Raw genomic sequence first — 230,686 nt, 5'->3', positions numbered from 1 at the left:
GTCGGTACACGGAATGCCACATGGTGGACACTTCCACGACCAGGACGCTCAATAGGTAAATCTGTACGCGTTTCGATATGCACTTCTCCTGCCGGTCCTCCTTCTCCTGTAGTGTACACAAGAATATCTGGCATACTTTCTATTTTGGATGGATATGATCCTGCTAGTGTAAATCCGAGTATACTTTGGAGTACTTTTTCAGTTGCAGCCGATTTTCTTACTGTTAATGTAACTGGACCTAAACCTACTATGGCGTTTTTAGCAGAGATTTCATCTTTTACCCATGGTTTTCCATAAGGAATCCCTTGACCATTATCTACTACAAGCATCATTCTGGAGCCTTCAAAATCCTCAAAATAAAGCGTGTTTCTACCATATCTTTCTACTATCTGATCGTGGTGAACCCCATATTTCTCAAATCTTGTTTTCCAAAACTTTAATGCATCATCGCTTTGCACACGAAATCCAGTATTACTAATACTTGATACTCCAGGATATGTTCTGCCTGCCATCGGAATATCAAAGTACGTCATATCCGTACCAGGTGTCCCTACTGCATCTGCGTAAAACAAATGATACGAAGAGGTACTATCCTGATTAACACTCTTTTTCACCAAACGCATCCCTAATATTCTAGTGAAAAAATCATGATTTTTATCTGCATCTCCAGTAATGGCTGATACATGGTGTATACCCGCTAATTTCATATTTATGCCCTCCTTTTTTATCTTGAATTCGAGATATATTAGTTATATATTATCAAAGATTTATTATCCATGCAAATAATATAGCGGAAAGGCATTTAATTGTATCCTTTTCCATGAATTTAATATTCGCAGCATAGGGAAACTGCGTCGTAAAAAATGTCCGTTAAAGTTTCCCCTGAGTGAGCAATCATCCTAACAGATGCTTTTACTGAGCATATGCTTCCGAGTATATAAAAGGATGCTCTTTCTACAAAAAACGATCAACTTTAATAGATTGGATACTATTTTCGACGGGTTAGCATCTATGCATGTAGAAATGGTCTAAAATAGTCTTGATTTTAATTGTTTTTTATATATTTTTCTTGGAAGATGTGTTTAGTTGGAATTTTGAAGCGGTTAGTTGGAATTTTGGTGCATTTAGTTGGAATAATCGTAGGGTTAGTTGGAAAAGGGTAACTTTTCCACAAAAAAAATTAGTTTCAATAGGTTGGTCGCCACTTGTAATGAAAGAACACTTCATTTTTCTTAGTTTCATCAAGTTGGTCCCTATTGGCCGAAGACTGCAAATTTGGTTTCGTTCTTTTCGCTTTATTCATCGATCCTCCCATTTTAAGTGAAAGCCCTGTTGCGACATTGACGGTATATCACCTCACAACGCATTATCCCTAAACAGAGATGTACTTTATATATTGGGAGAAGACTATACAAATATGTATATTTTATAATTTCCACAAATATAAAACATCCTAATCATCAATTATGGACAATTAGGATGTGCTTTTTAGTTAAATAAAGAACGAATAGAATCGATCAAATTATTAAAGAAGTTTTTAACGCTTTGCCAAAAGCCTTCATTATCAACAAGATTACCGACTTTTTCTTCAATTGTTTTACTTAAATCATTTAACTGATCGGACCATTTACTAAAATCGATATCTAGTTGACGAATACGATCCATAATATCGATTAATAACTGACGATCTTTTTCAGAAAGCTCGATTTGTAAATTAGAGAGCTGTTCGGATACGATTTTTTCTACTTCTTCACGCGACACAGGGTTTTGCTCGGCAATTTGTTTTTTAATTTCTGTCAGTAGCTCACTTACTTTTGCTTCATCAATACCTGCTTCTTCTGAAAGTATTGTTGCAACAGACAACTCGTCATTTGCTACATCTGTACGCTCGGTATCTAGCTTTCCACCTGTTACTTCATACGCTTTATAAATACCTACTAATGCCGAATGACCAGTAACTGGTTTAGGAGCTGCAATTTCAACAACTGCATCTTGAATACCCGCAGTTAGCATGGCATTGGCATACATTTCAGATGTTACTTCTGTAATATTATCTGGTGTTACAATATTAATGACTAGCCCTTTTCCCGCATCTTTTCTAGTAATCTTAGCAGAAGAAAACATTCGAGCAGATGCATCTCCATCTTTTAAATAGGTTACTAGATCTTGTCCGGTTACTTCAATTTCTTGAATATCAGAGCTATCTGTTATTTTTAAGCTTTCTTTTACACTATTCTTTTGTTCTTCCGTTAGATTTCCACCGTATACAACAATCGGCGCACCAAATTTCTCATTTACCACTTCTTCTGTTGTTGATCCATCTGAGTCTGCTAGTGCAATGGACGGGGCAATAAATGCTCCTATTACTAATATAATAGCCATTATTGTTTGCAAAAACTTTTTCATTTTATCAAACTCCTTTCCAGTTGGCTCTCCCATTAGTACGTAAAAAGGAGTAAAAAGTTCCGAATGAATCGATTCTTTTTACCCCTTTCTCCTTATAGCTTCAATTGTGTCCAACCATCGGCTTGAACAATTTTTCCTTCTTTCATTAACTTACCTAGCGCCCGTTTAAATGCCGCCTTACTCATAGAGAACATTTCTTGTATTTCCTCGGGTGTAGACTTATCTGTAAACGGCATTTTGCCACCTACATCATTTAAGTAGCGGAAGATAGATTCCGCATCGTCTCCTAAACGTTCGTGATTACGAGGAAGAAGTGATCCGTTCAAAGAGCCATCTTCTTTCGTATCGATAATACGAACTGTTAAATCTTGTCCAAGTCTTGGTTCTTCTGCACGTTCTGATTGATGCACGAAAATTCGATAGTTCTCTGTTACACTTAGTAAAAAAGTTCCGATTGGAAGTAATCTATACGGTCTTGCCTGAATATTCTGGTTGAATAATGTAGTAGGAGCATCTATATAGAGTTCTTCTACTCGATCCTCTGTTGCCAAACGACCAAATAATTCCCCGTCTTTGTCTGTACGAAGCGTCATATATAAATGATCGCCATTTACCGGCCAAAGTTCTTTAATCTTCGGTAAGTCTTCTGCTTTTACTTGCACTTCTTTGGAAGTACCGATATCCACAAAAGCCCCTTCTTTTTCAGAAACTTTGATCACTTTTGCCCATCCATACGTTCCTTTTTGTATAGTAGGTAATGCAGTTGTAGCAGATAAATTACCTCTTCGATCTACGAATAAAAATACCTCAATCGTATCATCCACTTGTAAATTTTCTGGTGCCTCTGATGCGTTTAGTGGAATTTCCATCGTATTATGCTGAAGAATCCATTTTGATTCCTCTTGTGACTTCACTTGTAATTTCACAATTTCTCCTGATGCTAGTTCTGCCAAATGTATCGCTCTCCTTATATCCATGTAAATAGTTTTTTTCTCAGTCTTTTGTTTCTTCTTTTAGTGCAACAAGTCTCGATTGCAACTCTGGGTTTTCTTCCAAAAATAAAACCAAATCAGCAATTCGATCGATTGAATTCCAGCTCAAATGATGTTCAATACCCTCAACATCCGCATAAATATTTTCTTCTTCTACTCCAATTAATCGCAAAAAGTCTTCCAGTAAATCATGTCGTTTCACTAGTTTTTTACCAAGTTTCATACCTTTTGTTGTAAGGGTTAGACCACGATATTTTTCGTATATTAAGAAACCATCTTTATCTAGTTTTTGTACCATTTTTGTAACGGAAGACGGTAATACCGATAATGCTTCTGCTATGTCAGACACACGAGCATATCCTTTCTGCTCGATTAATATATATATTTGTTCAATATGGTCTTCCATGCTTGGTGTTGGCATTTACATCTTCCTTTCATCACTTCTTTGTTCATTTTACTACATACTGTTACCTATCACAATTCAAGACCTATTTTCCTACAGTAGTTTCAAGAGCTTACTGCTCGTTTTTGTGGATTCATGAATACATTTTTTGTTATTGGAGCTATTTGCCAGTACGATAAAATGTTTAATACACCATCTTAAAGGGTAACTTTTTAATAACAACATATAACAACACATATTGATGGAAAGGATGTTCCATATGGGCAAAATTTTATGGACGATTATCGTCATATTAATCGTACTATGGGTATTAGGTTTAGTATTAAAAATAGGTGGTGGACTTATCCACACACTATTAATCATTGCAGGTATTATTTTCGTCATTCAACTTGTAACAGGAAGACGATCGCTCTAGAAAAAAGGTGTTGCCAATTGGCAGCACCTTTTTTTATGTTTTATTCTTTTATTTTAGCGTAAATGCAAGTATCTCTTAACTTTTTGTTATCAGCAGAGAGTGAATCATGGCGAAGTGTTCCTTCTAATGTGTAGGCCAACCTTGCTGCAACAGAGCGGCTTCGTACATTTTCGCTATCACAACGAATTTCTACTCGATTTGCATGTAACTCTTCAAATGCAAACTCGGTAATACGTTCAACCGCTTCTGTCATTAGTCCTTTCCCTTCAAATTTGCTATCAATCCAATAGCCAATTTCAAATTTTCGTACATTCCAATCGATTCGGTGTAAGCCCGAGGAACCTACAAACTCTCCCGTCTCTTTTAAGAACAAATGTAGCCTTAAATCTTTTCTTGTAATAAAATCCGCAACCGCTTGTCGCAAATTAGTTGTAGTCTGTTCAAGCGTTTGCTTCGTTTGCGCCCACGGCATCCATTCTTTCAATGCATCATGGGAGCTTACAATCGCTTTCCATACTACTTCGGCATCCTCTACTTTAGGTGCTCGAATGATTAACCGTTCCGTATGAAGTTCTTCCGAAAAAGAATAGTCTTTCTTTTTACTCACTTCAGGATGAGAATCATCATCCCATTTTACAGGAGTTGATGTACCTTTTAAGAAGTCCTCTCTTGTCATGCCATACGTGACTGCATCATAATAAGACTCCTCTTTCGGAGAAAACCATGCTTGACGAAGCTGGGCTTCTTTTACAAAGCCAGCACGTTCAAACGTTTTACGCATTGCAAAATTATCTTGTCTTGTATGTCCTTCTAAACGAATTTTTGCCTGTGGTAATTGGAAAACATATTCAGCTACCATTTTTAATGCACGTGGACCATAGCCTCTCCCTCGTGCTTCATCTGCAATTCGCAAATCGAATAAAGGAATCTCATCACGTAAGTCGTAAATTTTAACGATTCCGACCTGTTTACCGTCTTCGTTTTCCACCCAAAACGTTTTAACTTCGTCGGATTGATATCCGCCTTCTTCAATTGTTTTTTCGATCAATTCTCTAGCCGGATGTGCATTACCATGATATGGCCAAGTATTAGTAGTCATGAAATGGATCAGCTGTTCCTGCTCTTCCATTGTCCATTCTGTAAGCTTCATTTTATTCCCTCCGAACGTACTATTTATGCACTTTTAATAGTCGCAATGAATTTAGCACTACGAGTAAGGTTGCCCCCATGTCTGCAAAAATGGCAATCCATAAAGTTAACCATCCTGGAATGATGAGCAATAGTGCAATTATCTTTAGTCCTAAAGCAAACATAATATTTTCTTTAATAATATGCAATGCTTTTCGACTTAATCGAATCGTATATGGAAGTTTTTCTAAGTCATCCGCCATCAGTGCAACGTCTGCCGTTTCGAGTGCGGCATCTGTTCCCGTTCCACCCATTGCGATCCCAACGGATGCCGCTGCAAGCGCAGGTGCATCATTTACTCCGTCCCCGACCATGGCAACTGCTCCATATTTTTCTTGTAACGCTTTAATAGCCGTTAGTTTTTGTTCTGGCATCAGGCCTGCCTCAACATCTGTCATTCCAAGTTTAGCTGCGATAGCATTTGCAGTTCTTGTGTCATCTCCAGTAAGCATAACGGTGTGTTTGATACCAACACTCTTAAGATTTTGGAGAACCTGCTTGCTAGTTGTACGAACCGGGTCGGCAACTGCGATAAATCCTTTGTATACTCCATCCTCTGCTACAAGCATTACCGTGTTTCCTTCTGATTGCAATTGTTTGACACGTTCAATTACTTCTGCTGAAACGGCACTGATCGAAAGAATCCAAGACACACTACCTACTGACCACTTGTTCCCATCGATAATTCCTTCTGCACCACTGCCTGTAATGGACTTAAAGTTTTCAATAGTCAAAGCATGTATATGCTCCCCTTTACCGTATTTCACAATTGCTTGTGCAAGTGGGTGCTGGGAATACGTCTCAATCGACATCACTTTTTGTATGAAATCATGAGGATTTTCAGACTCTACAACTGTTACTTCAGGATATCCTCTCGTTAATGTACCCGTCTTATCAAAAGCAATCGCTCGTATACGTCCAATTTCTTCTAAGTGTATTCCGCCTTTTATAAGCACACCTTGCTTGGCAGCATTTCCAATGGCCGTTACGATGGCTACTGGTGTGGATACCACTAAAGCACATGGACACCCTACTACTAATACAGCAAGACCTTGGTAAATCCAAGTTTGCCAGTCTCCACTAAATAACGGTGGTACGATAGCTACTAAAAAAGCGATGGCGATAATGATAGGTGTATAATATTTTGCAAATTGGTCTACAAATTTTTGGGAAGGTGCTTTTTCCGCTTGCGCTTCCTCTACTAAATGAATAATTTTCGCGATCGTTGTATCTTCTACTCTTTTTGTTACCTTTACTTCCAATGAGCCTTCTTCATTTAGCGTACCAGCAAACACTTCATCACCATTCGCTTTATAAACAGGTACAGCCTCTCCTGTAATAGAAGCTTGATTGACCGATGAAGCTCCTTTCACCACAATTCCATCCATTGCAATTTTTTGTCCTGGTTTTACGATTAACACATCATTTATTTCAATAAACTCTGTATCGACCTCGACCAACTGATCACCACGTCGAACAGTCGCAGACGGAGGTGCTATATCCATTAACTGGCTAATCGATTGACGTGCCTTATTCATTGAGTATGCTTCTAATGCTTCACTAACTGCGAATAAAAAGACAACAACAGCTCCTTCTCGCCACTCTCCAATTATCGCTGCCCCAATAATCGCAATTGTCATAAGTGTTTTCATATCAAAATAAAAACGAGACAAATTAAACAACCCACTTTTGAACATATCGTAGCCGCCAACTACAATTGCGACGACAAATAAACTAATTGCAAAAGGATGAGTTTCTTCATACATAAAAGAGGCGATAATCCCAATTACTAAAAAAACGAAAGAGACAGCTGTTACGATATTTTCCTTTCGTTTAAAAAATGGCGTTGTTTCTTGTTTCTGCTGTTTCAGCGGTGCCACTCTAATACCATCAAAAGCACCAGCCTTTTCAATATCTTCTACAGTAACATTACCAACAACAGCAACTTTAGATGCTCCGAAATTCACCAATGCTTCCTCCACATTGGGCAGGCTTTTTATATTATTTTCAAACTTCATCGCACAGTTGGCGCATGATAGATTTTCTAAGCGATACTCTTTTTTAATTGCTTTCTCCAATCTTCTCACTCTCTTCTATGGCGTGTTCATACGCAATTTTAACTAACTGGTTCACATGATGATCCGCTAATGCATAATAAACTAACTTCCCTTTGCGTTCGGATTTGGCCAATGACAAATCTCGTAAATATCGTAAATGATGTGATGCCGTAGCTGTAGAGGATCCAATTATTTCGCTCACATCACACACACAAAGCTCTTCTTCTATTGTGAGTGCATATGCAATTTTCAAACGCGTTTCATCTGCTAATGCTTTAAAAATCTTCGCGACGTTCGTCATATCAGGAAGTTGCTGTTTAACAGAATTCACTGCACTTTCATTTACTTTCGTTACCTCACACATATCGTTCGTTTGCATTTTCCCACCTCATTCAAATGTCTGTTTGATTGTTACCATCATTATATGTTCAAACTATTCGAATAGCAAGGTTATTCAAACAGATATTTGAATGTTATTTTTCTTTTTAATAGCGTTCTGGTTTTGATAAGGGATGGCTTACTCAATATGGGAATAGTATGTCTTAAAGAAGCTCAATTAGTTTAGAGCTTATATGCATAATTGCATTATTTGCAATGGGTGGAGGAGAGATTGTCCATGTTTCGAGGGTGATTGTCCAACTATTGGGAGAGATCGTCCAACTTCGGGGAGGGATTGTCCAACGTCGCAAGGATTGTCCAGGTTCCGCAGAAGATTGTCCAACTATTGGGAGGGTTCGTCCAACTTTGGGGAGAGATTGTCCAAACTTGCAGTTATTGTCCAGGTTCCGGGGATGATTGTCCAACTATTTGGAGAGATCGTCCAACTTCGGGGAGAGATTGTCCAGCTATTTGAAAGGATTGTCCAACTTTGGGGAGAGATTGTCCAAACTTGCAGTTATTGTCCAGGTTCCGGGGATGATTGTCCAAACTTGCAGTTATTGTCCAGGTTCCGGGGATGATTGTCCAACTATTTGGAGAGATCGTCCAACTTCGGGGAGGGATTGTCCAACTTCAGGGGGTGATTGTCCAACTTCGTGGAGAGATTGTCCAAACTTGCAGTTATTGTCCAGTTTCCAGGGATCATTGTCCAACTATTTGGAGAGATCGTCCAACTTCGGGAAGGGATTGTCCAACGTCGCAAGGATTGTCCAGGTTCCGGGGATGATTGTCCAACTATTTAGATAGATTGTCCAACTTCGGAGAGTGATTGTCCACATTACAATTAAACAGTGGTGAAGGCTCCTTGCTTACTCCATTGAATGCGTCTAGCCTACAGCGGCAAGTCACTGAGATGCACTTTCTCCATAATTGTACTTTTATAAAATAGCCAGCTTATATAATTCCTTAAGACATAAAAAAAGAACCTGTGAATATATATTCACAAGTCCACGTTTTCTCCGACGATTTTCACTTCGAGTTCAAGCTCTACGTCAAAGTTTTTCTTTACTGCTGATTTTACCATTTCAATCGTGCTAATATAGTCGGTTGCAGTTGCATTGTTTTTATTAACAATAAAACCTGCGTGCTTTGTGGAAACTTCTGCTCCACCAAATCCTTTTCCTTGTAATCCACTATCTTGAATAAGCTTACCGGCAAAATAACCAGGTGGACGCTTGAACACGCTACCTGCTGAAGGATACTCGAGCGGTTGTTTAGATTCTCTTTGGAACGTCAAATCTGCAATTTTTGCATCGATTTCTTCCTGGATACCTGGTGCCAATTCAAACTCAGCGGATAATACATAATATCCTTTTTTCGTAATGATACTTTTACGATAGCCTAGTTCGAGCTCTTCTTTTGAAAGAACAAGCTTTTCACCACTTGGTGTTAAAACTGTCGTTTGCACAATTACATCTTGAATCTCTCCACCATACGCACCGGCATTCATCGCCATTGCTCCGCCAATTGAACCGGGAATCCCACAAGCGAATTCTAAGCCTGTGAGTGTTTCACTTGCAGCCGCTCTTGAAACATCGATAATATCGGCTCCACTTTCAGCGATCACTCTGTTGCCGTTTATCGTAATCTTGTTCAACTTTTCCAAACGAAGTACAATCCCACGAACCCCACCATCTCGTACGACCATATTAGAACCATTTCCTAGTAGTAATAAGGGAATATTGTTTTTATATGCATATTGAACTGTAAACGCAGCTTGGTCTTCCGTGTCAGGTGTCACAAATATGTCTGCGGCACCACCCATTCGTGTCATTGTATGCAAATTCAATGCTTCATCTATTTTTATGTTCTTCGCATCTATTCGTGCGCTTAAATCATGATACCATTGCTGTTTAGCCAAAAATAGCCAATCCTTTCTTCATTAACCTTTATCCTTTCATAGTATGCGTTCTCGCCCATAATTTTTCAAGCGAAATTGTTAGAACCATTCTTTAGACCAAGATTCAATTCCATCAATCACATCTTTTAGGGCATAACCTTTGTCCGTTAAATTATATTCTACCCGTACAGGAACCTCCGAAAAGACAGTTCTTTCTACTAGCCCCTCTTTTTCGAGTTCTTTTAGACGCTCTGAAAGCAATCGACCACTTATAGGAAGGGACGACTCGATTTCATTAAATCGTTTCGCTCCATCAATTAATTGAAAAATAATTAACGCAGTCCATCTTTTTCCGAGCAATTCCATTGCCTTCGCTAAACGTGGACATAATAATGTTTCTTTCATTTCATTCACCTCTATTACTACCTATTATACGCCTATATAATTTCTTTGTAAAATAACAGTAATTTAATTACTTGACGTAAGTTCGGCATTAATTTAAAGTTAGTTACATAAAGTAACTTGAGTTTGATTCATACATGAATTGGGTAAAGAAAATTGTTTAGATAATCAATTTGTTTTGAAATAAAACATCTTGATTTCGAGGTTAATGTATTATATACTAAAAAAAAAGAAATCCTAAGGAGGAAATTAAAATGGCAAAATTTAATCTTGACGCAGCGCACTCTAGTATCGACTTTTCGGTAAAACACATGATGGTTTCAAAAGTAAAAGGTTCTTTCACTAACTTTACTGCTGACTTAGAAGGAAATGCAGAGGATTTAACGGGTGCAACAATCAGCTTCGACATCGATGTAAAATCTATTACAACAAACAACGAAGATCGTGACAATCACTTACGTGGTGCTGATTTCTTTGACACAGAATCATTCCCAAATATCAAATTCGTAGCTACAGACATCAAAAAAGCAGATGATGGCGAATATGATGTAACTGGTGATATGACGATTAAAGGTGTTACAAAACCAGTCACTTTTGAAGTGGAATATGGCGGTAAAGGAACAAACCCATGGGGTCAAGAAGTTGTAGCATTCTCTGCTGAAACTAAAATTAATCGTAAAGACTTTGACTTAGTGTGGAACCAAGCGCTTGAAACTGGTGGCGTTCTTGTTGGAGAAGATATTAAAATCTCTGTAGAACTTGAGTTAAACCCAGCTCAATAATTTAAAACAATTCTTAAGCAACTCTGGACTTTCAGAGTTGCTTTTTTATTTGGAAATGAGCATTTTATCTAAAGAAAACACTTACATTACCAATCTAAAAATCTAACTTTTCTGAAATATATTATATACTAACCATTCGTGTTATTATGTTGAGAATTCTATATTGTCAGAAAGGAATAATTATTATGTCACAAATGCTTGCACTAGTAATCGTTATCGCGATTTTATTCATAGGAGATTTAGTTTCAACCCGTACGAAGGCTTGGATTCCTTCTGTTTTTATATCCGCCGTGCTTTTCCTTATCGGATACTGGACATTCTTCCCACAAGATATAGTTCCTATTGCTGGGGTACCGCCAGTTGTAGCAACTATGATGATTTACCTGCTCATCACCAATATGGGTACTTTACTTTCTATTCAACAATTGAAGGAGCAATGGAAGACGATTCTCATTTCCCTTGCTGGGATTGTAGGGATTATTGCCGCTCTATTTGGAATAGGAACGTTTTTATTTGGTATTGAAACAATCATTGTTGCTATACCACCTTTAGTTGGCGGTATTGTATCTGCCCTAATCATGTCAGAAGGTGCTGCAAATGCAGGGCTTACTACTTTATCTGTTTTCGCCATTGTTATATACGTTATGCAAGGCTTTGCTGGTTATCCTTTAACCTCTATTGCGCTGAAAAAAGAAGGGAAAGTACTTCTTGAAAAGTTTCGCAAAGGAGAATTAGCTACAACAGGACAAGCTTCTACTGCTTCTGAAGAAGTGGAAGAAGAGCTAAAAATGTTCCGCAAAATGCCTAAACAATATAATACCGATTATTTTAAATTTTTCCGTCTTGCTTTCGTCGGTTTCCTGGCTTATCTTGTTTCTACATTGTTAGCACCAATCGTAACAGTTAGCCCGTATGTTCTTTGTTTATTATTTGGTATTATCGCGAAAAGCATCGGCTTTTTGGAGCGTCATGTATTACAAAAAGCAAATGGATTTGGATTATGTGTAATGGTTTTAATGCTATTCGTATTTGACGGACTAAAAGCTGCTACACCATCTATGATTGTCGATATTCTTTATCCGCTAATTGGAACAATCGTATTAGGGGTTATCGGAATGTACATCTTCTCCTTCATCATAGGAAAAGTGTTAAAAGTAAGTAAAAACATGGCTTTTGCAATCTCGTTAACCGCATTATATGGCTTCCCGGCAGATTATATTATTACGAATGAGGTAATTAACTCGTTAACACAAGATGAAAAAGAGCGAAAAGCACTGACCGATCATATGCTTGCGCCAATGCTTGTAGGCGGATTTATAAGCGTAACCATTGTTTCTGTTATACTCGCAGGTATTTTCGTAGGATTCTTATAAGAATAGGAGTGATAGTATGTTAGCCAATCAGCAAAGAATCGAACAGCATATTGAACTATTAAGTCAATTTACCGCTACTCCTGGAGCTGGCGTAACAAGGCTTACTTATTCGAAAGAAGATTTGAATGCTCGAAATTATATTAAAGAGCAGATGCTCAAATACGGACTTACTGTTTCTGAGGATGGGTTCGGAAATATTTTTGGAAAGCTAGATGGAACGATTCCAAACGCCCCTTCTGTTATTGTTGGCTCTCATTTTGACTCCGTTCCGAACGGAGGAGCTTTCGATGGGACTGCAGGAGTCGTAATTGGGCTAGAAGTAGCTGCTTTATTCCAGGAAAATAATAGGAAGCCTGCTTATCCTCTCGAGATCATTGCGCTTGTGGAAGAAGAAGGGTCCCGCTGGGGCGGTGGGTTAATGGGCTCAAGAGGCATGATGGGTTTATTGACCAATGAAGACTTTAAAGTACTTGCAGATAAAGACGGACTATTAGCCGAAGATGCAATGATTAGCATTAGCTTGGATCCTTCAAACGAAAAATGGCGTGATCCTAAAACGATCAAAGCATTTCTCGAGCTCCATATCGAACAAGGACCTATATTAGAGGAAAAAGATATTCCAATCGGCATTGTGGAAGCAATTGTTGGATTAACGCAATTAGAAGTAACAATTCAAGGGAAAGCAGGACATGCTGGTACCACACCGATGAATCGACGCTCTGATGCTTTGGTTGCAGCCGCTGAGGTAATTGCCACTTTTCCGAAGCTAGCCATAGAGGAAGGAAATGGGACAGTAATCACTACTGGACAGCTCCAGGTATTCCCAAATGGTTCCAATGTTATCCCAGATAAAGTGGTATTCTCAGTAGATATACGTTCTGGTAAAGAGCAGCACGTTCAAAATACGGTGCGAAAAGTGGAAGAATTGATTGCCTCTAAACAGACTACCGGCATTCTTACTTCAACGGAACAATTATTATATATTTCACCGAAAGAGATGGATGAACATATTCAATCTATCTTCCAGGAAGCAAGTGAAAAGTTAGACATTCCTTATTGCTCGATCAACAGTGGAGCTGGACATGATGCAATGGTATTTTCCGATTTTACTGCTTGTGGGATGATTTTCATACCAAGTAAAGATGGGCTTAGTCATTGTCCTGAAGAATGGTCAGATGGAAGTCATCTGGCGAGCGGTGCAAATATTGTATTTCAGACAGCCTTAAAGTTAACGGAGGGAAATGAATGATGATTAACCCAAAAATAAAAGAATCCATTACAAATAATAGTGAAGAATTGACCGCGCTACGTCGTAAACTGCATAGTGAGCCTGAGTTATCATTTGAAGAATTCAAAACGACTGCGTTCGTTTGCGAGTATTTAGACGAGCTTGGCATTCCCTACCGAAAAACCGAGCCTACGGGAGTAATCGCTGAAATTCAAGCAGTTCCAGGCGGTAAAACAGTTGCGCTTAGAGCGGATATGGATGCTCTTCCAGTTCAACAACTGAACACGCATGTAACCTATGCTTCTAAAGTGGAAGGAAAAATGCACGCGTGTGGACATGACGCACATACTTCGATGTTATTAATAGCAGCAAAGGCTTTGAATGATGTAAAAGACCAACTTCCAGGTAATGTTCGTTTCTTATTCCAACCGGCAGAAGAAGCAGCGGCTGGAGCAAAAGCAATCGTTGCTCAAGGCGCAATGGACGGAGTAGACAATGTGTTTGGTATTCACATTTGGTCTCAAATGCCAACAAATAAAGTAGCCTGCTCACCAGGTCCTTCATTTGCCGCAGCGGATATTATCAAAGTAAAATTTCAAGGACGCGGAGGACATGCAGCGATGCCTGAAGCTTGTGTTGATGCAGCAATTGTCGCTTCTTCCTTTGTCATGAATGTTCAAACGGTTGTTTCCAGAACGATTGACCCTCAAAGTCCTGCTGTTCTTACTATCGGGAAAATGGTAGTCGGAACAAGATTTAACGTAATCGCTGAAAATGCGGAAATCGAAGGAACTGTTCGCACATTCCATCCGGAAACCCGCGATCATATCGAAAAAAGTATTACACAATATGCGGAAAGTATTGCTGCTCTTTACGGTGCTACTGCGGAAGTGGAGTACATTCGCGGTACGGATACAGTAGTGAATGAGGAAGAAAGTGCACAACTCGTGCAACAAATTACTGCAGAAGCATTTGGATCTGATGCAGTGTACAATGAAAAACCAACAATGGGTGCGGAAGATTTCTCCGCTTACTTAACAAAAGCTCCTGGAAGCTTTGCACTTGTAGGTAGTGGAAATCCTGAAAAAGATACAGAGTGGGCCCATCACCACGGAAACTTTGATATCGACGAAGATGCACTTGTAACTGGTGCGGAACTGTATGCTCAGTATGCTTGGGCTTATTTGAATAAATGATTTATGGACTCCCCCGAAGTTGTTCGGGGGAGCTTTTTTCGTTTTCGGATGGTTTTCCAACTAAAGAGACGATTTTTCCAACTAAACTCAGATTTTTTCCAACTAAAACTTCATTTTTTCCAACTAAATGAGCTAAAATTCCAACTAAATTCATTAATGCTCAGAATAATCCATATTTACGAAACTATTTCTTTCTTTTTTCGTATATACTTAAGAAAATGGCTACGGAGGGATACAAATGGAGGATTTGTTCGCACTAGGGATTGGCTTAGTGGCTATAGTAATGATTTTTTCTATTCCACTTACTGCAATTTGGACAACTCATTTACGAAAAACACAAAAGTATAAGGCACAAATTGTTAAAGATGAAATTGAACTTGAAAAACTGAAATATAATAACTTTTTAATCGAAACTGAAAAAATGCGATTAGATCTTCAACAAAAACAAGCAGACTTATTAGAGTCATCTGCTGATCCAATTATTTTAGATTTACAAAAACGTGTACCAGCAGAGGCTAAAACTTCTTCTTTCTAAAACAATCGTGCAGAGATTACTCCGCACGATTGTTTTTTATTGCCTATTTCACTATCTAATCTTATTCATTTCATAGTGGTAATTATAATTTCCCTTCTTTTATCCATCCACAAATTCGATAAGTACCAAACATAGAGAGCATTAAAAGGAGAAGCATTGCTATTACCCATATTGACAATCTATTTATTAATTGCAAATCCTCTTTATTTATAACCACAAAAATTGAAAAAACGATAAACATTAAGTAACAAAAAATATTGTTAAATATCCATACCATTCTTAATTTTGTATTTTTCAATAGGAACACTCTCCTTTATTTCAAATAGATATACGTATCAAAAAGAAAATAGGTTACGTAAAATGAAATATTTCTTCAATCGGTTACATCTATTACGGAGCTTGCTTAATATATAGTCCTTACATAATACAAGCAGGCAGCACCTTTCCTTGAGTACCGCCTGCTTTTTCATTCAAATATTAAACTGGCTCTCATACAATTCAGCGTAAAAACCTTTTTGCTTCAATAGTTCTTCATGTGTCCCAGACTCGATTAGTTCTCCTTGGTTAATAACTAATATCCGGTCCGCATTTTCGATTGTTTTTAATCGGTGTGCAATGACAAAGCTTGTTCTACCTTCCGATAATCGATTCAGTCCTTGTTGGATTTCAATTTCGGTTCTTGTATCGATGCTTGAGGTTGCTTCGTCCAGAATCAGTATATCGGAATCGGCTAAAATCGCTCGAGCAATCGCTAGAAGTTGGCGCTGCCCTTGGCTTAAGCTTGATCCGCCTGAGGTAATAAGTGTTTCATAGCGATCTGGCAAGTGTTTGATGAAACGGTGTGCGGAAGCCATTTTGGCAGCGGCAATGACTTCTTCGTCTGTTGCTTCTAGGCGACCGTAGCGGATATTTTCCATGATCGTTCCGGAAAATAAGAATGTGTCTTGAAGTACGATTCCAATTTTTTCACGGAGTTTACTGATCTGGTAGTCTTTAATCGGTCGTCCATCGATTTCAATCTCACCTGAATCGATGTCATAAAAACGCATTAATAAATTAATAATGGTTGTTTTTCCAGAACCAGTCGGACCTACTAATGCAATTTTCTCCCCTGCTTTTGCCTCAAAGCTAATGTCTTTTAAGATTGGTTTACCCTTTTCATATGCAAAATTTACATTGGTGAACGTGACATCTCCTCTGAAAGAGTCGACTTCAATGGCATTTTCTTTATCCGTTAAATCCGGCGTTTCGTCCATAATCTCAAATACTCGTTCTGCACCAGCTATAGCCGACTGGAATGTGTTTAATAGACTGGATAGTTGGTTAATCGGTCGGAAAAATTGGCGGGAATACGTAACGAATGCGGCAATAATACCGACTGTTGCCATATCTTGCACCGTCATAACAGCACCAACCGCTATGATTAGCACAAGCCCTAAGTTATTGATGAAGTTATTAATCGGTCCTAAAAAGCCAGATACCGTATCAGCTGCCATGGCAGAATGTCTTAGTCTTTCATTCACTATAGAAAACTTTGTGAACGTTTTTTCTTCCTGTCCGAAAATCGTAATGACTTCATTTCCGGAAATAGCTTCCTCTATAAAGCCGTTCAGTTCCCCTAAATCACGCTGTCTTTTGATAAAATTACTACTGCTATATTTAATCACTTTTTTCGTTGTAAACATAATTAATGGAATGACCAATAAAGATACAATAGCAAGCATCCAATTCAGTAAGAACATTGCGATCGTCACACCTGATACCATTAAAATAGAGGAAATAATTTGAATCACACTTTGACTAAGTGCATTATTCAAGCTCTCAATATCATTGGTCACACGACTCATTAAATCGCCATGTGTTCGTTTATCAAAAAAGCGTAAAGACAATGTCTGAAACTTATTAAATAGATCCTGGCGTAAAATCCGAATGGTTTTCAATGACACTCGCACCATTAAAAATGTTTGGAGCCAAGTGAAAATGGAGGCAGCTACATAGACAATGGCTAGGATCAGTAGAAATCGAAGTGTACCATTCATATCTTTTGGAATGATATACTGATCGATAATGACACCAATCATATAAGGTACGAGTAAGTTCAAAAGCGTAGAAATGATGACAAAAATAACCGATGCAACCATTGCTACTTTTTGCTTCTCCATGTACTGCCATATTCGTTTGAGCGTACCTTTTCTATCCTTTGCCTTTTCTACTGGTCCGCTGAATCCTCGTGGTCCACGTGCTCGGCCAATCGCGCTAGATGTGGAAGATTTATTCATATGAATAGACCTCCTTCCCTGTTTGCGTTTCGTAAATACCACGATAAATACTGCTGTTTTCTAGCAGCTCAGTATGTGTACCACTCGCTTCCAGCATGCCATCTTCAATCACGAGAATCTGATCTGCGTTAATGATGGAAGATATCTTGGCTGAAATGATGAACACGGTTGTATCCGCATGGTTTTGTTGTAGGGCTTGTTGTACGGAAGCTTCCGACAAAGCATCGATCGCGGATGTGGAATCATCCAATATTAAAACTTTCGGCTGACGGATAAAGGCACGCGCCATTGATAGACGTTGTTTTTGACCACCAGAAAGATTCGTTGCCCCTTGCATAAGCTCATGGGCATACTTATCTTCCAACCTATCGATAAACTCTATTGCAGCCGCAGATCTAGCTGCTCCCTCCATTTCCAAAATACTTGCTTCCTCTTTTCCGTAGCGCAAATTCTCTTCAATTGCTCCAGAGAATAAGGTCGCTTTTTGTGGAACAAAACCAATCATTCCCCTTAGACGCTCCAGTGGATATTCCTTTACATTAACACCATCGATTAAAATAGTTCCCGAATCTGGATCATATAGCCTTGGAATGAGTTTAATGAGCGTTGATTTTCCACTACCAGTAGAACCAATAATTCCAATCGTCTCACCCGCTTTCGCTCGGAATGAGATGTTTTTCAGGACATATTCCCCGTTCTTACTATAGCTAAAATAAACCTCTTTAAACTCCACTTCCCCTTTTGCTTGTGGAAGCAAAGCAGGAATTTCAGGTTCCTGTATATCGATTTCCGTATCAAGCACTTGCCCGATTCTATTAGCAGAAGTAAAGGAACGAGCAATTTGCATTAATACATGACTACTCGTCATCAGTCCGTTCATAATAATGTTCAAATAGTTAATAAAAGCTAAAATCACACCGACTTGGAGCGGCCCTTCATTTACTTTAATGGCACCCATCCACATACCTGCAACCACACCTAAATTCACTACAAATAGCATGATTGGCATTAGTGTTAAAATGACTTGTTCGGCAGACATATTACGTTTCGTTAATAGATCATTTACCTTTCGGAAAGTTTTAATCTCATAATCTTGACGATCGAATGCTTTAATAACCCGTATTCCTGCGAACGTCTCTTGTAGTTTTGTATTCACCTGGTCCATCGCTTTTTGGACTTTTGCAAATAACTGTCCCGATTTAGCCGAAAAATAATAAATACAAACCATTAAAATCGGGATCGCTACTAATAATACTGGAAACAACTCACGTGCAGTAAACCAAACAATTGCTACTGATCCGATAAACAGTAATGGGCCGCGTACAAAAATCCTCAACGTCATCATTAAAGCTTGTTGAACTGCTGTTACATCATTTGTTACTATCGTAATTAGTTTTCCCGCTCCAAATGTATCCGTGTTTTTACTGGAAAACTGCTCCGTCTTTTTGAAAATATCACGACGTATATCTGCTGCAAAATTAACTGCAGTCTTCGTACTATAAATTGTACAACCAGCCCCACCGATCAAGCCAATAACAGCAGTTAAGAGCATTAATAATCCAAGCTTGATTACATAAGCATTATCATTATCGGCAATTCCTACATCGATAATATGTTGCATAATGGTCGGCTGTAGTAAATCCATCGCCACCTCCACACACATTAACAGCGGAGCTAAAATGGCAAATAGTGTATATGGCTTAATATACGGAAATAATTTTCCTAGGGATTTCATAGCATTTCCCCTCTCTATCTATTTTCTTTTTGTAAACGCTCTGTTATTTCTTTCACAAATTCTATTAACTTAGTTGTTTTTTCAGGATTTTTACGTGACTGTTTAACCGCTTTATGGATTTCCACTTCCCATAAATCGAGTGCAGATTTTAGCTCTGTTGCTTCATTTGAATTTTGCCAAACCCAGCGTGCTTTCCACTCTTCCCAAAACTCTCCTTCTCTACGAGTGGCAAATTCCTCTAATTTTTCATTTCCTTTTTCTTTTATCTCATATGTCTTTTTGTCCGACTCAGGATCTAAACCGATCATTTCTTTCTCCGTCAATTCCTGGAGCGCCGGGTATACTGTCCCTGCACTTGCTGAATAAAGTCCACCGGAGCGACTTTCTAATTCTTTCATTATTTGATAGCCATGCATCGAGCCTTCCTTTAGCAAATGCAAAATGGCTATTTGTATAAACCCTCTTCGCTTTTTCAAGTAGATCCTCTCCTTTAAACTATATCGATAATTTTAATCGATATATCGAATAAAAACAATAGTAAAGGAGTTACCCAATAAATGATTTGGGTAACTCCTTAGTGATGCAACTATTTTACAAGGAGCTGTATTACAACTCCTATCAATCCGTATACTCAACCTTTTCTAATGGTTCAAATGCTGGTCCCTCTATAACATCTCCATTATAACTAAAACGTGAACCATGACATGGGCAATCCCATGAGCTTTCCGCACTATTAAAGGAGACATTACAGCCCATATGAGTACAAGCGGGTTTTACTAGATAGACTTTTCCTTGATCATCCTTATAAGCCCCTACCTTTTTGCCATCCATCATGATTATGTCTCCACTACCAGTTTGAATATCCTCAAGTTTCAAATCAGGTATCTCTGTCTTTCCTTTAACAAGCTCCTTTGCAACACCTGCATTATTTTTTGCAAAGCTTTTTATATCTTCTTTTTTCATTTTAGATCTCGCTGGATTATAGAGATCTATATAGCGGTTCTCTTTTTCCAATACAAGATCAGCCATAATCTTTGCGGCGACTGTACTGTTAGTCATTCCCCATTTTGCATATCCTGTCGCCACCAATACATCTGTCTTTCCTGCTGTCATTGGTCCGACATATGGTAGTTGATCTAAAGTGACTAGATCCTGAGCAGACCAGCGATAATCGTAGTGACTTATCTTAAACTGTTCTCGTCCAAAAGCTGCAAGGGTTTCGTAATTGGCATTCGTATCTCCTTCAAAGCGGCCAGTTACATGTCCTTCTCCCCCAATAAGTAAATACCTTTTCCCATCATTTCCCATTGCGGTTCGTACAGAGCGTGTCGGCTTCTCTACATTTATATACATACCTTTTGGATAGTTAGTCGGTGCAATAGAAGCCAGGGCATAGGAACGTTCTGAATGCATCCGTGCAAAATATAAGCCATCTCCGTCATTAAACGGAAAATGACTACATACTAGTATTTTGTTTGCCCGGATTTTCTGGCCTTCCATCAGTTCAACTGTGTTCGACTTAACTGTTTTTGCACGAGACTCTTCATAAAACTGAACGCCATTTTCTATTGCTTTTTCCAATAACGCTTTTGCATATTTTACCGGATGGAACTGGCCTTGATTTTCTAACCTAAGGGCTTGCTTCACTGTATAAGGAAGTCCTGTGTCCTTGGTCAATGTTGCTCCCTGTATGCCTAAAGTGTTATATGCATCCATCTCTTTTTCTACTTCTTCAATTCCTTCTTCAGTATCCGCATATATATAAGCAGGTAATGTTTCGAAATCGCAATGGATATCCAATTGTTCGATCGTTTGTTTTATAAAATCTTTCGCTTCTGTATTTGCATCATAATATAAGCGAGCTTTTTGCTCATCGAAGGTATTGATTAACTGTTGGTAAATCGGTCCATGCTGGACAGTTACTTTGGCTGTTGTGAAGCCCGTAGTCCCTTTTAAAATATTGCTTCCTTCTATAACGACTACTTTTCGACCGCTTTGACTAAGCAAATAGGCTGCCGTAATTCCAGTTAGTCCTGCCCCAACAATGGCTACATCTACTTCTATGTCTTCACTTAGTTTAGGGAAAAGCGGAAGTTCCTTATTTGCAAGCCAGTATGATTCCGATTCACTAGGTAAAATTTTCTGCGTCATGTTTAGTTCCCTCCTGTTTCTCTTATTCTCTATCCATTCGTGAAACTTTATTCAATCTGAAGCGTATAAAAGAAAACTGTTTTTTTGAGGAGTGTTTTTAGATGGATACTTTCGGCTTCTTTGGTGGTATGCCGCCATTTTTTGCTTTATTTTTTCTTGTAGTAGCTGGTTTTATCGTTTTTTCCATTATTAAAAACGGTGCCCAGTGGAATAAAAATAATAATTCTCCTAAGCTTTCAGTACCCGCTCAAGTAGTAACGAAACGTTCCCATACACGGGGTGGGTCTGGTGATAGTTCCACCTTTACTTCCTATTACGCAACGTTTCAAGTAGAAAGTGGAGATCGAATGGAGCTACAACTGAGTGGACAGGAATACGGTATGTTAGCAGAAGATGATCTTGGAGTGCTGACTTTCCAGGGAACTAGATTTCTAAGTTTTGAAAGAAAATATTAAAAAAGTTCTCTTCCCAATTGGATAGGAAGAGAACTTTTATATTATTGTGCAGGAGAAATACCCTCTTCTTCCGCTACTTTGTTCAGTGCACCTATGAACGATTCTAGTGGCTGTGCCCCAGAAATTGCATACTTATCATTTAATACAAAAAATGGTACGCCGCGAACACCAATTTGACCAGCACGAGCGATATCTAATCGAACCTCTGTCAAATAAGCATCCGAGCTCAATATTTTCTCCGCTTCTTCTCTAGATAGCCCTAGTGACTCGATTAAGTCTAGCAGCACTTCATGCTTGCCAATTTCTTTTGCTTCGATGAAATAAGCATGTAACAATAGTTCATTTGCTTCTTTCGCTTTGCCTTGCTCAGACGCCCATTTTACTAAGCGGTGTGCATCTAGCGTATTCGCTGGTTTCATATCGTCGAAATTATAATTCAATCCAACTGTTTTTGCTTGCTCGGCAACGCCCGCTGTCATTTGTTTTGCGGCTTCTACGCTTTGTCCGTATTTTTCCGCAAGTACTTCTACCATCGATTTATCAGATGTTTTTGGCGAAGTAGGATCTAATTCAAAACTTTTGAATTCTACTTCTGCTTGGCTTTCAAAACCTGCTTTTTGTAATGCTTCTTCTAATCTTCTTTTTCCTATATAACAAAACGGACATACGAAATCGGACCATACTTCAATTTTCATCTCCATCACCTCTCGTTCATTGTAATGTGTGTTTGCTTTGATTTCAAAATAATTGCCTGCAAGCATAAAGCGCTTTGCTTGTAATCCGGATTTGGCACAATATAGGGAAACTGCGACGTAGTCAGTGGAAGAAAGTGACCACTTGGATTTAGCACGGCGGCGCTTCGCTTTCCGCGGGCGAGCGCCGAGTCGCTTCGTCGCAAGCGACTGCAGGGTCTCGTCTGCCTCGCTTTCCCGCAGGAGTCTCGCGCGGCCGCACTAAATCCCTTCAATTATGTAGTGACAGAATACTTTTATCCAAAAAATGGCTAAGGGCAATCAAAAACTGGCGAAAGCAACCAGTTCTATTCTGAGAGCAACCAAACGTCTGTTGAGAGCAACTAGAGGCAGTCTGAGAGCAACCAATTATTCATAAACCAAGTTTACTTGGAGTGAGACGCAGAGAATAATGGCGCATTATTAGGGATGGCTTTACAAAAAGCATCGACTTTGTCGTGTTCAGGGGCTAGTTTATCGCAGTCACAGTGGATATTCTCGCACTCCACCATTTATTGGATTTACCCAGTTTAGAAACTGATAGTTGGTTTTAGCAAACCGATAATGAATAAACAGCAGTTATTATAGATTTTCGCTGCTGGCGTCGACTCCTGCCGAGGCCAACAGGATGTTGGTTTCTAAGGCGTTGCCACACGATGTGGCGTTCTTAGCCTTTGTTCCTCCGCCTGAGCAAAATGAGACATTCCAACGACGCCCTAAGCGGAGGGAATGGCTCATCGCTCACCCGGCGGAAAGCGTACGACTGCAGTGAAAATCTAGCGGACAACTTCATCAACTAACTACGTCGCAGTTTCCCTAAACAGTAACATATCCTCAATATTATAGTTTCCTAAAAAAAAGACTTCCGACTAGAAAAAGTCAGGAAGTCTATTTATTAGTCAGCTAATGCTTCAGTTAATACCGGTACTACTTGTTTTTTACGAGAAACGACGCCTTTAAGTAAAGCTGTATTGTTGTCGAATTTCACTCCGAAAGCCGCTTCTGCTTTTAACGCTAATTTCCCAAGTGCTAAAACTACTGAGTCATTGTTTAAGATATCAGTTACGACGAAGAAGAATAGATCTAATTCTTGTTCTTCGATCTCACGATGGATTAGTTCCTCTAGTTGCTCTTGACGACCCATTACGTCATTTACATCTACTGCATTCACTTGAGCGATGACTACTTTGTTATCACCCATGCTGAATTCTTTAGCATCTATTGAAAGTAGGTCTTCTAAGCTCTTATCGCTTAAATCTGCTCCAGCTTTTAGCATAGCCAGTCCATACTCTTCCGCGTTTACGCCAGCAATTTTTTCTAGTTCACGTGCTGCCATGATGTCTTCCTCTGTGCATGTTGGTGATTTAAATAATAATGAATCGGAAACGATCGCTGAAAGCATAAGTCCTGCAATACTTGCTGGTATTTCGACGCCTTTTTCTTTATAAATTTTATTTAAAATTGTTGCTGTACATCCTACTGGCTCGGCACGATAGTATAAAGGCTCCGCCGTTTCGAAGTTCGCAATACGATGATGGTCGATTACTTCTGTTACTTGTACTTCCTCAATTCCATCTGCACTTTGTTGTTTTTCATTGTGGTCTACTAAAATTACTTTTTTCGCTTCTGTTGCAACGTTCTCGATCAATCTTGGCGCTTCATATCCGAACTTTTCTAAAGCAAATTTTGTTTCATTGTTCACTTCGCCTAAACGAACTGCCTCAGCTTCTACTCCTATTGCATTCTTTAAATGTGCGTAAACAATTGCTGAAGTAATTGTGTCTGTATCTGGGTTTTTATGTCCAAAAACTAATACTTTTTCCATTATAAAATCCTCCTAATCAAGTTAAACAATATCCGAACTTATTTTATCATATATCCATTTGTTCATTGAAAAGTAAATTCGCTATTTTATGCTTTTGGTGTAAAAAGTCTGCGAGTGTGTATCCATCTAATACTTTTAAATACGCAAATAATGCACGATTCAAAGCACCTTTTAATCCACAAACAGGCGAAATAACGCATGTATTTGTTTTACAGTCAAAGCATTCTACTATGTGGAAGTCGTCTTCCGTATGTCGAACTACTTGACCTATATTAATGTCTTTTGGATCCATTGCCAAACGAATGCCACCGCCTCGTCCACGGATTGTTTCAATATAGCCCAGTTTTCCTAATTCATGTGTCACTTTCATCAAATGGTTTTTAGAAATACCATATGCATCTGAAATAGCTTGAATTGTGGATAGTTCGTTCTTTTCTTTTGCTCCCAAGTATATTAACACCCGAAGTGAGAAATCTGTATACATAGTCAATCTCATATTGCCACCGCCATTCTACCTTCTTATTATAACGATATTGACAAACTCGTGAAAGAAATGTGTCCGATTTATTAAAGCTATCTTAAAGATGTATTTTAAATATTGCTTTAAGGAAAAGACAGGAGTATCGTAATAAGTGTAAATAACAAAACAAAAAAAAGGACGTGTCATGATATGTTATCTCAACAAACAATCGATATCGTTAAATCTACAGCTCCAGTTTTAGAAGTACATGGAGTAGCCATTACTACAGCTTTTTATAAAAATATGTTCGAAGCACATCCAGAACTATTAAATATATTTAACCATGCAAACCAAGCAAAAGGTCGTCAGCAAACGGCTCTAGCAAATACTGTTTATGCAGCAGCTGTACACATCGACAATCTAGCTGCAATTATCCCTGCTGTAAAACAAATCGGACAAAAACACGTAAGCCTTGGCATTAAACCAGAACACTACCCAATCGTTGGTGAACATTTACTTGGGGCTATTAAAGAAGTACTTGGAGACGCTGCAACTGACGATATTATCAATGCGTGGGGTGAAGCATATGGCGTAATCGCGGATGCATTCATAGGCATTGAAGAAGAAATGTATGTGGCGGCCGAGTCAAAACAAGGTGGATGGAGATTCTTTAAAGACTTCACAGTAGTTCATAAAGAAAAAGAAAGTGAAAATATTACTTCATTCTACTTAAAACCAGCTGATGGAAAAGAAGTACCAGCTTATACACCAGGCCAATTTATTACTATTCGAGTAAGTATTCCAGGTGAGAAGTACTTATTAAACAGACAATATAGTCTATCAAAAGCTTCTGATCCAGAAACATTCCGTATTTCGGTGAAAAAAGAAGATGAGCATGATCCTGAAGGTAAAGTTTCCGTTCACCTACACAATAATGTGAACGTCGGAGATATAGTAGAGCTTACTGCACCAGCTGGGGAATTCATTTTAGATCCAGAGAAGTCAACACCTGTTACATTCATAAGTGGCGGAGTTGGAATCACTCCTATGATGAGTATGTTCGAAACAATTGCGAAAAACCAACCTTCTCGAAAAGTTTCTTTCATCTACAGCGCTCGCAATGAAAGTTTACATCCTTTTGATAAAGACATTAAGTTTTTATTGGAATCAATGGAAGATGCAAAATACGTTACACTTTACTCTGATACAGAAGATGGATTTATCACAAAAGATGTCCTTGCAGCGAATGCAATCCAAAATGGAGATGTCTATGTTTGTGGACCTGTTGGATTTATGGAAGCCATGATTAATTACTTACTGGAACTAGGATATTCAAATGAACAAATTCACTATGAATTCTTCGGGCCAGCTATGCAGCTTGAGCTAGCAAATGCATAATTGATAATATTCAAAAGTGGTACTTCTAGCTGAAGTATCACTTTTTTGGCGTTCTCTATCCACAGGTATTTTTTGACGTTTGAATATGCTTTAAGTAGTGTGCATAATTGGAGGGTAGTGCTATAATTAGCCTATAATTCTTTATCAAAGTAGAAATGAGTGAAGTTGTTACTATGACCAAACACTTTGAAAATAAATATATTCCGCTTGCCACCTTTTTCAAACAATCGACAAGTAAAGAAATTACTTTGACATTTGGCGAAATAGAAGCGATTATCGGACAAGCTTTACCCAATGCTGCTTATTTAAGTAGTAGCTGGTGGAAAAAAACGAAGCCACCTGCTTTACATTATTTTGCATGGATGGATTATGGTTACTCCATCCGAGATGTTGAGTTAGGAAAGTCCGTTCATTTCCATAGTGTTGTGCATGAAACAGATGAACGTATTGCCGATGAAAACAAACAAAAAGATATACTGATTATTCGAGAGGCGGAGCTAGAAGACGCTCGTCCTTTTATCAAATTACAAGAAACCATTTTTTCAGAGACTGACTTTATGTTGTATGGGAAATCGGATATTCAAATGACCGTACAACGTATTCGAAAAAATTTCACTTCTTGGAAAAACGAATCCAATTCTATTCTTTTACTAGCTATTATGAATGGGCAATATGCAGGTTATGTTCAATTCACGGGAGGCCCCGCTCCACGTGCCCTACATAGAGCATCTGTTGTAATTGGTGTAACCCAAGAGTTCTCTAAAAAAGGGATTGCCTCTTCCCTCATGCTTCACGGTGAAAAATGGGCAAAAGAAGCTGGTATTTCTAAGCTTGAACTTAGCGTTATAAAGGAAAACTTGAATGCTCAAAAGCTATATAGAAAGCTCGGCTTTGAAAATGAAGGCGACCGAAAAAATGCCCTTATTATTAATGGCCATTATGTTGATGAATACTATATGGGTAAACTCATTTAAGAAGATCGACCCAGAGATTAATGGGTCGATCTTTTGTTATGCAGCATTCTTTATCTTATCTTGTTTTTGATACAAATGGATTGCCAGTTTCCCAAAATCTATAAGGATAATGCACCGCTTCCCCGCTATTTTCAATGCCTATTCTCGGGCCTATAGAAATGGCCGTTACTTTTTCCCCTTCTGCCATGTACAGTGGTTTTTCTGTCCAATGCTTGCCATAGGATTCCATTGTAATTCCTAAGGCTTTCGTCAATTTGCCCGGTCCATTCGTCCATTGTTTCATTGGTTGGTTTTTACGAAATTCCTTCATTTGTTCCAATCCTTCGATTGGTTCTACCGCACGTATTAATATGGCATTAGGGGTATCAACAGGTGCTGCAACAACATTGATCAGCGTATGTGTGTGCATTTGATACGTATAGATCAGCCCTGGCTCTCCGAACATCACTTCTGTTCGTTTTGTTCTTCTATTACCGAAACTATGGGCAGCTCTATCTTCTGGTCCCATATACGCTTCTGTTTCTACAATTTTGCCGATGAGAAGTCCACTACTATGTTCGTGTACAATGTATTTACCTAATAAGTCTTTTGCTAAGTCTAAAGTCGGCTGATAAAAGAATTCTTTTTCAACTATGTTCAATTTAGATAAACCCCATTTTCTTCGCTTCAAAAGTTAATTCTTCTCTAAATTTCGGATGTGCAATCGAAATAAGCTGCTTTGCACGCTCTGAAATAGGCTTACCGTACATTTTAGCTATCCCATACTCCGTTACGATTGCATCCACATCATTTTTAGAAGTTGTTACAACAGAACCCGGTGCCAAGCTCAGCTTGATACGTGAAATTTCATCATTTTTAGCAGTAGATGTCATACATACAAATCCTTTTCCTTCTTTAGCGAATCGAACTCCACGTGCAAAATCAGCTTGCCCTCCAGTAGAAGAGTAATATTTACCCGCAACCGTTTCAGATGCACATTGGCCAAATAGATCGACCTCTGTTGTCGCATTAATAGATACGATGCGCTCTTCTTTGGCAATTTCACGCGGATCATTGACAATACTTACTGGTAAAAACTGTACAGAAGGATTATTGTGCAAAAAGTTATAAATTTTATTGGAACCATACGCAAATGTTGCAATGATTTTCCCTTTATTCGTAAACTTATGCGTACCGTCCACCGCACCTGCTTCTACTAAATCAACAATTCCATCCACGAACATTTCTGTATGGATACCTAAATGTCGATGGTCTTTTAATAAACTTACTACAGCATTTGGAATCGACCCTATCCCAATTTGCAATGTGTCCCCATTTTGAATGTTTTCTGCTACATAAGAGGCTATTTGCAGATCCTGTTGTCCGATAGGTGGTGCAGTAACTTCAAATAAAGGACGATCATTTTCTACAAAACCAGCAATTTGACTAATGTGAATTTGGTTTTCACCAAATGTACGAGGCATATGCTTATTCACCTCTAGTATAAACGGAACAGTTCCTATAAATTCACTTACAATGTCTGCCTGTGTACCTAAAGAAAAATAGCCGAACTCATCCATTGGGGAGGCAACTGCCATAATCATTGACAGATTTGTTGACTGTCTTAATATTCTTGGCATCTCATGGAAATGATTCGGAACAAGATCCACCAGCCCTTGGTAGAACATTTTTCGTGTAGCACCACTCAAAAAATAAGATACATGCTTAAGTTTCCCTGGATATGCCCCTTCCATATATGCTCTTTGTTGCAGGGCTAGTAGCTGATGTATTTTCACATTCGTTAAGCTATTCGCATTTTCTTCTAGTATGTCGAGTAATTTATATGGTTCTCCATTTGTTAATGGGAGTATAATATCCGCATCTTGTTCTATTAAATCGATTACTTGGCTATCTGATAGTTGTTTATATTTCATGTAAATTAGCACCTACAGCTTTCCATTTTTACTTCTATCTTTCATTTTACTATGTTTTATAACGTAAACAAAATAAAACCCGTTCCCTAGTTGTGGAAACAGGTTTTACCGCTATTCAAGTTCTGTTTGTTTCGTCTCTGTACCAAGAAATAAAACCGATAATACACCGATCACGATGGCACCACAGAAAATACCGAAAATATAGCCTATCTCATATCCAGCTGCTACAAGAGAGCCAACCAATAATGGTCCAAGAATACCTCCAATGCGTCCTACAGAAGCTGCCATACCTGATCCAGTGGCCCGAATAACAGTTGGGTATTGCTCTGGAGAATAGGCATATAAAGCTCCCCATGCACCTAGGTTAAAGAAAGAAAGGAACATACCAGAAACGATTAATAGCGCAGTTGTTTCTGCAGCCCCAAAAACAAAGGCACTAGCAGCTGTCCCAAGCAAGTAGGTAACTAATACAAACTTACGTCCAGCTTTTTCAATTAACCATGCCGCTGAGAAGTATCCCGGCAATTGTGCTAAAGTCATGATTAACACATATTCAAAGCTTTTAATAAGTGTAAATCCTTTCATCACCATTACACTTGGAAGCCATAAGAACATCCCGTAGTATGAAAATACAACCATAAACCAAACAATCCAAAGCATAAGCGTTCGCTTTGCATACTTCTTCGACCAAACTTCTTGCATATTTTGCATGATGGATCTGGATGCTGTTTTCTTCGCTGTATATTGAGGAGAATCTGGTAATTTGATACGCAAATAAATAGCATAAAATGCAGGTAAGGCTGTTATTAATAAAGCAATTCTCCAACCGTAATCAGGAATGATAAAGTAAGCAATGAGTGCAGACACAATCCAACCAGCAGCCCAGAAGCTTTCCAATAGTACAACCACGCGTCCTCTTTCTTTTGCTTCCACACTTTCAGATACGAGTGTAGAGGCAACTGGTAGCTCACCACCAAGTCCCATGCCAACAAAGAAACGAAAGATTAAAAATACAACTAGACCAGTAGCTAGCGCTGATAACCCACTTGCAATTGAAAACATTAATAGCGTTAGCATAAATATCTTTTTCCGTCCTACTTTATCTGCAAAAACTCCAAATACGAGAGCTCCTACTGCCATTCCAATTGAGTTAATACTTCCTATCCAACCCATTTCCCCTGGCGTCAGATTCCATTCAACCGCGAGTGCAGCTATAACGAAGGATAGTATACCTACATCCATGGCGTCGAACATCCAAGCAAGTCCTGCAATGCCTAGTAATTTATTTTTAGATATTGGTTTTTGAACATTTTTAGTTGTCATAGTTTACCCCTGTCTTTACACCTGTAATGTTTAATGTTTACATGATTAGTATACCCATAGAATAAGGAACTTACAATAGTAAAATTAATTACGCATGGAGCGCAATTACATCCAAACTTTGAATGGAACTCGTGGCCTACAGAACGTTGCTAACATAGACTGCCTCCCCCGTCTCCTTACAAAATTTGTGACATCCGGCAGAGGCTTTTTCCGCAGAGTTATTAACCCTGCAGAAAAAAATCTACTTGTTTTTTTCGCTTTATTACGGTAAAATGTCCATTATAGAAATACATATGTTTATTCAAGAAGAACAGAGAGGCGGATTACATCATGGCATGGCAAGGACTAATCGAACAATATAAAGAATTTTTACCTGTAACAGATAAAACACCTAAACTATCATTACACGAGGGAAATACGCCTCTTATTAAATTAGAAAACTTATCGAAAGAACTAGGAATCGAGCTTTATGGAAAAGTAGAAGGTGCAAATCCTACCGGTTCATTTAAGGATAGAGGGATGGTATTTGCTGTAGCAAAAGCTATAGAAGAAGGAAGCGAATGTGTTATTTGTGCATCTACTGGAAACACTTCTGCTGCCGCTGCTGCATACGCTGCTCGGGCAGGTATAAAATCGATTGTTGTCATTCCAAAAGGAAAAGTAGCACTTGGAAAGCTGGCACAAGCATGTATGTACGGTTCCAAGATTATTGAGATCGATGGCAACTTCGACGACGCGTTACAAATCGTTCGTAAAGTTAGTGAAACATCAGCTGTTGCGCTTGTTAACTCTGTAAATCCATATCGTTTGGAAGGACAAAAAACAGCTGCTTTTGAAATTGTAGATGCTCTCGGTTCTTCTCCTGATTATTTATGTATCCCAGTCGGAAACGCAGGAAACATCAGTGCCTATTGGAAAGGTTTCAAAGAGTATGACGAAGTAAAACAGTCTGGCTTACCAAAAATGTTTGGTTTTGAAGCAGAGGGCTCTGCTGCAATCGTACAAGGTACACCAATCGCCAATCCGGAAACAGTTGCTACTGCCATTCGTATTGGAAATCCAGCAAGCTGGACACTAGCTGAAGCTGCTCGTGATGAGTCTGGTGGGTTAATCGATGCTGTTACGGATGATGAAATTCTACAAGCTTATCAACTGATTGCTAGTCGCGAAGGTATATTTGTTGAGCCAGGTTCCGCCGCTTCCTTAGCAGGAGTTATTAAATCAGTGAAAAGCGGTAAAATCTCTGCAGGAAGCAAAGTTGTAACTGTTTTTACAGGAAACGGTTTGAAGGATCCAGATACTGCGATGGAAGTTTCGACAGTTGACTTAGTATCATTAAAAAATGACGAAGATGAAATTCGTGCGTATATTGAGGGTGTACTATGAGTAAAAGATGGTCGATTTCCATTCCTGCAAGTACAGCGAATTTAGGACCTGGTTTTGATTCGATTGGGATTGCGTTAGATAAATACTTGGAGTTAGAGGTTGAACTAGCTTCTGCGTGGAAGATTGATAACTTATCCGATAACTTACCGGACGTTCCCAACCCAAAAGATCATCTAATAATTCAAGCTGCTGAGAAAACAGCGGAATTATATGGTCAAAGCCTCCCCCCTTGCCATCTATCCGTGAGAAGTGAAATCCCTCTTGCTCGTGGGATGGGAAGCAGTGCATCTGCTATCGTTGCGGGGGTTGAACTTGCCAATCAAGTACTTGAACTTGAGCTAACTGCACAAGATAAGTTAAAAGTGGCAACCTTGATGGAAGGTCATCCGGATAACGCAGCCGCTTCTATATTTGGTGGCTTTACAATTTCATCGAGTGCAGATAATGGAGAAATCCATGTGTTTCATGCGTATCATATTGATGCTTCTTTTGTTTTATTTATTCCTAACTTTGAGCTAAAAACAGAAGCGGCTAGAAATGTCTTACCAGATAGTTACACACGTCAGGTTTCTGCACAAGCCAGTGCAACCGCTAGTTTACTTACTGCCGCTTTTCTCTCTCAATCATTTGAACAGGCTGGCGTATACATGGAGCAAGATTTGTTTCACGAACCGTATCGTCTTGATCTGATCCCCGAGAGTAGAGAGATTAAGGTAGCAGCCAAAAATGCAGGTGCATTTGGTACTTGTATTAGCGGCGCAGGTCCTACCCTTCTCTCACTTGTACAAAAAGGGTCGGAGCAGGAGTTCATTTCTAAGCTTGATGGGATTTTCCCTAACTTTCAGCTTGTACCAGTGGAGATGAACCGAAGCGGTATTGTTGTAAAAAATAAAAATGGCAGTGCAGTCTTCTCTAATTGAGAACTGCACTGCTTTTTTATACTTTTGCCTTTATGCCATTAATACTAAACTTAGTGCCATTACAAGCATTCCAGCTACTACGCCGTAAATAGAAGAATGTGTCTCATCGTACTTTTTAGCTGCCGGTAATAATTCATCTAAAGAAATGAACACCATAATACCTGCTACTGCGGCAAACACTACTCCAAAAACAACCCCGTTTAAAAATGGCATTAATACTAAATACGCAACAAATGCTCCAACCGGTTCAGCAAGTCCTGAAAGAAAAGATAATTTAAATGCTTTTTTTCTATTACCAGTTGCATAGTAAATAGGTACAGCTACTGCGATACCCTCCGGAATATTATGAATGGCAACTGCAATCGCGATTGCAATTCCTAAATTAGGATCTTGTAAAGCCGATGCAAATGTAGCAATACCTTCCGGGAAATTATGAATGCCTATTGCTAGTGCCGTAAAGACTCCCATTTTCATGAGCTTCGTATACTCTGCATTAGTAGGTCCATTGTCCATGTCCTCTACACTTTTTACTTCATGTGGATTCCCTATTTTCGGCAGTAAACGATCTACTATTGCAATAAAAATCATCCCTGCAAAAAAACCAAAAATTGTCATCCAATATCCGTTTGTTGTACCGAGTTCCGCTGTTAACGAATCCTTAGCTTTCACAAATATCTCCACTAATGAGACATAAATCATTACCCCTGCTGAAAAACCTAATGCCATAGATAAAAACTTCGTATTTGTACGTTTCGTTAACAATGATAGTAAACTACCTATCCCTGTTGCTAGACCTGCAAATAACGTAAGTAATAATGCAAAGACAACATTCCCGTCCACCTGTATCCACTTCTTTCTAAATATCGATTTTCATTTATTATACGCATTAAGTTTCCCTCACGCAATTCTTTTAGACTCATGAAAATTTTAATTTTGCTGAAGCAATATATTGCCCTATTTTCGCCCAATCCTCTTCTAAAATATCCCGATTGGAAGGACGATAAAATACAGCTGCGGGATGGTATGTTGGAATGATTAAATACTTTTCCTCTGACCATTTGAATTTATTTTCTTCTAGCGATGCTAAATGCTGTACCTCATGTTCGATCAACTGCCCATGTAGAGCAGATACCTTTGCATCTTTGCCAAGTAACCGTTGCAGTCCTACATTTCCTAACGTAACTATGACGACTGGCGCTATATGGGTTAGTTCATAATCGAGGACAGGTGCATGGGCAATTATTTCTTGTTGAGTAGGTGGACGATTGTATTTCCTCTTCGTTATTTCACCATTTCTTGCTTTCTTATCTTTCCAAATATATGGACGACTTCTCACCGCACTTGTCATATAGACGTTATCTCTTGTTAAACCGATACTTGTAAGAGATTTCACTAATTCATCTCCTGCTCTACCTACGAATGGCATCCCTTGGACCGCTTCATTCTCTCCTGGTGCTTCTCCTATTAGCAGGATAGTAGGATTTTTAGGTCCTTTCCCTCTGACAAAGCCTTCTACTGGGAATCCTTCTATTCTTTCCTTGCCAAGTGTGACTAGTTCATCCGGTAGTTCAAACATACTTCTTACACTCCTTTTGAAAAAATCCTTTCCAAGAGGAGGAAAGGATTCTAGGGTCTATTCTTTTTAAAAATGTTACTTCGAAATTCGTACCATAATACAACGAGGATAAACCATGTATACCCTGCCATCCATCCTGCAAACACATCGGTAGCATAATGGCGACTTTCTGCAACCCTCGATAATCCAATTAGAACGGTAAGTATAAGTGCACCAATCCATATTGACACGCGAACTTTTTTATTCGTTTGATGTTCGGCTAAGAAATAGGCAATCGTAAATATATACAATAATCCAACCATCGCATGCCCAGACGGAAAACTAAAGCTTTCTAGCTGATTCGGAATATCTGGTCGCTCTCTTTCCACCCACTTTTTCATAAGCTGGTTGAGCACGTTCCCTACACCTACAGAAAACAATCCAAATAACATACCACGATAATTTTTCGAGCGTATCCATAAGTAGGCGAATAAGATCAACATCATGATAACAATAAATTTCTGTTCTCCTATATAATGAAATAACGTGATGAATTGATTGCCATAAATAAGTTCGCTCATTTTACGATCCAGTTGCACCATTTCTTCTGATGTAAAAGTTATATATAATGCGGCAAATCCAAGTAGTGTTACAAGTCCAAGTGGATAAAACCATTTTTTCATTGTATCCCACTCCTCTCAAAATTATTCATGATAAAAGTATAGACTACATAATTACAATACACAATTGCATGGATATTATTCGGCATGGGTTCGCTATATAGGAAACTGCGTGGTGGTGAGTGGAAGAAAGTGACCACTTGGATTCAGTACGACGGCGCTTCGCTTTCCACGGGCGAGCGCCGAGTCACTTCGTCGCGAGTGACTACAGGAGTCTCGCGCCGACGTAGTATATCCCTTCAATTAAGTTGTTACAGAATAAGTATCTCCAGAAAATGGATAAGGGCAACCAAAAAGCAGTGAAAGCAACCAGTCCTAGCCTGAGAGTAACCAAATGACTGTTGAGAGCAACTAGAGACAGTCTGAAAGCAACCAAATTTCCCCTGAGAGCAACCAATTATTCATAAAACAAGTTTACTTGGAGTGAGACGCCGATAATAATGGCGCATTATTGGGGATTGCTTTACAAAAAGCATCGACTTTGTCGCGTTCAGCCGGTATTTTATCGTGTTCAAGGGCTAGTTTATCGCAGACAAAGTGGATATTGTCGCACTTCACCATTTATTAGATTTAACCAGTTGAGAAACTGTTTAATAGTTGGTTTTAGCAAGCCGATAATGAATAAACAAGTAGTTATTATTGATTTTCACTTCAGGCGTCGACTCCTGTGGAGGCCAACAGGATGTTGGTTTCGAAGGCATTGCCACACGAGGTGGCGACCTTAGCCTTCGTTCCTCTGGTGGGCTAATGAGACATCCCAACGACGCCCAAAGCGGAGGGGATGGCTCATCGCTCACCCCACGGAAAGCGCCCGACTGGAGTGAAAATCACGGCGGACACCTAATAAAGCTTTACCGCGCAGTTTCCCTAGCAAACGATATTGTATTAGTCTTATAATATGAGAAGCCACAAAAAAATCCACGAGGTTTAATTCCTCATGGATTATTATAATCACAGTATTATTTAATTAATTATTCTACAATGGTATAGTTTCCCGGGTCCATGAAAATAACGTATTCTGGTTTAGGTGATTTACCGTCATGCTCTTTAATTTTCCGCTTTATGACCGGCTTATATGTTCCCAATTCTTTTCATATAAAGAATTAAGAGCTACCCTATTAGCAAACGCTTAGGGTAGCTCCACTGACTTTATAGGATGAATTATTTTAATTCATCTAAGATTTCTTGTAATTTATCTGCTTCAGTTGTGATACCGTTGCTTGAGAAGTACCAGTTCGTACCATCTAAGTATACGATTTTACCTTCTTTGTAAGCACGAGTTTGTTTAATAATATCATTTTCGATATCAGCTTTAATTGTTTCTACGTCTGAAACAGTACGGTCAACGATTAATAGTACTTCTGGATCTACAGCAAGTATTGACTCATAAGAGAAATCGGAACCATGTGAAGAAGCTTTAATATCAGTAGTTGCTGGTACAAATCCGAAGTCATTGTATACATATGCGAAACGAGAATCTTCACCATTATCGAAACCAGATACTTTTTTGTCATTATACATAGCTACTAATGCATTTTCATAGCCAGCTGCTTTTTCTTTTACAGCATCTACTTTTTCTTGTAATCCAGCTTTTAACTCTTCTGCTTTGTCAGCTTTATCAAAGATTTCAGCTGCTAGGTCAACTGTTTCATAAACTGCATCAATATAGTTCGAGTTATCCGAACCAATAAATACTACGTTTGGTGTAATTTCTTTTAATTCTTCATAGAATGGAGCTTGACGACCTGAGATGAAAATAATGTCAGGGTTAGCAGCTGCTACTGCTTCAAAGTTAATGTCTTTTAATGTACCAACGTCAGCTATCTCATCGCTTGGTGCATATTTTTCTTTTAAGTGTGCTGGAATGTTCCCTTTACCACCACCAGCTGCTACACCAACGATACCTTCAACTCCTAATGCATCAAGTGTATCTAAGAAACCATAGTCTAAACTAATGATGCGCTCTGGCTCTTCCTCTAAAGTAATATCTTCAAATGTAATGGAAGCTCCCTCTTCAGTTTCACGATTAGCACTTAACGAAGATACTGTCATAGGGAATGCTGACTCTTCCGCTACCTCTTCTTTTTCTGTTTCAGTTGCTTGGTTTGTATCATCTGTTTTTGGTGTTTCTGCTTCCTCTGATCCACATGCAGCTAACATTAATACTAACGCTGATGCAGCGGTTAAAAACTTCCAATTCTTCATTCTAAATTTCTCCTCCTAGTATCTCTTCTTCAATTGATAGTGATAATCATTATCATTTAACTAGATTTCATTCTAAATTAGTCTATTACAATTGTCAATCACTTTTAAGATTAAAAAAATTAAAATCAATTATGTGAATTAAAATATACACAAATTCGACAACCATCCTGTACTTGAACAGGAATGTCCATATCATACACTTCACGTAAAGCCTTCGAATTAATAATCTCATGTGTTGGCCCATCTTTTACTAGACGTCCATCCTTCAACGCAACGATACGATCTGAATAAACAGAGGCAAAGTTAATATCATGCAATACGATAACAACCGTTTTACCTAACTCATCTACTAATTTACGCAAGATTTTCATGATCTGTACAGAATGCTTCATATCTAGATTATTTAAAGGTTCATCTAGTAAAATATATTCTGTATCCTGTGCAATAACCATAGAAATAAAGGCACGCTGCTTTTGACCACCAGAAAGCTCATCTAAAAACTTATCTTGCATTTCAGTTAAGTTCATATACTCTAATGCCTGGTCCACAAATTTTTGATCTTCTTCGTTTAAACGACCTTTTGAATACGGATAACGTCCAAAAGATACAAGCTCTCTAACTGTTAAACGAATATTTAAATGATTTGTTTGCTTTAAAATTGCAACGCGTTTAGCAAATGAATCTGATTTCATTTTTTTCACGTCGGATTGATCTAACAATACCTCACCAGTATCTGCATCTAACAAACGACTTACCATAGATAATAGCGTTGATTTTCCCGCTCCATTCGGTCCAATAAAGGACGTAATGGCTTTTGCTTGAATTTTCAATGTAACATCTTCGACAACCGTTTTTTTCCCAAAGCTTTTAGAAAGCCCTTTTATCTCAATCATCCTGCTTTCCTACTTTCCTTTAGTAATAAGTAAATAAAGTAAAGACCACCGATAAAGTTGATAATTACACTAATTGTTGTAGTTAAATGAAATACATGAAGCACTAAAAATTGTCCGCCGACTAATGCAATAATACTTATTAAACTTGCACCTACTATTAAAACCCAATGTTTATATGTAGCAAAATACTGATACGCTAAGTTAGAAACAATTAATCCTAAAAACGTAATGGGTCCTACTAATGCTGTAGATACTGCAATTAAAATGGAAGACAAAATTAATATACGTAAAACCATTTTGTCATAGTTAATACCTAAGTTAATGGCATTATCACGCCCTAAAGACATAACATCTAACTTATGTAATATCCGTGTACCATAAACAAACGCTAAGATTACAATACCTGCTGATATAAATAGCAACTCTGTTTTTACGTTCATAAAGCTAGCAAACAAACGAGCTTGTAAGCTTTCATACTCTACTGGATCAATAATTACTTGCATAAAGGTAACCAAGCTTCCAAGTAGTGTACCGATAATCATACCTGCTAATAAAAGCAAGAAGATAGGATACTTATCAGCACGGAATAAGAAGCGATATAAGATTAAAGCAAACAGAACCATTGCAATAATAGATACACTAAAATTTAAATAACGACTTACAACAAAGATGGACGATGATCCAAGTGCAAAGTAAATAATCGTTTGAACAATCTCATACATGGAGTCAATCCCCATAACCGATGGCGTTAACAATCGATTGTGGGTTACGGTTTGGAATGCTACTGTTGCATAGGCGATTGCAGTACCTGTAATGACCATTGCAAATAATCGTTCTAAACGTTTCGGGAACGCATAACTAAAACCACCTTGTATATTGTAAAAAGCAAATAACAACATACATATGATAGCAATAACTGCTAGTATTATTAGCTTCGTACTATTTTTTCGCATATGCTTTCCCCCTAAATAACATAATTAAGAAGATCGCACTACCGATTACTGCTACAGTTGTATTTACTGGAATTTCAAATGGATGTACGATTAATCGGCTAATAATATCGCAGATTAATAAGAAAGCTGCGCCAAGAAAGATGGTATGTGGAATTGTTTTACGTAAATTATCCCCTAAATAAAGGGAAACAAGGTTAGGTACTATTAACCCTAAGAACGGAATAATACCAACAGTTAAAATCACAGTAGTGGAAATAACTGCAACAATAATTAATCCAATATTCATTACCGCTCGATAGCTTAAACCGACATTTTTAGCAAAATCCTCACCCATACCTGCCACGGTAAATTTATTGGCATAAATATAAGCAAGAATAATCGCCGGTACAGCTACATAAAGAAGTTCATAACGCCCAGATACAACTAACGTGAAACTCCCTTGGAAAAATGTATCCACGTTTTGTAGAATATTACCTTCATACGCTAAGAAAGTAGATATTGCTCCAATAATATTTCCGTACATAATCCCGATAAGTGGAACAAACACTGCATCTTTAAACTTAATTCGTTCAAGCAATTGCATAAAAATGAATGTACCAATTAAAGCAAAAGCAAAACTGAAAAGAATCTGTCCAATATAGGACATACTTGTAAAGAACATCATTGATATGATAATTCCTAATTTTGCTGCATCTAATGTACCAGCCGTTGTTGGCGATACAAATTTGTTTCTACTTAAACTTTGCATAATTAAACCTGCAATACCCATCCCTGCGCCAGCTAATATAATAGCTAATAATCTTGGTAAACGACTAATTAAGAAAATTTGTGTTTCTAACGATTCCCAATTAAGCAAATCACTTGGCTTTATATTAATCGCACCAATAAATAGCGAAATAAACGATAGGATGATTACTGCAATAATCAACATCCACAGTCTCATTTTTAACCCCATATTTCTTTGATTCTCAGTGAAAATTATGGCCAACACTGAGTATTCAATTTATTTTACATAGAAGAACGGCAATTGCTTCTTCCAACAAAGAGAGATAAGAAGAAAGTTCTACTAATTAGTTTTATTTATGTCTCTCTACTACGTACTATTTAGGAGTTTACGATAGTGAAAATCATTATCATTTACTCACCAACTTCATTATAGCAGTTTGCTAATACAAGTCAACCTATAAATGACAATGATTTTCATTTAAGGATATATTATATATAATGTTTATTCTTCTATTACAATTTTACTATAACTATAGGTAAGAGAGTAAATAAAAAGACTGCTCCCGATTGTCGTTTAATTACAACAACCAGAGCAGTCTCTTAACCTATTTCTATTTATAGTTCTACAGCTTGATCGATTACTTCTTGTGGAATAACGATTTCTTCTACTTCATTGAAACCAGAGAAAGTAGATTTTACATCTTGTACAATGTTCATTTTTTCACCGTCTATATCCATATCCATATCAAACACAACATCTAATTTATTCGTTTGGAACGTTTCTTTATCAATGTGAATCAAATAGTTTACTGAGTGAATATCGAAATCCATTTGAATCTCTTCTCCCATACCCATTGATTGCATTACTTCATCAACTTGCGTTTTTACTAATTCTGTGAATTTCTCCCCTGAAGCTTCAAGCGTTAATATATAGTTATCATTATCTTGTTCGAACGTAAAGTCATCTAAATATCCTTCAATCTGCTTCAACTGGTCAGACGCATTCGCTTGTTCTGAAGCATTCATAATTCCCACCATCATTTCTTGTGGGAGCTTCATCCATTGTCCGGCACCGGTAGACTCATCGTATACATAGAACTCATCCGCAGTCATGTAACTTTCGGATTTAGATGTTTGATCAGTCATGCCTTCCACTAGCCCACTTACAGTAGAAGTCCCTTTTTGATGCATCTGCATTGGTTCGACTATATATTCCATATCCATTTTCGAACTAATTTCCAATTCATTTTCTTCATTCGGTATATTCATTTTTTGATTTAGATCCATAACTGCTCGTACACTCTTCAGTTCTTCTGATGCAGCAATAGATTTATCATATACTTCTTGAAGTGTTAACTCACTCTTTTTTGTTACCTCTGTCTTTTCTGCTGGTTTAGCAGTCTCGTTACATGCAGCTAAACCTAATGATAATGTGGCTACCGCTATTAGCGTTGTCCATTTCTTCATATTAGTTATCATCCCTTCATGCTTTGATAATTATTATACGAGTAAAGTTTCGGAAAGGTTTCATTTATTTTCATGATTATTCATTTACCAATACTCTCATTAAACCCGACTAGATAAAAAAATGCGAAAGAGATGCAATCTGCCGCATCCCTTTCGCATTTATAATTTATTTTACTCCACGCATGTACTTTTGGATTAAAGGTGTCATTAAATACAATAACAATCCAATGACAAGTGCAATGACACCAATTACACCGAAGTATAATACTTCATTTTCTGGTGAATATAGTTTAACCACTTGTGCGTTGATCGCTTGTGCGGATGCGTTCGTCATAAACCATAAACTCATTGTTTGAGCCGCAAACGCTCCTGGTGCAAGCTTCGTTGTTGCAGATAAACCAACTGGAGATAGAAGTAGCTCACCAAGTACAACTAAGAAGAAGCTAAGTACAAGCCAAAATGGATTAACAAGTGTCTCTGTTCCATTCATATACGCTGGAATGATCATCACAATGAAAGACATCCCTGCAAAGAATAATCCGAATGCAAACTTTTTAGGTGTAGATGGTTGTCTATCACCAAGTTTTAGCCACATCCAAGCAAAAACAGGTGCAAGCACAATGATAAATAACGGATTTAACGATTGGAACCATGCAGGTGAAATCTCAAAAGATCCTATCATCAGATTAACACGCTCATCTGCATACTGCGCCAATATATTCGATCCTTGTTCTTGTATTGCCCAAAACATCATTGCCGCTAAAAACAACGGGATATAAGCAAGCAATCTTGACTTCTCATCATCCGTTGTTCGATCACTTCTATACATAACGATGAAATACAAAGTAGGAATAACAATACCTAAAATAGATACCGTCATTGTAAATACATCGATTGTCATAATCCCTTGTTGCACTAAGATATATCCAAGAACTAATACGATTACAATGACAATACCAATTCTACTAAATACCTTTTTGCGTTCTTCCTTAGACATTGGATTTGGCACATACGAACCAGCTAATCCAAGATTATTTTTCTTCGTTAGTAAGAAGACGATTAATCCCAATGCCATTCCAACAGCTGCTAGTCCAAAACCTAAATGGAAATTATACTCAAGACCAATAGTACCAACGATTAAAGGTGCAAGGAATCCACCCATGTTAATACCCATATAGAAAATACTGAACCCAGAGTCACGACGAGCGTCTTTCTCTGAATATAAATCACCAACAATTGTGGAGATATTAGACTTCAATAGCCCTGTTCCTATGATAATCAGTGCCATCGAAATAAATAGTGGCGTAATTCCACCTGGAAACGACAATACGATGTGCCCGAGCATTATTAAAACTCCACCATAGAATACAGTTCTTGTCGTACCAAATAGGCGGTCGGCTATCCAACCTCCAATAATTCCTGACATATAAACAAGAGAACCATATACTGCCATTATAGAGTTAGCAGTGGTTCGGTCTAGTCCCAATCCTCCCTGTGTTACTTCGTAGTACATATAATAGATTAGAATTGCGCGCATACCGTAGTATGAAAAACGCTCCCAAAACTCTGTGAAAAATAAGGACAATAACCCTTTCGGATGTCCAAAGAAGCCTTTTTGTGGGACTGACTTAACTATTTCTTCTTTTGAAAACATACTTTACCCTCTTTTCTAAACTGAGACATCCATTATACCGCCCTCCCTTTTCTCTGTCAAAAATTATCCAATTATTTCGTTTTATGAAATTGTTCGCTATAATAGTCTTTATGTATAGAAGGAAGAGGGAGATTTGGTGCTAAAGAAATTTTTTTCATTTTATAAACCACATAAACGGTTATTCGTCATTGATTTTAGTAGTGCAGTATTTGTAGCCATCTTAGAACTAGTATTTCCTATGGCTGTGTCATGGTTTATTGATGTATTATTACCAACTGGCGATTGGAATATGATTGTAAAAGTTAGTATTTTACTGTTGCTCGTTTATATATTGAGCACTTTCCTAAACTATGTTGTGAGTTATTTAGGACATAAGCTCGGTATTAATATCGAAACTGATATGCGCCAGCAATTGTTCAATCATGTGCAACGGCAGTCCTTCCGTTTTTTTGATAATACTAAAACGGGACATGTTATGAGCCGTATTACCAATGACTTATTTGATATCGGTGAACTGGCCCATCACGGACCTGAGGATTTATTCATTGCTATTATGACCCTTATCGGTGCTTTTATAATCATGTTCAATCTCAATCCAGAGCTTGCCGTTATAGCAATTGTAATGGTTCCTTTCTTAGCTATTGTCGCAACTTACGGAAATATTATGATGAACAAGGCTTGGAAAAACATGTACGGTAAAATCGCTGATGTAAATGCACGTGTTGAAGATAGTGTATCCGGTGTACGAGTGGTCCAATCATTTACGAATGAAAATTTTGAAATAGCTCGTTTTAAACAAGACAATGGACAATTCCGTCTAGCAAAACTCAAAGCCTATAAAGTAATGGCAGGCACACATTCGAGTATTTATATGATGACTCGCCTTGTAACGTTAGTAGTACTTGTGGTGGGAGCTTGGTTTACTTATAAAGAATTACTTAAACCAGGAGAACTTGTTGGTTTTATCCTTTATGTCAATGTGTTGATCAAACCCGTTGATAAAATCACTGCCCTGCTTGAGCTATATCCAAAAGGGATGGCTGGATTTAAACGCTTTTTAGATCTTATGGAACAAGAACCGGAGATTAAAGATCGACCAAATGCTCTAAGTGTCTCTCATTTAAATGGAGATATTGAATTTGAGAATGTTAGCTTCCGATACGATGAGCATAAATCTGTATTAGAGGATATCAATTTATCGATCAAATCAGGGGAAACGGTGGCATTTGTTGGTCCGTCTGGAGCCGGAAAAACAACTATATGTTCACTTATTCCACGTTTTTATGAGGTGAATGAAGGGACCATTTCAATTGATGGACTAAATATTCAAGACGTCACAATGAAATCATTACGTTCTCAAATCGGAATTGTACAACAAGATGTCTTCTTATTTACCGGCACACTTGAAGAAAATATTGCGTACGGAAAAAAAGATGCTACTACCGAAGAAATTCGAGAGGCAGCAAAAAAAGCCCATTTAGAAGATTTTATCGCCGGTCTTCCACATGGGTATGACACGCAAATTGGAGAAAGAGGACTTAAATTATCAGGCGGTCAAAAACAACGTCTTGCCATTGCTCGTATGTTTTTAAAGAATCCTCCAATTTTAATATTGGACGAGGCCACCTCTGCCCTTGATACGGAAACAGAGAAAATAATTCAAAAATCATTAATGGAGCTTGCAGAAAATCGCACTACACTTATTATTGCGCATCGACTTGCGACTATTCGGGATGCTGACCGCGTATTAGTTGTAACCGAAGATGGTATCGCAGAAGATGGATCGTATAATGAATTAGTTGCGCAAGATGGTATTTTTGCTAGGTTGCATAATATCCAGTTCCAAGAAGTATAAAAAGAAGCTTATCGCACAGGCGATAAGCTTCTTTTGTTATTCTTGTACGAAGACAAATTGTTGTAAACGATCATAGTCTGATTTCTTTAATTCAACTTTCACTAGTGTACCTTCTTCTTCGTAAGTAGTTGACTCTACAGAAGCATGTTCATTTAAATACGAGACAAGGTCACCTCTGTCAAAAGGGATTAACATGTTGCACACAATATAGTCAGAAAAAATATGCTTCTTAATCATTCCTAGCAGTTCGTCTAGACCTGCTCCTTCTTTAGCAGAAATCCAAATATTCTCTCCAGATACATACGGGTATTTCATATCCGCTAAATCCGATTTATTGTATACATAAATGGTTGGAACATCCTCTACGCCAACAGCGAGTAATGTTTCGTTAGTAACATCCATCATATAACGATGCTCAGCATTCGAAACGTCAACTACATGTAGTAATAAGCTTGCATCTCTTGCCTCTTCTAAAGTAGAACGGAATGCTTTGACTAAATGGTGAGGTAGTTTGCTAACAAATCCAACCGTGTCGGTTAATAAAAACTCTTTTTGGTCTGGTAACTTAATCTGACGAACAGAAGTTTCAAGTGTAGCAAATAGCATGTCCTTTTCAAATACCTGCTTGGAATCTGTCTGCCCAACTTTATGAAGTAATTGATTCATAATAGTGGACTTACCTGCATTTGTGTATCCTACTAATGATACGACTGGAATTGCATTTTTCTTACGCTGTTTTCTTTGCGTCTCTCGCTGGTATTTAACTTGCTCTAGCTCGCGTTTTAGTTTGGCAATTTGGTCTTCAATCTTACGTCTATCTAGCTCTAGCTTTGTTTCCCCTGCACCACGGTTTTTAAAACCACCACCAGTACCTCCACCTTGTCTGCTTAGAGATGCGCGGAGTCCAACTAGTCGTGGAAGCATATACTGAAGCTGCGCTAATTCTACTTGCATTTGTGCTTCATTCGATTTTGCTCGTCTGGCAAAAATGTCTAAAATAAGCATCGTTCGATCGATTACTTTACATTCTAAGTCACTCTCTAGATTTCGAATTTGTGAAGGGCTTAGTTCATCATTAAAAATAACAAGATTGGCACCGGCTTCTTCATAAAAGTTTTTAATCTCTTCCACTTTACCAGTTCCAACATAATGCGAATTCGTCACACGCTCTAGATTTTGCGTAACCTCTCCCACTACTTCAACATTTAGCGCTTCTGCTAAATTGTGCAATTCTTCTAATCCATATTCAAAATGCTCATCATGCTGCAAATTAACCGCAACAATGATCGCCTTTTCTAAAAAATCCTCCAAAAATAATTCCTCCTCCTAATGGAAGTGATACGTTGCCTGTTCATACAGTATTGTTTCTTTATCTTTTAATCCTTCTATATGAACCACTTTTAGTCTTTCTTTCTTTCCGTTTTCTAACTTTTTGAAGACTAGCTTTGTATTGTTTAGTAAAAGTATATGTTCATCTTCTTCTACTAAATCGAAATATCTTTTCCATTTATTCATTATTTCCCTCGGTTCACATACATGAAACTCACATGCTGAGATCCTTAATTGTAAATTACTTTCGTTAATTGTGCCATCTTCTCGAAGTGATTGATAGCGCTCCTCATCACTTTCCTCCCATTCGATGAAAAATGGTGTAGGAAGGGCATCACTTATTTCTTCTTTAACAAACAGCATCTTCCACCTACGTATTAGACCGCTGGTTGTTTTTCTTTCAGCATGTAATACTCCTGAGGTTTCTATACCTTTCGCTTCCAGTTGCTTATGTAATTCGTCAATGGATGTCGTACGAATACAAATCGTTCCAAACCCAGGGGCTGATTTCAAATCATGTAACAATAGATTGATTAATGGATGATTGGCATTTTCAGCAACTTCTTTATGTTCAATTGCTAACCACTCTATATAGCTCGTTTTGGTATATAAGAGTGCATTATATGTCCCCCAATATGTATGCTGTCCTCCAATAACTGCATGAGCTCCCGTCTCACTCCAATCTATGGTCACCTGATTTGGCGTCTTTGTTACGTGATGAACGATATGGTCTAAATACATTTTACCAGCCCTTCCCTCTATCTATTATAAAAGAACAAAAGAGATGACTAAGAAATATGTCATCTCTTTTTGTCGATTTCCCGGGAAATATCTTATACGAAGGCTTTTTCTTTCGACATTTCCCGAAGGAGAAACTTTTGAATTTTACCGGATGCTGTCATTGGATATGCATCGATAAATTCAATATATTTCGGAATTTTATGATGTGATATTTTCCCTTTGCAAAAATCCTTTAGTTGCTCAGCATCTAAGTTTTCCCCTGCTTTTAATATAATCCATGCCATAAGCTCCTCTCCGTATTTCGGGTCAGGAACTCCTACTACTTGGACATCTTGAATGGATGGGTGCTGATACAAAAATTCCTCTACTTCTTTTGGATATATATTTTCCCCGCCACGGATGACCATGTCTTTAATACGACCAGTTATATCGATATACCCTTCCTCATCCATAACCGCGATATCCCCGGTATGAAGCCACCCTTCTGCATCAATCGCAGATTTTGTCGCTTCTTCATTTTTATAATAGCCTTTCATCACTAAGTAACCTCTCGTACATAACTCACCTGGAACTCCTGCAGGTGTATCTTCTCCTGTTACCGGATCGATAATTTTCACTTCTACTCCAGGATGTGCTTTTCCAACAGTGGAAACTCGCTTTTCAATCGCATCATCTGTTTTTGTTTGTGTAATGACAGGAGAAGATTCTGTTTGTCCGTATGCAATAGTAATTTCCGACAATCCCATATCTTCTATTACTTTTTTCATCACTTCGATTGGACAAATGGATCCCGCCATAATTCCAGTACGCAATGATTTCAGATTGAACTGAGCAAAATCTGGGTGATTTAGCTCCGCTATAAACATAGTAGGTACACCATGTAAGGCAGTGCATTTTTCGTCCTGCACCATTTGCAATACTTTTTCTGGGTTAAACTGTTCAATAATAACCATTGTCGTTCCATGAGTTACAGATGCAATGGTTCCCATGACACATCCGAAGCAATGAAAAAACGGAACGGGGATGCATAGTCGGTCATTTTCTGTAAGATGAATATAATCACCAACAAGCTGTCCGTTATTCACCACATTCTTATGCGTTAGCATAACTCCTTTTGGAAACCCGGTTGTACCAGATGTGTATTGCATATTAATAACATCCTCATTATGAAGGGAATTCGATAGTTGCTCAAGTGTTTCATCAGAGACCTTTTCTGCGTGAGCCAGCAACTCAGTCCATGTATAAATGCCTGGATAGTCATTTTCACTCATTACAATGACACGTTTCAAATGTGGTAATTTCTCAGATTGTATCTTACCCTTTTCTGAGTTCTCGATGTCTGGGCAAACAGCTCGAATAATGTCTAGATAAGACGTTCCTTTATAAGATTCACATAAAATAAGTGTCGTTGCATCGGACTGCTGCAGTAAATACTCCAACTCACTTTCCTGATAATTCGTATTTACTGTTACAAGAACAGCACCCATTTTTCCTGTTGCAAACTGACTTAGTAACCATTCTCTTTTGTTGTCAGACCAAATCGCAACATGTTCCCCTTTTTGAATACCCGTACCAATGAACGCTTTTGCAAGCTCGTCCGTTTCTTCGTCAAATTCTTTATATGTTTTTCGAATCCCGTGCTCGGGATATACGTATGCTTCTGTTTCTGGAAACTTTCTAGCTGCTTCTTTTACAATCTGCCCTATTGTTTTTTCGTTTAACAAACAAATCTCCCCTTTTTGAATGTTATTTCTATTCCTATCATTCTATCACAAAATTCTGACGAAATAGACTATTTATTAACTAATTGACTTAATAATAAAACGTGATAAAATCCTAATTACTTCGCCACTTCAAAGCGTTGAAGTGCGAAAGTGTTTGAATCGATTTTCATGGAGGAGGATTTACAATGTTTCGAATTCGTTCGACAATTACGCCTTCTTTTATAGAGGCTGTTCTCATTACGTTTATGATTATTGCATTAATGGCAGTTTGTATTGTTCAATTTGATGCAGTTCCACATATGCCTATTTTGTTGGCTATTTTACTACTGATCACATATGGGCTATTTAAAAGAGTGCCTTATAAAAAGCTAGAAGAAGGACTTGTAGAAGGCTCAAAAGCAGGGCTCGGTGCAATTTTCATCTTTTTCTTTATAGGTATATTAATAAGTAGCTGGATGATGGGTGGGACTATCCCCACACTTATCTATTTAGGCTTTCAATTTATCACCCCACATTTCTTCTTTTCGATTGTATTTTTAATTACTTGTATTGTTGGGTTATCTATTGGGAGTTCCTTAACTACAGTTGCAACAGTGGGAGTTGCATTTATCGGAATGGCGAGCGCAATGGATATTTCATTAGCCATTACTGCGGGTGCGATTGTGTCAGGTGCTTTTTTTGGAGATAAAATGTCTCCATTGTCTGATACGACGAATCTTGCGTCTGCCATTGTTCAAGTCGATTTGTTTGAACATATTCGCAATATGGGATGGACGACCATTCCAGCATTTTTCATTTCACTCATTGGATACGGTATTTTATCACCCAATAAAGAATTCCGAGACCTAGATCAGATTAATGTTTTTCAGGAAGGTCTCCTTCAAACAGGCATGATTCACTGGTATACGCTACTTCCGATTGTTTTACTCTTTATACTTTCTATTAAAAAAGTACCTGCAATCATCGCCTTAGCATTAACTTCTATTGCAGCTATTTGTATTTCCTACTTCTTTCAATATACGCCTTTCGAGGAAGTACTGAATATATTATTTAATGGCTATACATCTAGTATAGGAATCGAAGCAGTCGACTCGTTGCTTACTCGCGGGGGTATAAATAGCATGATGTTCACGATAGGACTTGTCATACTTGCCCTAAGTATGGGGGGACTATTATTTACACTAGGTATTGTGCAAAGCTTGCTATCGAAGGTAGAAAGTTTATTGAAAAGCGTAGGGTCTGTTATTACGGCAGCTGCTTTTACTGGAATTGGTGTGAATACATTAATAGGAGAGCAATATTTATCAATATTACTAACGGGAGAATCCTTCCAAGCACAGTTTAAAAAAGTAGGACTTGCCAATAAAAACTTGGCACGTGTCATGGAAGACGCTGGTACCGTCGTGAATCCACTCGTCCCTTGGAGTGTATGCGGCATATTCATCACGAATGTGTTAGCAGTCTCCACAATTGATTACTTGCCATTCGCATTTTTCTGCTTGTTGAGCCCAATTCTTACGATATTGTTTGGATGGACCGGGAAGACGCTTACTTATGTTAAGTAATTTCCATTTTATTTCCTATTACAACTAAATGCTCGATTTTTACAACTAAAGCTTTCATTTTTCCAACTAAACTGGCTGAAATTCCAACTAAAGTTCTCCATTTTCCAACTAACCTAAAATATCACCGATATGTTACACTATTTCCAAGTATATTACGGAAAAAGAAGGCGATTTTAATGGAATTTCAAGAAATGAAAGCATATCTAATAGATCAAATCACAAACAAACAGCTAATCGCTGCAACCATAAGCCAGCCACGGGCGAAGTCAAATGAAATAAAGCGTGTAAAGCTAAAACCAATCGAAATAAAAAATACCTATCACATACAACTGGAATACCAATATGAACGTATTTTAAAGCATGAAAATGTGCAGTTAGACGAATTCGCAAATACACTGGATGAGCTGTTAGAACAGTTCCGCCAAATTCATGCGGACATCGTAACAGAGAAAGTACAAGTCCAGCTTTCTAAGAAAAACAAAGTAATGTGGAAATCGGAGAAAACAGCGACTACAAAAACAGTGAACCTTTCTCATAATCGGAAAAAGAATTATTTGTTAGATGAACACACTCCCTATCCTTTCCTTATTCGTTTAGGCGTGCAAACCGAAGAAGGAAAAGTGAAAAAGCAAAAGTATGATAAGTTTAAGCAAATCAATCGTTTCATAGAATTTATCGACGATACGCTTGCCCATTTACCAAAGGATAAACCCGTGCGTATACTAGATTTCGGATCTGGGAAATCGTATCTGACATTTGCCCTTTATCATTATTTAAAGATCGAAAAAGGCCTCGATATTCGTGTAACGGGTCTTGACTTGAAAAAAGAAGTAATTGAGGAATGTGCAAAAATTGCAGATGATTTAGGCTATGAGCAGCTGGAGTTTTTAGTAGGAGATATAAATGATTACAACGATGAAACAGCTGTAGATATGGTTGTCACGTTACATGCTTGCGACGTTGCAACAGATATGGCGCTTTCCCGTGCAGTTAAATGGGGAGCGAGCGTAATTTTAAGTGTCCCTTGCTGCCAGCATGAGTTAAATAGACAGCTAGACGCACCCGGGCTAGATATTATGCTAAAGCATGGACTTATAAAAGAACGGTTTGCCGCACTTGCAACGGATTCGATTCGAGCGGAAATTCTTAATATGGTCGGTTATGAGGCTCAATTAGTCGAGTTTATCGATATGGAAAACACACCGAAAAACATCTTGATACGGGCTTATAAAAATGGAAAAAAAGCAAATGCTGAACAAATGGAAAGCTATAAGCAGTTTAAGCAAATGCTAAATGCAGAGCCGTTTTTGGAGAATGAATTGAAAGAAATGATGCCTTATTCCCTAGATAGGAGTAGACAATGAAAGAACCAACGCTAAAAAAAGTAGCATATGGTGTGGCAATGGCCATCGCTATCATCCTTGTCCATTTTATCGATGCACGTGTATATAATATGCAACCGATTCTGGCCTTAATCTTAGCTATACTCATCACCTTTGTTGGGATAACATTCATCAACAAATCGGAGAAAATGGATAGAAAAATTTCGAGGATGAATTACAACTTACTAAACGCAGCAGTTGTACTAGTTCTATTCTTCGCTTATTTCACCATTTCACAATAAAAGGTCGTCTCCATAACGGAGACGACCTTTCTTTATAACTCTTGTCTTAATGCTTGAATGACATCAATCTTTGTTGCTTTTCGTGCTGGTCTCCATCCAGAGATCATCGCCACACTGATGCTAATCACAGATGCAATGACCACAAGCTGCCATGGGATTAGCGAGAATGTCATCGATAAATCTTGGAACTCGTCCTCCCCTAATGCTGCTCCTACTACCATCGGCAATATCCAGTTTGCTAGGAAACTCACTGCATATGAAATAATGACTGCGAGCACAGTCCCGATAATCCCGATCCATGCACTTTCCATTAAAAATAGACGCTGAATTAGTTTAGGACTAGCTCCTATTGCTTTCATCACTCCGATTTCACGAGTTCTTTCAGTTACTGCCATTGTCATCGTGTTAAAAATACCAATCGACGCGATTAATACTGCGATTGTCCCAACAAAGATAAGTCCTATTTTAAATGCCATGAAAAAGACATCTAACTGCTCCAATTGTTCTGAAACGGAATACACACTATAGCCCATTTCTTTTAGCTCTTCTGTTACCGATTTAACATGCTCTAGGCTAGAAGTGTAGATTTTCGTGCTAGAGTAGAATAAGTCCGGATTCTCGTTCCCCGTATTCGCCTCGTACACTTCTTGAAACTTGTCTTTCCACGATTCATCTACTAACATATTAGTGTCGACAAACCAGTCCCTTGCCGGTTTCTCTGTTACCCCTACAATCGTAAAGTCCCACTTTTCAGGGAATGCTTCATCCATTTCGTAAGATTGCATAGACATGGAAATAGTTTTTCCGATGAGAGTTTCTTTATAGCCCCCTATTGGCTCAGCATCCTCTTCTGTACTTTGTTCCATTTCTTTACGTTCCGCATCTGTTAATAAGTTTTCTGCAAACTGGTACCCTACAACAATTTCATTTTCCTTTGTTGGCATACGCCCTTCGGATAATTGAAGGTTTGATTTTTCTTCTTCTGCAAAATTAGTTAGTAGCATATTCCCTTCAAGCGAACGCTCGCCTAATTGAGAAACTGCCATTATGTCCATACTAGTTCTATGCACAATGGCATTTACATGCTCAACTGCGCTAATTTGAGAAATGTCGAGTGCTTCTCCATTATTGGTATACACTTCTACCTCGGTAATAGCTTGATCTTCTAATATTTCCTTACGCATCGTATCCTGTATGCCAAATCCGATGGAAGCAAGGACGATCAAAAATGCGCATCCCATCGTGGCGGCTAGTACGGTCATAAATACACGTAGTTTATTCTTCTTAATATGTTGGCTTACAAAGTCAACTTGATCTTTAAATAACATTGTTTGCATCTCCTTTCACTATTACCCCATCACGCATTCTGAATTTACGATGGGCAATGTTTGCGACTTCCTCGTCATGCGTAATAATAACGAACGTTACGCCCATTGTTTGATTGAGATCTTGTATTAACAACAAAATATCTTGTTCGGTTTCTGAATCTAAGCTACCCGTTGGCTCATCTGCAAACAAAATCGGAGGATTAGTGATCAATGCTCGTGCAATGCTAACGCGCTGCTGTTGACCTCCTGATAATTCATTTGGATAATGATCTGCTACTTCCTCTAGTCCTACTTTTTTCAATAATAGTTGCACGCTCGTTTTTCTTTTTTTAGGCGCTATTCCCTTTAGTTTCAATGGTAGCTCTATATTTTCAAAGGCAGTTAACCCAGGCATGAGTTGAAAGTTTTGAAAGATAAACCCAAAGTTATTTAAACGGAATTTTGCTCTTTCTGTTTCATTCAAATGGACGGTTTCTTGACCATTCACGATAATAGATCCTTGTTCTGGACTCATAAAGCCTGCTATTGTATGTAGTAGAGTGGATTTTCCAGATCCGCTTTTTCCTACAATCGCAACTATTTCCCCTTTTTCCACTTCAAAGGATAGTTCCTTTAAGACAGGTACCTTTTTTTCTTTTCCTTTTTTCCCTATTAGAAATGTATGGTTAACGTTTTGTATTTGAATCATTTGTTTTCTCCTTCCTTATGCTGCTTTCGTTTATTGTACAGATTGTTTCTTAACATTTTAGAAGGAGAAATATGAAGAATTTCTTAAGAAATATTTTATTGATAGTCAAACTTTCCAAAACACTTGCCCGTCTAATCTTTGAAACGTAATCGCGGGTACGGGAAAAAGGAGTTCATATACGTCATGACGAATAAGGAAAAGTTTCAACTAGTTGAAAACTATATAATAGAACATCAAAACGATTATTATCGATTAGCTTTTAGTTATGTAAAAAATAAAGAGAACGCTCTAGATATTATTCAAGACAGCATTTTTAAAGCGTTAAATTCAATAGATCGATTAGAGGAAGAGCGATATATCAAAACATGGTTTTATCGTATTGTTGTAAATACTGCAATAGATTTCATCCGAAAGCACGGTCGTATGCAAGCAATGGATGATGATATCCTTCATACGTTTTTGCCCGAGCAGCATGATCTCGAAAAAGATTATGATTTATATGAAGCCATCGACCATCTAAATGAACCATATAAAACGATTATTGTACTTCGTTTTTTCGAGGATTTAAAAATAGATGAAATTGCAGAGATACAGCACGAAAATTCAAATACCATCAAAACGAGATTGTATACAGCACTTCGAAAGCTGCGAATAAACATGGAAGAGAAGGTGGAATTATGAAGAATTTACAGGATGCCAAAAAGAAATATGAAGAAGTTGAAATACCTATGGAATTAAATAATATAGTGAAAAACTCCATTAAAGAAGCAAAGAGAAAACAGAAAAGAAGGAAGCCTGTTAAACAATGGGGAATCGGTTTAGCGGCAGCGGCAGCATTATTTATAACAAGCGTCAATGTAAGCCCAGCTCTAGCTCAATCCCTTTCCTCTGTACCGATGCTCGGTTCCATCGTTCAAGTCGTTACCGTGCAAGAGATTAAAATAGCAGAAGATAATTTTAATGCAGACATCTCAACTCCGAATGTAACAGGCTTAGAAAATAAAGAATTAGAACAAATGTTAAATGACAAATACATCGCAGAAAACGAAGCACTTTACGATAACTTCCAAAAGAAAATGGAGGAAATGAAAGCTGCAGGAGGGGGAAATTACGCAGTAAATGCAGACTATGAAGTGTTGACCGACACTGATTCTTTGCTCGTAATTCAAAACAGAAACTTAGAAATAATGGCTTCAGGTAGCGAGTCTGCAACATATGACAATATCGATAAAGAACACGAATTATATATTACATTACCAAGCTTATTTAAAGATGACTCCTATGTGCAAGTAATCTCTGCTTATATTAAAGAGGAAATGAAAAAACAAATGGCAAATGAAGAAGTTGTTTACTTTTTGGAAGAAGATGGAGATGGCTTTGCATCCATTTTACCTGATCAACAATTTTACATTACCGCAGATAATAAACTTATTATATCCTTTGACGAATACGAGGTAGCTCCTGGTTATATGGGGATGGTAACGTTTGAAATTCCAACTGAAGTGATACGTGATATTTTAATAAGTGACTACTATATAAAATAATGACCAGTTCTCACTTTTGCATCAAAAAACTGCTCCTACTCACAAACTCGTGAGTAGGAGCAGTTTTGCTAGTTAAGACGGCATTGGTGTTTTAGTTGGTGCTGCATAGCCCTCTTTGTAAGCTTCGTCAATTGTGTTACGAATTTCTACTAATGACTTACCTTCTTGGACCATTTTGATAGAAGTAACCGCCGTTTCTAAACAAGCCGCACAGCGTGTTCCGTGGTCATCCCACACAACTTCTCCATTTTCTTTTATCTCTTGAACGAAACAGTTAAAGTTATCCTTATGCCCTGCACTATCACCGCAACCGCAGTAACAAGGTATCCATTTTAATACATCGTGTGCTTTGGCAGCTGCTTGATACACAAGTTGCATATCCTCTGACTGATTGTCTAAAAATGTTGGCAACACGTCTGTTGAGGCAGTCGTTTCTTGGATATCTCCATTTGCTAAATGTGCAATATGGTCTTCATGTCCCTCGTGATTCTCTTTCGTCTCTTTCTGGCCACATGCAGAAAGGACTAAAATAGAAATGAGGCATATAAATAGTATTTTTTTCATATGAATAAATCTCTTTTCTTCTTATATCATTTTTTCTGGACGGACAATTTCCTCGAACTTTTCAGCAGTTAATAAATCAAGCGCTACAGCAGCTTCTTTCAATGTAGTACCATTTTTATGTGCATGCTTCGCAATTTTCGCAGCATTTTCATAACCAATATATGGATTTAATGCTGTAACTAACATGAGTGAATTATTTACATGGTGCTCAATTGTTTCTAAGTTTGGTTCAATGCCCACTGCACAATTATTGTTAAAGCTAATAATTGCATCGCTTAATAAGCGAACTGATTGTAGGAAGTTATGAATAATAACCGGTTTGAAAACATTCAATTGATAATGTCCTTGACTTGCAGCAAAACTGATTGTTGTATCATTCCCCATTACTTGAGCAACAACCATTGTCATCGCTTCACTTTGCGTTGGGTTCACTTTACCTGGCATGATAGAACTTCCTGGTTCGTTTTCTGGAATAGAAATTTCTCCGATACCTGAACGTGGTCCACTTGCTAGTAAGCGTACATCATTAGCGATCTTCATCAAGTCTGCAGCAAGTGCTTTTACTGCACCATGTACATAAACAACATCGTCATAGCTTGTAAGAGAGTGGAACTTATTTTTTGCTGAAGTAAATTCAATACTCAATGCCTTAGAAATTTCAGCTGCTACTAAATCACCAAATCCTTTCGGCGCGTTTAGTCCCGTACCTACTGCTGTTCCACCGATCGCAAGTTCTTTCATGTCTTGCACACTTTGCGTAATCATTTTAGCTGATTTTTCGAGCATACGATGCCAACCGCTAAACTCTTGTCCTAGTGAAAGAGGTGTTGCATCTTGCAAGTGTGTACGACCAATTTTCACGATATCCATAAATTGTTCTGACTTTTTACCTAATGTTTCTTTTAATATATCAATTGCTGGTAGAAGCTGCTTTTCGACAGCTAGCACTCCTGCAATATGTAAAGCTGTTGGGAATGTATCATTTGAGCTTTGGGATTTGTTAACATCATCATTTGGATGAAGTCGTTCTTCGCTCCCTTTTTCTTCAAGGAGTTGATTTCCACGATGAGCAATTACTTCATTCACATTCATATTCGATTGCGTACCGCTACCTGTCTGCCATACGACTAATGGAAAATGTGCATCTAGTTTTCCTGTTAGAATTTCGTCTGCAGCTGCTGCAATTGCATCTTTTTTTGTTTCTGATAAATTTCCTAGAGAGTGACTAACTATTGCGGCAGATTTTTTCAATAGGGCAAGTCCATGAACAACACCAACCGGCATTTTTTCATTACCAATTTTAAAGTTTTCTTTAGATCTTTGCGTTTGTGCTCCCCAAAGACTATCTTGTGGAACTTGGATTTCTCCCATAGAATCACGTTCAATACGATAAGACATTTTTCTCTCTCCCTTTCAGTACCATTTGTTGTTTTTTTCTTCTAGCATTTTTAAAAACTCATCCACTACAAGCGGGTTAAATTGAGTGCCTCTGCCGTTTTTCATTTCTTGAAGAGCTTCTTCAATCGTCATAGCCCCCCTATAGACACGGTTCGTTGTCATTGCATCGAACGCATCTACTACGGAAACAATAGAAGCTTCTAATGAAATCTCAATACCCTTGAGCCCGTATGGATATCCTTTTCCATCATACCGCTCATGGTGCTGTTCTACAATAAAAGCGGCTTCCCGCAAGCGTTCTACTTCATGGTTTCTCATCATTTCGGCACCAAACGTAGTATGCTTCTTGATGATTTTCCATTCTTCCTCCGTCAATTTACTTGGTTTGGTTAGAATCTCTAATGGAATAGCCAGTTTTCCTATATCGTGAAAATAAGAACCTATACTGATAATGGCTAAGCTTTTCTGAGGATTAATTCTTTTCCACAGTTCAATAGAGTAATCTCTAATACGAGCACAGTGATGGTAAGTATACCCATCCACTTCTTGTATTTTCCATGCATCCCGTTGAATAATTTCTCTCTCAAAAAAATTCGGCTCAAAGATAAAGGAAGTCATTTCAAACAGAATTTCCACCGTATCTTTTGCATAACAAGTATGAACCGCATGATCGAGTCTCGCATCAAGGACATCACCAGGAGATAGCGTCATTTTTTCTCCGTCTCTTTCAATCTCTAACTCGCCAAATAGAATGGTATAGTTTTCTATAAACTCTACATGCTCGTTTGGAATATAATTTATCCAAGAGGTACTCCAAGGAAGTAAGGTGTATAAGCAATACGTAATGCCATTCGCACTCCCTATGTAAGTTGTTATAGATTTATCCGTCACAACTTTCGGCAAATGCATCTTTTGCTTAATATCTTGTACCTGTTCAATTGTTAGCATGCTATTTGCCTCCATTCATTCGACAATATCCTACATTATGTATATATATTATATAGTTTATTTAGAATAAATGAAATACAATGAAAAAGCTCAGAAATATTTTCTGAGCGCTTTTCATTTTGTTGCTATTCTGCTTTTTCGTGAACGAGTTCATTGGACTTTTTTACTTCTTCTGTCAACTGTTCAATGCTTGGACGTATATTCCCTTTACCAGAGTAGTTTTCAAGCATTTCTTTTACATCAATTCCAGAGGATGCTTTTAACGTTTCTTGCAAGGTAGACATTAAATTAGTTGCATAAGACGTCACTTTGTTTGCGCCGCCACCTTCTCCACTTCCTGTATCGACTACAGTAATCTTGTCGATATTCGAAAGCGGACTTGCAATTTGTTTTGCATATTCCGGTAACATATGGACAATCATATCTAGAACCGCTGCTTGACCATACATATCGAATGCTTCGGCAATTTTGCGTTTTGCTTCGGCTTCTGCCAGACCTTTTAGGCGAATAATATCTGCTTCTGATTCCCCTTGAGCACGTTGAGAGTCTGCTTTGGCAAGTCCGTCCAATCGTACTTTTTCTGCCTCCGCTTTTGCTTTTGCTTCAATTCGATATTTCTCCGCATCTGCCTCTGCAATTTCACGTGATTTAGATGCAGCTGCATTTTGCTCAATTGCATAGCGATCCGCGTCTGCTTTTTTCTTTACTTCTGAGTCATATTGTCTTTCACGACGTAAGATCTCTTTTTCTTCCAGTTCGATTTGTTTTTGACGTTCGATAATTTGAATTTGCATTTCCTGTTCAGTTACTTCTTGTTTAGAACGTGCGGTTTCCAATTCGTATGCTTGGTCAGCACGTGCTTTGGCGATATCTTGTTCACGGCGATATTCCGCCACTTTCAATTGATTATCTTTTTCTGCCTCTGCAATTTCTGTAGCTCGTTCTAGTTCTGCACGTTGCGCGTCTTTAGAGGCTTCTGCTCGTTTAATACGTGTTTCTTTTTCTGCTTCTGCCGTTGCGATGTCTGCATCTCTTTTGACTTGAGCAATTCTTGGTTTCCCTAGTGAATCTAGGTAACCATTTTTATCTCGAACATCTTTTATCGTAAAGGAAACAATGATTAATCCCATTTTCGCTAAGTCTTGAGAAGCAACTCTTTGTACCTCTTGGGAGAACTTATCCCGATTTTTATATATTTCTTCTACTGTCATAGATCCTAAAATGGAACGTAAATGACCTTCTAATACTTCTTTTGCTTCATTCTCACGGTCTTCTTTTGTTTTCCCTAAAAACTGTTCCGCTGCAGTGGCAATTTCGGATATCGATCCTCCGATTTTAATAATTGCCGTTCCATCTGCCATCACTGGAACTCCTTGCTCTGTGTACACTTCTGGCGTTGTAACTTCTAGCTTACTCGATAAAAGGCTTAGGGGTACTCCTTTTTGAAATACCGGAAATACGAATGTTCCTCCACCGCGAATTATTTTAATACGGTTCCCGGAATCGTCCGTATGCACGTTTTTCGATCCTAAATAACTTCCTGTTACGATAAGCGCCTCATCTGGGCCAACTGTACGATATTTTGTGATATATACTGCAAGCACAACGATTAATACAAAGACTACAATTCCTATTACGATTAAAAGTCCAAAATCCATTTCACATTCCCCCTATTATTATTTTAAAGGCTCATATTCTTTTACTAAAAATGTACCATCTTCCACATCAATTATTAACACTTGCTTGTCATACTCAATTTCTTCTTGGTCATATCCGGTTGCCCTTTTCGAAATGATTCCATTCACTGTTTCAATAACGATTTCTCCAAAACCATCCATAGGAATAGGAACAATTACTCGTGCGACCTGACCTTGCAGTGACTCATTTGTATATGCTGTTGAAACTTCTGCAGAAGCTAATGGAACAAGAACAAAGAAGTATAATAGAAATGTTATTATGCTCGAAACTACAAGTGCTACGATGATAATTATTTCTTCGTTCCAGTTCGTTAACTTTAATAGTATAAACCCGGTAGCACAGATAAATAATAAGAAAGTAAGTACAGTCGTAGGATTTAAAATTCCACTGTCCATTCCATCTATCGCATCTGCAAACAACACATATAATATCGTGATCAACCCAATAGCGAATAATCCATACAAGAAGATTTGTTCTATTTCTCTCACCCCTTCCTCTTTATACTTTTATAACTTATATACGAACGAACTAATGGAAAGTTTCATATTTTTACATTCTTATAAATATTTGAATTTGATTCGACAAAGAGCGCTTTTTTTCGTCATTTTAACCCTTATTTTAGGTAGTAATGTTACAGCATTGTAAATTTTGATAAATTGAAGTAAAAAGTGTGTAGATTTTGTATTTTTTTTGGTATGCTATTTGAGGAAAAACGTTGAAAATAAACTTTAAAGTCCAGGAGGCTTTTTTATGATTGGTTCAAAGAAAACAGATCCCTTTTTCGCATCCTTGTTAAATATTGCTAAAAACGTGCAAGAAGCAACGCACTATGCAGATGATTTCCGCATTGAAACTGTTGCAGATTTAAAGGAAATTAGCGTAAAAGTAAAAAACTATGAGACAGCAGGAGACAAACTAATTCATGAGCTAATTGTTATGCTGAACAAGTCGTTTATGACTCCTATTGAACGAGAGGATATTTTGCAATTAGCTGTTAGAATGGACGATATTTTAGATGGCATTGATGATTTCACAGCAAATTTAGAAATGTTCTCTCTTATTGAAATCGATGATTCAATGCGTACGTTTTTAGGATATATTGTGAAGAGTACAGATGAAATTGTAAAAGCTATGGAGCTACTTGCACAGAAGAAGCTACTTAAAATGCATGAGAATTCTGTTCTTATTAAAGATTATGAACGTAAGTGTGATGAAGTGCTTCGTTCATCTATTAAACAACTGTTTTTAAATGAAAAAGACCCGATACGGATTATTCAATTTAAAGATATATATGAAAAACTAGAAGAAGTTGCAGATTATTGCCAAAACGTAGCTACTACGATTGAAGCAATTATCATGCGAAATGCGTAGGAGTACGCCTTATGGATTCTATTTTAATTCTTACAATTCTTGTTGTCGTTTTTGCTTTAGCCTTCGATTTTATAAATGGGTTTCATGATACGGCTAATGCTATTGCAACTTCTGTTTCAACAAGAGCATTAAAACCTCGAGTTGCTGTATTAATGGCAGCTGTGATGAACTTTGTTGGAGCACTTACTTTTACCGGAGTTGCAAAAACAATTACAAAAGATATCGTTGATCCGTTCCTTTTACAAAATGGTTCCCTCATTATTTTAGCAGCTTTACTTTCTGCTATTATATGGAACTTAGTAACTTGGTATTACGGGATCCCTTCCAGTTCTTCACATACTTTAATCGGTTCTATTGCAGGTGCTGCGGTTTCTGCTGCTGGGTTTGCTGTTTTAAACTGGGAAGGATTTATCAAAATCATTCAAGCATTAATCATTTCACCATTTCTAGCGTTGGCAGTTGGATTTTTAATGATGTCTTTATTCAAAGTACTTTTTAGAAAGACAAGCCTATATGGGACAAATAAAGGTTTCCGTACATTTCAAATCGGAACTGCTGCATTACAATCCTTTACACACGGTACAAATGATGCGCAAAAAGCAATGGGGATTATTACTATGGCTTTAATCGCAGCCGAGTTACAAACAACTGATGATATTCAGTTATGGGTACGAATTGCTGCAGCAACTGCAATGGGATTAGGTACTTCCATTGGTGGTTATAAGATTATTAAAACGGTTGGCGGTAAAATTATGAAGATTCGTCCTATAAATGGAGCCGCTGCTGACTTATCATCTGCCATGATTATTTTTGGAGCTACAACTATTCATTTACCAGTTTCCACAACGCATGTTATTTCTTCTGCTATTATGGGAGTTGGGACTGCCCAACGTGCGAAAGGTGTTAAATGGGGAGTTGCGAAGAAAATCGTCATGACTTGGATTATTACATTACCGATTTCTGCAGTATTAGCCGGAGCTATATTCCAAGTACTAAACTTATTCTTTTAATAACTAAACCTCGCCCTAAAAGGCGAGGTTTTTTTAAGTATCCTTTATTCTTTAATAACCAAACCGAGTGATTTTGCAAAGCCTATCGCTTGTTCAGTCGATACAGTACATTCCGCAAGTTTCTCCATGGATACAGTGAGCTGTTCATATGTATTTGTACTTAAATCAACTCCTTTTAAATCCGTTTCGGTGAAATTTGCACCATCTAGTTCACATTTTTCTAAACTTACTTTATCAAATGTTGACTCGATAAAATCTGCACGATTTATAGAGGTTTGTTTGAACAATACTTTCTTCAATTTTGAAAAACTCATGCTCATATAATTGGCAACAGAATCTTCTATTTTCACATCTGTCAGTCTACTTTGAGAAATATTCGTTCCTAAAAGCTTGGAGTTTCTAATCTCTACCCGATGAAATACCGCATCTCCAAAATCCACATTAGACAAATCACATTTTTCAAACAAACAATCTACGAATTCAACCTGTTGGAATCGTACTCCTTCCATTGAAACTCCTTGAAAGTGTATTTGATCAAATATGATTTTATCTTCTTGCTCCTCTTCTAACTCTAAAAATGTCACGATTCCTTGTGATACATAAAAATCTTCTAAAAGTGCACTATTTACATCCAGTTCAGATAAAAAGCTACGTAGCTTTGGTGGAGTAATTTTCAATTCGTTTCCTCCCTTATTTTGTTCCTCTTCTCTTAACATTATATTAGTATATGCTCTCTTCTTTCTAGTACAATAAAGAAAGTTATTTAGCATGAGGAGGAAACTTTATGCAATGGTTGTCTAATATAGTGACACGCTATTATAAATTTGTATTGAGCTTATGGTTAGTACTTTTTATTGCTTTAGCAGTACTTGCTATTCGTTTGCCCGGTTTATTGGAAGGAGACGGGTTTAGCACAGAAGGTGAGCATCAACTTGTGATGGAAGAATTAACGAATACATTTGACCTTCCAGCTGAAACCTTATTTATCGTTTTTGATCAGGTGTCGAATGAAACGATAGAGCAAACTATTTCTAAGATGGAAGATTTACAAATTGCTGAATCGATCCAATCACCTATAAATGATCCTACTCTTTTTAAAGATCATGTTGCTTATGCCATGTTACATTTCAGTGGAGACACGGAGGATATGGCTGAGGTGGTAGATAAAATTCGTAATGCTATCGACGGTGAAAAAGGAGTTACACTAACCGGAGGCGCCGCTATAAATAAAGATATTAATGTTGCAAGTCAAAAAGATTTAGCAAGTGCAGAAGCAATTGGAATACCAATTGCCATTATTGTGCTACTCCTTGCTTTTGGGAGTGTATTTGCTGCATTTGTCCCACTTGCAGTCGGTATTGTAACAGTAGTATCCACATTCGGCATTATGACTTTATTTAGCGAAACGATGAATTTATCTATCTTTGTGTTGAATATTATTCCTATGCTCGGACTCGCTTTAAGTATCGATTTTGCGTTATTACTTATCAACCGCTATAAAGAAGAGCGCATAAAGAATTCTATAGTAGATGCTGTTCAAACATCGATCCAAACTGCCGGCCGTTCGATTATTTTCTCTGCAGTATGTGTATTTATCGGGTTAGGTGCAATGCTTGTTATGAAAGTAGAGATTTTCCAAAACCTTGCACTTGGAGGAATGCTCGTTGTATCAATGGCCGTGTTAGCCTCTATTACGCTGCTCCCTTCCCTGTTAATGTTAATGAAAGATCGCATTAATAAATGGACAATTATTCGAGTAAAGCCTGGTGCTTCAACTAGATGGCGTAACTTTGCTGCATTTGTTATGAAACGACCAGTGTCCTTAGTAGTTGTAGCGCTCCTGATTTTAGGAATTGGAATTATACCTGTAAAAGATATGAAACTTACGATTCCGCAAGTAGATTCGTTGCCCTTATCTTATGATTCTCGTCAAGCTTACGAATTAATGGATAAAGAGTTCGGTTTAGGAGAGAAATCGACTGTTTATATGATTGCTGAGCGAAACGATGGCTGGGAAAATACAGATGGACTTGAAGTAATGAAAAAAATAGAGGAACAATTGTTAGAAGATAAACATGTAGATTCAGTTAATACTATTTTTAGTGCAAGTAATATTTCCACCATTGAACAATGGGAGCAAAGCTTGCAGGTACCTGAAGTAAAAGCTCAGTTAACTCCTTTGTTGGAATCATTTGTTCAAGGAAAGAAGTTATTAATCCCAGTAACACTGGATTTGAATGGCTCCTCCGATGAAGCACAGGATTGGGCACGGGAATGGTCAGAAAAAGATTTAGGTGTCGATATGATGTTAGGTGGTCAGCCTAAATTCAATCAGGAAATTTTCGATGAGATTTTCAATAAAGTCGGTTTACTCCTTGCAATTATTTTGGGGTCTACCTTTATCATATTAATGATTGCTTTCCGTTCTATATTAATCCCACTGAAGGCAATTATTATGAATATAATTGGTCTATCCTCGACGTTCGGAATACTTGTTTACATATTCCAATACGGTCATTTTGGTATAGCAGAAACAACAATTGCGTTAATCATTCCGGTTATTGTATTTAGTTTAGTATTCGGTCTAAGTATGGACTACGAGGTATTCCTAATTTCCCGTATTCAAGAAGAGTATTCGAAAAGTCTTAATAATACAGCTGCTACAATAGAGGGATTAACTTCCACTAGTAAAGTTATCACGTCTGCAGCACTTATTATGATTGTCATCACAGGTGCTTTTGCCTTTACCGATGTGATGCCAGTAAAACAAATCGGACTTGGCATTGCGATTGCAGTTGCAATTGATGCCTCAATTATTCGACTATTATTAGTTCCAAGCTTAATGAAACTATTTGGAAAATGGAATTGGTGGATGCCTTTTAGAAAAGGGCCATATAAAGCAGGAAAATGGCATTGAGATAAAAAACTGCTAAGCAAGATAAAGTGAAACCGCAATCAGTGGGGGTTTTCTTCATCCCCCACTGATTGTTAGTTAAACCAATCGGGCTTTTACGGGCAGTTGATCTCTCGCTTACCTTTTCGCTTTTCTTAAATCTTGAAGCGGGAGTCTTACTGCCCGTTAATGCGGGAAAATCTTTGCTTAGCAGTTTTTGTCTTTTCCAATAAATAATTAGATCTTATATAGCTTCTTATTAAAAGTTATTATTGTACCAAGTTTTAGCAGCTTGTACTTCGTCTTGCGTTAATTGGTGACCATAGGAATGCCAATACAACTCCACTTCTGCTCCGGCATCTTGTAGTAAATCACGTAATTCCTCTGATTCTGTCGCAGGGCACATTTGATCATTTTTCCCTGCACCGATAAATACAGGTGCACCTGTAAGTGGTGGAAGTTCTACTCCACGTCTTGGAACCATTGGATGATGCAAAATAGCACCTTTTAATACGTTGTTGTATTCGAATAATAGGTTGGCCGCAATATTAGCACCGTTTGAATAGCCGATTGCGACCACATTATTACGATCGAATTCATAATTTTTCGCAGCTTCATCGATGAAGTTTTTTAATTCCTCTGAACGGAACTTTAAATCCTCCAGATCGAAAACACCTTCAGCTAAACGTTTAAAAAATCGCGGCATTCCATTTTCTAAAACATTTCCACGAACACTTAGTATATTAGCTGTTCCGTCGATCTCTTTTCCGAGCCCAACTAAATCATGCTCATTTCCTCCTGTACCGTGCAATAATAATAATGTTGGTTTTGACTGGTCGTCACCTTTATAAAAAACATGTTTCATGTTCATACTCCTCCCTATATATCTCGAATTCAAGGTAATCATAACTTCATTCATATGATAGGTCAAATAAAAGAGTTTACATTGAAACTACTTATAGTAACAGTTGCTTCAACTTTTCTGGCTCATCCACTCGAATTGCAAATTCAGTTACTTTCTTTTTTACTCCCATAAACATTACTGCTTCTATCGGTTCATGTAAGCGAATGATAGCTTGCGGGTCTGTTTTTTCAAAATCCTTATAGATAAATTGCAATGTATGCTTATTCGTTAAAGCAACATCCCACTCTACTTCTTTAATATTTGATAGAGTAACTACAATTCGCGAGGCCATCCCTTGTGTGATATATAGTTTTCCGTTCTTTATTTCCATTGGATGAAGTCGTGTAATCTGGATATCGGCTATTATAAAAAAGACAGAGTATACATTTAAGAACAGTAATATAATCGACAGTACGAGTGACTTTTCATGTAACCACCAATGTAGCCCAATTGTTTCAATTAGGATTGCATGGAGGAGCATAATATTCATCGCAATTGCGCTCGTTTTTTTGTGCATGGTTACTACGCCTTCATGACTAGGTGCTTTCTTTTTCCATGTAAACAAAGCATAATAAAACATTAAAAATTCAGTCATTAATAGGCGGATAAACACATTTTTGGTTGCCACTTTTTCAACAGTTGGAAGTAAACTATAAATTGCCCCCTCGTTCATCACTTTCATCTCACTTCGAATTGCAGAACCTTTACGGATTACGATAAAAATAAGCGCTAGTTCTGCAAACACTAGCAATGCCTCTAATGCAAGACCAGCATATAATATTCCTTTATACGGCGCATATAGCCCAGCAGGTATTAGAAATCTTGCTATTACTAAACCAAACACCATTAATCCAATTGTTTGTTTAATAGATATTTTAAATGCGACATAAACTAAAATAGGTGCAACAATCGCTAAATCAATAAGTGATCCAATCGCGACACCGCTAGTTAAAGGAAGAGATAAAAAATCTGGTACACCAGATTGATAAAGAAGAAAATTCGTTGCAAGTAATAGAAGAAGAAATGCCAGTGCTAAATTAGCCTTTCGGGTTTTACGATAAACCATGTAAATTCCTCCTTTTCTTTTATTATATCTTTCCTCTTTATAAAACCTTACGCCAAAAAGATACAATTTTGTGACATTAAAGAAGGGCTCATCTTCCTTTTGCTATCCGGTTTAGTAAGTGGGAACAATCAATGGAAGATTGCACATTATAGGGATACTGCGACATAAGAAATTTTATTAGGTGACCACTAGGAATTTGGCACGGCGGCGCTTCGCTTTCCGCGGGCGTCTCGCGCGGCCGCACTAAATCCCTCCAATTATGTAGCGACAGAATAAATATCTCCCAGAAAATGGCTAAGGGCGATCAAAAACTGGCGAAAGCAACCAGTTCTATACTGAGAGCAACCAAACGTCTGTTGAGAGCAACTAGAGGCAGTCTGAAAGCAACCAAATTACCCCTCAGAGCAACCAACTATTCATAAAACAAGTTTACTTGGAGTGAGACGCAGAGAATAATGGCGCATTATTGATGGCTTTACAAAAAGCATCGACTTTGTCGCGTTCAGCCGGTATTTTGTCGTGTTCAAGGGCTAGTTTATCGCAGTCACAGTGGATATTGTCGCACTCCACCATTTATTGGATTTACCCAGTTGAAAATCTGTTTAATAGTTGGTTTTTAGCAAGTCGATACCTGAATAAACAAGCATTTATTATTGATTTTTACTGCAGACGTCGACTCCTGCCGGATGAGGGAGCAAAATGAGACATTCCAACGACGCCCTAAGCGGAGGGAATGGCTCATCGCTCACCCGGCGGAAAGCGTACGACTGCAGTGAAAATCTAGCGGACAACTTCCTCAACTACCTACTTCGCAGTTTCCCTATACTGATCAACAAACCATTGAGCTTATAATTCCTAATGCCAAAAAAGCTGCTCCATAATACAACTTATGGAACAGCTCTTCTTATGCTATTTTCTTCGTACCCTTCCACAAAATCGATCCGATCATTGTAATAAGTAATACGATCAACCCTAAAACAAATGGATATATGATGTGCACATCATACAATAAACCTGCTAGAAGAGGTCCTAACACATTACCTATACTCATATATGCATTATTCATCCCCATTGCAAAGCCTTGTTCCTGGCCTGCTAGTTTCGAGATTAACGTCGTGAGTACTGGCCGTAAAATCGAGGAAGAAAGGAAGATAATCATTGTAATGACAAAGAAAAATGCATAGCTTGATACGACAATTGAAAGGAGAAACCCGAAAGCGGCCACACCTAAAAATATCTTCAACACATTTTCCTCACCAAAACGGCGCACAACCCAGTCAACAGCTATCAATTGGACTATGACACTGACAATTCCTGTAGCCGTCACCATCCAGGCAATATCCTGAGGAGAAGCACCAAATTCATTGTCCACGAAAAGCCCAAGAACCGATTCAAACGCCATTAGTCCAAAACTCATTACTAATGTGATAACAAGTGGAATAAAATATGGTTTCTTAAACGATTGAACAATCTCTTTTACCATAGGCTCTGATTTATTTTCAGGAGTGCTACTTGTTTCCGGTTTGCTTTCTTTTAGGACAAACAATGAAAAAATAACAGCAAGAACTCCTACAACCGCAGAAACTAGTAATGGCATTTTCAATCCAAAATCTGCTAGGAAACCACCAATACCCGGACCGACAACGATTCCAAGTGACATCGCTGCAGATATAAAACTATTCCCTTTAGCTCTCTGCTCCATTGTTGTAATATCCGAGACATATGCAAAAATTGCTGGTACTAATAACGCAGCTCCAACTCCACCTATAACACGCGAAACATATAAAATACTTACAGAATCAGAAAAATAAAATACAAACATAGATAACGCTAGGCCACTTAACCCCGCAATTATCATAATTCTTCTTCCATATTTATCTGCCCACTTCCCAGCAATCGGGGACATAACTAGCTGCGCTCCGGCAAATATTGCAATCATCAGTCCTGCCGCTGTTCCCCCTTGCCCTATTGACTTTAAATAGGCTGGTAAAATAGGAATAATGATTCCAAAACTCCCTATCGCAATAAACATATTTATCATTAAAACAAATAATTTCTTTCGCTGATCTTTCGTCATTTGTTCCCTACTTTCATTCTAAAAATAATTGCATACTTGCAAAAGAATACCATGCCACCGAGTACTATACAAGAACCCGATTTAAGTTCAAAAGACCATAAAAAGAGTCACTCGTTTAACTAAACGGGCAACTCTCTCTTACTATTCATTCAACTTTTCAAGTGTTTTGGCTGTTCCTTGCATTGGATAAGACTCCTCTAACGCATCATAACCAACTTTTACTTCATCATATACTTCGAGCGTATCTCGTTGCCCCATCGTTATTGTAAACCAGGTGGCATCTTTTCCATTATCTATTGCTTCTTGTACGGTAAGATCTTTTGCTTCCTCAGCTAAAAGGTCACTCACGACAAGTATACTCGTGTTATTCATATCTACAATGATACCAGTCATATAGTTAGATGGCTGTGATTGAGTGGGATTTTTATCATAAAACTGCATGATGAAATAAGCGATAGCTCCGATAGCTATAAACGTGAGGACCAACATGATGGCAACAGTAGATCTTCCTTTCACCTAAAATCCCCCTTACTTAGAAGCAACTTTTCGAAAGCCCTCTTCTAATAAGTAGCTTTTTGCTTCTGCATAGGAACCGAAGCTTTCTTCTAAATTATAGCCATGATAAATATTCCACATTTCATCTTCTTGCAATAAGGTTAGCTTCGAGTTTTCTTTGTTTTTCCACTCTTCTTCTACTTCCTCCAAAACAATCTCTTCTTCCTCCGTCGCTAAATAAGCGATAGAGTCTTTAATCGTTTGTCTCAATTCATCCGCAGTAGCCTCCCGGATGTTCAGCATTCCTTTATCATTGGCTTCTTCATATTGGACAAGATCTCCCACATAGACAAATCCATTTCCATTCGGATGAAGGTGATAAACAACTGTTGTTTTTTCATATAAACTTTCTTCATAATGGTAATTTACTCGTTTTAAAGAAACTTCTTTTCTAGTGAGCTCCTTAAATTCTTGGATAATCGCTTCTTTTTCTTCAAATGTTAGCATGTGATTCCTCTTTCTTTATCTATTTCATTTGTCTAGTATAGCATACTCGTTAACTTCTCCGCGTCCACCATTCGGCAACGATTACAAAACAAATAACTACTGCAATAGCAACTGCAAAAAACCAATTTGGTAAACTACCCAATTGTCTTATTCCTCCTTGCTAATCTTTGCCGCAAATCGACCAAAATTTCGCGATGTAAAACCTTGAACCTGCTCAGTTGTATAGTCCTTCAATAGATGCATTACTAGGCTCTGAGTCTTCGATGCATCTTCCAACCCGTTCACAAATTCACTTATTCCATCAAAGTCTGAGCCTAATCCTACCAAATGTTCCCCTCCAAGAGAAGTAATATGATCGACATGTCTTACTAAATCCGACATATCCACATATTTTTCAGAATTGTTAATAAACTGTGGATAGTAGACAATATGAATCGGGGAATCTCTTTCAATTAATCCTTTTAATTGCTGATCCGTTAAATTTCTATTCGAGTCGCATAACGCTCTTGCATTCGAGTGGCTAGCCATAAGCCATTTTGCTTTAGGAAGTACGTCCCAAAATGATTTTTCACTTAAATGGGATACGTCGATAATAATATTTTGCTCGTTTAATAACGTGACTACTTCTTCACCAAATGGAGTCAACCCTGTTCCAGACTCCTCTGCTGCACCGTCAGCTACAGCATTTGCCCCATTCCAAGTAAGACCAACTAATTTAACCCCATGAGATAGCAGCAACTTTAGCTTTTGAATGTCTTTATCTATCATGTCCAAGCCTTCCAATGATAATACTGCACCGATTTGCCCTTCTTGTAGCGTTTCGAGCTGTTCCCACTTATAAATGGGTACTATATCATCATGCTTCCCAACAATTTCAGTATGGAAAAATTCAATTTGTCGGACTGCCTCCATAAATTGCTGTTCTTTCGGAAATCCTTCGGATACAAACACAGCAAATAGTTGTAGAGCAACTTTACCAGCCTCTAAACGCTCTTTATTTGCTTGTAGCAAAGGGGAATCTGTAAAAGAAATCGGGGACTCCGCTTTAGCGAGCTTATAAAGCACATCACAATGTAAGTCGTATATTTTCATCTCTAATCTCCTAAAAAAACCGGTACCCTTATAAAGAGTTACCGGTTGAATTTTATAGTAATTCTGCACGAAGCTGTTCAGCAGACTTTGGTGAAAGTAGACCAAATGGAATATCAAATGCTGTTTTCGCACCACTTTGACCAGTTTGCCCTAAACGATATGCTGCTCTTGCATATGCCACTAACACACTAGAAGTGAAGTTAGGATTACTTTCCAACTTCAAAGAAAACTCCATCAATTGTTTTTCTTTACTGCCACTTTCACCACTTCGAATAACAAATCCACCATGTGGCATTCCACTGTGATTTTGTTGTAGTTCTTCTTCCGAGATAAAATGGACTGTCGTGTCATAATCAGCAAAATAGTTTGGCATAGTAACAATTTGGCGCTCCACTACTTCCTGATTAGCCCCGTCTTCTAAGACAACGAAACATTCTCTAGTATGCTTTTCACGTGTTGAAAGTGTTGGATGTTCTCCATTCCGAACACGATCTACCGCTTCTTTTACTGGCAATGTGTATTGAACTGCATTTTTCACGCCTTCAATTCGACGTACTGCATCGGAATGCCCTTGACTTAAACCGTCCCCCCAAAATGTATATGTATTACCTTGTGGAAGCACCACTTCTCCAAGCAAGCGATTTAAGGAGAATAAACCTGGATCCCATCCAACCGAAATGACACTTATTTTATTAGAAGCTTTTGCAGCTTTATCTACTTTGTCAAAAAACTCCGGTATTAATGCATGTGTATCAAAGCTATCTACAGTATGGAAGTTTTGTGCTATTTGGGGCGTTTGTTCAGGTAAATCTTTGGCAGAACCACCACATAGAATCATGACATCGATTTTATCTTGAAAATCTATTGCTTGCTCTACTAAAAACACACCAACAGAAGCATCATTTACTTGAACAGTTGATGGATCACGTCTAGTAAAAACTCCTACTAACTCCATATCAGGATTTTGTTTTACTGCTAACTGGACTCCTCGACCTAGGTTTCCGTAGCCGATAATACCAATTCTTATTTTACTCATTTACTTTTCCTCCACATTTACGATTTCATAGTATTAAAAATACATGCATAATTCAAAACAGTCAACGGATAATTATTCAGGTGCTTCTTCAGCAAAAGCCAACCACTCTTCTTTTGATGGGCCGTACATTCCAGGAACAGCTAGTCCCGCTTGTCTCATTAGCACTGTGATTTGTCCTCTATGATGTATTTGATGAGATATTAATACTTGAAGGATAGTTGAAACTGTCCATGTTTCGCCGTACATATCTTTTTCTTCGAGAAGCGTTTCATCTGACCATTGTGCTTTTATCGCATCAACCATTTCATCACTAGATTCTTTGTATGCCACTGCCATTTCTTTAACTGTTTTTGGTTTCGGTGCATCATGTGGAGTAGCTTTAAATTGCAATCCAGTTTTCCCAATCATCTCATCTATTGTTACAACGATATGCCAAGCAAGCGTCCTGAGCGTTCTTCCTTCGTCATATACTTTTTGATTTAACGACTCATCAGTCAATGTATTTAATATTTTCAGCGTTGATTCAGACTCATGTTTCCAGTTCATCAAAAAATCTTCTAATTTTCTAATCAAGTGAATCCCTCCAAATTTTTCTATAAGTTCTATTTCGATATACAAAAGAAAGATTCCTTCTTTCTTGCGAATAGATATTACTGCTTTGTTATGGTAGACTAAAGGACAGACAATAAGAGGACGTGAGCAAATTGATTAAAATCGAATTACCAAAACCAAATGTTACTATTACCCAGCGTGAACAAGTAGTAAAAGAAGGAGATATTGAAATTCCATCGATTTATGGATTTATCGACTTCCACCAAATCCCTCGTGATAAAGGTGGCATCTTTATGTTTTTTAACAAAAATGATGAGCTATTATTTGTCGGGAAAGCACGTAAAATTAGACAACGTATTAAAAAGCATTTTGAAGACAATGTATCGCCCATGATTAAACATCGTGATGAAGTGTATAAAATCAGTGTATGTATAGTAGAAGAAGCGATGGATCGTGAAATTTACGAAACGTATGCGATTAATACACTAAAATCTAAATACAATATCGACAAAGCTTTTTTTAGATAAGTACCAAATAAAAACACAAAGAGAAGGTGTTTCATTTTCTCTTTGTGTTTTTGTTTGCTTTCACTTTCGGAATCTCCCTTATCTGTTTAGCTTAAGTTTTTATTTTGCAGCCTCAAAAATACTCGTACTGTGGAGTGGTTGAACACGAGATTTCGGATCGATGAAAGTTTTAATATGGCTAATAGCAATTGGCACCTCTCCAAAACCAACTGCTATTAGCTTCACTTTTCCTTCATGTGTACACACATCCCCTGCAGCATATATCCCTTCTATATTCGTCTCCATTTTTTCATTTACAACAACTGAATTCTTTTGCATATCCAGCCCCCAGTCCTTTAATGGTCCTAGCGATGCAACGTTTCCGTAATTTACAATGACATGGTCAACTGGTATCCGCTGTTCAGATTTATCTTTTGCAGCAATTACTACTTCTTGAACCGCTTGCCCATCACCCACTAATTCTTTAATGGTATAAGGCGTTTTAACTTGAATCTTTGAATTTAATAATTGCTGTACAGTCATTTCATGTGCCGTAAATTGTTCTTTGCGATGACAAATGGTAACGTTCGAAGCAACATCATCCAACATCAAGGACCAATCGAGAGCAGAGTCTCCCCCACCTAATACGAGCACATCAGCGTCTTTAAAATGATTTATATCTTTTACTTTGTAATGAAGGTTCTTCCCTTCATACTCTACTGCTCCCGGAACATTTAACTTCCGAGGTTGAAAAGAACCAATACCAGAAGTAAGCAATATTGTTTTTGAATAATGTATTTCTTTATCGGTCGTTAAAGCAAAATAATCTGGAAATTTTTCAAGTGACATTGCCGTCTCTTCCAAGCAAATAGTCGGATTACTGTAAGCAGCCTGTTCCTCCAAATTTGCTACTAAGTCTTTCGCTAAAATTTTGGGAAGTCCACCTACATCGTATATATATTTATCCGGATATAGCTCCATTAGTTGACCGCCTAATTGTGGCAAGCTATCAATTATCTTCACTTTCAAATCACGTAATCCAGCATAAAAAGAAGCAAATAGTCCTGTTGGACCTCCGCCAATAATAATTACATCGTATAATTCCTCGTCCATACTTACACCCACCTTACTACTTTTTCAAGAATGAAAATGATTCTCAATCTTAGCCTATCATAAATCGAGCCCATCTTACAGAAATCGGTTTCGTATATCTGGAGATGGAATGGTGCAACTATCCTTTTTCCCGAACCATTTGTATCTATTGTTGGCGATCATTTTATACCCCTGATCTCTAAACGACTTAGGAATGACCTTGAACACATAAAATCCCTTCCACATCCCACTTAAGTTTTTACAAATCGCAAGTGCCGCATCGGAGGACTCATATACTGTATTATTATCAATTACTATCACACTATCCAACATTTCAGGTATTAAATGCTTTTTCTTTAGTTTCTCACCCATATCGCTTTGTAAAGCAGCAAAGCGAAAATACCCTTGAGGATCTCTTTTAATAATAAATTGAACGCTTGCATCGCAGAAATTACATTCTCCGTCAAACAAAACAATAGCAGACATACGTAATCACTCCTTTTTTACAGTATATCAGTTATAACAGAAAAAACCTCAGTACATAAATACTGAGGCATTACGTTTACTGCTTATCAGAAGGAGTATCTGACGAACCGACTTCCTCTAAAATTTCAAAGCTGTTTTCATAATCCCTAATACGAGGGTCTTCATCTTTGATCGGTTGATCCGTTGAAGAATTTAGTATGGATTCTTCTAGTGGGCGTATTTCGTCGTTCACTTGCTGTTGAGCATGTTCTACACAAGTAGTAGTACTTGGGATAGCTTCTAACCTTTCCATCGGAATTTCTTTACCACATTCTGTACATACTCCATAAATACCTTCATCTATAGCTGTTAAAGCTTCTTTTATATCAGCTATTTCCTCTTCAGAATGTTTTCGTAAAGCTAGCCGTGTGTGTTTATCTGTTAAATCTGTTGCGTTATCTGCTGGATGATTGTCGTAATTGGATAGCTCTGTCGTTTCAAATTCTTCGTCATTCTCTTTACTTTGTTCTAGCTCCTCTAAACGGTTTAATAATGTATGTTTTAATTTATCGTATTTCGACATATAAATTCCTCCTTGGGGTTACATTAGGATTACCCATATTTCATCGAAATAAAACAATTTCCACATCCCGATTTAGCAACAATAAGTACTGATATAATTGAGCTCGATGGTGGACTAAGTGTGTTACTATTTGGATTAACCATTCTGCTGTACTATATTCACTATTCCAATACGTCGTAAACTTTTTATCCAATTGTTCTTTCGTTAGCTTCTCGCATAAAAAAAGCAGTTCTTGAATCCCAGCTAGAAATTGATTTTTGGCATTGTCTATACTAAGCGGAGTGTTCATGTAATAATAGTTGGTCATCTGCTCTTCTGAATAACCGTCCAAGATTAGTAGGTCGGCTTTCGGAATTTGAGCAAGGTGCACACACACCTCCCATACGCTCATCTTATTTGCTATTGGTTGTCTATGTTGTATTTCCACATCAACATATTGAAATAATTGTTCTATTGTTTTAGAAATATATTTCAATTGTTTTATGACATCATTAATCATTTGTTCGCTCTTTTCCCGCTTCGGTATGTGCGAACTTTCTTACCATTTTTTTAATGTGCTCTACCTTTCGAAAACGTAGAGCTGACCAATCATCATCTATTGCAATGTTTCGTACTGGTTCGAACCCTTCTTTCCCCAGAACTTTTGCGACGGTATCCCTGTTGCAATTTGTTCCTTTATAAACTTTTGAAGACTTTTTCGGATAACATAGCCAAAAAAGAGCATCCTCTTCTAAAGAAGGAACTACAGATTTGGCATGCGTAGATACTTCTTCAATGGTCGTTCCAAATATTTGAGCGAATGGGTACTTTTCTTCTTTTGGTTCTCTATCTACCCTTCCTTCAAACGCCTTGACTACTTCTTCATATTCCTTTGGAGCATTTACGATTAAAACTGCTTTTTCATTTTCTTTCCATTGCAATTTTTTTAATATAGGATGTATCTGACTCAATTTATTACCTACTTTCTTTTTAATTTAAATAGTACATTTACTTCATTAAATTCTCAAATAAGGTAAAATAAAAAATAAAGGAGTGGTTTTAATGGGAATCCATAAGTTTTTTATGAGTATGAACGATTTAGAAAGAATTATTCGAGCTCCTGGACGTTTTAAGTTTGAAGAGCATAATGTTGCGGCACATTCTTGGAAGGTTTCCCAATATGCTATGTTCTTTGCTACAATAGAAGAAAATAATGGAGCTACGATTAACTGGAAATCACTTTACGAAAAAACGATTAACCATGACTTTGCAGAAATTTTCATCGGTGATATCAAAACTCCCGTAAAGCATGCTTCCCCCGAATTGAAACAAATGCTTTCACATGTAGAAGAAAAAATGATGGAAAACTTTATAAAAAAAGAAATACCTAAAGAATTCCAAGCCGTGTTTTTCGACAGGATGAAAGAAGGTAAAGATGAAACAATAGAAGGTAGACTATTAGAGCTTGCTGATAAACTGGACCAAGTCTACGAAGCTTTTGCAGAATTGCAACGTGGAAATACAGATATAGAGTTTCTAAAGATGTATGAAACTGCGCTTCGAAAAATTTTCAAAATTCCACTCCCTAAAAGTATCGCCTATTTTAAAGAAGTGATGCTTCAAGATATAATAGCAGAGGAATCTGTTATCGATGTAAAAACAATAACATTAAAAATACTGATGGAATAAAATTAATTCCTTCAAAAATACGATATATCGTATAATATAGTGTATACTATTATTGAACTATTAAGATAATTGAGAGGAGGATGTAGAATGCCAATCCCTGTAAATCATTCAAAACCTGTACGCACCACTGCTAAAATCCATGCGTTCAATCAGTTACAACAATGGATTATTGATGGGACACTACAACCGCAAGAAAAATTGAATGATATCGAACTTGCAAAAGCATTGGGTGTAAGTAGAACCCCAATTCGAGAATCATTGCAACTATTAGAGTCACAAGGTTTCGTATCCATGCAACCGGGAAGAGCTACCCAAGTCACTGCTGTAGAAACGGAGGATATAAATAATCTTCTACCTCCGCTCGCTGTATTGCAAGCGCTTGCAGCGGAGCTCGCCATTTCTAATATAGACGAAGCTACTCTTCAACTACTAGAGGAAAAAAACAAGCAATTTGCAGAAGCACTACACACGAAAGAATTCACTACTGCATTAAAAGTAGATGAAGAATTTCACAAGATTATTGTAGATAGTGCAAATAATCCATACATACTTTCTATGGTAGAAATGCTTCAAGCCCATGTGCGAAGATTATTCTATTATGAAAAGATCATTTTAAGAGAATACTCCATTGAACAACATGAAGAGATTATTAAGCTTCTACGAGAAAAAGATGCAACCAAGCTAGCAGAAACGATGCGTTCAAATTGGATATATACAATCGAAGAATTTTAAAAACGTATAGCGTTTTCTAATTATAAAACCTCATTTATTTTGTAAGTTGAAGTGCTTTAAACCGCATTTAAGCTTAAATTATAACCGTTTAATTTTACAAGAGGCTGTCGTGATCAACATCACAACCAGCCTCTCTTTTTATTGTTTTTGTCCCTTGCACTTCTTTTTTTAGAAATATTTCAAACCCCTCTCTCTTTATGACAAAGCTATCCATTACATGTTTATGATTCCCTGTATTCACAAAAAAAGATTCACCCTATAACTAGAGTGAACCTTTTTACTTATAAGCTTTATATTATTATTCCTTACTCGCCCATTGGATGGAAGTGAAAGGTGAAAACTCCTAGTATAATTTATACTGTTGCTACTTTTTGAAACCTAGCAATAACACCCGTAATAATTGTAACGATCACAAATGGTATAAGCCAACCTAGACCAACATTGTAGAATGGTAAGCTATTCTCATAAAACGATACAATTGGCTTTAACCAGCTATAATGTTCGATTTCTAATGAATCACATAATGCTTTAAATCCATCAATAACACTTATTAAAAACGTAACGAACATAACACTCACATATACAATTCTCGCGTGATTAAAAAATGGAGATAAGAACGTTAACAAAATGAGTACAATCGCTAATGGATATAACAACATCAATACTGGAATAGAATACGTTATAATATTCGATAAACCAAAGTTAGCAATAATACAAGTAAATACGCTGAAGAAAATGACAAAAGCCTTATAACTAATTTTCGGCATTAGCGTATGAAAATACTCCCCACATGCAGTTAACAACCCAATACTCGTCGTCAAACATGCTAAGAAGATTACTACAGATAATAAAACTGCCCCAAAAGAACCGAAATAATGCTCTGAAGCACTACTTAACACTGGTCCTCCATTGTCAAACAAACCAAAAATTCCAGTACTAGTCGCCCCTAAATAAGCGATACCAGCATAAATTAAACCTAAAAAGAAAATTGCAACTCCACCAGCTTTTGCTGTTGCTCCGATAATCCCTTTGGTTGAATTAACACCCATTGATCGAATTGCAGTAATTACAATGATACCAAATACTAAAGATGCCAGTGCATCCATTGTGTTGTAGCCTTCTGTAAACCCAGTCATAAATGCTTTGTCTACGTAACTTCCGTGAGGTTCCTCAAATCCACCCATAGGCTTTATAACAACAAAGAATAATAAAATAAATAGTCCAACGATTATTCCCGGTGCTAAATACTTCCCAACATTGTCCACAATTTTAGAGGGATTTAATGAGAATAACATCGTTACCCCAAAGAAAAATACCGTGAAGATAAGTAATCCAATCTGTGCATATTCTGCACCTATAAAAGGTTGAATCCCTATTTCGTACGATACTGCCCCTGTTCTTGGAAGTGCAAAGAACGGCCCTATTGTTAAGTACAACACTGAAGTAAATATTACTGCAAATATAGGATGTACTCTGTTTGATAAGTCTTGTAAATTCTTACTTCCTGAAAAGCCCATTGCAAGTGTACCTAGGAAAGGTAATCCTATACCAGTTGCTAAAAATCCTAGCACTGCCGGCCATAGATTTGTACCAGCGTTTTGTCCTAAACTTGCTGGAAATATTAAATTGCCTGCTCCAAAAAACAGTGCAAATAACATTACCCCAATAACAAGGTAATTGGAAAATGATATTTTTTTGTCCATCTTTCTTCCTCCTGTGATATAAGAAATAATCATTTCTTAACGTGTGCCAAATTTCTCTTAGATGAATGCTATACAAATGATTGTTCTTTATCACCGTTGTATGCAATATATCAGACTTGATAATACTATGAATTTAATTCGAATGCAATATATTAATCGAAATTAATTGAACATTTATTTTATTGGAATAATATTCTTCTATTAACAAAAAGAAAATTATCATAAATAATTACCAAGTGAGAGTAGAAAAAGCTAACATTTTAAGATTATTTCTTAAAGTGTTAGCTTCTTTTTTAAAACTATTTATCTTCTGGAAAAAGAACATCCTTTAGCTCATCATCTGAAGAGGCATCTGTCAGTTTTACCCTTGCTCGATAGGCAGCTCGGGTTATTAAATGACCAGCTACTGGAGCTGTTAAAAATACAAATACAATCCCCAGCAACAATCTTACACTTATAAAACCTTCGTGCACCCAAAAATAGATAAACGCACCTGTAAGAGATAATAAAACCGCTAATGTGGAACTTTTCGTTGCCGCATGTGATCGCGTATACACGTCCGGCAAACGTATAATTCCTAAAGCACTGATTACACTCATAATACTCCCCAGCAAGATGAGCAAAGCTGCTCCTAACTCAATCGTCTGATGTGCGTTCAACGATAACCCCCCTTTCCACATACTTCGAAATGGCGATTGTACTGATGAAAGCAAGTATTCCTAAAATTAGAATGGCTTCTAAAAAAGCTTTTGTTTTTAACACAATGGAAATAACAGCAATCATAGAGATTAAATTTACACCAATCATATCTAAGGCCACTGCACGGTCTGGTATCGAAGGCCCTTTAATAATTCGGATTAAAGCAATTACAATCGTAATAGCAAATAAGGCAAGGGCTGTATAGAGTATCTTTTCTACCATTAGCGCGTCACCTCCATAATTGCTTTTTCGAACTTGGTAATAGATCGTAGAACATCTGCTTTTGACTGCTCGATATCCATTGCGTGAATATAAAACATATCTCCCGCCGGATTCACTTCCATCACCACAGAACCTGGAGTTAAAGTAAGCAACATCGCAAGCGTGGTGATTTCCCAATCTCCTTGCAGTTCTGTTTTATATGTGAAAATACCCGGTTTTATTTTTAACCTCGGACTTAATATTTGCCTACTTATCAACACACTTGAAGCTGCTAACTCCGAAATGAATATAAAGATTAGCTTAATAATTGAATATAGCCTTCTTAAGTAAAATTGTGTACCGAAGAAACGATGCATTAAGAAGATAATCACAATTCCAACGATGAATCCTCCGAAAAAGGTCGTGATTTTAAGTTCATCCTCATCTTGTAACAGCATCCAAAGAAACGCTATAAATAAATTAAGTAAAAACTGTGCTGGCACTTTTCATCACCTCTCCTATCACTTATTTCCACCTAATACTGCTTCAATATAAACAGAAGGGTTGGATAGCGTATGTGCTGCATCACTTACATATCCCGATATAAATTCTGCTCCAAGTCCAAGAAAAACCGTACCAATGGCAAGCAAGACGATAGGAACAATCATTCCCTTTTTCAATGGCACCTCATCTTCTAGACTTATAATTGTTTCACCAAAGATAGAGTTAAGAAAAATGCGAAGAAGTGAATATAACACCACAATGCTTGAGGTAAACGCAAGTGCTAGTAAAATGTATGAGCCCGCTTCTATAGCAGCTTCTCCAACTAACAGTTTGCCAACAAATCCACTGAGTGGTGGAATACCTGCAAGGGAACAAGTTACAATGAACACCATCCACCCAAATAAAGGATAGTTGCGTATTAGCCCACTCATCTCATCAATTTTCGTCTTTCCAGTCAGAGCGATCATCGTACCAGCTATTAAAAATAACATGGCTTTTGCTATCATGTCGTGCATTACATAATAGATAGATCCTTCGAATGACGTTTGCGTAGCAAGTGCTAACCCCACTAATATAAATCCAACTGCAATCACAACATTATAAGACGAGATTAAACGAACGTCTTTGTAAGCAATCGCCCCTATAGATCCGACTACTAACGTCACTCCCGCCATAATTCCGATTAATGTATGTGTAATCGAAGGTTCATGATAGAAAATGAGTGTGAATGTGCGAAATAAAGCATAAATCCCAACCTTTGTTAATAATGCACCGAACAATGCAGCAATCGCCGTCGGAGGTACGCTATAAGAACCAGGCAGCCAAAAGAACAATAACAAACCTGCTTTTAAACTAAAAACGATTAAAAATAGAATACTAATGGTTGTTAGCAACGGACCTTGTCCCGCTTCCGCTACTCTTTCTGACAAATGGGCCATATTTAAAGTACCTAGCGTGCCGTATAAATAGGCAAGTGCCACTAAGAAAAACCAGGAAGAAAGAATATTGATCACAACATACTTAATCGATTCTCTAAGCTGGGCTTTCTTTCCTCCTAATGTTACTAATACATAAGAAGCAAGAAGCATCACTTCAAAACACACGAATAAGTTAAATAAATCACCTGTTAGAAAAGAGCCATTCACTCCAGCGATCAAAAATAAAACAAATGGATAAAAGAACATTTTCTCGTGATTTTCTCCAATGGAAGAAAAAGCATACATAAGACAAATTGCTGTTACTATATTAGCCGTTAATACAAATAACATGGCAAACGAGTCTGCCACAAACAGAATACCAAACGGAGGTTCCCAGCCGCCAAAATCTAATCGGAGGATCCCCTCTGTTTGAATTTTGTTTAAAATATATAGACTAATACCGACCATACCAAGCATTGTAACCAAGCTAATCACACGCTGTGTTTTGATATATGGTCGAAGAAATACGAGTATAACCCCAACCATGATCGGAATTATTAAAGGCAGTACAATTATATTATTCATCATTTGTCCCTCTCAGTGCATCTAAATCATCCGTTCCGTTATCTTGATAAGCACGGTATGCTAATACCAGTACGAATGCCGTTACCGCAAAACTAATAACGATTGCGGTAAGTATTAATGCTTGTGGCAATGCATCGGTATAAGGCGCATCTGCTTCTGTCAACAATGGTACGTTTCCTGTTTTCAAACCACCCAACGTTAAGATGAGCAAATGAACCGCATGTGAAAGCACCGCAGTCCCTAAAATTACCCGAATAATATTTCGTGAGAGGATTAGATACGTAGCAACGGCAACTAATATTCCGATTAGTAGTATTATTAACGTTTCCATAGTCTATTCATCCTCACTTATACTTAAAATTATTGTTACCACTACACCAACTACAGCAAGTGCCACTCCAGCTTCAAAAATCGTTACTGTCGTAAGCTCTGTTTTACCAAAGACAGGAAGGTCAAAATAAGCAAATGTTTGCGACATGAATGGCACCCCAAACAATAGTGAGCCTAAACCAGTTCCAGTCGCCAACAGCACACCCGAAGCTGCAACAAGCTTAAAATCAAGCGGAAGGCTTTTTTGAACCTTTTCAATATCATTTGAAAGATATAAAAGGACAATCGCAGATGCCAATACTAATCCTCCGATAAATCCACCACCAGGAGTATTGTGACCCGAAAGGAACAAATACACACCGAATGTTAAGATGATAAATACAACAATTCTTGTGACTGTACGCAGGATAACATCATTTATTTTCAATGTTTTCATCCCCCTTTTTGGCTCTAAGCTTAATCATTGTATAAACCCCTAAGCCCGCTATAAAGAGAACGACTACCTCAAGCATTGTATCAAACCCACGGAAATCTCCTAGTATAGCGTTAACGATATTTGCACCGCCCGCCAATTCGTAAGCATTCTCAAAAAATGCCGAAATCGTTTCAAATCGATCATAATTTAAAACTGCCAAAGCTACCAATACAACAACTGCGCCAGTCCCCACAGAAATAACCGCGTTTGTTAATTTCGTTTTGGAAGGAACTCTCTCCTTTTTCCAATCAGGTAGATGGGAGAAAGCTAATAGGAATAATGCAGTTGTAATAGATTCCACGACCAACTGAGTTAACGCTAGATCTGGTGCTCGGAAAATGACAAAGAAAATGGCGATAGAATATCCTAAAACTCCATTTAACAAAGTTGCAGTCATACGAGACTTCGAAAATAACATCGCTACAGCAGCCACTGCCATCACACCAACCAAAATTACCTCATAAGCCCTAATCCTTACATCCATCGAAAAGCTAGGTGAAAATGCTCCAGAATAAAAGAAAAACCCACCTACTGTTAAGATAAAGAAGATATAAATATAGACTAAATAATCTCTTAATAGTCCTGTCATATATTTGTTCGTTACAATGGTAGATTTACTTTCTGCAAACGATAAGAAATTATTATAGTATGCATTTAAGGTATATCTAGAAGATAATAATCCATAAATCGGCTTCCACTTTTTAAGGAATCGATATAATAATGCTCCTACTAAAACAACACCAATCGTCATCAGCAATTCAGGTTTAATCCCATGCCAAGCATGTATGGAAGGCGTAAGATTTGCTGGATCTCCAAATGTAGGATAAATACTCTCCATCGATGGCTTCAGTATATAGCCGCCCAAAAGATTTGGGAAAAAGAAAATGCCAACAACGAACACACTTAAAATTATTGGAGAAATAAGCATCCCCACAGGTGCTTCATGAAGTGGTTTATCCAGTTTCTCCGGTTGAACCGGTCCAAGAAACGTTTTGAAAATGATAATCATGCAGTAAACGAATGTAAATACACTTGCTATCCATGCAATAATAGGAAAAATGATTCCTAGTGTTTGTAAAGAAAATACATCTGCATTCATTATTTGAACAGTTGCCGCAAAAAACATTTCCTTGCTTAAAAATCCATTAAACAGCGGCAGTCCAGCCATAGACAAACTTCCAATTACCCCGACAGTAAAAGTAAATGGCATAAAGGTCATTAATCCACCTAAGCGACGGATGTCCCGTGTTCCAAGCTCATGATCAAGAATCCCAACGACCATAAATAGTGCCCCTTTAAATGTGGAGTGATTAATGAGATGAAACAAAGCTGCAAATGTAGCCTGTGTATAAATAATAGATTCCTCTGAATACCCGTACTGCAAAGCAATAGAACCTAATCCAAGTAAACTCATAATCAGACCAAGCTGACTTATAGTAGAATACGCTAATAATGCCTTTAAATCGGTTTGACGAACAGCATTAAACGAACCCCAGAATAACGTAATCATTCCTACACCACTTACAACCCAAAACCATAGTTGATCTCCACCAAAAAATGGTGTAAAGCGAGCAACTATATAAATTCCGGCTTTCACCATCGTCGCTGAGTGTAAGTATGCACTAACGGGAGTCGGCGCTTCCATTGCATCTGGTAACCAGATATGAAAAGGAAACTGAGCGGATTTCGTGAATGCCCCAAGTAATACTAAAATCATTGCAGGGATGAATAATGCGTGATCCGTTAAGTCCCCTACGTTTGCTATTATTTCACGTATACTAAAAGAACCGGACATTGTGTGAAGCATGATGAAGCCAACAAACATGGCAATTCCACCGCTTACTGTAATCAGCATTGCTTTTTGAGCACCGAGTCTTGATGCTTTACGATGATTCCAGAATGCAATTAATAGGAAAGAAGAAACGCTTGTTAATTCCCAAAACACATATAACACCATTAAGTTATCGGAAAATACGACACCAAGCATGGCACCCATGAATAATAGAAGATAGCAATAAAAATGTTGAAGTGATTCTTTCGTAGAAAGATAAAAAATAGAATAGAGAATTACTAAACTTCCTACACCGGTAATAAGTAATCCTAATATCATACTTAAACCGTCCAAATAAGTAGTGAAATTAATGTTTAATGAGGGTATCCAATTGTATGTATGGATATACGTTTTACCGCTCGCTACCGAGGGAATCAGCCTAGCGAGCATTACAAACAACGTTATAGGCACTAACATGACAAACCATCCGATATGCAATAATTTAAATCGCCTATAGATGAATGGCACGAGAGCAGCTATTATAAATGGAATAATAATAGCGAAAGTAACTGAAAACAAATTGTAGCCTCCTATTTCCAAAACATATTGTATGAATTTTTAGTTTTGAAAGAATTATTTCATTTGAAAGGGATACTTGACTATCCCAGTAACTAGTATCATAATAGGAATCCATATGAGGTCCTTATAAGTACTTCAGAAGAATTTGGGGTGTTTAACATTGCCTGTTTAAGCGAAAAGCACTAAGTATGCTTTTCATATAAAAGATGGATTACATGGATATATTAAAGAATATATCATGTTAAATTATACACGAAAGAACTAGACACTGCACTTGATGTGAATAAGGCAGAAGATTTTGAATAGCACATGCATGTAGATAGATGAAAAACAATTAAAAAAACGAGGTGTAGAAACCGTGAAACACACAAAAGGTCGGATGGATGAAAGTATACTAGTCTGCGTATACTACGGCCCAAATGGAGAACGATTGATAAGAAGAGGACATAAAATGGCAAGTATGCTAGATTGCCCACTTTATATTCTTACCGTAGACCCACTTCCATATGATGCGTTCGACGCTGAGAAATCTAAATATATTGAGGACTGGAAGAATTTGTCAGAAGAATTAGAAGTAGAAGAATTTATCATTCGTGATAATGAAAAACGTTCTTCTTCGAAAGTTATTAAAGAAGTCGCTCATCAGCTTAATATAACACAAATTATTATTGGACAAACTGCTCAGAGTAGATGGGAAGAAATCACAAAAGGTTCTTTTATGAACGTTCTATTAAGAGAAATTCCTTTCGTCGACTTCCACGTAGTTTCAGTGGAACGTTCGGTAAAAGATGAAGAAGAAGGCATTTTTGAAAAAGGAGTCCGTGCCTATTTAGTTACTGACGGAGACTCCTATAAAGTTTCGTTCACTTGTGCTAAAAATATGTGCCAAGAAGGCATTTTCTTTAAAGAAATAGGAACAGATTTTGACAATGGCATTTTCAAGTTTATGCATAATAACAAAATGCATCAAGTTCATATTCAAGATAATTTAGTTACAGATACATCTCAAGTACCCGATGGCTGTAGTGTAAAGTTATAGAAAACGAAGAAATCTTAGCGAGATATTCAACTACTTTTCAGTTGAATATCTCGCTTTTTATTTGTACCATTCATCTTTAACGACCATTTAATCGAAGCTTACAGTTCGTTGGTCTGCTACTATTTTTATTTGCCTTCCAATGTAATTTTTCGATCCCTTGGTAATGCGAAGGCTACGAGTCCTATAATCGGCAAGGTCGAAACAATAATCATAGTAGTATTAACCCCAACATGGTCCATTAAAATACCGATAACTACCGCTCCTACTGCTCCCATTCCAAATGCAAGTCCAACCGTTAACCCAGCCATTGTCCCAATCTTACTCGGTACAAGTTCTTGTGCATACACAACAGTTACCGAAAAACTTAACATGATGAAAAAACCAATCAAAACAAGTAAAATGACAACCGTCCAAATCGGAACATACGGCAATAATAGCGCTAGTGGAATCGGGACAAGCACCGAAAGCAAAATAATATTTTTTCTACCTAATCTATCCGCCCATGGTCCTCCAAAAAACGTGCCAACTGCTCCAAGCGCAAGGAAAATAAATATAAACAATTGCCCTTTTTGAATTGTAAAACCGTATTTATCCATTAAGTGGAAAATGTAGAAATTTGTCATATTCGTCACATAAAATGATCTTGCAAAAATAATAATCATTAAAAGTGTCAATGCAATTCCTACTTGTTTTTTTGTAAGGGTTGGTAGCGATGAAAGTAGCGCTCTTTTCTTTTTCGCTGTTTTTTCTTCCTCTAGTTGCTTTTTATACCAAGTTGAAATTTTGGATAAGATAAAAATCCCAACTGCTGCAACGACTAAAAACAGAGCAGCTCCTTTTTGACCAAGTGGCACAAGGATAAATGCACTTATTAAAGGTGCAAGCGCTTGTCCAGAATTTCCACCTACTTGATAAATCGATTGAGATAACCCTCTTTTAGTTCCTGCCGCCATAAAAGAAACTCGAGAACCTTCTGGATGAAAAACGGCTGAACCTAGCCCTAAAAAAATGACAGAAACTAAAATCATCCAATATTCAGGTGCGAACGCAAGACCAGCCATGCCGAGAAAAGAACTCGTCATCCCCAGCGGAAGTGCGTAAGGCATCGGTTTCTTATCGCTTATAAAGCCCACAACAGGCTGTAATACAGACGCTACAATATTCAACACAAAAGAAATTAAACCTAACTGGGTAAAAGTTAAACCAATCTCCTTGGCTAATACGGGGAACATCGCAGGAATAACAGCTTGAAGCGAATCATTAAATAAATGGCAAAGACCAATAGCAAACATAATGGGATAAACTGGATTACTTAATCTACTCGAAACAGTTCCGGTCGTCATTTTATATATCACACTCTTTCTACTCTCGAAATAACGTCATTAAAGTTATTATATCGCAAATTCTGACAATATGATTAAGTTTTTGTTTTAGGGATAGTTACAAGCTTGTAGGTCATACTAACAAAAAGTTATTTTATAGGGGAGTTTGAATAGAAAATGGATACATTTTTCGAATTGAACTTTTGGGAAATGATTATTAGGACTACTATTTCCTTTGCAGCATTATTAGTGTTGGCACGTATTTTAGGCAAGAAACAGCTTAGCCAGCTTACATTTTTCCACTACATTACAGGCATTTCAATCGGATCCATCGCTGCAGAAATCGCTTCGCAAAAAGAAACTCCTTTTCTTGATGGTCTTGTTTCAATAGTATGGTGGACTCTTCTCACATTATTTATGAGTTACATTTCCTTAAAGTCTACAAAATTACGTGTGTTAATCGACGACGAGCCGACCATTATTATTAAAGATGGAGAGATTTCCGTCAAATCATTAAAATCTTCTCGCCTACATATGGATGATGTGTTAATGATGTTAAGAGAGCAATCTATCTTCTCTATTCAAGAGGTCCATTATGCCGTTCTCGAGACCAATGGAGAATTGAGTGTTTTTAAGAAAGTAGCGCAACAAGAAGCTACAAAACTAGACGTTAAAGCAGATGTATCGCTTCCCGCCTTTATGCCTTCTGAAATTATCTCTGACGGAAAAATTGTTCAAAAAAACTTAAAGGAGCTTGACTTAACAGAGGATTGGGTAATGAAAAAACTCCGTAAACACGGAGTTGAATCTATCAGTGATGTATTTTACGCTCAACTTCAAACGAATGGCTCTTTATATATTAGCTTAAAGAAAAACGGAATTTAAAACAGTGTAAGCTTTATAGCGGGCGAGCGACGTGCTCGCCTAATTACTTCACTTAAATTCCAAGATTTCTTGTATTAATTCTTGAGGTGCTTCGTACATACTCATATGACCAACATCTTTTAGTAAGATTTGTTTTATATGTTGCCCCTTTGCCGTAAAGACTTTCTCTGAAGGTATCAATTGATCCTCTTCTCCAGCTATTAATAGCACTGGGACATTCGTAGTTTCTATAACTTTTCGGCGATCTATTCGATTTTTCATAGCAGTAAGGGCATTTTTTGCTCCAGCAGGAGATGTCGAATAGCCGATATTTTTCACTTCTCTCATTTCTTTATGATGACTCTCCAAATGTTTAGGTGAAAATAATTTAGGAACTAATCCTTCTATAAATGCTTCCATTCCCGCTGTTTCTATTTTGTCTGCAGAAGCGTCTCTTCCTTTTCTTGCTTCTTCCGTATCTGGATAGGCTGTAGAATGGATTAAAGAGAAACCTTTTAGTCGATCACTATACATCTCAGCAAATGCAACCGTTATATAACCTCCTAGCGAATGACCAAACATTGTTACTCGATCGATTTTTAGTTCGTCTATAAAATCTCTTATAAAAGTAGCATACTGATCTATTCCGTTTATATTTTCCTGCACTGATGAATCCCCGTGACCTGGTAAATCTAATGCAATGACTCGATACGTTTTGGCAAGTTCATGGATAAGATTACTCCAGTAATCAGAGCTACCACAAAATCCATGAATAAGTAAAATCGGTTCTCCTGTTCCCTCTTCTTTATATGCTACTTCCGCTTGATTCACTTGAATGATCATCCTACCCATCTCCTTATTTAATCGATAATTGTTCTATAGCTTCATTTAGTTGCTGTATGTTGACTGTCGTTACTTCCTTATTAGTTAACTTATAGTTTTCTTTTAGCGCAAGAATGCGGTGTACACTTTCATTTATTCTTTCCTCTGAGATCTTCCCGTCTTTTACTGATGCTTCAATTGCATTTATCGCTTTTAGAACATTGTTATAATCATGTGCAATTAACACAATATCGTTTCCAGCTGTTACTGCTCGGACGGCTGCTTCACCGATTTCATAGTTGTGGGTGATTGCGTTCATCGTCATGTCGTCCGTCATGATAACGCCGTCAAACTGTAGCTGGTCTCTTAATAGCGTAGTAATAATTTCATGCGATATAGATGATGGGAACGAAGGGTCAAGTTTTGGCAATAAAATATGAGCAACCATTATGACATCTGCACCTTCTTCCATTGCTCGTTTAAACGGGATTAATTCAAGCTTCTGTAAATCCTCCAAACTTTTTTCTATAATCGGTAGCTCTAGATGGGAATCTACATCCGTGTCTCCATGTCCTGGAAAATGCTTTACAACAGAGATAATATTTTGACTTTGAATGCCTTTCATCGTCTGAACACCCAGTTCGCTGACAATATCCACATTATTCCCAAATGAACGATCACCAATCACTGGATTTTTAGGATTACTATTCACATCCAATACAGGCGCAAAGTCCACATTAAAACCAAAAGCCTTCATTTCTTCTCCTAAATGAGCACCTATTTTATAAGAATACGAAGAATCATTTAGTTTCCCAATTTCCTTATTAGTTGGTAATTTACTCAGTCCTGGTAATCTTGAAATTCTACCACCTTCTTGATCGACGCCTAAAAATAATGGGAACTTTTCATCTTCACTTTCTTTTTTGATTGCGTTTAATAATGCGACTGCTTCCTTTACATCTTTTAAATTATTTTTGAAAAAAATGAGCCCACCTACTTTGTCTGAAGAAACTAATTGCTTTGTCTCTTCAGAAAGGCCCGTTCCTTTCACTCCCGCAAAAATCATTTGCCCTATTTTTTCTCGTAGAGTCATCTCACCTATCAAGGGATTGACTTGTTCCGTAACTTCTACAGGATCTGTAACAACAGATATATGATCGACCTTTGGATTAGCTTCATTTTCTGTTGGTTTTTGAATGATCCACTTAAGTTGGTAATTAGATTCCACTTCATACACGAGTATTAGTTGGCCCAACTCATCATATTTTATTGCATCCTCTTCCCCTTTTACCTTTTCAATATCCTTTAAGCTTATTTGCTGGATAGCTTCGGTGTAAGTTCTTATATCAAACACGATATCGGACTGGTGACCAATCGTTGCTTTTTTAGATGGATACTCTTCATATATAGCTGTAGAAAGCTCACTTTTACTCGCAGATTCACCCCATAACTCATACACTTCCTGTATACCCGTTTCTCCTGCGATAAACGGTACATCTAATACTTGACCTTTTGAAGCAAGCTCAAAGACAAGTTCAACAAGTGATTCTGCCTCTGGTAGTGCTCCTTCTTCCTTAGGCTGAACATCTTTATCTATCGTTTCGTTTTTATCTTCCATCACCATCACAATAACCGAGATAATAATAAATAATAAGAAAATGATTCCAACTTTTTTAGTCATTCAAGAACCCTCCTTCCTATTGGTTTTCCCTTCTTTCCCATTCTATAGTCTTTCCCTTTATACCTTTTTTATTTTAAATATAATTTTTATACTTGATATATTTTTTATACCAATTATAATAAAATAGAAAAGAGGGATGAATACAATGAAAATTTGTCCATATTTAGAATCATCTTTTGAAATACTTGGCCGCCGCTGGAACGGTTTAATTATTCATTATTTATTTAACTGTCCCAATTATTGTGCCCATTTCTCAGATATGAAAAAGGATTTAAATGACATCACCCCTCGTGCATTGTCACTTAAGTTAACAGAACTTGCAGAACACGGGTTAGTGGAGAAAAAAACGATGGTGGAGCCATCTGTCCAAATTTCTTACCATTTATCAGTGGCCGGACAGGAACTTGCAGAAGCACTCAAACCGGTACACGCTTGGGCAAAACAACATATTACACTAGAAAAGGAGAAATAACATGACGAACAATAATTCAATGATGTGTGATTTAGAAACAGGTATTTGTGGACCAGCAGGAGAAGGAAATTCCGAAATGGAGCTAATCGATTTAACTGCTCCAACTAAAAAAATCGATCTTTATTATGTAACCGATCCGATTTGCTCGCATTGCTGGGCATTAGAACCGACATTACGTAAATTTTTGGAAGAGTATGGTCAGTATGTCAATCTGCATACATTAATGGGTGGTTTACTTGAAAAATGGGACGGATTTGCCGATGTATCTAATGGAATTTCCGGACCTGGGGACGTAGCAGGGCACTGGCGAGAAGTAGGTGACCATACACGCATGCCAATCGATGGTAGTTTCTGGTTCGAGGATCCAGTCACTTCATCTTATATCCCATCCCGTGTATATAAAGTAGTACAACAAAAAGACGCTAGCTTAGCTCCTGTCTTTTTGAGAAAAGCAAGAGAAGCCGTTTTCCCATTCAATAAAAATATTAGTAATGACCAATTATTAATAGAAATTGTTAACAGCATCGGGTTAAACGGGGAAGAAATCGTAAAAGAATCACATCTGCCAGCTGCACAAGAAAGTTTGCAAGAAGATTTCATCATGGCAGGAAGACTGGGAGTTCGTGGCTTCCCAACAATCATTTTCTTAAACGAAGAACAAAAAGGAGTAAAAGTTGTAGGAGCTCGCCCATATGATAATTACGTGCAGGCGTTAAAGCAAATATTGCCGGAAGAAAATATACAACCAAAAATGGTCGATACATTACAACATATTCTTCAAAAAGAAGGACTATTATTCTCTCGTGAAATCGAAGATCTTTATAATGTAGCACCAAAAGATGTGGCAGCTTTTGTGGAAAAAGAATTGGCTGCCGATAGCTATGTCGTAGAAGAAGTACTTGGAGAAAAATATATTAAACTGAATCAGTAAAAGTAAAATGCCGCTGGGGTACAATCGCACTCCAACGGTATTTTCATAACAATTAGTCATCATTTTATAATTTCTCATAAGCCATCTTTCGAATAATCTGCTCATGTTTTGGATATTTTGCTAGTAATTCACTTTGCGTAAAAAGCTCAAAGTCCTCAAAATCAAAACCAGGAGACACCATACATCCAACGAGCGAAAACGCTCCATTAGCCACAACTGATGATCCAAATATAGAATTACGAGGAACAAGCACTTGAGGAGATTCTCCATTTTCAATATCTAGACCTAGCTTATGCTCCACATAATTCCCTTCTTCATCAATCACATGTACAATTAGCGAACTGCCACCATGGAAATACCATAATTCATCCGATTTCAGTCGGTGAAAATGTGATACATCGCCTTCCCCTAATAAAAAATAAATACTCGTGTACTGTTTTCGCGTCTTTCCAAAAACATTGTATGTCTCTTCAGAAGCATATGTACTTTTATAGTAGCCACCTTCCGGATGTGCCTCTAAACCTAGATGTTGTATATAATAATCTGCATTTTTGTGCATTAGACTTCTCTCGTTTCTAAGTGTTTTGTACAGTTAAATAGATGACATAAATTTTTACTATCTTGAAGCTCTACTACGGTAACAGAAGTGTTGCCTATATCGTTTTCAAAATCTCCATGGGGAACTAATACCTTTAGAAGCCTTCCGATAAACCCACCATGACTCACGACTAAAACTCGTTTACCAGGATGTGCTTCTTTCACATCTTCGATAAAGGATATCCCTCTAGAAATAATCATTTCCTCTGGTTCAAAACCCATATCTTGCTTTCTCCATTCTAAACCCCACTTCGCTACACGTTCTGCTTCCGTAGTACCTTCAATGATTCCTCCACCAATCTCACCTAAACGCTTATCTATATAAAATGGAAGTGTTGCCTGCTTTTCAGCAATAATTTCTGCCGTTCTTTTTGCACGAATTAAAGGACTTGTATAAATGATATCCCATTCTTCATGTTCCATTCTATTAGCAACACGTTCAGCCATTTGGATACCTTCTTCATCAAGCGGCACATCTGTGCTTCCTTGAGCTCGTCCTTCTTTATTCCATGCTGTTACACCATGTCTTATAAAACCGATTGTTGTCATTTTCTAATCCCCTTTGCTTTTCTTTAACTCTCTACTGAAATTTACTATGAAAACAATCTGTCGGCAACATTTTAAAAAGATTGATTGAATTGGTCTTTTTTAAATTTCGACTTGACCTTTACGCAACGTCAAGGTTTAGACTGTAGATATTAGGAGGTGATGATATGGAATATACCGTACAAAAGCTTGGTCAACTAGCTGGAATAAGCACACGGACACTTCGCTACTATGATGAAATCAGCTTACTAAAACCCGCACGTATCAATTCATCAGGGTATCGCATTTACGGTTCTGCAGAGGTAGATCGACTGCAGCAAATTTTGTTTTACCGAGAGCTTGGGGTTAATTTGGATAGCATTAAAGAAATAATGACTTCAGAAGACTTCGACGGGGCAACTGCTTTAAAGGAACATCGAGAAAAACTACTGGAAAAAAGAGCGCAATTAGATTTATTAATCGAGAATGTGGATAAATCCATACAACTAACAGAAAGGAAGATAATCATGACGGACAAAGAAAAATTTGAAGGCTTTAAACAAAAGCTTGTGGATGATAACGAGCAAAAATATGGCAAAGAAATTCGCGAAAAATATGGCGAGGATACTGTGAATAAATCAAATGCTAAAGTAAAAGGAATGACACAAGCACAGTATGAAGAAGTGACAAAGTTAGAAGAACAACTAGCTTTGAATTTAAAAGCAGCAATGGTAACAGGTGATCCGGCAGGAGAACTTGCACAAAAGACAGCAGATTTGCACCGACAATGGCTGAGCTTTTACTGGGATCAATACACGAAAGAAGCCCATGCCGGTGTCGCACAAATGTATGTGGATGATGAACGATTTACTGCTTACTACGATAAGATACAGCCTGGTGCGGCAGTATTTTTAAGAGATGCTGTTCATATTTACACAAAAAGCTAAAAGGCGAATTATGCCTTTTAGTCTTTTGTGTATGTAACATTATTCCCAATTAATCTTGGTTTCTTAGAATTTTCAATCTGTTCACTGATCTCTTCCCATTCTTTCTTTTCCACAAAATTTTCAGCTAGCTTATTCGCCTTTTCTGTAATAGTTTGTGGATAACCAAGTACTTCTAGAAGTTTAATGGCATTCCTTGTGTTGGAAGGACCTGGATGAATGGTGTAGTCAAATTGTACTTCTCCATTTTCGATAGATTCTCTGAAATGATAATTCGTATACACATGACTCGCAATTTCCGTTAGTTCTATATCATGAGATGCAATAATATTCATTCCTTTATTCGACGAAAGCCATTCCATCATAGCAGCAGAGGCCGCGATACGTTCCACTGTATTCGTTCCTTTTAGTATTTCATCCACGAAGGATATACATGGTTTACCTTCTTCTATTAATCGCACAATTCGTTTAAGTGATTTAATTTCTGCTATGAAATAACTATCTCCATCTAACACATTGTCCTGAATGGCCATGGATGTTGCGATATAACTTGGTTTCATGATCCACTTTTCTGCTATTACCGTGTTAATCGTTTGTGCAAGAATCGCATTAATCGCGATTGCTTTAATGTAAGTAGATTTCCCAGAAGCATTTGATCCAGTTACAAGCGTACTTTTACCAAGTGCCGATGTGTTTGTTACCGGGTTGTGGATAAGTGGATGTGCCATGTTCTCGAATAATAATTCTTCTTTATCTACGAATTTAGGTGTGCAATATGTACCAAGCGATTTTCGGTAAAATGCAACCGCGATTGCAGCATCCAGTTTACCAATCAGTTGCCATACTTCATGATATTCCTTTTGATGGTCTGAAATCGTTTTGACAATTTTGTTATAGGAAATAAAATCGAGCAAAAATAATATTCGAATATACTCGAAAATAACATCGAATTCTCCTCCACCTTTGTTCCCAAGGGAAGAAATATTACTGAGAAACAAAACCTTTTTTAACGGTTTCATATTGTCCTTAAATCTATTTTCGTAAGAATTAAATTCTGACTGATTAACAGAAGAAAAACGTTTTCCTGTATGAATGATGGAAGCAATATAGGTAACGGATACCAAATCGTACTCCAACATACTTTTATTTCGGTAATAAATGATGGTATTGATTAAAAAGGACGCTAGTAAACAAAAAAGTCCCCATTTCAAATTGAAAAATAATAAAGCAATAGAAGCTATCGGCAAAAAAGCAAGAAGATAGTAGACGAATCCATTCCTTACTTTCTTACTATTTATGTCATAAAAAAACGAGGTAGAATTCGTAAAATCTCGTTTTCCAAGTCCAGAAAGTAAAAGAAGGATTTTTTCCCTTAATCCCTGGTTGCTAGCAACTACTGTGTATAGATGCTCATCTTCTTCTTTCTTTTCAAGTGATGGATTGATTTCACGTAGCTGATTAAATAAATATTCCGAGCCCACAGTGGTTTGTGTGTAATTGAGCTTTTGGAAAACCTTATCCATCGATAAATCATTCCATGTTAATTGGTCTACCCCATCGTAACTTGCTTTGCTATTCTTTTTGTTTAACCAGTAGGACGAAATGGATTCTGTTGCTTCATTTTGTCTAATAAACTTCCCCGTATCCCATTCTTCTCGATACCTTTTCAGTTTTTTCCTATCTCTTGTTAAAAAATAGTTAACTACGAAGAAGAGTGCTACCGCTACTAAAACGATTAAAAGATTTGGCATCTTTGTCACCTCTTTTATCTATACGTTTTTAAGAAACTACTAGTTTCTATTTTTTAAAACTTGCTCAAGTATGTGGATATCTTCTGGATAAGCTAATGGAAGTTCTGCAATCTCCTCCAAGGACTTCCAAGCGATTTCATGGATGAATTCATCTGGATCTTGAAGCGCTATTTCTCCACTTACTATACTTACTAAAAAATATTCTACATGATAAGAAATTCCATGTTCGCTGATGACGCCACTTTTCGTATGTATATTTTCAGTAGTACCAACTGTAAAACCAGTTTCTTCTGAGAACTCTCTTATACAGCATTGTTCAAATGTTTCTCCTTCTTCTACTGTCCCCGATGGAACGGTCCATTTCTTTTCTTCATCTGGAGCTGCTTGAAGAACCATTAATATTTCATTATTTTCATTTATACAAATACCTGCCGCGCCTTGCCATTTGAACATTTTCTTTTCCTCTTTTCTTTCATCAAATTCGCCTTGGCGTATTTGCGTCCAGATTTTGAATCGTACTCGTACGATTAACTCCTTTCAAAATCTGTGACATCCGCCGGAGGCTTTAACTTTATTCATTCTGCACCCTTACGCAGAATGAATAAAGTTAAATTAAATCTACATCATTAATTTCAGGTACATGTCTTGATTTATTAAGATCCACAAATCCATTCGAGCGAAAGAAAACGCCTTCTGCTTCTAACATCGCACGTTGTGAATAAGCAGTTTCTTCATCCGGAATAGCGATTTCTCCTTTAATATTGATTACTCGATGCCATGGCAGGTTATGTTTTGCACTCATCGTGTGGAGTATTCTAACGACCTGTCTTGCCCCTCTTGGGCTGCCAGCTTCTTTTGCAATTTGACCATATGTCATCACTTTTCCTTGTGGTATTGCTTGTATAATTTCAATAACTCTTTCTGTAAAAGGGTTCATTATTTCTCATCCTTTCATTACTTTGATTATAACTGATAAAGAATATTTTATTCAGTACCTTGCATAGGATAATACCATGTGATATATTGTTCTCAAAGGTACTATTCATTGAACAGTAGTGAAAGGAGTGAATTAGAAGTGAATATTCAATTTAAAAAAGGTGTGCTGAATCTTTGCGTACTTGTATTACTGGATAAACAAGATCGATATGGTTATGAGCTTGTCCAAAAAATATCCGACCAAATTTCCATTTCGGAAGGGTCCGTTTATCCCCTATTAAGACGCTTAACGAAGGAAGGATATTTCACCACATATTTGCAGGAATCAACAGAAGGTCCGCCGCGTAAATATTACAAGCTAACTGAACTTGGTAGAACATACCTACATGAGCAATTGAACGAATGGAAAAGCTTCACGAACGGGGTCAATAATCTAATCGAAGAGGGTGCAAAAAATGACTGAACAACAGTTTTTACATGAATTGGAACTTGCGTTGACGGGACTTTCAGCTGAAGAACGAAACGATATCCTTTCTGATATAAAAGAGTATTTTATAAACGGGCGCGAGGATGGAAAAACGGATAGCGATATTGCTGCATCACTCGGTTCTCCGAAAGAGATTGCACAAGAATTAGTGGAGTTTCCGATTCAAGAAAAAATGACGACTGAAAATAAAGTAACAAGAATTCCACAGTCTAACTTTTCCAACGTTACGATGAAAATTGACTATGGCTCTCTTAATGTGTTCCCTTCTGACACAGATGAAACGATTATTGAGCTAGTAGGAGAAAATGAAAAGCTCATATTAACTGCAGAAGTCTTGAACGATACTTTATCAATTCAATTAAAACCGAAAAAATTCCAGTTTTTTAGTTTTATCTTCCTTATTAAAGAGATGAAAGTAAATGTGGCCTTACCTAAAAAACTGTACACAACAATCACCATGAAAACTGACAATGGCCGTATTCGGGCAGAAAAAATGCTTGGTAAAGCGATCAAAGCAACGTCTGATAATGGCAGCATTGGTTTAAAAGAATTTGCCGCTACAGTTTTAGAAGTAGAAACAGATAATGGACGTATTGAGATTGATAAAGTACAAGTCGATAAGCTTTCTACTCAAACAGATAACGGCCGAATTGAATTACGTAATGTCGATGCTGAAAAAGTTATTACAGAAACAGATAACGGGCGAATCATCATGGATTATGTAAACGGACATATTATTGGAAAAACAGACAATGGACGTATTACACTTCTAACATCAACTCTTGACCGCATGATTCAATTAGAAACAGATAATGGTAGCATCTTGGTGGAAACAGAGAACAAGCCAACTGATGTATCGATACATGCTAAAACAGATCACGGGCGAGTTAGTGTATTTGGTGAAAAGAATTCTCGTACGGTGTTTGGAAATGGAGCAAATACAGTTCGACTTTCTTCTGATAATGGGAAAATTACTGTCGCGAATAAAAGTATGGTTTGAAAAAATAGCTCTTTGCTCTAGCAAAGGGCTATTTCAAGTTTCCTCCAAAATTCAGTGTGTATTTTTTATTGTGGTTCAAATCCCAGATGCACAGAATCTATCAATTTTTTATAGCCAATCTCTTGATAAATCTTGTTCGACGTTGGATTCAGCATATCTGTGTAGAGCACGCAAAATTGAAATTCTTTTAGTAGTTCCTTGCTTCCGGCTGCTACCATTGTCCGGGCATATCCTTTTTTCCGCTCCTCTTTTGGTGTGAATACGAGAGAAACGGTGACACCATTTGCAGTTGGTCTTGCTTTTTTCATCATAGATACAATTTGTCCTTCATTTTCCCATAAGAATACTTCCTTTGCGTCTAGCATCACTTTTACGCGTTTTTTTATTTCCACTGGTGCAGTTTTTGGAAGTTTTGTATCCTCTTCGAATTGGCCATACCATTTTTCAATAAGCAGTGCGTCTTCATTTGTCGCGTAACGCCATGTACCTGGGCTCGTTTCAAGCGATTCATCTATTTGGTCTAAACGGTAAAGTCCTTGATCCATTAAAACGGAAAAGCTTTCTCCTGTTTTCTCTTTCCAACTTTGCACAAAAGCATATGCCCATTCTTTTACACTAATAATAGAGTTGATAGAAATAGATTGCCGGATTAGCTCATCAATACTAAGATCGATACATTCTTTCATTCGATTTTCATTGATGAAAATGATATTGATTGGATGTGGCGGAGTCATTTGGAAAAGAGCCAGTAATTCGCCTTCTTCTTCAATCGTGGCCATATATGGATCCTCGTATTTTCCCTCTTTTATCGCTTGTAGTACTCCTAGAAATAAACTGAACTTATCTTCGTTTTTTTCTAAAAAAGGGGTGGCTACTCTTGCAAAATCTTGTGCATTTTCATATCTCTGAAATTTCAACTTACTCTCCTCCTCTTCACCTTTGTATGTTAATATAACGTAAAATACGATTGAAGGGGAGACTATTTTATGAAAATTGTTTCTATTCGAGATACTCATATCGGTGAAGGTGTTCCGAAAATTATTGTGCCACTTATGGGAAGAAATGAAGAACAGCTTCTTTTAGAAATAAAAACAATCAAGCAAGCAGCCCCAGATATTGTGGAATGGCGCGCGGACATGTTAGAGGAAATTGAAAATTTAGAGGTAGTGAAAAAGACAGCTTCCACTATTCGCGATGCATTATTCCCTATCCCCCTTTTATTCACCTTTAGAAGTCACCGGGAAGGTGGCAATAAAATAATAGATGTTGCTTATTATAAAGAGCTTCTAGAAAATGTTATTCGAACAAAAGCAATCGATTTAATAGATGTGGAACTATTTTCTTCTAATGTAAGAGAAATCGTGGAAGTAGCCCATGCTAATGACATTTATGTTGTAATGTCCAATCATGACTTCGAAAAAACCCCAGCTAAAGAAGAAATAGTATGGCGTCTTCGAAGAATGCAAGAGCTCGGTGCGCATATCCCGAAAATTGCCGTGATGCCTAAAATTCCAACGGATGTACTGACTTTACTCGATGCCACCTATACAATGAAAACACTCCATGCAGATCGGCCAATTATTACGATGTCCATGGCTTCTACAGGAGTTGTCAGTCGAATAGCAGGACAAGTCTTTGGCTCTGACGCAACATTTGGGTCTGGATTGGAAGCATCCGCTCCTGGTCAAATACCCGCTGAGGAGTTAAGAAAAATGATAGAGGTTTTACATACCAATTAATTGATTAAAGAAGAGATTGTCCAAACTTGGAGACAGATTGTCCAGCTTTTCCGAGAGATTGTCCAACTTAGAAAAGATTGTCCAAGTTTCCGCGGAGATTGTCCAACTTAGAAAAGATTGTCCAAGTTTCCGCGGAGATCGTCCAACTTTCATAAAAGATTGTCCAGCTTTTCGTGGAGATCGTCCAACTTAGAAAAGATTGTCCAGCTCTTCGCGGAGATCGTCCAACTTTCATAAAAGATTGTCTAGGTATTCGGAGGGATTGTCCAACCTATAAAAGATTGTCCAGCTTTTCGAAGAGATTGTCCAACTCATAAAAGATTGTCCAACTCTTCGCGGAGATCGTCCAACTTTCATAAAAGATTGTCCAGGTATTTGGAGGGATTGTCCAACTTAGAAAAGATTGTCCAAGTTTCCGCGGAGATTGTCCAACTTTCATAAAAGATTGTCCAGGTTTTCGGAGGGATTGTCCAACTCTTTTAAGCGATTGTCCAGTTCATTGAAAATACCAAGGAAAGCTTGATTTCCTTGGTATTTTTATAGCTGCTGCGCCAGTCGTATCATATCGACACAAACTATTCCGTTTTCCACAATCTCTTCATCGTAATGTATTTTGAAAAAGTCTTTATCCACACCGGTGATTCTAAATCCACATTTTTGATACAACGCAAGCTGACCAATGCTTGAGTTGCCTGTCCCTACTTCGATTATTTTATAACCATATTGCTTTGCTTTTTGAATGGCATCTCGTACAAGTGTCTTGCCGATTCCTTGCCCGTGATAATGTTCTGCAACTGCAATATTTACAAGCTCTACTGTGTCAGGCCTTGTTGGTAGTAGGACACACGCCTACTGTTTCTTCATTGATTTGCGCAATATAGCATTCTCCCTTTCCTACATACTGTTTTACAAGTTTTTCAGAAGGGTCTGCGAGGAGCAATAAATCCATTGGATACGCTTCTTTGATTAGCTTCGTTATCAATTTATCTTTCTCCCATTTCTAATGTTAATAGTTTTTCTTTCATTTCTAGTCCCCCACGGTAACCGGTTAACGCCCCGCTTTTTGCTACTACACGGTGACATGGAATGGTGATAAGTATAGGATTTGCACCGATCGCAGCTCCAACCGCTCGAACGGCTGCTGGATTATTTATGAGTTCCGCAATTTGGGAATAAGATTTCTTTTCACCGTATGGTATTTTCGTAAGTGCATCCCATATGGCTAATTGGAATGCTGTCCCTTTTAAATCGACTGGCATTGCAAATTCACGGCGACTACCATCAAGATACTCTTTCAATTCGTTCATATAGGGAGTTAAAGCTTTTTCGTCCTCCACTAATTCCAATTTTGGAAAACGCTTTGCCAACCACGCTTCCATTTCTTCATAAGGTTTACCTTGCGAACCTATGTAGCTTAATCCATTTTCTGTTGCAGCCATATAAAGTCTCCATTCGTTATGAATGAAAAGTGTCCAATATATTTTATTCATTGGGAGGACTCTCCTTTTTTCTGTATTGAAATGGCGTTAATCCAGTCACCTTTTTAAAAACTGTGATGAAATAAGGTATATTAGACATACCAATGGCTGCGCCTATTTCCACCATTGGCTTGTTTGTAGTAACCAGATATTCTTTTGCTTTATTGATCCGAATCTGTTGCATGTACTCCATAGGCGATATACCTAAAACTTTCTTAAACGTTCTTTGCAGATGATAGGGACTTCCATGACCTATATCTGCTAGTGTATGCAGTGTGAGCGACTCGTTATAGTGATTATCTATATATGCTTTAATTTGTGTCATCCATTCTTCGTCAGGTAATCGTAATCCAGTTGGTTTACATCGTTTACATGGTCTAAACCCCTCCTGTAACGCTTCCTTCACTTCCGAATAAATTCGGACATTTTCTTTTTTGGGCGGTCGTGATTTACAAGAAGGTCTACAAAATATTCCAGTAGATTTTACGGCGTAATAAAACAAACCATCATAGTTTTTATCGTTTTGAATGATTGCTTGCCATTGTTCATTGTTCACTGTGCCACCCCTCCATTTATTTAAGTATACTTTTATTTACAAATTAATTGCAGTTTTTGAAACGTAATAGCAAGATAACGAAATTTTTTATGTTTATAATAAAGAAACAAAGGGGTGTTGGCGCATGTTATGGGAAGAAAAAGAGGAAGTAATTTTATTAAATACTCCCGCAGAGTTTAGTTTTATGCAAAATCTTAACTACCTGTCTCGCTCTACAAATGAATGCCTGTTTCGAATTCATGATAATAAAATAAGAAAAGCTATTACTATCGATGAATATATAATACTAGTAGAGATTGGGGAACAGGCTGAACATACATTACTCATTGAGTTTTTAGGTAATACAAGACCCTCAAGCAAGAGAGTTCGTGAGCAAGTTGTCGCATACATCATTGAATGGTTTGATTTAGAAACAAATATAAGCCCCTTTTATGAGATGGCCACGAAGGATTCAATGCTTAATGAAGCAGTTTTACAATTTAAAGGATTACGTATTATGGGTATTCCAGATTTGTTTGAAGCAATAGCTTGGGGGGTGTTAGGTCAACAAATTAATCTGACATATGCATACACACTGAAAAGACGCCTCGTTGAAAAGTTTGGGCATTCAATGGAATTTGAGGGCGAAATGTACTGGCTATTTCCAACAGCGCGGGATCTTGCGAAGCTTACTGTAGAAGAATTAGTAGAATTAAAAATGACCGTAAAAAAATGTGAATATTTAATAGACGTAGCTACTCAAATAGACAGAGGATTACTTACGAAAGAAATGTTGTTAGAAACAAATGATGTGAAAAAAGCAGAAAAAATATTAACGAAAATACGAGGAATCGGACCATGGACAGCCAACTATGTATTAATGCGCTGTTTAAGATTTCCGGATGCCTTTCCGATAGATGATGTGGGTCTCCATAATGCAATCAAGCATGTGATCGGTTCGGATCAAAAGCCTACAAAGGATGTAATACAACAATTAGCATTACCTTGGAAAGGCTGGGAAGCGTATGCGACTTTCTATTTATGGAGATTTTTATATTGAAATAAAACGCCCCTTTTAGTCAAAAGGGGCGTTCCTTTGAAGTTAAATGACAATTTAAGGATTCAACACTTCTAAAATGTCTTCTGATACATAGGTTTTATCGTTTTTTAATACTGGGTTTTCTGCAAATTGTCGTAAACTACGATTATAGCTGTACGTTTTATCACCAACTGTAATGATTAGGGAACTATTCCCTAGTTTTAAGAATGTGCCATAACGCTTTGAATAAGTTAACACTTCATAGCCAAGTTGCTCTGCTACTTTTTGCAATGGAATCATTTTTGTTCCATTTTGTATAAAATTGTCGTTTTCAATAATTGTTTGAATTTCCTTCATTTCTGGTGAAAGACTATTGATCGCAATAATTTTAGTTGGTGACGTTTGTGCTGGAATACTCATTGTTGTAATTGTATAAAATACAACTAGCTCTTTTCCCTTTAAATCAGCTTGTTCAATTTCCTCGCCTTTTTCATTAACTAAAATTGTTTCTTCTCCAATGTTTAGCTTTAGTTCGTTATCTAAACTTAAAAACTCATCGTCAAACTTAGATACTTTGACAGAACCCATCTTATCTTCGTCATGGACAATTACTAACTCCGGAGTAATTTGTGCAGGATAAATTAATATCATTGGCTTGTTTTTATCATAGTATGCGTCTATGCGTTGCCCTTTTTGAAATGATTCTTTTTGAACTGCTTTTGTTGTTCCGCTGTTAAATGCGAGTGTTTCGTTATTGATTGTGAAAATAGTCGTTTGTGGTTCTTTTTCTTCCGTTTCTACTGTGAGCGTTACTTTCCCATCTTTTGAAGCCACATCTTTTATCTTCCCAGAGGATTTCATGAAATTCGTTGTGTCCTGTGTTGAAAGATCGCCAATTGCTATGATCTTACTTGGTGTCGTTTGAGCAGGAATACTTCTAGTTGAAATCGTATAAAAAACAACTAGCTCTTTTCCATTTAAATCGGCTTGTTCAAGCTCCTCGCCTTTTTCATTTACTAAAAGTGTTTCTTCTCCAATGTTTAGCTTTAGTTCGTTATCTAAACTTAAAAACTCATCATCAAACTTAGATACTTTAACAGAACCCATCTTTTCATCGTCATGGACAATTACTAGTTCTGGCGATATTTGTGCTGGATATATCATAATCATTGGCTTGTTTTTATCATAGTATGCGTCTATGCGTTGCCCCTTTTGGAATGCTTCTTTTTGAATTGCTTTTGTTGTTCCGCTGTTAAATGCAAGTGTCTCGTTATTGATTGTGAAAATGGTCGTTTGTGGTTCTTTTGCTTCTGTTTCCACTGTCAGTGTCACTACGTCATTCTTCGTTTCAATTTCTTTGATTACTCCAGTAGACATCATAAAGTTAGATGTGTCATTTTGCTCCACCGTCGTTTCTTCCTCACTTTGCGCGTTTGCAATAGGCTGTTGAAAAACAAATCCTGCCACAAGGATCGCTGCTGTAAATATACCTAGTTTTTTCATCGTCTCGCTCCTTTTCTTTCCATTCATTTCATTGGATTTGACGACCAACCAAGGAAAACGTTACAAAAAAAATGAAACATTCTTTCATCCTTTACGTATATGGTTACTAGAAAGAATACTAGATAGGAGCATGCATATGACATTATCTATTAACCAAGTAACAAAGAGATACCAAAACTTTGTAGCCGTCGATAATCTAACCTTTACAATTGAAAAAGGGGAGATTTTTGGATTGATTGGACAAAATGGTGCTGGAAAAACAACTACCTTTCGTATGATTCTTGACCTTCAGGAAACAACAGAAGGGACTATTATGTGGAACGGAACACCAATTAATTCGATTAACCGAGACCTTTTAGGTTATTTACCAGAGGAACGAGGGATTTTTCCTTCTATGACGGTGGAAGATCAGCTTTATTTCTTTGGAGAGCTTAGAGGAAAGAATCGTAAAGAATTACGTAAAGAAGTCGAGTATTGGATTGAACGTTTCGAATTAGAGGACAAACGAAAATCGAAAGCAGAAACGTTATCAAAAGGAAACCAACAAAAAGTACAGTTAATAGCAAGCTTTATACACCAACCAGCATTCCTAATTTTAGATGAACCATTTAGCGGATTAGATCCGGTAAATAAAGATCTTTTAAAAAGCGCTATTTTACATTTAAAGGATAATGGTACGACCATCCTGTTCTCCAGTCACCAAATGGATAATGTAGAAGAGCTTTGTGATCATCTATGCCTGTTAAAACGAGGAGTTTCTTTATTTTCTGGTAGTTTATTAGACTTGAAGAAGCAATATGGAAAAACAAAATTGACGATTCGTACGGATGTACCAAAAGAAGTACTTGGAAAGTTAGATGGAGTGAAAGATATTCAGGTTGGAAAAGACCAATTCATCTTAACATTAGAAGATGAATCACATGCACAATCTATTTTTGACTTTGTATCGAACGGCAAATATATTGAGAAGTTCAGTTTAGATTATTTAACGTTAGATGAAATCTTCAAAGATAAGGTTGGTGGACCGAATGTCTAAGTTTTGGTTGCTTGTAAAGCAATTATATACGCAAAAAGTAAAAGCCAAATCTTTTATTTTTTCAATCGTCCTTTATGTTGCCGTCATTAGTGGTGTCATGTTCTGGTCAGATATTAAAGAAGCTTTTTTCCAGAGCGAACCTTTGCAAGTCGCTATTTTGAACGAAACAGAGGCGGAAATGGAAAGCTTTTTTGAATCAACAAGTGATATCGAGTTTTCGTTTCCTAAAGAAGAAACTGCAAAAGTGGAGCAGCAAGTGATCGACGGTGAATACGATGCAGCTGTCTTTGTGAAAGATCAAGACAACTCTTTAGCAGCGGAAATTGCAACGTTCGAACCACTTACTTTTAATGATCAACAAGGCATTTCCTCTACCTTGCAATACGCTGGAAAAATATATGAAGTACAACAATTAAATTTAACAGCCGAGCAAGCGGAAAAAATCCTTGAATCCGAAACGATTATTTCTGCCAAAAATTTAAATATCGAGTCAGCATCAGGTAAAAGTGAGGACGAAAAAGCGGCTGGTATCGGAGCTTCTTTCTTAGTGGGCTTCCTTATCTATTCGTTCGTAATGTCATTTTTATCGATGATTACAACAGATGTTGCATCTGAAAAAGGTTCGCGTGTTCTAGAAGTGTTGCTTGCAAGCATTAAGCCATCTACTCACTTCATGGCAAAGCTTACAGGAACGTTTTTACTTGCTTTAACTCAAATTGGCGCACTTTTAGTTGTGCAAGGCTTGTTATTTATGTTGATCGACGGTGGCTCGAAATGGGATATGGTCGTAGATATTGCAAATGAGTTATCCTTTAGCTATATTGGATACGCTGTTTCATTTCTCCTATTAACGATTATTTTATACTTAATATTAGGAGCTCTCCTTGGTTCCCTTGTTTCTAAAGTGGAAGAATCTAGTCAAGCAATGATGCCAGCGATGATGATTGGAATTATCGGTTTTTATGTGTTAATTTCTGGTATGGCTAGTCCAGATACAATGCTTATCAAAGTATTTTCCTACATTCCATTCACATCAGGAATGGTTATGCCACTTCGAATTGGAGCAACTGATATTAGCTCGATTGAACCAATTATAGCAATGCTCGTATTAATAGGAACCGTTATACTTATGTTCCTAGTAAGCCTATCATTCTATAAACGAAGTGTATTAACGTATAGCTCAGGTGGGATTATCCAAAAAATTAAAACCGTACTCAAAGTAACTACTTAGAAATACTTATATGTCTCTATAAAACCATCGTGAAAGTTTAAACTTTTACGATGGTTTTTTTCAGTCGTTATAAAGTGCTTTAATCATGCACAGGCACAAATTTGGTAGTTTCTTGCATAAAATAGGTCATGAAAGAAAGGATGCGGTTATATGTGCGGGATTACAGGTTGGATTCATTTTAAGAGGGATTTGCGAAACAAGGAATTAATCGTTGAAAAGATGACAGGGACACTTAGTAAAAGAGGACCTGATGATCATAATATTTGGGGTACGACTCATGTATTACTGGGGCACCGCCGATTAACAGTGGTTGATCCTATTGGTGGAAAACAGCCCATGGTTAAAACCTATGAGTCTAATCGATATACGCTTTGTTATAACGGCGAATTGTACAATACAGAAGACCTTCGGAAGGAACTATTGAAGCGAGGACATTCTTTTTCCGGGCATTCTGATACAGAAGTGTTACTAACTTCTTATATCGAATGGAAAGAAAATTGTGTAGATCATTTCAATGGTATTTTCGCTTTTGCCATTTGGGATGAACAAGAACAAAAGGTTTTTATCGCAAGAGATCGTCTTGGAGTTAAACCACTTTTTTATACAGAAAGAGCTGAAGGCTTTCTTTTTGGTTCCGAATTAAAAGCACTTCTTGCACATCCAGATGTATCTCCAATCATTAATCGAGAAGGGTTAGCAGAAATAATAGGGTTAGGCCCCTCTCGTACTCCTGGTTCTGGAGTTTATAAAGGAATCCATGAATTACGCCCTGCACATGCACTCACCTTTTCTCGAAACGGGCTTCACATTTGGCGCTATTGGAATGTCCAAAGTGCAATGCATACCGATTCATTAGATGAAACTGCAGAAAAAGTTCGAGATTTAGTTACCGACGCGGTAGAACGACAGCTCGTATCGGATGTTCCCCTTTGCACATTTCTTTCAGGTGGCTTAGATTCCAGCGTCATTACGGCTATTGCCTCAAGTGCTTTTACTCGTGATGCAAAAGGAAAGCTGCACACATACTCCATTGATTATGAAAATAATAGTAAGCATTTCAAGGGAAATACCTTTCAACCATCAGACGATCAGCCTTGGATCCGAAAAGTATCCAGTACTTTGAATACAAATCACCATCACTCCGTTATTAGTCAAAAGGAATTGGCGGAATACTTAACGGAAGCTGTCCATGTACGCGATCTTCCTGGAATGGCCGATATCGACTCTTCCCTACTTTGGTTTTGTCGGGAAATAAAACGAGACTTTACAGTAGGATTGTCGGGCGAATGTGCCGATGAAATTTTCGGAGGTTATCCTTGGTTTCATCAAGTCGCAAATGCAGAAAAAGGATTTCCTTGGATTCGCTCTACCAATGAGCGATATAATTTACTAAACGATAGCTGGAAGAAAAAACTTACGATTAGTGAATATGTTCAACACGCATACGATACAACAATTGCTGAAACACCTCGTTTAGATGGAGAAGCTCCTATTGAATCCAAACGACGCGAGCTATTTTATCTGAATATGACTTGGTTTATGACGACCTTATTGGAACGAAAAGACCGTATGAGTATGGGTGCCAGCCTAGAAGTAAGGGTACCATTTGCAGATCATCGATTAGTCGAGTATGCATGGAATATTCCGTGGGATTTTAAAATGGTCGGTAATCAAGAAAAAGGAATTTTAAGAAAAGCATTTCAAGGAAATCTTCCGTATGACGTGCTTTACAGGAAAAAAAGTCCGTATCCAAAAACGCATAATCCTGTTTACAGCGAGCTTGTCGGGAACATGCTTAAAGATCAATTACAGGATAAAAATTCAATTCTTCATGAGCTCTTTCATGCAAATCACCTGTCCGATTTAATCGAGTCTAATGGAGATGCCTTTAAGGTTCCTTGGTTCGGTCAATTAATGTCTGGACCACAGTTATTAGCTTATTTGGTACAATTGCATATTTGGTTTAAAGATTACAACGTGCAGCTTGTGGATTAAATAAAAAGAATAGCGAACACTCTTGGTAAACTTTTTATCATTCTCTAAAAGAATTGTCTTGTTAAGGCTTATTCTTACAAAAAGAAGGAGCTACCTTTATATAAGGTGGCTCCACTTTTCATTTATTTGAAAGCGCTCGAAAATAGGATTCTATAAAAGGAACAAGATAATCAATGACCGCTTCATCCGGATTTAGCTTTGCATGATGCAATCCGAACGAAGAGTCTACTCCTGCCCAAAATAAAACACCTGGGATTTCCTGGAGAAAGTAACCGAAATCCTCTCCAGTCATAGCAGCATCACAAACGATTGCCGTAGTCGATGGATCATGCTTAGCAAATGATATAAAATCATTCGCTAAGTTCTCATCGTTTTTCACTTGATAATAGGATGAACCATAATCGATTCGAACGTCGCAATCAAACGCTATTTCTGCTGCTTGGCAAAAGGATTCTATTTTTTGTTTTATAGTCGTCATTGTAGCTGCATCCATCGTTCGGATCGTTCCTTCTAATCGGGCTTGACCAGAAATGATATTCTGAACAGTACCGGAAGACATTTTTCCAATAGTTAAAACTGCAGGATCCATCGGATTAACAGATCTACTTACAATCGTTTGAAGTTGTAATAACAATGTAGCGGCTGCAATGGACATATCCTTTGCTTGATGTGGAAAAGCTGCATGCCCCTCCTTCCCTACTAAATCGATAAATAGTTCGGAAGTGTTAGCAAAAAGCAGACCCGGGCGAGTAGCCACTGTCCCCACTGGATATTCTGGCGCTATATGAAATGCATAAATTTGCTCGGGTACAAGCTCTGGATATTCCTTTTTCAACCATTCTCTCATCGGTAAGGCCCCACCTGGACCTTCTTCGGCTGGTTGAAAAATAATAACTGCGTGATCATTTATCGGGTTATCCACAAGCTTTCTTAGCAAACCTAAAGCGACCGTCATATGCACATCATGTCCACACGCATGCATCTTTTTCTCATGCTCCGATTGAAATGGTAGACCTGTAGCCTCCGTTATTGGCAATCCATCGATGTCTGTACGCCAGCCGACGGTCTTTTTTCCTTGCATACCTTTAATCTTCACAACAATGCCAGTTTTCCACTGAATGATTGTTAACCTTTCCTGTGGAAGTGCCGAAATTTGTTCCAATAGATAGTTTTGCGTTTTTACTTCTTGGAAACCAAGCTCCGGTATACGGTGTAAATCACGTCGAATTTCAATTAAGGTTTTCATCCGATCCCTCTTATAGTTGACGTAGTTCTTGCATAATTTCTGTTTTAGAACGTGTTTGATCATCGATTTCTTTTATAACTCTTGCTGGTGTTCCAGCAACTACTGAATATGGAGGAACATCCTTCGTTACGACTGCTCCCGCTGCTACAACAGCACCTTTTCCTACTCTGCAGCCTTCTAAGACCACTGCATTGGCGCCTATTAATACATCATCCTCTACAATAACTGGAGTCGCAGAAGGTGGTTCAATTACACCTGCAAGCACCGCTCCTGCTCCGATATGACAGTTCTTCCCGACCGTTGCACGTCCACCAAGAATCGCTCCCATATCAATCATCGAGCCTTCCCCGATTACCGCTCCTATGTTAATAACGGCTCCTAGCATAATAATAGCATTATCGCCAATACTTACTTGATCGCGAATAATAGCACCTGGTTCGATACGCGCATTGATGCCTTTTAAATCTAAAAGAGGGATGGCAGAATTTCTACTATCATTTTCTACAACGATATCTTCTATTAGGTTTGCATAATCATTAAGCGCTACTTCAATCTCAGCCCATTCTCCAAACAGCACGAGTGAGTTACCTTCTCCAAATACCTTTGTATTTTCTCCAAAAGAAAGCTTATCGATATCTTTCCCTTTTACATATACCTTTACCTGTGTTGACTTTTTTGCATTTTGTATGTACGAAATAATTTCATACGCATCTAATTGCTGCATTTTCCATACCTCCTTAAAAACATGTTGTAATTGTACAGGAATTTTCATAAAATTTCACGAAATTAAATACATTTTTTGATATTTAATTGAAGAAAAATACATTACAAAATAGAAAAGTCGATATTGGCAGGATAACTTATTGAATTATTAAAGTAGACTGAAACATGTTAAACTATTTACGAAGCGGAGGTGGTTTAGTGGGAAAAGTCATTTTAAAAGCATTAGACTTAAAAAAAGAAATTGACGGTAAAGAGATTTTAGAGCATGTCTCCTTTCAAATTGAGGAACATGCATCGATTGCGATTCGCGGATCAAATGGCTCCGGTAAAAGCACATTATTGAAGCTACTTGCAGGAATTTATGATCCAACAAGCGGAAAGTTAGTACAAAATGCAAATAGAATCGGGTATGTCCCAGAACATTTTCCAGAAAACCTTCGATTCAAACTAAAGGAATATTTAACATTAGTAGCAAGCTTCCAAGGTATGACTGAGAAGGATATAGAAGCAGAGCTATCTGAATATATCCGTTTGTTTGAAATAGAGTCATTTACAAACACCCCTCTAAAAAAATGTTCAAAGGGTACAAAACAAAAAGTAGGCATCCTTCAAGCACTTCTTATCAAACCTGACATTCTTTTGTTAGATGAACCTTTAACTGGTTTAGACACGAGCTCCCAACAAAATCTTATGGCTATGTTAGCAAAACTAAAAACAAAAATGACCATTATTTTTACAACCCATGAAGACCTGTTAATAGACAACATTGCAGATCAACTATTTTATGTAAAAGATGGACGCGTGTTAGTTCAGACAGAAAATAAAAGCTCCCAACGTGTAATAAAAGTGAGATTTCCAAACAAAAACGTATTGTTTGGACTTGAATTTAATGAAATGCATATGGAGGATGACATAGCTGTCATCACCATATCTATAGACAAAAGTGATGATCTGTTGAGAAAGCTTTTGAATAACAATTGTTCTGTGCTTGATGTCAGGGAAAGGATTTAGCGATGCAGGGATTTATAAAATACCAATTCAAAAGCTATATACGCTCCTTCAAAATAATTCCCCCAGCTGCAACCTTTTTAATATGGATAGTTGTTTTATATCATTATAGTGGAGTGGAAATATTAAGCAGTTACGCAGTATCAAGTATTGTCTTATATTTAGTGACAACATGGATAGCGATGAACTTATTTTCCATTGAAGAGGAAGCCGAAAAAAGTATGCTATTTGTTCAAGTCGGGAAAGTTAATTATTTACTCGGCAAATGGATGATTAGTTTTCTTATTGCACTAGCGTTGACATTGTTTTCGATTTTCTACCCTATACTATTGGGCAGCTTCAAAGAAACAGTTCAACCAATACATCTAGGGCTATCGATTTTCATACATCTTTTATTTGCTATATTCGGTATTTTAGTTGGATCTTTCTCATCCATCACTTCCTTTATCCCAAAGAGGTACACTTGGCTTTCTGCAGTTCTTATTATTGCAATTACCCTTTCTTACGAGGGCATAGTGGAAAAGCTGTCATTCTTAAAGTGGCTATTATTAATATTTCCTCCAGTAGTAAATGTTATTAACTTTTTTGAACCGGACGACTTAAATTATTTTGGGAAAGAATTTTGGATTTTTTCATCATTTGCGATCATATACTTAATTATCGCCTTTTCTGCATTAGTGAAATTGTTTTTAAAAAATGAAAGTTAGAATATGCTATAATGAAGACAACTATTTTTGAGAGGATGATGGGTGGACAATGGATATTTAATCTTATTTCTTAAGTAGAGGTTTAACAAAATAAACACTACAAAATCGGAAATAGGATTAGTCTGCCCATTTTTCAATCAAATACGAAAGATTCTCTACAATACTCTATTTTTGTAGTGGTTTTTTGCGTATTTTTTAAAAGGCAACGAGTCCTTCCGATTCATATTCGGAGGGATTTTTTTATTCCTCCAAAAGGAGCGGATTGTATGACATTACACGGTAAAATAATGAATATAAGTATCACGTTTGGAGACAAGATTATCTTGGAAAATATAACAGCGGACATTCCAACAAATGCTGTTATTAGCATAGTAGGAAGGAATGGAGAAGGAAAGTCCTCCCTGCTTTCTGTGCTAGCAAACGAAACGATTCCATCCAGTGGATCTATAGAATGGTTCGGAAATACACCTACTATCAGCTATTTTAAACAAGAGGATGAGCAATTTAAGTACGATGATTTTGCAGATGAGGAGCGGGCTTATTTCAGGAAATGGTCTGTCCCCGGGCATAGAGAGTATGACGATTTAAGTGGCGGAGAAAAAATGAAGAGACGACTTTCTCGAGTATTTGCGGAAAAATCGCAGCTTCTTTTATTGGATGAGCCGACGAATCATTTAGACCAAGAAAGCTTGTCTTTCTTAAAACAACAGATACAGGCCTACCCTGGAACAATTATTTTAGTATCTCATGATCGTTATTTCTTAGATGAGGTATCCAATTGGATTTGGGAAGTGGAAAATAAAAAGTTAATAGTTTACGCAGGTAACTATACATCTTTTCGTCAAAAGAAAGAAGAAATGAAACTCACAAAGCAACGACTTTATGATGCTCAACAATCTAAGATCAAACAAGTGGAAAAACAAATGGCTGCGCTACAAAACTGGTCAGCTAAAGCACATGCAGATTCAACTAAACATGAATTCAATAAAGAATATTACCGAGTCAAAGCAAAGAAAATGGATGTGCAAATTCGCTCTAAAAAGAAACGCTTAGAACTCGAGCTTTCTAAAAACACTATCGATCAACCGGAGGCAGAAAAAGATGTGACCTTCTCTATTGAAGGAAATAAGAAAAAAGGAAAGCGAGTAATAGAAGCCAAACGCTTGAGTAAAACATTTGAAGATCAATTGCTGTTTCAAAATGCCACTTTTACCGTCCAATCTCAAGAACGAATTGGCATTTTAGGCTCTAATGGGAGTGGAAAGACGACATTTTTCCGCATGTTATTAGGCGAAGAAAGCGCCCAAGGGGAACTTTGGAAGTCAGAAGCGATGAATATCGGCTACCTACGTCAAACTGTATTTGACTTACCGGAAGAAAAAACACCATTTGATTTTTTTGGACCTACGGATTTTGAAACACGCGGCCATATTCAAACTCTCATGATGAATTTAGGGTTTTCGAAGGATCACTGGTCCCGTCCGATTCGCACTATGAGTATGGGAGAACGAGTAAAATTAAAGCTAATGGAATTCATATTAGATCAGAAAGACGTTTTACTTTTAGATGAACCAACAAATCACTTGGATCTTCCATCCCGTGAACAACTCGAGAAAACCTTGTCGTCTTATCCTGGAACAATTTTATTAGTCACACATGACCGTTATTTTTTAGAAAAGCTAACGAATAAACTACTCATCTTTGAAAATAAAACGATTCGGAAAGTAGAAATGGGCTATAGCGAGTGGATGCATAAAAAGAATGAATCTGCACGTGAAAAAGAGCTATTAAAATTAGAAACCGAACGACAAGCAGTGCTAGGACAATTAAGCTACTTGCAGAAAAAAGATGCCAAATATAACGAGTTGGATCAACAGTTTATAGCATTAACTAAACAAATCAATGAACTCAAGAAAAAATAACTACAGTTCTGCTATAAGTAAATGCCTCCAAAATATTTTGCAAAAAAATATCGATTTTTGTCCATTTCCCGGGAAATATGGAAGGTGGAATATTCATTCGTTTACTTTATTAGCGATTCACCATATAATAAATTAAATCCGATAAGAAAAGTAGGTTTAAAATGAAAACAATTCCAAAACCTCTAGTCATGGTAAACCAATGGACAATAGTTTTTTCGGTAATCATAGCTCTTATTACGCAATCAGCATGGATTTTACTCGTCCCATTTATTGCAAATCTCTCTAGCTTATTAACAGGGTTTCACCCGATTTTAGTAATTGTAAAACGATTTTTACGTAAACCTGCAAATGCATATATTCAAGAGGATCATGCTCAGCTAAGATTTAATCAATGGCTAGCAGTCGGCTTCTTATTCATAGCATTTGTTAGTTTTTTATTTGATTGGTCTATATTATTTAATGTAGCTACAATCATGGTTGGTTTAGCTGCACTCATTGCAATTCTTGGTTTTTGTATTGGTTGCTTTGTACGCTTCCAATATCAGCAATGGAATTATCGCCGAAAAAAATCAGCAACATAATAATAAAACAGCCTACTGTTTTTTCAGTTTGGCTGTTTTATTTTACTCAATGTTAAATTACTCTTTAATACACTTGTACTCTCATCCCCAAGTTTCCCAAGAGAGTTTTCATTTCTATTAATAAAAGTAGCCGTTCCATTTCCTTCAAACCAGATAAAGTATTCAACTAGACTCTCGGGCATATTCTTATCTACTTCCATGAATAGAACAACTTTAACATCTTCTTTTCTCGACATTTCTGCTTTTACATTCTGTTCCCATTCAATTTGTTCAAACGCCTTATTTAATACATCAATAGTCTCCTGATCTGCGATAATCACTTCCTCCTCATTCATTTTAAAAACATCTACTCTTGTTAATTTACCTACTTCTTCTTCCTTTTCATTTCCACTACAGCCCATTAATATAAAAACGAAAATGCTTGCAAGAGGCAGAAGCCATTTTTTCATTGTTAATCCCCCTTTATTCAATTTCTAACCCCCTCTAAAAACTTAATTTTCAATCAATTTAACCACTCCAAATATTAGACGCATTACGCTTACTTCTGTTCCACTTTCTAGTCATACTCGTTCGATAAGCAAAAATTCCTCTCGAATATTAGTTTTCCAACTAAGCACATGAATTTTCCAACTAAACCTGCATTTATTCCAACTAAATCCGATATTATTCCAACTAAATCTGTTATTTTTCCAACTAAACTCAAAACTTCACTTTTCCAATTCAAAAAAAAAGAAAAAGGCTGCCACAAAAGTAGTAAAACTACTGATGAGACAACCTTTTTCTCTATTATTCTCCTAAATCTACGTTATGGTAAACTTGTTGAACGTCTTCTAAATCTTCTATTGCATCGATCATTTTTTCGAATTGTGCTTGTGCATCTGCTTCCAAGGAAATGTCGTTTTGTGCAAGCATTGATAGCTCTGCAACTGTAAACTCTTCGATTCCAGCCGCTCTTAGTGCTTCTTGCACTGCATGGAATTGATCTGGTTCAGCATAAACGATAACAGAATCCTCTTCTTCGATAATATCACGAGCGTCTACATCTGCTTCCATCAAAAGCTCCAATACTTCGTCAGCTGTTTTGCCTTCGATCCCAATGACAGCAGTTGCATCAAACATATACGCAACCGAACCACTGACACCCATGTTTCCGCCATTTTTACCAAATGCTGCGCGCACATCGGATGCTGTTCGGTTTACGTTGTTAGTTAACGCGTCAACGATTACCATCGAACCGTTTGGACCGAAACCTTCGTAACGAAGCTCGTCATAGCTTTCTTCCGATCCACCTTTTGCTTTTTCAATTGCTTTATCAATAATATGCTTTGGCACACTGTATGTTTTCGCACGTTCTAATACTACTTTTAATGCTTGGTTTGAAGTAGGATCAGGTTCACCTTGTCTTGCAGCTACGTATATTTCACGTCCAAATTTTGCATAGATACGGCTAGTATTTGCGTCTTTGGAAGCTTTCTTTTCTTTAATATTATTCCATTTACGACCCATAAAGTCCCACTCTCTTTCGATTCATTTTCCTACTTTAAGTATTATACATTAATTGTTTATCCCTTAGCAAAATAAATACATTAACTTCCATATGTTTCTTGCAAAAACGTAATAGATCTGTTGATTAATTCTTTTAATACTTCTACATCAATATCTGTGACTTTATTTATATACACACATGCTTTTCCAGAAGTATGCTTGCCTATTTTTTCTAATATGGCATCGCGCTCGGAGTCACCGGTAGTAACATATAAGCTTATCTTCGCTTTACGGGGAGAGAAACCAACAAGAGGCGCATCTCCTTCATGACCTGTCGCATATTTATAATGATACGACCCGAAACCAATAATGCTCGGTCCCCACATTTTCGCCTCATAGCCAGTTGCTTCACTGAAAATTTCTAGCAACTTATAGGCATCTTCCCTCTTTTTAGGACTATCCACAGTTTCAATAAATTCAATGACACTGCTTTCTGTTTCTTTCATCTTTGCTTCGTATTTTGCCATGTTAACATCCCCTTTAGCATATTACTCTTATTTTACAGGCAATTAACATTATTGACGAATTTCTTTAATACTAAAAACGAGCCTTTCTCGATTCCTCGAAAAATAGCTCGTCCTTTTTCTATTTAGATGGTCTGATTAAGAAGCCACCGTTAAATCTAGTTGGTTCATATGAAATGATAAACGCTTTCGGCGATAAGGACAGAATGTAGTCTCTCAGCTTTAATTCGTTTTTTCTCTTAGCTAGTACTTTCATACAAAGACGTTTTCCGTCTTTTCCATCCGCCACCCACGATGTGACACCATAGCCTTTTGCACGAACTTGAATTGGAATTTCTATTTCTAATGAGTCGACGATTACGTCAAATACGACATAGCCTAGTGCTAATCGATTTTCAATAATACTTCCACAATATACGCCAAGACCCCATCCAGCACAATAAGCAACAATATTTAAAGGCTCGTCCAGATTATCAAGAACCATCGTTAATCCCATTAAATAGACAAACACTTCTGCCATAGACAAGAACGATGCTACTACTCTGTAACCTTTAATAACTAATATCAAACGTAATGTAGTTAATGTCATATATACAACATTAATAACAATAATAAGCAATATGATCTCCATATTTACTTCCACCTCTTTCTAACGTAATACCGTGGCTTTCGTCGAGTGTTCAAATCATTATACAGTATTTCTTTCAATGTGTTATTAAAACTCTTTTCATCTTTTGTAAAATATATACAGAGGCTCTCTGACTCCTACAGAACGCCTCTTGATTAAGAAAGTTCTTTCTCTAATACAATTTTATGTGTCCCTTTTTCACTCATAAACGTTTCTACTATATCGAAGCCAAATTTAATGTTTAGCAATAACATAGCTCGCCTTTTGTTTCGAGATATAGTTCGAACCTTAGAAAAGCCAAGAGATTTTATTTTCTCATGTTGCTGTCGCATAAGTTCAGATGCAATGCGTTTCCCTCGATAGTCTGAATGTACCCCTCCTAGCCAGCTATAAAACGTTTGTTCATTATACTCATATCCGATTTTGAACCCTACGATGCGATTACTGTCTACTGCTACAAATATTAATAGATTCTTCTTATCAGTTAGTTCTGCTAATTTTAGCTCTGACCCTTCAAAAACATGCTTATGAAGTTCCATAATACCATTAAGTACATGAGTCTTCGGAATCTCTTGATAATATATATATTCCATCTATTCGTTCTCCTTTAAAAAGTATCCTCTATATTCTTTTCTGCTATTTTCTTTAATTCGCTAGCTCTAGAAACAATAAAATTCTCCATGTATTTTTCTAAAAATAAATAATCTGCTATCTTTCCTAACACTCCGAAAGGGGCTTTATACGTAAATATGTCTTTCATAAGTGTCCCTTCATTACTTTCAGTAAATATATGGATATGCGTAAAAGAATGAAAAGCGCCTCGAACCATTACATCCGTAAAAGTTTGCGGTGCATCCATAGCTACGATTTTTGCCGTTAGTTTTTGTTTTACACCAAAATGAATTGCTTCCCATGTAACACTATCTCCTAGTTGCAATAGTCCTGTTGTGACCCCTGCAACTGCTTTTTCGTTAGTATTTGAAGTTGTTTCTATATGTGTATCCACGCTGCGGGCAAGGTCAAAACATTTTACTATTGGCGCCTCCATATAAGTTTCATGAATAATTTTAGGCATCTCCCTTGTCTCCTTTTATCTCTTTTTCCTCATATCCCTCTTATCTGTTTTGATGTGTATCCAATCAATTAATTCACCAGATTGCTTTAATTTCATTCCAGTTAACTGGTTACCAAATACGGCGGCTGTATCGATATTCCATGAATTACTTTGCCTATCATATATAGGCCAATCACCTGGTGTATGGCCGATGATCTGTAGTTTTTGTATATTTTTCAATGGACCTCTATTCCATAAAATACCGTATTCATTCGTTTCATTGAATGGATTATTTGCCGTTTCAGAAATACCCGCATGGCTTATAAAGACGTGATCATTCCCCCAATACAAAGGCATAGTTCGCAACCAGCTTACGTCATCTTTAATGTCTTGGCCAGTCGCTAAGTATTGGTGCAATGTTTCCGAACCACCTTGCTTTAACCAATTATTATTTGGAGGATTTGTTATATGTTCTATCATCTCATATTCATGGTTACCTTTTATAAAAACTGCTTGGTCCCTGTATGTTTTCTTTAAGTGCCTTGCCAGTTTTACAACTTCCGGGGATCCGTTTCCTCGGTCTATTAAATCTCCCAGCTGAATCAGTATTTCCGTTTCTTTATCCCATCGATCTATCATCTTCAAAAATGTTACATAACAGCCATGCACATCCCCAATGACAAATAAGTTCAATTCAATGTCTCCTCACTCTCGCATTTTCAACACTTTCTAACTTGTATGAGACAATTCTTTTTACATTAATGAAAAAGAGCCATCATCTTGACAGCTCTTTGTGTTCTCTTTTCATTTTGTCTAATAATGCTTGGCAACCTTCTATTACAAGATCATATGTCTCTTGAAAATCTCCTGTATAGTAAGGGTCCGGCACATCTTTTTCATGTTCAGTTAAATCTAAGAAACGCATAACTTTTGGATGATCTGGCTGTTCAAGTATTTGTCGAATATTGGTTACATTACTGTGATCCATCCCTATAATATAATCAAATTTCTGAAAGTCCTCTTTTTGTAATTGTCGTCCAGTCATTCCTTCCGTAGAAATATTATATTCCGCAAGCTTCGTAATTGTTCCTCGGTGAGGCGGGTCTCCTATGTGCCAAGCACTCGTCGCAGCAGATTCCACTTTAATTTGATCACTTAATTTCTCTTTCTCTATTAGATTTCTAAAAACTGCCTCCGCCATAGGAGATCGACAAATGTTCCCTAGACAAACAAATAATACGTCAATCATTTTCATCCTCCTATCTTAGTCAACCACTTTTTCATACACTTTGATGGAGCCACCAAAAGGACCATAGGTTTTGGTAGAATTTGTCCAACCATATTGCTCATAGTATCCTTCTAAGTCACTGGATAAATATAGTTTTTCATGCCCTAGCCTCGCAGTCACTTGTAGTCCATGTTCTAAAAGCTGTTCACCTATAGAATTCCCTCTAAAAGCCGGATCGACATATAGACAGGCCAACCATGGAAACAAATCTTGGCGACTATTAATATCATTTCGAAGCAATGCATAGGTACCAATAATGGCATCATTTTCGATCGCCACATAAAATCTCGGCAGAGAATTGGGTGCTTTACCTGAATGAATCATACAATCTTCGTAAAATTTATAGTTACTTTCATTTCCCCATTGCTCCCAAAATAATTTCACAGCTTCATGAAAGAATTCAGGCCTTTGTTGAATTTCGAATATCTCCATATTAACTCTCACCCTTTGGTTTGATATATAATAATACTAGTATGAGTTCGAATGTTCTGTCTACTATCATTAGATTGGAAGGTGTATTTATATAAGAAACAGAGGAGCAACTGTCATTATTGAAAATGGTCGAATTGCCTTAATCAAAAGAACGAAACCACATAAAACCTATTATGTATTTCCAGGCGGAGGTATTGAGGATGGGGAAACACCAGAGGAAGCGGCAATCCGAGAAACGTATGAAGAGCTAGGGGTACATGTACGTATTCAACGTCCTTTTAAAGTATTGGAGTATAACGGAAGGCAGCACTTTTTCCTTGCTGATATTATTGGTGGCAAATTTGGAACGGGTACAGGCGAAGAATACTCTCACACTTCTGTTCAAAGAGGGCTATATGAACCAATCTGGGTTGATGTGGATGATCTCCCTTCATTAGATGTTCGCCCAAAAGTGATTGTGGATCTTCTTTTAGCTAAATGAAAACTGTCCAAAGTGAGCATTTGATGACAGGATTCTGTAGTAGTTATTATTTATGATGTGTAAGAGGTGAGGGTCATAGGATGGGTTGAATCGATACAAAGAACAATCAATTATGTAGAAGCAAACTTACTGGATGAGTTGACGATGGAACAAATTGCTAAAGTGGCAAATTCATCGGTCTTTCATTTTCAACGAACATTTTCCATTTTAACTGATATGTCTATCACCGATTATATTCGTCGTAGAAGATTAACATTAGCAGCGCAGGAATTAATAAATAGCGATAGTAAAATCATCGACCTATCCTATAAATATGGCTACGACACTCCCGAAGCCTTTACGAAGGCCTTTCGAAAGCAGCATGGCGTGACGCCGAGTGATGCACGAAAGAAACTAGGTAATTTACAATCATACAATCGCCTGGTCATCCAGGTGAGCTTGAAAGGAGCAGAACCAATGAAGTATAAGATTGTGGAAAAAGAAAGTTTCCAAGTTGTTGGAGTAAAAAGAACGTATAACTGTAAAACAGGTGAAAATTTGAAAAATATCCCGCTATTTTGGGATGAGGTAAACACAAACGGCACAGATGACCTGCTTTTCCAATTAAACAATGGGGTAATTGAAGGCGTACTCGGTGTATGTGTTGTGGATGAGAGTCGGAAAGATAGCGGCCTAATGAACTACTGGATTGCTTCTGCGCATGTGGGAGATGTTCCGGAAAATTTATCATCATTAGAAATTCCTGCTTCAAAATGGGTTATTTTTGAAGTACACGGCGCCATGCCCCATGCGATGCAGGATACATGGAAACAAATCTATTCCGAATGGTTCCCTTCTAATCCGTATGTCCCTGCTGGAACTCCTGAGTTAGAAGTGTATTCAAGTGGGAATGCTTCGAGCGAGGATTATTATTCAGAAATCTGGATACCGATTAAGTAAAAGGAAACCCGAAGAGCATTTCGTTGCTCCTCGGTTTTTTTTAGATGCTTTAATTTGATAAATTTAATTGCCATGAAACTCCAAACTTATCTTGCACCCAGCCGAACTTTTTGCTGAAGCCATAATTGTTAATCGGCATTAAGGCTTGTCCACCTTCCAAAAGCTGCGCATATACTTGATCAAGTTCTTCCTCAGAATCACATTCTACAAATAATGAAATGGAAGGTGTAAACGTGAATTGGTGTTGAATAGAGCTATCATGACAAAGAAATTCTTGTCCATTAATGGAAAATACCGCTTGCGATACTTCTCCTTCTTCTCCTGGTCCTTCCGCTCCGTAATGAGCTAAACGAATGATCTCCGATTCTTTGAAAACGGATGTGTAAAAATTAATCGCTTCTTCTGCTCGACCTTCGAACATTAGAAATGGTGTAAGTTTAGACATATCGTTCCATACCTCCAGTTTTTATTTTTCTCTAATTACTATAGCTTATTTAAACAGTCCTATGAAAACTTCTTGTTTATATGTTACTGTTTTGGTATGAAAAAAATTATTCCTTTACTTTTTTTACTTATCGTTGTTTTCATTTCGTCTGGACAAACAGCCGAACAGCAATCTCTCATACCAGTGCTTGAGAAATGGTTACCAGGTAAACCTTTGGAGTCTTTTCTATCCTTATTTCAAATCCCTTACTGGGGCATTCTAGTTTCCATTGAGGAACGAGGATACTATGCATTCGTCGAGTTTTTGATTCGAAAAGGGACACATTTCTTATATTTCGGTGTGATTGCACTTGCAATCTTTGCTGCTTTACCTACTCGTAAATTTCGAACAATTACAGCTATTGTTCTCACACTACTCTTTGCAGTAGCGGATGAGCTGCATCAATCTTTTACAAGTGGACGCACGGCTTCTGCTCAAGATGTAATACTGGATACTGCTGGCGCCATTACCGCACTTCTTTTATTAACTTTCGTCAGAAGAAAACGAAGAAAATCCGCTAAATCTTAGTTCTTCAGCGGATTTTCTTTCTATTATTTATTTTCGAGATCTTTTCAATAAAAACCCAAGTCCAAGTGTAACCACACTAATAATCGTTAAAATGAAATAACTATTAATAACAGGTCTAAACTTCACTTTTTCAGATGTAATCTCAAAGACTCCCACTGGCTTAATAGCAAAATATCCCCCTCCACCTTCACCTTGGGCAGCAGCGGTATTTTCACTCGCATCGGAGTAACCACCGCCACCCCCAACATAATAATTAACTTTTGCAACGGGGAGTATGCGTTTATCTTCGAGTTCAATCGGCTCTCCATAAACCAATGAAGCATCTTTGGTGCGAGAGAATTTATCGAATATAGACCGAATAGGAGAATGGTAGACCACTTGCTTATCATTTACATTTGAGCTATCAACTAACTTTTCTGTTTCTATAGCCTTCTACCTCCTTTGTATAATTCCATAACTACTTCGACACTTCTCACGTATATCCTTCTACTTCAAACTAAGTACCATATGATCTTCATCGTAATATGTATCTGCAACTTTTAATGCTTTTTCCTCTATACCAAAAACTTTAAATCCCAATTGGCTATATAGGTTCTTTGCTGTCTCATTTGTTGAACCACAGACAAATTTATCTTTTCGATTTCTTCTATGGATTTTGCTTTATCAATTGCTTCTATAAGCAACGCTTTTCCTGCTCCTAATCCACGAGCTTGTGGGCTCACATACATCGCAAAAATATTTGCTCTGTGCTTCATTTTAAGGTAGCTTTCTTGAGACAGTGTAACCATCCCAACTAGCTTATCCTGCTGAAATGCCCCGAAAGTGTAATTGCCTTCTGTTTGGAGATTTTTTTCTACTTGTTCGATTGGATTAATTCTTTGTATCGCTTCCTCATAACTTGTTGCAAATGCTTCCGGGCTTTGCTGTAATGCTTCTAGCCTCAATTTCCAGTATGCACTTGCATCAATTGGTGTTAATAATTTAATTTCCATTGCTTACCCCTTTTATAAAAAATTTTTCATTGCATAATTGACGTGTATATAATATGAAATCTCTACAATCCTTGGCTCTTTTTAATTTGCTTTTGTACAATGATTTTGTATTAGCCTTTGTTCGAATACGAGAACCTTCTTTTAAAAGAAGATGCCATCTTTCCGGTAGCATGTCTATACATAGCCTAACTGCCTCATCCTTCGATAAAATAGCTCTTAACTCAAGCGAACAAATTATTCTGCTAATCGTACAAGCTGCAAACTCGACCATGCTGTCAGATAAAAATAAATAGGTCTTTTTCGATTTATTAAACCAATAATTGTTCATATTGTATGCCAATGTTTTTAATACATCGTCCCATTTTGTAGGAATATTTAAGTCTCCAATTGGTATGCCTTGCAATGTAATACCATGCTCCTTTAATACCCACCAAGTAATATGATTAACATCCCAATAACCTACTTCTACTATTCCGTCTGTACAATATGGATACGCAAGTAATTCTTCATTTGTTTTGCCTATCATACTAGCCTGGGTGTATAACCCATCCATTCTTTTTCCAAATGCGTATTTGTTCATCTGTACATGAATATCTTGAAGCATCGCAAGTTCTTGTTCATTTACTGCCCTTCTCAATAAAACAATAAAATCTATATCACTCTTCGCTTCATCGAATGCCCCGAGAGCAATCGATCCGTATATGTATACGCCTTCTACTAAATCCGAAGGTAAGTGCTTATTTAGCAGCTCTACATAGTTCTGCATAAAGCTTTGAACATGCCTCGGCATTTGATTACCCACAATCATATCTCCTTATCCATATACTCTTCATTCAAAATAGAACATATAGCGGCATCGCAAAAACGTCCTTTTTCATAGGATGATTTTCGTAATATCCCCTCGTATATAAATCCAGCTTTTTCAAGTGTCTTTTTAGAAGCTGTATTTTCAGGGTCATAAAGGGCTTCAATTCGGAAGAGTCCCATTTTCTCAAAGCCGTATTGCAGTACATGCTTTAGTACTTCCGTCATGACTCCTTTTTGCCAATACTCCGGTGTCACTTCAAATCCCACTTCCGCTTTGAAGTGCTCTTTTTCCCAATTATGATAACCACAGCTACCGATTACTTTATCGGTATCCTTCGTCGCAATTCCCCATCGAATACCCTCGTTATTTGCAAATCGCTTTTGCCAGTTTTTAATTAACTGAATCGCTTCTTTGCTATCCTGAAATGTATCCAAATCATAATATCTTGTCACTTCATCTTGCGAGAAATAATGGAATACTTCCTCGGCATCCTTCACTTCTATTGGTCGCAATATAAAGCGTTCTGTTTCTAAATACGGAAAATCATTTAAAGTTTTCATAGAATCCCCTCCTACAAGGTTTATTCGTGAAGAATAGTCAAAAGTCCTTTGTAGGAAGGGTTTGTTATGCAGTAATCACTTGCTTTTTAATTGCTCCAGCAATTCATCCATACTCATTTCACCAATAACTCCAACTTTGTGCTTTCTCACGGAGAGCTTGCCCTGCTCTATTTCTTGATCACCCACAATAAGCATATACGGATGTTTTTGTAAGGCTGCTTCTCGGATTTTTAGTCCTATTTTTTCCACACGGTCATCGACTTCTACACGATAACCTTCTTGTTCAAGTTGTTGCTTCACATCTTCTGCATATGAAACATGAGCGTCTGCTATTGGTAAAATTTTTACTTGAACAGGTGCTAACCAAAGTGGAAAGCTACCTTGAAAATGCTCTAGAAGAATAGCTATAAAGCGCTCGATAGAACCATAAATTGCACGGTGAATCATTATTGGTTGTCTAAGCTGATTGTCCTCATCGATATACTTGCAATCAAATTTTTCTGGCATTTGGAAATCCAGTTGTACTGTTCCACATTGCCAGCTACGGCCAAGAGAATCTAAAATATGAAAATCGATTTTCGGACCGTAGAATGCCCCGTCTCCTTCATTTACCTGATACGCTACTTGTTTTTGCTTCAGTACAGCTTCAAGCGCGTGCTCTGCTTGATCCCAAGCCTGCACAGAACCCATAAAATCTTCCGGACGAGTAGATAATTCGATTTTATAGCTAAAACCAAACTCAGAATAAAATTCATCTACCAAATCGAGCACTTTCTCGATTTCCTTTTCTATTTGATCCTCTCGTACGAAAAGATGCGCATCATCTTGTGTAAATGCCCGAACTCGTAAAAGTCCATTTAAGGATCCGGATAACTCGTGACGGTGAACTAACCCGAGCTCAGCGTAGCGAATCGGAAGTTCTCTGTAACTTCTCTTTTTGCTGTTGAAGATAAGTACTGCCCCCGGACAACTCATCGGTTTAATCGCATACTTTTGTTCATCCACATTAGCAAAATACATATTTTCATGATAATGATCCCAGTGGCCTGACTGCTCCCACAACTCTTGCTTCATCATGATAGGTGTTTTAATCTCCTGGTAACCCGCTCGTTGGTGCTTTACTTTCCAAAGGTTCTCCAGTTCATTTCGTAAAACCATTCCCTTTGGTAAATAAAACGGCATACCTGGTGCCTCTTCACTGGACATAAATAGCTCCAATTGTTGACCTAACTTCTGATGACTTATTCTTTCCTCTACTTTAATTGACATGTAAATTCCTCCTAATTTTAAAAATGAAATAAAAAAAGACCACACCCATCCCTGGTAAGGGACGAGTGTGGTCGTGGTTCCACCCTAATTTTGTAGAACAAAAAATTGTACTACGCTCATAACAAGATAACGGTTCTCCCGATTGTGGATAATTGCAAAGTTGCTTTCCCCACAATAGCTCCAAGGTGGTAAATCATTCGTTTTTCTTTAGGGCTCCCAGCCTATGACCCTGTTCTCTAATAAGAAAATAAAGATGATTCATGTCCTTTTCTCAGCTAAATTATTTAATTTTGAATACAAAAAAACCACACCCATCCCCCGGTAAAGGGACGAGTGTGGTCGTGGTTCCACCCTAATTTTGCAACACAAAGAATTGTATTGCGCTCATAAATAGATAACGGTTTTCCCGATTGTGGATAATCGCATAGTTTGCTTGCTTTCCCCGCAATAGCTCCAAGGTGGTAAATCATTCGTTTTTCTTAAGGGCTCTCAGCCGTAGACCCTATTCTCTAATAAGAAATGATAATGATTCATGTCCTTTTCTTCGCTTGTTAACGCTTCATAAATTATTTTGTTTAGTATATGCAAAAAGTTTTAAATAGTCAACACCTAAATAACTAGGGTAATTGTTTTATCTAACTAATAATGAATTTTTCCAACTATCATAGAAAGTAGAGCTTTTCCAAGACGAATAGCAGCAATATTCTTCTTCATTTTCATCCTTCATATGCATTTAAAGCATTTACACTATGAGCCAAGGCCGATCCTGCCTTTAAAGCCGTTGCTACAAAAATAGATTCTGTGATTTCTTTTAAAGAGATGCCTAATTGTTTTGCTTTTTGCGTATGCGCTTCAATGCAGTACGCACAACCTGTTACATGTGCCACTGCAATAGCCATTAGTTCTTTATCTTTTTGACTTATTAATCCAGGTTTCATCGCTTCCATATCAAATTTATTGAATGCTTTGAAAGCGTCTGGATTGGCTCCACCCAATTCTTTAAATCTTGCCATATTCGATCTTTTGTAAAGTTCATCATCGTCTGTACCGTCAAATGCATTTAGTCCATTCAATCCATGGGCGAGGGCGGAACCAGCTTTTAAAGCAGTAGCAACCATCACCGCTTCTAGTATCTCTTCTTTAGATGCTTCTAATTTTTTTGCTGCAGTTACATGAGCTTCGATACAGTAAGGGCAGCCTGTCACATGAGCAACTGCAATAGCAATTAATTCCTTCGTTCTTTTTGGAATAAGTCCTTCTGCTAAAGCTAATTGATCGAATGCTACAAATGCTTTAAATGTATCTGGAGCGTGCTTTCCTAATTCTGTTAATCGTTTAGCATTAGATTTTACATATAAACTATCCATTGTCATTTTATAGCCTCCATTATTTAAATTTGCAAATCATACATTATTAATCCAGTTGTGTATTAGGCTTTGCTATTGGAATAGCTTCTCCTAAAGTTGCAGCTGTCTCTAGCTTAGCATTCGAATCATTTCCAACATTACTGTCCGAAGGGTTTTCAAAATGAAGCGTTTTATTAAGTCCATACTTCGGACTATTTCCAACAATAGTTACATAAATCGCTGCCGCAGCCATATAAACGACTGCTCCAATAATAATCTTGTAAGAGAGGGAAGACATTAATAAATATCCTTGGAATAATAACAAAGCTACCCCGATATATACAATTGTATTTAAAACCAGAGGCGATAATTTAAATGGCGCTCTTTTATAAAGTTCTGGATATTTCTTCGGTAATTTAGTTGCTGCAAATACAGGAATAATATTGGAAAGTAGAAAAACTCCAGTGCCTAATGCGGATATTAATCCAAGGGATAACCCAGTAACTATTGGTATAACACCAATAATATAAAATAGAGTTAACAACCAGTGTGGTGTCCCAAATCTTTTATTCACTTTTCCTAATGATTTTGGTAACCATCCATCTTCACATGCGATCATTATCCCTTTCGTAACCCATGAAAGCGTCGCATTTAAAGTCGTTGCTAGTGCAAACATAGCTCCACCAACCATAAAGAAAATGAATAGTGGCCCTGGGAGTATTGTTCTTGCAACATCTGTTAAAGGCATATTAGCGACATCAGCAATAGGTAATACACCTACTGCAATAGTAGCCATAAATGCGTATAACAACCCTATAGCCAATGTAGTTACAATAATGGTTAACGGTATATCTCTTCCTGGGTTCTTCATTTCTCCACCAAGCTCTGCTACAACTTGTGCACCGCCTGTAGCAAATGAAAGTAAACCTACCGCCATAAAGAATCCTACAAATCCACCCGAGAACATTTCTCCCGTATTAAAAACAGCATAATTTACCTCTGGCATACCCCATACAACAAAAACTATTAATGCGAGAAGCAAAATAATTACCATAAATTTTTCGACAAGTGCTGCAAATTTTACTCCTACCAGATTCGCTATAAAAAACACAGTAAGAAGTGTAAATGCCACTAACTTAAGTGGAGCAGACGGAACCAAGCCTTGAACGTATTCTGCAAATGATATGGAATACATTGCTAGGGTAAGCTGCGCAAGTATAAATAACGTTAGCCAAAAGAATCCTATTTTAGGAGATAAAAGTCTGCTAGTATATCTATATAATCCCCCTGTTGTTGGAATAGCTGACCCCATAACAGCTATTGGTAACACCATAAATAACGTAAAGACAGAAGAAATAACAAACGCTAAAGTTACCCCGCTACCTGTCATTCCTATTGCAATACCTGTTAACGCCATGACTCCAGCACCGATAATTTGTCCTGCACCGATGCTCATTACATCCCCTAGACCTAGTACCTTCTTTAAATTTGCCTCTTGATTCGCCATATATTACACCCCTTTGTGAAAGCTGCATTTTATAGTTTAACTTTGTATTTTAAGAGATTACACTTTTCACTCTCACATCTACATGAACATCCTCAAATTCCTTCGCAATTCTTTCAATTGCTTCTTTAATAACAGACCTTGGCGACGGAAGACAAATTCTTTGATACGATAAACCTTCTTCTCCGAACATACTTCCATCCTCTAGAATTACATTAGCCCTATTGTAAATTCGGTCATGTACTTCTTTCGGTGAAAGTCCATAAGCACTAAAGTCCATCCACATCACATACGTACCTTCTGGAATTCTCACTTTTACTTGCGGCATTTTTTCAGCTAAGAAATTGACTACCCACTCGATTGTCTCATCGATATACTCTTTCAGTTGCTCTAACCAATCTTCTCCCTCGTTATATACCGCTATAAGTGCAGCTATCGTAAATGGCGATGCAAGTTGAAAGCCCATTACTTCACTAAATGTGTTTCGAAGCTCTGGATTTGAAATAATCACATTAGTACAATGAAGCCCTGCTACGTTAAATGTTTTGTTAATAGCGGTACATGTAATAATATGATCTACATCCTCCACTACTTTTGCTATTGGTAGAAATGTTTGATCACGTCTCATTAAATCTCCATGAATCTCGTCTGCGATTATTAACACATTATTTTCTGCACATATAACAGAAAGTTTTTGAAGCTCTTCTCTATTAAAAACTCTTCCTACTGGATTATGAGGGTTACATAAGATGAATAGCTTCGTATTTTCTTCCTTTGCTTTCGCTTCAAAATCCTTAAAATCAATGGAATAATAACCTTCCTCGTCGCATTTTAACGCGTTATTCACAACTTTTCTTCCATTTCCCTCTATCGCTGAAGTAAACGGCGGATACACTGGACGTTGAATGATAACACCATCCCCTGGATTAGTAAACGCTTTCACAGCAACGTTTAAAGCATGAACAGTGCCTGGACTATAAATAATTTCCTCCTTTTTTATCTCCCAGTCATGTCTCTTTTTGAACCAATGCTGAATCGATTCATAATACTTATTTGGGAGTACAGAGTAACCAAATATTTTATGATCAACCGTTTTGTGCAGGGCGTCTATTAAGGGTTGTGGTACCGGTAGATCCATGTCTGCAGTGAATAAAGGAATCGTTTTCTCATCGTATCTTTCAGTCAATCCCATTTCCTTAATCATTTCGCCTCCATCCCATTTAAGAGAGTAAGTTCCTCTTCGGTTTACGATTTCATCAAAGTTATATCTCACTTCCATTGCCCCTTTCTTATCCTAATATTGCTAACAGTCACTGACTTAAAAGTAGTTTAGCACCTAAACAATATAACGTCAATTATATTTTTTAACTAATCAGACAATTTATTTTTGTCGTATCTAACCTACTTGTTAAATTACTCTCATGTTACAATAGCCATAATACGTTATAGGGTAATTTCGAAAATCTTGGGGAGGGGAAAAAATGTCTAGAGAAGAAGTGTTCAGTGAACTAATGGAATCACTTTATGAGATTTCTAGGAAAATTGCTTCGTATGAAAGCGTGCCTAGGAAGTACGGTACGGAAGATGAACTTTATATGGTAGAAGCACATACAATTAATCTGATTGGGAACAAAATACAAACCACTTCCACAGAACTTACAGAACTCACTAAAAAAACAAAAGGTGCAATTTCTCAAATGGTAGATAAATTAACCAAAAAAGGGATGATTATTAAAAACAAAAACCCTAAAGACAATCGAGAAGTCATCCTCGAACTATCGGAAAAGGGAAAAATAGTATATGAATATCACAAAAAATTGGACTCAGTGGAGTATGAGAAGCTTTTAACTAAGCTAGATGATTTTTCGAATGAGGACTTTTTAATGTTTAAGAAGTTGACCTCTTTACTAGAGCCTGAAGTGGGATGACTGTTTTTGAAAAACTTATAAATAGCAATTTTTCCTTGAAAGGGGTGTTGTTTTGAATTTTATTGCATGGACGATAATCGCTTGTGAAGTTGGCTTTTGGGTAGTTATTTTACTAGGCCTCATAACTAGGTATATATTAAAAAAAGAACGTCTTGGTTTATTTTTTCTTGCGTTAACGCCAGTGATCGATCTGATTTTACTTGCAATTACATCTATAGATTTATATAACGGGGCAACTGCAACGCTTGCACATGCTATCGCAGCTGTCTATCTCGGTTCTTCGATTGCCTTTGGAAAGAGCATGATTCGCTGGGCAGATGTACGGTTTCGATATTATGTTCAAAAAGAAGGCACTAAACCTGTACGTAAAACGGGAATGGAGTTTGCACGAGAGTCATTAAAAGGATCTTTTCAGCATTTACTTGCTTACATCATTGGGGGAATCATATTACTCATTTTAATTTATGTCATGGATGACACCTCAAAATCTGAGGTTTTATGGGGAACATTAAAACTTTGGGGACTGATTCTTGGAATTGACTTTGTCATCTCCATTTCATATTTTATATGGCCACGACTCGCCAAAAAATAAATAAAAGGCATGCCCCTTGTATTTAGGGCATGCCTTTTACTGTTATTATACAGCTCGATTCCAAAAGCGATGCTCAGCAATTGCATTAGTAAAACTTTCTACAAAGCTGTTTCCGCTCTCTTTTGTTACTACACCGGCTTGCCCTGTAAACCCGAGCTCATCCAGCAATTGGTCTCCATGAAACGAAGCAGCAATCGGCTTGAAATGAGTATATGCTTCTTTCACAAAATACGCGGCTTCTTTTTGATATGTCGGTGTTGTACCTTGTGGGCTTACAACATACACCGCATCAAATAATACGGAATCCGCAGTAGAGAACGTATGGTTTGCTTCCAATAAGGTTCCGTCAGCACCTTTAATCGCCCCTAGATGATCACTTACTGTCTCAATCATTGTCCCTTTCGCCTTTAGGGCATCTAACATAGCAATCAGTTCTCCATCAAATCCTTCCGAAACGAGTACAGCAATTTTGCGTGTATCTGGTTTCTTAGCTGAATTTAATTGGCTTAATGCTGGAGAGACCTTGCTATTAGTTGGTGTATTAGTAGCCTGCACAGTAATACCTAAGTTTTTAGCTACCTGATTTGCTAAATCTACATCTATATTCAAAAGCATTTCTACAACTTGCTCGCGCACGCTCTTTTCCTTACATTTCCCAAGCTCGAAACTGAAGGCATTGATAATATGCTGCTTCTCGGGATTACTCATACTGTTCCAGAACATTGTCGCTTGGGAGAAATGATCCTTAAAGCTTTCGCTTCGGGCACGAACCTTGTGACCATCGACTTTCTCCTGATAATGTACATAACCACCTTCTTCCTCACTAACTGGAGTCGGTGTATTACCCGCAAGTGAGTTTTTGTGGTAGCTGACTTGTCCAACATTTATCGTTTGTCTGCCATATCCATCTCGTTGATTGTTATGGAATGGGCACACTGGTCGGTTGATCGGTAGCTCATGGAAGTTTGGACCTCCAAGTCGAATTAGCTGTGTGTCTGTATAAGAGAACAATCTGCCCTGCAGTAGTGGATCATTTGAAAAATCAATACCCGGGACTACGTTTCCTGGATGAAATGCCACTTGTTCCGTTTCAGCAAAAACATTGTCTACATTTCTATTCAATGTCATTTTTCCAATAATTTTTACTGGGACCTCTTCCTCTGGCCATAGTTTCGTAGCGTCTAAAATATCAAAATCAAATTGAAATTCATCTTTTTCCTCAATCATTTGTACGCCTAATTCAAACTCCGGATAATTTCCGCTAGCTATTGCCTCGTATAAGTCCTGTCTATGAAAATCAGGGTTTTTACCATTTATCTTTTGTGCTTCATCCCAAACGACTGAATGCACTCCCAAAACAGGCTTCCAATGAAATTTTACAAAATGAGATTTACCCTCTGTATTAACGAATCGGAAAGTATTAACGCCGAATCCTTCCATCATTCGAAAACTTCTAGGAATTGCTCGATCAGACATTGCCCACATAATCATATGAGCAGACTCCTGATTGTTAGCTATGAAGTCCCAAAGAGTATCATGTGCCGTTGCTGCTTGTGGAATTTCATTGTGTGGCTCCGGTTTCATCGCATGGACTAAATCAGGAAACTTGATGCCATCTTGTATGAAAAAAACGGGAATATTATTTCCTACTAAATCGTAGTTACCTTCTTCTGTATAAAACTTCGTCGCAAATCCTCGTGCATCACGTGCGAGCTCCCCAGATCCACGGGAACCTATTACGGTTGAAAACCTTACAAAAACCGGTGTTTTCGTTCCTGGGCTTTGCAAGAATTTCGCTTTTGTATAAGCTTGCATTGATTCATATAATTCAAATTCTCCATGAGCAGCATATCCTCGTGCATGGACTACTCGTTCCGGAATACGTTCATGGTCAAAATGGGTCATTTTTTCACGAAAATGAAAATCCTCTAAGAGAGTAGGACCTCGTTCACCGTTTTTTAAAGAGAATTCATCTTCTGAAACTTTTAGTCCGTGATTTGTAGTCATTGCTTTGTCTTTATCATCCGTACGAAATTGTTCCAATTGTTCACTTTTGCTGTTTGCATTCACTTTTTTATCCAAGCTGGTTCCTCCTCTTTATTTGCTACTAATCCTCTGTATTATTACTACCCTATGGCTCTTTTTAAAAACATTTTTCGACTAAGAAGTGAGAGATTTATAGAAAATCAGGCGAAAATGCGAGGTAATATCTGTAAAAGGTTTCACATATCATATAAATCCTACTAAAATAATAAGTATTATAATTGACTTCTTTTTCTGATAAAGGTAGACTCATTTCAATGTAATCGATAAGTTTAATACATACATAAATAGGATTAAATTTAAAAGGAGATTAGCAATTATGAAAAGGTTGTTTGTGCAAAATAAGAAACAACAAGATTGGCTCAATAATTTAGCAAGATTAGAAGAAAAATTTATAAGTAAATCAGCTGAAATTGACGAACTTTCCATTTTCCCAAAAGAAAACATAGAAGATTTGGTGAAGCTTGGTTATACGAGCATAACATTGCCTAAAGAATATGGCGGTGAGGGACTTTCTGTGTATGATATGGTGCTTCTACAAGAGACGTTAGCAAGCTATGATGCAAACACTGCATTATCAGTTGGCTGGAGCTTGGGTGTAGTCGGTGATCTTTTTGAGAAAAAGCTTTGGACTAAAGAAAAGTTGGATTTCTTTTCTAAAGAAATTTTGAATGGCGCACTCATAAACCGATCTGTTAGCGAAGCACAAACGGGAAGCCCAACACGTGGTGGACGTCCAGGAACTACAGCTGTAAAAAATGGGGACAATTGGCTACTGAATGGACGTAAAATTTTCACGACAGCTTCTCCAGTACTCACTTACTTTTTAACTTCTGCATGGATTGAAGAAAAAGAAAAAGTTGGATTTTTTCTTATTCACCGTGATATAGAAGGAGTTTCCATAGAAGAAACATGGGATGTTATTTCTATGCGCGGCACAAGTAGTAATGATCTAGTACTTACAAATGTAGTCGTGCATGAGACTGATTTAGTGGAGCTTCCTGAATTAGTAAGTGGCGGTAAAGTGAACGGCTGGTTACTCCATATTCCTGCTACTTATTTAGGTGTGGCACAAGCAGCTCGTGATTATGCTGTTCATTTTGCCAACACGCATTCTCCTAATAGTTTAAATGGAACAATTGCTCAGCTACCAAACGTCCAACAGCTAATCGGTGAAATTGATTTGGAGCTTACGAAAGCACGATTTGTTATTTATGGCGCTGCAGCAGCTTATGACAATGAAGCCTCGAGAGATCTTCTGGCCAATGAAATCTCCGTTGCGAAGCATGTCGTAACCAATTCAGCTATCGCGATTGTGGATAAAGCAATGCGCTTAGTCGGGGCAAAAAGTTTGCAGCGAACAAATCCATTACAGCGCTATTACCGAGACGTACGAGCTGGATTACATAATCCACCAATGGATGATATGACGATAAAAAAGCTAGCGCAGTCTGCACTGGAAGAAGATCAAGACATAATTAGGTAAACAGCTTATCCCCTTCTCATTTAGGTATCTGTTTTCTTAGGACCAATTACGCCCAGAAAAAAAGCTATCTTCGAGGTAATATACCCGAAGATAGCTTCTATTCGTTTGGAATGATTAACCCATAATATTGTAACCAGAATCAACGTAAACGACTTCTCCTGTTACCCCTCGAGATAAGTTTCCTAAAAGTCCGACTGTCATATCTCCCACTTCTTCTGCCGTTACATTTCGTTTTAACGGAGAAGTTTCTTCGATTTTATGTAAAATCGTGTTAAAAGAAGATACCCCTTTCGCAGCTAGTGTGCGCACTGCTCCCGCTGAAACAGCATTCACACGAATGTTTTGTTTACCTAAATCTAGCGCCAAATATCTAACAGACGCTTCAAGTGATGCTTTCGCGATTCCCATTACATTATAGCCCTCTAATACACGCTCTGCTCCAAGGTACGTCATCGTTACAATAGAACCGCCTTCTGTCATAAACGGTGCTGCTTCACGAGCTGCCGCGATCAGTGAATACGCACTTGTATCTTGTGCGAATGCATAACCATCTCTAGTTGTTTGAAGGAAATCGTTTTTCAAGTCTTCAGCATGTGCAAATGCTACGGAATGCACGACACCATGAATTACTCCTACTTCGCTTCCAATTTTCTCGAAAGCCGCTTTAATGCTGTCATCACTATTAACGTCACATTCTACGACTAATCTTGCTTCTAGATTATTGTCTGTTAATGCTTTTTCAATTTTTCCTAACGAACGTTCTTTACGGTACGTGAAAATAACATTCGCTCCAACATCAAATAGAGATTTTGCAACTCCCCATGCAATACTACGCTCGTTGGCAACTCCCATAACTACGATATTCTTATCTTTTAATTGGATTAAGTCTTTCATATGAACCTCCATTTTATTATGCTAATATACTATACCTATTATTAGTACCAGTTACTAATTTTATCATACCATATTTCTCCCCTTTTGCACTATTCTCTCCTGATTTCTGTTTTGATTTTTTAAATGGTTGATGTATTATTATGTAAATTAAAAAAGTAAATATGAAGAAAGAAGGCTACGGAATCTCGTTAGCCTTCTTTTAATAGTAGCAATTCAAAGCATGTGCCTTTTTCTGTACTCTCAACTAAATGTAAATCACCTTTAATCGATTGTGCCATCATTTTACTCAGAGGCAATCCTAGACCAAGCCCGCGAATACCGTACTTTTTATTTTCTCCTCTAAAGAACCGCTCGAAGATAAAAGCTTGCTCTCCAATTTGTATACCTGATCCTGAATCTTTAACGAGGACAGATACATACTGTCCTTTTTCAGAAAGCGAGATTGTTATTTCACCTATCCCCGATATTGCTTGTTCTGCGTTTGTTAATAAATTGGTCATGATTTGTTGTAAACGAACTAAATCAGCAGAAATCATTACTTTTTTATGAAGTAATTGTAGGTTCACCACTACATTTGATTGCTCCTGTATCGCTTTCCACTGAGTAGTTAATTCTTTCATAAAGTTATCAATATCTAGAGAAGAAATTTCCACAGGCACCGCGCCTACTGCAAAGGAATTGAACGCTAGTAAATCACCGACCATTGTTTTCATCTTGGCCGTTTCAACAAGCGCCATTCGAATAAACTCTTCTGCTTCTTGTCCAGTAACGACATCATCATTTACCGCTTGCAATAATCCACTAATCGACGTTACTGGCGTTTTTAGTTCATGTGTCACACCTGCTAATAATTCAGTTCTTGTTTTTTCTAATTGCTCTAACCGTCCTGCCATTTGTTTAAATGAAGAAACAAGCTCGTATACTTCTTTTTCCTTAATATGGTCAGATAAATTGATTTCATAGTTACCACTTTGCACTTGCTTAGCTGCTTCTGCTACTTGTTTTATCGGATGCGCTAATCTTCTCGACAGAAAATATATAGCCCACCAGCCAAGCAATGCAAGTCCAACTATCAATATAGCTAGCTGACCATACTCTTGTTTAACCATCGTTAATTTTTCTTTTGACTCAACCATCAATATCCAGCCAACAAGCTCATCATCTATCTCAATTTTCTTTTTTACCGAATAATATTTTTTGTTGTTTTCGGGAGAAATAAATGTTTCAATTTCATCTTTTCCACTTATTAATTGACTAAATGTCCTTTGCTCCCCTTGTTTTAATGGGAAATTACTCGATATTACTTCTCCATCCGTATTGACTATGTACATGGATGGGTTAATATTTTGCATCCTAAACCGATCTTCAGCAAAATCCGGCACTCTTTCATTTGGAGGAATTCCAGGCATACTTACATCAGTAATCCGATTCACCATCTCTTCTGCCATAAACTCCATCATTTCTAAACGATTTTCGAGTGTTGTATGTCTTATCCATAATGCTGAAATAAAAGAGATTATTAACAATCCTATTATTAATGTCAATAAATATCTACTTGTCCAATACGACAACAGAGTCACTCTCTTATTTTTTCCTAACATTGAATTGATACCCCAATCCTCGTAATGTTCTAATCTCGCCTTCATCTTCCGACCAATCAGCGAGTGCTTTTCTCAGACGTTTTATAGATAAATCAACAGCCCGATCACTTCCGTCGTAATCCCATCCCCAAATATGTTCAATTAATTGATCTCTAGTAAATGTTTGGTTCGGTTGCTTAGCCAAAAAGAGCAATACTGACAAATCCCTTGGCGTAAGAAATATTTCTTTCCCATCCAGCCTTACAGAATGACCAATAAAATCTATATGAAGCTTACCAAAGTTGATAGTTGATGGTTCTTCACTAGATAACCTTCGCAATACCGCCTTCACTCTTGCGACAACTTCATCAGCAATAAATGGTTTTGTAATATAATCATCTGCACCTTCGCCAAAACCTTCTAGGCGATAGTTAACATCTCCTAATGCAGTTAACATAATAACTGGGCAACTCCCTAGAGAACGAATTTCTTTTAAAATAACCCAGCCGTTTTTTCCAGGAAGCATTATATCTAACAGTACTAGATCAGGGCCTTCCTTTTCAAATACCTCTATTGCTTCTCCACCAGTGTAGCACTGCACTACTTCATAATTTTGTTTCGTTAAATACGCTTTCAGTACTTGGCTAATGGCAAACTCATCTTCGACTATTAATATTTTTTTCATCCGCCTAGCACACCCTTACCTGAGAGTTTCTAAATTTCTTACATTATACCACCTATTTAAGTCAGTTAAATGTCGGCCGAAATCTTACCGATTTAAATGATTTACATACATTGAATTCCGTATGTTGGCAACTTAAAAAGAAAAGCCCCCTAAATCGAAATTTTCGACTTGGAAGGCTGTTTTCTCATGAAATCATTCGTATACTTCATTAAATTTACATAAAGAAACTACATTGAACTACTCATTTGTAGTATCCTCCGTTTTTTCAGGTGGTTGTCGCTCTTGGCCTCTACCAAAACCACCTCCACCTTGCATAGTACCTCTCATTCCACCGCCCATCATAGATGAGCCTTCTTCAGTCACACCACTACTATTTAAATAAGTCATGACTGTTGTGGAGGAATAGGTCACACTACTTGTTGGATCTGTTGTAGTTGCATTCGTATAGACCCCATCAATAACTTCACCTGTTAAAGTACCTCCGTGACTTAAAGTTGTTTCTTCATTTAGCTCTAAGTCTGGAGAACTAATTACGATCATTTGATAATTTTTTTCAGGTGCGACCGTGATAATTTGTTCACCATTGCTGTTTGTTACAGTAACAGGTGTGTTTGCTTCAAGTGTCTCATCAAAAGTCATCATAATCGTATTTTGTGTTGATCCATCAGATACACCTAACGGCATTCCTGCACTACCAGAAGCTATTAATGTTCCGCCTTGCATTAAAAATGTTCCATCATAATCTAATGTCCCATTCATATTCTCGGTTGGACCATAAACGATAGTGGTACCACCCGTCATCGTAATATTCGTATTAGAATCTAATCCATCGCCATCCGCATCGACGTATAGATATCCTCCCGAAATCGTAAGCTGGCCATTCTCTATTGAAGAGTCATCTTCTTCTATTTCCTCAGTCTCTGTTGTAGTGGATGTTCGATCAAAAGCCCCAAACATTTCATTCATACTACTACCACCATTGACATTGACACCATCATCTGCTGCCTTAAGATGAATGGAACCATCTGAAATCTCAATATTAGTACCTTCTATACCCTCTAGGCTTTTTAATATCGTAATATCACCACCAGCAATAAATACATTACCATCTGCATGTATACCATCATCACCCGTTGAAAGAGTTTCTTTTCCACCTTGAATGGTTAAATCTCCATTGCTATGCAGTGCATCCTCCACTGTATCAACTGTGATCGTACCATCTAAGATATTTAAATTTGTTCCTGCTTTTATTCCCTTTTGACTTGTAGTGTCAACATTAGTGTCATTATCTTCTTCTGTATTTCCTTCTACTGGAACTCTGGAATCCGAATTTTGCGTTTTTTCTGGCGGAGTATTTTCCTTAGCGCTTACACCAGGCATTTCTCCATCTTCAGGTATTTCCCTACCTTCTGGATTTTGACGATCCATTCCACCACCGTCTTGAAGCTTCATAGATTCTAAAGCCGTTGTTAAATATTCTCGAATTTCCTCTGTTGTCATGCCCTCAATTTCAGTTGATATATCAATTGGGAAGTTCATACTTTCCATATTCTCAATAAATGCCTCTACTTCGTCATCTGTCATTGAACTGAAATCCATCCTCCTCCCTGCACCCATTCCTGGCATGGTTCCTCCACCTGGTCCTCCGCCCATTTCCATGCCTGATTCTGATGAAGACACAACTTCTGGACTTCCATCACCTGTTTTAATGGAATACTCCCCATCGATTACTAAAATTTCCTTTTCGGCTTGTATACCATCACCCTGTGCTACAACTGTTAAATAGCCACTTTCGAGAACAATATTTCCTCGACCTTCATCCTCATCATTGGATGATTTTACACCATCGCCATCTGCAGTTATATTAACTGTAGCATTAGACATTGCAAATACATCACGACCGACAACACCATCATCGACTGCAGTTACATTAATATTACCACCTGTAATAATCAAATCATCACGGCTCGTTATTCCGTCTTTGTATTGACCATTAACCGTCAATGTACCAGTACCATTGATGACTAAATCATCCTTACTAAAAATAGCTGCCCCGACCTCTGTATTTGCTTCATCTTCATAGACATAGGATATTGCATCAGTTAAATTATTTTCTGTACCTTTTTCAAGTGAGATAATCGTTTTATCTGATTGCTCGATATCAATTGTTGCATTAGTAGATGAAGTAATCTCTACACCATTTAATATTAAGCGTATATTTCCAGTATCCTCCGTATTAACCGTAATTTGACCATCAGAGAGGGATCCTTCCAGTACATAAATACCTGATGTATGAATCTCTACATTTTGCCCATTAATAATAACCCCACCAGGGCCATCAAAAGTTGTTGCCTCGTCATTTAAAGTTATTTTGGTAAATGTATCTCCTTCCCAGGCAGTGTAGTAATCCTCTGTATCATAATCTACATATTGAGAAATTAGCGCTTCCGTATCCACAGATGTATCTGTACTACTCTTTTCATTACATCCGCTAGCAATTAAAACAATCGATAGTATTAGCGGTACTGCTATTTTTTTCTTCATCCTATTACCTCCTATAAAACAAAGGTCTGTAAATTTACAGACCTTTGTTTCAACTATGCTGTAAAATTACCATCGTAGCTTAGCATTACTGCTGAAGATACACCTTTTACTTGTGAAATATCTGAAACTATTTTTGTATCATTTTCTTTCACACGTATTTCATATGTTACTTCCGTTTCATATTCTAAAATATGAGATTTCGATTTTAATGCATATTTCTTCGTTGAATTTCTTAATAGTTGATCAATAGAATCAGCTGCTTCACCATTAGCAAATTTCACAACTAATAAATATGGATTTTCCACTACAATTTTATTTGCAAATAGGATAATGACCAAACTAATTAAGATTGTGCCGACAATTCCCAACAAGATAAAACCTGCACCACATAAGATTCCTACAATTATTGACCAAAATAAGTAGACTAAATCCATTGGATCCTTAATCGGCGTACGGAAACGAACGATAGATAACGCACCAACCATACCAAGTGATAATAGAACATTTTGACTGATACCCATGATGACTAGCGAGGTTGCCATTGTCATAATCATCAGGGAGATATTAAAGGTATGGGAGTAAATTACTCCATTAAATGTTTTCTTATAAACCACATAAATAACTATCCCCAAGAGAAATGCTGAAATAAGACCTATTAGTGAATCAGTTAAAGAAAATGTAGTTGTTTTTTCTATAAAGCTTGATTTGAAAATATCTGTAAAAGTTGTTGAAGTTGCCATTTTATTTCCTCCTAATTTATGCCGCTAGGGATGAAGAACCCCCTACTGATTGAACTTTCAATTTATATATACATACGACTTAACTGATATTTGGAATAAGCCTCATGTTTCGTATTAATACCTTGAAGCATCATTTTCACAACATCCGGTAAGTACTCGTCAAACTTTACTTCTAAAATGACCTCTGTCGGATCAAGCACATCTACCATTGGTAAATGCTTGTTGAACATATCTGTATTTCGTATGCTGGTTTGCACTTTACTATCAAACGTCACCCTTACATTTCCATATAAATAAACGTAAGCCTCCCTTTCGTAATCTACTACTGCCATTGGTTTAATTAAATTTCTAGTCATTTCTGAGTACAAGTCACAAGTTAACGAGCGGTCATCTTTTTCCATCCACTGAATATCACCGATACGAATTTTTTCAAATTCTGACCTCGTCATATTGCACTTAGATTTAAAAGTTAGATTATTACGCTTACTTTTCCGTTCAAGATTAATAATCCCTTCACTTTTTCCATAAATACGAACACGATATTTATCTCTAGTTAAATAGCCTTCCTTTTTCTCGTTCATGACTTTGTTTTCAAAGTTATCAAAGTAACACGAACGAATTAAATATTTTCCTGTTGGACCGGAATGGGTATCTAAACTCATCACATATTTCAGTTTATTTTTTAATAACATATAATCTATATATGTGATGCCATATTTTAGTTCTTGTCTCCCATTTGGATTAAACGATGTATGAATAGGCATGAATACACTCCTTTTTTAGATTTGAAAAGCTTTGGAAAAGATCAACTAACTTGCTGATAAACATACTTTAACTAATGAATATGTCAGCAATGCGTCAAGTAAATATTTTGTAAATTTTTATTTGTAATATAGAATTCAGCTTTTGGCGTAGTATTTCTAATTGTTCTGAACTTCAAATGGATTCCTCACTCGTACTTTCCATATAAACAAACTATCTATTCCATTGTTCAACTATAAAAAGAAGACCAATTCTTAATGAATTGGTCTGTTTTTCTTTATGGTCGTGAAATACCAGAAAATAAATTGACAAACGTAATCGCCTGCAATACTCTAAATATTTAGGTTAGCAATTGACTATTCTATAGTTGTACCTAAATTGCACATTTTCTGAAGAAGTAGTCTTTGCACATACTATAGAGTGAAAGCATGGAACATTTTAAATAAGAGGTGTAGATAAATGACAATACCAGTAATTATCGATTGTGATCCAGGAATAGATGACGTAATGGCATTAACACTTGCTTTTGCACATCCGGAACTAGATATTAAACTAATCACAACAGAGCCAGGCAACCAAACACAAGAAAAAACGATTCACAATGCACTTACATTTACAAGTTACATGAAAAAAAACATAGAAATTGCAAGAGGCCTAGATAAACCATTTTTCCGCAAACTTGAAATTGCCGATAAAGTGCATGGCGAGAATGGACTTGGCAATGTTGAGTTTCCAGAACCTACTATACAAGTAAGTAATCGCACAGCAATTGAAGCGATGAAAGAAACACTACTATCTAGCGATGAGCAAATAATACTTATCGCAACCGGTCCTTTAACAAATGTTGGTGCACTACTATTAGCACATCCAGAGGTAAAGACAAAAATTAAATATATTTCCTACATGGGTGGGGCTGCCGTTGGAGGTAATATGTCTCCTACTGCAGAATTTAACGTATATGTCGATCCACATGCAGCGGATATTGTCTTCCGTTCAGGCATTCCTGTTGTCATGAGCGGATTAGACGTGACGCATAAAGCATACGTTACAATAGAAGAGATAAATGAAATGGAAGCAATAGGCTCTGACTTCGCTTCAAAAGTTAGTCAAATGCTTCGCTTTTACATACATTCAGCTAAGCAAACTGCATTTCACGCACCTAATTTTGAAAATCAGATACACTTACATGATTTGTGTGCAGTGTCTTATGTACTAACACCCGAGCTTTTTGAAGGGGATGACTGTCACGTTGCAGTTGAATTAGAAGGGAAATATACTGCCGGAACTACAATTGTAGATTATGCCCAACAAACCGGGCTTCCACATAATGTAAAAGTATTGCATACAATCAACAGAGAAAAATTTGTGGAGCAATTTTTCAATGCTGTAAAAAAAATGAGTGCGGATTAAAGTACCTTGTAGTCCATGAAAGGAATAGAAAAACATGAACATCACAGTCGTAGGAAGCACCAATATGGACCTTGTCTATCTAGTGCCGCATATCGTAGCAGCTGGTGAAACATTACATAGCACAAAACATGAATTGTTCTTCGGCGGAAAAGGAGCAAATCAAGCTGTAACTGCGGGTCAACTAGGAGCAAATGTTCACTTCATTGGCAATGTTGGTGCAGATGATTTTGGAGAGCAGATAAAGCAAAATTTGCAAGACAAAGGTGTAAATATTGCCGCAGTACAAAACGTAGGTATTACAGGACAAGCAATTATCCAATTGGCGGATTCGGGCGAAAACTCGATTATTCTTTTTCCAGGTGCAAACTTTCTTGTCACCCCGGAACAAATAGAGCAACATACAGAAAGAATAGTCTCGAGCGAAGTCCTTCTACTACAATTGGAGATTCCTATGCCAGCAGTCGAAACTGCCGCTAACATTGCTTCCCAAAATGGTGTACCAATTATTTTAAATCCAGCTCCTGCACAACAAATTAGCGATTCATTATTGAGTAAAGTATCTATACTAACACCAAATGAAACTGAATTAGCAATACTAACAGGGATGAAAACAGAAACGAAAGAGGATCTGTTTCAAGCTTGCTCTTCACTACTACAAAAAGGGGTTGGAGCTGTAGTAGTAACCCTAGGTGCTAAAGGGGCTTTTTACATGAACCACTTTGAGCATGGATATGTTCAAGCAAACAAAGTAGTTGCAAAAGATACGACTGGTGCCGGGGATGCTTTTAACGGTGCTTTAGCTGTAGGATTATGCCAAGGAAGTGTCATAAAGGACAGTATTTTATATGCATCGAAGGTATCCGCATACGTTGTTACCCAAATGGGAGCACAACCTGCTATCCCCTCTTCTTTCCGTGTAAAAAGATAAGTTTTAGAAGTGAAAAAAATCAGTAATTCTTTGTCTGATTTCGCATTTACTAGATATACGAAAAGCCAACTATTTATCAAATAATAGTTGGCTTTTTATATTAGATTTTCTTTTTTGTATCTATTTCTTTATCATCTAATTTAAATTCTTCCGCTACATCATCCACAATATCTTTTGTCGAATTTTTAAATTCTTTTAAAGTTTGTCCAACTGCTCTACCTAATTGAGGTAATTTTTTTGGTCCAAAAACGATTAAAGCAATTATTAAAATAATTATTAAACCTGGTACGCCGATATTTGGCATAGTATTTTCCTCCTCATAACTAAATATAAATTAATCACTTGGCTTTATGTGCAATGTTGTTTTTTTGATAAATTATGGTTGTTTTGTATCAACTACATATTATACTCTTTTGTCGAAGTTTGTAAATACACCATAATTCATTTCCATGGTTTGCATATTAGGGGCAGGTATTGATCTTGCTATAATCACTTATTTCATAAAATAATAATTACTGTTTATATAGCATTAAACTCCTCCATTAAAAGTGTGAAATATAAGCATTAATGATGTATTTTCAGAAAAATAAAATAGTAAAAAGGTTCTATAAAATCACAAAAAAAGTATGGACATTTTATGAACAGGAGGAGTAGAATAGGTTCTGTTGTTTTGTATCGTTATTTTAGGATATCTTTTTCGAAGAATAAACTCATTTTTATTAGGAAGAAAGGAGATCTGGTGTGACTCAATATAATATAGAAGAATTGAAAATGCTGACTCAAGTATTTTTTGCACTATTTATAGTAGCCGATTTTGCACTGTATCTTTTTTTCTCTAACAATTCCTTTCCTTGGTTTGCATTATTAGGATCTGGTATTGGTCTAGCTATCATAGTTCTTTGCTGGACTGGGAAAAAACATACATACTTTATTGCCTCTTTATTAGTTTTTACCGTTGTGTTTTCAATCGTATATAACTGGCATTCAATTGTTCATTAATTAGAATTACCAAATTCTATATTTAGCTAGATAAACAAGTTGTTAGATTTTTTACACATTTTATTCAGGAGGTTTTATTATGTCAGAACAAGATAAAAAGACTCCAATTTTAGATAAACGCTCATCTAGACGTACATTTATCAAAAATTCGGGATTAACAGTTGGTGGGGTTGTTTTAGGGGGAGCCCTTGGAAGTCTTTTAGGAAAGGATTCTACAAAAACTAAAACGATCGAATCACATGTCCACTCAGAAGCAACTGCAGTGAACTTTAACCAAGCATTGATGTATTTTGATAAAGCCCAATTCGATACTATCGAAGCGGCAGCAGAGCAAATATTTCCGAAAACAGATGTAGGTCCTGGTGCAAAAGAATTACTGGTTGCTTATTTCATCGATCACCAATTAGCCGGAAACTGGGGATTAAATGGAAAAGAATATATGAGCGGGCCTTTCTTCCCGACAGAAGCAACTGCTTTGTTTGGCCATCAAACACATTTAAATAGACAGCAAATCTTCAATTTAGGAATCGAGGCATTGAATGCGGAAGCAAAAAAGAATTACGACAATAACTTTGCTGCACTAAATGAAGAAGATCAGATTGCTATTTTAACTGCTTTTGAAGCAGACGAAGTAACCTTAAACGGAGCTGTAACATCCGGCTTCTTCTTTAGATTATTAAAAAGTGCAACTATTGAAGGTGTATATGCTGATCCTCTTTACGGAGGCAATAAAAATATGGAAGGCTGGAAAATGAAAAACTTCCCTGGCCATCAAATGAGTTATGCGAACATTATCGAAAAAGATGAATTTGTAAAAATGGACCCAATGAGCTTAAATTCACAACACAATCATTAATCGAGAGGAAGCAAATAAATCATGGCAAAAAAATTACCGAAAACAGACATAGTTTTGGCAGGTGTGGGCTGGACAGGTGGCATTATCGCTGCAGAACTTACTAGAAAAGGATACAAAGTAGTAGGTTTAGAACGAGGAAAAGAAAGAAAAACAGAAGACTATTTAATGGTTCACGATGAGCTTAGGTATCAGCAAAGAAACGAAATGATGCAAGATCTTTCAAAAGAAACATTAACAGTTCGTCATGATCGTTCTAAAAGAGCATTGCCTTATCGTCAGCACGGTTCTTTCTTAATCGGTGATGGTGTTGGCGGTTCCGGAGAACACTGGAACGGTTTAACGTATCGCTTTTTCCCATATGATTTTGAGATTTACACAAAAACGGTAGAACGTTATGGGAAAGACAAAATACCAGCAGACATGCCCCTTCAAGATTGGGGAATCACATATGATGAATTAGTACCCTACTTCGAAAAGTTCGAAACTATGGCTGGGATTTCGGGGGAAGCTAATCCTCATCCCGAAGTTCCAGAAGTTAGATATCCTACAGTCCCTCTTAAAGAAACACCTTCTATGAAGATGTTTAGAGAAGCCTCTAAAAACTTAGGGTATCATCCTTATATTGCGCCCGCAGCTACACTTTCTGAAAGCTATACAAATCCAGATGGGATTTCGCGCGGTGCATGTCAATATTGTGGGTTCTGTGAGCGTTTTGGCTGTGAGTATGGTGCAAAAGCATCGCCGGTAGTAACAGTTCTACCAGTAGCAAAAGAAACAGGTAATTTTGAAGTAAGAACTCACTGCGTGGTTCGTAAAGTCCTACACACAAATGGCAAAGCTACTGGAGTTTTATATGTTGATACACGTACTGGTGAGGAATATATCCAAGAAGCAGACGTTGTGGTAGTATCTGCATATGTTCTTAACAACATTAGAATCCTGCTAAACTCTAAACTTGGCCGTCCATATGATCCAGAAACAGGAACAGGAGTCATCGGGAAGAACTATGCTTACCAAATGACATCAGCTGCATCTACTGGTTTCTTTAAAGATAAAGAATTCAATTTATACGCCGGCACAGGTGCACTTGCGGGAGTTCTCGACGATTTTAACGGAGATAACTTTGATCATACTGATCTAAACTTTATTCATGGTGGTAATATTGCTCTTGGTCATTACGGAAAACGTCCTATCTCAAACAATTCTGTGCCTAAAGGAACACCAGGCTGGGGTAAAGAATTTAAAGATGAGTCTATCTTTTGGGCTAATCGAAGCTTATCAGTAGGATCTCAAGGCTCCGTTATGCCAAATAAAGAAAACTATATTGATTTAGACCCTACCTACAAAGATCAATTTGGAGATCCTTTAATTCGCATGACATTTAACTATAAAGATAATGAACGAAATCAACAAAAATATATAAGAGAAATAACTACGAAGATTCTTGAAGAAATGGGTGCAGATATGATTACCACACCTGGAGATCAAGGTGATTGGGATACGACAAAATATCAAACTACTCATAATACTGGTGGAGTTATTATGGGTGCGGACCCTAAAACAAGTGCATTAAATAACTATCTTCAAATGTGGGATTGTGAAAATGTATTTGTACCTGGTGCTAATGCTTTTCCTCATAATTCAGGTATGAACCCTACAGGAACGGTTGGAGCACTTGCATACCGTGCTGCAGAAGGTATTGAAAAATATTTAAAAAATGGTGGATCTTTAGTTTAATAAAACAATAAACATTTTTTCATAGAATTAGCCAACAACTAAAAAGCTACTAGTTCTCTCTTTTGAGAGTGCTAGTAGCTCTTTTAATATTAGAAGATAAACTGATCTCTTCCCCATAGACATCTATACTTCTCGCTTGTGGATATTAATTTTGGCTCTTACTTCTAAACTATATTAACATAATAGTCGAAATAGGTAGTATTTACATTCAACTTTTTCACAATACTGCTGTAACTTGTGATAAAATGAATGATAAAATTATTTTCTTACGCGAGGAGTGCTTTTAATTGAATATCGAACCATCTAGAAAAATGTCCATATTTGAACCTGCTATTTTCGGTGATTTAAAAGCAGCCGCCGCCGCAAAACAAGCAGCTGGTTATGAAGTATACGATTTAAGTTTAGGTAGTCCGGACTTACCTCCGGATGAAAAAATAAGAAAAGTTCTATCTGAACAAAGTTTCTCTGAACATTCATATGGCTACATGCTGAGTGGAACAAAACGTTTTAACGAAGCAGTAGCAGATTATTATAAACGACGAGTAAACGTTACTTTAAATCCACAAACTGAGGTTTTACAAACAATGGGTTCCCAAGAAGGACTAGTTCATCTTCCGATTGCATTTTGCAACGAAGGGGACATTGTACTCACAACAAACCCTGGATACGTTGCGTATGACGCTGGCATTAAGCTTGCGGGTGCGGTTCCCTACTATATGAATCTAACGGAAGAGAACGGCTATTTACCAGATTTAGATGCAATCCCTGAGGAAATAGCATACAAGTCGAAGTTAATGATATTAAATCTACCAGGGAATCCTGTTCCAGCAATGCCTAATGAAGCTTTCTTCGGAAAAGTAGTAGCTTTTGCAAATAAATATAATGTGATCATTTTGCATGATGCCGCTTATTCTGAATTTTATTTTTCTGGGGATGCACCAAGTAGTTTTTTGACTACCCCTGGGGCAATGGAAGTTGGAATGGAGATTAATTCTTTATCTAAAAGCTTTAGCTTAGCTGGTACTCGTATTGCTTATCTAGTAGGGAATGCGGAAATGATCAGTATTATGAAGCAATTGAAATCTAATCTAGACTTTGGCATTTTCAGTCCCATCCAAGAAGCAGGAATTACGGCATTGAATAACGCAGAGGAAATTACGGATCGTCTACGACAATTATTTGCAGAACGCCACCAAGTGTTAATGCAAGGCATAATGGATTTAGGTTGGACCGTAGCACCTTCTAATGGTGGTATGTTCGTTTGGGCTAAATATCCTTATGATATGGATGATAAAGAATTTGCCTTTGAAGTTATTCGTCAAACTGGGGTCGTTACTGTACCTGGCACAGTATTTGGATCAGAAGGTGCCGGCTTCGTTCGAGTTGCACTTGTACAAGATGTTGAAACACTGAAAAAAGCAGTGGAGCAGTTGAAAACATTAAATCTCGAAACCTGCGCTACTTTAGTGAATAATTGAACAAAAAGACCAAGGAAAGCTTATGCTTAGCTTTCACTTGGTCTTTCTTTTTCTTCCATCGGTTTTACGAGGGCAAACTTTTCCCATCTTCTACCCTTCCATCTGAAATACATAATGATGGCTCTTGTCCATTCATCCGCTGTTATTGCTAGCCAAATTCCCGGCAAGCCTAAATCCAATACAAACACTAAAAAGTATCCTAACGGCAAACTCATCATGACCATAGAAAGTGCACCCATAGCTACTGGAAATTTAGCGTCTCCAGCTGCTCGTAATGAGTTAATAATCACAATGTTCATTGTACGACCAGTCTCTAGCAAAATACTTAGGATTAATACAGATGCACCAATTTGAATAACGTGTTCGTTATTAGTAAACAAACTTAGTAATGGAATACGGAATATCATGACGATTGCTACCATTACAAGCGTAAATAATAATGCCCATTTCACACTTGTCCATACCGACTTATACGCCTCGTCTTTTTCATTTGCACCAACCAGTCTTCCGACAATAATTGCTGTCCCCATCCCGATTGCTATTGCAAATAAATAAGTGAACATCGATATATTCACAGCGTACTGTCTTGCTGCTAACGATTCTGCTCCTAAATACGTTACATAATAAAGGAATACAATTTGGCATCCTTGATACAATATCTGTTCAAAAGCAGATGGTAATCCAATTTGTAAAATTTTACGAATATACTCTTTAGACATGGTAAAGTAATAAACTACTTTCACCCGGTATTCCATCACTTGATACAATAGCCAGAAGAATACAAGCATAGCAACAAGTCGGCTTACTACCGAAGAAATAGCCGCACCTTGCACGCCCAATTCTGGGAACCCAAACTTACCGAAGATTAATGCATAATTACCTACTACGTGAATGATATTCATCCCAAGAGACACGAGCATCGTCTGCTTGGTATATCCATGTACCCGAATAATAGCTGCTAAAGCATTGATAACGGCTTGTAGGAAAATTGCTCCCCCTACTATCGATAAATATTGATTGGCATAAACAAGCACGTCCCCTTGTAAGTTCATTGCAATCATTATTTTCTTAGAGAAAAGTATAAAGCCTATACTTAATAGAATCCCAACGCCTAAATTGAGTGTAACTGCAAGCCCGGATATCTTCGAAGCTTCGATGAATCTTCTCGATCCCAAGTATTGCGATACTACGATTGCAGCACCATTTCCTACTACCTCTAAAACTAAAATGGCAATTTGTATATATTGGTTTGCCGCCCCAACTCCAGACACCGCATTGTCCGATAGGGCGCTCAGCATAAATGTATCGGCAATCCCCATTAACATAAATAAAAATACTTCTAAAAAAATAGGCCAAGTTAAATGAAATAAATTTAACTTTTCCCCTAGATTGTTCTTCTTCCTCGTCACCATTTTTATTCCTTCTTTATCTATTCATTTTTTCATAAGAAGAATCTTACCATACACATAGGTACGATGCTAGTTAAAGTTGCACAATTGTTCCATAACAAATACAGCGTGAACAATATCGTTCACACTGTGAGTTTAAATAATATAAGAATTTATTTCTAATGAATCATATCCTGGACTGTTTGTACAATCAAGAATACATTCAATAGGATAATCACCAATGCAATAGCCCATGCAAAAAACGTTGTTATTTTGTGATTTACCAAAGATCCCATAACTTTTTTGCTACTTGTAAAAACAATTAGTGGAACTAAAGCAAAGGGTATACCAAATGATAAAATCACCTGACTTAAGATAAGTGCAGTTGTGGCATTTACCCCCATTGCAATAACAATAATAGGTGGAATAATCGTAATCGCTCTTCTCAAATATAGAGGGATACGCCGCTTAATATACCCCTGCATAATGACATCTCCCGCTAGAGTGCCTACAGAGGAACTTGCTAACCCAGATGCCAGCAATGCTATACCAAATAATATCGCTGCGAATGGTCCGATCATATCTCCAAATAATTGAAATGCTACATCCAAGCTTTCAACATGCAATCCTTCTTTAAAAAACAATGCCGCTGCAACAATTAGCATACTTGCATTTACGGTACCCGCAATCACCATGGCTATTAAAATATCTACAAATTCAAAACGAAAGATTCTTTTTTTCTCAGATTCTGTTCTACCAACAATTCTTTTTTTAGTTAAAGCGGAATGAAGATAGATTGCGTGAGGCATTACAGTTGCCCCTAGTATCCCAGCAGCTAACATTACACTATCTACTCCATCAAATTTTGGAGTAAAAAGACCAGCAATAACAGAACTAGCGTCAGGTTTCGCCAAAAAGACTTGTAGACCAAACGCAATAGCAACTATAAAGAGCATTCCGGTTATTCCTGCTTCAAAAGATCGTACACCTCTACGTTGTAATTCAAGAATTACGAAAGATCCTATCGCCGCAATTAGAGCGGAAGGTAATAACGGTATTCCAAACAATAAATACAATCCAAGTGCAGCACCGATAAACTCAGCGAGATCCGTAGCAATTATAATGAGCTCTCCTTGAATCCATAACCCTATCGATACTGCCTTAGGAAATTTCTCTCGCGACACTTCTGGTAGGTTTTTACCTGTAGCTATTCCTAACTTGGCCGATAAAGATTGTATAAGAATTGCCATTAAGTTAGAGACAAGTACTACCCAAAGCAGTAAATATCCATGTTCAGAACCCGCACTAATATTAGTTGCGAAGTTCCCCGGATCTATATATGCTACTCCTGCGATAAAAGCAGGTCCTAAAAAAGGTAATAATCTACTTAATTTATTGGGAGTAGACGTTAGCTCTTCGTATTTTTTATATTCACTATGCTCTTGATTATTCTCCATCAAACTCACCTCTACTATTCTTGAGGAGATTTAAGACTTTTTAATTTCCTTTCAACCAAAAAGTTTCCCTGAGGAAAATATAAACCTCAATGATAAAAAAAGCAACAGATACACTTCATTTTTTGAGTGTAAATGGATTAATGCACATAATAGGGAAACTGCGCGGTAAAGCTTTATTAGGTGTCCGCCGTGATTTTCACTCCAGTCGGGCGCTTTCCGTGGGGTGAGCGATGAGCCATCCCCTCCGCTTTGGGCGTCGTTGGGATGTCTCATTAGCCCACTCGTCCCACAGGAGTCGCCGACTGTAGCAAAAATCAATGGTAATTTCGTTTTTATTTATGATCGACTTTCTAAAAACAAAAATAAAAACAAAAACATCAACAGTTTTTTGACTAAGTAAATCCAATAAATGGCTAAGAGCAACCAAATTACCCCTGAGAGCAATCAATTTTCATTAAACAAGTTTACTTGGAGTGAGACGTCGATGACTACGTCGCAGTTTCCCTATACTGCACTCTACGTTGTTTAGAAGAAAATATGTAATTGCAACAGGTTTCCTAGGGGGTTTACATAGAAAAACGTTTGACTAGGCCTTCTAATCAAACGTTAACAGGTCCTATTTAGTTATTTTCATCCGTTATTCCAACATTCTTATAGATATATTCTTTCAGCTTTTCCACCGTAAACACGATTTCGTAGGTCAGAAGGTTATCCTTCACATGAGCCAGTTTGTTTCCATCAGTTGATTCCGATTGAATGTGTAGGATATTATCTATATACAACACACCTTCATTCGTTATGCGTTCTTTGTTATCCTCTTTTGCGCTATCTACCAAACCTTCCCGTTGCAGTTCTTCTACGGATTTTGCGTAATTTTCCTGTAGGCTATCCTGTAAGACATTTTCCAATTCCTTCATCGCATGTTCCGTGTCTTCTAAAAAATTATAAATATAATAGGCAAGTAATACTTGTTCTTTGAGCGTTAGTTTTGCCATGGAATTTCCTCCTATTTATCGTTGTATAACCATTATTCCTTTTCAGCCTTGTTTTCAAACTTCCATTTTTGGATTTTTCCCTGGTTTGATCAAGGTGTAAATAATGCCTCCAAAAATAAGTAGTATACCGATCGTCTGTAAAATCGAAGGACGGAAATTTAAAATAAGTGTATCAAGTAAAATAGCAACAACTGGATCAACAAAAACTAAAGCGGATATAACCACAGTGGATAGTTTGCGAAGACTATCAAAAAATAAGTAATAAACAAATCCTGTATGTATCAAGCCAGTTCCTAATATATAAAGCCAATTGAATCCACTTAAATCATAAAACACATCAAAATTCACGATTGGAAGTAATAACAAAATTCCTATTGATGTTTGTACAAAGGTCATAGCATACGCACTTAAAGCCTTAATCCCCTTCCCAAATAACATCGTCAACGCATAGCAAAGCGCTGACAACAAAGCCCACACAAAGCCTGAGCCCATGAAATCTGTTAAGGAAGTGAAATTTTGAATACCAATAATAAATATACTTCCAAGAAAACATACGATAATTGCTAATAAGGATGTAAATGTCAACTTTTCTTTTAGAAACAAACTCCCTAATATTAAAACAAATATGGGAGCCAAATTATAAATAGAGATAGCTACCGTAATGGACATTTCCTCAAATGCTTTAAATAAAAATACCCAGTTTAATACTAAGAAAACACCGCAAATAAGCGTTTGTATCACTTCACTTTTCTTCCAAGCCTCCACTTTGTGTTGTCCTGTGATGAACCAACAGAAGCCTAGAAAAAGCGTAGCGCAAATACATCGCACAAAAACCAATTCTACTGCTGGTATACCAGTTTTGCCGGTAAAAAATCCGATTGAACCGAATATTGCCATTGATAGTGTCATCTTGAACATTGCTGCTCCGTTCATAACGTGCTCCCTTCCTCCTTGATCAGCTTTTTACGTTTAATCCATCTATAATAGCTGGTGCTCCTGTGCTTTTTGTACAGCTTCCATCCTTGATTCAACGCCTAGTTTGGAAAAAATTTTCGTTAATTGGTGCTCAACTGTTCGCTGACTCATAATTAAGTTTCTAGCTATGATTTTATTCGTATAACCTTTTTCTATTTCCCTTAAAATCGCTTGTTCTTTTTCTGTTAAACGTATATTCACTAAAGGTGTTTCTTGATCCTGAACACTGGTAGGAACCTCGATTCTTCTAAGCTGACGAAGTAAACATAATGGAACGACTACCTCTTCTCTTAAAGCACATCTAATAGCTGTAATAATTTGATCTCCAGTTGCTGTTTTACTTAAAAAACCAGAAACTTTCGCTTCCATCAACAAATTGTAGTGAATCTCTATGTCAAAACCGGTATAAATGAGAATAATCGACTCTGGTTCTTTTTCTCTGATCATTTTCATCAAATCTAATCCGTTCAGTTCCGGCATATATAAATCAATTAAATATACGTGGTAAGTCGTTTGTTCCAAGTGTTCCATTACCTCTATACTGTTAGTCAATACAGTAACATTCATATCCTGTTGTTGGTTTATAATAACCTTTGTTCCTTCACTTACTGCAGGATGATCATCCACTATTAACACTTCAATCACTTCATTTCGCCTCCGTTTCAATCTCAATTCTGATTTTCATCCCTTGACCTTTAGATGATATTATTTCGATATTTCCATCGATACTTCTAATTCGTTCTTTTATCCCTACGAGTCCCATGGAGCTAAAGGAATATCCCTCATTTGTCAGATCAACCCCTACCCCATCGTCTTCATACTGTAATATGATTGACCGATCGACTTGATAAAAGTCAATATTTACTTCTGTTGCGTTAGAATGTTTCATTGCATTTGTAAGCAATTCTTGGAATATACGATAGAATATCAGCTCTTCCTCTTTGCTAGGTTGAATGTTTTCACCTATGGATACATAAAGAAGAAAGTTACAACGCAGTTTAGTTTGGCGGATCAACCTATGTAAAGATACCTTTAATCCTTGTTCACTTAGTAAGGGAGGTCGGAGTTCCATACACGTTTCTCTAATGAGGTGCACATTATCTAACATCTGTTCTTTCATCTCGTTCAATTTATCTTTTATCGCTTGATCATCAACTATTTTGTACATACTATCCATCTCTCTTAACAGCTGCAATTGTTCCTGTAATATCGAATCATGCAAATCATTAGATAGATTTGCCCTCTCTTTTTCCGAAAGTGCAAACAATAGTTTCGATAACCATTTAGGAGACTCATTTGTTTCTTGCAATTTTAGTTCATCAATTTGTTCCACTAATCCTTCTATAAGCTTCATATTTTCTACAACTACATTTGCAAAGTAAGCCATCATTTCAATCCAAATTTTCTCATCATTTTTTAATTTCATGCCTGTTTTTTTCTCATCACATAAAATAAGTTTCTTAACATGAATGTCACTACCTACAACTACGGCAAAACCCTTTAAAAAAGTAAATATATTTCCTATCGATTCATACTCCCAATCGACTGCTTCTAGTTTCAAGAGATCCATGAAAGTTTCTGATGATTGAGAATGTACTTTCCATACACTTGAGGATTCTTGTTGATGCATTTCTATAAAAATTGCACTTTTTACATTCAACGTGTTTTCCATCTCACTTAATATCCGATTAATAACAATCTGTACTTTGTTTGCATCTTTTGTTTTTTGAAAAAAAGTGTACATATTCGTTTGTAAATTTCCTCTAACCGAAAACATATACTTTCTATTTCTATAATCGATCCGTTCTTTTATATATAAAAAGAGAATGTTGCCGACAAAAAGCATTATAAATATCAAAAAAACTTCTTCCACAGATATATTTTCCACTAAAAAAATACTAATTATTCCACAAATGAGAGCCGAGAATGGAAATGCAAGTACAGTATAATATTTAAAGCGACTCAAAATGTAGTCGATGTCAAACAGCCTCTCTGTTAATTGTAAATAGATGAAGCTAATAGGAATGAATAATAAAAACATTACGGCTATTTCGGCATTCATAATAGGTGCTGAAAAAAGTACTGCTGGAATTGCATATAAAAATGTAAATGGAATAAAAGCTAATACAAATAGGAATACAAGTAGTTTCACAGCTTGACTTCCTGGTTTATCTCTATACTGAGAGTAGTTTTTGATAAATAAAGCGATAATAAGAATGAGCAGTAAGCTAAATATCCCCAATTCCAACATTGTACGAGTATTCTTCCATGTAGGAACGAACAAAGTAACTAAGTTTGCTACAAATACAAATAATGGAAGGATAAATAATTTTCGTAGACTAGATTGACTGATAAACGTAATTTCAAATCTTTCTAAGAAAATCTTTAAAAACTGGATATAAAAAACAAGACAGCCTACAAGCGTTACTCCGTTAACTACTCGTCCCACTATATCCCCTCGACTCGAAGCTCCCGCACTTCCATATGCCAAGGCAATGCATAGTAAAAACTGGATTAAAACGAGCGCAGATAGTTCTTTCTTCTGTTTGCGGTATATATAGAGTGCAACGTATATAGTTAATAATAAATAGACGAGTGGAAAGAGTAAATGTGAGAAAAGCTGCTTTGTTTCAGATACATAAGAAACAGAGAAGGTTTTCTCTTCACCGTTCTTACCTATTAAAGTAAAATTTTCTGCTGCCCTAATTAACTGTTCTTTTGTAACTTGATTGTTGTGTTCCGGGCAATCACCATCTATCTTTAATAATATATCCCCTGTCTCTATATCTTGGTTATATGCCCAACCATCCTCATGTAGTTCGTCGACTACCCAATTTCCATTTTCGTTTTTAACGCCAAAACCAACAAGTGGTGATTGGATTGTAATATACGATGCATAAAACATGAAAATAAGTACTGTCACTACTGGAATTAGTATTTTTTTATCTAAATGTCTCATTGTTTGTTCTTATTCCCCCTATTGTATTGTCATCCCCCAATAAACAATACGCATTGGCTAATACCGATAAAGAATGCCACATGTTGAATTGGTGAGTCTTCTGCTATTTCTAAGTGGATTAAAAATTCTTCTTCTACATCTGCTTTCCATCTCGCAATTTCTTTGTCATTCCAGATGTATCGTGACCAGCCTTCCATTTCTTTCTGTATGCTTATTTGCATATCACCATTTGTAATGATTAAATCTGGAATTAACTCTTTCCATTTATCATAAGCAACTGTATACTTCTGTTGCTGCAAATAGTCGTAAGCTTCATAATAGACCCTGCCTTTTCTCGTCACCTTCTTGCACGTAAATACGAGTTGGTTCTCCAGGTCATATACATCATATTGTAAAAAATATCGATAATCCATTAGCTTATCTATATATTTTTTTATCCCGTTCGAGTAATGCCTTTGAAATTTGTAGGCAAGGATACTTTCTTCATTATATACCGGTGTAATTGGTGTTGTTTCAAGGGAAATTGGTTGTGCATATGTATATTTGTACATGTTTAGTTCTCCTTTTTCTTTAACCATAACACAAATAGAACCCCCTTTAGATAGTAAATTCTAAAGGAGGTTTCCTCTTGGATAATTTAATATGTCTTCCAAAACTTTTCAAATGGAATGAGCAGGGATCATCTTGTATTTAATTATTTAATGATCAAATAGAAAACTCAAGATTTATAAAAAGAACGCGGTTTTTCATCTGCGCTGATGAGGACATGTTTTACAATACTTCTTGCTATGTTAAATGTGAATAGCAACAAGTACTTCTTCTAACTTCATTTTCTTGCTCTTTGCGATAATATCTGTTTAATGGATTTACATCATAATCCCCAAATAAATGGCCCGGAGCTTTATTCATGATAAATTGAAAATCTTCCTTTGACCGATTGACTATCTCTATTGGTACCTCTTCCGTTAAAACCGTTCCATACAGCCAGTATATGTAAACCGCTATATTTTCCCATAGAATTAGTTTTGACAATTTCGTTGTTTGTGAAAGAAGATTGAGTAAAGGAGATATATGCTCTTTAAATAAAGCTTCTATACAATACGATTGCCACTCATCCCTATCACCATGTAATGTTTCCGAATCCAAATGATGAAAGTGGAAACTTGGCAACCAAAGTTTATCATGATCATCTGTTTCTAATGATATATTTTTATAAGAAACGTTTAGCTTTTCATTCCATGCTGTCATTGCATACAAATATATAACCGATAAGAATGAATAGCGTTTCACAAATAAAGATGCCGCAACTTTAGTGTTAGAAGCTCCAATATGAGTACAAAGAATGTCTAAATAATTACTTATAGATTGTTCCTCTAGAATTTCACTAATTTCTATAGAAAGGGAAGAATGTATTCTTTCAGTTGTAAGACGCAGCTTTCGGAGCTTATCTAATTTAGAATCCAATCACAACACTACTTCCTTTAAAATACATCTACCTTTTCCAAAAGGAATACATAAAGGTGTTCCAAATAGGGGGTCCATTGTAATCTGACAGTCCATACCAAATACATCCTTCACTAAAGGACAACTTACAATATGCTCTGGTTTCCCTTGTGCGTATATTTTGCGATCTTTTATCGCAACTATATTATCCGCATAGCGGCATGCTAAGTTTAAATCATGCAATACCATTACAATAGTTCTTTGCTCTTTTTCATTTAATTCATATAGCAAATCTAGTATTTCAATTTGGTGTGTCATATCTAAATAAGTTGTAGGCTCATCCAAAAGAATAACATCTGTATCTTGCGCTAAAGTCATCGCAATCCAAGCCCTCTGACGTTGCCCCCCAGATAGCGAATCTACCGGACGATCCTTTAAATCTTCAATCGCAGTAGCTTTCAAAGCATTTGTTACTTCTTCCTCGTCTTTCTCGGTCCATTGCTTTAACCACGTTTGATACGGGTATCTCCCCTGCTTTACTAGTTGGAGAACGGTAAGTCCCTCTGGAGCAATAGGAGATTGCGGAAGAATAGACATTTGTTTTGCAACATCCTTTGTAGACATTTTGGCAATTGCATTTCCTTCTAACAAAACCGCTCCGTTTTTTGGTTTTAATAATCGAGCAATAGAACGAAGAAGTGTCGACTTTCCGCAACCATTTCCACCAATAAAAACAGTAATTTCACCTTTAGGAATTTGAAGATCTAATTCATTAATAATAATGCTATCCCCATACGAAAGGGTTAAGTTTTTTGTCTCAATCGCTGTCTTCATTTCAGTCACTCCTTTTTCCCAAAATTTCTATATGAATCATCTATGCGTTACGCGTTTTAAACAGTAAATAAATAAAATACGGTGCTCCTATTCCCGCAGTAAATACGCCCGCTGGGATTTCTAAAGGAGAAAACATTGTTCTACCGATTAGATCCGCTAGCATAACTAATATAGCACCAATGAAAGCAGACACAGGTAATAATGCTCCAAACGAAGAACCAACTAATCTTCTTGCCATATGAGGGGCCATTAAACCGACAAATCCAATACCGCCTGCAAATGCAACAGATCCTCCGACAAGTGCCGTACTAATCAATAACAATAAAAAACGGTGACGCTGTATATGCCCCCCGACACCAGTCGCAATATCTTCTCCAAGTTCTAAAATATTTATATTCTTTACCATAAAAAAGGCAATTACAATAAAAATTATAGTCCATGGCACTAATATTGCTACATTACTCCAGCTTGATCCATATACAGTGCCTGTAATCCAAATATTAGCCTGACTCGCTCTATATATAGGACCCATGATCATCATTAAAGTCGTTAAAGCTTGCATAAGAGCAGAAATACCGATACCTATTAAAACAATCCTTATAGGTGATACTCCATTTTTCCATGCTAGGAAATAAACGAGCATGGCAATAATGGTTGCCCCAGCAAATGCAGCTAAAGGCATCCATTTTATGCTCACTGTCAAAGCATTGTTCTGGTCACTAAAAAATGCTAAAAAACTTACTACTGCAACGGAAGCTCCACCTGTAAGCCCTAGAACATCGGGTGACGCTAAGGGGTTACGAATGATCCCTTGGAGTATCCCTCCCGCAACCGCTAGAGCCATCCCTACTATTAGTGCAACGATAATCCTTGGTAAACGAAACGACTGAACGACAAGTGTCTCCATTTCTGTTCCTCCACCAAAAAACACTTTTAGAACAGCTAGTGGGCTTAATTTCATATCACCCATTCCTGTACTTAAAACGAAAATAGCTCCTGCTACTATCATCAAAACTATTAAGACAATCGTTGCTTTTTTATCTAAGAGAAAGGATACTCTTCCTTTCATCGGTCTAAAATTTTTATATTGACTCATCGTGCATTAAACCCCCTTCTTGCAATGTAGATAAAGAATGGAGTTCCGATAATAGCAGTCATTACACCAACAGGAACTTCCTGTGGCATGATGATATATCTTGCCATTATATCTGCTACAAGCAAAAGAATGGCTCCTAAAATACCAGCAAAAGGGATGAGCCAACGGTGATCTATTCCAACGATAGATCTTGTTACGTGTGGAATAACAATGCCAATAAAACCGATTGGACCTGCAATCGCTACAGAACCTCCTGCTAGCAGGACGACAATGATAGCAACCATTATTTTTAAAAATCCTGTATTCAAACCTAAACCTTTTGCAACATCCTCTCCCATAGAAAAAACGTTCATCTTGGAAGAGATGATAAGCGATCCTAACCAACCAATTATCAAATAAGGTAAGACATTAGTTAAAATCTCCATTTTCCTTCCTTCTACAGACCCCGCTAGCCAAAACAAAACTTGCTCGAAGGCAGCCTCATTAATAACTAGAAAGCCTTGGGTAAATGAAGCAAACATTGCCGAAATTGCTGCACCAGCTAATGTTAATTTCATTGGTGTTAACCCTTCTCTACCCGTAGAACCGATTGTATATACAGCGATCACAGTGACAGTTGCCCCTAAAAAGGAAATCCACGTAAATGCTTGAAGATTCCCTACAGAGAATAATGTGACAGCTAAGACTACTGCGAACCCTGCTCCTGCATTTACACCAAAAATTCCAGGTGATGCAAGTGGGTTTTTAGTTAAAGTTTGCATAAGAACTCCAGAAATAGCTAAACTGCCTCCAACGGCTGCCGCAATTAATGCCCTTGGCAATCTTACAGTTTCTATTATTATATGTTCGTTTGAACCGTTATTATTTTGAAAAGCGTCCAAGACCATTCTCCACGTTGTATCCGTATATCCGTAAACAATACTTGCACACATTAATAGTAGAAATAAAAAAATGGCAATGAAAAGTCCAATTAACCTTTGTCCATTATTTTTTAACAACATTACAAAAACCCTTCCAATAACTTATTAGTAAAGAATTTTACACACTTTAGTCTATTCGATGTTAAATACACTGTCAATGAGTCTGAAAATCATTTTCAATTACATATTGACATGTTCATAGGATGGTTTTATTATAAAAAATGTAATGAAAATGATTATCATTAGCAATATACATAGGGGGAACCATAAGATGAAATCTTTTAAATTCATATTCACCCTTATTTCCATCATGAGCATCTTGTTATTAGCTGCATGTGGAAATACGGACGAAAAAGCAGACAAAGAACAAGATACAGGAAATAAAACAGAAGGCTCGAGCTATACAATTGAACACGCAATGGGGTCAACTACTATTGATAAAACACCTGAAAGGGTAGTAATACTTTCAAACGAGGGAACGGAAGCACTTCTTGCATTAGGAGTAACACCTGTAGGTGCTGTTCAATCGTGGCTAGGTGATCCTTGGTATGACCATATTTCAGATAAAATGAAGGATGTAGAAGTGGTAGGCACGGAATCAGAAGTAAATTTAGAAAAAATTGCAGCACTAAAACCAGATTTAATCATTGGTACAAAAATACGCCAAGAAGCTATCTATGATCAATTAAACGCTATTGCTCCAACCGTTTTTTCTGAGACATTAAGAGGCGACTGGGAAGATAACTTCACATTATACTCAAAAGCTCTGAACCTAGAAGAACAAGGAAATGAAGTATTAAGTCAATTTGATGCACACGTAGAAAAAGTAAAACAAAGCCTGGGCGATAAAGTCAATCAAGAAATATCGGTTGTTCGTTTCATGGCAGGAAAATCACGTATTTACTATACGGATTCCTTCTCGGGGGTTATTTTCGATAAATTAGGCTTTCAACGTACTGCACCACAAGCTGAGCTATTCGAAGCAGATACCAAACTAGGCAACCTTGCAATCGAAGTTGGAAAAGAAGTAATTCCTAAAATGGACGGAGATGTTCTATTCTTCTTCACATATGCACCACAAGGTGACCAAGCTGCTCTGGACACAGCAAAAGAATGGACAAATGATCCTCTTTGGAAAAATCTAAGTGCTGTAAAGAGCGGAAACGTTCACGAAGTTAGTGATGCTGTATGGAATACAGCAGGTGGAGTTTTAGCTGCTAATTTAATGTTAGATGAAATTGAAGCTATTTTTGAAAGTAAATAATTTATCATAAAAGGCATCCTTTCCTCAATGTTTTGAGGAAAGGATGCCTTTTGCAATTAATGTATAGAGGATACAAAAACTATCTTCCGCAACACCCTCCACGCTTAGTGTTTTTAATTACTTTTTTTCCATCTGTTGTAGTGTTTACTATTGTAGGGCTTTGGGTTGCGTTTGTAGAGGATTTCTTTATATATTGAATACTCGCCTTATTTTTTTTCAATTTATTCACCTCCATCGCTATGGTGTAGTATATTAAAACTAGCAAATAAAGGTAGGGCAAATATTATGTCTCTATTAAAAAAAGGCATTCATAATATGTTGGGGATAAAATGTGGTAGCACTTTGCTTCCGGAGGTTCTGACTTAAATGAAACAATTAGCATTTTAACGTCAGGATCAGGATGGTTTATAATATCATGACTAGAAGGTATCGGTGAAGTAGTTGGATGTGAATGATAAATAGCTATTACATTTTCTTTCCGTTCTGCAATTTGCGCAAGCGTTTTTGACACTGCCGTTTCTGAGACAAAAAAACGTCTATCCGATTTTAGTTCATTTTCTAATACCCAAAATGAATTCACTTTTCCATTGTTACCAGCAAGTAGACCACACGATTCATATGGAAGATGATCACGTGCATGGTCTATTACTTCTTTTAAAAGAAATTCTGTAATGCGTACTTGGTTCATTTACACTTTAACCTTTCTTCTGGAAAAAGTTTAAAAATGCAAATATATCTCTATTTTTTGTTTTGCTTTCTGTCTGTTCTTTTACTGTGGATTCTTCTACTACTTCATTTATCGGCTCAATTGTATTCTCTAATATCGTCTCTGCTTCATCCTCTACTATTAGTTCAGCCTTATCTTCTGTCACCCTATCAACTGTATCCCCTACTACTATTTCAACTGTATCTTCTTCCACTAGCTCGGTTTCATCCTCTACTATTATATTAACTTTATCTTCCGCTTCCGTTTCAGCTGTAACTTCTACTACCTGCTCGATTTTCTCTTCAACTATTAGTTCAGATTTATTTTCTTGCTCTTCAATCGTTGCTTCGTTTTGTACTATATCAAATGATTTCATATTAGTTGTATTTTCTTCCGGCTGAGTATCGTACGTTGTGAAGGAAATAGAAGGACTTATATTTCCTTTTAGTGGTATCGCTTGTTTCAATACGACTCTATTTAATGTGTTCGTTGGTTTCGTATGAAAACTTCTAGACTGACCCTGACTTTTCTTGGAAGAATTACCGCCTATAGATGGGAAACTTCTTCGTCCGATAGATTTGTTAACCATGCTTATGTTTACTATAGGCTCGGGATCGGCCGAAATTTCTTGGACATCGTTTGCATTATGGAAAAAGTTTCTTAGTTGTTTGTAAGAAAGCGGAAGAGTCGGTGTTGGAATCGGAGAAGCTATTGTTTCTGTATAATTGATTGTCGTTTCAGCCTCATTCTCATCATTTTCATTGGCTATATTTATTGAATCATGTAAATCAACTAGGGTATTAATACTTTCAATAAGGTCGTTCACTTCCTCTGATTTTAATAAATCCATAATTACCGAAATATCCTGGCTCAACACCTCTACAGTTTGATTTATAGATTCTATCTGAACTGAAATGTTTTTCACTCGTTCGCCATATTCTTCTTTTTTAATGTTTTCTGTTTCATCTTTTACTTCTACTGGATTTCCAGCCTTCAAGGAATTTAAAGTGTCTCTATAAATAGCTATTTTCTGTTTCAGGTTTTCGATGTCTTGAGCGGAGTATAGCTTAGAATCTTCCATTACTTTCACCCCTTTGCGGTATATGACTATACTATTAATGACGTTTGCTTTGCGTGACAAATTTTAACGGCTAGGCTTAAGCAATTCGCTCTGGCGAATCTGCCCTAATACTTTCCGGAAACTTTGCTTCCATAGTAAGAAGTGTATCGAAGTAAATCACCAAGATTCAGATGTAAATACATTTACCAAATAATCATTTAAACAGTCAATTTTATTAATGCTCTAATAAGCACTTTACCTATACGCTTGAGCACTAACTCCATATGATACTTGTGTAAGCAAAAAAATAATGGAGGTTTTCGCAAATATGCAAGCAAAAAATTTAAGTGGTGGTCAAGAACTTATATGTATAAATGTCGATAAGGTCTATGACTGGATTGTAAAAGAAAGATCGTTTGATTTTGTATTGCCAACAGGAAATATCGTATTTACACCAACAGCTGGAGTACCTACAGGACCTGCTCCAACAACTCTTACTGGTGCGATTGTTACATGTGAAGTGACTCCCGATCCGGTTAACCCTATAATTATCGTAGATCGTGAGGATCGTCCATTTGTTATTGATGGAACACCTGTTACGCTACAACAACTCAATATCCGTAAGAACTTTGTGATCAGACTTTGTATCACTTTAGCAGATGGAACGGTGTTGACTAGTGCACCTTCAGTTGTAGGAGGTACAAATGCAAGTCTTCTAATTTCTCGTTGTGAAGTAGTAACTATGTGTGCTCCTGAAGGAACGGATGTTGAAATTACGTACACAGATCTAGACTGCTTCATTTGTACACCTGGAGTACTAACAGTAGGAACTGCAGCTACACCAGGTATTCCTGCTGGTTCAATCAATATCGCGGGGTTAACTCTCTCCATCGTAACTTGCCAAAGCATCCAATCTACATTCCCTGTAACGGTTGAATTCTTAGCTGAGTTCTGTGAACCAAGAGAAGAATTAGCAACTGAATGCCCTGCACCTATTCGTCCTCTACAATGCCCTGTTATTTTTCCTTAATGTGGACGATGGTGATAATGGATAAGAACCAAACATATTATGAAGAGAGGATATTTCTCTCTTCATTTTTTTGGGATAAAGGGGTGCGAAGCATTGAATTACGATACGAGTGATGTAGTAGTAAAAATGAAAAAGCTACAACATCAAACGAGAACATACTTAGATGAAATAAAAAAATTAGTAGGTGAGCTTGATAGCCCTAGCAAACCGAATATCATAAGCTATTTTACTTTTTCATTGGATATATCACATACTCCTTCAGAGGAAAGCCTATGCCTTGGGTCTTACCATGTGATGAATATAGGGAATAAACCGATAACAAATCCTTATTTATGTATCAAAATTTCAAAGGAATCCCCTTTTTCATTCTCAGGGAAGTACGTTTATGAAGATTTTAAGCAGTCATTAAAAGGTCCAGGAGGATGGCAACGCATAAATGAAAAAACAAATAAAGAGGAGTTTTGGCTGAAACCTTTAGGTAAATCATCCATCGAGCCAAATGAAGTCCTTTCGTTCTCCAATTTCCAGATTACATGGTCAGCTGAAAAATCTTATGGAGGCAGTGTGATGGGGTTTGCATATAGCGACCAACTAACAGATGGTATAGCTGCAATTAATCCCATAAGTTTGAATGGAACTATTATTAAACAGGGGGATGAAAATGAGTGACCTAACTGGAAATGAACAGGAAATATTATTAAAAAATCTGATGCGACGATTGATGAAGGACCAACTGGACGAGCTAAAAGAAGAAAAAAAAAGAAGCAACAATAGCTTTCTCTTTTTAGAAAACAATACATTAAATATGCTCCTTACTTATCTGGTGATGAACCACTCTAATCGAAAGGATGTAGAAGTGGTGGACGATAACAGTAGGTTTTCTCAAGTAAAAATTCTCGAGGAACTTGACCATATTATTGTAGATAACCGACAGCAATTTGAAGAAGTCATCACTATATTAAAAGAAAAGTTATAATTTTTCTTTCTTATCGAACATTTGTGATGGGAGGTAATGGTATGAACAGTGAAGACATCCAAAGTAACGATACCAAACAACTTCAACAAACGATTATTTACTTAAAAGCAGAACTAGCTAAATCGACCGAACGACTAAAAAAGTATGATGAGACACCTAATTATGTGTTAATAGAAAAACTGGAGCAAGAAATCTTCCAATTATCAAACGATAAAAATGACTTATCTAATGAACTGTATAAATTACAGGAAGAAATGGAAAAGCAGAGTCTGGATCATAAAGAACGAATATATTTATATGACATGCAAAGAAAAACAGCGACGACCACTATTAACCACCTGGAGAAAACAGCCACTGATTTAAGACAAATGAACAAACAGTTGACCGAGGTTATTAAAGTGCTAAAAGATGGTTTCACTACCGATAAATATAGGGCACAAAAATATGACAAACAAGTCTCTTCTCTTCATCAAAAAATAGCAGAATATAAACCGACCATGGAACAGCTAGAATATACGCTTGTTCATCTCGTGGAAGAAGCAAACAAACAAGTATCTTCCAAAATTGAAAAATTGGATACCACCTTCCATGACTATACACAGTCCCAACAAGACAAACAGCAATTAATGAATGAAATAGAAAAGAAAAATGTGACTATCGAAAACCTCCAACAGGAACTATTGAATGTAAAAAAGCTGAACCAAAAGCAAGATTTTCAAGCAGTTACAGAGGAACACTCTCTGCCAGCTAAAGCTCCTGAATCATTTGTACAATTAGAGCATCAAATAAAAGAAGTAATAGGAAAATCACTAGACTACGAAGAAAAATTAGATGCCAAGTTGATCATCATTAATGATCTAGAACATAAATTAAACCAGCTTGCTACAGAAATCGACACCAGAACAAACCCTCGACTCTAATATTCAAAAACATTGGACTAAAAGAGGACTGATCTTAAAAGCCATTACTAATGGCCATTGAGATCAGTCCTTTTCCCCTTACCTGTGACAAATTATTTTACTTTCTTGTAACGATTCATTTGTTGTGATAAAAACAGGAAAACTCCTACTAAGACAAGCAATCCACCTACAATTTGCCAGCCTACAAGGCGTTCGCCTAAAAAAATTGCTGCAAGTATTGTTGCACCTACTGGCTCTCCTAAGATACTCATCGAAATAGTGGTGGCATTTACATAGTTTAACAACCAGTTATTAATGACATGGGAAATTGTTGGCACGATTGCAAGTAAAACAAAAATTCCCCATTCTTTTGCGTCATATCCTCCCATCGCTACACTTGTTGCGAAGTTATAGACAACCAATGCAATTGCCGCGAACCCAAAAACACAAAAACTATAAATCCAGTGAGATACTTTTTTTACTGCATTTTGTCCGATTAACAAGTATCCAACAACCGCGATAACACTTAAAAAGGAAAGAATGTCCCCTATAATTGCGCTTTTACTTAAACCGAAATCGCCCCAACCGACCATTACTGCTCCTACAACAGCAATACCCATTGTCATTAAAGCTGCGGAGGTCGTTCTTTCTTTATATAAAAATGCTCCACCTATTAATGCGACGATTGGTTGCAAGGCCAGGATAATTGTCGAACTTGCAACCGTTGTTAACTTTAATGAACCAAACCAAAGTGCAAAATGAAGCGCTAAAAATAAACCAGCAAAAAATAATAAGAACCATTCTTTTCTTGCTATCTTTTGAAACTCTTGTCTTTTAAACCAAACAACTGGAACTAATAACAAGCATGCCAAGATCATCCGATACATACTTAAAATAGTTGCAGGTGCAGAAGACCATTTCACAAAAATTGCAGCAAATGATATCGCAACAATAGAAATGATTAATGGTAACACAATGGACTTTGATGTATTTCCTTCTTTCAAATCTCTACCCCGTTCTTTCAAATTTCGTATTTATATTCGTTTTACACACATATAAATATACTGTAAACGGGTTGGAATAGGAAACAGAAATTACTTAAAATGTTCCCGCTTCCATTTTCTATATTTGTCCCTAATACCTTTTCCACTTGTCGAGACAAGCAAAGTTGTTGATAATGCTATCCCTGACAGCGCAGTAACGAGGGTAATCCACTCAAAGAAGGTATAATTGAACACGCTAGACCAATTAAAGTCTTCTTTCCAATCCTCTATTACTAAATTCATCCCATAAATCCCGGAAACAACCGTGTATACTGTTAAGATAAACAATAGCATATTTTGCCGTTTATCCGCTTGCTTTTCTTGTGCACGATATAAATCATCCACAGTTCTCTTTACTTCTACAAAAAGAGGCTTTAAATAAAAAGCTTCACGCAGCATGTTTGTAAGTTCTTTTCCTTCTGAACGGACTGATATTTCTTCAAAGTAATAATGCGAATCAAATTTAGAAATAAGCTCAATTAACTCTTCTACATATTGTTTGTCTTTTTCCCAGCTTATCTCACTATGTTCAAAAGACAACCTCAATAACATAATTTTATAATAAAAATGAAGCAATAAATTATAATAATGAATGCTCATAAACTGTGCTATCTCTTTCTTTAATGATTCTTTACTTTTTACTGAAATAGTCGTTTGAGTATGTAATGAAGTAATCGTATATGTATTCGGTGCCCATCTATCATGTATCCGCTCCTCTACATAACGGTTAATATATTCTGGATTAGTGCTAGATATAAATTCATTTCCTTCAGGATCCCTTCCATCCAATTGACCCATTCGGAATAATTGATCGTTCGTAATAAGTTGGTCTCCAGCAGCTATTAAAAAGGCTTGTGAAAGCATACGCTCATCCTCGAAAAACGGTAAGCTTCCATAATATCCTTCCATTTTTTTGTTTTTCACTATAAACGATTTTAAAAAAGGACATAGATAATCGAAAATAAGTTCACTCGTTGTTGTGTATGTTTTATTTTGCTGATAAATCTTTGTTCCTCTTTCTTCTTCCAGTTTAGGCTCTAAAACACGAAAATGGCTCATAAAGTCCAGCACGTTTGTTAAGCTTTCAGGCTCTTTTATCTTTTCTGTTCGAATCGTAATAATTCCAATGCCAAAAGGACATAGTATTATATCCAAACTATTTACAGTAAACTTGAATTCGTTATTATTTCCTTTTAAAGCAAACGATTCTTTTATTTCTCTCGAGTATCGCAGAAAACCTCTTTCGTTAACAGATTGTGGAAATAATTTATCTTCAATAAAAGGTAAAAAGAATTGATCTAATTCTTGATGGTTTATTTGAATACCTTTCCCATAATATAGGTCTTGTAGCTCATAGTTGTCTAAATCGAATAACTTAAAATCGTGTTTCTTCAACTGTTCCATTAATTTTTCTCTTTCCTTCTCACGAAACGAAAAGGGAAATAAATAATTCATGAAAGCATCTTTTATTTCCAAATGTTGAATACTTTCCATTTTATAGATGACCTCCACAAAATAATATTAGTTCTTTATACCACTAAGGCTCAAACTTCAAACAAAAATACAGTCCTTCCTATTATTCTTGGGAAGGACTGAACTTTAAATTATTTGATGTTGTTTTGATTGTTTTGGTTATTACGATTGCTATTGCGATTATTTTGGTTATTCTTATTTTTTTCGTTGCGCTTTTGGTTGTCTAAATTATCGAAGTTGAAATCCTCTCCGAACTCAAGATTATTGTTTTGATTGTTATTTTGTTTGTTATTGTTGTTATTGCGGTTGTTGTTGTTTGCCACTACTGCTCACCTCCTTGACCATATTAGATTGGTCCTTTTAGAGGGAAATATACTTTTTATTTAACTATTTTCTTTTACCATTTTTCTCTTTTTTTACAGAGGGTTTTACTTCTTTTTCTTTAGTTTCTCTGGATATTTCATCTACATCCACTTCTTCTGCGAACTCAGTTTGCAGATTTGTTCGTTGGTAATAACCTGTTTTTTCCTCGGGATTCGTAATTTGGGGTTCAAAAATATGACTTTCCATATATCGATGTAAAAATAATTCCCCCATCATCAGAATAAGGGCAGATATAAACGAAGCCGTTCCCAAAGCAATTCTTTCATCAAATATGCTGGAGCCCAGGACCCATACTACCACCATTGCAAGGACGAAATCAGTTATCGATGCAAGCACATTACCAATTCGCGGCAAAACAAACAAATCACCTAAAAAGCCTACAACGGTTAACACTATGCTTGTTATTAATATATCCGTAAAGTTAACTTTATAGAATAACCCTAAAATAACCCATAAAACCGCAGTAGTTACTACAAGTTTCATTAAAAATGCTTTAATATGCAACTTGCTCGCCACACCTTTCCTCCATTGTTTACTTGTTGTTACTAATCGAAGTTTCGTTCTCATTTTTCCCATTTTCACTAGTCATTTTTCTGGCAAACCATTCATTTAACTCGTTATAACTCATACCCGAATTTGCATTGAGTCTTTTTACTTCTTCAATGTCCGTCCCAACGACCGTAAACTTTGCCTGCTTCTTTTCCATTTAAAACATGTCCTTTCTAATTTTTCTGTAGTTGTAGATTAGCTGCCTTCACCTTAGATCGAGTGCTTCTATACCACTGATAGCAGAGGATACAGACTAATCCTACTTCTATAGTATCCCCACCATAATACATAATCATCCCACCCAATTCAGCCTGTGCCGTGGATATACCATCAGGTGGATGTGCATAAAGATACTTGGACAATATGGAATGCGCCGCTAAAGCCATTAATAGTACAACCGAACGATAAATAAAGGATTTTCGTTGAGGTGTGGGATCAATATAAATGATGGATATAGTGAAAAGATAACCTGCTAAGAAAATGTGTATGTGGATGAATGCATAAAGTACGACATTTTCATGCATCATGGGAAATAGCTCAGTTGTGTAAAGTAACCATAAAGCTCCCACGTTTACAAGTGCAGTAAAGATAGGATTATGAAGGATACTAATTGGTCCACTACTTAAAATATAAGAAAGCCGTCTCGCCGAGTGAACAGGAAGGGTACGTAAGATAAGTGTCATAGGAGCACCTAATGCCATGAGAAGTGGAGCAAGCATGCCAAGCAACAAATGACCTATCATATGTGCAGAAAAATCTTCATGAGAACGATCCGCTATTGGTCCAATGACCGATAAAGATGCACAAACCACACCAATTATCCATAAAACTACACGATAAAACGGCCACTGTTTTTTCTTTCTATTAGAAATACTTACCGACAGTAAATAACCTATTAAACCTAAAACAAAAGGTGTTACTAATAGGATTTGGACAAGGTCACTGATTTCATTAGAATGATTATGGGTATGCATATGTCCAACTCCCTCCAATCAACGTCGTGTTCGATTCAGTAAAATAAGACCTATAACAATCATAATAACAGCTGAAATATTCCATATTAAATCATATGGAACAATGTTGACATTATAGCGGATTTGATGGAGCCCCATTAGTTTATGCTGGATAATACCATCATAAAGTTGAAATACTCCGGCCCCCAACAATATGCCTCCAATCCATCTCTTTAGCCAGAATGCATGCCGCCGGTGAAGGTCCGCCAACATAAACGACGATCCAATCGTCGCAAAAAAGCTAAAAGCATGGAATAGACCATCCGAAACCAGTCCAATATCCTTTGTAGAACTATCATAAAAATGGTGCCAATGCAGTAACTGATGAAATACAACTTCATCGATAAAAGCTATTAATCCAAAACCAAATAAAATACCTGTCCACATATTTTGTTTTGCATAGATCAATTGATTATTCCTCTTATTAGTCATAGGCACCTCTTTAATAATGAATTTTCTTGTAGTTTCCCCTAGTGATTTAAACTTAAACTCCGTTTTAAAAGAAAAAAGTGAGAGAAAATGTATTTCCCTCACTTTTACTTATTATAGACTTCCTTTGTATGTTAGTTCTTTAACAGACATATGGTCCATTTTTCCTTCTAAAATAGATTCAACATCGGCAAGTGTTTGGGACATGGACACTGCTTTTCCTCCTTGGCCGGTGAATGCTTCCGCCACAAAGAATGGTTGTGAGAAATAGGCTTCTAAACGCTCTCCTTTTTCATACGTCTCTAGTTCAGTATCTGGAATTTTATTAATCCCATGTACAACTACAATAGAGCGCAATTCACGATAACGACGTAGAAGCTTTTGCGCACGTTGCCTTAAATTAAAATGACGTTCATCTAAATCGACACCTTCAATAATAGAAGATGTGGAATAGATAGGATGGATAGCTGGATAAAGATGACGAGTTGCAAGATCCGCATCCAATTGCCAAACAGTTTCCAAAGGACCATAAGGCATATCTTCATCTACCACTTCACCAGAAAGGTCTAATAAAATGGTTGTGACGTTATGAATTCTTTCTGTAACCAATCTTTCTTGTAGATCTAAAAGCTCTCCAGATACTATATAACTCTTATCCGAAATAAATATAATATCCCCCGATAGCTCTGCTAATTTTGCAAATGCTTCATCAACGGAGACCACAATAATGTCTGCTAACTCTGTAGTACCATCTAACTCACTATGCTCAGTAGTTGGCAATAAGAAAACAGTGGTGTAATCACTTTCTTTAAAACGATGCATCAATTCCGCAAGAATGACAAGTTGCCCCATTCCTGGTCGAGCCACTAATCCTGTAGTACCCCCTTTTACTAGTGGTGCAAAGAAGTCCAATGCTTTAATTTGCGTCTCAATCATCTTTAATTTCTCCCCCCGTATGATTAATTCATCCACCGTACAGTTAGCGAGCGTCGCGAGACCTACAAGAGTCTTTACCTCTGCTTTACCTAAATCAATTTTTCCTGTACACAGATTGGATACTGTTGCAGGTCGAATCCCAATCGATTTTGCAGCAGTCGTTAAATTAGGTACTTTTCTTCTTAATAAAGCTACGTTTAACCGAATTTCATCCATTTTCTCCCCTCCTCGTTACTTTTAATAGTAAATTATTTTACTTTAAGAAGCAACACTTTTTCTTTTAAAAGTAATTTTTTTACGCTAAAATGATTAAAATAAGCAACAGGTTCATCTCCAATCAAATGGAAGATGAACCTGTTGCTTGAAATTATTAGCACTAAATTGTATGTCTTTATTCCCAAAACCCATTATTCTTCAAGTAGGATTTTATAATAATAAATGGTGGCTTGAAATTCGCCAGATACCGCTTTCACATAGTTAGGTATCTTTCCAACCTCAATATAACCTAATGAAGCATAGAGATTATTAGAAGGATCTCCCTCTCTTGTATCTAGTATTAATAACGATCTTTCCTCTCTCATTGCCCTCTCTTCTGCACTTTTCATCAATAAGCGAGCTATCCCATTTCGTCGATAATTAGGATGAGTCATTAGTTTAGCAATCTCCGCTCTATGTACACCATTTTGTTTTGCACATCGATGCAACTGAACACTTCCAACGATTCGATTATTTCTTTTTGCTACAAATAGTATTACTTCTGGATTTAATACTTCTTCCCAATAGTTCATCGCATCTGCTAAAGCTACCGGTGGTAAAAAGCCAATCGACGCTCCATCTTCAACTACTTGAATGAGAAGCTCCGATAATTCTTCCATATGATCTTCTGTAGATATTAATTGCTCTATTATCACTTCATTCCCCACCGTAATCACCTCAAATTAATACATTTCCTTCTATTAAATTTATTCGACATAACGTTCCTTTCTTCCTTTTATAATAAACAACTCCTCATCCAATAAGATGAGGAGTTCTCTTTAAATAATTTGATCAATTATCCCGTATTTCATTGCTTCTTCAGCTGTCATAAAATAATCCCTGTCAGAATCAGTTGCAATTTTCTCGATTGTCTGTCCTGTTCTATCTGAAAAAATACGATTAATCCTTTCCTTCATCAAGAGAATTCGCCTAGCGCTAATTTCAATATCACTAGCTTGCCCTTGTGCGCCTCCAAGTGGCTGATGTATCATAATTTCACTATTCGGCAAGGCAAAACGTTTTCCTTTTGTACCTGCTACAAGTATCGTAGCTCCAAAAGATGCTGCTAATCCAGTGCAAATCGTGCGTACATCCGGCTTAATGATTTGCATTGTATCATAAATTGCAAATCCAGCACTTACTGATCCACCAGGGCTGTTAATATATAAAGAAATATCTTTTTCCGGATCCTCTGCCTCTAAAAACAGCAGTTGCGCTACAATATTATTCGCAACTACATCATTTATTTCTGACCCTAAAAAAATAATCCGGTCTTTTAATAATCGTGAATAAATATCATAAGAACGCTCCCCGCGACTTGTTTGCTCTACAACATACGGAATAAGATTAGACATTCAAAATCCCCTTTCTATGCTACAGTCGAAAATTCCTTTTGCTTCAACCAAGCTATTTGCGCTAATAATGCAGATAACTCTAATTGATAAAATGGAACGAAAAGGATTCCCCCATTTTTCTTTGGAATTGAGATAAGCACATAAGGAGTACTGCCACTCGCAAAAGTATGAGCGATTGGGGATGAATGGATACTGTACTGATCGCTTCTAGCATACATAGATGGTTCTTGTATTTCTTTTTGATATAGCCGTAGGACAGCATTTGAATTTTGATTACTTAAAGCAGTTACATATGGCCATAAGTTATCTTCATCCAATTCGTAGGAATAGTCATGTATATTCACTTGTTTTAACTTTTTTCGCGCACGATGGAGGACTGCTTTTATAGATCCTTCACTATCAGAAAGCAAGCTTGCAGTTTCTTTAATCGTGTAATCGAATCCTAATACGAATAAAACTACCGCTCTTTGTTTAGCCGACAATTCGTTTAACAATACCATAATCGCCGGAAAAACTGACTCCATTTTAGGTCCATTTTCTTGTGCAAATTGAGATAAATCTTGCCCCATGTCTTCCTCTATTTTTCGTTTACGGTGTTTATCAATCCATGTATTAGAAGCAATGCGGAACAAATATGCCTTCGCTATTTGCTTTGGGTTTTTCATCCAGCTTTCAAAGGCCTTCGCTAAGGTCTCCTGCATTAAATCTTCCCCGTCCCACTTAGTTCTCGTTAGGGAAAAGCAATACTTTTTCAAATCGTGCATATAAGGCATAATTGCCATCTCAAATTCCTTTGTTTCGTCAATGGGAGTTTTTTCAACAAGCGGCCGCATGTTTTCCCCTCCTCCAAATTTGTCTTTCACTTATATAAACGAAAAAATTTATTGAAAAGGTACGGGTAAGGAAAAAGAAATATACTTTCTTTATTATTCTCGGTACATATCGTGTGTCGGTTGAAACAAGTCCTCTTCCGCTGCCCTTACCATTGAAAAATGATCCACATTATAATGACCGTGCAATACTTTGTTATGATGATTGATAATTTGTTCAGCAGCTAAAACAGGGCTATCCGTTGTCGAATGTCCATCCTCCACTAATGTGACGTCCAGATAATTCACTGTTGCAGTTCTTACAGCAGTATCAATGCAATGTTCTGTTTTACATCCCATTATAACCACATGTTTAACCTCGTTTACCTCCAAGAAACGTTTCAAATCGGTTCCGTAAAATGAATTCGTTGCTGCTTTATCAAATATTTCATATGAGGAGGGGATTTTGATATCGCCATGTATTTGAAAGCCTTCCCCTTCTCCTTCTGCAACATCTGTATCTCTCACGAAGATTACTAAAGCTTGCGATGCTAGCGCTTTTTCTATTACTAAGTTAATATTCGCAATTAATTGTTCTTTCTTAAAAACGCTTTTTTCTTCTTGATTTCCTTCAATCAATTCCTGTTGAGCATCAATGATCAATAAAGCTTGTTTCAATAAAAACACTCCTTTTCATTTTCAACTAATTTAGCTATTTATGACTATATCTGCGTTTTGGATAGGATTTGCTTCTTTGAAATAATAATCTTCTCCTGCCCAATATCTTCGTTCATATTTTTTCAATCGTTCATTTATGCTTCCAATATAAGCATCTCTTCGTAAAACTCGCTCACTTCTAACATGCTTTGGACAATCCAAATAAATCATATAATCAAAGAAGCCTTTCCACTCCTTTCGCTGAAGAAAGATCCCTTCTATCAATAGAACGTTACATTGCTCTATAGTTATGCTTTTCATATAGCATCGATCGTTTTCTTTATCGTAATACTTTAAATGAAGCTCGTTTAACTTTCCGTGCACTGCTAACAAAAGTTTTTCTTTTATCTCTTGCGCATCCCATTGAAGAAAGTAGTATTCATACCATTCAGGATGACCCGTGTTATATCTCTTTGCACGCTCTTCGATTAAATCATCGATATGGATCACCACGATCTTTTGACCTTCAAAAGTGAGCTCTTTTGTAAGGGTTTGCGTTATCGTCGTTTTACCCGCTCCACTTAATCCATCAATACCTATAATGTATGGTCGATTAAGCTCATTTAAACGTTTCATTCTTTCCATTATTTCAGTTGTTATATGCATAGCTAATTCCCATTTCTTTATTGAGTTGATTCATCGCTAGGTTCCAAGCAGTTAATGGAAATGCTATAACTCCTAATATATCTCTTAAAACAGTTGTAGTTTCCATCTGATATTCCTTCCTTAGTTAGAATTTACTCCAAAGTGCTTTTGTATAAGCTAATTTGAGCCCAACCCGTTCCATATTTCGATGACTAGCACTTCCAAAAGCAGCCTCACTCGTGATATTTTTTGCTCCTTTTTCAAACGCATCCTGAATCCGTTTTTGGATTAACGTCGATTGCACACCTCTCCCCCGATATTCTGGCAATGTTGCCGCCGCGGCCAGTGTAGCTATTTCCTCTTGGACAAATAACACTGCAACCCCGACCGGTATTCCCTTCACATACGCTACATAAAATTGCCATCCCGCCACGTCAAAAAGAACTTCATTATTTTGCTTTATATCATTTTGTATAAAGGAAGGAAGACCGAAACCATTCACGTAGATAGAAGCAAATAAATCGAAATCATCTCGCTTTAAATGGCAGACCTCTATATCAGGTTGACAGATCTGACCTTTTTCCTCCTCACTTCCTCCATTAAAGGATGCGTGGAAACCAGAATGATAATATCCTTTATCGGTTAGTGCTCTGAATAATGACTCTGAACTATTCATCGGTGTTATTTCAAAGCGAAAGTTAATGGCATGCTTTTCATAAAAAGCAATTATTTCCTCTAAGTATGGAATGTCATCTTCACTTAAACCTCTAACTGTATTAAATGCTGGTCCTGGGATATTTTTCACAGCAAAAGCGCTTGTTTGTCCTTTAACTAATTGATGCACTCCCATCGGATTGCCCTCTATTGCTTGTATTGCAGAGAGCCTTGACTGTAAAGTTTGAATTTCTGCTTTCTCTATGATGGATAAATCCATTCAAATTCCCCCTATAAATATGTAAAATCAATTGCCTTTTGGGTAGAGTCAATTAGTGACTGATCGCCTTTTATTAATCTTATTTGCATGGCTTTCCGAAAATAATCTGCCGCTAAACTTGTTTGTCCTAATTCTAATAAACATTTTCCTTTATGCTGGAAGGCAAAGTCTAAAAAGGTGGTATTATTAACACATAATTCAATCGCTTCATCAAACTTGTTGAGCGCTTGTTCGTGTTGCCCATCATATTTCAATGCTTCTCCTAAACGAATGACATTATTTATTTGTTTGCTTTCCCCTAAAGTAATCGCTATTTGCAGACTTTCAATCGCCAAATTTGTTTTTCCAACTATTCTATACAGATTTCCTATATTGCCATATAAAAAGATTTTCTCTGAATTTAACTCTACCGCTCTTGCTGTCAGTGAATCTATTCTGTCCTCAAACTTCTTTATAACTTCTCTTAATAAATTCTCATTCGAACATTTATCACGTAGATAATGATTATTATCAAAATAGATGCATTCATTGAGTTTTATTAAATCTAATTTTAGCTCTTCCACATTTATCTTTCTTCACCTCATACCGATGTAGTTTTTATTAAGTCGTTTCATCTACTCTATGTATACAAATTCGCTACTGGTTGTTTATTTCCTTTAATAGCAAAAAAGACGACTCGAATGTAATGTTTCGAGTCGCCTTTACTTCGTTCTCTTACCAAACAAATAAACCAACAATCATTGCACTTAACAAGGAGACAGCCATACCGCTTACGATAAGCTTCCAAACATTTTTACCGATAATTGCCGACTTCTCTTCTGATAATACAGAGTTATATGTTCCATATATCATACCAATTGTACTAAAATTCGCAAATGACGTTAAGAAAGTCGTTGCAACAGCGATAGTATGCGGAGGTAATGTATCTAAGTTATTTTTTAAGTCCATCATCGCTACGAATTCGTTCGTAGCTAATTTAATGCCCATCAATTGCGCTACATACATAGCATCCTGGAGGGGCAAGCCAAGTAAAAATGCAACCGGACTAAAGATGAAAGAGAAGATTTTTTGTATCGTAAGTCCATTTACAAAAACACCCAGAATTCCATTAAGACCAGCTGTAAGTGCTACATAACCAATCACCATTGCTAAAATAACGATGACCATATTCATCCCAACTAACATACTATTCGAAATCGTGGAGAAGAAATCCTTCTTCTCCGATTTTGGTGGTACATAAATAATGTCTTCTTCTTTTGTCACATGTATTGGATTTAAAATACTAACTAAAATAAGCGCATTTAAACAATTTAGTGGGATGGCACTAAACACATATTCTGCTGGAACCATTGATAGGTACGCTCCTAGTATTGATCCACTAATGCTGCTCATACTCATAATTCCAAAAGTAAGCAATCGTTTGTCCTTCAAAACAGATAACTGATCACGAATAACAGCTAATGCTTCTGTATTACCTAGGAACATCATTTGAATGGAGAAAAAGCTTTCTAGCTTAGGTAAACGCGACACCTTTGATATAGCCCAACCGCCTTTATCAATAATCCATGTTAATATCCCAAAATAAGATAAAATATCGAAAAAAGTAACGATAAAAATAATCGGAAGCAATGCACCGAAGAAAAAGTCCACAGTTTCATTTGCCATAGCTGATGGAAAAACAAATGCAATCCCTTCGCTCGCACATTCAATTAACCATGTAAAAAAAGAAGCAATCTTATTAATTACCCAACTACCTATTGTAGTACCTAACATAAACCATGTAATGAGCAATTCAAGAAGGAGAAGGGAAACAATTGGTCGCCATTTTACTGCTTTCTTATTCGGTGAACATAAAAAAACGATGCCCATCACAACAAAAACACCTAAAATATTTAGCAAAAAGTACATACAAGCAACTCCTAGTTGTGTCTTAAACCAACAAAAAACCCTTACTTTTCATCGTTTCTAAAAAAGAGAAAGAATGAAAAATAAGGGATTCAAAGAGAGGATAGTGTACACTAACCCATCCTCATACTAATTTTAATCATACTTCCTGTAGTCTAGTTTTTTTCGGTGATTAGGTAGAAACGATCAGCCCAGATATCTGATTCTATACAGAAGCTTTTTCTAAGTTGGTATGAACAAATCCTATGCTTCACCGTTCCTATACTCCAAACGTTTGCCCTTATTCGAAATAGTAAAATTACCATACATAATGATTCTTACATATATACGGCATAGTATGAACAGAATATTATTTTTCATACAAAGTAGAATTTATTACGACCAATGAACATTGTATTCAGCTCTATTCTTTCATAAAATTATAGAGATGATAGAGGAGGCAATAGGATGAAAAAAGGTTATTTAGCAAATGGGTTATTTGGTTTAGGGGACAGATTGATCAATGAATTAGTTGCAAAAGAGGTGCGAACAGCGATTCCAGGAGTCGATTTATATGTGCCCCAAGAAAACATGTCCATTAATGACAAAGCTGCTTATGCAGACAGTCTCGCAATTGCAGGAGCGGATATGCAAGCATTAAAAGAAAGCGACTTTTTAGTGGCTGTTATCGATGGTGTTGAAATTGATGCTGGCGTCGCTGCTGAAATCGGTGCATTTTCTATGTTAGATCGTCCTATTTTCGGACTTTACACAGATACACGTCAACAAGGTCGAGACAATACGAAAAAAATTGACGCATTAGTTGCAGATGGAACAGAGAACCAATTTATGTATCGTAACTTATTTGTAGTCGGTTTGATCAAACAAAATGGTATGATTGTAAATTCTGTTGAGCAATTAGGTGAAACACTAAAGAGTGCAAAGTTTTAATTTATAGAAGAATCCTGTGGTCAAAATACACAGGATTTTTTTATACTTTTAAAACTTTATTTTCTCATTCAATATACTTTCATGCTCCTATAAAAATTTACACTGAGCTGTGTACAGTTACAAAGCTCTTTTTCGTTATATCATTATTTGAATATTTGAATTAAAATAAACTATATAAATCGAGAGGAGTGTTGAAGATGAAAAACGTACAAATGGTGATTGAAAAGTAAAAGGCTTACGCCATCTCTTTTCAATCTAATTCATATATTTAAAACTATGAAATGAAAAGAGGAATTTTATGTTTTATCAAGATAATGAATTGATCATTCGTCCCCTTCAATCGGATGATTTACCTAGACTTTGGGAATTAGCTTTCAAGGATGAAGCTCCCGAGTGGAAAAAGTGGGATGCACCTTATTATGAACATCAAGCAATCCCATTCGACATTTTTATGGAAAATGCAGCTTCATATATTGCTCGAGATAATTTTTGGGCCATTGAGGTTTCGGGAATCGTTTGCGGTATTGTTTCCTATTATTGGGAGCATGAACCTTCCAAATGGCTCGAGATGGGAATAGTGTTTCATGAGGCTCCTAGCTGGGGGAAAGGCTTAGGGACACGCGCCTTAAAACTTTGGATGACCCATTTGTTTCATACAATGCCTCTGGTGCGTGTGGGATACGCAACATGGTCAGGTAATAAGCGTATGATTCGTGTCGGAGAAAAACTAGGTATGACAATGGAAGCACGCATTAGAAAAGTTCGTTATTATGACGGTCAATATTATGATTCCATTCGAATGGGGATTCTACGCGAGGAATGGGAATCATTAAGAACTGAAATCTCCACAAACATTAGTTTAAAATAGTAGAAGACTAGGTTAGAGATATCTAACCTGGTCTTTAATTTTATGTAAGTGAAACCTAGCGATGGGCTTTCTGTTAGTATGAGTACTTATATTTTTGCTATAATACTGAGACAAAAATTTACTTTTGCAGGTGAACCAATATGTTATCCTTTATATTAACCGTCAAACGATTTATAGAAGCATTCTTTAAAGCTTTCAAGGAACCAATCTTTCTATCTCTGTTTACTACTTTATTTTTTATCCTTCTTTCTGGTACTCTTTTCTATACGAAAAAAGAAGGATGGGACTTATTGGACGCTATTTACTTCTGCGTTGTAAGCTTGATACCGACTGGTGTAGAAACAAATCTCTATCCATCTACAGATCTTGGAAAAGTGTTTACAATGATTTATCTAGTAGTGGGAACGGGGGTCATGTTTATCACCCTGCTCACCTTAGGTAAAACAATGATAAATGCGGAAGGATTAGAGGAAAAAAGAAATAAATTACGTGACAAAGTGAAAAAATAGTTATACACGCTTCAGAGCCGAAGATTTCATAAAATCTTCGGCTCTTTTTACTCACTATTTCTTATTTTAGAATAGTATTGACTACTCTAAATAATTATATTAATATTATAACAATTTAGTAGAATAAAAAGTATATAACAAGAGTATTAATCATCATGCATTAAAAGTAATTGCTCATCCTAATGGAGAGCTTTTTATTTTTTAAAAATTAGCAATATATTTCATATAGTATATTTGGAGGTATTTAGAAATGAAACAAACGACGAAGCAATATATAATCGAACGAATGTATAAGGCGTCGCAAGGACTTGCAAATGCGGTACTTGTCACCCTAGGTATTGGCCTTCTTATAGAAACTTTTGGCACGTTCACTGGATGGGAAGGCTTTACTACAATCGGAAAGGCTGCACAGCTAATGCTTGCACCAGCAATTGGTGCTGGTATCGCCTATCAACTTGGCGGTAATACATTAGTTATTTTCAGTGCGATGGCCTCTAGTACAATCGGTGCAAATGCACTTCATATGAATGCTGATAGTGCTTGGATTCTTACTACAGGACAACCGATCAGTGCTGTGTTAGCTACCGTTATTGCAGTGTGGGTTGGAAAACGCATTGCCGGTAAGACAAAACTAGATATGCTAGCAATTCCATTCGCCGCTATATTAGTAGGAGGCGTCGCAGGTGTTGGGTTAGCAGCGGTGACTACTCCACTTTTAGAGCAGTTAAGTAGTTTTATCGCAAACTCTGTTTCAGGATCTCCGCTTATGGGGTCCATAGTTATCGGACTTGTTTGGAGTATTTTCCTTATGTCTCCCGCCTCATCCGCAGCTATTGCAATTGCTCTGCAACTTGATCCAGTTTCCAGTGCGGCCGCTTTAATTGGATGTACAGCTCAATTTGCCGGATGGACGGCGATGTCATTCAAACAAAATGATCTAGGTGCAAATATTGCTCAATCATTTTTAACACCGAAAGTACAAGTTCCAAATATCGTTAAAAATCCGCTTCTTGTCATAGGACCATTTCTATCTTCTGTTATTTGTGCTCCAATTGCGATATTAATGTTCCATTTTGAAGTACCTTATACATTAGCAGGTCTTGGTCTTAATTCATTTATCGCCCCTTTAAATATTCTTGCGAACCAAGGTGTAATTGTTCTATTAATGTATATTGTATTAGGTGTCATTTTACCAGCACTCATTTCTCTCACTGTTTATCATTTGCTAAAAGCTAGAGGTTTAGCTAGAACTGGTGATTTACGTATGGAAATTCAATAGTCAATAATATATTAAAGAGATAAGCCAGAGATTTCTGTACGAATTTCTGGCTTTTTATTTTCCCCCCTCATTCAATTACTTGTCCAAAGTTCCAAGTTTACTTTCAAAGTCACCAGGGTAAATAGATTTTAAGAGAAAATAGTTTAGGAGTGATTAAAAATGGACGAAGAGAAACGCGTTGAAGTACGTCGAGAAGAAAAGTCAGATTCGGGTTTGGTAGGCGCAACATTTATTAAATACGCTGCCTATCTAATTATCTTTTTCGGTATACTGTGGTTTTTAATCTCGTATGTTTTTCCAAAGTTTTAACTTAACTATAAATCCCACATTTAAACTTTAGCGTTGAATGTGGGATTTTGTAATTTTGCTGGAATTGTTAGGGTGCATAATGGGAATACTATTTTTGTTATGTAATATACAGTTTGAGGAGGTAATATTACTTGTTAGACGCTAAAACAATCGAAATCGTCCAATCAACAGCACCTGTTCTAAAAGAACATAGTAAGGAAATCGGAAAGAAATTTTATGAATTATTATTTTCCAAGGCTCCAGATTTGTATAATCTATTTAACCAAACCAATCAAAAAAGAGGAATCCAACAAGAAGCGCTAGGCTATGCAGTATATGCAGCTGGTGAACATATTACAAATTTAGAAGCAATAAAACCTGTTATACAAAGAATTACAGAAAAACACCGGGCAATTGGTGTGGTGGCAGAACAATATCCTGTTGTAGGAGAAACATTATTGGAAGCAGTAAAAGCTGTCCTTGGTGATGCTGCGACAGATGAAATTATAGAAGCCTGGGGAAAAGCTTATGGATATATTGCCGAGGCTTTCATCGATATCGAAAAGAATTTATATGATCAAGTAGAACATCAGTCTGGTGGATGGGAAGGATTCCGCAGTTTTGTCATTGATCGAAAAGTAGAAGAAAGTGATACGGTTCGTTCGTTTTATCTAAAGCCACAAGACGGGAAGCCCATTCCTACTTACGAAGCGGGACAATACTTAACAATAAAAGCGGAAATTCCTGGCGAGAAATATAGCCATATTCGACATTATAGTCTTTCAGATTCACCAGGAAAGGATTACTACCGTATTAGTGTGAAGCGTGAAGATGCCCATAATAATGCGCCAGCTGGAATCGTCTCGAACTTCCTGGCAAATCAAATAGATGTTGGAGATACACTTCTGTTCTCTGCTCCAGCAGGTGATTTTGTACTGGAGGAAACAGATTCCCCAGTCGTTCTCATTAGTGGTGGTATTGGGATTACACCGCTAATTAGTATGTTAAATACTATCGTAGAAAAGCAGCCGCAACGGGAAGTCACATTCATACATGCTACAGAAAATAATACGACTCATGCCTTTAGAGATCATGTGAAACAATTAGCAATGCAGCATTCCAATGTGAAATCACACATCCTTTATAATACTCCAACTAAAGAGGATCTCGAGGCTGCGGACTTCGATAAACAAGGATTTGTTGATTTGGACTTCTTGCAAACGAATGTTTCATCGAAAGATGCGCATTTCTATTTTTGTGGACCTATCCCCTTCTTAGAAGCAATTAATAGGGCATTGCATGAATGGGGTGTGGCAGAAGATCATATTCATTTTGAAGTATTTAATCCTATTGCCATATTGGGTAGTTAGAAATAAAGTTTTGTTTTTATGTATCTCGTGCTCGAAAACCCCATTTACAACTAAAATAGAATGCCAATAAAAAAATCCCACATTCTGCTCGAATGCGGGATTTTCTCACTGTATTAAGCGTTAACAGTTTCTGAAGATAATGATTTCGCAACCGCAGCTACTTTTTCAAGACCTTCTGCAATAATTTGTTCTGCTTTATCTGGCATTGCATTATGACCTTCGATAATTACTTCTTCTACAGACATTCCAAATACGCCACCAAAAACATTGCGCATGTAAGTAGCTGCCATTTCCATTGGTGCCGACTCAGGTGTAGAGTAGATTCCTCCACGTGCACTTAATAGAATTGCTTTTTTCTCCGGCATCAAGCTAACCATTTGACCTTCTGGAGTATATTTAAACGCATACCCTGCTTGATACGTATAATCTACAAATGTTTGTAATTTCGCTGGAATTGTTAAGTTCCATAATGGGAATGCAAAAACAACTACGTCTGCTGCAGATAAAGCATCCATTGCTTTTTGTTTAGCAGCTAATAGACGTTGCTCTAAATCTGTTAACTCTTCTCCGTTTTGAGTTTTACCAAATGCATTAAACAGATCTTGACCAAAATAAGGCATATCTTCTGCAAACACGTCAAAAGTTGTTACATTTAGATCTTTTGCGTCTTTTACTGTTTCCATAAATGTTTCATACATTTTGCTTGATATAGCTTCCGTCGCTGGACGGTTATTTGCTTTTACTACTAAAATATTCATTGATTTCTTTCCTCCAAAGCTTTTTCTTGCTAGGTTACCTTTAGTAACTAACATAACGTTTTTTATTCTAGCACAAGCTTCTATTAGAAATCTATTTTAATGCTCAACAAAGGTATCATAGATGAAATAGCTTATATTGAAAACTGTTATAATGCTATTTTATTAGCTTTCACTTCGCTTTTCTCTAGCCACACTAATGTTTCTTCAAACAATTGCTCTTCGAAAGAATAACTCGCAAATGTATGATTAGCATCTTTAATATAACGGATATTTCCGGTATTTCCGCATTTCAAGGATTCCGAATAGTAAACAGCGTTCTCTTTTGAAACATCTTTATCTTCCGCCGCGTGAATGACAAGTAGTTGTCCTTCATAAGAATGAATAGCTTCAAGTGGATAATGGTTTTTTAAATCCTCTAAAAACTGCTGACTTACATAAAAACCGTTATAATCAAAAACACCTAACGCCTTAGCAGTTTGTAAAGCTGTATCTCCCAAGATAGCCGTTATATCTTCATATGGTTTAGCAACAGGCGACCACAAAATCAGTTGACGGATACGCTTATCTACAGATGCCGTTAAAGATGCAACCGCCCCTCCTAGACTATGGCCAATTAAAATAATATTTTTTGTATCTACCTCTTTTAGCGTCGATACATAATCCAGGACAGCTTGAACCTCACTCAATTGCTTTGAAACTGTAACGTCTGCATAATCTCCATCGCTTTCTCCACACCCACTAAAATCGAAGCGAAAAACAGCATAGCCTTTATCTGTAAACTTTCGGGCTGCTTTCACGAATAGTCGATGCTCTCCTACTTTGCTCCCTACAAACCCATGTAAAAGAACAATAAGCGGAACTTTTTTATCTTGGATTCCCTCAGGGAGATGAAGCACTCCAGAAAGGCATACGTTGTCACAAAGAATTGAAATCGATTCAGTCATATTATCCTGCTCCCTTTTTAATTTTTACTATTCTAACTTGTTTACTAGGTATTATAAATTAATGATGTCATTAGGTCAATTCATAATATAAGTTATGTTTATTTCCTCCTTTCTTGTTTCTCCTATAAATAACTGTTTTTCTTCTTACATAAACGAACAGAATCCCATTTAGTCATTAAAGGAAAGGTCAGAACAAAAACCAGCTAGCACCTCAATATGGCAACTAGCCGCAAAAATCATCTAGGTATCCGATACGATCACAAGTCTACGATATCCGCTCTTTAACAAACCTCTTGCGCTCCTTAAAACTGTTTGCGCTCATACAGACTTCTCATGCGATCATAAATCTTTGGTATCCGCTCCTAAACTAACCTCTTGCGCTCTTTAAAACTGTTTGCGCTTATACAGACTTCTCATGCGATCATAAACCTTTGGTATCCGCTCCTAAACTAACCTCTTGCGCTCCTTAAACCTGTTTACGCTCATAGCAGAAGTCTAGTATGACAATTTCGGCAAACTTTAAGACGCATTATCCCTTTACTTCGTTTCATTAAAAAATATTCTAACTTACTTATGTTACATGTAAATAGTTATCGACATGGCTAGAATTTTATGATTTCCTCAAGCACAAAAAGCCATCTTTTTTAAAAGACGACTGATTTATCCTATAAGGATAGTAATAGCACTATAGACTAATAGCAAAGCCATTACTATATTGAACTGATTTTTATACTTCGCAATAAATTCTTTAAAAATGGAACCAAACATACTCCAGCTGCTAGTTGACATGATAGCTATAGAAGCTAGGAGCAATGAATAAAGAAGTAAGCCGAAATGGGAACTATTATACGGAAGAACAAAAGTTGACATGGCAGTTATACCATATAAGATTGCCTTCGGATTTATAAATTGCAGCACCACTCCTACAAAAAAACTATTATTACTGCCTCCATTATTGTCGTTGCCAGTATTTTTGCTAGTAACAATTTTAAAAGCAAGATAAAGCATATAAGCAGCACCTAGGAGCCTCATTATGAATTCTATTTTGGGAAGAAAATTATGAAGCAGTAAATTAAAATATGCGCTTAGGATCAATATTACCAAAAAACCTACGCCTACCCCTAAACAAAATTTAAATGTTTTCTTAAAACCATATTTGTTCGCAAATAACATGGCCATAATGTTATTTGGACCTGGGGTAAAACTAGAAACAAAGGCATATAGAAGCAGTGAAAATAATGGCATAAAGGACCCCTCTCTCTTTCTTATGTTATAATGTCCTATATGATCAATATAACGATTTACGTTTTATTGTACACTATAGACGTTATATAGAGCAACGAGAACGGGAGTGTTTTTATGGAAGAAATACATCTTATCATTGCCAGAAATTTAAAGAATTTAAGAGAGAAAAAAAAACTAAGTCTTGAGAAGGTATCAGAGTTAACCGGAGTAAGTAAAACAATGATCGGTCAAATTGAAAGAGGAGAATCGACGCCAACGATAACAACTATTTGGAAAATAGCAAATGGGTTAAAGATTTCTTTTTCTACCCTTATAAATATTCCGCAAACAGATACAAAGGTTATTTTACGAAATGATTTACAGACCTTATCCGAAGACAATGGAAAATATCGTGTCTACCCTAATTTTCCCTTTGAGGATGATAGACGCTTTGAAGTTTATTCTGTTGAAATCGAGAAAGGTGGATTCTTAAGTGCGGATGCCCATTTAGAAGGGACTGAAGAGCTCATAACTGTATTTGAAGGGGAACTAACTATATGCGTTAATAAGGATGAATACACAGTCAGAAGTGGTGATTCAATCCGATTTAAGGCGGACAGACCCCATACTTATCATAATTCAGGAGAAGTATTAACCCGATTAAGCATGATTCTCTATTATCCATCGTAAAAAATGCTATCCCATAAGTCATAAATTGTCGGCTCGTGGGATAGTCCCCTTTGCCTTATGTCTAAACTTCTATATCTCTTAATTCTATTGGGTTTAGAATAGTAATTTAACGGTTTCCAACTTCTGCTCCTTTATTAATTCCAATTTCAGTTACTTTTTTCCTCACCAACTTTGGTTTATCTCCACTTTTTATTCATTAAATGTAAGCAGCCATTTTTCATGTCTCTTAGAAAAAGGAGAACACTCCTCTAACATCGAATGATATACCAAGAAGCTTTGTATAGATTGTTTAGGAGGAAATTCAATGACAGACATATTAACAGACCATACTGGGCGACCAGTAAACATCTCTATTCCACCAAAACGTATCATCACAATCTGCCCAGCCATTACAGAAACACTCTTTGCGCTAGGTCTAGAGAATGAAATAGTTGGTCGCACTAAATTTTGTATTTTTCCAGAAGGAACTGTCGAAAATGTACCAATTGTAGGGGGAACAAAAGAAGTAAATGTAGAGAAAATACGAGCATTGCAACCCGATCTCATCTTAGCTGAAAAAGAAGAAAACACATTAGAAATAGTACAAGCTCTTGAAAAAATTGCACCCGTGTTTGTCTTAGAAGTTCAGTCAATTGAAGATTCGTATCGATTTATAAAGACGCTCGGCACACTAACAAATAAAGAGTCCGAAGCAAATTTGCTCGTTGACTCTTGTAAAGCTGTATTCCCCTCTTCACGCGGACAAGTGAAAAACGCTGCTTACGTAATTTGGCGAAAACCATATATGGTCGTTGGAGGAACTACTTATATTAATGACGTTCTACATACGATTGGTTTGCACAATCCTTTTGCAAAAGAAAGGTCAAGATATCCCGCTGTCACCAAGGAAGAGTTGGTTGCTGCAAACCTTGATGTCCTTTTACTCGCATCCGAACCATTTCCTTACCAAGAAAAACATATAGCCGAATTTCAAGCATTTCTACCAAACACCAAAATCATATTAGTAGAAGGTGAAATGTTTTGGTACGGATCTAGAATGGAGAAATCCGGAGCATATCTGAAAGAATTAGTCGAAAGTATTTAAAGCAATATAAAAAGGAATCAAAGCCTTCTAGTTTAAGGCTTACTTGATTCCTTTTTATCTTTATTGTTCAAATAAGTTTTGTTGCTCTTGCAATGCTTTTTTACGTCGATACACTTTTATAGTAGGAACCGCTATAAGAATAGCCGCTGCAAAATTGAAGAAACTAGTATAAGAATTGACTGGACTATCGGCATAACCTGAAATAATCAAGTTTACAATACCAATAATAATATTAAAAACTAGTAATAAGGTGAAAAGTCCAATAATCCGATTAAAGTATGAAACTTTCGAAGCAGTGTCCGTATAAATTCCGAAAGGTCCATCTGATGCTTTTTTCCGAAAGTATACCCAACCTCCGAATTTACTTACTATTTCTATCCCACTTTCCTTTAAAAATTGGAGATATTCATTTTTATCCTTTAAAGCAAGCCCTGCAAGTAACTCGTTTCGATAAATATAAGATCCAGCTTCTCCTTTTACAAATGTAAAGCGAAAGAACTTAAACTTCTCTAAAAGCCATCCTTGCTGTGCCAACTCATTTATCCATTGTTCTTCTTTCTCATAATCCACATACAAGCGATATTTTACTTTTTTCATTTTTGTTTCTCTCCTTTCGTCATTAGTAAACCATTTTCATATAACTCATTTAATCGCTTCATTTCGTATTCCACCATAGTTTTCCCTAAGTCGGTAATAACGTATTCTTTTTTGCGTCCGTCATCATCTAACGCAACAATCCATTTCCGCCCTACTAATGTTTTGATTGCCCCGTAAATGGTCCCTGCTCCTAGCTGAACACGTCCTTTACTTAGTTCCTCTGTCAATTGCATAATTCCATAACCATGTCGTGGTTCATAAAGTGACAACAAAATATAATACACACCCTCTGTTAAAGGTAGATGTTCCTGTCCCACAAATATACCTCCTATCACCTGACGATATATCGACTTCCGATACAACAAATATATCAGCTGTCGATATAGTTGTCAAAGAAAAAGCCACCATTCGTCTGAAAGGTGGCTTGAGTTCATATAATGCTAGCTATTAAATTTAATTTGATTTCAAACTATAAAGAATCAGGAGGATTCCACCGAACAGACATAGCATTCTTGTTAAGGAAATCTTTTCAGCTAGTCCAAATAGAGCAATTCCTGTCGTAATGATTAATATACATGGGCCGACTAAAGCTAGTAATGTGTTAATGTAAAAGGCTTTTTCCAAATCATTATATTTTAACATCAGCATAGCGGCTCCTATATCAATACTTCCAGAAAAAATTCTCAATATAATCATGAAAAGAAGTGCTTTTTCAATCAGTCTTAACTACCCTCTTCCCTATAATTTACCTTATCATCTCCTTTAAATTGTATGCACGCTTATCCACTTTTATCAAAGTTGCTTTTATTAATTAGTGATTTTTCGTGTTATTGCATTCATACGCTAACAGCAAAAAACCTGTGTAAAATTTTTACACAGGTTTTTCAATAATTTAAGATTGAAGAATTTCCTTATCTCTTTTACCATGCAACACGTAATAAACGAAGATACCTATCACAATGAGTGCCACTAAAGCTAAATATAACCCTCTATAATCGATTACAGGAACTAAATAACCTAGTAAGAAAGGTCCTAATCCAAGACCCAAGTCAAGGAAGATAAAATAGGTGGAATTTGCCAAGCCCATACGATGAGGCGGCGTCACTTTAATAGCAAGTGCTTGTGTAGTAGATTGAAAATTACCATAACCTAATCCGATAAACGCAGCTGCTAACAAGAAAATGAAACTGCTATGCGCTTGGCTTAGTAATAACATTCCGACTGCAAATAACACTAATGCTGGATAAGCGACACTATTACCGCCTCTACTGTCCAACATTTTCCCCGTAAACGGACGAGAAATTAATATAATCACTGCATAAACGAGGAAGTAAAAGCTCCCTGCCTTCACTAGATCGATATCTGCGGCATAGGTTGTAATAAAAGATAGTATACCTGAATAAGCCAACGCCATTACTAACATAGCAATGGACACTGGCATTGCTTTGGATTCGAAAAAGCTTGAAAACTTAAATCCTGTGCTTTCAGAATTTGCTACATACTTAATTTGTGGAGCTCTAACCGGAAGTGCAAGAAGTAAACTAACAATCCCCATTACTAACGAAAATATAAAAATACTTGTATAACCAAAAGAAGCTATCAACGCAAGTCCAATCAGTGGCCCAATAGCTGTAGATAAAACTGCACTTAAACTAAAATAGCTGATTCCTTCCCCACTTCTGCTGGGCGGGATAACTTGTGACACAATTGTACCAGTTGCGGTAGTAGCAAGACCCACACCAATACCATGCAGCAGCCGAATAAGTATTAATACATAAAGATTAGTCGGGACAAAATAAAATACCGTTACAATACTGAATATAATAATCCCGGTTATAAGCATTTTCTTGCTACCAACTTTTGCAATCTGTTTACCACCAAATAATCGCCCTATTAATGAACCGATGATAAAAATACTTGCAACCAAACCTGCCGTACTTGCCGAAGCATTATATGTTTCCGTTGTATATGTCGCCATCGTTACTAATAACAAGTACATCGATAGCATTAAGACAAAATTGACTACCGTTATAGAAATGAAATCCTTCGTCCATAATCTTTCCTTTTGCATTTATCTTTCCCCTTCTTATTTATAATTTGCTAGAAATCTCTTTTAAAACTCGGGCTACAACCAGTCTTTCTTCTTCAGATATACCTTCTGATAAGCCCTTTTGAAAATAGTCAATTTTTTCGCGCACTTGACCATATACTTTTGCTCCTTCTTCCGACAATTGAACAATTTTGACTCTTTTATCATTTCCAACATGAATTTCTACGTATCCGAGATCTATGAGTTTTTGAACCAGTTTTGTCGTCGTTGGCTTCTCTACATTTTGATAAAGCGATATGTCGCCAATTGTTTTTGCGCCTTCTCGAAAAATCAAAAACATAATAGACCATTGGGCAGTCGTTAGATTATATGACGCCAGTAATGCATTCAACTTGTTTATATATGGTCGATACATAGCTATATATTCATTAAAAAGCTGTTTATATGATTCCATGAAATCACCTTCTTCATTAGTTAGTTAGGGAAACTAATTATTATTATACAATATATAAGTTAAATTTGTCTACCCTATACAGAAGGTGAACAAGCTTTTACTTCTTTCGATAAAATTATTTCCCACGGAATACTTTACTCCTTAATATGACAAAAAGTTAATTAATTCGCGAGTGTATAAGCACCATAAAGTGACCCATTCTTGTTTTTAAAGAATACAAAAAGCCCGACAAGATAATCGTTCATCTTGCCGGGCCAACGTATTAGTTTTCTTCTATTTCTTTACGATTTTTCTTAAATAGTTTGGATAGCATCTCATACACAATCGGTACAACGATTAATGTTAATAAAGTAGAACTTACTAATCCACCAATTACAGTAATACCTAACCCTTTCGAGATGAGACCGCCGCCTCCGCCACCAGATCCAAGTGCTAACGGGATTAATGCACCGATTGTTGCAATTGCCGTCATTAAGATTGGACGTAGACGAGTGCCACCTGCTTCTAAAATCGCTTCACGCATTGTCATTCCATCACGTTCCATATGCACAATACGATCCACTAGAACAATCGCATTCGTTACAACGATACCTATCAACATCAATAGACCCATCATAACAGATACAGAAATAGTTTCGCCTGCGATTAATAAACCTACAAATGAACCAATTACCGCAAATGGTAACGAGAATAGAATCGCAAACGGTGCCACACCTTCACGGAATGTCACAACAAGGATAAAGTAAACAATCGCAATTGCCGCAAGCATTGCAACAATTAATTGTGTAAATGTCTCCTCCATATCAGCAGCTGCTCCTGCAGTGCCAATTGTAACTCCTTTAGGTAAATCTAATTTATCAATTGCCTTATCAACCTCTGATGTAGCTTTAGAGATGTCCGCTCCTAGAATCGTACCTGAAACTGTTGCGTAATACTCCCCTTTACTACGTGCAAGTGTATTTAAGGTTGTGCCTTCCTGGACAGTTACAAGCTCGGAAAGTTTCATCGTTGTACCAAGTGCTGTCGGTACTTCCGTTGCTAAAATATCATCGACAGATTTAGGTTGCGCAGCTTGTTCTTGCTGAACAATTACTTGTAATGTATCTCCGTCTTTTTCAACAGTCGTTAAAACATCCTGTGTTTTGTTTGGGTTTAACATCATGACAATTTGACCCGTCGTTAAACCATATTGCAGAAGTTCATCTTGCTCTACATTGAATGTATACTCTACATATGCATCCTCTGCACTTGATGAAACATCTTCTAAGCCGTCGTTTTCATTCATAACTCCTTCAACCATTTCTACCGCTTCATTTAGTTTATCTAAATCTTCACTGTAGAATGTATAGCTAAGTTCGTTTGTAGACATCGACATAGAAGTGAAGTTTTGGCTCTTCCATTCGCCAGTTTGACCAATGTTAAACACATAATCTTCAATTTCTGAACGAACTTCTGGGAAGTCTTTCATGTCAGGGTCAAAGATTAGGTACATTAATGCACCGCCTGCTCCTCCACCCATCATCGCTGTCATCTCATCTGCACTTTCTGTTACAGATAATTGGACGATATCAATATCATCGCGTTTCAGCAGTTCTTCCTCTACTACACTAACATTTTCTAATGTATCTTCTTTCAACTCGCCTGCTTCTGGCGTATATGTTAAGTACATTACTTTTTCTTCTTCACTACCCATGAAACTAAATCCGATTAATGGTGTTAGTGCAACACTTCCAGCTAATAGAACAATGGCAATGAGTGAAGTAATAACTTTGTGATTTAAGCTCCAGTTAAGAATACCTTTGTAGCCATTCGCCATTTTACCTGCTTCTTTATGGCTGCTTTCTGTTTTTTCTCCATATAACTTTTTCTTAAATAAGAAATGAGATAAAGCAGGAACGATCGTAATCGCAACAACTAATGATGCCGCAAGCGCGAACGTCATCGTTAACGCGAAAGGCATGAACAACTCACCGACCATACCACCAACAAAAATAAGTGGTGCGAAAACCGCCACTGTTACTAATGTAGAGGACATGATTGGTTTGAACATTTCAATCGTTGCTTCTCGTACAAGCGCACGACCCGTTAACTTCTCTGACTTCAAATGCAGACGACGATAAATATTCTCTACTACTACGATAGAGTCATCGATTACACGTCCGATTGCAACTGTAATTGCACCTAATGTCATCATATTTAATGTAATATCCATCCAGTTTAATAGCAGTAATGCCATGAAAATAGAAACTGGAATGGAAACAATCGAAATGATAGTAGATTTGAAATCACGTAGGAATAAAAGAATGATCAATACTGCGATTAATCCACCAAATAATGCTTTTTCAATCATCGTTTTAATCGAAGCTTCAATTGGCGCACCCTGGTCTAGTGATATATCAATGATGATTCCATCGATAGCCGCCTTTTCTTCTTTAACTAAATCCTTCACAGCGTTTACAACATCTACTGTATTAGCTTGTTGTCCTTTGACTATTTGAATAGCAATCGCATTTTCACCATTTGTACGTGAAACAGATTGTACTTTACCTACTACATCAATCGTCGCGATGTCACTAAGTTTTACAAATGGAGATGGATTTTCAGCTGTTGGTGTAACAGGGATAAGCATTTCTTTCAGCTCATCGGCTGTCATAAACTTACCATCTACAGAGACTGCTTGTTCACCTTCTTCAAACTCATATAAACCTAATGAAACAGCTAGATCGCTTGCTTGAATCATTTGTTTTACATCATCTTCTGTTATTGCGAGTTCAGCCATTTTTTCTTTATCATAAGTAAGCTGGACTTCTTCGATATGCTGACCTGTAATCGTAGCAGATGCTACCCCGTCAATTTTTTCGATTTTCGGAAGTAATAGTTCTTCTACTGTAGATGTCAATTCTACGATATCCTCTGTCGAACTACTTACACTTAATGCAACAACCGGCATCATGTTCATGCTGATAGCAGTAATTGTTGGTGCTTGTGCCCCTTCTGGTAAATCCAATGTATCTAATGCAGATTGCAAAGCACGCTTCGCTTCGTCCATATCTATCCCATACTCGTACTCTACTTGAACATTTGCCATATTCGAGTATGAATTAGAATAAACAGATTTTACATCTTCTAAATTCTCCACCGCTTTTTCGAGCGGCATCGATATATCTTCCATTACTTGCTCAGGAGTTGCTCCTGGATATACTCCCATAACCATTAAGTATGGAATCGAAATATCTGGAATCGTCTCCGTTTTCATTTGTGTACCCGAATAAATACCGGATACTGTAATAATAATCGTAAGTAACCAAACTGCTAACTTATTTTTTAATACAAAGTTAACTAAACCTTTCACCTTTACACCTACCCTAAATTGACTTATCTTGCTCCGTTAATTATAATAATGACTAATCGGTCAATTGTCAACGTAATCACCTAGGAGCGATACAAAAAATATGAGTAAAAAACAATTAATAATGGAAAAAGCATTAGAGCTTTTTGCGAAACAAGGTTTTGAAGCAACTTCCGTTCAACAAATAACTGATCATTGCGGTATTTCAAAAGGGGCATTTTACTTGTCCTTCAAGTCAAAAGATGAACTGATCTTTTCATTAATCGACTATTTTATGACACAACTTATTTCAGACATTGACTACAAGGTCAAAAACACACAAAATAATGAACTTTTGTTCACATATTTCTATACTACTTTTCAAACCTTTTCTCAACATTCGGACTTCGCCAAAGTTCTTATGAAGGAACAAGCCCAAACATTTCATAATCAAGAACTAATTGAAAAGATGTATATGTACGATAGATTAGTGGATAAAGCTACTTTATCTATGGTTGAGCGTCTATATGGAGAAGAAATTACCAACACAAAATATGATTTAGTTTATTGTATTAAAGGATTAATGGGCAATTATTCAAAGCTTATGTTATTCTCTAATGTTCCACTTGATTTGAAATTGCTTTCTGAATCACTTGTCGAAAAAATAAACTTACTTGCCGAGCATGCTACTATTGCATTCATATCAGAAGATTTTATTCGATCGATGGAACAACCCGCTCTGAAAGAAGTAACAAACGAACAGTTATTAGAGATGCTTACACAAAAAATTGAGGAGATGGAAGAGTCCATCGAAAAAGAATCATTGATCCTACTAAAACAGCATTTGCTTGATCCCTCATTAAATCTTGCAATCGTAAAGGGATTAATCGAAAATATTCGCAATCATCCTCATTGCAAATGGATTTCTTATTTACTTCTTAGTTACTTTAATTTTTAAATAGTGAAAGGCAGAATGCATTTTGCATTCTGCCTTTTTTGTAAGTATATTACGCTTCAGTTTCTGGAAAAAACGCCTGCTCTGTATAAATATCAACTAAGACCGGACCAGTAGTATGGATAGCTTCTTCTAAAATAGATTCCAATTCACTATCCGTTTCAGCACGGAACCCTGTCCATCCACAAGCTTTGGCTACCTGAACAAAATCCGGGTTAGTCAATTGAGTTCCTAGTTCCCTATCACCTGCTGCTTGGATTTTATCACTTTCCATTTGTAGCGCTCCATTATTAAAAACTAGGACTGTAATATCTAGGTTATAGCGAGTTGCAGTTAATAAATCGGCAAGCGTCATCTGAAGGCCTCCATCTCCCACTATGGAGATGACTTGTTTTTCAGGCTGCACAAGCTTTGCCGTGATAGCCGCGGGAAGACCGAACCCCATCGAACGCCAATAACCAGAAAAGAGTACGGACTGCTGACTTTGGCGAAAATTACGATTCATCCATACGGTAATATCTCCTGTATCCAGTGTAATTACCGCTTCTTCTGCGACTGTTCGCTCTATTGCTCGCACAATACGGGATGGATGGATAGGAGATCCAGTAATCTGACCTTCCTCTTCATTTTGGGCAGCCCATTTTGCTTTTGCTTCCTCCACTTGCGTCTTCCATGCAGAATTTTTTTGATAACCCGCTAAGTCTTGAAGTATCAGTGGGACTACTTGCTCTGCTTTACCATTGATCCCAAGCTCCGTCGGAACCCCTTTATGGGCGGTTGCGAAGTTAGTATCAATCTGAATAATACGAGCATTTTGCGGCACATATCCCTCCGGCCACCAAGTTACCCCTACAAGAAGGACAACATCGGCTTCTTTAAAAACCTTTGCCGCATGAGGATTTCCCCCTTCTCCAATTCCTTGAAGAAGACATGGCGTAGATTCTTTAAACAATCCTTTACCACCTAAACTAGTGAGGATACCCGCTCCCCAAGTTTCGGCTAGTTCTTCAATAGCAGAAGTTGCTTTTTTCGCTCCTGCTCCAGCAAGTATAATTGGCTTACTTGCTGTTTTCATCAATGTCGTCACTTCTGTTAAATCTTCTATTTGAAAAGATGCTGTCCCTTCTATTACCGTTGGCAGTGCACGAGCTACCACAGCTGTTTTTACTTGAAACAAATCTTTAGGTATAGACAGATGTGTAACAGCTCGCTGCTGAAGCGATGTTTGAGCAGCTTTTTGAAGTAGATCCACTATAGCATCTTCACTTGCGAGATTCGCTGAGTAGGCCACAAATGGCTTAAACAGTTCTTGTTGATCCACATATTGTTGAAAGTCTGTACCGATTTTGTTGCGGGGTGCCTGGCCAGTTATCACAAGGACAGGAGCTTTATCCGAATAGGCATCGCCAAGACCGTTTAGCAAATTGGTTGCTCCTGGTCCCATCGTAGCTGTACACACTGCAAGCTTTCCCGTCAACTTTGCCTCAGCTGAAGCCATGAATGCAGCAACAGATTCATGCTTTACCGGAATAAATTCAATCTTATCCTGCTTTGCCATTGCATCTAACAATCCAATAATGGCATCTCCTACGACACCATAAATACGCTTGACTCCTAATAATGACAGTTGATCCAGCGTTACTTCAGCAACCGTTTTATTCATAAACATTAACCTCTCCTTTTGTGCATTTACTTATCAAGTAATTTCCCTTAAATGATTGAGCTAAACATCACGCTACAGTTATACCTAAATTGGGGATATGTTGTGTATAAGTTATATGAAATTTTCGACAACTGAGTGGATAACTAGTCAACAATCATAAATTGTGAATAAGTTGGGGAAAAGTTTTAAGAAAGGAAGAGAATAATGGAAACTTCTATGCCATTAAAATCATCTGTAGACAACCATTATATGAAAAGCGTAAGGGATATTTAATTTTCAAACCTGTTTCTATCTTTTTCGAAGGATTTTGGACAAGCTTGATACTGTATCATTACCTAGTAAATACGAAGAGAGGCTGGTCATAACTAACTTCATGACCAGCCTCTCTTTTTCGGTAATCTTACGGTATCTGTCTGTCCTTCATCCACTTTCAACTGTAAGAATAAGGTTAAGACCTTTTTGGATAATGAAAGAAAAGAAGCTTCCTGATACATAGAGGAAGCTCCCGAAGATGCAATTTCGGGAGCTCTAGTGCTTCTCTATATCATAAAATCTATCTATTTTTATGTTATATACTTTTTTACTAGAAAAATCTAAAAATAATCCAATAGAGCCAGCTCCTATACCTGGTATGCACTCCAAATTTACATGCTCACTTATTTTCTCACAAGAGAGAAACTGCACTTAATACTTATATAATAATAAATGAATGGAAATTGTATTTAGTTTTACTACAATTTGTCGAAATCTTGTTTGATGTTGCAGTTCTTAATGATGTAATCTGGAAAAGTTCTAGCCTTCAAAACACTACTTAATCGTTTTATGAGCCAGCATATTACTATTCCCATTACATTTGGCTCGATTCAGCAATTCTAGATATCATTTATTTAATTCGATGCTTTTTATTAAAATAACTTCATTTGATCTGTCACTTTTTCCTCATTAGCACTTACATAACCCATCGATTTATAACCCGATAATCTCTTGTCGTACATACCCTTTAAAATTGGCACTTTTTCGTCCACATAATCATATACTTGAACCTCTTGCTTACTCTCATAGTTTCGATGTAGTCGCCCAACGTATTGTTGTAAAGTGCCTTTCCACGATATTGGTAGTGTTAAAAATAATGTGTCTAGACGTGCATCATCAAACCCTTCCCCAATATATTTACCGGTGGCAATAATAAGTCGTTCCTCATTGTCAGGAATAATAGATAACCGTTCAAGTTCCTTTTTTCGTTCTTTTTTCTTCATGTTTCCAGCTAGTACAATGATATTTTTAACAAATTCACGAAATTTATTTTTCAATAAGTCCAAGTGCTCGAGCCGTTCAGTTAATATTATTGGTGAACGTCCCGCTTCTAAAGCATTCAAAACATCATTGAAGATTTGTAGATTTCTATTTGAATCTAAAACCAGCTCCTCATAAATCTCATGAAAATCGGTTTTCTTAGTATTAAAATTAGTTTCTCTTTTTATTAACCGATGGCTAAACGTATGAATTTTTGCTTGCGATTTGGAATCAATGGTAGAACGGATTGGGCCACATTGCATCGTAATTATTGGATGCATCCCGTCTTTTCTCTTAGGAGTAGCAGTTAGTCCCAATACATATTTGGCGCGAATTTCTTTTAATACCTGTTCAAAAGTTATAGCTGAAATAATATGGCACTCATCCACAATAATTTGTCCATACTGAGTAATAAATGACTTTAGTTGCCCACCGTAATTCAAACTTTGGATTGTTGCGACATCAACCTTTCCAGTTATTTTATTTTTTCCCCCACCAATTCGCCCTATTTGATTTGATGGCATTTTTAAAAACGTTGCGAGTCTTTCCACCCACTGCTCCATTAATTGAGTTCGATGGACAATCACAAGTGTATTCACCTGACGTTTAACAATAACAGCTGTAGCAATAACTGTTTTACCAAACCCTGTAGTTGCAGATAGCGTTCCATAATTATCTTTAAGCAATGTGTTTACAACTTCGTCTTGCTGTAAGGATAATGTTCCATGAAAGCTGACATCAATTTTTTCACCTTCATACGACCGGTCAATAACTTCTACTTGAATTGATTGATTTTTTAGTAAATCTAACAATTCCTTTAAACATCCACGTGGAAGAACTATCCCGCTCTTTGATTCAAGCGTGCTCTGAATTAGACGTGGAATTCCATACGTGGACATTCTCCTAGCCTTTGCTTTATAGAATTTAGGATTGTTAAATGATGCAATGTTAGCTATTTGGGATAATAAGCAAGGATGAATTCCTTCCTTACCAATATGGATACCATTTTTAAGTTCAATCTTGATTTTCTCAGGCAAGTAGACAACAGACTGATTGTTTACTTGGTGGGTTAAAACCTTCTCTATTTCTAGATCCGATATTTTTCGAACAGACGAAAGATACATCCATTGATCAACATAAGGAATAAAATGATCATCAACAAATAAACTATTCCCTATTCTTCCCGGTTCTCTCTGAAATGGCAGTGCAATAAGATTTCCGAACCCTCCCTTTGGTAAACAATCCTGGTTAGGAAACAATCGATCAAAAGACTCTAAACCAAACCCAATATTTAATTCTTTCGTTTTTGTTAATAGAAACATCCCTAATCTTCTTGCTGTGTTCGCCAGTACACTTGTTGAGAAGAAAATCCAGACATGTGCCCCACTACCAGAACGAGATCTTTCGACCGAGCAAGGTACATTTAATTTCTTACAGGTTTCTATGAATGCTAAAACATCTTTTTGCCATTGATTTTTGTCAAAATCTACAGCTAAGAAATTGCAAGTTTCATCCAATGATAATGGATATACACCAATTGTTTTTTTACCTTCTATATGATCAATAAACACTTGATCAGTTAATGATAGAAGTTGACGATGTTCACACTGATTGCATTTTATAATCGGTTTTTGACAAATTGGTTTTTGCCATTCTAGTCCACACGCCGGACTGTAACCATTGTTTCCGCTTTGTGATTGCCACCGCAAAGCATAGACGTCTGTCCGTCCTTTAAACAAACTTTTGAATAGGGAGATCTTTTCTTCTAACGGAGACTTCTTGCTCACTATTTTACTAAGTTCATAAGTATTTTCACGGTTCATCATTTTTACCAATAATTGTTTCAAGTATTGGTTTTCATTCCTCAGTTTTTCAAGCTCATCTTTCATTATTATCCCTCATATAAAATATTATATACTATCATTATAACCAACTAATTTTGAAAAATATCAAAAACGTTTACCATATGAAGCTGAAAGTATAAGTTAATATACCTGATAAACCAAAACAAAATACACTCAAAAATAACGTAATATTCAGACGGTTAAATTAAACCCTGCACAATCTAAGTTCATCAATGATTTCTTTGAAGTCTATTTAAAGTTGAATAAAGAAGAAGAGGAACAACTCATGGAACAAATTAACCAATTAGAAAACGCCGAAAAAATCTTCCATTTATCCAACTCCTGGGAAGAAAAAGGGATAGAAAAAGGAAAAGAGCTGGGGAGAGAAGAAAGCATCGGCAAGGTAGTTCGGGGGATGTTGAGAGAAGATTTGCCAATCGAGTTAATAGCTAAAGTTACGGGGCTTGAGATTGAAAAATAGAGGAAATTAAAAGCACTTTATAAAAGAAACTACAAAAGGCAACTAGAAATGTCCGTTCACTCTAGTCGCCTTTTAATTTATCCACACTCTCATTAAATTCATCATCCTACCAATATTTTAGCTCTCTTTGTTTTCTACACATTTGGTCGGATCTATCTTTGTCTCTTCCCATGTTGACCTTTGCTTCCTTTTTATTAACTGAGAGACTAGCACGTCTGTATCATTTGTTAATTGAACGAAGACAAACCGATAATTGTTCCCGTCCGTGCCGATTATATCAATGAATTTCACATAATCCTCTTTTTTCGTTGGCAATCTTTTTTTAATGAGTTTGCACCATCCTCCATATTCAATATCGACAACGTCCTCTGCTTTCTGTCGCCAGCCATGATAAGCAGCACATAGAAAGTCTTCCCCTATCAGGTCGAGGTTATCTATTTTGTATAGCCCATCTTCTTTTTGAATGGAAATAGTACCGTAATGATATTGGAAAGCAGAAACGCCTGTTGCCGTCCCATTTATCGTTTCGAGTTCGATAAAAAACCGGATTGGTTGGTCGGCTTTTTGGTAGGGAAGTTTATATAATTTAATCAAATTTGTATGACCAATACCTTCGAAAGAAGCAAGATATGTTGTATAAGGCATTTTTTGTTTATAGTCTTTCGTGAAGAAATTGTACGCAATTGGAAATCGTGTCTTTGCCCACCCTACTGTCCCACAACCTCCAATAAACTGTTCTGTTAAGTTTTCAGCTTCTCGTAAAATGCTAAAATAATGGAGAATTGCATTTTCTGGCGTATCTAAAAAGGACGGTGGCAGACTGATTTCGTTATAGGTTTTTCCATTATAGGGATTGAAAAAGTGATAATCAAATAGCCTATGATTTAGAATGGAACGACGGGATGGACGAAAATATTTTTCCACATCTATCTGTTGGTATGTTTCTTTTTCCTCTTCGTTTTCACGTTGGTGCCATTTTTGTTTTTGCCTTATCGCTCCCATCACATAAACGGATGTATCGTTACCAGCTTGCTGTCGAGACCTGCGACGCCTCATAAACTTCACTATATAACTCCCCTTCGCTTCTATTGCTTTAGCATATTCTATAGCAAAAAAAGCTGCTAAACCCTTCTAGGTTTAACAGCTTTCATTTATGCAGGAAGCACTTATTTCAAAACATATGCAGCCAATACACTTTGCACTTTATAAATATTCAAAGATTTATTGAATTTCTTTTGAATTGGCGCCGCACTTCCAGATAACCAAATTTTCAATTCAGCATCTAAGTCTAAAGTTCCCGCTGTTTCAATCGAAAAATGGACGACACTTTTGTAGGGAATGGAGTGATATTCCACTTTCTTACCAGTCATTCCTTGCTTATCGATGAGCAATAGCCGTTTATCTGTGAAAATAAATAGATCACGAATAAGCTTATACGCATGTTCTACATTTTCAGATGGGACTAATAAATCCTTTAGCTCTTTTTCCACTTTATCCAGTTCTACTTCGGAGGCATTTCCCATTAAACCATCCAAGAATCCCAATTTTATCTCCCCTTTGTCACTAACTCCACAATTTTTTTAGCAGTTTTATTTTCTTCAATCATTTTACCATATAAACAGAGGCTCGATTGGAATATTCAGATTACAGTTAGTGAATTTTTTTATAAACCATAAAGTTCTTACACCTTCTCAATATAGAAAACACTACAACTTCTTCTTCATTACTTCAGCCATTTGATGAGAATTTATATCTTTCTCCTCCTGAAGTTTTTGAACAATATTAACATAATCCTTCTCATTACGATTCTGACTCATTTTATAAGCGGCTTGCACTTCGCATATTTTTATTTTAAATCCTATAATCCCTTTTAGTTCTTTTTCTAATACTTGTGGAGAAAGTTTTTCCCATAAAATAGGATTCTCTCGATGTTTTTCATATTTCAGTAGCATTTCGGAGAGTTCCTGTTTTAACTCTTCTTCATCCAAAATGCTAGCTGCACCATATGCATGTACCGCTTGATAATTCCATGTCGGAACATTTTCATGTTCATACCAGGAAGAAGAAATATATGCATGTGGTCCTTGGAACATAACGAGTATATCCTCACTCTCCTCGAATGTTCTCCATTGTGGATTACCATAAGCCATATGCCCGGTTACATAGTAGTCACCATCTTTTTCACTGAACCTTAAAGGTAAATGAGTGGCAATCGGCTTCCCCTTTTTAGTTGTAACAATTGTCCCAAATGAGTTTTTTTGAATAAATTCTCTAATTTCCTCAAAGTCTGTTACCTTATAGTATTTAGGTATATACATAAATGACTCCCCTCGCCTTTTAATTATTTATATATTCTGAGTTAATAATAGTATACAAACTGACATTTAAAAAGGTACAATTACAAACAATCGAACATGTCAAAGGAGATCTTTATGAGGAATATCATTTTCGCTTTGAACGATGACTCTCCCAAATACAAGCAAATCTACGAACAGTTGAAACTGCTTATTGAACGAGGCGACATACAACCGGACAAGCAGCTCCCCTCTATCAGACAGCTTGCTGAATCCCTTCATGTAAGTCGTAATACAACATTAACGGCTTATGATTTGCTTGTAGCGGAAGGCTATGTCCGTGGAGAAGGAAGAAGAGGTTATTTTGTCAATGAAATAGAACCGATTTCATTGACAGAAGCATTAATCGCGCCCAATAAAAAGCAGACAAAGTCAGTGACGCCTGTTCACATAGATTTTCGAGCAGGTGCTGTAGACCAAGCGCACTTCCCCTTAAAAATTTGGAGAAGAATCTCCAATCAAGTACTAACCTTTCAGGAAAGCTTTCTATATGGGGACCCCTTTGGCGAATTGTGCTTACGTGAGCAAATTGCTATATACTTGCTTCACTCTCGTGGGGTGAAAACAGATGCTAACGCCATCATTATTGGTAGCAGTACTCAACAAATGCTCATCCAGCTTGGGCATATACTAAAGGAAGATTACTCAAGTGTTATCGTAGAGGACCCTGGCTACGATGGTGCTAGAGAAGCTTTTCATTTTCACCGTCTAACGCTGGAAGCTTTACCCGTTTATGAAACAGGAGCTGATTTTTCACAATTAGAACAGATGAAATCTCAAGTTATTTATGTAACTCCTTCGCATCACAGTCCAATAGGTGTGAGTATGTCCATTCAACAACGGCAAATGCTTATCCAATGGGCCAACAAAAGGGATGGATATATTATTGAAGATGATTATGACAGTGAGTTTCGCTATACACAGCAACCATTTCCTGCTCTTGCTTCTATTGATTCCTCAAGAGTTATTTACTTGGGAAACTTCTCCAAATCCTTTCTTCCAGGAATCCGCTTAAGTTATATGGTGTTGCCCCAAACACTTTTAAGCAGATATAAACAGCAGTTTCTTCATTTTGAGAGTACCTCTTCCCTGCTGAGCCAGCTCACCATGGCAAAATTTATAGAAGAAGGAGAATGGAACCGCCATATTAAGCGAATGCGTCTTGTGTATAAACGAAAAATGCAGCATATAGTATCAGCATTAAAGGAACGTTTCAAGCAGCATATATCTATTGTTGGCGAGCAATCAGGGTTATACGTATTAGCAAAGGTTCATCTGAAGTATTCAGAAGAAGAGCTAATTGAGCGCGCTTCCTTGGCCGGAGTGAAAGTGTATCCTACTTCACTTTACTTCATTAATATCAATACTTCCGAACCAATGATCAAACTTGGTTTTAGTAATCTCTCTAGTGATGAAATAGATCGTGGTATAGAACTTTTAAAGAAGGCCTGGTTATAAAATAGTGCCAGTCACCCACACTACTTGGACGACTGGCAACTACATTTTTTTCATTTTGTGAAGGGCATGCGCAGCTCCCCATTCATGCATGGCTACTAAAATGGGTTCTAACCCTCTTCCGTAATCTGTAATAGAATATTCAACTTTCGGAGGTACTTGTGGATATACTTTGCGCTCAATAATGTCCTCTTCTTCTAATTCGCGCAGTTGTTTTGTTAACATTTTCTGGGTGATTCCTGGTACTCTTCGTTTCAGTTCGCTAAATCTTTGAGTACCAGCTTGTAATAAAATTAATAATATAATTGGTTTCCATTTTCCTACTATTATTCCTAGCGCGTCTTCCACACGACATAATTCTGGCTGCATATCCATCTACTTTCACTCCTATAGTATCTTTTTGTATACTATACCACTTATAAGTGCGTACTTAAGTAATAAACACTTTAGAATTATACTAGCATTAATGAAAGGTAGGGATAGAAATATGGAAAAATATCATATAGATGAAAGTAAAGGTCTGGAATTTGGGCTTTATACACTTGGAGATCATATTCCTAGCCCACTTACCGGAGAGCGGATTTCTGCTGGGCAGAGAATTCACGAAATTATTGAGTTGGCCAAGCTTGCAGAGCAAGCAGGCCTCGACTTTTTTAGTGTAGGAGAAAGTCATCAGGAATATTTCACAACGCAAGCTCATTCTGTCGTGTTAGCTGCAATAGCACAGGCAACTAGCAAGATTAAAATTGCAAGTTCTTCTACGATTATTAGTACATCAGATCCTGTCCGCGTCTATGAAGATTTTGCGACGATAGATTTAATATCTAAAGGGCGTGCAGAAATTATCGCTGGTCGTGCTTCACGCATTGGTCTCTTTGAATTACTCGGCTATGATGTTCGAAATTACGAAGCGCTATTTGAAGAGAAGTTTGCGTTATTATGTAAGATTAATGAGGAAGAAGTAGTCAATTGGAGTGGGGAATTCCGTGCTCCTTTAAATAATGCACAAGTTATCCCCCGTCCTCAAAAAGGCTTATTGCCTATTTGGCGTGCGGTTGGTGGGCCACCAGCAAGTGCCATTAAGGCTGGCAATGCGGGGGTTCCAATGATGCTTGCCACATTAGGCGGACCTGCTACTAGTTTTAAAATATCCATTAATGCATACCGAGAAGCTGCAAAGCAGAGTGGCTTTGACCCAAAGAAACTTCCAGTAGCAACAGCCGGATTTTTCTATGTAGCTGAAACAACACAACAAGCTCAAAGAGAGACATATCCTTATGTAAACCAAGGTATGCAACTAATTAATGGTCGGGGTTATCCGGAGCAGCACTTTGTACAAGGGGCAAATCCACATGACGTCATGAATATAGGAAGTCCACAGCAGATCATTGAAAAAATACTCTATCAGCATGAGCTATTTGGCCATCAACGTTATATTGCACAAATGGATTTTGGCGGTATTCCATTTGATAAATTAATGAAAAATATAGAACTAATCGGGACAGAGATTTTACCTGCGATAAAAAAATACACAGCAAAAAAATAAATACATTTATAAAGACCGCTTAATGCTAGCGCATCAAGCGGTCTTTATAATGTATATTCTACTCAGAAACTTCTTGCGCTACCGGTTTTCCCGCCTCCAGTAAAACTTTACTTCGGCCTAAGAAAACACCGACTATTAAGATTAGTATCCCCGTTCCTACAAGTAACCATTCGATTTTTACGACATCCGAGATTGGACCAAAAATAAGCATTCCAATTGGCATCATAGAAGTCGAGATCATTCCAAACACACCAAATACCCTGCCAAGATAATTGCTTTCCACTTTCTCTTGGACTAACACCATTGTCGGTGTATTGAAAATCGGCATCGCTACTCCGAATATCCCCATAAAGGCTAAGTAAATCCAAAACATAGGAATGATTCCAAGTGCAAACGTACAAATACCCATTAATATACTCGCGAATGTCATCGTGTATACCCTGTTATTAAAGCCTCCCCAAGAAGCTATAATACCTCCTCCGACCATCATTCCAACCGAAAAAGCTAATTCAATTGCTGTTAAGCGCCATACATCATCCCCAAAGCTACGCGCCACTTGGAGTGGGGTTAAAAACGCTGCTGGTGCCATCAACACAAAGAAAAAAGCGAAAAATAGAAAGAACTTCTTCAAAAAAGCATGCTGATTAATATATACTAGCCCTTCCTTAAAATCACTGAAATAGCTCGTTGTTTGTTTTGCAGATGCCTTTTCATGCACCGCAATTTTTAAGAATGCCAATAGCGTAAAAATCGCTATAGCTGCTGTAATGACATCGATGAAGAAAATCATTTCAAGAGAAGCCATCGTAAGCAATGCCGCACTGATCATGGGTGATACGAACATAATGATCGCTTGAATACTTCCATTCACTCCATTTACTTTTGTCAGTTTGTCTTCCGGAACAATTTGGGGCAAAATAGCTCCAACTGCTGGAGTTTGAATACCCGTTCCAACTGCCCGAATCGCAGCCATAGCAAACAGTAACCAAATGGCATCGTACCCCATTAAAAATACAATTGCGAGTACGAGGGTTGCTGTCGCGATCAAACCATCCGATACTATGATAAGTAGCTTACGATTGTAGCGGTCAGCCCATACCCCTGCTACTGGCGATAGTATAAAAGTGGGGATAAAGCCACAAAGGATAAACAATGTCATCATCATACCAGACTGTGTAGTAAGCGTAATATGCCACATGATCGCATATTGCACTAAAGAAGAGCCAAAGAGTGAGATAGTTTGGCTACTTAAAAAGATAATAATATTCCTTTTCCAATTTTCATATACGGAATTCATCTTATTCACGACCTTTTCTATTTTCTATTTAAATAGTTTTTACTTAAAAGTAAATGGTATAGGTCTCTTTTTTCGTGGAAAGTAGCTACTACATTTTTATGTTTAAAGACAGCAAAAAAGAGGGCAGACTCGTCCCCCTCTTTTTTAATCATAAAATAAAGGTTTCCTAAAATAGACAGACCAATCCCATTTACCCTGCATTTAAGCAGAGCATCTGAACGTATTCAATTAACGGTTCAAAAATTGGATTCTTAGTCTCATTGATGCTGTCAAAAGGAAAACCTCCATTCCCATATAGTGAACTCGATTTTACCATACAGTTTTCGACTATTTCAACTATCAAAGGAAATAATCATTATTATTGCATTTCTTTTGTTGGCCCCATAACACCAGGAACTGTTAAACCTGCTTGACGTAGTAATACAGTCATTTGACCACGGTGATGAGTTTGATGGTCTATTAAGCCGCGTAAAAGTTTTCCGCGCGCTGTCGGTCCAACGAAACCATTCACTTCCTCTGATAACATTTCATCCGTTAGTTTAGCTGCTTCCGTTTTAAATGCTTCAGCTGCTCTCTCATAAGCTTGCACAATTTCTGAAATATCTGTTGGTACTGGCTCATTTTGTCCCGGTCCCGGAACCTGTAGACCTGCAAAATGACCAAATGCCCCTGCTGCACCTACCAAGTGCCAAGCAAGCCAACCAAGTGTGCTATGTCCTTCTACAATTGCTTGATCTAGTTTGTCGTTCGTAATTGCTTGAAATACCTTTAACGTTCCTGCTGCTGAAGCTGTCCAATCTTCTATAAAATCTTCTACTTTACGATACATATATAGCCCTCCAATTTCATAATAACTTTCTCTTCCCATCATAGCTTATCGATGAATTTCTTTGCAACAAAGAGGAAAATAAAGGAGCATTTATATTGGGTGGTTTGTGTTTAAGCATGCTAAAATTATGTATGAAGACAAAAAATTGGAGGAAAAAAGATGTTAGCTAATTTCGAAGAGAATTTACAAAAATATGCAAAACTATTAGTGGCAAAAGGTATTAATGTTCAATCCGGTGATTGGGTAAAAATGACCATTACGGTTGATCAAGCACCATTAGCACGATTAATCACAAAAGAGGCATACGATTTAGGTGCGGAAAAAGTTATTATTAAATGGTCTGATGATGAAATTAGCAAACTACATTATTTGCACCAACCTACAGAAGTATTAACTGACATCCCAGATTATGAAATCCAAGAATCGGAAGATCATGTTTTAAATCGTCGTGTAAGTCGTCTTTCTATTGTATCTAGTGATCCAGGTCTACTAAACGAAGTAGATCCTGCAAAAATTGCTGCCTACCAAAACATAGCGGGAAAAGCATTCCAAGCACAACGCATAGCAACTCAAAATGATGATTTGAAATGGACAGTTGCAGCTGCAGCTGGAGCAGGTTGGGCCGCACAAGTATTCCCAGACTTAACAACTTCGGAAGAACAAGTTGATGCTTTGTGGGACCAAATTTTCAAAACTTGCCGTGTTTATGCAGAGGATCCAATTGCAGCATGGGACGAACATAAGAAAACATTAAATGAAAAAGCGGCTATATTAAATGAGAGTCAGTTCGATGCATTACACTATACCGCACCAGGCACGGACTTAACGCTAGGTTTACCAAAAAACCATATTTGGGCATGTGCAGAAAGCTATAATCCTAAAGGGGAAGAATTTATCGCTAATATGCCTACAGAGGAAGTCTTTACTGCTCCAGATACACACCGAATGGAAGGTGTCGTACGTAGCACTAAACCACTGAGCTATGCTGGTACCCTAATTGAAGGTATTGAAGTGCATTTCAAAGACGGCAAAATTGTAGATATCTCTGCTGAAAAAGGAGATGAAACAATTAAAAAATTGGTTTTTGACAATGAAGGTGGGACAGGACTAGGGGAAGTTGCACTAGTTCCAGATCCTTCTCCAATTTCTCAATCAGGTGTGACTTTCTTTAATACACTATTTGATGAAAATGCATCTAATCACTTAGCTATCGGTTCGGCTTATCCAACGACCATTCAAGGTGGTACAAAAATGAGCCAAGAAGAATTATTAAAAAATGGCATGAACACATCCATTGTTCACGTTGACTTTATGATTGGTTCTGACAAGATGGACATCGATGGTATAAAGCAAGATGGCACGGTCGTTCCTATTTTCCGTAAGGGTGATTGGGCATTTTAACTATCGCCTTGTAAAAGAAATTCCCCAATAATTGGGGTGGTTCTTATGTGTAAGAACTGTTATACTAGTTTCATAACTGAATGATAAACGTGATACATGGAGGAGCCTGTCACAAAGGCCCTTTCATGTATTTTTTTATGTTCAGAAAACTGTTTTATAGGAGGAAACTAGTGTTTATCGTACAAATAATTATCATTTTACTCGCAACAAAAGTAGCTGGTCAGTTAAGTATTCGACTAGGGCAACCATCTGTGTTAGGTAAGATTATAGTAGGGATTATTTTAGGTCCGGCACTCTTAGGCTGGGTACATGATACAGAGATAGTTTCTATCTTCAGTCAAATCGGTGTTCTTCTTTTAATGTTTTTGGCAGGGTTAGAAACGAACTTGAAGGATTTAAATCGTAATTTAAAAGCCGCTTCACTCGTTGCCATCGGAGGTATTATTGCTCCAATCATAGGTGGGTATATCGGATCTCAATATTACGGTTTATCTGTTTCAGAATCTATTTTTATCGGTTTGTTATTATCCGCAACTTCGGTCAGTATTTCTGTTCAAACTTTAAAGGAGCTTGGGTGGTTAAATAGTAAAGAAGGATCAACCCTACTCGGGGCAGCTGTTTTAGATGATATCATTGTTGTAATTTTAATGGCTGTTGCTATGAGCTTCTTCGTTGGAACAGATGTAAGTATCGGGTTATTAATAGGGAAAAAAATCTTATTCTTCATCCTAATTATTTTAGCTTCTAAATGGTTAGTTCCGAAGTTTATTCAAATATTTTCTAAGTTTAAAGTTACAGAAGGAGCATTAAGTGCTGGACTAATCATATGTTTTAGTTTTGCCTACTTTGCTGAGTATCTTGGAATTGCAGGAATCATTGGGACGTTTTTTGCTGGTATCGCTATTGCACAAACGAGATTTAAGGAAGAAATTGAGCATAAAGTGGAGCCGATCGCATATGGAATTTTCGTTCCGTTCTTCTTTGTCAGTATTGGTCTTGCCGTATCGTTTGATGGGATTGGAAACCAAGTTGGATTAATAGTTGTATTCTCCATAATTGCTATTCTTTCCAAATTCTTAGGTTCAGGTATTGGGGCTCGTTTATCTGGCTTCCAGATGAGATCATCTATGGGTATCGGGGCAGGAATGATATCAAGAGGAGAAGTTGCTTTAATATTAGCCGCAATGGGACTAGAGAGCGGTCTATTACCAACAGAATACTATACAGCGATGATTATTGTAGTTATTGTTACAACACTTGTTACCCCTCCATTATTAAAAATATTTTTTGGAAATCGGGATTAAATATTTGTGCCAGGAACCTGAGATAGTTCCTGGCACTCTTTTACTTTTGGACTCTCATATTAGAAGGATGACAAAAGCACTCTAACGTATGATCATTCACCATTCCTACCGCCTGCATATACGAATAACAAATCGTTCCCCCTACAAATTTAAATCCATCTTTTTTCAATCGCTTGCTCATATAATCGCTTATTTCACTTGAAACCGGTACTTCTTTTGCTGTCCTCCAATGATTCACAATTGGTTTGTTATCGACAAAGCTCCATATATAATTTGAAAATGAACCATATTCCTTCTGAATTCTCAAAAATGCTTTGGCATTAGTTACGACGCTTTGAATTTTTAGCTTATTCCGCACAATCCCCGTGTCTTCTCTTAATGATTGCATTTTTTCATCTGTGTAACGCGCAATTTTTTCTGTATCAAAATGATCAAATGCTTGTCGATAATTTTCTCGCTTTTGCAAAATCGTCCACCAACTAAGTCCCGCCTGTGCCCCTTCAAGACATAGCATTTCAAATAACTGCCTATCGTCATATACAGGTACTCCCCATTCATTATCGTGATACTCGATATATAGAGGCTCTTTTGTAACTACCCACGCACATCGTCCAGTCATTTGTCCTTCCCCCTTATGCTATCTATTATAGTGAGAGTATACCATACGTATGTTCTATAAAAATACCTAGATATTTTTTTCTTTCTTGACATATAAATTCAATTGCATTATGGTTATACACATAAGTATATAACCATATAAGTATAATAGCTAAATAGAAAAGTGGTGAATCCATTGAGCAAACTTCTTGAGCATGACAAACCAATATATATGCAAATTCGAGAGAAAATTGAAGATCAAATTGTAAACGATCAGCTGAAAGAAGGAGAACAGGCTCCATCCACAAATCAGCTAGTGACTTTTTACAAAATCAACCATGCCACTGTATCAAAAGGAGTCAATCAGTTAGTAGATGAAGGTATTCTTTTTAAAAAGCGAGGGATTGGAATGTTTGTAGCAGAAGGGGCAAAAAGGAAGCTCATTCAAAAGCGAAAAGATGCATTTGTAGATGATTATATTGTGGGATTAGTGCAGGAAGCAGAAAAATTAGGGATATCTGAGCGGGAAATCATTGAATACATCCAAAAAATAAAAGGAAGTGAAAAAGCATGACATTAACGATAGAAGCAACCGATTTAAGTCTAACTTACGGAAATCACCATGCATTAAGAGAAGTAGCATTCCGTTTAAGTGATAACAAAATTTACGGATTTTTAGGGAGAAACGGTGCAGGAAAAACCTCTCTTCTATCTATACTAGCTTCTTTTCGAGAGCAAACGTCCGGTTCTTTAACTATTAACGGAGAAACACCATTTGAAAATCCAAATGCCATGCAGCAAGTGGCCTTTATATACAGTAAAGACTATAAAGAAGAATCGGATAACATAAAAGAAATCCTTGAAGGTGTGGAAAGATACCGTCCACATTTTGATAAGGAATACGCACAGCATCTTATCCAAAAGTTTCATTTACCACTAAATAAAAAAGTAAAAGAATTATCAAAAGGAATGCAATCCGCACTCAATGTCACTATAGGATTAGCTTGTCGTGCCCCAATTACGATATTCGACGAAGCATATTTAGGAATGGATGCACCAACAAGGGAAATTTTCTATCAAGAATTACTGGAAGATCAAGCAAAGCATCCAAGAATAATAATTGTTTCCACCCATCTTGTGTCTGAAATGGATTATCTTTTTGAAGAAGTGCTTATTTTGCATAAAGGAAGTTTAGTTTTACAGGAAGACTATGAAACGCTCCTATCAAAAGGAGTATCCATTACTGGAGCCGCTAACGAAGTCGATGAGTTTGTACAGTCCATGAAACTACTAAATGTGCAGCAGTTAGGTAATACAAAATCTGTCATGGTTTATGGGGAACTAACTGATCTAGAAAGAAAAAATGCACAAAAAAGAGGGCTCGAAGTAGGTCGAATTTCATTACAGGATTTATTTATCCACTTAACTGAGGAGGGAAACTAAGATGAATCAAAAAACAATTTATCCCAAGGTAGCCACGGATATGTTTTGGGTTCAATTCTTTTGGGCACTCGGTTTTTTAGGTGTTCTTCTCGTTGTTCAGATTATTAAAGCGATCCTCTCTATTATTAAGGGAATTGAAATGAACGATTATTTCGATGCAGTTTTTATTGCAGCTAATATTTTCATGCTTGTTATTGGCATAATCTCTTCTTACGGGTTCCTTCCTTATTATGTGAGTAATGGGGTCACACGAAAAGATTATTTTAAAGGATCTGCTATAGCATCTGTTGCTCTTTCCATCACTATTCCAATCATTGCTAGCATTATTTCTGTCATTCAAATATTTATAGTAAATTTAATAGACCTTTCAATTCTAAAGGATAGCTCACTCGGCAATGCTACGGGTGATGAAGGTAATATGGTTGCTGAGCTAATTCTATCGATTGTTTTCACGCCTTTTATAGACCTTCAAAGTAATTGGCTATTAGCTATTTTCGTCTTTGCTTTAAATATTTTTATCTACTATCTCGTCGGTTGGTTGATCGGCTCTGGGTTTTATCGATTTGGTGTTCTATTTGGCCTAGTCTGTATTATCCTAGCGTTCTTCATAATCTATGCACAAGATCTACTACTCAGCCTTGCATTAGACTTACCTGTCCATGATATGTTCGCCTCCTTGCAACTTCCTATATATGTGGCTGTAATAGGTATATTCGTTCTAGCAGGTCTTACATTCTGGATGATTCGTCAACTGACTAAACGCATAGCTATTAAAATGTGAATACTAAAAGCGTTCCCTTTATGAAAATAGGGAACGCCTTTTGAATTAGTCAAGGTATCTGTTACTTACTACAAACTATAATAGGGCCTGTTCAGAAACAATAACCCCGTCCTCATCCGTATACACATACTCTCCTGGCTTCCATTCGATACCACCAAAGTAAAGTGTACCATTACGCTCGCCCTTGCCAGCTTTTTTACTTTTTAGTGGATATGTTCCTAAAGCTAGAATACCCACATTCATTTTAGCAAGCTCAGCGGAGTCTCTCACATAACCATTAATAATTATTCCTGCTAACTTTCTTGACTCTGCGATGCCCGCTAGCCGATCGCCTAGGAGTGCACATCGTTTAGAACCATGTCCGTCTACTACAACGACAGAGCCTTCTTCTACATTTTCTAGTGCTTCGACTACGAGCACATTATCCTCGAAAACATTTACTGTTTCTATTTTTCCTGAAAAACGTGTTTCTCTTCCGAAAGAACGGAATTCGATATCACAAATTTGTAAGGAATCTGAATGATCGTCGCATAAATCGGTAGTCTTAAAATCTAGCAAAGCCGTTTCCTCCTCGTCTTTTCTTTTTTATATTAGTTAATATTCATTCCTAGTATACATCATAAACTTTCCTGGATCGTCTGTAACTCTTCCCTATTTATAACAGAAATTATATTCTATTTGCATTTGCTTTTAGTTTTTCTAGTTCTAGTTCAATTTGTTTCACATCAATGCGTTCATATAATGGCTTGATAGATGTGATTTGTAACGGTAGTTTTTCAATAACATTCCACTTATTTATTGTTACGTTTAACATATGTCCAATTTCTTGACATCCAAAAGGTAGAAAAGGTTGTAAAAGTTGAGCTAAATTTTGAATGATATATACACAAGTGGCTAGTGTCTCTTCACAATGTATTTTGTTATCATTCACTGCAACCCATGGTTGTCTTTCATCAAAATAACGATTTGCAGCACGGACTGCTTCGAAAATAGTTTCTATTGCTTTTTTCAAATGCCCCTCTTCTATTAACCGTCCCACTGTGGGATATAAAGAAGATATGTCTTGTTGTATAGTCGCATCTACCTCTACTTGAGGTACTTTTGAATCAAATGTTTTTTCAATAAACTTTAGGTTACGGTTCACAAAATTAGCGAAAGCACCTAGCAACTCACTATTATGGCTGTAAATAAATTCACGCCAGGAGAAATCCGTATCACGATTTTCTGGAGCGTTGACCGTTAAAAAATAACGAAAGGAATCGGGATGGTAATCCCGCAAAATATCCGGCACCCAAACCGCCCAATTTTGACTGGTAGAAAGTTTTCGTTTTTCAAGCGTTAAATACTCATTCGATATAATATTCGTGGGAGTTCCTAAATTTCCAAGACCCATTAAGATGGCTGGCCAAATTACCGTATGAAATGGAATATTATCTTTTCCGTGAATATAATAGGAAGTCGTATCCGCATTCCACCATTTTGTCACGTCTATATTATGCTGTTTTCCCCATTCAAGACTTGCCGTATAATATCCTGCTACCGCTTCAATCCAAACGTAAATCTTTTTCCCTTCAAATCCTGGTACTGGTACATCAATGCCATTTGGTAAGTCTCTTGTCACTGCCCGATCAGGAAGTCCTTCTGCTAAATAACGTTTCGTAAGAGCAATAGCATTATCTCTCCAACGTTTCTCAGACTCTGCTTTTGCAACGTATCCCTCTAATTCCTTTTGAAACTTACTGAACGAAAAATAGAAATGCTCTGTTTCCCAAATTTCTGGTTCATTCCCACAAATTTTACACCTTTTTTCAAGCAGGTCGAGTGGATCTAAAATTGTGGAGCAGTTGTCACATTGATCTCCCCTTGCTTTAGCACCGCAATTTGGACATATGCCTTCAACGAATCGATCGGGTAAAAATTGCCCGTCTACCGTGCAATATGCTTGTTCAATTTTCTTTTTGTATAAGAATCCATTTTTAAGCAAGGTTAAAAATATTTTTTGTACGGACTTGTGGTGATGGTCATCATCTGTTCGTGTGTATAAATCAAAGCTAAAACCAAGTTTTTGAAAAGAATCCACAAATTCATGATGATAATGATCTGCAATTGCTTTTACGGTTGTACGTTCTTGATTGGCACGAATCGAAATTGGTGTGCCGTTACAATCACTCCCTGAAACGTATAATACATCCTCTCCTTTTTGACGAAAGTATCTCGCTAAAATATCCCCCGGTAAAAGTGCTGCAATATGTCCTAAATGCAGCGATCCATTTGCATACGGCCAAGCGCCACCGATTAAAATTGACAATTATAAAACCTCCTTTAAAATAAAAAAACGCCCTAATCGTAAAAACGATTAGGACGAGTAGACTCGTGTTACCACCTAAATTTGCAAATAGCTCACACTATCTGCCTTACTCAGTACGTGTTCATACTGCTGCTGTTATAACGAGTGCCGTTCTCGTCGTAGCCTACTGTTCTTTCGGTACGAAGCTCAAAGGTCATATTCGGTAAGGTTCATTTGCCTCTTTCCCACCATCAGAGGCTCTCTTTGTAAAATCCACTTACTTACTCTTCCTTTTCAACGCAAAGGTATTCATATGAAATAATTCTATCAATTCAGAAATTAAATTGCAATATTCAAATTATAAATTTCTTTCATAGCTGTATTTTCTTTAGTCCATGTTTCTCCAAATACAGTCTTACCGTAAAATAATTCGAATTTACGTTTTGTATAAAGAGCACTAAAATAAATAGAGAAAACATTTCGTAGGAGGAAGAAAAATATGATAAGGGAAGCAACTCCAAAAGATTTAATGGACATTTTAGAAATCTATAATGACGCTATTGTCCATACTACAGCAGTTTACTCATATGAACCTCAAACAATTGAAAATAGAAAAGCATGGTATGAACAAAAGATGAATGAAGGCTACCCAATATTAGTGTTCGAGCTAGATAATAAAGTGGCTGGATTTGCAACATTCGGTCCCTTTAGACCATGGCCAGCCTATAAATACTCCATTGAACATTCCATTTATGTAAATAAGGAATACAGAAAAAAGGGTATCGGATCTTCTTTATTAAAAGAGATAATCTCCATTGCCAAAGAAAGAGAGTACAAGACCTTAATTGCTGGAATTGATGCGACAAATGAAAAAAGTATTGCCCTTCACAAAAACTTAGGCTTTGTTCACTCAGGTACCATCGATAAGGCAGGGTTTAAATTCGATAGATGGCTTGACTTAGCTTTTTTTCAATTAGAGCTTAACGGACCGGAAAATCCCATAGAAGTATAAAAATACTCAGCACAAACCATTGTACAGAAATTAAACAGAAGCAGAAAAATCAGTCAAGTAAAAAATGGATCCAAACCAATTTCTATTTCTATTGGTTTGGATCTATTAAGCTTATAACTAGTTAGGATTGACAATTCCATTGTTAAAGAAAAAGGACCTGATGTATGTTCTTTTTGTAATTTATTCTTCGTCACTTTTGTACTCTAAAATATCCCCTGGCTGACAATCCAAAGCTTTACATATTGCTTCTAAAGTAGAAAGACGTACTGCTTTTGCTTTTCCGTTTTTTAAAATGGAAAGGTTAGCCATCGTAATTCCAACCCGTTCCGAAAGCTCCGTAACGCTCATTTTTCGTTTTGCTAACATTACATCAATATTTATAATAATCGCCATATCCTCACCTCAGACCGTTAAATCATTTTCAGATTTTATATCTATGGCATTTTTTAATAGCTTTTGCAGAACTGCCGCAAAGACTGCAATCACGAGTGTAGCAAAGATTAGTACCATTCCAATTAGTATTATACCTGGAGCATCATCCATCTCTGCGATCATATAGATAATTGGCATTCCTATTACAAACAAAATACTAATTGTATTTGCACTGTATTTTATCTTCTTTAAAGCAGTTACAGATAATTCCGAGAAGGCTTCATTTTGGTCAATATAACTTAAAAGTTTATAAGCTTGATACAGAGCAAAGTAAAAAGGTATTGCCGCTGCATACAAATCGAGATAAACGATATATTTCAAATACGCGTGATCTGGATACAATTCAGTTACAAAATTTGCTATCTCCGGCACTACAAAGATACATAAAGCAAGCACGGGGATTCCCATCACAATTAGCGCTAACTTTAAAAATAATGTTGTTCCTCGTTTCAAAAAAGACACCTCACTTATTTATTGTCCATTTTAAATTAACACATTATTTATCGATTTACAATAAATTTTTATTAATTTATGAAGTTATTTTATTGTTAATTAAAATGAAATTATTTCATACTTAAGATGCAGCCAATATCAGCCTGGAGGCTTACAAAAAATCTATATCCAAATGCTATATTTACTTATGAAGGAATAATTCTAGTGAAAGGAGGGAGAAACCATATGAATATGACCAAAAAAATATTGAAATATTTCGGATTAATAATGATAATATCGGTAGTAATAGCACTTTTTTCTCCCACATGGACGCAGCAGATTAAAGGAGAGAATAGCATTAGTGTATTAGACAAAGTAGAGATAAATGGTAGTAAACACGAAATTATGATACGTGGTAATGATAAGGATAATCCCGTCATTCTTGTTGTGCACGGTGGTCCTGGAACCCCTGAAATACCATATGTCGATACATATCAAGACTTATTGGAAACAAATTTTACGGTCGTTCATTACGACCAAAGAGCAAGCGGAAAATCGTATCATTTCGGGGAAGACTATTCGAATCTATCGACCGATCTATTAGTAGAGGACTTGTTGGCTATGACCGACTACATATCAAATCGTCTTGGAAAAGAAAAGGTCATCTTGATGGCCCATTCTGCTGGTACATATATTGGAATGCAGGCTGCCGATATAGCCCCCGAAAAATATGAAGCATATATTGGGATCGGGCAGATGAGCGATACCATTGAAAGTGAGATGAATGGTTTGAACTATGTGATCGGTCAGGCTCAGCAGGATGGTAATACGGAGGATGCTTTCTATTTACAAGGATTGACCGAGCAAATCCAAAACGGTGAAATAGTTACCCCACGAAGTTATGTGATGAAATATGGTGGAGCTACAAGACTTATTGAAAACCCTGGGGATAACATTAGTGTTTTACTGAGCAGTGAGTATAATTTATTAGATGTCATTCGTTATAATTATGGAATGTCCTATACTCAACAAAAGTTGCTCAAGGATATATTGGAAAATCCACTTCCTACTATTGTAACAAAGCTTGAAATCCCTTTCTATTTCGTCATGGGGAAGTATGATTATATGACTTCATCTCATGCAGCGAAAAACTATTTTGATAAGATTGAAGCGGATCGAAAGGAATTTATTTCTTTTGACCAATCAGCTCATTATCCACAATTTGAAGAGAAGGAAAAGTTTCACGAATGGATGGTTCATACTTTTTTAAAATAAATCAAAAAAGATCCCTTCTTTAAAGAAACGTATAGAAGGGATTCTTATCAAACTTTACTTTAACGTAACTACTTGTACTTCTCCTTTTCCTGCTATATAAACCGCGGAGGCATCATGGTTAAATAAGACGTTCTTTTGTCTTCTTCCCATTCAAGTTGGCTTTAGGTATTGTATACCCTCTTTTCAACTCCAGGTGTTTTTATTTAATATAATATTTTTCATACATCAAAACATCTCTTCTATATTTGAATCTTCATTACAAAACCAGTACTTTTAGAAACAAAACCATTGTCCAAATAAAACTTATGCGCATCTTCTCTTTCGCTTCGGTTTCCACTATTTAATACGATTGTACTTCCCCCCTGCTCAGTTACAATTTCTTTTGCTTTTTCAATCAATCTTTTACCAATACCACTTTTTCTATATTGGTGATTTACAACTAAGCATACAACTCTTCCATAACAGCCACTGAATTCATAAGCTAATCCAATATGTAAGCCGAGTAATCCTACAACTCTATTATCCATTTCCACAACAATTGTATGGTAATCTGGATTGCCATCTAACGTGGATAATCTGTGCGTTACTTCTGTTTCGGTAGCCTCGTATCCTAGTTCAGATATGAGGAATGTTATATCGGCAAGATCTGTTTTGTTTGCGTATCGTATAAGCACTCTTTAATCACTCCGATTTTAGTTATAGAAAAACAAAATCTATATCATCCCTCTTGATAATGCATAGAATACAAGTCATTCAATGTTACTTTCCCAAAACTAAACTCAGTTACTTGGTTTACTTTTAGAAACTCTACAATATCCCCTAATTTCTTGGAATCATATCCCCGTACATCTATTAACACAATACCATTGGGTAATGTTTGTACATTTGTTTCTGTAAATTCATTTGAAAACTTTTCCTTCAAATCATCTGTCATTCCTATTACACGAACAGTTGTGATTTCTCTCTCTTTTAATCCATCATTAATAAGCATTAATTGACCATCTATCATAAAGTAAATACGATCTGCATACTTTTCTAGGTTTTCTAATAAATGAGAAGCTACTATAATCGTTTTTCCTTCCGACTTCTTTTTCACCAATATTTGCGAAATCAATTCCACATGAGTTGGGTCTAATCCATTCATCACTTCGTCCATCAGCATGACTTGGGTATTTGATACAATTTGCATGGCAAAACAAAGCCTTTGCCGCATTCCTAAAGAATAAGTGCCTGTACGTTTATTTACATAGGAATCCATGCCCAATTCTTTGATTGTGCTTTCTATTAATGTTGCATCACTTTTCCACATCGACGAAAAAATCTTTAAATGCTCTGTTCCTGAAATTTGATCGTATAAGTCACTTTGATCGGGCATCATGGATACAAGCTGATGGATTTTTACTTCATTCTTTTTATTTGTATACTCCAACCTATCGTTAAGAATGACTTTTCCCTTATTTGGATTGACATAATTCATGATGACATTCATAAGCGTTGATTTTCCTGTTCCGTTGGGTGCTACTAAACCGATTATTTCTCCTGGATGAAACATCACCGAAATATCTTTTAAAATATCCCTTTCTGAAAACCGGACGCCAATATTTTTTAGTTCAATCATTTTTTCCCTCCGCTCCTATGGAATTAAAATAACTTAAACTTTCTTCGATGACTGATTAAGAAAGTTAAAAATAGAAATACACATGCACTCAAGCCAATTACGGACAGTGCAGTTCCTAAAGTGAGTGCTTCGGTACCATAGAGAAAGTTGCGATAACCTGAAATAATCTGCCCCGTTTGTATATAACTCGTAGGATACCAATGAACATCTCGAAGCGCCCCTATCCCTCTAGCAAAGTACATAAATTCAGCAATAACAAACATGCAACATACTAATAGATTGGCAAACTCATTTTTGATCGTTACACTTACAAGCAAGGTCAACGAAATAAAGAATAAAAACCAGCAACCAATAAGTAGCATGTTTTGTATGAGATAATCACGCATCATTATATTTGAAAATATTTTTTCCCCAGCAGAATAAATCGGTACTGGTAATTCAAATTCGCCAAAGCCATATTTAGTGCCTATTATAAATAGACCAACGGAAAGTGGGATAATAGCAAGCAAGCTTCCCAATAAAGAAACTATTCCTTTAACCATTAACTTCTGCCAATCTGAAAGTGGTAATCCTTGTAATAAGGTCGGATTTCTTCGATCCTTTAGCACAACATCCACTGTGAAAAGTATGCAACTCACAATGAGAATCAGTGGTAAGTAGGAGTGCAACAAACGTTGTACTGTTTGTAGTACCGTCCTTTCCTCGAAAACGTTTATAGATAAATTCGATTTCCCCTCTGAATAGCCTTGGTAGCGACTGGCAGAATATAAATACCCATAATGCCCGTCCATTCTTGCGTAATCATTTCCATACGTGTAATAGCCAGGATTGTAGAATAATATTTCTCCTCCCCAGTTAAAAATTATATTATCGGAGTACGTATACCATTTAAATGTGGCTTCCGCGTAATTTTTTAAATTATCCTGTTTAATAGCATCTAATCTTTCTTTTTCATATTCATTCCATTCCGGGTATATGGAAGCAGCAAATCTGGTTAAAGGATGTGTCCAATCATTAATCACGACATTATTAAGAAACTCTTCTTTTGTTAAATACCTTGCCTCTATTTCACTTACATCTACTTTTTCAATCGGATCATATGCTAGAGCTATTACCAATGCATAATAACAAGAGAAGAAAAGTAGAATAACGTAAATTGCGATATTCTTTTTATTGCTCATAAATTGGATAATCTCCATCTTAAAATACGCCCACATTACCTCACCCCCCTACACCCTTTTTAGTTTTCCAGTCGTCAAAAATAACTTTACAGCAGCAATCATCAGGATAATACTTACTCCAATATACATAAGTCCATGTATGCTATTTAAGAAGACTGGGTTGGCAAGATCGAGCGTCTGTCCATTTAATACGCTAGAAAAGTTCATATAGTTAAACGGGTTAAATGGAAGAAAATTCATCATACTTGGAAATAACATAGGGAAAACAAATAATAGCAATTCCAAAAATAACGTCAAATACATATTCTTCAATAAAACATTTAAAATGACTGATAATAAGATGGTAAAAATAGAAATACAAATCATATAAAGTAAAGCTAAACCTATGTATTTGTAAATCGGATAAATGTCAAAAGTACCATTAAATATAGCAATAGGATAAGTAGGATCCCCTAACCCCTTAAAATAAATTAACGGTAGGCTGCAAACAAATAATTCTAATAGAAATACAACTACTAGAAGCATAGAGGAAATACATTTAGCTATCACGTACTTATCAAACGTTATTGGATAGCCCTTAATCAAAGACGTATGTCGGAAATCTTCTACCATGATCCCACATGAATAAATGCTCATAAAAATGAACCAAAGGAAACCTAAAACCCCAAACAAATAAGCGAGAAACGGAAAAAAGGACAAAGAATCCAAAGATAAAGGAACTTCCGTCTTCTTTATATGTTCATAGAAGACACTATCCAATTGGTTTTCTGTTTTGGTAGGTAGGTTACTAGCAACTTTATCAAATCCCTCCATATCAAAAGCGCTAGCCCTTAGATTCACCACCTCTAATGCGGTATCCAAAAACCATTGGGGTCGATCCACTTTTACGGCCATTCTTTGCTTAGCTATTAATTGTTGCTGCACTACCAAATTCTTATATAGATCACTACCGTTTCCATTGTCTGTAGCATCTACATTTTGAAATTTATTCAATGCTACAGAAAGTGATTGATATTCCCCAGATTTTTCTTTTAGGGAGTTTCCTAAGTCCTCCGTTTTCACAAAAAAAATCAATCCAAAAACAAATGCTGCCACAATCATACAAGCAAACATATTCTTTTTATTCGATTTCTCTAGAATAAAAAAAGTCTTTAAAACTTTCCACATAGACATCCCTCCCTCAAGTTATGAATTTCTCCCCAAAAAACTAACTCTTGTATTCCGAGTGTTTTTTCATCCTATTATCAAAATTTCTCTTATTCTAAAACTCTACCAATAATACTTTCACTTCATATACAATTGGCTCTTTCGGTGGAAGCTAAATAAACCTTTATATAAACGGAACATTCAGTCTTTTAAATGTAATTTTTCGCTATTTCTTATAATAACTTATGCTACTCCCCAACTAGATCTTCTTTAAAATATGCATTATATCTATATACAATATTATCCAAACAGTGACAGATAAGCAACCTTATTTCAATTGAGACTAACACTACAAGTAAAGAGCTTTCTGCAACCGATGATATATTTTCTTTCCTCCCATACTCAGCTTTAAATGAATCGGAAGTCTGACACTCTACATATATAGCAACGATTCAAGAAATTAAATTTCAATAACAAAATAATGATAATTAATAATTATATATTGTAAAACGATAAATAATTTGTTAAAATCAATTCATAATAATTATATGAGGTGTTTTTTAATGAAACGAGGATCAACACTCTTTTTAAAGTTGGCGGTTATTTTGATGGGAATCCCCGTACTTGCTTTGTGTTTATTTGTGTTACCTCAGATAGCAAATGAAGCATATGAGGCAGTGGAAAGAGGTTCCGATTTAGCTTTTTTAGTTTATGGTATTTTAATGGTTATGTATGTTTCAGCAGTCCCATTTTACTTCGCTTTGTATCAAACATTTAACCTTTTAACCTATATAGATAAGAACCAAGCTTTCTCGGAATTATCTGTGAGAGCTCTAAAGAAAATAAAAAACTGTGCAATCAGTATAAGTTGTTTGTATCTGGTTGCTCTGCCATTTGTCTTTATTATGGCAGAGGCAGACGACGCCCCTGGTCTTGTAATAATGGGGATGATTCCTATTTTTGCTTCCATGGTGATTGCCGTCTTTGCTGCTGTTCTTCAGAGGCTTTTAAAAGAAGCTATCGATTTGAAAGAGGAAAACGATTTAATAGTCTGAGCTGAGGTGAATAATATGGCCATTATAATAAATATTGACGTAATGCTTGCTAAACGAAAAATGAGCGTGACCGAACTATCGGGGAAGGTTAGAATTACGATGGCAAACCTTTCTAATTTTAAAAATGGAAAGGCAAAGGCGATTCGGTTAACCACTTTAGAAGCGATTTGCAAAGCATTAGAATGCCAACCTGGAGATCTTTTAGAATACAAAGGTGAGGATTATGTTCAGTGAAAAAACAATTTACATCCTTTTAACTGATACAGGAACAATTTTAACAAAAATGATTAAGTCTTATACGAAAAAACCCTATAACCACGCCTCAATCGCATTCGATGCTGAATTATCCGAAATATATAGTTTCGGGAGAAAAACGGCAAGAAATCCTTTTATGGGTGGATTCGTTAGAGAAGATACCCATTCTATCTTATTTAAACAAGCAGACTGTGCCATCTATTCTTTAACCATAACTACCGATGAATTTCAAAAGATGCACCAATATATTCAAGAAATAGCTGCACAAAAGGAACATTATCGCTATAATTTTATAGGATTATTTGGTGTGCCATTTAATATGCCGATAAAAAGAAAGAATGCTTTCTTCTGCTCTCAATTTGTGGCATCTGTTTTAAAGGAAAGTAAGGTCATTAGCTTTGAAAAAGATGTTTCGCTTGTGGAACCAAGTGACTTACCATATTCTGCAGATTTTCAACTTATTTTTGAAGGTAGATTAAGGGATTATCATAGAAATAGTAACAAAAGGAATCCGGTCTTAGTACTCCCATAATAGAGCTCCTGAGCAAAAAATAAAGGGCGATACATAACTAAATATGTATCACCCTTTATTTTTTATGACAACTTTTATTGAGCAAGTAACGCTAACTTCCTTTTAGATGGTGTTTCGTATTTTACTTTAGCGGACTTTTGAACGTAGCTTCCGCCACCTACACCATATAAACCGCCATTATTACTCTTATAGCTATAAACTCGATATTCTTCGCCTTTTTTCAATGAACGAACCGTTGTCAAAGAACCGTTGCTCTCTATTTTCACTAAGTTGGTATTAGCGAGAATTGTTACTTTCCCTATTTGTCCTATTTTTAGTTCTGTTTTCCCCCACATAACTTTTACGGGAGTTGCAGGTACATCTAACTTTTTCGTAATGTAAGCTGATGAAATATAACCAGCTACCTTTTGATCAGCTGTTTTAACCGGGTACCAAACAAATTGATTTTTACTAGTCGGAGATTGGTCATACAGGAAATTTCCATCAATCGTCAAAGCAGTATTTTTAGTTACAGCTTTTGCAGCAGATGAAGTACTCGGTTGTGACCTTAAATTTACTGTGTCCACTGTTATCTGTACCTTGTCTCCTTTTTGAAATCGATATGCAGAGGTATGCATCTGATCCGTTACTATATATTCCTTTTGTTTAAATACAATATTTTCAATACTGTTAGGATTATATTGAAAATCAGCAGTAAGGAAAGGAATTTGAACTAATTTTGTACCATTTAAGTAACTATCTTTTTCAATAAATGAAAAAACCTTTTCTTGGTAAGCATCTATATTCTTTACACCACTGGACTGATATAGAGGACTGTTAACAGGCTTTATACCGTTATAGGCCATGACTGGAAAGTACCAATTTTCGATTACTTCTGGTCCTGCTCCCTTTATTTTAGGCAAATCTTTACGATCATACATACTGCGAAGGATTTCGATACCCGCTTGAATATTATACTTAATATCGTATTTCAATCTCTCTTGATCATAGTTTGATTGATTGGTAACTTGCATCAGACCGATTCCATTGTCTATTGAGATTACAGGCTGACCATTCTCATCAAATTGTTTCCACGTCCCGTTTTCTCTTGAAGCTACCGCTTTTACCACTTCGGGAGGGATATTCGCCTCTAAAGCAGCATTCGTCAGTAAGCAGTTCATATGCTGAAAAGTTGGATTTTGGTTCGGCTTTATTGCCCCAAATGATGAGCACTTAGAAGTCCAGGTTGACTCTGCGGAAGCTTCTTCATATGAAAAAGATAGGAGCATTAAACAAATTAAGAATCCTGCGATCATTTTGATTGATTTCATTCCTTCATTCTCCGTTCATAGAATTATTTAGCTTAATATAGTATATTTTACCATAATAGATTAATAGTTTGTCTAGTATTAGGGGTTACCAGTCGAATAATTCCCGAAATATTGCATACAACCATCAGCCAATCACCACTTATACTTTCGAAACTTGTGCAACGCCTGTATTAGAAGATTTCACACGAAAATTTCCCGACAAATATAGACCGAACAAAACAAAACAAGTTCCAATTACCGCATATATCGTAATATGTTCTCCTAAGAGCACTGCTGCTAATAGATAGCCTGCTATAGGATTCAAAAGCAACCAATTGTTTGCTGCAATGGCATCTTTTTTAAGCAAGTAAAACCAAAGACTTAAATTGAAAATAGATAGAGCAAATATAGACCAAAGTAAATAACCGATAAATTTCACATCCATTGTGATTGGTTCACCAGCCTCTAATAGAAGGGACGGGATAATTAAGATAAGACCTCCAAAAACTACCTGCCATGTGTTAACTACAATCGATGGTAATTGTAAATTCGTTTTTTTGTAAACAAGGCTACCGACCGCCATCGATATAATCGCACAAGCTAATAATAAAATACCCCCAATAGTAGCATGACTACCTATTAATGATGGGTAAGAAGCGATGAATAATCCGATAAATGATATTACCATCCCACCCCTTTCCTTTCGCCCAATGGATTGCCCTAAAAATAAGAAGGCCAGTAGAGCATACAACAAAGAATTTGCCGGTACGAAAAGATTAAAAATACCAGAGGAAACCGTTTGAAGAGCGATTAACCCTAATCCTAAAAACAAGGAAGTATTTAACAAACCTAACCAAAATAAAATAACAAATTCCTTCTTATTCGGTACTGCATATTTTCCCTTTTGTAGTACATAGATATAGATTAATAGCAACAAACCAGCAATAATAAAGCGCAGTGTAGCGAGTGTTAATGGAGGAGCAGACTGAAGTCCAAATTTCATAGCTATTGCCCCAGAAGCATATAAAACAGTAAATAATAGACCCAGCATCAGACCTTTAAACCCCATGAAATTATACTCCCCTTTGTCTTTATATACTCCTATTATTGCAGTACTTGTTCTATTAATCTACAATTCAGCACAATATTCCGAATTATTATGAGTTTACTTAGAATAAGTACTCATTAAAAGTTAGGTTTGATTACCTTGCTAATAGAAATAGAGTAGGCGCATGAAAATTAATTCATGCGCCTCTCGCAGATCCGTACGTGCGGGTCATCGCATACGGCTCCTCCATGCTTATCCCCTTTG

General features: G+C 37.0%; 238 protein-coding genes, 1 pseudogene, 1 riboswitch and 2 other annotated features (1 of these 242 cut by a window edge). Of the genes and pseudogenes, 79 read left to right on the top strand and 160 right to left on the bottom strand.

Annotation, left to right across the window (positions count from 1 at the left end; genetic code table 11):
- The 4 genes from ACIP9W_RS12620 to mntR form a co-directional block, all read right to left on the bottom strand.
- Positions 1 to 707 carry the 5' portion of a ring-cleaving dioxygenase gene (locus ACIP9W_RS12620; RefSeq protein ID WP_400789870.1) on the bottom strand. 262 nt of this gene lie to the left of the window's left edge, so 707 of the gene's 969 nt are visible here — the first part of the coding sequence; it begins with the start codon at positions 705 to 707; the stop codon falls past the left edge of the window.
- A gap of 781 nt (positions 708 to 1,488) precedes the next feature.
- Positions 1,489 to 2,406 carry a DUF1002 domain-containing protein gene (locus ACIP9W_RS12615; RefSeq protein ID WP_400789867.1) on the bottom strand — a complete coding sequence of 306 codons (918 nt, stop codon included), beginning with the start codon at positions 2,404 to 2,406 and terminating at the stop codon, positions 1,489 to 1,491.
- Positions 2,407 to 2,498: 92 nt separating this feature from the next.
- The gene (locus tag ACIP9W_RS12610) at positions 2,499 to 3,359 is read right to left on the bottom strand and encodes a CvfB family protein (protein ID WP_400789864.1); all 861 of its coding nucleotides are present in this window, start codon (positions 3,357 to 3,359) and stop codon (positions 2,499 to 2,501) included.
- 40 nt (positions 3,360 to 3,399) lie between these two features.
- The gene (gene mntR / locus ACIP9W_RS12605) at positions 3,400 to 3,819 is read right to left on the bottom strand and encodes a transcriptional regulator MntR (protein WP_400789862.1); all 420 of its coding nucleotides are present in this window, start codon (positions 3,817 to 3,819) and stop codon (positions 3,400 to 3,402) included.
- Between the two features lie 241 nt (positions 3,820 to 4,060).
- Here mntR and ACIP9W_RS12600 point away from each other — a divergent pair, with 241 nt between their 5' ends.
- Positions 4,061 to 4,216 carry a lmo0937 family membrane protein gene (locus ACIP9W_RS12600; protein WP_142539417.1) on the top strand — a complete coding sequence of 52 codons (156 nt, stop codon included), beginning with the start codon at positions 4,061 to 4,063 and terminating at the stop codon, positions 4,214 to 4,216.
- A 40-nt stretch (positions 4,217 to 4,256) separates the two neighbouring features.
- On the opposite strand, the gene ACIP9W_RS12595 is transcribed toward ACIP9W_RS12600, so the two are convergent.
- From ACIP9W_RS12595 to ACIP9W_RS12585, 3 genes are read right to left on the bottom strand one after another with little or no spacing between them, the layout of a single operon-like run.
- Positions 4,257 to 5,366 (bottom strand): GNAT family N-acetyltransferase, encoded by a 1,110-nt coding sequence (locus tag ACIP9W_RS12595; RefSeq protein WP_400789859.1) that lies wholly within the window; start codon positions 5,364 to 5,366, stop codon positions 4,257 to 4,259.
- A gap of 19 nt (positions 5,367 to 5,385) precedes the next feature.
- Complete coding sequence (locus ACIP9W_RS12590) at positions 5,386 to 7,491, bottom strand: heavy metal translocating P-type ATPase (protein ID WP_483880176.1); 2,106 nt, start codon at positions 7,489 to 7,491, stop codon at positions 5,386 to 5,388.
- Positions 7,466 to 7,840 (bottom strand): ArsR/SmtB family transcription factor, encoded by a 375-nt coding sequence (locus ACIP9W_RS12585; RefSeq protein ID WP_400789853.1) that lies wholly within the window; start codon positions 7,838 to 7,840, stop codon positions 7,466 to 7,468. The genes ACIP9W_RS12590 and ACIP9W_RS12585 overlap by 26 nt, the downstream gene beginning before the upstream one ends.
- A gap of 643 nt (positions 7,841 to 8,483) precedes the next feature.
- Between ACIP9W_RS12585 and ACIP9W_RS12580 the strand changes: the two genes are divergently transcribed.
- Entirely contained in the window at positions 8,484 to 8,642 is a 159-nt protein-coding gene (locus ACIP9W_RS12580) for a hypothetical protein (RefSeq protein WP_400789851.1), read from the top strand.
- A gap of 197 nt (positions 8,643 to 8,839) precedes the next feature.
- Here ACIP9W_RS12580 and murB read toward each other — a convergent pair whose 3' ends face one another.
- Positions 8,840 to 9,760, bottom strand: a complete 921-nt coding sequence (gene murB, locus ACIP9W_RS12575) for a UDP-N-acetylmuramate dehydrogenase (RefSeq protein ID WP_400789848.1) — start codon at positions 9,758 to 9,760, stop codon at positions 8,840 to 8,842.
- Between the two features lie 78 nt (positions 9,761 to 9,838).
- Positions 9,839 to 10,144, bottom strand: coding sequence for a winged helix-turn-helix transcriptional regulator (locus ACIP9W_RS12570; protein ID WP_142539413.1), 306 nt, complete (start codon positions 10,142 to 10,144; stop codon positions 9,839 to 9,841).
- Between the two features lie 251 nt (positions 10,145 to 10,395).
- Here ACIP9W_RS12570 and ACIP9W_RS12565 point away from each other — a divergent pair, with 251 nt between their 5' ends.
- The 5 genes from ACIP9W_RS12565 to ACIP9W_RS12545 all read left to right on the top strand — a co-directional run bounded on the left by ACIP9W_RS12565 (position 10,396) and on the right by ACIP9W_RS12545 (position 15,255).
- Complete coding sequence (locus ACIP9W_RS12565; RefSeq protein ID WP_400789845.1) at positions 10,396 to 10,923, top strand: YceI family protein; 528 nt, start codon at positions 10,396 to 10,398, stop codon at positions 10,921 to 10,923.
- A 185-nt stretch (positions 10,924 to 11,108) separates the two neighbouring features.
- Positions 11,109 to 12,296, top strand: coding sequence for a hypothetical protein (locus ACIP9W_RS12560; protein WP_400789842.1), 1,188 nt, complete (start codon positions 11,109 to 11,111; stop codon positions 12,294 to 12,296).
- Positions 12,297 to 12,312: 16 nt separating this feature from the next.
- Positions 12,313 to 13,545, top strand: coding sequence for a Zn-dependent hydrolase (locus tag ACIP9W_RS12555; protein ID WP_400789840.1), 1,233 nt, complete (start codon positions 12,313 to 12,315; stop codon positions 13,543 to 13,545).
- Positions 13,545 to 14,720: an amidohydrolase gene (locus ACIP9W_RS12550; protein WP_400789979.1), complete on the top strand. Its 1,176-nt coding sequence runs from the start codon at positions 13,545 to 13,547 to the stop codon at positions 14,718 to 14,720. The genes ACIP9W_RS12555 and ACIP9W_RS12550 overlap by 1 nt, the downstream gene beginning before the upstream one ends.
- Positions 14,721 to 14,958: 238 nt before the next feature.
- On the top strand, positions 14,959 to 15,255 hold the full coding sequence (locus ACIP9W_RS12545) for a hypothetical protein (protein ID WP_400789838.1): 297 nt from the start codon (positions 14,959 to 14,961) through the stop codon (positions 15,253 to 15,255).
- Positions 15,256 to 15,337: 82 nt separating this feature from the next.
- Here ACIP9W_RS12545 and ACIP9W_RS12540 read toward each other — a convergent pair whose 3' ends face one another.
- The 5 genes from ACIP9W_RS12540 to ACIP9W_RS12520 all read right to left on the bottom strand — a co-directional run bounded on the left by ACIP9W_RS12540 (position 15,338) and on the right by ACIP9W_RS12520 (position 21,420).
- Positions 15,338 to 15,553 (bottom strand): hypothetical protein, encoded by a 216-nt coding sequence (locus tag ACIP9W_RS12540; protein WP_400789835.1) that lies wholly within the window; start codon positions 15,551 to 15,553, stop codon positions 15,338 to 15,340.
- A gap of 172 nt (positions 15,554 to 15,725) precedes the next feature.
- Positions 15,726 to 17,534, bottom strand: a complete 1,809-nt coding sequence (locus ACIP9W_RS12535) for an ABC transporter ATP-binding protein (RefSeq protein WP_400789832.1) — start codon at positions 17,532 to 17,534, stop codon at positions 15,726 to 15,728.
- Positions 17,527 to 19,269, bottom strand: coding sequence for an ABC transporter ATP-binding protein (locus tag ACIP9W_RS12530; protein WP_400789830.1), 1,743 nt, complete (start codon positions 19,267 to 19,269; stop codon positions 17,527 to 17,529). The genes ACIP9W_RS12535 and ACIP9W_RS12530 overlap by 8 nt, the downstream gene beginning before the upstream one ends.
- Before the next feature lie 14 nt (positions 19,270 to 19,283).
- Positions 19,284 to 19,745 carry a PadR family transcriptional regulator gene (locus tag ACIP9W_RS12525; RefSeq protein ID WP_400789827.1) on the bottom strand — a complete coding sequence of 154 codons (462 nt, stop codon included), beginning with the start codon at positions 19,743 to 19,745 and terminating at the stop codon, positions 19,284 to 19,286.
- A gap of 142 nt (positions 19,746 to 19,887) precedes the next feature.
- Entirely contained in the window at positions 19,888 to 21,420 is a 1,533-nt protein-coding gene (locus ACIP9W_RS12520; RefSeq protein ID WP_400789824.1) for an FAD-dependent oxidoreductase, read from the bottom strand.
- A gap of 101 nt (positions 21,421 to 21,521) precedes the next feature.
- Between ACIP9W_RS12520 and ACIP9W_RS12515 the strand changes: the two genes are divergently transcribed.
- Positions 21,522 to 21,875: a DUF2500 domain-containing protein gene (locus tag ACIP9W_RS12515; RefSeq protein ID WP_400789821.1), complete on the top strand. Its 354-nt coding sequence runs from the start codon at positions 21,522 to 21,524 to the stop codon at positions 21,873 to 21,875.
- A 41-nt stretch (positions 21,876 to 21,916) separates the two neighbouring features.
- On the opposite strand, the gene ACIP9W_RS12510 is transcribed toward ACIP9W_RS12515, so the two are convergent.
- The 3 genes from ACIP9W_RS12510 to ACIP9W_RS12500 all read right to left on the bottom strand — a co-directional run bounded on the left by ACIP9W_RS12510 (position 21,917) and on the right by ACIP9W_RS12500 (position 24,927).
- Complete coding sequence (locus ACIP9W_RS12510) at positions 21,917 to 22,570, bottom strand: DsbA family oxidoreductase (protein WP_400789818.1); 654 nt, start codon at positions 22,568 to 22,570, stop codon at positions 21,917 to 21,919.
- 931 nt (positions 22,571 to 23,501) lie between these two features.
- Positions 23,502 to 24,431, bottom strand: a complete 930-nt coding sequence (locus tag ACIP9W_RS12505; protein ID WP_400789816.1) for a manganese-dependent inorganic pyrophosphatase — start codon at positions 24,429 to 24,431, stop codon at positions 23,502 to 23,504.
- A gap of 46 nt (positions 24,432 to 24,477) precedes the next feature.
- The gene (locus tag ACIP9W_RS12500; RefSeq protein WP_282241246.1) at positions 24,478 to 24,927 is read right to left on the bottom strand and encodes an RrF2 family transcriptional regulator; all 450 of its coding nucleotides are present in this window, start codon (positions 24,925 to 24,927) and stop codon (positions 24,478 to 24,480) included.
- Positions 24,928 to 25,101: 174 nt separating this feature from the next.
- On the opposite strand from ACIP9W_RS12500, the gene hmpA (ACIP9W_RS12495) reads away from it, so the two are divergent.
- Both hmpA (ACIP9W_RS12495) and ACIP9W_RS12490 read left to right on the top strand, forming a co-directional pair.
- Complete coding sequence (hmpA, locus tag ACIP9W_RS12495; protein ID WP_400789814.1) at positions 25,102 to 26,289, top strand: NO-inducible flavohemoprotein; 1,188 nt, start codon at positions 25,102 to 25,104, stop codon at positions 26,287 to 26,289.
- A gap of 173 nt (positions 26,290 to 26,462) precedes the next feature.
- Positions 26,463 to 27,263: a GNAT family N-acetyltransferase gene (locus ACIP9W_RS12490; protein ID WP_400789812.1), complete on the top strand. Its 801-nt coding sequence runs from the start codon at positions 26,463 to 26,465 to the stop codon at positions 27,261 to 27,263.
- 55 nt (positions 27,264 to 27,318) lie between these two features.
- On the opposite strand, the gene ACIP9W_RS12485 is transcribed toward ACIP9W_RS12490, so the two are convergent.
- From ACIP9W_RS12485 to ACIP9W_RS12475, 3 genes are all read right to left on the bottom strand, one after another.
- On the bottom strand, positions 27,319 to 27,903 hold the full coding sequence (locus ACIP9W_RS12485; protein WP_400789810.1) for a DNA-3-methyladenine glycosylase: 585 nt from the start codon (positions 27,901 to 27,903) through the stop codon (positions 27,319 to 27,321).
- A 1-nt stretch (position 27,904) separates the two neighbouring features.
- On the bottom strand, positions 27,905 to 29,176 hold the full coding sequence (locus ACIP9W_RS12480; RefSeq protein WP_400789808.1) for an acetyl-CoA hydrolase/transferase family protein: 1,272 nt from the start codon (positions 29,174 to 29,176) through the stop codon (positions 27,905 to 27,907).
- Between the two features lie 111 nt (positions 29,177 to 29,287).
- The gene (locus tag ACIP9W_RS12475) at positions 29,288 to 30,499 is read right to left on the bottom strand and encodes an MFS transporter (RefSeq protein WP_400789805.1); all 1,212 of its coding nucleotides are present in this window, start codon (positions 30,497 to 30,499) and stop codon (positions 29,288 to 29,290) included.
- A gap of 330 nt (positions 30,500 to 30,829) precedes the next feature.
- Here ACIP9W_RS12475 and thrC point away from each other — a divergent pair, with 330 nt between their 5' ends.
- A complete protein-coding gene (gene thrC, locus ACIP9W_RS12470) occupies positions 30,830 to 31,885 on the top strand; it encodes a threonine synthase (protein WP_400789802.1) in 1,056 nt (351 codons plus the stop codon).
- On the top strand, positions 31,882 to 32,805 hold the full coding sequence (thrB, locus tag ACIP9W_RS12465; RefSeq protein WP_400789799.1) for a homoserine kinase: 924 nt from the start codon (positions 31,882 to 31,884) through the stop codon (positions 32,803 to 32,805). The genes thrC and thrB overlap by 4 nt, the downstream gene beginning before the upstream one ends.
- A 30-nt stretch (positions 32,806 to 32,835) precedes the next feature.
- Here the strand turns inward: thrB and zupT are convergent, their stop codons facing one another.
- The 9 genes from zupT to ACIP9W_RS12420 all read right to left on the bottom strand — a co-directional run bounded on the left by zupT (position 32,836) and on the right by ACIP9W_RS12420 (position 42,938).
- Complete coding sequence (gene zupT / locus ACIP9W_RS12460) at positions 32,836 to 33,645, bottom strand: zinc transporter ZupT (RefSeq protein WP_400789796.1); 810 nt, start codon at positions 33,643 to 33,645, stop codon at positions 32,836 to 32,838.
- A 76-nt stretch (positions 33,646 to 33,721) separates the two neighbouring features.
- On the bottom strand, positions 33,722 to 34,381 hold the full coding sequence (locus ACIP9W_RS12455; RefSeq protein ID WP_400789793.1) for a uracil-DNA glycosylase: 660 nt from the start codon (positions 34,379 to 34,381) through the stop codon (positions 33,722 to 33,724).
- A gap of 50 nt (positions 34,382 to 34,431) precedes the next feature.
- Complete coding sequence (locus ACIP9W_RS12450; RefSeq protein ID WP_400789790.1) at positions 34,432 to 35,043, bottom strand: phosphatase PAP2 family protein; 612 nt, start codon at positions 35,041 to 35,043, stop codon at positions 34,432 to 34,434.
- Positions 35,044 to 36,201: 1,158 nt separating this feature from the next.
- Positions 36,202 to 37,245 carry a siderophore ABC transporter substrate-binding protein gene (locus ACIP9W_RS12445; RefSeq protein ID WP_400789788.1) on the bottom strand — a complete coding sequence of 348 codons (1,044 nt, stop codon included), beginning with the start codon at positions 37,243 to 37,245 and terminating at the stop codon, positions 36,202 to 36,204.
- Positions 37,246 to 37,370: 125 nt separating this feature from the next.
- Positions 37,371 to 38,138, bottom strand: a complete 768-nt coding sequence (locus ACIP9W_RS12440) for an iron ABC transporter ATP-binding protein (protein ID WP_400789785.1) — start codon at positions 38,136 to 38,138, stop codon at positions 37,371 to 37,373.
- Positions 38,135 to 39,091, bottom strand: a complete 957-nt coding sequence (locus tag ACIP9W_RS12435) for an iron chelate uptake ABC transporter family permease subunit (protein ID WP_400789782.1) — start codon at positions 39,089 to 39,091, stop codon at positions 38,135 to 38,137. The genes ACIP9W_RS12440 and ACIP9W_RS12435 overlap by 4 nt, the downstream gene beginning before the upstream one ends.
- A complete protein-coding gene (locus ACIP9W_RS12430) occupies positions 39,078 to 40,034 on the bottom strand; it encodes an ABC transporter permease (protein ID WP_400789780.1) in 957 nt (318 codons plus the stop codon). The genes ACIP9W_RS12435 and ACIP9W_RS12430 overlap by 14 nt, the downstream gene beginning before the upstream one ends.
- Positions 40,035 to 40,432: 398 nt before the next feature.
- Positions 40,433 to 41,284: a DUF6612 family protein gene (locus ACIP9W_RS12425; RefSeq protein ID WP_400789778.1), complete on the bottom strand. Its 852-nt coding sequence runs from the start codon at positions 41,282 to 41,284 to the stop codon at positions 40,433 to 40,435.
- A 166-nt stretch (positions 41,285 to 41,450) separates the two neighbouring features.
- Positions 41,451 to 42,938 carry a peptide MFS transporter gene (locus ACIP9W_RS12420; protein WP_400789776.1) on the bottom strand — a complete coding sequence of 496 codons (1,488 nt, stop codon included), beginning with the start codon at positions 42,936 to 42,938 and terminating at the stop codon, positions 41,451 to 41,453.
- Between the two features lie 136 nt (positions 42,939 to 43,074).
- Here ACIP9W_RS12420 and ACIP9W_RS12415 point away from each other — a divergent pair, with 136 nt between their 5' ends.
- Positions 43,075 to 44,793: an ABC transporter ATP-binding protein gene (locus tag ACIP9W_RS12415; RefSeq protein ID WP_400789773.1), complete on the top strand. Its 1,719-nt coding sequence runs from the start codon at positions 43,075 to 43,077 to the stop codon at positions 44,791 to 44,793.
- 36 nt (positions 44,794 to 44,829) lie between these two features.
- Here ACIP9W_RS12415 and hflX read toward each other — a convergent pair whose 3' ends face one another.
- The 3 genes from hflX to ACIP9W_RS12400 form a co-directional block, all read right to left on the bottom strand.
- Entirely contained in the window at positions 44,830 to 46,104 is a 1,275-nt protein-coding gene (gene hflX / locus ACIP9W_RS12410; RefSeq protein ID WP_400789770.1) for a GTPase HflX, read from the bottom strand.
- Positions 46,105 to 46,119: 15 nt separating this feature from the next.
- On the bottom strand, positions 46,120 to 46,863 hold the full coding sequence (locus ACIP9W_RS12405) for a VOC family protein (RefSeq protein WP_400789767.1): 744 nt from the start codon (positions 46,861 to 46,863) through the stop codon (positions 46,120 to 46,122).
- 92 nt (positions 46,864 to 46,955) lie between these two features.
- Positions 46,956 to 48,587, bottom strand: coding sequence for an AMP-binding protein (locus tag ACIP9W_RS12400; protein WP_400789765.1), 1,632 nt, complete (start codon positions 48,585 to 48,587; stop codon positions 46,956 to 46,958).
- 185 nt (positions 48,588 to 48,772) lie between these two features.
- Between ACIP9W_RS12400 and nhaC the strand changes: the two genes are divergently transcribed.
- From nhaC to ACIP9W_RS12385, 3 genes are all read left to right on the top strand, one after another.
- Positions 48,773 to 50,152: a Na+/H+ antiporter NhaC gene (nhaC, locus tag ACIP9W_RS12395; protein ID WP_400789762.1), complete on the top strand. Its 1,380-nt coding sequence runs from the start codon at positions 48,773 to 48,775 to the stop codon at positions 50,150 to 50,152.
- Positions 50,153 to 50,328: 176 nt separating this feature from the next.
- Positions 50,329 to 51,516 (top strand): class I SAM-dependent methyltransferase, encoded by a 1,188-nt coding sequence (locus tag ACIP9W_RS12390; RefSeq protein ID WP_400789759.1) that lies wholly within the window; start codon positions 50,329 to 50,331, stop codon positions 51,514 to 51,516.
- Positions 51,513 to 51,776 (top strand): hypothetical protein, encoded by a 264-nt coding sequence (locus ACIP9W_RS12385; protein ID WP_400789756.1) that lies wholly within the window; start codon positions 51,513 to 51,515, stop codon positions 51,774 to 51,776. Before ACIP9W_RS12390 ends, ACIP9W_RS12385 begins: the two co-directional genes overlap by 4 nt.
- A 32-nt stretch (positions 51,777 to 51,808) precedes the next feature.
- Here ACIP9W_RS12385 and ACIP9W_RS12380 read toward each other — a convergent pair whose 3' ends face one another.
- Complete coding sequence (locus ACIP9W_RS12380) at positions 51,809 to 53,104, bottom strand: ABC transporter permease (protein WP_400789754.1); 1,296 nt, start codon at positions 53,102 to 53,104, stop codon at positions 51,809 to 51,811.
- Positions 53,094 to 53,792, bottom strand: a complete 699-nt coding sequence (locus tag ACIP9W_RS12375) for an ABC transporter ATP-binding protein (RefSeq protein WP_400789751.1) — start codon at positions 53,790 to 53,792, stop codon at positions 53,094 to 53,096. The genes ACIP9W_RS12380 and ACIP9W_RS12375 overlap by 11 nt, the downstream gene beginning before the upstream one ends.
- 183 nt (positions 53,793 to 53,975) lie before the next feature.
- Here ACIP9W_RS12375 and ACIP9W_RS12370 point away from each other — a divergent pair, with 183 nt between their 5' ends.
- The gene (locus tag ACIP9W_RS12370; RefSeq protein ID WP_400789749.1) at positions 53,976 to 54,473 is read left to right on the top strand and encodes an RNA polymerase sigma factor SigV; all 498 of its coding nucleotides are present in this window, start codon (positions 53,976 to 53,978) and stop codon (positions 54,471 to 54,473) included.
- Positions 54,470 to 55,336, top strand: a complete 867-nt coding sequence (gene rsiV, locus ACIP9W_RS12365) for an anti-sigma-V factor RsiV (protein ID WP_400789746.1) — start codon at positions 54,470 to 54,472, stop codon at positions 55,334 to 55,336. Before ACIP9W_RS12370 ends, rsiV begins: the two co-directional genes overlap by 4 nt.
- A 72-nt stretch (positions 55,337 to 55,408) precedes the next feature.
- Here rsiV and ACIP9W_RS12360 read toward each other — a convergent pair whose 3' ends face one another.
- From ACIP9W_RS12360 to ACIP9W_RS12340, 5 genes are all read right to left on the bottom strand, one after another.
- The gene (locus ACIP9W_RS12360; protein ID WP_400789744.1) at positions 55,409 to 55,900 is read right to left on the bottom strand and encodes a PCYCGC motif-containing (lipo)protein; all 492 of its coding nucleotides are present in this window, start codon (positions 55,898 to 55,900) and stop codon (positions 55,409 to 55,411) included.
- 21 nt (positions 55,901 to 55,921) lie between these two features.
- Positions 55,922 to 57,298: a class II fumarate hydratase gene (gene fumC / locus ACIP9W_RS12355; protein ID WP_400789742.1), complete on the bottom strand. Its 1,377-nt coding sequence runs from the start codon at positions 57,296 to 57,298 to the stop codon at positions 55,922 to 55,924.
- Between the two features lie 15 nt (positions 57,299 to 57,313).
- A complete protein-coding gene (locus tag ACIP9W_RS12350) occupies positions 57,314 to 58,246 on the bottom strand; it encodes an HD-GYP domain-containing protein (protein WP_400789739.1) in 933 nt (310 codons plus the stop codon).
- Between the two features lie 125 nt (positions 58,247 to 58,371).
- On the bottom strand, positions 58,372 to 59,904 hold the full coding sequence (locus tag ACIP9W_RS12345) for a flotillin lipid rafts scaffold protein FloT (protein ID WP_400789736.1): 1,533 nt from the start codon (positions 59,902 to 59,904) through the stop codon (positions 58,372 to 58,374).
- 18 nt (positions 59,905 to 59,922) lie between these two features.
- Positions 59,923 to 60,432, bottom strand: a complete 510-nt coding sequence (locus ACIP9W_RS12340) for an NfeD family membrane protein (RefSeq protein ID WP_282241210.1) — start codon at positions 60,430 to 60,432, stop codon at positions 59,923 to 59,925.
- Positions 60,433 to 60,694: 262 nt separating this feature from the next.
- On the opposite strand from ACIP9W_RS12340, the gene ACIP9W_RS12335 reads away from it, so the two are divergent.
- Positions 60,695 to 61,315 carry a DUF47 domain-containing protein gene (locus tag ACIP9W_RS12335; protein ID WP_400789733.1) on the top strand — a complete coding sequence of 207 codons (621 nt, stop codon included), beginning with the start codon at positions 60,695 to 60,697 and terminating at the stop codon, positions 61,313 to 61,315.
- Positions 61,316 to 61,326: 11 nt separating this feature from the next.
- The gene (locus ACIP9W_RS12330) at positions 61,327 to 62,325 is read left to right on the top strand and encodes an inorganic phosphate transporter (RefSeq protein WP_400789730.1); all 999 of its coding nucleotides are present in this window, start codon (positions 61,327 to 61,329) and stop codon (positions 62,323 to 62,325) included.
- Between the two features lie 44 nt (positions 62,326 to 62,369).
- Here ACIP9W_RS12330 and ACIP9W_RS12325 read toward each other — a convergent pair whose 3' ends face one another.
- The gene (locus tag ACIP9W_RS12325; RefSeq protein ID WP_400789727.1) at positions 62,370 to 63,002 is read right to left on the bottom strand and encodes a pentapeptide repeat-containing protein; all 633 of its coding nucleotides are present in this window, start codon (positions 63,000 to 63,002) and stop codon (positions 62,370 to 62,372) included.
- Between the two features lie 107 nt (positions 63,003 to 63,109).
- Here ACIP9W_RS12325 and ACIP9W_RS12320 point away from each other — a divergent pair, with 107 nt between their 5' ends.
- Positions 63,110 to 65,242, top strand: coding sequence for an MMPL family transporter (locus ACIP9W_RS12320; protein ID WP_400789724.1), 2,133 nt, complete (start codon positions 63,110 to 63,112; stop codon positions 65,240 to 65,242).
- Positions 65,243 to 65,477: 235 nt separating this feature from the next.
- Here the strand turns inward: ACIP9W_RS12320 and ACIP9W_RS12315 are convergent, their stop codons facing one another.
- From ACIP9W_RS12315 to ACIP9W_RS12280, 8 genes are all read right to left on the bottom strand, one after another.
- Positions 65,478 to 66,083: an alpha/beta hydrolase gene (locus ACIP9W_RS12315; protein WP_400789722.1), complete on the bottom strand. Its 606-nt coding sequence runs from the start codon at positions 66,081 to 66,083 to the stop codon at positions 65,478 to 65,480.
- Positions 66,084 to 66,174: 91 nt separating this feature from the next.
- The gene (locus tag ACIP9W_RS12310; RefSeq protein ID WP_400789719.1) at positions 66,175 to 67,188 is read right to left on the bottom strand and encodes a beta-carotene 15,15'-monooxygenase; all 1,014 of its coding nucleotides are present in this window, start codon (positions 67,186 to 67,188) and stop codon (positions 66,175 to 66,177) included.
- Positions 67,189 to 68,092: 904 nt separating this feature from the next.
- Positions 68,093 to 69,265 carry an MFS transporter gene (locus ACIP9W_RS12305; protein ID WP_400789716.1) on the bottom strand — a complete coding sequence of 391 codons (1,173 nt, stop codon included), beginning with the start codon at positions 69,263 to 69,265 and terminating at the stop codon, positions 68,093 to 68,095.
- 141 nt (positions 69,266 to 69,406) lie between these two features.
- Complete coding sequence (locus tag ACIP9W_RS12300; protein WP_400789713.1) at positions 69,407 to 69,781, bottom strand: DUF3221 domain-containing protein; 375 nt, start codon at positions 69,779 to 69,781, stop codon at positions 69,407 to 69,409.
- Between the two features lie 12 nt (positions 69,782 to 69,793).
- The gene (locus ACIP9W_RS12295) at positions 69,794 to 70,267 is read right to left on the bottom strand and encodes a hypothetical protein (RefSeq protein ID WP_400789710.1); all 474 of its coding nucleotides are present in this window, start codon (positions 70,265 to 70,267) and stop codon (positions 69,794 to 69,796) included.
- 147 nt (positions 70,268 to 70,414) lie between these two features.
- Positions 70,415 to 71,359, bottom strand: a complete 945-nt coding sequence (locus ACIP9W_RS12290; protein ID WP_400789708.1) for a dipeptidase — start codon at positions 71,357 to 71,359, stop codon at positions 70,415 to 70,417.
- Between the two features lie 52 nt (positions 71,360 to 71,411).
- Positions 71,412 to 72,395, bottom strand: a complete 984-nt coding sequence (locus ACIP9W_RS12285; RefSeq protein ID WP_400789705.1) for a diaminopimelate dehydrogenase — start codon at positions 72,393 to 72,395, stop codon at positions 71,412 to 71,414.
- Between the two features lie 72 nt (positions 72,396 to 72,467).
- A complete protein-coding gene (locus ACIP9W_RS12280) occupies positions 72,468 to 72,968 on the bottom strand; it encodes a DinB family protein (protein ID WP_400789703.1) in 501 nt (166 codons plus the stop codon).
- Between the two features lie 131 nt (positions 72,969 to 73,099).
- On the opposite strand from ACIP9W_RS12280, the gene ACIP9W_RS12275 reads away from it, so the two are divergent.
- Positions 73,100 to 73,474, top strand: coding sequence for a nucleotide excision repair endonuclease (locus ACIP9W_RS12275; protein WP_400789701.1), 375 nt, complete (start codon positions 73,100 to 73,102; stop codon positions 73,472 to 73,474).
- Between the two features lie 99 nt (positions 73,475 to 73,573).
- Here ACIP9W_RS12275 and ACIP9W_RS12270 read toward each other — a convergent pair whose 3' ends face one another.
- The 5 genes from ACIP9W_RS12270 to ACIP9W_RS12250 form a co-directional block, all read right to left on the bottom strand.
- Entirely contained in the window at positions 73,574 to 74,566 is a 993-nt protein-coding gene (locus ACIP9W_RS12270; protein ID WP_400789699.1) for an NAD(P)/FAD-dependent oxidoreductase, read from the bottom strand.
- Positions 74,567 to 74,641: 75 nt separating this feature from the next.
- On the bottom strand, positions 74,642 to 75,031 hold the full coding sequence (locus ACIP9W_RS12265) for a thiol-disulfide oxidoreductase DCC family protein (protein ID WP_400789697.1): 390 nt from the start codon (positions 75,029 to 75,031) through the stop codon (positions 74,642 to 74,644).
- A 76-nt stretch (positions 75,032 to 75,107) separates the two neighbouring features.
- Positions 75,108 to 75,593 carry a TraR/DksA C4-type zinc finger protein gene (locus tag ACIP9W_RS12260; RefSeq protein WP_400789695.1) on the bottom strand — a complete coding sequence of 162 codons (486 nt, stop codon included), beginning with the start codon at positions 75,591 to 75,593 and terminating at the stop codon, positions 75,108 to 75,110.
- 40 nt (positions 75,594 to 75,633) lie between these two features.
- Positions 75,634 to 76,092, bottom strand: coding sequence for a DinB family protein (locus ACIP9W_RS12255; protein ID WP_400789693.1), 459 nt, complete (start codon positions 76,090 to 76,092; stop codon positions 75,634 to 75,636).
- A complete protein-coding gene (locus tag ACIP9W_RS12250; RefSeq protein WP_400789690.1) occupies positions 76,085 to 76,543 on the bottom strand; it encodes a DUF3052 domain-containing protein in 459 nt (152 codons plus the stop codon). The genes ACIP9W_RS12255 and ACIP9W_RS12250 overlap by 8 nt, the downstream gene beginning before the upstream one ends.
- A 91-nt stretch (positions 76,544 to 76,634) precedes the next feature.
- Between ACIP9W_RS12250 and ACIP9W_RS12245 the strand changes: the two genes are divergently transcribed.
- Together ACIP9W_RS12245 and ACIP9W_RS12240 are read left to right on the top strand one after the other, a co-directional pair.
- Positions 76,635 to 77,261 carry a YfbR-like 5'-deoxynucleotidase gene (locus ACIP9W_RS12245; RefSeq protein WP_282241192.1) on the top strand — a complete coding sequence of 209 codons (627 nt, stop codon included), beginning with the start codon at positions 76,635 to 76,637 and terminating at the stop codon, positions 77,259 to 77,261.
- A gap of 87 nt (positions 77,262 to 77,348) precedes the next feature.
- A complete protein-coding gene (locus ACIP9W_RS12240; RefSeq protein WP_282241191.1) occupies positions 77,349 to 77,993 on the top strand; it encodes a GntR family transcriptional regulator in 645 nt (214 codons plus the stop codon).
- A 353-nt stretch (positions 77,994 to 78,346) separates the two neighbouring features.
- Here ACIP9W_RS12240 and brnQ read toward each other — a convergent pair whose 3' ends face one another.
- The 8 genes from brnQ to ACIP9W_RS12200 all read right to left on the bottom strand — a co-directional run bounded on the left by brnQ (position 78,347) and on the right by ACIP9W_RS12200 (position 85,757).
- The gene (brnQ, locus tag ACIP9W_RS12235; protein WP_400789686.1) at positions 78,347 to 79,696 is read right to left on the bottom strand and encodes a branched-chain amino acid transport system II carrier protein; all 1,350 of its coding nucleotides are present in this window, start codon (positions 79,694 to 79,696) and stop codon (positions 78,347 to 78,349) included.
- Between the two features lie 299 nt (positions 79,697 to 79,995).
- The gene (locus ACIP9W_RS12230; protein ID WP_282241188.1) at positions 79,996 to 80,355 is read right to left on the bottom strand and encodes a Na+/H+ antiporter subunit G; all 360 of its coding nucleotides are present in this window, start codon (positions 80,353 to 80,355) and stop codon (positions 79,996 to 79,998) included.
- Positions 80,333 to 80,617: a Na(+)/H(+) antiporter subunit F1 gene (locus tag ACIP9W_RS12225; RefSeq protein ID WP_282241187.1), complete on the bottom strand. Its 285-nt coding sequence runs from the start codon at positions 80,615 to 80,617 to the stop codon at positions 80,333 to 80,335. The genes ACIP9W_RS12230 and ACIP9W_RS12225 overlap by 23 nt, the downstream gene beginning before the upstream one ends.
- A complete protein-coding gene (locus ACIP9W_RS12220; RefSeq protein WP_282241186.1) occupies positions 80,617 to 81,099 on the bottom strand; it encodes a Na+/H+ antiporter subunit E in 483 nt (160 codons plus the stop codon). Before ACIP9W_RS12220 ends, ACIP9W_RS12225 begins: the two co-directional genes overlap by 1 nt.
- An 18-nt stretch (positions 81,100 to 81,117) precedes the next feature.
- Positions 81,118 to 82,602 (bottom strand): Na+/H+ antiporter subunit D, encoded by a 1,485-nt coding sequence (locus ACIP9W_RS12215; RefSeq protein ID WP_400789976.1) that lies wholly within the window; start codon positions 82,600 to 82,602, stop codon positions 81,118 to 81,120.
- Entirely contained in the window at positions 82,595 to 82,933 is a 339-nt protein-coding gene (locus ACIP9W_RS12210) for a Na(+)/H(+) antiporter subunit C (protein WP_282241184.1), read from the bottom strand. The genes ACIP9W_RS12215 and ACIP9W_RS12210 overlap by 8 nt, the downstream gene beginning before the upstream one ends.
- A 3-nt stretch (positions 82,934 to 82,936) precedes the next feature.
- Positions 82,937 to 83,359: a Na(+)/H(+) antiporter subunit B gene (locus ACIP9W_RS12205; RefSeq protein ID WP_142539341.1), complete on the bottom strand. Its 423-nt coding sequence runs from the start codon at positions 83,357 to 83,359 to the stop codon at positions 82,937 to 82,939.
- The gene (locus tag ACIP9W_RS12200) at positions 83,346 to 85,757 is read right to left on the bottom strand and encodes a Na+/H+ antiporter subunit A (protein ID WP_400789680.1); all 2,412 of its coding nucleotides are present in this window, start codon (positions 85,755 to 85,757) and stop codon (positions 83,346 to 83,348) included. The genes ACIP9W_RS12205 and ACIP9W_RS12200 overlap by 14 nt, the downstream gene beginning before the upstream one ends.
- Positions 85,758 to 86,115: 358 nt before the next feature.
- Between ACIP9W_RS12200 and ACIP9W_RS12195 the strand changes: the two genes are divergently transcribed.
- A complete protein-coding gene (locus ACIP9W_RS12195) occupies positions 86,116 to 86,796 on the top strand; it encodes a universal stress protein (RefSeq protein WP_400789677.1) in 681 nt (226 codons plus the stop codon).
- 125 nt (positions 86,797 to 86,921) lie between these two features.
- Here the strand turns inward: ACIP9W_RS12195 and ACIP9W_RS12190 are convergent, their stop codons facing one another.
- Entirely contained in the window at positions 86,922 to 88,139 is a 1,218-nt protein-coding gene (locus ACIP9W_RS12190; RefSeq protein ID WP_400789973.1) for an MFS transporter, read from the bottom strand.
- A gap of 156 nt (positions 88,140 to 88,295) precedes the next feature.
- Here ACIP9W_RS12190 and ACIP9W_RS12185 point away from each other — a divergent pair, with 156 nt between their 5' ends.
- Entirely contained in the window at positions 88,296 to 89,003 is a 708-nt protein-coding gene (locus ACIP9W_RS12185) for a YetF domain-containing protein (RefSeq protein WP_400789675.1), read from the top strand.
- Between the two features lie 48 nt (positions 89,004 to 89,051).
- On the opposite strand, the gene ACIP9W_RS12180 is transcribed toward ACIP9W_RS12185, so the two are convergent.
- Together ACIP9W_RS12180 and nagZ are read right to left on the bottom strand one after the other, a co-directional pair.
- Positions 89,052 to 89,825 (bottom strand): alpha/beta fold hydrolase, encoded by a 774-nt coding sequence (locus ACIP9W_RS12180; protein ID WP_400789672.1) that lies wholly within the window; start codon positions 89,823 to 89,825, stop codon positions 89,052 to 89,054.
- Between the two features lie 13 nt (positions 89,826 to 89,838).
- The gene (gene nagZ, locus ACIP9W_RS12175; protein WP_400789669.1) at positions 89,839 to 91,485 is read right to left on the bottom strand and encodes a beta-N-acetylhexosaminidase; all 1,647 of its coding nucleotides are present in this window, start codon (positions 91,483 to 91,485) and stop codon (positions 89,839 to 89,841) included.
- Between the two features lie 145 nt (positions 91,486 to 91,630).
- On the opposite strand from nagZ, the gene ACIP9W_RS12170 reads away from it, so the two are divergent.
- Both ACIP9W_RS12170 and ACIP9W_RS12165 read left to right on the top strand, forming a co-directional pair.
- Complete coding sequence (locus tag ACIP9W_RS12170) at positions 91,631 to 91,957, top strand: winged helix-turn-helix transcriptional regulator (RefSeq protein ID WP_400789666.1); 327 nt, start codon at positions 91,631 to 91,633, stop codon at positions 91,955 to 91,957.
- Between the two features lies 1 nt (position 91,958).
- Positions 91,959 to 92,888 (top strand): DsbA family protein, encoded by a 930-nt coding sequence (locus ACIP9W_RS12165; RefSeq protein ID WP_400789663.1) that lies wholly within the window; start codon positions 91,959 to 91,961, stop codon positions 92,886 to 92,888.
- Positions 92,889 to 92,952: 64 nt separating this feature from the next.
- On the opposite strand, the gene ACIP9W_RS12160 is transcribed toward ACIP9W_RS12165, so the two are convergent.
- Together ACIP9W_RS12160 and ACIP9W_RS12155 are read right to left on the bottom strand one after the other, a co-directional pair.
- Positions 92,953 to 93,447 carry a cupin domain-containing protein gene (locus ACIP9W_RS12160; protein WP_400789660.1) on the bottom strand — a complete coding sequence of 165 codons (495 nt, stop codon included), beginning with the start codon at positions 93,445 to 93,447 and terminating at the stop codon, positions 92,953 to 92,955.
- Positions 93,447 to 94,034, bottom strand: a complete 588-nt coding sequence (locus ACIP9W_RS12155) for a histidine phosphatase family protein (protein WP_400789657.1) — start codon at positions 94,032 to 94,034, stop codon at positions 93,447 to 93,449. The genes ACIP9W_RS12160 and ACIP9W_RS12155 overlap by 1 nt, the downstream gene beginning before the upstream one ends.
- Positions 94,035 to 94,198: 164 nt before the next feature.
- Here ACIP9W_RS12155 and ACIP9W_RS12150 point away from each other — a divergent pair, with 164 nt between their 5' ends.
- Positions 94,199 to 94,957 (top strand): MerR family transcriptional regulator, encoded by a 759-nt coding sequence (locus tag ACIP9W_RS12150; RefSeq protein ID WP_400789654.1) that lies wholly within the window; start codon positions 94,199 to 94,201, stop codon positions 94,955 to 94,957.
- 17 nt (positions 94,958 to 94,974) lie between these two features.
- Here ACIP9W_RS12150 and ACIP9W_RS12145 read toward each other — a convergent pair whose 3' ends face one another.
- The 3 genes from ACIP9W_RS12145 to ACIP9W_RS12135 all read right to left on the bottom strand — a co-directional run bounded on the left by ACIP9W_RS12145 (position 94,975) and on the right by ACIP9W_RS12135 (position 97,642).
- Complete coding sequence (locus ACIP9W_RS12145; protein WP_400789651.1) at positions 94,975 to 96,705, bottom strand: MutS-related protein; 1,731 nt, start codon at positions 96,703 to 96,705, stop codon at positions 94,975 to 94,977.
- 39 nt (positions 96,706 to 96,744) lie between these two features.
- Positions 96,745 to 97,158: an NUDIX hydrolase gene (locus ACIP9W_RS12140; RefSeq protein ID WP_400789648.1), complete on the bottom strand. Its 414-nt coding sequence runs from the start codon at positions 97,156 to 97,158 to the stop codon at positions 96,745 to 96,747.
- Positions 97,159 to 97,312: 154 nt separating this feature from the next.
- Positions 97,313 to 97,642 (bottom strand): MGMT family protein, encoded by a 330-nt coding sequence (locus ACIP9W_RS12135; protein WP_400789646.1) that lies wholly within the window; start codon positions 97,640 to 97,642, stop codon positions 97,313 to 97,315.
- Positions 97,643 to 97,780: 138 nt separating this feature from the next.
- Between ACIP9W_RS12135 and ACIP9W_RS12130 the strand changes: the two genes are divergently transcribed.
- Positions 97,781 to 98,104: a PadR family transcriptional regulator gene (locus ACIP9W_RS12130; RefSeq protein ID WP_400789644.1), complete on the top strand. Its 324-nt coding sequence runs from the start codon at positions 97,781 to 97,783 to the stop codon at positions 98,102 to 98,104.
- The gene (locus tag ACIP9W_RS12125; protein ID WP_400789641.1) at positions 98,097 to 99,128 is read left to right on the top strand and encodes a DUF4097 family beta strand repeat-containing protein; all 1,032 of its coding nucleotides are present in this window, start codon (positions 98,097 to 98,099) and stop codon (positions 99,126 to 99,128) included. The genes ACIP9W_RS12130 and ACIP9W_RS12125 overlap by 8 nt, the downstream gene beginning before the upstream one ends.
- Positions 99,129 to 99,193: 65 nt before the next feature.
- Here ACIP9W_RS12125 and ACIP9W_RS12120 read toward each other — a convergent pair whose 3' ends face one another.
- The gene (locus tag ACIP9W_RS12120) at positions 99,194 to 100,045 is read right to left on the bottom strand and encodes a GNAT family N-acetyltransferase (RefSeq protein WP_400789639.1); all 852 of its coding nucleotides are present in this window, start codon (positions 100,043 to 100,045) and stop codon (positions 99,194 to 99,196) included.
- 69 nt (positions 100,046 to 100,114) lie between these two features.
- Between ACIP9W_RS12120 and aroD the strand changes: the two genes are divergently transcribed.
- Complete coding sequence (gene aroD, locus ACIP9W_RS12115) at positions 100,115 to 100,867, top strand: type I 3-dehydroquinate dehydratase (RefSeq protein WP_400789636.1); 753 nt, start codon at positions 100,115 to 100,117, stop codon at positions 100,865 to 100,867.
- Between the two features lie 537 nt (positions 100,868 to 101,404).
- Here aroD and ACIP9W_RS12110 read toward each other — a convergent pair.
- The 3 genes and pseudogenes from ACIP9W_RS12110 to ACIP9W_RS12100 all read right to left on the bottom strand — a co-directional run bounded on the left by ACIP9W_RS12110 (position 101,405) and on the right by ACIP9W_RS12100 (position 102,901).
- Positions 101,405 to 101,816: pseudogene (locus tag ACIP9W_RS12110) on the bottom strand (GNAT family N-acetyltransferase).
- Between the two features lie 34 nt (positions 101,817 to 101,850).
- Positions 101,851 to 102,357, bottom strand: coding sequence for a methylated-DNA--[protein]-cysteine S-methyltransferase (locus ACIP9W_RS12105; RefSeq protein WP_400789634.1), 507 nt, complete (start codon positions 102,355 to 102,357; stop codon positions 101,851 to 101,853).
- Positions 102,350 to 102,901 (bottom strand): bifunctional transcriptional activator/DNA repair enzyme AdaA, encoded by a 552-nt coding sequence (locus ACIP9W_RS12100; RefSeq protein WP_400789632.1) that lies wholly within the window; start codon positions 102,899 to 102,901, stop codon positions 102,350 to 102,352. The genes ACIP9W_RS12105 and ACIP9W_RS12100 overlap by 8 nt, the downstream gene beginning before the upstream one ends.
- A gap of 124 nt (positions 102,902 to 103,025) precedes the next feature.
- Between ACIP9W_RS12100 and ACIP9W_RS12095 the strand changes: the two genes are divergently transcribed.
- Positions 103,026 to 103,940 carry a DNA-3-methyladenine glycosylase 2 gene (locus ACIP9W_RS12095; protein WP_400789630.1) on the top strand — a complete coding sequence of 305 codons (915 nt, stop codon included), beginning with the start codon at positions 103,026 to 103,028 and terminating at the stop codon, positions 103,938 to 103,940.
- Positions 103,941 to 103,994: 54 nt separating this feature from the next.
- On the opposite strand, the gene ACIP9W_RS12090 is transcribed toward ACIP9W_RS12095, so the two are convergent.
- Positions 103,995 to 105,422 carry a stalk domain-containing protein gene (locus ACIP9W_RS12090; protein ID WP_400789627.1) on the bottom strand — a complete coding sequence of 476 codons (1,428 nt, stop codon included), beginning with the start codon at positions 105,420 to 105,422 and terminating at the stop codon, positions 103,995 to 103,997.
- A 136-nt stretch (positions 105,423 to 105,558) separates the two neighbouring features.
- Here ACIP9W_RS12090 and ACIP9W_RS12085 point away from each other — a divergent pair, with 136 nt between their 5' ends.
- From ACIP9W_RS12085 to asnB, 3 genes are all read left to right on the top strand, one after another.
- Positions 105,559 to 106,458 (top strand): ABC transporter ATP-binding protein, encoded by a 900-nt coding sequence (locus ACIP9W_RS12085; RefSeq protein WP_400789626.1) that lies wholly within the window; start codon positions 105,559 to 105,561, stop codon positions 106,456 to 106,458.
- Positions 106,451 to 107,689 (top strand): ABC transporter permease, encoded by a 1,239-nt coding sequence (locus tag ACIP9W_RS12080; RefSeq protein ID WP_400789624.1) that lies wholly within the window; start codon positions 106,451 to 106,453, stop codon positions 107,687 to 107,689. Before ACIP9W_RS12085 ends, ACIP9W_RS12080 begins: the two co-directional genes overlap by 8 nt.
- A gap of 150 nt (positions 107,690 to 107,839) precedes the next feature.
- Positions 107,840 to 109,684 carry an asparagine synthase (glutamine-hydrolyzing) gene (gene asnB / locus ACIP9W_RS12075; protein ID WP_400789621.1) on the top strand — a complete coding sequence of 615 codons (1,845 nt, stop codon included), beginning with the start codon at positions 107,840 to 107,842 and terminating at the stop codon, positions 109,682 to 109,684.
- A gap of 118 nt (positions 109,685 to 109,802) precedes the next feature.
- On the opposite strand, the gene ACIP9W_RS12070 is transcribed toward asnB, so the two are convergent.
- Together ACIP9W_RS12070 and dapD are read right to left on the bottom strand one after the other, a co-directional pair.
- Entirely contained in the window at positions 109,803 to 110,930 is a 1,128-nt protein-coding gene (locus ACIP9W_RS12070; RefSeq protein WP_400789618.1) for an N-acetyldiaminopimelate deacetylase, read from the bottom strand.
- Between the two features lie 10 nt (positions 110,931 to 110,940).
- Complete coding sequence (gene dapD, locus ACIP9W_RS12065) at positions 110,941 to 111,654, bottom strand: 2,3,4,5-tetrahydropyridine-2,6-dicarboxylate N-acetyltransferase (RefSeq protein ID WP_142539314.1); 714 nt, start codon at positions 111,652 to 111,654, stop codon at positions 110,941 to 110,943.
- Between the two features lie 197 nt (positions 111,655 to 111,851).
- Between dapD and ACIP9W_RS12060 the strand changes: the two genes are divergently transcribed.
- The 4 genes from ACIP9W_RS12060 to ACIP9W_RS12045 all read left to right on the top strand — a co-directional run bounded on the left by ACIP9W_RS12060 (position 111,852) and on the right by ACIP9W_RS12045 (position 115,871).
- On the top strand, positions 111,852 to 112,664 hold the full coding sequence (locus ACIP9W_RS12060) for an ATP-binding cassette domain-containing protein (protein WP_400789615.1): 813 nt from the start codon (positions 111,852 to 111,854) through the stop codon (positions 112,662 to 112,664).
- 2 nt (positions 112,665 to 112,666) lie between these two features.
- Complete coding sequence (locus ACIP9W_RS12055; protein WP_400789612.1) at positions 112,667 to 113,368, top strand: hypothetical protein; 702 nt, start codon at positions 112,667 to 112,669, stop codon at positions 113,366 to 113,368.
- A 266-nt stretch (positions 113,369 to 113,634) separates the two neighbouring features.
- The gene (gene abc-f, locus ACIP9W_RS12050; protein WP_400789610.1) at positions 113,635 to 115,290 is read left to right on the top strand and encodes a ribosomal protection-like ABC-F family protein; all 1,656 of its coding nucleotides are present in this window, start codon (positions 113,635 to 113,637) and stop codon (positions 115,288 to 115,290) included.
- Between the two features lie 161 nt (positions 115,291 to 115,451).
- Positions 115,452 to 115,871 carry a DUF4395 domain-containing protein gene (locus tag ACIP9W_RS12045; protein WP_400789608.1) on the top strand — a complete coding sequence of 140 codons (420 nt, stop codon included), beginning with the start codon at positions 115,452 to 115,454 and terminating at the stop codon, positions 115,869 to 115,871.
- 23 nt (positions 115,872 to 115,894) lie between these two features.
- Here the strand turns inward: ACIP9W_RS12045 and ACIP9W_RS12040 are convergent, their stop codons facing one another.
- The 9 genes from ACIP9W_RS12040 to ACIP9W_RS12000 all read right to left on the bottom strand — a co-directional run bounded on the left by ACIP9W_RS12040 (position 115,895) and on the right by ACIP9W_RS12000 (position 121,282).
- A complete protein-coding gene (locus tag ACIP9W_RS12040; RefSeq protein ID WP_400789605.1) occupies positions 115,895 to 116,320 on the bottom strand; it encodes a hypothetical protein in 426 nt (141 codons plus the stop codon).
- Positions 116,321 to 116,657: 337 nt separating this feature from the next.
- Positions 116,658 to 117,377: a YebC/PmpR family DNA-binding transcriptional regulator gene (locus tag ACIP9W_RS12035; RefSeq protein WP_400789603.1), complete on the bottom strand. Its 720-nt coding sequence runs from the start codon at positions 117,375 to 117,377 to the stop codon at positions 116,658 to 116,660.
- Positions 117,378 to 117,457: 80 nt separating this feature from the next.
- Positions 117,458 to 117,883, bottom strand: coding sequence for a DUF1801 domain-containing protein (locus ACIP9W_RS12030; RefSeq protein WP_400789600.1), 426 nt, complete (start codon positions 117,881 to 117,883; stop codon positions 117,458 to 117,460).
- A 118-nt stretch (positions 117,884 to 118,001) separates the two neighbouring features.
- Positions 118,002 to 118,511 carry a DUF2179 domain-containing protein gene (locus ACIP9W_RS12025; RefSeq protein WP_282241151.1) on the bottom strand — a complete coding sequence of 170 codons (510 nt, stop codon included), beginning with the start codon at positions 118,509 to 118,511 and terminating at the stop codon, positions 118,002 to 118,004.
- 152 nt (positions 118,512 to 118,663) lie between these two features.
- Entirely contained in the window at positions 118,664 to 119,101 is a 438-nt protein-coding gene (locus ACIP9W_RS12020; protein WP_400789598.1) for a GNAT family N-acetyltransferase, read from the bottom strand.
- 14 nt (positions 119,102 to 119,115) lie between these two features.
- A complete protein-coding gene (locus ACIP9W_RS12015) occupies positions 119,116 to 119,583 on the bottom strand; it encodes an SRPBCC family protein (RefSeq protein WP_400789596.1) in 468 nt (155 codons plus the stop codon).
- Positions 119,584 to 119,598: 15 nt separating this feature from the next.
- Positions 119,599 to 120,255 carry a metallophosphoesterase family protein gene (locus ACIP9W_RS12010; protein WP_400789594.1) on the bottom strand — a complete coding sequence of 219 codons (657 nt, stop codon included), beginning with the start codon at positions 120,253 to 120,255 and terminating at the stop codon, positions 119,599 to 119,601.
- A gap of 82 nt (positions 120,256 to 120,337) precedes the next feature.
- Positions 120,338 to 120,811 (bottom strand): low molecular weight protein-tyrosine-phosphatase, encoded by a 474-nt coding sequence (locus ACIP9W_RS12005; RefSeq protein ID WP_400789592.1) that lies wholly within the window; start codon positions 120,809 to 120,811, stop codon positions 120,338 to 120,340.
- 15 nt (positions 120,812 to 120,826) lie between these two features.
- Complete coding sequence (locus tag ACIP9W_RS12000) at positions 120,827 to 121,282, bottom strand: GNAT family N-acetyltransferase (RefSeq protein WP_400789589.1); 456 nt, start codon at positions 121,280 to 121,282, stop codon at positions 120,827 to 120,829.
- Positions 121,283 to 121,373: 91 nt separating this feature from the next.
- On the opposite strand from ACIP9W_RS12000, the gene ACIP9W_RS11995 reads away from it, so the two are divergent.
- Positions 121,374 to 121,763, top strand: a complete 390-nt coding sequence (locus tag ACIP9W_RS11995) for an NUDIX hydrolase (RefSeq protein ID WP_400789970.1) — start codon at positions 121,374 to 121,376, stop codon at positions 121,761 to 121,763.
- Positions 121,764 to 121,838: 75 nt separating this feature from the next.
- Positions 121,839 to 122,702, top strand: a complete 864-nt coding sequence (locus ACIP9W_RS11990; protein WP_400789967.1) for an AraC family transcriptional regulator — start codon at positions 121,839 to 121,841, stop codon at positions 122,700 to 122,702.
- Positions 122,703 to 122,751: 49 nt separating this feature from the next.
- Here the strand turns inward: ACIP9W_RS11990 and ACIP9W_RS11985 are convergent, their stop codons facing one another.
- On the bottom strand, positions 122,752 to 123,147 hold the full coding sequence (locus tag ACIP9W_RS11985; protein WP_400789586.1) for a VOC family protein: 396 nt from the start codon (positions 123,145 to 123,147) through the stop codon (positions 122,752 to 122,754).
- A gap of 96 nt (positions 123,148 to 123,243) precedes the next feature.
- Here ACIP9W_RS11985 and ACIP9W_RS11980 point away from each other — a divergent pair, with 96 nt between their 5' ends.
- Positions 123,244 to 123,714 (top strand): VanZ family protein, encoded by a 471-nt coding sequence (locus tag ACIP9W_RS11980; protein ID WP_400789584.1) that lies wholly within the window; start codon positions 123,244 to 123,246, stop codon positions 123,712 to 123,714.
- Positions 123,715 to 123,741: 27 nt separating this feature from the next.
- Here ACIP9W_RS11980 and ACIP9W_RS11975 read toward each other — a convergent pair whose 3' ends face one another.
- From ACIP9W_RS11975 to ACIP9W_RS11940, 8 genes are all read right to left on the bottom strand, one after another.
- On the bottom strand, positions 123,742 to 124,029 hold the full coding sequence (locus ACIP9W_RS11975) for a spore germination protein GerW family protein (protein WP_400789581.1): 288 nt from the start codon (positions 124,027 to 124,029) through the stop codon (positions 123,742 to 123,744).
- A 239-nt stretch (positions 124,030 to 124,268) separates the two neighbouring features.
- Positions 124,269 to 124,706, bottom strand: a complete 438-nt coding sequence (locus ACIP9W_RS11970) for a GNAT family N-acetyltransferase (protein ID WP_483880175.1) — start codon at positions 124,704 to 124,706, stop codon at positions 124,269 to 124,271.
- A complete protein-coding gene (locus ACIP9W_RS11965; RefSeq protein WP_400789579.1) occupies positions 124,696 to 125,508 on the bottom strand; it encodes a nucleotidyltransferase domain-containing protein in 813 nt (270 codons plus the stop codon). The genes ACIP9W_RS11970 and ACIP9W_RS11965 overlap by 11 nt, the downstream gene beginning before the upstream one ends.
- 2 nt (positions 125,509 to 125,510) lie before the next feature.
- Positions 125,511 to 126,074: a GNAT family N-acetyltransferase gene (locus ACIP9W_RS11960; protein ID WP_400789577.1), complete on the bottom strand. Its 564-nt coding sequence runs from the start codon at positions 126,072 to 126,074 to the stop codon at positions 125,511 to 125,513.
- A gap of 75 nt (positions 126,075 to 126,149) precedes the next feature.
- Positions 126,150 to 127,343, bottom strand: a complete 1,194-nt coding sequence (thrS, locus tag ACIP9W_RS11955) for a threonine--tRNA ligase (protein ID WP_400789575.1) — start codon at positions 127,341 to 127,343, stop codon at positions 126,150 to 126,152.
- A gap of 54 nt (positions 127,344 to 127,397) precedes the next feature.
- Positions 127,398 to 127,625: a binding site (T-box leader), on the bottom strand.
- Between the two features lie 434 nt (positions 127,626 to 128,059).
- Complete coding sequence (locus ACIP9W_RS11950) at positions 128,060 to 128,716, bottom strand: carboxymuconolactone decarboxylase family protein (RefSeq protein ID WP_400789573.1); 657 nt, start codon at positions 128,714 to 128,716, stop codon at positions 128,060 to 128,062.
- A 40-nt stretch (positions 128,717 to 128,756) separates the two neighbouring features.
- Positions 128,757 to 130,196, bottom strand: a complete 1,440-nt coding sequence (locus ACIP9W_RS11945; RefSeq protein ID WP_400789571.1) for an APC family permease — start codon at positions 130,194 to 130,196, stop codon at positions 128,757 to 128,759.
- Positions 130,197 to 130,245: 49 nt separating this feature from the next.
- Complete coding sequence (locus ACIP9W_RS11940; RefSeq protein WP_400789569.1) at positions 130,246 to 131,466, bottom strand: MalY/PatB family protein; 1,221 nt, start codon at positions 131,464 to 131,466, stop codon at positions 130,246 to 130,248.
- Positions 131,467 to 131,674: 208 nt separating this feature from the next.
- On the opposite strand from ACIP9W_RS11940, the gene ACIP9W_RS11935 reads away from it, so the two are divergent.
- Positions 131,675 to 132,121, top strand: coding sequence for a MarR family winged helix-turn-helix transcriptional regulator (locus ACIP9W_RS11935; RefSeq protein ID WP_282241135.1), 447 nt, complete (start codon positions 131,675 to 131,677; stop codon positions 132,119 to 132,121).
- 52 nt (positions 132,122 to 132,173) lie between these two features.
- Entirely contained in the window at positions 132,174 to 132,713 is a 540-nt protein-coding gene (locus tag ACIP9W_RS11930; protein WP_400789565.1) for a hypothetical protein, read from the top strand.
- Positions 132,714 to 132,758: 45 nt separating this feature from the next.
- Here ACIP9W_RS11930 and ACIP9W_RS11925 read toward each other — a convergent pair whose 3' ends face one another.
- The gene (locus ACIP9W_RS11925) at positions 132,759 to 134,795 is read right to left on the bottom strand and encodes a catalase (RefSeq protein WP_400789562.1); all 2,037 of its coding nucleotides are present in this window, start codon (positions 134,793 to 134,795) and stop codon (positions 132,759 to 132,761) included.
- A gap of 280 nt (positions 134,796 to 135,075) precedes the next feature.
- On the opposite strand from ACIP9W_RS11925, the gene ACIP9W_RS11920 reads away from it, so the two are divergent.
- Positions 135,076 to 136,242 carry an acyl-CoA dehydrogenase family protein gene (locus ACIP9W_RS11920; protein ID WP_400789560.1) on the top strand — a complete coding sequence of 389 codons (1,167 nt, stop codon included), beginning with the start codon at positions 135,076 to 135,078 and terminating at the stop codon, positions 136,240 to 136,242.
- Between the two features lie 114 nt (positions 136,243 to 136,356).
- On the opposite strand, the gene fabI is transcribed toward ACIP9W_RS11920, so the two are convergent.
- The 6 genes from fabI to ACIP9W_RS11890 all read right to left on the bottom strand — a co-directional run bounded on the left by fabI (position 136,357) and on the right by ACIP9W_RS11890 (position 143,449).
- Positions 136,357 to 137,136: an enoyl-ACP reductase FabI gene (gene fabI, locus ACIP9W_RS11915; RefSeq protein WP_142539276.1), complete on the bottom strand. Its 780-nt coding sequence runs from the start codon at positions 137,134 to 137,136 to the stop codon at positions 136,357 to 136,359.
- 188 nt (positions 137,137 to 137,324) lie between these two features.
- Positions 137,325 to 138,716: a HAMP domain-containing sensor histidine kinase gene (locus ACIP9W_RS11910; RefSeq protein ID WP_400789965.1), complete on the bottom strand. Its 1,392-nt coding sequence runs from the start codon at positions 138,714 to 138,716 to the stop codon at positions 137,325 to 137,327.
- A 4-nt stretch (positions 138,717 to 138,720) separates the two neighbouring features.
- Entirely contained in the window at positions 138,721 to 139,401 is a 681-nt protein-coding gene (locus tag ACIP9W_RS11905) for a response regulator transcription factor (RefSeq protein ID WP_400789557.1), read from the bottom strand.
- A 237-nt stretch (positions 139,402 to 139,638) separates the two neighbouring features.
- Positions 139,639 to 141,945, bottom strand: a complete 2,307-nt coding sequence (locus ACIP9W_RS11900) for a carbohydrate-binding domain-containing protein (RefSeq protein WP_400789554.1) — start codon at positions 141,943 to 141,945, stop codon at positions 139,639 to 139,641.
- Between the two features lie 53 nt (positions 141,946 to 141,998).
- Complete coding sequence (locus ACIP9W_RS11895; protein WP_400789552.1) at positions 141,999 to 142,685, bottom strand: DUF4956 domain-containing protein; 687 nt, start codon at positions 142,683 to 142,685, stop codon at positions 141,999 to 142,001.
- 62 nt (positions 142,686 to 142,747) lie between these two features.
- Positions 142,748 to 143,449 (bottom strand): polyphosphate polymerase domain-containing protein, encoded by a 702-nt coding sequence (locus ACIP9W_RS11890; RefSeq protein ID WP_400789549.1) that lies wholly within the window; start codon positions 143,447 to 143,449, stop codon positions 142,748 to 142,750.
- 457 nt (positions 143,450 to 143,906) lie between these two features.
- Between ACIP9W_RS11890 and ACIP9W_RS11885 the strand changes: the two genes are divergently transcribed.
- Both ACIP9W_RS11885 and rbsK read left to right on the top strand, forming a co-directional pair.
- Positions 143,907 to 144,857 carry a nucleoside hydrolase gene (locus tag ACIP9W_RS11885; RefSeq protein WP_400789547.1) on the top strand — a complete coding sequence of 317 codons (951 nt, stop codon included), beginning with the start codon at positions 143,907 to 143,909 and terminating at the stop codon, positions 144,855 to 144,857.
- 34 nt (positions 144,858 to 144,891) lie between these two features.
- Complete coding sequence (gene rbsK / locus ACIP9W_RS11880) at positions 144,892 to 145,785, top strand: ribokinase (protein ID WP_400789546.1); 894 nt, start codon at positions 144,892 to 144,894, stop codon at positions 145,783 to 145,785.
- Positions 145,786 to 145,885: 100 nt separating this feature from the next.
- On the opposite strand, the gene tatA is transcribed toward rbsK, so the two are convergent.
- Complete coding sequence (gene tatA / locus ACIP9W_RS11875) at positions 145,886 to 146,089, bottom strand: twin-arginine translocase TatA/TatE family subunit (protein ID WP_400789543.1); 204 nt, start codon at positions 146,087 to 146,089, stop codon at positions 145,886 to 145,888.
- Between the two features lie 437 nt (positions 146,090 to 146,526).
- On the opposite strand from tatA, the gene ACIP9W_RS11870 reads away from it, so the two are divergent.
- From ACIP9W_RS11870 to ACIP9W_RS11855, 4 genes are all read left to right on the top strand, one after another.
- A complete protein-coding gene (locus ACIP9W_RS11870; RefSeq protein ID WP_400789540.1) occupies positions 146,527 to 146,784 on the top strand; it encodes a hypothetical protein in 258 nt (85 codons plus the stop codon).
- Between the two features lie 79 nt (positions 146,785 to 146,863).
- Positions 146,864 to 147,640 (top strand): gluconate 2-dehydrogenase subunit 3 family protein, encoded by a 777-nt coding sequence (locus tag ACIP9W_RS11865; RefSeq protein WP_400789538.1) that lies wholly within the window; start codon positions 146,864 to 146,866, stop codon positions 147,638 to 147,640.
- A gap of 21 nt (positions 147,641 to 147,661) precedes the next feature.
- Entirely contained in the window at positions 147,662 to 149,377 is a 1,716-nt protein-coding gene (locus ACIP9W_RS11860) for a GMC family oxidoreductase (RefSeq protein ID WP_400789536.1), read from the top strand.
- A gap of 287 nt (positions 149,378 to 149,664) precedes the next feature.
- On the top strand, positions 149,665 to 150,855 hold the full coding sequence (locus tag ACIP9W_RS11855) for an aminotransferase class I/II-fold pyridoxal phosphate-dependent enzyme (protein WP_400789534.1): 1,191 nt from the start codon (positions 149,665 to 149,667) through the stop codon (positions 150,853 to 150,855).
- Positions 150,856 to 150,881: 26 nt separating this feature from the next.
- Here ACIP9W_RS11855 and ACIP9W_RS11850 read toward each other — a convergent pair whose 3' ends face one another.
- From ACIP9W_RS11850 to ACIP9W_RS11800, 11 genes are all read right to left on the bottom strand, one after another.
- Positions 150,882 to 152,267 (bottom strand): MATE family efflux transporter, encoded by a 1,386-nt coding sequence (locus ACIP9W_RS11850; protein WP_400789532.1) that lies wholly within the window; start codon positions 152,265 to 152,267, stop codon positions 150,882 to 150,884.
- Between the two features lie 155 nt (positions 152,268 to 152,422).
- Positions 152,423 to 153,700, bottom strand: a complete 1,278-nt coding sequence (locus ACIP9W_RS11845) for an Nramp family divalent metal transporter (protein WP_400789530.1) — start codon at positions 153,698 to 153,700, stop codon at positions 152,423 to 152,425.
- Between the two features lie 620 nt (positions 153,701 to 154,320).
- Positions 154,321 to 154,695, bottom strand: a complete 375-nt coding sequence (locus tag ACIP9W_RS11840) for a hypothetical protein (RefSeq protein WP_400789527.1) — start codon at positions 154,693 to 154,695, stop codon at positions 154,321 to 154,323.
- A 54-nt stretch (positions 154,696 to 154,749) separates the two neighbouring features.
- A complete protein-coding gene (locus ACIP9W_RS11835) occupies positions 154,750 to 155,628 on the bottom strand; it encodes a DMT family transporter (protein ID WP_400789525.1) in 879 nt (292 codons plus the stop codon).
- Positions 155,629 to 155,673: 45 nt separating this feature from the next.
- Complete coding sequence (locus tag ACIP9W_RS11830) at positions 155,674 to 156,315, bottom strand: response regulator (protein WP_400789522.1); 642 nt, start codon at positions 156,313 to 156,315, stop codon at positions 155,674 to 155,676.
- 1 nt (position 156,316) lies between these two features.
- Positions 156,317 to 158,629: an ATP-binding protein gene (locus tag ACIP9W_RS11825; RefSeq protein ID WP_400789520.1), complete on the bottom strand. Its 2,313-nt coding sequence runs from the start codon at positions 158,627 to 158,629 to the stop codon at positions 156,317 to 156,319.
- Between the two features lie 29 nt (positions 158,630 to 158,658).
- Positions 158,659 to 159,180 carry a tubby C-terminal domain-like protein gene (locus ACIP9W_RS11820; protein WP_400789517.1) on the bottom strand — a complete coding sequence of 174 codons (522 nt, stop codon included), beginning with the start codon at positions 159,178 to 159,180 and terminating at the stop codon, positions 158,659 to 158,661.
- 235 nt (positions 159,181 to 159,415) lie between these two features.
- Entirely contained in the window at positions 159,416 to 160,093 is a 678-nt protein-coding gene (locus ACIP9W_RS11815) for an IucA/IucC family C-terminal-domain containing protein (protein ID WP_400789514.1), read from the bottom strand.
- Positions 160,094 to 160,906: an ABC transporter ATP-binding protein gene (locus ACIP9W_RS11810; RefSeq protein WP_400789512.1), complete on the bottom strand. Its 813-nt coding sequence runs from the start codon at positions 160,904 to 160,906 to the stop codon at positions 160,094 to 160,096.
- 40 nt (positions 160,907 to 160,946) lie between these two features.
- Positions 160,947 to 162,002, bottom strand: coding sequence for a FecCD family ABC transporter permease (locus ACIP9W_RS11805; RefSeq protein WP_282241009.1), 1,056 nt, complete (start codon positions 162,000 to 162,002; stop codon positions 160,947 to 160,949).
- Positions 161,999 to 163,003, bottom strand: a complete 1,005-nt coding sequence (locus ACIP9W_RS11800) for a FecCD family ABC transporter permease (protein WP_400789510.1) — start codon at positions 163,001 to 163,003, stop codon at positions 161,999 to 162,001. The genes ACIP9W_RS11805 and ACIP9W_RS11800 overlap by 4 nt, the downstream gene beginning before the upstream one ends.
- A 190-nt stretch (positions 163,004 to 163,193) precedes the next feature.
- On the opposite strand from ACIP9W_RS11800, the gene ACIP9W_RS11795 reads away from it, so the two are divergent.
- On the top strand, positions 163,194 to 164,186 hold the full coding sequence (locus ACIP9W_RS11795; protein WP_400789507.1) for an ABC transporter substrate-binding protein: 993 nt from the start codon (positions 163,194 to 163,196) through the stop codon (positions 164,184 to 164,186).
- 283 nt (positions 164,187 to 164,469) lie between these two features.
- Here ACIP9W_RS11795 and ACIP9W_RS11790 read toward each other — a convergent pair whose 3' ends face one another.
- A complete protein-coding gene (locus ACIP9W_RS11790; protein WP_400789505.1) occupies positions 164,470 to 164,874 on the bottom strand; it encodes a M67 family metallopeptidase in 405 nt (134 codons plus the stop codon).
- Between the two features lie 7 nt (positions 164,875 to 164,881).
- Positions 164,882 to 165,973: a hypothetical protein gene (locus ACIP9W_RS11785; protein ID WP_400789502.1), complete on the bottom strand. Its 1,092-nt coding sequence runs from the start codon at positions 165,971 to 165,973 to the stop codon at positions 164,882 to 164,884.
- Positions 165,974 to 166,280: 307 nt separating this feature from the next.
- On the opposite strand from ACIP9W_RS11785, the gene ACIP9W_RS11780 reads away from it, so the two are divergent.
- The 4 genes from ACIP9W_RS11780 (at position 166,281) to ACIP9W_RS11765 (ending at position 168,878) form a co-directional block, all read left to right on the top strand.
- Positions 166,281 to 166,982 (top strand): BMQ_0737 family morphogenetic spore coat protein, encoded by a 702-nt coding sequence (locus tag ACIP9W_RS11780; RefSeq protein WP_400789500.1) that lies wholly within the window; start codon positions 166,281 to 166,283, stop codon positions 166,980 to 166,982.
- A 93-nt stretch (positions 166,983 to 167,075) separates the two neighbouring features.
- The gene (locus ACIP9W_RS11775; RefSeq protein WP_400789498.1) at positions 167,076 to 167,651 is read left to right on the top strand and encodes a hypothetical protein; all 576 of its coding nucleotides are present in this window, start codon (positions 167,076 to 167,078) and stop codon (positions 167,649 to 167,651) included.
- Entirely contained in the window at positions 167,644 to 167,958 is a 315-nt protein-coding gene (locus tag ACIP9W_RS11770; protein WP_400789496.1) for a hypothetical protein, read from the top strand. The genes ACIP9W_RS11775 and ACIP9W_RS11770 overlap by 8 nt, the downstream gene beginning before the upstream one ends.
- Positions 167,959 to 167,999: 41 nt before the next feature.
- Positions 168,000 to 168,878, top strand: coding sequence for a hypothetical protein (locus ACIP9W_RS11765; protein ID WP_400789494.1), 879 nt, complete (start codon positions 168,000 to 168,002; stop codon positions 168,876 to 168,878).
- Positions 168,879 to 168,970: 92 nt separating this feature from the next.
- Here the strand turns inward: ACIP9W_RS11765 and ACIP9W_RS11760 are convergent, their stop codons facing one another.
- The 17 genes from ACIP9W_RS11760 to ACIP9W_RS11680 all read right to left on the bottom strand — a co-directional run bounded on the left by ACIP9W_RS11760 (position 168,971) and on the right by ACIP9W_RS11680 (position 181,247).
- On the bottom strand, positions 168,971 to 169,861 hold the full coding sequence (locus ACIP9W_RS11760) for a DMT family transporter (protein ID WP_400789491.1): 891 nt from the start codon (positions 169,859 to 169,861) through the stop codon (positions 168,971 to 168,973).
- A gap of 90 nt (positions 169,862 to 169,951) precedes the next feature.
- Positions 169,952 to 171,394 (bottom strand): magnesium transporter CorA family protein, encoded by a 1,443-nt coding sequence (locus tag ACIP9W_RS11755; RefSeq protein WP_400789489.1) that lies wholly within the window; start codon positions 171,392 to 171,394, stop codon positions 169,952 to 169,954.
- Between the two features lie 110 nt (positions 171,395 to 171,504).
- Positions 171,505 to 171,696 carry a hypothetical protein gene (locus tag ACIP9W_RS11750; protein WP_400789487.1) on the bottom strand — a complete coding sequence of 64 codons (192 nt, stop codon included), beginning with the start codon at positions 171,694 to 171,696 and terminating at the stop codon, positions 171,505 to 171,507.
- A gap of 64 nt (positions 171,697 to 171,760) precedes the next feature.
- Positions 171,761 to 172,273, bottom strand: coding sequence for a YndM family protein (locus ACIP9W_RS11745; protein WP_400789485.1), 513 nt, complete (start codon positions 172,271 to 172,273; stop codon positions 171,761 to 171,763).
- A 16-nt stretch (positions 172,274 to 172,289) separates the two neighbouring features.
- Positions 172,290 to 172,463, bottom strand: a complete 174-nt coding sequence (locus ACIP9W_RS11740; protein ID WP_400789483.1) for a hypothetical protein — start codon at positions 172,461 to 172,463, stop codon at positions 172,290 to 172,292.
- Between the two features lie 16 nt (positions 172,464 to 172,479).
- On the bottom strand, positions 172,480 to 173,280 hold the full coding sequence (locus ACIP9W_RS11735) for a cytochrome c oxidase assembly protein (RefSeq protein WP_400789481.1): 801 nt from the start codon (positions 173,278 to 173,280) through the stop codon (positions 172,480 to 172,482).
- Positions 173,281 to 173,298: 18 nt separating this feature from the next.
- Entirely contained in the window at positions 173,299 to 173,751 is a 453-nt protein-coding gene (locus tag ACIP9W_RS11730; RefSeq protein ID WP_400789480.1) for a DUF2243 domain-containing protein, read from the bottom strand.
- A 111-nt stretch (positions 173,752 to 173,862) separates the two neighbouring features.
- Positions 173,863 to 174,900, bottom strand: a complete 1,038-nt coding sequence (locus ACIP9W_RS11725; protein ID WP_400789479.1) for an ATP synthase beta subunit C-terminal domain-containing protein — start codon at positions 174,898 to 174,900, stop codon at positions 173,863 to 173,865.
- A gap of 191 nt (positions 174,901 to 175,091) precedes the next feature.
- On the bottom strand, positions 175,092 to 175,559 hold the full coding sequence (locus ACIP9W_RS11720; protein ID WP_400789962.1) for a GNAT family N-acetyltransferase: 468 nt from the start codon (positions 175,557 to 175,559) through the stop codon (positions 175,092 to 175,094).
- 159 nt (positions 175,560 to 175,718) lie between these two features.
- Positions 175,719 to 176,294, bottom strand: a complete 576-nt coding sequence (gene clpP, locus ACIP9W_RS11715; protein ID WP_400789477.1) for an ATP-dependent Clp endopeptidase proteolytic subunit ClpP — start codon at positions 176,292 to 176,294, stop codon at positions 175,719 to 175,721.
- A gap of 14 nt (positions 176,295 to 176,308) precedes the next feature.
- Complete coding sequence (locus ACIP9W_RS11710; protein ID WP_400789475.1) at positions 176,309 to 177,127, bottom strand: RNA polymerase sigma factor; 819 nt, start codon at positions 177,125 to 177,127, stop codon at positions 176,309 to 176,311.
- 93 nt (positions 177,128 to 177,220) lie between these two features.
- A complete protein-coding gene (locus ACIP9W_RS11705; protein ID WP_400789473.1) occupies positions 177,221 to 177,781 on the bottom strand; it encodes an isochorismatase family protein in 561 nt (186 codons plus the stop codon).
- Between the two features lie 30 nt (positions 177,782 to 177,811).
- Positions 177,812 to 178,426, bottom strand: a complete 615-nt coding sequence (locus ACIP9W_RS11700; protein ID WP_400789471.1) for a kinase — start codon at positions 178,424 to 178,426, stop codon at positions 177,812 to 177,814.
- On the bottom strand, positions 178,410 to 178,532 hold the full coding sequence (locus tag ACIP9W_RS11695; RefSeq protein WP_400789468.1) for a hypothetical protein: 123 nt from the start codon (positions 178,530 to 178,532) through the stop codon (positions 178,410 to 178,412). Before ACIP9W_RS11695 ends, ACIP9W_RS11700 begins: the two co-directional genes overlap by 17 nt.
- 18 nt (positions 178,533 to 178,550) lie before the next feature.
- Complete coding sequence (locus ACIP9W_RS11690; protein ID WP_400789466.1) at positions 178,551 to 179,339, bottom strand: GNAT family N-acetyltransferase; 789 nt, start codon at positions 179,337 to 179,339, stop codon at positions 178,551 to 178,553.
- Positions 179,340 to 179,350: 11 nt separating this feature from the next.
- Entirely contained in the window at positions 179,351 to 179,902 is a 552-nt protein-coding gene (locus tag ACIP9W_RS11685) for a hypothetical protein (RefSeq protein WP_400789464.1), read from the bottom strand.
- A gap of 151 nt (positions 179,903 to 180,053) precedes the next feature.
- Positions 180,054 to 181,247 (bottom strand): nucleoside transporter C-terminal domain-containing protein, encoded by a 1,194-nt coding sequence (locus ACIP9W_RS11680; protein WP_400789462.1) that lies wholly within the window; start codon positions 181,245 to 181,247, stop codon positions 180,054 to 180,056.
- 128 nt (positions 181,248 to 181,375) lie between these two features.
- Positions 181,376 to 181,477: riboswitch (purine riboswitch) on the bottom strand.
- A 214-nt stretch (positions 181,478 to 181,691) separates the two neighbouring features.
- Between ACIP9W_RS11680 and ACIP9W_RS11675 the strand changes: the two genes are divergently transcribed.
- The 6 genes from ACIP9W_RS11675 (at position 181,692) to hmpA (ACIP9W_RS11650) (ending at position 186,488) form a co-directional block, all read left to right on the top strand.
- Positions 181,692 to 182,174 carry a nucleoside 2-deoxyribosyltransferase gene (locus tag ACIP9W_RS11675; RefSeq protein WP_400789460.1) on the top strand — a complete coding sequence of 161 codons (483 nt, stop codon included), beginning with the start codon at positions 181,692 to 181,694 and terminating at the stop codon, positions 182,172 to 182,174.
- A gap of 298 nt (positions 182,175 to 182,472) precedes the next feature.
- Positions 182,473 to 183,042 carry a GNAT family N-acetyltransferase gene (locus ACIP9W_RS11670; protein ID WP_400789458.1) on the top strand — a complete coding sequence of 190 codons (570 nt, stop codon included), beginning with the start codon at positions 182,473 to 182,475 and terminating at the stop codon, positions 183,040 to 183,042.
- A gap of 140 nt (positions 183,043 to 183,182) precedes the next feature.
- Entirely contained in the window at positions 183,183 to 183,551 is a 369-nt protein-coding gene (locus ACIP9W_RS11665) for a potassium channel family protein (protein WP_400789456.1), read from the top strand.
- 250 nt (positions 183,552 to 183,801) lie between these two features.
- Positions 183,802 to 184,830, top strand: a complete 1,029-nt coding sequence (locus tag ACIP9W_RS11660) for a PTS sugar transporter subunit IIC (protein ID WP_400789453.1) — start codon at positions 183,802 to 183,804, stop codon at positions 184,828 to 184,830.
- 159 nt (positions 184,831 to 184,989) lie between these two features.
- Positions 184,990 to 185,139 carry a hypothetical protein gene (locus ACIP9W_RS11655; protein WP_170206507.1) on the top strand — a complete coding sequence of 50 codons (150 nt, stop codon included), beginning with the start codon at positions 184,990 to 184,992 and terminating at the stop codon, positions 185,137 to 185,139.
- Positions 185,140 to 185,270: 131 nt separating this feature from the next.
- Positions 185,271 to 186,488 carry an NO-inducible flavohemoprotein gene (gene hmpA / locus ACIP9W_RS11650; RefSeq protein ID WP_400789450.1) on the top strand — a complete coding sequence of 406 codons (1,218 nt, stop codon included), beginning with the start codon at positions 185,271 to 185,273 and terminating at the stop codon, positions 186,486 to 186,488.
- 113 nt (positions 186,489 to 186,601) lie between these two features.
- Here the strand turns inward: hmpA (ACIP9W_RS11650) and ACIP9W_RS11645 are convergent, their stop codons facing one another.
- From ACIP9W_RS11645 to ACIP9W_RS11635, 3 genes are all read right to left on the bottom strand, one after another.
- Entirely contained in the window at positions 186,602 to 187,246 is a 645-nt protein-coding gene (locus ACIP9W_RS11645; RefSeq protein ID WP_400789447.1) for an FMN-dependent NADH-azoreductase, read from the bottom strand.
- 146 nt (positions 187,247 to 187,392) lie between these two features.
- Entirely contained in the window at positions 187,393 to 188,190 is a 798-nt protein-coding gene (locus ACIP9W_RS11640; RefSeq protein WP_400789445.1) for an alpha/beta hydrolase family protein, read from the bottom strand.
- Positions 188,191 to 188,850: 660 nt separating this feature from the next.
- Entirely contained in the window at positions 188,851 to 189,435 is a 585-nt protein-coding gene (locus ACIP9W_RS11635; protein WP_400789443.1) for a LysE family transporter, read from the bottom strand.
- A gap of 114 nt (positions 189,436 to 189,549) precedes the next feature.
- Here ACIP9W_RS11635 and ACIP9W_RS11630 point away from each other — a divergent pair, with 114 nt between their 5' ends.
- Both ACIP9W_RS11630 and ACIP9W_RS11625 read left to right on the top strand, forming a co-directional pair.
- Positions 189,550 to 190,104, top strand: a complete 555-nt coding sequence (locus ACIP9W_RS11630; protein ID WP_400789440.1) for a helix-turn-helix domain-containing protein — start codon at positions 189,550 to 189,552, stop codon at positions 190,102 to 190,104.
- Positions 190,105 to 190,408: 304 nt separating this feature from the next.
- The gene (locus tag ACIP9W_RS11625) at positions 190,409 to 191,188 is read left to right on the top strand and encodes an ABC transporter substrate-binding protein (protein WP_400789437.1); all 780 of its coding nucleotides are present in this window, start codon (positions 190,409 to 190,411) and stop codon (positions 191,186 to 191,188) included.
- A gap of 60 nt (positions 191,189 to 191,248) precedes the next feature.
- Here ACIP9W_RS11625 and ACIP9W_RS11620 read toward each other — a convergent pair whose 3' ends face one another.
- The 6 genes from ACIP9W_RS11620 to ACIP9W_RS11595 form a co-directional block, all read right to left on the bottom strand.
- The gene (locus tag ACIP9W_RS11620; protein ID WP_282241046.1) at positions 191,249 to 191,785 is read right to left on the bottom strand and encodes a DUF2812 domain-containing protein; all 537 of its coding nucleotides are present in this window, start codon (positions 191,783 to 191,785) and stop codon (positions 191,249 to 191,251) included.
- A complete protein-coding gene (locus ACIP9W_RS11615; RefSeq protein WP_400789434.1) occupies positions 191,782 to 192,102 on the bottom strand; it encodes a PadR family transcriptional regulator in 321 nt (106 codons plus the stop codon). The genes ACIP9W_RS11620 and ACIP9W_RS11615 overlap by 4 nt, the downstream gene beginning before the upstream one ends.
- A 136-nt stretch (positions 192,103 to 192,238) precedes the next feature.
- Positions 192,239 to 192,505 (bottom strand): YqhV family protein, encoded by a 267-nt coding sequence (locus ACIP9W_RS11610; protein ID WP_400789960.1) that lies wholly within the window; start codon positions 192,503 to 192,505, stop codon positions 192,239 to 192,241.
- A gap of 172 nt (positions 192,506 to 192,677) precedes the next feature.
- Positions 192,678 to 193,856 (bottom strand): MFS transporter, encoded by a 1,179-nt coding sequence (locus tag ACIP9W_RS11605; RefSeq protein ID WP_400789431.1) that lies wholly within the window; start codon positions 193,854 to 193,856, stop codon positions 192,678 to 192,680.
- Between the two features lie 19 nt (positions 193,857 to 193,875).
- Positions 193,876 to 194,289 (bottom strand): MarR family winged helix-turn-helix transcriptional regulator, encoded by a 414-nt coding sequence (locus ACIP9W_RS11600; RefSeq protein ID WP_400789429.1) that lies wholly within the window; start codon positions 194,287 to 194,289, stop codon positions 193,876 to 193,878.
- Positions 194,290 to 194,551: 262 nt separating this feature from the next.
- A complete protein-coding gene (locus ACIP9W_RS11595; protein WP_400789427.1) occupies positions 194,552 to 197,641 on the bottom strand; it encodes an efflux RND transporter permease subunit in 3,090 nt (1,029 codons plus the stop codon).
- 100 nt (positions 197,642 to 197,741) lie between these two features.
- Between ACIP9W_RS11595 and ACIP9W_RS11590 the strand changes: the two genes are divergently transcribed.
- A complete protein-coding gene (locus tag ACIP9W_RS11590; protein ID WP_400789425.1) occupies positions 197,742 to 198,575 on the top strand; it encodes a TetR/AcrR family transcriptional regulator in 834 nt (277 codons plus the stop codon).
- Between the two features lie 49 nt (positions 198,576 to 198,624).
- Here ACIP9W_RS11590 and ACIP9W_RS11585 read toward each other — a convergent pair whose 3' ends face one another.
- Together ACIP9W_RS11585 and ACIP9W_RS11580 are read right to left on the bottom strand one after the other, a co-directional pair.
- On the bottom strand, positions 198,625 to 200,235 hold the full coding sequence (locus tag ACIP9W_RS11585) for a thiamine pyrophosphate-binding protein (RefSeq protein WP_400789422.1): 1,611 nt from the start codon (positions 200,233 to 200,235) through the stop codon (positions 198,625 to 198,627).
- 905 nt (positions 200,236 to 201,140) lie between these two features.
- Positions 201,141 to 203,417 (bottom strand): TOTE conflict system archaeo-eukaryotic primase domain-containing protein, encoded by a 2,277-nt coding sequence (locus ACIP9W_RS11580; RefSeq protein WP_400789419.1) that lies wholly within the window; start codon positions 203,415 to 203,417, stop codon positions 201,141 to 201,143.
- 214 nt (positions 203,418 to 203,631) lie between these two features.
- Between ACIP9W_RS11580 and ACIP9W_RS11575 the strand changes: the two genes are divergently transcribed.
- Entirely contained in the window at positions 203,632 to 203,853 is a 222-nt protein-coding gene (locus ACIP9W_RS11575; RefSeq protein WP_400789417.1) for an RpnC/YadD family protein, read from the top strand.
- 117 nt (positions 203,854 to 203,970) lie between these two features.
- Here ACIP9W_RS11575 and ACIP9W_RS11570 read toward each other — a convergent pair whose 3' ends face one another.
- The 3 genes from ACIP9W_RS11570 to ACIP9W_RS11560 form a co-directional block, all read right to left on the bottom strand.
- Positions 203,971 to 204,909, bottom strand: coding sequence for a hypothetical protein (locus tag ACIP9W_RS11570; RefSeq protein WP_400789958.1), 939 nt, complete (start codon positions 204,907 to 204,909; stop codon positions 203,971 to 203,973).
- A gap of 110 nt (positions 204,910 to 205,019) precedes the next feature.
- Positions 205,020 to 205,397 (bottom strand): PH domain-containing protein, encoded by a 378-nt coding sequence (locus ACIP9W_RS11565; RefSeq protein ID WP_400789415.1) that lies wholly within the window; start codon positions 205,395 to 205,397, stop codon positions 205,020 to 205,022.
- Between the two features lie 162 nt (positions 205,398 to 205,559).
- Positions 205,560 to 206,171, bottom strand: coding sequence for an FMN-binding negative transcriptional regulator (locus tag ACIP9W_RS11560; protein WP_400789413.1), 612 nt, complete (start codon positions 206,169 to 206,171; stop codon positions 205,560 to 205,562).
- 114 nt (positions 206,172 to 206,285) lie between these two features.
- Here ACIP9W_RS11560 and pdxR point away from each other — a divergent pair, with 114 nt between their 5' ends.
- Complete coding sequence (pdxR, locus tag ACIP9W_RS11555) at positions 206,286 to 207,665, top strand: MocR-like pyridoxine biosynthesis transcription factor PdxR (RefSeq protein ID WP_400789411.1); 1,380 nt, start codon at positions 206,286 to 206,288, stop codon at positions 207,663 to 207,665.
- 39 nt (positions 207,666 to 207,704) lie between these two features.
- On the opposite strand, the gene ACIP9W_RS11550 is transcribed toward pdxR, so the two are convergent.
- Positions 207,705 to 208,037: a winged helix-turn-helix transcriptional regulator gene (locus tag ACIP9W_RS11550; protein ID WP_400789408.1), complete on the bottom strand. Its 333-nt coding sequence runs from the start codon at positions 208,035 to 208,037 to the stop codon at positions 207,705 to 207,707.
- Between the two features lie 112 nt (positions 208,038 to 208,149).
- On the opposite strand from ACIP9W_RS11550, the gene ACIP9W_RS11545 reads away from it, so the two are divergent.
- Entirely contained in the window at positions 208,150 to 209,208 is a 1,059-nt protein-coding gene (locus ACIP9W_RS11545) for an LLM class flavin-dependent oxidoreductase (RefSeq protein WP_400789406.1), read from the top strand.
- A 58-nt stretch (positions 209,209 to 209,266) separates the two neighbouring features.
- On the opposite strand, the gene ACIP9W_RS11540 is transcribed toward ACIP9W_RS11545, so the two are convergent.
- A complete protein-coding gene (locus ACIP9W_RS11540; protein ID WP_400789404.1) occupies positions 209,267 to 210,505 on the bottom strand; it encodes an MFS transporter in 1,239 nt (412 codons plus the stop codon).
- A 358-nt stretch (positions 210,506 to 210,863) separates the two neighbouring features.
- Positions 210,864 to 211,334 carry a DinB family protein gene (locus ACIP9W_RS11535; protein ID WP_400789402.1) on the bottom strand — a complete coding sequence of 157 codons (471 nt, stop codon included), beginning with the start codon at positions 211,332 to 211,334 and terminating at the stop codon, positions 210,864 to 210,866.
- A gap of 159 nt (positions 211,335 to 211,493) precedes the next feature.
- Here ACIP9W_RS11535 and ACIP9W_RS11530 point away from each other — a divergent pair, with 159 nt between their 5' ends.
- Together ACIP9W_RS11530 and ACIP9W_RS11525 are read left to right on the top strand one after the other, a co-directional pair.
- On the top strand, positions 211,494 to 212,735 hold the full coding sequence (locus tag ACIP9W_RS11530; RefSeq protein WP_282241063.1) for an aminopeptidase: 1,242 nt from the start codon (positions 211,494 to 211,496) through the stop codon (positions 212,733 to 212,735).
- 170 nt (positions 212,736 to 212,905) lie between these two features.
- Complete coding sequence (locus ACIP9W_RS11525) at positions 212,906 to 214,039, top strand: cation:proton antiporter (protein ID WP_400789400.1); 1,134 nt, start codon at positions 212,906 to 212,908, stop codon at positions 214,037 to 214,039.
- A 40-nt stretch (positions 214,040 to 214,079) separates the two neighbouring features.
- On the opposite strand, the gene ACIP9W_RS11520 is transcribed toward ACIP9W_RS11525, so the two are convergent.
- Positions 214,080 to 214,658, bottom strand: coding sequence for a DNA-3-methyladenine glycosylase I (locus ACIP9W_RS11520; RefSeq protein WP_400789398.1), 579 nt, complete (start codon positions 214,656 to 214,658; stop codon positions 214,080 to 214,082).
- A 210-nt stretch (positions 214,659 to 214,868) separates the two neighbouring features.
- On the opposite strand from ACIP9W_RS11520, the gene ACIP9W_RS11515 reads away from it, so the two are divergent.
- The 3 genes from ACIP9W_RS11515 to ACIP9W_RS11505 are packed head-to-tail and all read left to right on the top strand — an operon-like array spanning position 214,869 to position 216,860.
- Positions 214,869 to 215,210 carry a GntR family transcriptional regulator gene (locus ACIP9W_RS11515; RefSeq protein WP_400789956.1) on the top strand — a complete coding sequence of 114 codons (342 nt, stop codon included), beginning with the start codon at positions 214,869 to 214,871 and terminating at the stop codon, positions 215,208 to 215,210.
- Entirely contained in the window at positions 215,207 to 216,079 is an 873-nt protein-coding gene (locus ACIP9W_RS11510) for an ATP-binding cassette domain-containing protein (protein WP_400789396.1), read from the top strand. The genes ACIP9W_RS11515 and ACIP9W_RS11510 overlap by 4 nt, the downstream gene beginning before the upstream one ends.
- Position 216,080: 1 nt before the next feature.
- Positions 216,081 to 216,860 carry a hypothetical protein gene (locus ACIP9W_RS11505; RefSeq protein WP_400789394.1) on the top strand — a complete coding sequence of 260 codons (780 nt, stop codon included), beginning with the start codon at positions 216,081 to 216,083 and terminating at the stop codon, positions 216,858 to 216,860.
- A gap of 75 nt (positions 216,861 to 216,935) precedes the next feature.
- Here ACIP9W_RS11505 and rraA read toward each other — a convergent pair whose 3' ends face one another.
- Both rraA and metG read right to left on the bottom strand, forming a co-directional pair.
- The gene (gene rraA / locus ACIP9W_RS11500) at positions 216,936 to 217,418 is read right to left on the bottom strand and encodes a ribonuclease E activity regulator RraA (RefSeq protein WP_400789391.1); all 483 of its coding nucleotides are present in this window, start codon (positions 217,416 to 217,418) and stop codon (positions 216,936 to 216,938) included.
- A gap of 109 nt (positions 217,419 to 217,527) precedes the next feature.
- The gene (gene metG / locus ACIP9W_RS11495) at positions 217,528 to 219,168 is read right to left on the bottom strand and encodes a methionine--tRNA ligase (RefSeq protein ID WP_400789388.1); all 1,641 of its coding nucleotides are present in this window, start codon (positions 219,166 to 219,168) and stop codon (positions 217,528 to 217,530) included.
- A gap of 46 nt (positions 219,169 to 219,214) precedes the next feature.
- Positions 219,215 to 219,454 (bottom strand) — a binding site (T-box leader).
- Between the two features lie 192 nt (positions 219,455 to 219,646).
- On the opposite strand from metG, the gene ACIP9W_RS11490 reads away from it, so the two are divergent.
- Positions 219,647 to 220,159 carry a GNAT family N-acetyltransferase gene (locus ACIP9W_RS11490; RefSeq protein WP_400789386.1) on the top strand — a complete coding sequence of 171 codons (513 nt, stop codon included), beginning with the start codon at positions 219,647 to 219,649 and terminating at the stop codon, positions 220,157 to 220,159.
- Positions 220,160 to 220,339: 180 nt separating this feature from the next.
- On the opposite strand, the gene ACIP9W_RS11485 is transcribed toward ACIP9W_RS11490, so the two are convergent.
- Entirely contained in the window at positions 220,340 to 220,552 is a 213-nt protein-coding gene (locus ACIP9W_RS11485; protein WP_142539199.1) for a helix-turn-helix domain-containing protein, read from the bottom strand.
- Between the two features lie 9 nt (positions 220,553 to 220,561).
- The gene (locus tag ACIP9W_RS11480) at positions 220,562 to 221,044 is read right to left on the bottom strand and encodes a DUF2975 domain-containing protein (RefSeq protein WP_400789384.1); all 483 of its coding nucleotides are present in this window, start codon (positions 221,042 to 221,044) and stop codon (positions 220,562 to 220,564) included.
- A 231-nt stretch (positions 221,045 to 221,275) separates the two neighbouring features.
- On the opposite strand from ACIP9W_RS11480, the gene ACIP9W_RS11475 reads away from it, so the two are divergent.
- Positions 221,276 to 222,298 carry an alpha/beta fold hydrolase gene (locus ACIP9W_RS11475; RefSeq protein WP_400789953.1) on the top strand — a complete coding sequence of 341 codons (1,023 nt, stop codon included), beginning with the start codon at positions 221,276 to 221,278 and terminating at the stop codon, positions 222,296 to 222,298.
- A 239-nt stretch (positions 222,299 to 222,537) separates the two neighbouring features.
- Here the strand turns inward: ACIP9W_RS11475 and ACIP9W_RS11470 are convergent, their stop codons facing one another.
- Genes ACIP9W_RS11470 through ACIP9W_RS11455 form a run of 4 tightly spaced genes read right to left on the bottom strand, consistent with a single transcriptional unit; the run spans position 222,538 to position 226,264 of the window.
- Entirely contained in the window at positions 222,538 to 222,972 is a 435-nt protein-coding gene (locus ACIP9W_RS11470; protein WP_400789381.1) for a GNAT family N-acetyltransferase, read from the bottom strand.
- A 44-nt stretch (positions 222,973 to 223,016) separates the two neighbouring features.
- Positions 223,017 to 223,916 (bottom strand): ATP-binding cassette domain-containing protein, encoded by a 900-nt coding sequence (locus ACIP9W_RS11465; protein ID WP_400789379.1) that lies wholly within the window; start codon positions 223,914 to 223,916, stop codon positions 223,017 to 223,019.
- 23 nt (positions 223,917 to 223,939) lie between these two features.
- The gene (locus ACIP9W_RS11460; RefSeq protein ID WP_400789377.1) at positions 223,940 to 225,133 is read right to left on the bottom strand and encodes an ABC transporter permease; all 1,194 of its coding nucleotides are present in this window, start codon (positions 225,131 to 225,133) and stop codon (positions 223,940 to 223,942) included.
- A 12-nt stretch (positions 225,134 to 225,145) separates the two neighbouring features.
- Positions 225,146 to 226,264, bottom strand: coding sequence for an ABC transporter (locus ACIP9W_RS11455; protein ID WP_400789375.1), 1,119 nt, complete (start codon positions 226,262 to 226,264; stop codon positions 225,146 to 225,148).
- A 542-nt stretch (positions 226,265 to 226,806) separates the two neighbouring features.
- On the opposite strand from ACIP9W_RS11455, the gene ACIP9W_RS11450 reads away from it, so the two are divergent.
- From ACIP9W_RS11450 to ACIP9W_RS11440, 3 genes are read left to right on the top strand one after another with little or no spacing between them, the layout of a single operon-like run.
- On the top strand, positions 226,807 to 227,298 hold the full coding sequence (locus ACIP9W_RS11450; RefSeq protein ID WP_400789372.1) for a DUF2975 domain-containing protein: 492 nt from the start codon (positions 226,807 to 226,809) through the stop codon (positions 227,296 to 227,298).
- Between the two features lie 15 nt (positions 227,299 to 227,313).
- The gene (locus tag ACIP9W_RS11445) at positions 227,314 to 227,532 is read left to right on the top strand and encodes a helix-turn-helix domain-containing protein (RefSeq protein WP_400789369.1); all 219 of its coding nucleotides are present in this window, start codon (positions 227,314 to 227,316) and stop codon (positions 227,530 to 227,532) included.
- Positions 227,522 to 228,085 (top strand): hypothetical protein, encoded by a 564-nt coding sequence (locus ACIP9W_RS11440; RefSeq protein WP_400789367.1) that lies wholly within the window; start codon positions 227,522 to 227,524, stop codon positions 228,083 to 228,085. Before ACIP9W_RS11445 ends, ACIP9W_RS11440 begins: the two co-directional genes overlap by 11 nt.
- A 74-nt stretch (positions 228,086 to 228,159) precedes the next feature.
- Here the strand turns inward: ACIP9W_RS11440 and ACIP9W_RS11435 are convergent, their stop codons facing one another.
- On the bottom strand, positions 228,160 to 229,395 hold the full coding sequence (locus ACIP9W_RS11435; RefSeq protein ID WP_400789364.1) for a transglycosylase SLT domain-containing protein: 1,236 nt from the start codon (positions 229,393 to 229,395) through the stop codon (positions 228,160 to 228,162).
- A 139-nt stretch (positions 229,396 to 229,534) separates the two neighbouring features.
- On the bottom strand, positions 229,535 to 230,443 hold the full coding sequence (locus ACIP9W_RS11430; RefSeq protein WP_400789363.1) for a DMT family transporter: 909 nt from the start codon (positions 230,441 to 230,443) through the stop codon (positions 229,535 to 229,537).
- Positions 230,444 to 230,686 lie beyond the last annotated feature (243 nt).

Origin of the sequence: Psychrobacillus sp. NPDC093180, assembly GCF_044754065.1 — a bacterium.
Lineage (GTDB): Bacteria > Bacillota > Bacilli > Bacillales_A > Planococcaceae > Psychrobacillus.
This window is presented reverse-complemented; position numbering and strand designations above follow the sequence as displayed.

Excerpts from the sequence above, each read along its gene's own strand:
- thrS (WP_400789575.1), bottom strand. The coding sequence starts at position 127,343 with ATGTCAATTAAAGTAGAGGAAAGAATAAGTCATCAGAAGTTAGGTCAA.
- ACIP9W_RS11570 (WP_400789958.1), bottom strand. The coding sequence starts at position 204,909 with ATGAGGCGTCGCAGGTCTCGACAGCAAGCTGGTAACGATACATCCGTT.
- ACIP9W_RS12005 (WP_400789592.1), bottom strand. The coding sequence starts at position 120,811 with ATGATTGACGTATTATTTGTTTGTCTAGGGAACATTTGTCGATCTCCT.
- ACIP9W_RS11520 (WP_400789398.1), bottom strand. The coding sequence starts at position 214,658 with ATGACTGGACGATGTGCGTGGGTAGTTACAAAAGAGCCTCTATATATC.
- ACIP9W_RS12600 (WP_142539417.1), top strand. The coding sequence starts at position 4,061 with ATGGGCAAAATTTTATGGACGATTATCGTCATATTAATCGTACTATGG.
- ACIP9W_RS12040 (WP_400789605.1), bottom strand. The coding sequence starts at position 116,320 with ATGAAAAAATGGCTTCTGCCTCTTGCAAGCATTTTCGTTTTTATATTA.
- ACIP9W_RS11945 (WP_400789571.1), bottom strand. The coding sequence starts at position 130,196 with ATGGCGAATCAAGAGGCAAATTTAAAGAAGGTACTAGGTCTAGGGGAT.
- nagZ (WP_400789669.1), bottom strand. The coding sequence starts at position 91,485 with ATGACTAAAAAAGTTGGAATCATTTTCTTATTATTTATTATTATCTCG.
- ACIP9W_RS11755 (WP_400789489.1), bottom strand. The coding sequence starts at position 171,394 with ATGGAAAGTATTCAACATTTGGAAATAAAAGATGCTTTCATGAATTAT.
- ACIP9W_RS12070 (WP_400789618.1), bottom strand. The coding sequence starts at position 110,930 with ATGAAAACCTTAATTGAAATTCGACGTGATTTACACCGTATACCGGAG.
- ACIP9W_RS12420 (WP_400789776.1), bottom strand. The coding sequence starts at position 42,938 with ATGTTTTCAAAAGAAGAAATAGTTAAGTCAGTCCCACAAAAAGGCTTC.
- ACIP9W_RS12315 (WP_400789722.1), bottom strand. The coding sequence starts at position 66,083 with ATGAAACATGTTTTTTATAAAGGTGACGACCAGTCAAAACCAACATTA.
- ACIP9W_RS11510 (WP_400789396.1), top strand. The coding sequence starts at position 215,207 with ATGACATTAACGATAGAAGCAACCGATTTAAGTCTAACTTACGGAAAT.
- ACIP9W_RS11950 (WP_400789573.1), bottom strand. The coding sequence starts at position 128,716 with ATGACAATGGATAGTTTATATGTAAAATCTAATGCTAAACGATTAACA.
- thrC (WP_400789802.1), top strand. The coding sequence starts at position 30,830 with ATGGCATGGCAAGGACTAATCGAACAATATAAAGAATTTTTACCTGTA.
- ACIP9W_RS11765 (WP_400789494.1), top strand. The coding sequence starts at position 168,000 with ATGAACAGTGAAGACATCCAAAGTAACGATACCAAACAACTTCAACAA.
- ACIP9W_RS11780 (WP_400789500.1), top strand. The coding sequence starts at position 166,281 with ATGCAAGCAAAAAATTTAAGTGGTGGTCAAGAACTTATATGTATAAAT.
- ACIP9W_RS12190 (WP_400789973.1), bottom strand. The coding sequence starts at position 88,139 with ATGACGACCGGAACTGTTTCGAGTAGATTAAGTAATCCAGTTTATCCC.
- ACIP9W_RS11655 (WP_170206507.1), top strand. The coding sequence starts at position 184,990 with ATGGACGAAGAGAAACGCGTTGAAGTACGTCGAGAAGAAAAGTCAGAT.
- ACIP9W_RS11630 (WP_400789440.1), top strand. The coding sequence starts at position 189,550 with ATGGAAGAAATACATCTTATCATTGCCAGAAATTTAAAGAATTTAAGA.
- ACIP9W_RS12270 (WP_400789699.1), bottom strand. The coding sequence starts at position 74,566 with ATGGACGAGGAATTATACGATGTAATTATTATTGGCGGAGGTCCAACA.
- abc-f (WP_400789610.1), top strand. The coding sequence starts at position 113,635 with ATGACATTACACGGTAAAATAATGAATATAAGTATCACGTTTGGAGAC.
- asnB (WP_400789621.1), top strand. The coding sequence starts at position 107,840 with ATGTGCGGGATTACAGGTTGGATTCATTTTAAGAGGGATTTGCGAAAC.
- ACIP9W_RS12615 (WP_400789867.1), bottom strand. The coding sequence starts at position 2,406 with ATGAAAAAGTTTTTGCAAACAATAATGGCTATTATATTAGTAATAGGA.
- ACIP9W_RS11475 (WP_400789953.1), top strand. The coding sequence starts at position 221,276 with ATGACCAAAAAAATATTGAAATATTTCGGATTAATAATGATAATATCG.
- ACIP9W_RS12025 (WP_282241151.1), bottom strand. The coding sequence starts at position 118,511 with ATGGAGATCATATTGCTTATTATTGTTATTAATGTTGTATATATGACA.
- ACIP9W_RS12560 (WP_400789842.1), top strand. The coding sequence starts at position 11,109 with ATGTCACAAATGCTTGCACTAGTAATCGTTATCGCGATTTTATTCATA.
- ACIP9W_RS11460 (WP_400789377.1), bottom strand. The coding sequence starts at position 225,133 with ATGTGGGCGTATTTTAAGATGGAGATTATCCAATTTATGAGCAATAAA.
- ACIP9W_RS12350 (WP_400789739.1), bottom strand. The coding sequence starts at position 58,246 with ATGCTAACAATTGAACAGGTACAAGATATTAAGCAAAAGATGCATTTG.
- ACIP9W_RS12215 (WP_400789976.1), bottom strand. The coding sequence starts at position 82,602 with ATGAATAATATAATTGTACTGCCTTTAATAATTCCGATCATGGTTGGG.
- nhaC (WP_400789762.1), top strand. The coding sequence starts at position 48,773 with ATGTTTCGAATTCGTTCGACAATTACGCCTTCTTTTATAGAGGCTGTT.
- ACIP9W_RS12545 (WP_400789838.1), top strand. The coding sequence starts at position 14,959 with ATGGAGGATTTGTTCGCACTAGGGATTGGCTTAGTGGCTATAGTAATG.
- ACIP9W_RS12360 (WP_400789744.1), bottom strand. The coding sequence starts at position 55,900 with ATGAAAAAAATACTATTTATATGCCTCATTTCTATTTTAGTCCTTTCT.
- ACIP9W_RS11645 (WP_400789447.1), bottom strand. The coding sequence starts at position 187,246 with ATGAATATTTTAGTAGTAAAAGCAAATAACCGTCCAGCGACGGAAGCT.
- ACIP9W_RS11680 (WP_400789462.1), bottom strand. The coding sequence starts at position 181,247 with ATGTACTTTTTGCTAAATATTTTAGGTGTTTTTGTTGTGATGGGCATC.
- ACIP9W_RS12510 (WP_400789818.1), bottom strand. The coding sequence starts at position 22,570 with ATGAAAATTGAAGTATGGTCCGATTTCGTATGTCCGTTTTGTTATATA.
- ACIP9W_RS12440 (WP_400789785.1), bottom strand. The coding sequence starts at position 38,138 with ATGATTGAGATAAAAGGGCTTTCTAAAAGCTTTGGGAAAAAAACGGTT.
- ACIP9W_RS12475 (WP_400789805.1), bottom strand. The coding sequence starts at position 30,499 with ATGACAACTAAAAATGTTCAAAAACCAATATCTAAAAATAAATTACTA.
- ACIP9W_RS12505 (WP_400789816.1), bottom strand. The coding sequence starts at position 24,431 with ATGGAAAAAGTATTAGTTTTTGGACATAAAAACCCAGATACAGACACA.
- ACIP9W_RS11445 (WP_400789369.1), top strand. The coding sequence starts at position 227,314 with ATGGCCATTATAATAAATATTGACGTAATGCTTGCTAAACGAAAAATG.
- mntR (WP_400789862.1), bottom strand. The coding sequence starts at position 3,819 with ATGCCAACACCAAGCATGGAAGACCATATTGAACAAATATATATATTA.
- ACIP9W_RS12285 (WP_400789705.1), bottom strand. The coding sequence starts at position 72,395 with ATGAGTAAAATAAGAATTGGTATTATCGGCTACGGAAACCTAGGTCGA.
- ACIP9W_RS12160 (WP_400789660.1), bottom strand. The coding sequence starts at position 93,447 with ATGCACAAAAATGCAGATTATTATATACAACATCTAGGTTTAGAGGCA.
- ACIP9W_RS12555 (WP_400789840.1), top strand. The coding sequence starts at position 12,313 with ATGTTAGCCAATCAGCAAAGAATCGAACAGCATATTGAACTATTAAGT.
- ACIP9W_RS12245 (WP_282241192.1), top strand. The coding sequence starts at position 76,635 with ATGGGAATCCATAAGTTTTTTATGAGTATGAACGATTTAGAAAGAATT.
- ACIP9W_RS12095 (WP_400789630.1), top strand. The coding sequence starts at position 103,026 with ATGTTATGGGAAGAAAAAGAGGAAGTAATTTTATTAAATACTCCCGCA.
- ACIP9W_RS11710 (WP_400789475.1), bottom strand. The coding sequence starts at position 177,127 with ATGCGGCCGCTTGTTGAAAAAACTCCCATTGACGAAACAAAGGAATTT.
- ACIP9W_RS12045 (WP_400789608.1), top strand. The coding sequence starts at position 115,452 with ATGAAAACAATTCCAAAACCTCTAGTCATGGTAAACCAATGGACAATA.
- ACIP9W_RS11885 (WP_400789547.1), top strand. The coding sequence starts at position 143,907 with ATGACAATACCAGTAATTATCGATTGTGATCCAGGAATAGATGACGTA.
- ACIP9W_RS12405 (WP_400789767.1), bottom strand. The coding sequence starts at position 46,863 with ATGTATTTAGACCATATCGTTCATCACGTAACAAAGACGCCAAATCAG.
- ACIP9W_RS12455 (WP_400789793.1), bottom strand. The coding sequence starts at position 34,381 with ATGTTTGAACTACCGGATGAACTAGTCACACTTGGCAAGGAAAGAATA.
- ACIP9W_RS11670 (WP_400789458.1), top strand. The coding sequence starts at position 182,473 with ATGTTTTATCAAGATAATGAATTGATCATTCGTCCCCTTCAATCGGAT.
- ACIP9W_RS11585 (WP_400789422.1), bottom strand. The coding sequence starts at position 200,235 with ATGAATAAAACGGTTGCTGAAGTAACGCTGGATCAACTGTCATTATTA.
- ACIP9W_RS12595 (WP_400789859.1), bottom strand. The coding sequence starts at position 5,366 with ATGAAGCTTACAGAATGGACAATGGAAGAGCAGGAACAGCTGATCCAT.
- ACIP9W_RS11820 (WP_400789517.1), bottom strand. The coding sequence starts at position 159,180 with ATGTACAAATATACATATGCACAACCAATTTCCCTTGAAACAACACCA.
- ACIP9W_RS11700 (WP_400789471.1), bottom strand. The coding sequence starts at position 178,426 with ATGCATATAACAACTGAAATAATGGAAAGAATGAAACGTTTAAATGAG.
- ACIP9W_RS12520 (WP_400789824.1), bottom strand. The coding sequence starts at position 21,420 with ATGACGCAGAAAATTTTACCTAGTGAATCGGAATCATACTGGCTTGCA.
- fumC (WP_400789742.1), bottom strand. The coding sequence starts at position 57,298 with ATGTCTTATCGTATTGAACGTGATTCTATGGGAGAAATCCAAGTTCCA.
- ACIP9W_RS12035 (WP_400789603.1), bottom strand. The coding sequence starts at position 117,377 with ATGGGTCGTAAATGGAATAATATTAAAGAAAAGAAAGCTTCCAAAGAC.
- ACIP9W_RS11505 (WP_400789394.1), top strand. The coding sequence starts at position 216,081 with ATGAATCAAAAAACAATTTATCCCAAGGTAGCCACGGATATGTTTTGG.
- ACIP9W_RS12185 (WP_400789675.1), top strand. The coding sequence starts at position 88,296 with ATGGATACATTTTTCGAATTGAACTTTTGGGAAATGATTATTAGGACT.
- ACIP9W_RS11840 (WP_400789527.1), bottom strand. The coding sequence starts at position 154,695 with ATGGCAAAACTAACGCTCAAAGAACAAGTATTACTTGCCTATTATATT.
- ACIP9W_RS11605 (WP_400789431.1), bottom strand. The coding sequence starts at position 193,856 with ATGCAAAAGGAAAGATTATGGACGAAGGATTTCATTTCTATAACGGTA.
- ACIP9W_RS11690 (WP_400789466.1), bottom strand. The coding sequence starts at position 179,339 with ATGGATTTATCCATCATAGAGAAAGCAGAAATTCAAACTTTACAGTCA.
- ACIP9W_RS11725 (WP_400789479.1), bottom strand. The coding sequence starts at position 174,900 with ATGGATGAAATTCGGTTAAACGTAGCTTTATTAAGAAGAAAAGTACCT.
- ACIP9W_RS11515 (WP_400789956.1), top strand. The coding sequence starts at position 214,869 with ATGCAAATTCGAGAGAAAATTGAAGATCAAATTGTAAACGATCAGCTG.
- ACIP9W_RS12125 (WP_400789641.1), top strand. The coding sequence starts at position 98,097 with ATGACTGAACAACAGTTTTTACATGAATTGGAACTTGCGTTGACGGGA.
- ACIP9W_RS11535 (WP_400789402.1), bottom strand. The coding sequence starts at position 211,334 with ATGTATCGTAAAGTAGAAGATTTTATAGAAGATTGGACAGCTTCAGCA.
- ACIP9W_RS11825 (WP_400789520.1), bottom strand. The coding sequence starts at position 158,629 with ATGAGACATTTAGATAAAAAAATACTAATTCCAGTAGTGACAGTACTT.
- ACIP9W_RS12295 (WP_400789710.1), bottom strand. The coding sequence starts at position 70,267 with ATGCTAACATTTGAAGAAAAAGAAGCGATTATCCAAGAATTTAAGGAG.
- ACIP9W_RS11935 (WP_282241135.1), top strand. The coding sequence starts at position 131,675 with ATGTCTAGAGAAGAAGTGTTCAGTGAACTAATGGAATCACTTTATGAG.
- hmpA (WP_400789814.1), top strand. The coding sequence starts at position 25,102 with ATGTTATCTCAACAAACAATCGATATCGTTAAATCTACAGCTCCAGTT.
- ACIP9W_RS12265 (WP_400789697.1), bottom strand. The coding sequence starts at position 75,031 with ATGTCTGCTATTGTTTTGTTTGACGGAGAATGTAATTTCTGCGATGCA.
- ACIP9W_RS12490 (WP_400789812.1), top strand. The coding sequence starts at position 26,463 with ATGACCAAACACTTTGAAAATAAATATATTCCGCTTGCCACCTTTTTC.
- ACIP9W_RS12425 (WP_400789778.1), bottom strand. The coding sequence starts at position 41,284 with ATGAAGAAATGGACAACGCTAATAGCGGTAGCCACATTATCATTAGGT.
- dapD (WP_142539314.1), bottom strand. The coding sequence starts at position 111,654 with ATGCAGCAATTAGATGCGTATGAAATTATTTCGTACATACAAAATGCA.
- ACIP9W_RS11890 (WP_400789549.1), bottom strand. The coding sequence starts at position 143,449 with ATGCCTATTCATACATCGTTTAATCCAAATGGGAGACAAGAACTAAAA.
- ACIP9W_RS11545 (WP_400789406.1), top strand. The coding sequence starts at position 208,150 with ATGGAAAAATATCATATAGATGAAAGTAAAGGTCTGGAATTTGGGCTT.
- ACIP9W_RS11735 (WP_400789481.1), bottom strand. The coding sequence starts at position 173,280 with ATGCATACCCATAATCATTCTAATGAAATCAGTGACCTTGTCCAAATC.
- ACIP9W_RS11985 (WP_400789586.1), bottom strand. The coding sequence starts at position 123,147 with ATGTCTAAACTTACACCATTTCTAATGTTCGAAGGTCGAGCAGAAGAA.
- ACIP9W_RS12090 (WP_400789627.1), bottom strand. The coding sequence starts at position 105,422 with ATGAAAAAACTAGGTATATTTACAGCAGCGATCCTTGTGGCAGGATTT.
- fabI (WP_142539276.1), bottom strand. The coding sequence starts at position 137,136 with ATGAAAGACTTAATCCAATTAAAAGATAAGAATATCGTAGTTATGGGA.
- ACIP9W_RS11540 (WP_400789404.1), bottom strand. The coding sequence starts at position 210,505 with ATGAATTCCGTATATGAAAATTGGAAAAGGAATATTATTATCTTTTTA.
- ACIP9W_RS12055 (WP_400789612.1), top strand. The coding sequence starts at position 112,667 with ATGCAGGGATTTATAAAATACCAATTCAAAAGCTATATACGCTCCTTC.
- ACIP9W_RS12255 (WP_400789693.1), bottom strand. The coding sequence starts at position 76,092 with ATGATTAATGATGTCATAAAACAATTGAAATATATTTCTAAAACAATA.
- ACIP9W_RS12180 (WP_400789672.1), bottom strand. The coding sequence starts at position 89,825 with ATGATCATTCAAGTGAATCAAGCGGAAGTAGCATATAAAGAAGAGGGA.
- brnQ (WP_400789686.1), bottom strand. The coding sequence starts at position 79,696 with ATGGACAAAAAAATATCATTTTCCAATTACCTTGTTATTGGGGTAATG.
- ACIP9W_RS12135 (WP_400789646.1), bottom strand. The coding sequence starts at position 97,642 with ATGAACCCTTTTACAGAAAGAGTTATTGAAATTATACAAGCAATACCA.
- ACIP9W_RS12585 (WP_400789853.1), bottom strand. The coding sequence starts at position 7,840 with ATGCAAACGAACGATATGTGTGAGGTAACGAAAGTAAATGAAAGTGCA.
- ACIP9W_RS12080 (WP_400789624.1), top strand. The coding sequence starts at position 106,451 with ATGTCTAAGTTTTGGTTGCTTGTAAAGCAATTATATACGCAAAAAGTA.
- ACIP9W_RS12330 (WP_400789730.1), top strand. The coding sequence starts at position 61,327 with ATGGATTCTATTTTAATTCTTACAATTCTTGTTGTCGTTTTTGCTTTA.
- ACIP9W_RS11865 (WP_400789538.1), top strand. The coding sequence starts at position 146,864 with ATGTCAGAACAAGATAAAAAGACTCCAATTTTAGATAAACGCTCATCT.
- ACIP9W_RS12335 (WP_400789733.1), top strand. The coding sequence starts at position 60,695 with ATGATTGGTTCAAAGAAAACAGATCCCTTTTTCGCATCCTTGTTAAAT.
- aroD (WP_400789636.1), top strand. The coding sequence starts at position 100,115 with ATGAAAATTGTTTCTATTCGAGATACTCATATCGGTGAAGGTGTTCCG.
- ACIP9W_RS12170 (WP_400789666.1), top strand. The coding sequence starts at position 91,631 with ATGAAAATTTGTCCATATTTAGAATCATCTTTTGAAATACTTGGCCGC.
- ACIP9W_RS12570 (WP_142539413.1), bottom strand. The coding sequence starts at position 10,144 with ATGAAAGAAACATTATTATGTCCACGTTTAGCGAAGGCAATGGAATTG.
- ACIP9W_RS11635 (WP_400789443.1), bottom strand. The coding sequence starts at position 189,435 with ATGCCATTATTTTCACTGCTTCTATATGCCTTTGTTTCTAGTTTTACC.
- ACIP9W_RS12430 (WP_400789780.1), bottom strand. The coding sequence starts at position 40,034 with ATGAGACTGTGGATGTTGATTATTGCAGTAATCATCCTATCGTTTATT.
- ACIP9W_RS12030 (WP_400789600.1), bottom strand. The coding sequence starts at position 117,883 with ATGGCAAAATACGAAGCAAAGATGAAAGAAACAGAAAGCAGTGTCATT.
- ACIP9W_RS12140 (WP_400789648.1), bottom strand. The coding sequence starts at position 97,158 with ATGTTCAAATGGCAAGGCGCGGCAGGTATTTGTATAAATGAAAATAAT.
- ACIP9W_RS11675 (WP_400789460.1), top strand. The coding sequence starts at position 181,692 with ATGAAAAAAGGTTATTTAGCAAATGGGTTATTTGGTTTAGGGGACAGA.
- ACIP9W_RS11905 (WP_400789557.1), bottom strand. The coding sequence starts at position 139,401 with ATGAAAAAAATATTAATAGTCGAAGATGAGTTTGCCATTAGCCAAGTA.
- ACIP9W_RS12550 (WP_400789979.1), top strand. The coding sequence starts at position 13,545 with ATGATTAACCCAAAAATAAAAGAATCCATTACAAATAATAGTGAAGAA.
- ACIP9W_RS12390 (WP_400789759.1), top strand. The coding sequence starts at position 50,329 with ATGGAATTTCAAGAAATGAAAGCATATCTAATAGATCAAATCACAAAC.
- rsiV (WP_400789746.1), top strand. The coding sequence starts at position 54,470 with ATGAAGAATTTACAGGATGCCAAAAAGAAATATGAAGAAGTTGAAATA.
- ACIP9W_RS11450 (WP_400789372.1), top strand. The coding sequence starts at position 226,807 with ATGAAACGAGGATCAACACTCTTTTTAAAGTTGGCGGTTATTTTGATG.
- ACIP9W_RS12450 (WP_400789790.1), bottom strand. The coding sequence starts at position 35,043 with ATGAAAAAATGGTTTTATCCACTTGGACTTGTAACACTACTTGGATTT.
- ACIP9W_RS11660 (WP_400789453.1), top strand. The coding sequence starts at position 183,802 with ATGAAACAAACGACGAAGCAATATATAATCGAACGAATGTATAAGGCG.
- ACIP9W_RS11860 (WP_400789536.1), top strand. The coding sequence starts at position 147,662 with ATGGCAAAAAAATTACCGAAAACAGACATAGTTTTGGCAGGTGTGGGC.
- ACIP9W_RS11730 (WP_400789480.1), bottom strand. The coding sequence starts at position 173,751 with ATGACTAATAAGAGGAATAATCAATTGATCTATGCAAAACAAAATATG.
- ACIP9W_RS12530 (WP_400789830.1), bottom strand. The coding sequence starts at position 19,269 with ATGAAATCCCTAGGAAAATTATTTCCGTATATTAAGCCATATACACTA.
- ACIP9W_RS11800 (WP_400789510.1), bottom strand. The coding sequence starts at position 163,003 with ATGTTGTTAAAAAATAATGGACAAAGGTTAATTGGACTTTTCATTGCC.
- tatA (WP_400789543.1), bottom strand. The coding sequence starts at position 146,089 with ATGCCAAATATCGGCGTACCAGGTTTAATAATTATTTTAATAATTGCT.
- ACIP9W_RS12370 (WP_400789749.1), top strand. The coding sequence starts at position 53,976 with ATGACGAATAAGGAAAAGTTTCAACTAGTTGAAAACTATATAATAGAA.
- ACIP9W_RS11435 (WP_400789364.1), bottom strand. The coding sequence starts at position 229,395 with ATGAAATCAATCAAAATGATCGCAGGATTCTTAATTTGTTTAATGCTC.
- ACIP9W_RS11430 (WP_400789363.1), bottom strand. The coding sequence starts at position 230,443 with ATGGGGTTTAAAGGTCTGATGCTGGGTCTATTATTTACTGTTTTATAT.
- ACIP9W_RS11895 (WP_400789552.1), bottom strand. The coding sequence starts at position 142,685 with ATGGCAACTTCAACAACTTTTACAGATATTTTCAAATCAAGCTTTATA.
- ACIP9W_RS12320 (WP_400789724.1), top strand. The coding sequence starts at position 63,110 with ATGCAATGGTTGTCTAATATAGTGACACGCTATTATAAATTTGTATTG.
- ACIP9W_RS12150 (WP_400789654.1), top strand. The coding sequence starts at position 94,199 with ATGGAATATACCGTACAAAAGCTTGGTCAACTAGCTGGAATAAGCACA.
- ACIP9W_RS12345 (WP_400789736.1), bottom strand. The coding sequence starts at position 59,904 with ATGGATTTTGGACTTTTAATCGTAATAGGAATTGTAGTCTTTGTATTA.
- rbsK (WP_400789546.1), top strand. The coding sequence starts at position 144,892 with ATGAACATCACAGTCGTAGGAAGCACCAATATGGACCTTGTCTATCTA.
- ACIP9W_RS11845 (WP_400789530.1), bottom strand. The coding sequence starts at position 153,700 with ATGGAGAATAATCAAGAGCATAGTGAATATAAAAAATACGAAGAGCTA.
- ACIP9W_RS12445 (WP_400789788.1), bottom strand. The coding sequence starts at position 37,245 with ATGAAGAATTGGAAGTTTTTAACCGCTGCATCAGCGTTAGTATTAATG.
- ACIP9W_RS11785 (WP_400789502.1), bottom strand. The coding sequence starts at position 165,973 with ATGGAAGATTCTAAGCTATACTCCGCTCAAGACATCGAAAACCTGAAA.
- ACIP9W_RS11640 (WP_400789445.1), bottom strand. The coding sequence starts at position 188,190 with ATGACTGAATCGATTTCAATTCTTTGTGACAACGTATGCCTTTCTGGA.
- ACIP9W_RS11620 (WP_282241046.1), bottom strand. The coding sequence starts at position 191,785 with ATGAAAAAAGTAAAATATCGCTTGTATGTGGATTATGAGAAAGAAGAA.
- ACIP9W_RS12500 (WP_282241246.1), bottom strand. The coding sequence starts at position 24,927 with ATGAGATTGACTATGTATACAGATTTCTCACTTCGGGTGTTAATATAC.
- ACIP9W_RS11850 (WP_400789532.1), bottom strand. The coding sequence starts at position 152,267 with ATGGTGACGAGGAAGAAGAACAATCTAGGGGAAAAGTTAAATTTATTT.
- ACIP9W_RS12020 (WP_400789598.1), bottom strand. The coding sequence starts at position 119,101 with ATGGAATATATATATTATCAAGAGATTCCGAAGACTCATGTACTTAAT.
- ACIP9W_RS11805 (WP_282241009.1), bottom strand. The coding sequence starts at position 162,002 with ATGAGTCAATATAAAAATTTTAGACCGATGAAAGGAAGAGTATCCTTT.
- ACIP9W_RS12375 (WP_400789751.1), bottom strand. The coding sequence starts at position 53,792 with ATGATTCAAATACAAAACGTTAACCATACATTTCTAATAGGGAAAAAA.
- pdxR (WP_400789411.1), top strand. The coding sequence starts at position 206,286 with ATGAGGAATATCATTTTCGCTTTGAACGATGACTCTCCCAAATACAAG.
- ACIP9W_RS11590 (WP_400789425.1), top strand. The coding sequence starts at position 197,742 with ATGAGTAAAAAACAATTAATAATGGAAAAAGCATTAGAGCTTTTTGCG.
- ACIP9W_RS11740 (WP_400789483.1), bottom strand. The coding sequence starts at position 172,463 with ATGGAAAAGAAGCAGGCAAAGTTTACGGTCGTTGGGACGGACATTGAA.
- ACIP9W_RS11485 (WP_142539199.1), bottom strand. The coding sequence starts at position 220,552 with ATGGCGATTATTATAAATATTGATGTAATGTTAGCAAAACGAAAAATG.
- ACIP9W_RS12305 (WP_400789716.1), bottom strand. The coding sequence starts at position 69,265 with ATGACGAAAGATCAGCGAAAGAAATTATTTGTTTTAATGATAAATATG.
- ACIP9W_RS12380 (WP_400789754.1), bottom strand. The coding sequence starts at position 53,104 with ATGTTATTTAAAGATCAAGTTGACTTTGTAAGCCAACATATTAAGAAG.
- ACIP9W_RS12015 (WP_400789596.1), bottom strand. The coding sequence starts at position 119,583 with ATGCCTAAAATTATTCATGAAACTTATATGGAGGCGCCAATAGTAAAA.
- ACIP9W_RS11440 (WP_400789367.1), top strand. The coding sequence starts at position 227,522 with ATGTTCAGTGAAAAAACAATTTACATCCTTTTAACTGATACAGGAACA.
- ACIP9W_RS11455 (WP_400789375.1), bottom strand. The coding sequence starts at position 226,264 with ATGTGGAAAGTTTTAAAGACTTTTTTTATTCTAGAGAAATCGAATAAA.
- ACIP9W_RS11920 (WP_400789560.1), top strand. The coding sequence starts at position 135,076 with ATGAAAAGGTTGTTTGTGCAAAATAAGAAACAACAAGATTGGCTCAAT.
- ACIP9W_RS12105 (WP_400789634.1), bottom strand. The coding sequence starts at position 102,357 with ATGAATAAAATATATTGGACACTTTTCATTCATAACGAATGGAGACTT.
- ACIP9W_RS12515 (WP_400789821.1), top strand. The coding sequence starts at position 21,522 with ATGGATACTTTCGGCTTCTTTGGTGGTATGCCGCCATTTTTTGCTTTA.
- ACIP9W_RS11530 (WP_282241063.1), top strand. The coding sequence starts at position 211,494 with ATGTTAGCTAATTTCGAAGAGAATTTACAAAAATATGCAAAACTATTA.
- ACIP9W_RS11600 (WP_400789429.1), bottom strand. The coding sequence starts at position 194,289 with ATGGAATCATATAAACAGCTTTTTAATGAATATATAGCTATGTATCGA.
- ACIP9W_RS11980 (WP_400789584.1), top strand. The coding sequence starts at position 123,244 with ATGAAAAAAATTATTCCTTTACTTTTTTTACTTATCGTTGTTTTCATT.
- ACIP9W_RS12240 (WP_282241191.1), top strand. The coding sequence starts at position 77,349 with ATGCCAATCCCTGTAAATCATTCAAAACCTGTACGCACCACTGCTAAA.
- ACIP9W_RS12310 (WP_400789719.1), bottom strand. The coding sequence starts at position 67,188 with ATGGTTTATCGTAAAACCCGAAAGGCTAATTTAGCACTGGCATTTCTT.
- ACIP9W_RS11810 (WP_400789512.1), bottom strand. The coding sequence starts at position 160,906 with ATGAAGACAGCGATTGAGACAAAAAACTTAACCCTTTCGTATGGGGAT.
- ACIP9W_RS12155 (WP_400789657.1), bottom strand. The coding sequence starts at position 94,034 with ATGACAACAATCGGTTTTATAAGACATGGTGTAACAGCATGGAATAAA.
- ACIP9W_RS11720 (WP_400789962.1), bottom strand. The coding sequence starts at position 175,559 with ATGGAAGAATTATCGGAGCTTCTCATTCAAGTAGTTGAAGATGGAGCG.
- ACIP9W_RS11665 (WP_400789456.1), top strand. The coding sequence starts at position 183,183 with ATGTTATCCTTTATATTAACCGTCAAACGATTTATAGAAGCATTCTTT.
- ACIP9W_RS12000 (WP_400789589.1), bottom strand. The coding sequence starts at position 121,282 with ATGGAGATATTCGAAATTCAACAAAGGCCTGAATTCTTTCATGAAGCT.
- ACIP9W_RS11550 (WP_400789408.1), bottom strand. The coding sequence starts at position 208,037 with ATGGATATGCAGCCAGAATTATGTCGTGTGGAAGACGCGCTAGGAATA.
- ACIP9W_RS12565 (WP_400789845.1), top strand. The coding sequence starts at position 10,396 with ATGGCAAAATTTAATCTTGACGCAGCGCACTCTAGTATCGACTTTTCG.
- ACIP9W_RS11835 (WP_400789525.1), bottom strand. The coding sequence starts at position 155,628 with ATGAACGGAGCAGCAATGTTCAAGATGACACTATCAATGGCAATATTC.
- ACIP9W_RS11970 (WP_483880175.1), bottom strand. The coding sequence starts at position 124,706 with ATGGAAATTAAATTATTAACACCAATTGATGCAAGTGCATACTGGAAA.
- ACIP9W_RS12260 (WP_400789695.1), bottom strand. The coding sequence starts at position 75,593 with ATGTCGAAATACGATAAATTAAAACATACATTATTAAACCGTTTAGAG.
- ACIP9W_RS12435 (WP_400789782.1), bottom strand. The coding sequence starts at position 39,091 with ATGCGAAAAAATAGTACGAAGCTAATAATACTAGCAGTTATTGCTATC.
- thrB (WP_400789799.1), top strand. The coding sequence starts at position 31,882 with ATGAGTAAAAGATGGTCGATTTCCATTCCTGCAAGTACAGCGAATTTA.
- ACIP9W_RS12535 (WP_400789832.1), bottom strand. The coding sequence starts at position 17,534 with ATGAATAAATCTTCCACATCTAGCGCGATTGGCCGAGCACGTGGACCA.
- ACIP9W_RS12225 (WP_282241187.1), bottom strand. The coding sequence starts at position 80,617 with ATGGTAGAAAAGATACTCTATACAGCCCTTGCCTTATTTGCTATTACG.
- ACIP9W_RS11580 (WP_400789419.1), bottom strand. The coding sequence starts at position 203,417 with ATGAAAGATGAGCTTGAAAAACTGAGGAATGAAAACCAATACTTGAAA.
- ACIP9W_RS12210 (WP_282241184.1), bottom strand. The coding sequence starts at position 82,933 with ATGGAAACGTTAATAATACTACTAATCGGAATATTAGTTGCCGTTGCT.
- ACIP9W_RS11695 (WP_400789468.1), bottom strand. The coding sequence starts at position 178,532 with ATGGAAACTACAACTGTTTTAAGAGATATATTAGGAGTTATAGCATTT.
- ACIP9W_RS11770 (WP_400789496.1), top strand. The coding sequence starts at position 167,644 with ATGAGTGACCTAACTGGAAATGAACAGGAAATATTATTAAAAAATCTG.
- ACIP9W_RS11795 (WP_400789507.1), top strand. The coding sequence starts at position 163,194 with ATGAAATCTTTTAAATTCATATTCACCCTTATTTCCATCATGAGCATC.
- ACIP9W_RS11790 (WP_400789505.1), bottom strand. The coding sequence starts at position 164,874 with ATGAACCAAGTACGCATTACAGAATTTCTTTTAAAAGAAGTAATAGAC.
- ACIP9W_RS12085 (WP_400789626.1), top strand. The coding sequence starts at position 105,559 with ATGACATTATCTATTAACCAAGTAACAAAGAGATACCAAAACTTTGTA.
- ACIP9W_RS12385 (WP_400789756.1), top strand. The coding sequence starts at position 51,513 with ATGAAAGAACCAACGCTAAAAAAAGTAGCATATGGTGTGGCAATGGCC.
- ACIP9W_RS11900 (WP_400789554.1), bottom strand. The coding sequence starts at position 141,945 with ATGAAGAAAAAAATAGCAGTACCGCTAATACTATCGATTGTTTTAATT.
- clpP (WP_400789477.1), bottom strand. The coding sequence starts at position 176,294 with ATGTCTAATCTTATTCCGTATGTTGTAGAGCAAACAAGTCGCGGGGAG.
- ACIP9W_RS11625 (WP_400789437.1), top strand. The coding sequence starts at position 190,409 with ATGACAGACATATTAACAGACCATACTGGGCGACCAGTAAACATCTCT.
- ACIP9W_RS11960 (WP_400789577.1), bottom strand. The coding sequence starts at position 126,074 with ATGAAAACTTTAAATGATTTTCCGTATTTAGAAACAGAACGCTTTATA.
- ACIP9W_RS11490 (WP_400789386.1), top strand. The coding sequence starts at position 219,647 with ATGATAAGGGAAGCAACTCCAAAAGATTTAATGGACATTTTAGAAATC.
- ACIP9W_RS12145 (WP_400789651.1), bottom strand. The coding sequence starts at position 96,705 with ATGCCAAATCTTTTAATCGTTTTAGTAGCGGTAGCACTCTTCTTCGTA.
- ACIP9W_RS12480 (WP_400789808.1), bottom strand. The coding sequence starts at position 29,176 with ATGAAATATAAACAACTATCAGATAGCCAAGTAATCGATTTAATAGAA.
- ACIP9W_RS12165 (WP_400789663.1), top strand. The coding sequence starts at position 91,959 with ATGACGAACAATAATTCAATGATGTGTGATTTAGAAACAGGTATTTGT.
- ACIP9W_RS12290 (WP_400789708.1), bottom strand. The coding sequence starts at position 71,359 with ATGAAAATATACGACTTACATTGTGATGTGCTTTATAAGCTCGCTAAA.
- ACIP9W_RS11465 (WP_400789379.1), bottom strand. The coding sequence starts at position 223,916 with ATGATTGAACTAAAAAATATTGGCGTCCGGTTTTCAGAAAGGGATATT.
- ACIP9W_RS11560 (WP_400789413.1), bottom strand. The coding sequence starts at position 206,171 with ATGTATATACCTAAATACTATAAGGTAACAGACTTTGAGGAAATTAGA.